At 67.0% G+C, this 198,785-nt stretch carries 180 protein-coding genes, 1 tRNA gene and 3 pseudogenes; 92 read left to right on the plus strand and 92 right to left on the minus strand.

Features of this window, described 5'->3' with window-relative positions:
• Positions 1-263 (minus strand): annotated as a pseudogene (locus tag ACF8O7_RS25940) (sigma 54-interacting transcriptional regulator); the annotation flags it as partial.
• A 98-nt stretch (positions 264-361) separates the two neighbouring features.
• Between ACF8O7_RS25940 and ACF8O7_RS25945 the strand changes: the two are divergent.
• Positions 362-1,092: pseudogene (locus tag ACF8O7_RS25945) on the plus strand (zinc-binding dehydrogenase); the annotation flags it as partial.
• 69 nt (positions 1,093-1,161) lie between these two features.
• Here ACF8O7_RS25945 and ACF8O7_RS25950 read toward each other — a convergent pair.
• Positions 1,162-1,251 (minus strand) — tRNA-Ser (locus ACF8O7_RS25950).
• A gap of 13 nt (positions 1,252-1,264) precedes the next feature.
• Positions 1,265-2,224, minus strand: a complete 960-nt coding sequence (locus ACF8O7_RS25955) for a LysR substrate-binding domain-containing protein (RefSeq protein WP_126311990.1) — start codon at positions 2,222-2,224, stop codon at positions 1,265-1,267.
• Positions 2,225-2,409: 185 nt separating this feature from the next.
• Here ACF8O7_RS25955 and ACF8O7_RS25960 point away from each other — a divergent pair, with 185 nt between their 5' ends.
• Complete coding sequence (locus ACF8O7_RS25960; protein WP_074924276.1) at positions 2,410-2,817, plus strand: tautomerase family protein; 408 nt, start codon at positions 2,410-2,412, stop codon at positions 2,815-2,817.
• A gap of 68 nt (positions 2,818-2,885) precedes the next feature.
• On the opposite strand, the gene ACF8O7_RS25965 is transcribed toward ACF8O7_RS25960, so the two are convergent.
• Positions 2,886-3,803 carry an SPFH domain-containing protein gene (locus tag ACF8O7_RS25965; protein ID WP_016448907.1) on the minus strand — a complete coding sequence of 306 codons (918 nt, stop codon included), beginning with the start codon at positions 3,801-3,803 and terminating at the stop codon, positions 2,886-2,888.
• A gap of 127 nt (positions 3,804-3,930) precedes the next feature.
• On the minus strand, positions 3,931-4,356 hold the full coding sequence (locus ACF8O7_RS25970) for an NfeD family protein (RefSeq protein ID WP_016448906.1): 426 nt from the start codon (positions 4,354-4,356) through the stop codon (positions 3,931-3,933).
• Between the two features lie 151 nt (positions 4,357-4,507).
• Here ACF8O7_RS25970 and ACF8O7_RS25975 point away from each other — a divergent pair, with 151 nt between their 5' ends.
• A complete protein-coding gene (locus ACF8O7_RS25975) occupies positions 4,508-7,081 on the plus strand; it encodes an arginine/lysine/ornithine decarboxylase (protein ID WP_016452397.1) in 2,574 nt (857 codons plus the stop codon).
• A gap of 87 nt (positions 7,082-7,168) precedes the next feature.
• Here the strand turns inward: ACF8O7_RS25975 and ACF8O7_RS25980 are convergent, their stop codons facing one another.
• The 3 genes from ACF8O7_RS25980 to ACF8O7_RS25990 form a co-directional block, all read right to left on the minus strand.
• On the minus strand, positions 7,169-8,224 hold the full coding sequence (locus ACF8O7_RS25980; protein WP_017403993.1) for a tripartite tricarboxylate transporter substrate binding protein: 1,056 nt from the start codon (positions 8,222-8,224) through the stop codon (positions 7,169-7,171).
• A 145-nt stretch (positions 8,225-8,369) separates the two neighbouring features.
• A complete protein-coding gene (locus tag ACF8O7_RS25985) occupies positions 8,370-9,617 on the minus strand; it encodes a CaiB/BaiF CoA-transferase family protein (protein WP_126311989.1) in 1,248 nt (415 codons plus the stop codon).
• Positions 9,618-9,655: 38 nt separating this feature from the next.
• Positions 9,656-10,609 carry a hydroxymethylglutaryl-CoA lyase gene (locus ACF8O7_RS25990; protein ID WP_126311988.1) on the minus strand — a complete coding sequence of 318 codons (954 nt, stop codon included), beginning with the start codon at positions 10,607-10,609 and terminating at the stop codon, positions 9,656-9,658.
• 159 nt (positions 10,610-10,768) lie between these two features.
• On the opposite strand from ACF8O7_RS25990, the gene ACF8O7_RS25995 reads away from it, so the two are divergent.
• Positions 10,769-11,500, plus strand: coding sequence for an IclR family transcriptional regulator (locus ACF8O7_RS25995; RefSeq protein ID WP_034364346.1), 732 nt, complete (start codon positions 10,769-10,771; stop codon positions 11,498-11,500).
• A 24-nt stretch (positions 11,501-11,524) separates the two neighbouring features.
• On the opposite strand, the gene ACF8O7_RS26000 is transcribed toward ACF8O7_RS25995, so the two are convergent.
• The 4 genes from ACF8O7_RS26000 to fabI form a co-directional block, all read right to left on the minus strand.
• Positions 11,525-12,445: a ZIP family metal transporter gene (locus tag ACF8O7_RS26000; protein ID WP_016448900.1), complete on the minus strand. Its 921-nt coding sequence runs from the start codon at positions 12,443-12,445 to the stop codon at positions 11,525-11,527.
• Between the two features lie 45 nt (positions 12,446-12,490).
• A complete protein-coding gene (locus ACF8O7_RS26005) occupies positions 12,491-13,126 on the minus strand; it encodes a superoxide dismutase (protein WP_043790189.1) in 636 nt (211 codons plus the stop codon).
• A gap of 68 nt (positions 13,127-13,194) precedes the next feature.
• Positions 13,195-13,320: a hypothetical protein gene (locus ACF8O7_RS26010; RefSeq protein WP_016448898.1), complete on the minus strand. Its 126-nt coding sequence runs from the start codon at positions 13,318-13,320 to the stop codon at positions 13,195-13,197.
• A gap of 215 nt (positions 13,321-13,535) precedes the next feature.
• The gene (gene fabI / locus ACF8O7_RS26015) at positions 13,536-14,336 is read right to left on the minus strand and encodes an enoyl-ACP reductase FabI (RefSeq protein ID WP_016448897.1); all 801 of its coding nucleotides are present in this window, start codon (positions 14,334-14,336) and stop codon (positions 13,536-13,538) included.
• A gap of 123 nt (positions 14,337-14,459) precedes the next feature.
• Between fabI and ACF8O7_RS26020 the strand changes: the two genes are divergently transcribed.
• The 4 genes from ACF8O7_RS26020 to ACF8O7_RS26035 all read left to right on the plus strand — a co-directional run bounded on the left by ACF8O7_RS26020 (position 14,460) and on the right by ACF8O7_RS26035 (position 20,334).
• Positions 14,460-16,277: an extracellular solute-binding protein gene (locus tag ACF8O7_RS26020; RefSeq protein ID WP_016448896.1), complete on the plus strand. Its 1,818-nt coding sequence runs from the start codon at positions 14,460-14,462 to the stop codon at positions 16,275-16,277.
• A 96-nt stretch (positions 16,278-16,373) separates the two neighbouring features.
• Positions 16,374-17,402, plus strand: coding sequence for a microcin C ABC transporter permease YejB (locus ACF8O7_RS26025; protein ID WP_016448895.1), 1,029 nt, complete (start codon positions 16,374-16,376; stop codon positions 17,400-17,402).
• 104 nt (positions 17,403-17,506) lie between these two features.
• On the plus strand, positions 17,507-18,649 hold the full coding sequence (locus ACF8O7_RS26030; RefSeq protein WP_074924285.1) for an ABC transporter permease: 1,143 nt from the start codon (positions 17,507-17,509) through the stop codon (positions 18,647-18,649).
• Positions 18,646-20,334 (plus strand): ABC transporter ATP-binding protein, encoded by a 1,689-nt coding sequence (locus ACF8O7_RS26035; RefSeq protein ID WP_126311986.1) that lies wholly within the window; start codon positions 18,646-18,648, stop codon positions 20,332-20,334. Before ACF8O7_RS26030 ends, ACF8O7_RS26035 begins: the two co-directional genes overlap by 4 nt.
• A gap of 24 nt (positions 20,335-20,358) precedes the next feature.
• On the opposite strand, the gene ACF8O7_RS26040 is transcribed toward ACF8O7_RS26035, so the two are convergent.
• Positions 20,359-20,985 (minus strand): lipocalin family protein, encoded by a 627-nt coding sequence (locus ACF8O7_RS26040; RefSeq protein ID WP_016448892.1) that lies wholly within the window; start codon positions 20,983-20,985, stop codon positions 20,359-20,361.
• Between the two features lie 246 nt (positions 20,986-21,231).
• Here ACF8O7_RS26040 and ACF8O7_RS26045 point away from each other — a divergent pair, with 246 nt between their 5' ends.
• Positions 21,232-21,393, plus strand: a complete 162-nt coding sequence (locus ACF8O7_RS26045) for a hypothetical protein (protein ID WP_012204826.1) — start codon at positions 21,232-21,234, stop codon at positions 21,391-21,393.
• 89 nt (positions 21,394-21,482) lie between these two features.
• On the opposite strand, the gene ACF8O7_RS26050 is transcribed toward ACF8O7_RS26045, so the two are convergent.
• Both ACF8O7_RS26050 and ACF8O7_RS26055 read right to left on the minus strand, forming a co-directional pair.
• Positions 21,483-21,818 (minus strand): MerR family transcriptional regulator, encoded by a 336-nt coding sequence (locus ACF8O7_RS26050; RefSeq protein WP_126311985.1) that lies wholly within the window; start codon positions 21,816-21,818, stop codon positions 21,483-21,485.
• Positions 21,815-22,804, minus strand: coding sequence for a DnaJ C-terminal domain-containing protein (locus ACF8O7_RS26055; protein ID WP_046984397.1), 990 nt, complete (start codon positions 22,802-22,804; stop codon positions 21,815-21,817). Before ACF8O7_RS26055 ends, ACF8O7_RS26050 begins: the two co-directional genes overlap by 4 nt.
• Positions 22,805-22,972: 168 nt before the next feature.
• Here ACF8O7_RS26055 and ACF8O7_RS26060 point away from each other — a divergent pair, with 168 nt between their 5' ends.
• The 9 genes from ACF8O7_RS26060 (at position 22,973) to typA (ending at position 34,060) form a co-directional block, all read left to right on the plus strand.
• Positions 22,973-23,800, plus strand: coding sequence for a c-type cytochrome (locus ACF8O7_RS26060; protein ID WP_016452385.1), 828 nt, complete (start codon positions 22,973-22,975; stop codon positions 23,798-23,800).
• Positions 23,797-25,137 carry a cytochrome c gene (locus ACF8O7_RS26065; RefSeq protein ID WP_126311984.1) on the plus strand — a complete coding sequence of 447 codons (1,341 nt, stop codon included), beginning with the start codon at positions 23,797-23,799 and terminating at the stop codon, positions 25,135-25,137. The genes ACF8O7_RS26060 and ACF8O7_RS26065 overlap by 4 nt, the downstream gene beginning before the upstream one ends.
• A gap of 10 nt (positions 25,138-25,147) precedes the next feature.
• Positions 25,148-25,549, plus strand: coding sequence for a thioredoxin family protein (locus tag ACF8O7_RS26070; protein ID WP_016452383.1), 402 nt, complete (start codon positions 25,148-25,150; stop codon positions 25,547-25,549).
• A gap of 278 nt (positions 25,550-25,827) precedes the next feature.
• Complete coding sequence (gene rimP, locus ACF8O7_RS26075) at positions 25,828-26,406, plus strand: ribosome maturation factor RimP (RefSeq protein ID WP_026062108.1); 579 nt, start codon at positions 25,828-25,830, stop codon at positions 26,404-26,406.
• Positions 26,407-26,492: 86 nt separating this feature from the next.
• Positions 26,493-27,980: a transcription termination factor NusA gene (nusA, locus tag ACF8O7_RS26080; protein WP_016448885.1), complete on the plus strand. Its 1,488-nt coding sequence runs from the start codon at positions 26,493-26,495 to the stop codon at positions 27,978-27,980.
• Between the two features lie 23 nt (positions 27,981-28,003).
• Positions 28,004-30,859 (plus strand): translation initiation factor IF-2, encoded by a 2,856-nt coding sequence (gene infB, locus ACF8O7_RS26085; protein WP_016448884.1) that lies wholly within the window; start codon positions 28,004-28,006, stop codon positions 30,857-30,859.
• A 6-nt stretch (positions 30,860-30,865) separates the two neighbouring features.
• On the plus strand, positions 30,866-31,237 hold the full coding sequence (gene rbfA, locus ACF8O7_RS26090; RefSeq protein WP_016448883.1) for a 30S ribosome-binding factor RbfA: 372 nt from the start codon (positions 30,866-30,868) through the stop codon (positions 31,235-31,237).
• A gap of 4 nt (positions 31,238-31,241) precedes the next feature.
• Entirely contained in the window at positions 31,242-32,207 is a 966-nt protein-coding gene (gene truB / locus ACF8O7_RS26095; RefSeq protein ID WP_016448882.1) for a tRNA pseudouridine(55) synthase TruB, read from the plus strand.
• Between the two features lie 23 nt (positions 32,208-32,230).
• Positions 32,231-34,060, plus strand: coding sequence for a translational GTPase TypA (gene typA, locus ACF8O7_RS26100; protein WP_034364351.1), 1,830 nt, complete (start codon positions 32,231-32,233; stop codon positions 34,058-34,060).
• A 123-nt stretch (positions 34,061-34,183) separates the two neighbouring features.
• Here the strand turns inward: typA and ACF8O7_RS26105 are convergent, their stop codons facing one another.
• On the minus strand, positions 34,184-35,074 hold the full coding sequence (locus ACF8O7_RS26105) for a LysR family transcriptional regulator (RefSeq protein ID WP_034364354.1): 891 nt from the start codon (positions 35,072-35,074) through the stop codon (positions 34,184-34,186).
• An 83-nt stretch (positions 35,075-35,157) separates the two neighbouring features.
• On the opposite strand from ACF8O7_RS26105, the gene ACF8O7_RS26110 reads away from it, so the two are divergent.
• The 4 genes from ACF8O7_RS26110 to ACF8O7_RS26125 all read left to right on the plus strand — a co-directional run bounded on the left by ACF8O7_RS26110 (position 35,158) and on the right by ACF8O7_RS26125 (position 39,160).
• Entirely contained in the window at positions 35,158-36,354 is a 1,197-nt protein-coding gene (locus ACF8O7_RS26110) for a CaiB/BaiF CoA-transferase family protein (RefSeq protein WP_034364356.1), read from the plus strand.
• Between the two features lies 1 nt (position 36,355).
• Positions 36,356-36,859, plus strand: coding sequence for a MaoC family dehydratase (locus tag ACF8O7_RS26115; RefSeq protein ID WP_126311983.1), 504 nt, complete (start codon positions 36,356-36,358; stop codon positions 36,857-36,859).
• A 42-nt stretch (positions 36,860-36,901) separates the two neighbouring features.
• Complete coding sequence (locus ACF8O7_RS26120; protein WP_016448877.1) at positions 36,902-37,915, plus strand: tripartite tricarboxylate transporter substrate binding protein; 1,014 nt, start codon at positions 36,902-36,904, stop codon at positions 37,913-37,915.
• A 153-nt stretch (positions 37,916-38,068) separates the two neighbouring features.
• Complete coding sequence (locus tag ACF8O7_RS26125) at positions 38,069-39,160, plus strand: enoyl-CoA hydratase/isomerase family protein (protein ID WP_126311981.1); 1,092 nt, start codon at positions 38,069-38,071, stop codon at positions 39,158-39,160.
• Positions 39,161-39,234: 74 nt separating this feature from the next.
• On the opposite strand, the gene ACF8O7_RS26130 is transcribed toward ACF8O7_RS26125, so the two are convergent.
• On the minus strand, positions 39,235-39,900 hold the full coding sequence (locus ACF8O7_RS26130; RefSeq protein ID WP_046240364.1) for a TetR/AcrR family transcriptional regulator: 666 nt from the start codon (positions 39,898-39,900) through the stop codon (positions 39,235-39,237).
• A gap of 156 nt (positions 39,901-40,056) precedes the next feature.
• On the opposite strand from ACF8O7_RS26130, the gene ACF8O7_RS26135 reads away from it, so the two are divergent.
• Positions 40,057-40,752: a DAPG hydrolase family protein gene (locus tag ACF8O7_RS26135; protein ID WP_126311979.1), complete on the plus strand. Its 696-nt coding sequence runs from the start codon at positions 40,057-40,059 to the stop codon at positions 40,750-40,752.
• A 15-nt stretch (positions 40,753-40,767) separates the two neighbouring features.
• Here the strand turns inward: ACF8O7_RS26135 and ACF8O7_RS26140 are convergent, their stop codons facing one another.
• The 4 genes from ACF8O7_RS26140 to smpB all read right to left on the minus strand — a co-directional run bounded on the left by ACF8O7_RS26140 (position 40,768) and on the right by smpB (position 43,178).
• On the minus strand, positions 40,768-41,604 hold the full coding sequence (locus ACF8O7_RS26140; protein WP_016448873.1) for an anti-sigma factor: 837 nt from the start codon (positions 41,602-41,604) through the stop codon (positions 40,768-40,770).
• Between the two features lie 10 nt (positions 41,605-41,614).
• Complete coding sequence (locus ACF8O7_RS26145) at positions 41,615-42,148, minus strand: RNA polymerase sigma factor (protein WP_016448872.1); 534 nt, start codon at positions 42,146-42,148, stop codon at positions 41,615-41,617.
• 30 nt (positions 42,149-42,178) lie between these two features.
• Positions 42,179-42,595, minus strand: coding sequence for a hypothetical protein (locus ACF8O7_RS26150; RefSeq protein ID WP_016448871.1), 417 nt, complete (start codon positions 42,593-42,595; stop codon positions 42,179-42,181).
• Positions 42,596-42,704: 109 nt separating this feature from the next.
• A complete protein-coding gene (gene smpB / locus ACF8O7_RS26155) occupies positions 42,705-43,178 on the minus strand; it encodes an SsrA-binding protein SmpB (protein ID WP_016448870.1) in 474 nt (157 codons plus the stop codon).
• Positions 43,179-43,346: 168 nt separating this feature from the next.
• Here smpB and ACF8O7_RS26160 point away from each other — a divergent pair, with 168 nt between their 5' ends.
• Together ACF8O7_RS26160 and ACF8O7_RS26165 are read left to right on the plus strand one after the other, a co-directional pair.
• The gene (locus tag ACF8O7_RS26160) at positions 43,347-43,799 is read left to right on the plus strand and encodes a type II toxin-antitoxin system RatA family toxin (protein WP_016452375.1); all 453 of its coding nucleotides are present in this window, start codon (positions 43,347-43,349) and stop codon (positions 43,797-43,799) included.
• Positions 43,792-44,136, plus strand: a complete 345-nt coding sequence (locus tag ACF8O7_RS26165) for an RnfH family protein (protein ID WP_126311977.1) — start codon at positions 43,792-43,794, stop codon at positions 44,134-44,136. The genes ACF8O7_RS26160 and ACF8O7_RS26165 overlap by 8 nt, the downstream gene beginning before the upstream one ends.
• Before the next feature lie 19 nt (positions 44,137-44,155).
• Here ACF8O7_RS26165 and ACF8O7_RS26170 read toward each other — a convergent pair whose 3' ends face one another.
• On the minus strand, positions 44,156-44,710 hold the full coding sequence (locus tag ACF8O7_RS26170) for a DUF4124 domain-containing protein (RefSeq protein ID WP_034364364.1): 555 nt from the start codon (positions 44,708-44,710) through the stop codon (positions 44,156-44,158).
• Between the two features lie 84 nt (positions 44,711-44,794).
• Between ACF8O7_RS26170 and guaB the strand changes: the two genes are divergently transcribed.
• Positions 44,795-46,270 (plus strand): IMP dehydrogenase, encoded by a 1,476-nt coding sequence (gene guaB / locus ACF8O7_RS26175; RefSeq protein WP_013803023.1) that lies wholly within the window; start codon positions 44,795-44,797, stop codon positions 46,268-46,270.
• Positions 46,271-46,383: 113 nt separating this feature from the next.
• On the opposite strand, the gene ilvD is transcribed toward guaB, so the two are convergent.
• Complete coding sequence (gene ilvD / locus ACF8O7_RS26180) at positions 46,384-48,078, minus strand: dihydroxy-acid dehydratase (protein ID WP_013803022.1); 1,695 nt, start codon at positions 48,076-48,078, stop codon at positions 46,384-46,386.
• A gap of 93 nt (positions 48,079-48,171) precedes the next feature.
• Between ilvD and ACF8O7_RS26185 the strand changes: the two genes are divergently transcribed.
• The 4 genes from ACF8O7_RS26185 to guaA all read left to right on the plus strand — a co-directional run bounded on the left by ACF8O7_RS26185 (position 48,172) and on the right by guaA (position 51,599).
• Entirely contained in the window at positions 48,172-49,101 is a 930-nt protein-coding gene (locus ACF8O7_RS26185; protein WP_074923295.1) for a LysR family transcriptional regulator, read from the plus strand.
• Positions 49,102-49,241: 140 nt separating this feature from the next.
• Positions 49,242-49,520, plus strand: coding sequence for a type II toxin-antitoxin system Phd/YefM family antitoxin (locus ACF8O7_RS26190; RefSeq protein ID WP_012204855.1), 279 nt, complete (start codon positions 49,242-49,244; stop codon positions 49,518-49,520).
• Positions 49,517-49,951 (plus strand): type II toxin-antitoxin system VapC family toxin, encoded by a 435-nt coding sequence (locus ACF8O7_RS26195; protein WP_012204856.1) that lies wholly within the window; start codon positions 49,517-49,519, stop codon positions 49,949-49,951. The genes ACF8O7_RS26190 and ACF8O7_RS26195 overlap by 4 nt, the downstream gene beginning before the upstream one ends.
• Before the next feature lie 31 nt (positions 49,952-49,982).
• The gene (gene guaA / locus ACF8O7_RS26200) at positions 49,983-51,599 is read left to right on the plus strand and encodes a glutamine-hydrolyzing GMP synthase (protein WP_026062747.1); all 1,617 of its coding nucleotides are present in this window, start codon (positions 49,983-49,985) and stop codon (positions 51,597-51,599) included.
• Between the two features lie 91 nt (positions 51,600-51,690).
• Here guaA and ACF8O7_RS26205 read toward each other — a convergent pair whose 3' ends face one another.
• Both ACF8O7_RS26205 and ACF8O7_RS26210 read right to left on the minus strand, forming a co-directional pair.
• Positions 51,691-53,562 carry a DUF2075 domain-containing protein gene (locus ACF8O7_RS26205; RefSeq protein WP_074923466.1) on the minus strand — a complete coding sequence of 624 codons (1,872 nt, stop codon included), beginning with the start codon at positions 53,560-53,562 and terminating at the stop codon, positions 51,691-51,693.
• Positions 53,559-53,933 carry a nucleotide pyrophosphohydrolase gene (locus ACF8O7_RS26210; protein ID WP_016448215.1) on the minus strand — a complete coding sequence of 125 codons (375 nt, stop codon included), beginning with the start codon at positions 53,931-53,933 and terminating at the stop codon, positions 53,559-53,561. Before ACF8O7_RS26210 ends, ACF8O7_RS26205 begins: the two co-directional genes overlap by 4 nt.
• A gap of 319 nt (positions 53,934-54,252) precedes the next feature.
• On the opposite strand from ACF8O7_RS26210, the gene ACF8O7_RS26215 reads away from it, so the two are divergent.
• Both ACF8O7_RS26215 and ACF8O7_RS26220 read left to right on the plus strand, forming a co-directional pair.
• A complete protein-coding gene (locus tag ACF8O7_RS26215; RefSeq protein ID WP_016448214.1) occupies positions 54,253-55,395 on the plus strand; it encodes a DUF3883 domain-containing protein in 1,143 nt (380 codons plus the stop codon).
• A gap of 157 nt (positions 55,396-55,552) precedes the next feature.
• Entirely contained in the window at positions 55,553-56,839 is a 1,287-nt protein-coding gene (locus ACF8O7_RS26220; protein ID WP_392444814.1) for a M16 family metallopeptidase, read from the plus strand.
• A 67-nt stretch (positions 56,840-56,906) separates the two neighbouring features.
• Here ACF8O7_RS26220 and ACF8O7_RS26225 read toward each other — a convergent pair whose 3' ends face one another.
• Both ACF8O7_RS26225 and ACF8O7_RS26230 read right to left on the minus strand, forming a co-directional pair.
• Positions 56,907-57,326 (minus strand): 5-carboxymethyl-2-hydroxymuconate Delta-isomerase, encoded by a 420-nt coding sequence (locus ACF8O7_RS26225; RefSeq protein WP_392444677.1) that lies wholly within the window; start codon positions 57,324-57,326, stop codon positions 56,907-56,909.
• Positions 57,327-57,338: 12 nt separating this feature from the next.
• Positions 57,339-58,319 (minus strand): Bug family tripartite tricarboxylate transporter substrate binding protein, encoded by a 981-nt coding sequence (locus ACF8O7_RS26230; protein WP_392444680.1) that lies wholly within the window; start codon positions 58,317-58,319, stop codon positions 57,339-57,341.
• A 105-nt stretch (positions 58,320-58,424) separates the two neighbouring features.
• Between ACF8O7_RS26230 and ACF8O7_RS26235 the strand changes: the two genes are divergently transcribed.
• Complete coding sequence (locus ACF8O7_RS26235; RefSeq protein WP_227468457.1) at positions 58,425-59,369, plus strand: LysR family transcriptional regulator; 945 nt, start codon at positions 58,425-58,427, stop codon at positions 59,367-59,369.
• 25 nt (positions 59,370-59,394) lie between these two features.
• Here the strand turns inward: ACF8O7_RS26235 and ACF8O7_RS26240 are convergent, their stop codons facing one another.
• From ACF8O7_RS26240 to ACF8O7_RS26250, 3 genes are read right to left on the minus strand one after another with little or no spacing between them, the layout of a single operon-like run.
• A complete protein-coding gene (locus tag ACF8O7_RS26240; protein WP_392444682.1) occupies positions 59,395-59,694 on the minus strand; it encodes a putative quinol monooxygenase in 300 nt (99 codons plus the stop codon).
• Between the two features lie 3 nt (positions 59,695-59,697).
• On the minus strand, positions 59,698-60,717 hold the full coding sequence (locus tag ACF8O7_RS26245; protein ID WP_016448208.1) for a zinc-binding alcohol dehydrogenase family protein: 1,020 nt from the start codon (positions 60,715-60,717) through the stop codon (positions 59,698-59,700).
• Between the two features lie 59 nt (positions 60,718-60,776).
• On the minus strand, positions 60,777-61,883 hold the full coding sequence (locus ACF8O7_RS26250) for an alkene reductase (RefSeq protein WP_392444685.1): 1,107 nt from the start codon (positions 61,881-61,883) through the stop codon (positions 60,777-60,779).
• A 220-nt stretch (positions 61,884-62,103) separates the two neighbouring features.
• Here ACF8O7_RS26250 and ACF8O7_RS26255 point away from each other — a divergent pair, with 220 nt between their 5' ends.
• Positions 62,104-62,664, plus strand: coding sequence for a dihydrofolate reductase family protein (locus ACF8O7_RS26255; protein ID WP_071955119.1), 561 nt, complete (start codon positions 62,104-62,106; stop codon positions 62,662-62,664).
• A gap of 29 nt (positions 62,665-62,693) precedes the next feature.
• On the opposite strand, the gene ACF8O7_RS26260 is transcribed toward ACF8O7_RS26255, so the two are convergent.
• The 3 genes from ACF8O7_RS26260 to ACF8O7_RS26270 form a co-directional block, all read right to left on the minus strand.
• On the minus strand, positions 62,694-63,644 hold the full coding sequence (locus tag ACF8O7_RS26260; RefSeq protein WP_016448205.1) for a LysR family transcriptional regulator: 951 nt from the start codon (positions 63,642-63,644) through the stop codon (positions 62,694-62,696).
• A 133-nt stretch (positions 63,645-63,777) separates the two neighbouring features.
• On the minus strand, positions 63,778-65,292 hold the full coding sequence (locus ACF8O7_RS26265; protein ID WP_392444688.1) for a 4-hydroxyphenylacetate 3-hydroxylase family protein: 1,515 nt from the start codon (positions 65,290-65,292) through the stop codon (positions 63,778-63,780).
• Positions 65,292-66,440: a branched-chain amino acid ABC transporter substrate-binding protein gene (locus tag ACF8O7_RS26270; protein ID WP_013802993.1), complete on the minus strand. Its 1,149-nt coding sequence runs from the start codon at positions 66,438-66,440 to the stop codon at positions 65,292-65,294. Before ACF8O7_RS26270 ends, ACF8O7_RS26265 begins: the two co-directional genes overlap by 1 nt.
• Before the next feature lie 289 nt (positions 66,441-66,729).
• Between ACF8O7_RS26270 and ACF8O7_RS26275 the strand changes: the two genes are divergently transcribed.
• From ACF8O7_RS26275 to ACF8O7_RS26305, 7 genes are all read left to right on the plus strand, one after another.
• On the plus strand, positions 66,730-67,647 hold the full coding sequence (locus tag ACF8O7_RS26275; protein WP_016452303.1) for a branched-chain amino acid ABC transporter permease: 918 nt from the start codon (positions 66,730-66,732) through the stop codon (positions 67,645-67,647).
• Complete coding sequence (locus tag ACF8O7_RS26280) at positions 67,647-68,828, plus strand: branched-chain amino acid ABC transporter permease (RefSeq protein ID WP_392444690.1); 1,182 nt, start codon at positions 67,647-67,649, stop codon at positions 68,826-68,828. Before ACF8O7_RS26275 ends, ACF8O7_RS26280 begins: the two co-directional genes overlap by 1 nt.
• Entirely contained in the window at positions 68,818-69,654 is an 837-nt protein-coding gene (locus ACF8O7_RS26285) for an ABC transporter ATP-binding protein (protein ID WP_209669522.1), read from the plus strand. The genes ACF8O7_RS26280 and ACF8O7_RS26285 overlap by 11 nt, the downstream gene beginning before the upstream one ends.
• Positions 69,647-70,345: an ABC transporter ATP-binding protein gene (locus ACF8O7_RS26290; RefSeq protein ID WP_016448200.1), complete on the plus strand. Its 699-nt coding sequence runs from the start codon at positions 69,647-69,649 to the stop codon at positions 70,343-70,345. Before ACF8O7_RS26285 ends, ACF8O7_RS26290 begins: the two co-directional genes overlap by 8 nt.
• A gap of 115 nt (positions 70,346-70,460) precedes the next feature.
• Positions 70,461-71,735 carry a flavin-containing monooxygenase gene (locus tag ACF8O7_RS26295; RefSeq protein WP_392444692.1) on the plus strand — a complete coding sequence of 425 codons (1,275 nt, stop codon included), beginning with the start codon at positions 70,461-70,463 and terminating at the stop codon, positions 71,733-71,735.
• 53 nt (positions 71,736-71,788) lie between these two features.
• Positions 71,789-72,223, plus strand: coding sequence for a RidA family protein (locus ACF8O7_RS26300; protein WP_012204875.1), 435 nt, complete (start codon positions 71,789-71,791; stop codon positions 72,221-72,223).
• 53 nt (positions 72,224-72,276) lie between these two features.
• Positions 72,277-72,954, plus strand: coding sequence for a DUF1028 domain-containing protein (locus ACF8O7_RS26305; RefSeq protein ID WP_034364380.1), 678 nt, complete (start codon positions 72,277-72,279; stop codon positions 72,952-72,954).
• A gap of 67 nt (positions 72,955-73,021) precedes the next feature.
• On the opposite strand, the gene ACF8O7_RS26310 is transcribed toward ACF8O7_RS26305, so the two are convergent.
• Together ACF8O7_RS26310 and ACF8O7_RS26315 are read right to left on the minus strand one after the other, a co-directional pair.
• A complete protein-coding gene (locus ACF8O7_RS26310) occupies positions 73,022-75,991 on the minus strand; it encodes a diguanylate cyclase (RefSeq protein WP_392444695.1) in 2,970 nt (989 codons plus the stop codon).
• A gap of 317 nt (positions 75,992-76,308) precedes the next feature.
• Positions 76,309-77,280 (minus strand): LysR family transcriptional regulator, encoded by a 972-nt coding sequence (locus ACF8O7_RS26315; RefSeq protein ID WP_392444698.1) that lies wholly within the window; start codon positions 77,278-77,280, stop codon positions 76,309-76,311.
• Positions 77,281-77,396: 116 nt separating this feature from the next.
• Between ACF8O7_RS26315 and ACF8O7_RS26320 the strand changes: the two genes are divergently transcribed.
• Both ACF8O7_RS26320 and ACF8O7_RS26325 read left to right on the plus strand, forming a co-directional pair.
• Entirely contained in the window at positions 77,397-78,638 is a 1,242-nt protein-coding gene (locus ACF8O7_RS26320; protein WP_061287790.1) for a serine hydrolase, read from the plus strand.
• Positions 78,635-79,807: an MFS transporter gene (locus ACF8O7_RS26325; RefSeq protein WP_244386274.1), complete on the plus strand. Its 1,173-nt coding sequence runs from the start codon at positions 78,635-78,637 to the stop codon at positions 79,805-79,807. The genes ACF8O7_RS26320 and ACF8O7_RS26325 overlap by 4 nt, the downstream gene beginning before the upstream one ends.
• A gap of 39 nt (positions 79,808-79,846) precedes the next feature.
• Here ACF8O7_RS26325 and ACF8O7_RS26330 read toward each other — a convergent pair whose 3' ends face one another.
• The 6 genes from ACF8O7_RS26330 to ACF8O7_RS26355 form a co-directional block, all read right to left on the minus strand.
• Positions 79,847-82,123 carry a putative bifunctional diguanylate cyclase/phosphodiesterase gene (locus ACF8O7_RS26330; protein ID WP_392444701.1) on the minus strand — a complete coding sequence of 759 codons (2,277 nt, stop codon included), beginning with the start codon at positions 82,121-82,123 and terminating at the stop codon, positions 79,847-79,849.
• Between the two features lie 28 nt (positions 82,124-82,151).
• Positions 82,152-82,910 (minus strand): GGDEF domain-containing protein, encoded by a 759-nt coding sequence (locus ACF8O7_RS26335; RefSeq protein WP_016448192.1) that lies wholly within the window; start codon positions 82,908-82,910, stop codon positions 82,152-82,154.
• Positions 82,910-83,311 carry a DUF1987 domain-containing protein gene (locus tag ACF8O7_RS26340; protein WP_016448191.1) on the minus strand — a complete coding sequence of 134 codons (402 nt, stop codon included), beginning with the start codon at positions 83,309-83,311 and terminating at the stop codon, positions 82,910-82,912. The genes ACF8O7_RS26335 and ACF8O7_RS26340 overlap by 1 nt, the downstream gene beginning before the upstream one ends.
• An 84-nt stretch (positions 83,312-83,395) precedes the next feature.
• A complete protein-coding gene (locus ACF8O7_RS26345; RefSeq protein ID WP_016448190.1) occupies positions 83,396-83,968 on the minus strand; it encodes a SiaB family protein kinase in 573 nt (190 codons plus the stop codon).
• A 9-nt stretch (positions 83,969-83,977) separates the two neighbouring features.
• Positions 83,978-85,210 carry a SpoIIE family protein phosphatase gene (locus ACF8O7_RS26350; protein WP_016453717.1) on the minus strand — a complete coding sequence of 411 codons (1,233 nt, stop codon included), beginning with the start codon at positions 85,208-85,210 and terminating at the stop codon, positions 83,978-83,980.
• 193 nt (positions 85,211-85,403) lie between these two features.
• Positions 85,404-85,667, minus strand: a complete 264-nt coding sequence (locus tag ACF8O7_RS26355; protein ID WP_017404395.1) for a DUF2789 domain-containing protein — start codon at positions 85,665-85,667, stop codon at positions 85,404-85,406.
• A gap of 189 nt (positions 85,668-85,856) precedes the next feature.
• Here ACF8O7_RS26355 and ACF8O7_RS26360 point away from each other — a divergent pair, with 189 nt between their 5' ends.
• The 6 genes from ACF8O7_RS26360 (at position 85,857) to ACF8O7_RS26385 (ending at position 94,263) form a co-directional block, all read left to right on the plus strand.
• Positions 85,857-86,897, plus strand: a complete 1,041-nt coding sequence (locus tag ACF8O7_RS26360) for a ligase-associated DNA damage response exonuclease (RefSeq protein WP_047217254.1) — start codon at positions 85,857-85,859, stop codon at positions 86,895-86,897.
• Positions 86,894-88,585 (plus strand): ATP-dependent DNA ligase, encoded by a 1,692-nt coding sequence (locus tag ACF8O7_RS26365; RefSeq protein WP_392444705.1) that lies wholly within the window; start codon positions 86,894-86,896, stop codon positions 88,583-88,585. Before ACF8O7_RS26360 ends, ACF8O7_RS26365 begins: the two co-directional genes overlap by 4 nt.
• Positions 88,586-88,607: 22 nt before the next feature.
• A complete protein-coding gene (locus tag ACF8O7_RS26370; protein WP_392444708.1) occupies positions 88,608-91,493 on the plus strand; it encodes a ligase-associated DNA damage response DEXH box helicase in 2,886 nt (961 codons plus the stop codon).
• Between the two features lie 16 nt (positions 91,494-91,509).
• Positions 91,510-92,241: a ligase-associated DNA damage response endonuclease PdeM gene (gene pdeM, locus ACF8O7_RS26375; protein WP_034347934.1), complete on the plus strand. Its 732-nt coding sequence runs from the start codon at positions 91,510-91,512 to the stop codon at positions 92,239-92,241.
• A gap of 133 nt (positions 92,242-92,374) precedes the next feature.
• Positions 92,375-92,992 (plus strand): hypothetical protein, encoded by a 618-nt coding sequence (locus ACF8O7_RS26380; protein ID WP_016448183.1) that lies wholly within the window; start codon positions 92,375-92,377, stop codon positions 92,990-92,992.
• 212 nt (positions 92,993-93,204) lie between these two features.
• Positions 93,205-94,263 (plus strand): transporter, encoded by a 1,059-nt coding sequence (locus tag ACF8O7_RS26385; protein ID WP_392444711.1) that lies wholly within the window; start codon positions 93,205-93,207, stop codon positions 94,261-94,263.
• A 3-nt stretch (positions 94,264-94,266) separates the two neighbouring features.
• Here ACF8O7_RS26385 and ACF8O7_RS26390 read toward each other — a convergent pair whose 3' ends face one another.
• The 4 genes from ACF8O7_RS26390 to ACF8O7_RS26405 form a co-directional block, all read right to left on the minus strand.
• The gene (locus ACF8O7_RS26390) at positions 94,267-95,781 is read right to left on the minus strand and encodes a tripartite tricarboxylate transporter permease (protein WP_133073034.1); all 1,515 of its coding nucleotides are present in this window, start codon (positions 95,779-95,781) and stop codon (positions 94,267-94,269) included.
• A gap of 27 nt (positions 95,782-95,808) precedes the next feature.
• Positions 95,809-96,402, minus strand: coding sequence for a tripartite tricarboxylate transporter TctB family protein (locus tag ACF8O7_RS26395; protein WP_280047784.1), 594 nt, complete (start codon positions 96,400-96,402; stop codon positions 95,809-95,811).
• Between the two features lie 11 nt (positions 96,403-96,413).
• On the minus strand, positions 96,414-97,451 hold the full coding sequence (locus ACF8O7_RS26400) for a Bug family tripartite tricarboxylate transporter substrate binding protein (protein ID WP_392444714.1): 1,038 nt from the start codon (positions 97,449-97,451) through the stop codon (positions 96,414-96,416).
• A gap of 105 nt (positions 97,452-97,556) precedes the next feature.
• The gene (locus ACF8O7_RS26405; RefSeq protein WP_088165147.1) at positions 97,557-98,798 is read right to left on the minus strand and encodes an alanine--glyoxylate aminotransferase family protein; all 1,242 of its coding nucleotides are present in this window, start codon (positions 98,796-98,798) and stop codon (positions 97,557-97,559) included.
• A 158-nt stretch (positions 98,799-98,956) separates the two neighbouring features.
• Here ACF8O7_RS26405 and ACF8O7_RS26410 point away from each other — a divergent pair, with 158 nt between their 5' ends.
• The 3 genes from ACF8O7_RS26410 to ACF8O7_RS26420 are packed head-to-tail and all read left to right on the plus strand — an operon-like array spanning position 98,957 to position 103,209.
• Entirely contained in the window at positions 98,957-99,646 is a 690-nt protein-coding gene (locus ACF8O7_RS26410) for a GntR family transcriptional regulator (RefSeq protein ID WP_012204897.1), read from the plus strand.
• 8 nt (positions 99,647-99,654) lie between these two features.
• Positions 99,655-102,741 (plus strand): FAD-binding and (Fe-S)-binding domain-containing protein, encoded by a 3,087-nt coding sequence (locus ACF8O7_RS26415; RefSeq protein WP_392444718.1) that lies wholly within the window; start codon positions 99,655-99,657, stop codon positions 102,739-102,741.
• A 48-nt stretch (positions 102,742-102,789) separates the two neighbouring features.
• Positions 102,790-103,209, plus strand: coding sequence for a heme-binding protein (locus ACF8O7_RS26420; RefSeq protein WP_016448177.1), 420 nt, complete (start codon positions 102,790-102,792; stop codon positions 103,207-103,209).
• A 12-nt stretch (positions 103,210-103,221) separates the two neighbouring features.
• Here ACF8O7_RS26420 and ACF8O7_RS26425 read toward each other — a convergent pair whose 3' ends face one another.
• On the minus strand, positions 103,222-103,908 hold the full coding sequence (locus ACF8O7_RS26425; protein WP_012204906.1) for a GntR family transcriptional regulator: 687 nt from the start codon (positions 103,906-103,908) through the stop codon (positions 103,222-103,224).
• Positions 103,909-104,136: 228 nt separating this feature from the next.
• On the opposite strand from ACF8O7_RS26425, the gene ACF8O7_RS26430 reads away from it, so the two are divergent.
• The gene (locus ACF8O7_RS26430) at positions 104,137-105,087 is read left to right on the plus strand and encodes a transglutaminase family protein (RefSeq protein WP_061287799.1); all 951 of its coding nucleotides are present in this window, start codon (positions 104,137-104,139) and stop codon (positions 105,085-105,087) included.
• Positions 105,088-105,123: 36 nt separating this feature from the next.
• On the opposite strand, the gene ACF8O7_RS26435 is transcribed toward ACF8O7_RS26430, so the two are convergent.
• From ACF8O7_RS26435 to msrB, 7 genes are all read right to left on the minus strand, one after another.
• Positions 105,124-107,283: a TonB-dependent siderophore receptor gene (locus ACF8O7_RS26435; RefSeq protein ID WP_252651604.1), complete on the minus strand. Its 2,160-nt coding sequence runs from the start codon at positions 107,281-107,283 to the stop codon at positions 105,124-105,126.
• Positions 107,284-107,604: 321 nt separating this feature from the next.
• Entirely contained in the window at positions 107,605-108,291 is a 687-nt protein-coding gene (locus ACF8O7_RS26440) for a B3/4 domain-containing protein (RefSeq protein WP_392444723.1), read from the minus strand.
• Between the two features lie 84 nt (positions 108,292-108,375).
• A complete protein-coding gene (locus ACF8O7_RS26445) occupies positions 108,376-109,203 on the minus strand; it encodes an AraC family transcriptional regulator (RefSeq protein ID WP_392444726.1) in 828 nt (275 codons plus the stop codon).
• A gap of 13 nt (positions 109,204-109,216) precedes the next feature.
• A complete protein-coding gene (gene chrA / locus ACF8O7_RS26450) occupies positions 109,217-110,596 on the minus strand; it encodes a chromate efflux transporter (RefSeq protein WP_280047792.1) in 1,380 nt (459 codons plus the stop codon).
• 62 nt (positions 110,597-110,658) lie between these two features.
• The gene (gene msrA / locus ACF8O7_RS26455) at positions 110,659-111,408 is read right to left on the minus strand and encodes a peptide-methionine (S)-S-oxide reductase MsrA (RefSeq protein ID WP_160855957.1); all 750 of its coding nucleotides are present in this window, start codon (positions 111,406-111,408) and stop codon (positions 110,659-110,661) included.
• Between the two features lie 34 nt (positions 111,409-111,442).
• On the minus strand, positions 111,443-113,227 hold the full coding sequence (locus tag ACF8O7_RS26460) for a cytochrome c biogenesis protein DipZ (RefSeq protein WP_280047793.1): 1,785 nt from the start codon (positions 113,225-113,227) through the stop codon (positions 111,443-111,445).
• Positions 113,228-113,243: 16 nt separating this feature from the next.
• Entirely contained in the window at positions 113,244-113,744 is a 501-nt protein-coding gene (gene msrB / locus ACF8O7_RS26465; RefSeq protein ID WP_047327255.1) for a peptide-methionine (R)-S-oxide reductase MsrB, read from the minus strand.
• A 168-nt stretch (positions 113,745-113,912) separates the two neighbouring features.
• On the opposite strand from msrB, the gene ACF8O7_RS26470 reads away from it, so the two are divergent.
• The 6 genes from ACF8O7_RS26470 (at position 113,913) to ACF8O7_RS26495 (ending at position 120,310) form a co-directional block, all read left to right on the plus strand.
• The gene (locus tag ACF8O7_RS26470; RefSeq protein WP_016448168.1) at positions 113,913-114,629 is read left to right on the plus strand and encodes a response regulator transcription factor; all 717 of its coding nucleotides are present in this window, start codon (positions 113,913-113,915) and stop codon (positions 114,627-114,629) included.
• Between the two features lie 2 nt (positions 114,630-114,631).
• A complete protein-coding gene (locus ACF8O7_RS26475; RefSeq protein ID WP_017404416.1) occupies positions 114,632-116,137 on the plus strand; it encodes an ATP-binding protein in 1,506 nt (501 codons plus the stop codon).
• Positions 116,138-116,224: 87 nt separating this feature from the next.
• Positions 116,225-117,943 (plus strand): FMN-binding glutamate synthase family protein, encoded by a 1,719-nt coding sequence (locus ACF8O7_RS26480; protein WP_034364403.1) that lies wholly within the window; start codon positions 116,225-116,227, stop codon positions 117,941-117,943.
• An 88-nt stretch (positions 117,944-118,031) separates the two neighbouring features.
• Positions 118,032-118,310 (plus strand): hypothetical protein, encoded by a 279-nt coding sequence (locus ACF8O7_RS26485; RefSeq protein WP_016448165.1) that lies wholly within the window; start codon positions 118,032-118,034, stop codon positions 118,308-118,310.
• A gap of 16 nt (positions 118,311-118,326) precedes the next feature.
• Complete coding sequence (locus ACF8O7_RS26490; RefSeq protein ID WP_392444730.1) at positions 118,327-120,000, plus strand: PepSY-associated TM helix domain-containing protein; 1,674 nt, start codon at positions 118,327-118,329, stop codon at positions 119,998-120,000.
• Positions 119,993-120,310: a DUF3325 domain-containing protein gene (locus tag ACF8O7_RS26495; protein ID WP_160855961.1), complete on the plus strand. Its 318-nt coding sequence runs from the start codon at positions 119,993-119,995 to the stop codon at positions 120,308-120,310. The genes ACF8O7_RS26490 and ACF8O7_RS26495 overlap by 8 nt, the downstream gene beginning before the upstream one ends.
• 31 nt (positions 120,311-120,341) lie before the next feature.
• On the opposite strand, the gene ACF8O7_RS26500 is transcribed toward ACF8O7_RS26495, so the two are convergent.
• The gene (locus ACF8O7_RS26500; RefSeq protein ID WP_392444733.1) at positions 120,342-122,609 is read right to left on the minus strand and encodes an Ig-like domain-containing protein; all 2,268 of its coding nucleotides are present in this window, start codon (positions 122,607-122,609) and stop codon (positions 120,342-120,344) included.
• Positions 122,606-122,857, minus strand: coding sequence for a hypothetical protein (locus tag ACF8O7_RS26505; RefSeq protein ID WP_209669476.1), 252 nt, complete (start codon positions 122,855-122,857; stop codon positions 122,606-122,608). Before ACF8O7_RS26505 ends, ACF8O7_RS26500 begins: the two co-directional genes overlap by 4 nt.
• Positions 122,858-123,204: 347 nt before the next feature.
• Here ACF8O7_RS26505 and ACF8O7_RS26510 point away from each other — a divergent pair, with 347 nt between their 5' ends.
• The 4 genes from ACF8O7_RS26510 to ACF8O7_RS26525 are packed head-to-tail and all read left to right on the plus strand — an operon-like array spanning position 123,205 to position 130,605.
• Entirely contained in the window at positions 123,205-125,424 is a 2,220-nt protein-coding gene (locus ACF8O7_RS26510; protein WP_392444736.1) for an ATP-binding protein, read from the plus strand.
• Between the two features lie 4 nt (positions 125,425-125,428).
• Positions 125,429-126,640, plus strand: a complete 1,212-nt coding sequence (locus ACF8O7_RS26515) for an EAL domain-containing protein (protein ID WP_017407842.1) — start codon at positions 125,429-125,431, stop codon at positions 126,638-126,640.
• A gap of 20 nt (positions 126,641-126,660) precedes the next feature.
• Positions 126,661-129,933: a response regulator gene (locus ACF8O7_RS26520; RefSeq protein WP_392444740.1), complete on the plus strand. Its 3,273-nt coding sequence runs from the start codon at positions 126,661-126,663 to the stop codon at positions 129,931-129,933.
• An 18-nt stretch (positions 129,934-129,951) separates the two neighbouring features.
• The gene (locus ACF8O7_RS26525; RefSeq protein WP_016448158.1) at positions 129,952-130,605 is read left to right on the plus strand and encodes a response regulator transcription factor; all 654 of its coding nucleotides are present in this window, start codon (positions 129,952-129,954) and stop codon (positions 130,603-130,605) included.
• A 25-nt stretch (positions 130,606-130,630) separates the two neighbouring features.
• On the opposite strand, the gene ACF8O7_RS26530 is transcribed toward ACF8O7_RS26525, so the two are convergent.
• Positions 130,631-130,876, minus strand: coding sequence for a hypothetical protein (locus ACF8O7_RS26530; protein ID WP_392444742.1), 246 nt, complete (start codon positions 130,874-130,876; stop codon positions 130,631-130,633).
• Positions 130,877-131,248: 372 nt separating this feature from the next.
• On the opposite strand from ACF8O7_RS26530, the gene ACF8O7_RS26535 reads away from it, so the two are divergent.
• The gene (locus ACF8O7_RS26535; protein ID WP_392444745.1) at positions 131,249-133,408 is read left to right on the plus strand and encodes a methyl-accepting chemotaxis protein; all 2,160 of its coding nucleotides are present in this window, start codon (positions 131,249-131,251) and stop codon (positions 133,406-133,408) included.
• A 14-nt stretch (positions 133,409-133,422) separates the two neighbouring features.
• On the opposite strand, the gene ACF8O7_RS26540 is transcribed toward ACF8O7_RS26535, so the two are convergent.
• The 7 genes and pseudogenes from ACF8O7_RS26540 to ACF8O7_RS26570 all read right to left on the minus strand — a co-directional run bounded on the left by ACF8O7_RS26540 (position 133,423) and on the right by ACF8O7_RS26570 (position 140,114).
• Entirely contained in the window at positions 133,423-134,379 is a 957-nt protein-coding gene (locus ACF8O7_RS26540; protein ID WP_392444748.1) for a Bro-N domain-containing protein, read from the minus strand.
• A 463-nt stretch (positions 134,380-134,842) separates the two neighbouring features.
• Positions 134,843-135,965 (minus strand): annotated as a pseudogene (locus tag ACF8O7_RS26545) (IS3 family transposase).
• Positions 135,966-136,103: 138 nt separating this feature from the next.
• Entirely contained in the window at positions 136,104-136,898 is a 795-nt protein-coding gene (locus ACF8O7_RS26550; protein WP_310637409.1) for an SIR2 family protein, read from the minus strand.
• On the minus strand, positions 136,895-137,440 hold the full coding sequence (locus ACF8O7_RS26555) for a non-canonical purine NTP pyrophosphatase (RefSeq protein ID WP_310637410.1): 546 nt from the start codon (positions 137,438-137,440) through the stop codon (positions 136,895-136,897). Before ACF8O7_RS26555 ends, ACF8O7_RS26550 begins: the two co-directional genes overlap by 4 nt.
• Positions 137,441-137,451: 11 nt before the next feature.
• Positions 137,452-138,387 (minus strand): adenosine deaminase, encoded by a 936-nt coding sequence (locus ACF8O7_RS26560; RefSeq protein ID WP_392444750.1) that lies wholly within the window; start codon positions 138,385-138,387, stop codon positions 137,452-137,454.
• A 330-nt stretch (positions 138,388-138,717) separates the two neighbouring features.
• Positions 138,718-139,698, minus strand: coding sequence for a GyrI-like domain-containing protein (locus ACF8O7_RS26565; RefSeq protein ID WP_392444753.1), 981 nt, complete (start codon positions 139,696-139,698; stop codon positions 138,718-138,720).
• A gap of 92 nt (positions 139,699-139,790) precedes the next feature.
• Positions 139,791-140,114: a helix-turn-helix domain-containing protein gene (locus ACF8O7_RS26570; protein ID WP_046984657.1), complete on the minus strand. Its 324-nt coding sequence runs from the start codon at positions 140,112-140,114 to the stop codon at positions 139,791-139,793.
• A gap of 150 nt (positions 140,115-140,264) precedes the next feature.
• Between ACF8O7_RS26570 and gstA the strand changes: the two genes are divergently transcribed.
• On the plus strand, positions 140,265-140,897 hold the full coding sequence (gene gstA, locus ACF8O7_RS26575) for a glutathione transferase GstA (protein ID WP_392444755.1): 633 nt from the start codon (positions 140,265-140,267) through the stop codon (positions 140,895-140,897).
• Between the two features lie 131 nt (positions 140,898-141,028).
• Here the strand turns inward: gstA and ACF8O7_RS26580 are convergent, their stop codons facing one another.
• From ACF8O7_RS26580 to ACF8O7_RS26595, 4 genes are all read right to left on the minus strand, one after another.
• On the minus strand, positions 141,029-142,039 hold the full coding sequence (locus ACF8O7_RS26580) for a hypothetical protein (RefSeq protein WP_026062936.1): 1,011 nt from the start codon (positions 142,037-142,039) through the stop codon (positions 141,029-141,031).
• Between the two features lie 80 nt (positions 142,040-142,119).
• Complete coding sequence (locus ACF8O7_RS26585) at positions 142,120-143,433, minus strand: hypothetical protein (protein ID WP_392444758.1); 1,314 nt, start codon at positions 143,431-143,433, stop codon at positions 142,120-142,122.
• A 523-nt stretch (positions 143,434-143,956) separates the two neighbouring features.
• Positions 143,957-144,448 carry a response regulator transcription factor gene (locus ACF8O7_RS26590; RefSeq protein ID WP_046988640.1) on the minus strand — a complete coding sequence of 164 codons (492 nt, stop codon included), beginning with the start codon at positions 144,446-144,448 and terminating at the stop codon, positions 143,957-143,959.
• Positions 144,449-145,139: 691 nt separating this feature from the next.
• On the minus strand, positions 145,140-145,694 hold the full coding sequence (locus tag ACF8O7_RS26595) for a MarR family winged helix-turn-helix transcriptional regulator (RefSeq protein ID WP_017407357.1): 555 nt from the start codon (positions 145,692-145,694) through the stop codon (positions 145,140-145,142).
• Between the two features lie 117 nt (positions 145,695-145,811).
• Here ACF8O7_RS26595 and ACF8O7_RS26600 point away from each other — a divergent pair, with 117 nt between their 5' ends.
• Positions 145,812-146,663, plus strand: a complete 852-nt coding sequence (locus tag ACF8O7_RS26600) for an EamA family transporter (RefSeq protein ID WP_034367241.1) — start codon at positions 145,812-145,814, stop codon at positions 146,661-146,663.
• A gap of 45 nt (positions 146,664-146,708) precedes the next feature.
• Complete coding sequence (locus tag ACF8O7_RS26605) at positions 146,709-147,344, plus strand: nitroreductase family protein (protein WP_016453668.1); 636 nt, start codon at positions 146,709-146,711, stop codon at positions 147,342-147,344.
• A 28-nt stretch (positions 147,345-147,372) separates the two neighbouring features.
• On the opposite strand, the gene ACF8O7_RS26610 is transcribed toward ACF8O7_RS26605, so the two are convergent.
• Positions 147,373-147,732 (minus strand): hypothetical protein, encoded by a 360-nt coding sequence (locus tag ACF8O7_RS26610; RefSeq protein WP_016448140.1) that lies wholly within the window; start codon positions 147,730-147,732, stop codon positions 147,373-147,375.
• 280 nt (positions 147,733-148,012) lie between these two features.
• Here ACF8O7_RS26610 and nikR point away from each other — a divergent pair, with 280 nt between their 5' ends.
• The 3 genes from nikR to ACF8O7_RS26625 all read left to right on the plus strand — a co-directional run bounded on the left by nikR (position 148,013) and on the right by ACF8O7_RS26625 (position 151,358).
• Positions 148,013-148,471, plus strand: coding sequence for a nickel-responsive transcriptional regulator NikR (gene nikR, locus ACF8O7_RS26615; RefSeq protein WP_016448139.1), 459 nt, complete (start codon positions 148,013-148,015; stop codon positions 148,469-148,471).
• An 89-nt stretch (positions 148,472-148,560) separates the two neighbouring features.
• Positions 148,561-150,624: a TonB-dependent receptor gene (locus ACF8O7_RS26620; RefSeq protein WP_392444763.1), complete on the plus strand. Its 2,064-nt coding sequence runs from the start codon at positions 148,561-148,563 to the stop codon at positions 150,622-150,624.
• Positions 150,625-150,635: 11 nt separating this feature from the next.
• The gene (locus ACF8O7_RS26625; protein WP_392444765.1) at positions 150,636-151,358 is read left to right on the plus strand and encodes a DUF4198 domain-containing protein; all 723 of its coding nucleotides are present in this window, start codon (positions 150,636-150,638) and stop codon (positions 151,356-151,358) included.
• Between the two features lie 63 nt (positions 151,359-151,421).
• On the opposite strand, the gene ACF8O7_RS26630 is transcribed toward ACF8O7_RS26625, so the two are convergent.
• Together ACF8O7_RS26630 and ACF8O7_RS26635 are read right to left on the minus strand one after the other, a co-directional pair.
• Positions 151,422-152,444, minus strand: coding sequence for a tripartite tricarboxylate transporter substrate binding protein (locus ACF8O7_RS26630; protein WP_392444767.1), 1,023 nt, complete (start codon positions 152,442-152,444; stop codon positions 151,422-151,424).
• Positions 152,441-153,763 (minus strand): arylsulfatase, encoded by a 1,323-nt coding sequence (locus tag ACF8O7_RS26635; RefSeq protein WP_392444769.1) that lies wholly within the window; start codon positions 153,761-153,763, stop codon positions 152,441-152,443. The genes ACF8O7_RS26630 and ACF8O7_RS26635 overlap by 4 nt, the downstream gene beginning before the upstream one ends.
• Before the next feature lie 150 nt (positions 153,764-153,913).
• Here ACF8O7_RS26635 and ACF8O7_RS26640 point away from each other — a divergent pair, with 150 nt between their 5' ends.
• On the plus strand, positions 153,914-154,810 hold the full coding sequence (locus ACF8O7_RS26640; RefSeq protein ID WP_392444772.1) for a LysR family transcriptional regulator: 897 nt from the start codon (positions 153,914-153,916) through the stop codon (positions 154,808-154,810).
• A gap of 56 nt (positions 154,811-154,866) precedes the next feature.
• Here ACF8O7_RS26640 and ACF8O7_RS26645 read toward each other — a convergent pair whose 3' ends face one another.
• Positions 154,867-156,165: a D-amino acid dehydrogenase gene (locus tag ACF8O7_RS26645; RefSeq protein WP_016448135.1), complete on the minus strand. Its 1,299-nt coding sequence runs from the start codon at positions 156,163-156,165 to the stop codon at positions 154,867-154,869.
• Positions 156,166-156,279: 114 nt separating this feature from the next.
• On the opposite strand from ACF8O7_RS26645, the gene ACF8O7_RS26650 reads away from it, so the two are divergent.
• Both ACF8O7_RS26650 and ACF8O7_RS26655 read left to right on the plus strand, forming a co-directional pair.
• Entirely contained in the window at positions 156,280-156,765 is a 486-nt protein-coding gene (locus ACF8O7_RS26650) for a winged helix-turn-helix transcriptional regulator (protein ID WP_012204957.1), read from the plus strand.
• Between the two features lie 332 nt (positions 156,766-157,097).
• Positions 157,098-158,327: a DUF11 domain-containing protein gene (locus ACF8O7_RS26655; RefSeq protein ID WP_392444775.1), complete on the plus strand. Its 1,230-nt coding sequence runs from the start codon at positions 157,098-157,100 to the stop codon at positions 158,325-158,327.
• A gap of 25 nt (positions 158,328-158,352) precedes the next feature.
• Here the strand turns inward: ACF8O7_RS26655 and ACF8O7_RS26660 are convergent, their stop codons facing one another.
• The 8 genes from ACF8O7_RS26660 to ACF8O7_RS26695 form a co-directional block, all read right to left on the minus strand.
• Positions 158,353-158,943, minus strand: coding sequence for an HD family hydrolase (locus ACF8O7_RS26660; protein WP_016448132.1), 591 nt, complete (start codon positions 158,941-158,943; stop codon positions 158,353-158,355).
• 46 nt (positions 158,944-158,989) lie between these two features.
• Positions 158,990-159,850 (minus strand): phosphodiesterase, encoded by an 861-nt coding sequence (locus ACF8O7_RS26665; protein ID WP_392444777.1) that lies wholly within the window; start codon positions 159,848-159,850, stop codon positions 158,990-158,992.
• A complete protein-coding gene (locus ACF8O7_RS26670; protein WP_016448130.1) occupies positions 159,837-160,898 on the minus strand; it encodes an ABC transporter ATP-binding protein in 1,062 nt (353 codons plus the stop codon). Before ACF8O7_RS26670 ends, ACF8O7_RS26665 begins: the two co-directional genes overlap by 14 nt.
• Positions 160,888-161,655 carry an ABC transporter permease gene (locus ACF8O7_RS26675; protein WP_126312014.1) on the minus strand — a complete coding sequence of 256 codons (768 nt, stop codon included), beginning with the start codon at positions 161,653-161,655 and terminating at the stop codon, positions 160,888-160,890. Before ACF8O7_RS26675 ends, ACF8O7_RS26670 begins: the two co-directional genes overlap by 11 nt.
• 119 nt (positions 161,656-161,774) lie before the next feature.
• Positions 161,775-162,632, minus strand: a complete 858-nt coding sequence (locus ACF8O7_RS26680; RefSeq protein ID WP_203399536.1) for an ABC transporter permease — start codon at positions 162,630-162,632, stop codon at positions 161,775-161,777.
• Positions 162,629-163,654, minus strand: coding sequence for an ABC transporter substrate-binding protein (locus tag ACF8O7_RS26685; protein ID WP_017407209.1), 1,026 nt, complete (start codon positions 163,652-163,654; stop codon positions 162,629-162,631). The genes ACF8O7_RS26680 and ACF8O7_RS26685 overlap by 4 nt, the downstream gene beginning before the upstream one ends.
• Positions 163,655-163,733: 79 nt before the next feature.
• The gene (locus tag ACF8O7_RS26690; protein ID WP_392444780.1) at positions 163,734-164,723 is read right to left on the minus strand and encodes a LacI family DNA-binding transcriptional regulator; all 990 of its coding nucleotides are present in this window, start codon (positions 164,721-164,723) and stop codon (positions 163,734-163,736) included.
• A gap of 126 nt (positions 164,724-164,849) precedes the next feature.
• Positions 164,850-165,629, minus strand: coding sequence for a nucleotidyltransferase domain-containing protein (locus ACF8O7_RS26695; RefSeq protein ID WP_392444782.1), 780 nt, complete (start codon positions 165,627-165,629; stop codon positions 164,850-164,852).
• 169 nt (positions 165,630-165,798) lie between these two features.
• Between ACF8O7_RS26695 and ACF8O7_RS26700 the strand changes: the two genes are divergently transcribed.
• Positions 165,799-167,187, plus strand: a complete 1,389-nt coding sequence (locus ACF8O7_RS26700; protein ID WP_016448121.1) for a GntP family permease — start codon at positions 165,799-165,801, stop codon at positions 167,185-167,187.
• Between the two features lie 489 nt (positions 167,188-167,676).
• Positions 167,677-167,943, plus strand: coding sequence for a translation initiation factor IF-1 (gene infA, locus ACF8O7_RS26705; RefSeq protein WP_016448120.1), 267 nt, complete (start codon positions 167,677-167,679; stop codon positions 167,941-167,943).
• A gap of 143 nt (positions 167,944-168,086) precedes the next feature.
• On the opposite strand, the gene ACF8O7_RS26710 is transcribed toward infA, so the two are convergent.
• From ACF8O7_RS26710 to ACF8O7_RS26725, 4 genes are all read right to left on the minus strand, one after another.
• Positions 168,087-168,386: a pentapeptide MXKDX repeat protein gene (locus ACF8O7_RS26710; protein ID WP_016448119.1), complete on the minus strand. Its 300-nt coding sequence runs from the start codon at positions 168,384-168,386 to the stop codon at positions 168,087-168,089.
• 104 nt (positions 168,387-168,490) lie between these two features.
• Positions 168,491-169,282 (minus strand): molybdopterin-dependent oxidoreductase, encoded by a 792-nt coding sequence (locus tag ACF8O7_RS26715; RefSeq protein WP_392444785.1) that lies wholly within the window; start codon positions 169,280-169,282, stop codon positions 168,491-168,493.
• Positions 169,279-169,932 carry a cytochrome b/b6 domain-containing protein gene (locus ACF8O7_RS26720; protein WP_160854929.1) on the minus strand — a complete coding sequence of 218 codons (654 nt, stop codon included), beginning with the start codon at positions 169,930-169,932 and terminating at the stop codon, positions 169,279-169,281. The genes ACF8O7_RS26715 and ACF8O7_RS26720 overlap by 4 nt, the downstream gene beginning before the upstream one ends.
• Positions 169,933-170,001: 69 nt before the next feature.
• Positions 170,002-171,024 carry a LysR family transcriptional regulator gene (locus tag ACF8O7_RS26725; protein ID WP_392444788.1) on the minus strand — a complete coding sequence of 341 codons (1,023 nt, stop codon included), beginning with the start codon at positions 171,022-171,024 and terminating at the stop codon, positions 170,002-170,004.
• Positions 171,025-171,138: 114 nt separating this feature from the next.
• Between ACF8O7_RS26725 and ACF8O7_RS26730 the strand changes: the two genes are divergently transcribed.
• From ACF8O7_RS26730 to ACF8O7_RS26770, 9 genes are all read left to right on the plus strand, one after another.
• Positions 171,139-172,092, plus strand: coding sequence for a hydroxymethylglutaryl-CoA lyase (locus ACF8O7_RS26730; protein WP_046239748.1), 954 nt, complete (start codon positions 171,139-171,141; stop codon positions 172,090-172,092).
• 29 nt (positions 172,093-172,121) lie between these two features.
• Complete coding sequence (locus ACF8O7_RS26735) at positions 172,122-173,267, plus strand: CoA transferase (protein ID WP_017407219.1); 1,146 nt, start codon at positions 172,122-172,124, stop codon at positions 173,265-173,267.
• Between the two features lie 77 nt (positions 173,268-173,344).
• Entirely contained in the window at positions 173,345-174,328 is a 984-nt protein-coding gene (locus ACF8O7_RS26740; protein WP_392444791.1) for a tripartite tricarboxylate transporter substrate binding protein, read from the plus strand.
• A 227-nt stretch (positions 174,329-174,555) separates the two neighbouring features.
• Positions 174,556-174,843, plus strand: coding sequence for a hypothetical protein (locus ACF8O7_RS26745; RefSeq protein WP_016453658.1), 288 nt, complete (start codon positions 174,556-174,558; stop codon positions 174,841-174,843).
• Entirely contained in the window at positions 174,840-175,250 is a 411-nt protein-coding gene (locus ACF8O7_RS26750; RefSeq protein ID WP_043791292.1) for a hypothetical protein, read from the plus strand. Before ACF8O7_RS26745 ends, ACF8O7_RS26750 begins: the two co-directional genes overlap by 4 nt.
• Positions 175,251-175,477: 227 nt before the next feature.
• Positions 175,478-175,777, plus strand: a complete 300-nt coding sequence (locus tag ACF8O7_RS26755; RefSeq protein WP_016448111.1) for a hypothetical protein — start codon at positions 175,478-175,480, stop codon at positions 175,775-175,777.
• A gap of 82 nt (positions 175,778-175,859) precedes the next feature.
• On the plus strand, positions 175,860-176,795 hold the full coding sequence (locus tag ACF8O7_RS26760; protein ID WP_280047803.1) for an intradiol ring-cleavage dioxygenase: 936 nt from the start codon (positions 175,860-175,862) through the stop codon (positions 176,793-176,795).
• A gap of 12 nt (positions 176,796-176,807) precedes the next feature.
• Positions 176,808-178,442, plus strand: a complete 1,635-nt coding sequence (locus ACF8O7_RS26765; protein ID WP_392444795.1) for an ATP-binding protein — start codon at positions 176,808-176,810, stop codon at positions 178,440-178,442.
• Positions 178,439-179,134 carry a response regulator gene (locus ACF8O7_RS26770; RefSeq protein WP_043822656.1) on the plus strand — a complete coding sequence of 232 codons (696 nt, stop codon included), beginning with the start codon at positions 178,439-178,441 and terminating at the stop codon, positions 179,132-179,134. Before ACF8O7_RS26765 ends, ACF8O7_RS26770 begins: the two co-directional genes overlap by 4 nt.
• A gap of 27 nt (positions 179,135-179,161) precedes the next feature.
• Here ACF8O7_RS26770 and ACF8O7_RS26775 read toward each other — a convergent pair whose 3' ends face one another.
• Together ACF8O7_RS26775 and ACF8O7_RS26780 are read right to left on the minus strand one after the other, a co-directional pair.
• Entirely contained in the window at positions 179,162-180,472 is a 1,311-nt protein-coding gene (locus ACF8O7_RS26775) for an NtaA/DmoA family FMN-dependent monooxygenase (RefSeq protein ID WP_047217303.1), read from the minus strand.
• A gap of 19 nt (positions 180,473-180,491) precedes the next feature.
• Entirely contained in the window at positions 180,492-182,441 is a 1,950-nt protein-coding gene (locus tag ACF8O7_RS26780) for a TonB-dependent receptor (RefSeq protein ID WP_373785775.1), read from the minus strand.
• 358 nt (positions 182,442-182,799) lie between these two features.
• Between ACF8O7_RS26780 and ACF8O7_RS26785 the strand changes: the two genes are divergently transcribed.
• On the plus strand, positions 182,800-183,591 hold the full coding sequence (locus tag ACF8O7_RS26785) for an IclR family transcriptional regulator (RefSeq protein WP_096916011.1): 792 nt from the start codon (positions 182,800-182,802) through the stop codon (positions 183,589-183,591).
• Between the two features lie 30 nt (positions 183,592-183,621).
• Here the strand turns inward: ACF8O7_RS26785 and ACF8O7_RS26790 are convergent, their stop codons facing one another.
• Positions 183,622-184,437 (minus strand): ABC transporter ATP-binding protein, encoded by an 816-nt coding sequence (locus ACF8O7_RS26790; RefSeq protein ID WP_312840633.1) that lies wholly within the window; start codon positions 184,435-184,437, stop codon positions 183,622-183,624.
• Positions 184,438-184,556: 119 nt separating this feature from the next.
• Here ACF8O7_RS26790 and fepB point away from each other — a divergent pair, with 119 nt between their 5' ends.
• From fepB to ACF8O7_RS26805, 3 genes are read left to right on the plus strand one after another with little or no spacing between them, the layout of a single operon-like run.
• Positions 184,557-185,531 (plus strand): Fe2+-enterobactin ABC transporter substrate-binding protein, encoded by a 975-nt coding sequence (gene fepB, locus ACF8O7_RS26795; RefSeq protein WP_392444800.1) that lies wholly within the window; start codon positions 184,557-184,559, stop codon positions 185,529-185,531.
• A 3-nt stretch (positions 185,532-185,534) separates the two neighbouring features.
• Positions 185,535-186,611, plus strand: coding sequence for an iron ABC transporter permease (locus ACF8O7_RS26800; protein ID WP_312840631.1), 1,077 nt, complete (start codon positions 185,535-185,537; stop codon positions 186,609-186,611).
• Complete coding sequence (locus tag ACF8O7_RS26805) at positions 186,608-187,648, plus strand: iron chelate uptake ABC transporter family permease subunit (RefSeq protein ID WP_312840630.1); 1,041 nt, start codon at positions 186,608-186,610, stop codon at positions 187,646-187,648. Before ACF8O7_RS26800 ends, ACF8O7_RS26805 begins: the two co-directional genes overlap by 4 nt.
• 46 nt (positions 187,649-187,694) lie before the next feature.
• Here the strand turns inward: ACF8O7_RS26805 and ACF8O7_RS26810 are convergent, their stop codons facing one another.
• Positions 187,695-187,994, minus strand: coding sequence for a hypothetical protein (locus ACF8O7_RS26810; protein WP_392444803.1), 300 nt, complete (start codon positions 187,992-187,994; stop codon positions 187,695-187,697).
• A gap of 793 nt (positions 187,995-188,787) precedes the next feature.
• Here ACF8O7_RS26810 and ACF8O7_RS26815 point away from each other — a divergent pair.
• Positions 188,788-189,612, plus strand: a complete 825-nt coding sequence (locus tag ACF8O7_RS26815; protein ID WP_277848577.1) for a hypothetical protein — start codon at positions 188,788-188,790, stop codon at positions 189,610-189,612.
• A 385-nt stretch (positions 189,613-189,997) separates the two neighbouring features.
• Here the strand turns inward: ACF8O7_RS26815 and ACF8O7_RS26820 are convergent, their stop codons facing one another.
• Together ACF8O7_RS26820 and ACF8O7_RS26825 are read right to left on the minus strand one after the other, a co-directional pair.
• Positions 189,998-190,444: a hypothetical protein gene (locus ACF8O7_RS26820; protein ID WP_374191672.1), complete on the minus strand. Its 447-nt coding sequence runs from the start codon at positions 190,442-190,444 to the stop codon at positions 189,998-190,000.
• 452 nt (positions 190,445-190,896) lie between these two features.
• Positions 190,897-191,832: a LysR family transcriptional regulator gene (locus ACF8O7_RS26825; protein WP_043791295.1), complete on the minus strand. Its 936-nt coding sequence runs from the start codon at positions 191,830-191,832 to the stop codon at positions 190,897-190,899.
• A gap of 132 nt (positions 191,833-191,964) precedes the next feature.
• Between ACF8O7_RS26825 and ACF8O7_RS26830 the strand changes: the two genes are divergently transcribed.
• From ACF8O7_RS26830 to ACF8O7_RS26840, 3 genes are all read left to right on the plus strand, one after another.
• The gene (locus ACF8O7_RS26830) at positions 191,965-192,930 is read left to right on the plus strand and encodes an alpha/beta fold hydrolase (protein ID WP_392444808.1); all 966 of its coding nucleotides are present in this window, start codon (positions 191,965-191,967) and stop codon (positions 192,928-192,930) included.
• A gap of 57 nt (positions 192,931-192,987) precedes the next feature.
• Entirely contained in the window at positions 192,988-193,992 is a 1,005-nt protein-coding gene (locus ACF8O7_RS26835; protein WP_016448095.1) for a tripartite tricarboxylate transporter substrate binding protein BugE, read from the plus strand.
• A 174-nt stretch (positions 193,993-194,166) separates the two neighbouring features.
• Positions 194,167-195,081: a LysR family transcriptional regulator gene (locus tag ACF8O7_RS26840; protein WP_392444811.1), complete on the plus strand. Its 915-nt coding sequence runs from the start codon at positions 194,167-194,169 to the stop codon at positions 195,079-195,081.
• 27 nt (positions 195,082-195,108) lie between these two features.
• On the opposite strand, the gene ACF8O7_RS26845 is transcribed toward ACF8O7_RS26840, so the two are convergent.
• From ACF8O7_RS26845 to ACF8O7_RS26855, 3 genes are read right to left on the minus strand one after another with little or no spacing between them, the layout of a single operon-like run.
• Positions 195,109-196,086 (minus strand): tripartite tricarboxylate transporter substrate binding protein, encoded by a 978-nt coding sequence (locus ACF8O7_RS26845; protein ID WP_012205004.1) that lies wholly within the window; start codon positions 196,084-196,086, stop codon positions 195,109-195,111.
• Positions 196,087-196,119: 33 nt separating this feature from the next.
• Positions 196,120-197,625 carry an acyl-CoA synthetase gene (locus tag ACF8O7_RS26850; protein WP_209800496.1) on the minus strand — a complete coding sequence of 502 codons (1,506 nt, stop codon included), beginning with the start codon at positions 197,623-197,625 and terminating at the stop codon, positions 196,120-196,122.
• Positions 197,622-198,527 (minus strand): SDR family oxidoreductase, encoded by a 906-nt coding sequence (locus ACF8O7_RS26855; RefSeq protein WP_016448092.1) that lies wholly within the window; start codon positions 198,525-198,527, stop codon positions 197,622-197,624. Before ACF8O7_RS26855 ends, ACF8O7_RS26850 begins: the two co-directional genes overlap by 4 nt.
• Positions 198,528-198,785 lie beyond the last annotated feature (258 nt).

Consider the following 198,785-nt stretch of genomic DNA (forward strand, 5'->3'; position numbering starts at 1 on the left):
TGGTGCGAGGCCGAGATGAAGCGCACCGCCGCCGCCCGTGGCGCGCGCGCGCCCAAGGGAGTGATTTCGGATTCGGACAGCACCCGCAGCAGCTTAGCCTGCAGGGCCAGGGGCATGTCGCCGATCTCGTCAAGGAACAGCGTGCCCTCGTGTGCCGCAGCAATCAGCCCTTCGCGGCCCTTGCTGGCGCCGCCGGTCCAGGTGCCGGGCAGGTAGCCGAACAGCTCGCTCTCCAGCAGTGCCTCGGGAATGGCTGCGCAGTTACCTGCAGCAAGTTCATCACCTGCGGTAAGGCCGAATAGTCGCCATGGGGCGGCTGTGCCGCCCGCCAACCCAGCCTTGCAAAACAGAAAGTTCAATCATGAAAGCAGCACGTTTCCACGACCGGGGCGACATCCGCATCGAGGACATCCCCGAACCCGTGGTGGAGCCCGGCACCGTGGGCATCGAGGTGGCCTGGTGCGGCATCTGCGGCACGGATCTGCATGAGTTCATGGAAGGGCCGATCTTCATCCCGCCCTGCGGCCACCCGCATCCCATCTCGGGCGAGTCCGCATCCATCACCATGGGGCATGAGTTCTCGGGCGTGGTGGCGGGCTGTCCGAGCGGATTGCCGTCAAGCGCCGCTGGGTGCATCCCATCTCCGATGCCATTCCACTGGACCAGGCCGCGCTGATCGAGCCGCTGTCCGTGGGCCACCATGCCTACACCCGCAGCGGAGCGAAGGCCGGCTGGTGGGCGGCGCCGGCCCCATCGGCCTGCTGCTGTCGGCCATCCTCAAGGCCAAGGGCCTGACCGTCGTCATCACCGAGCTCAGTGCCAAGTGCAAGCAAAAGGCGCGTGAATCGGGCGTGGCCGATCACATCCTGGACCCCTCCGAGGTGGACGTGGCGGCCGAGGTGATGAAGCTCACCGGCGGCAAGGGCGTGGATGTGTCGTTCGAACGTGCACAGCGTGGTCATGAAGCAGCTGGACGTGCGCGGCACCATTGCTTACTGCAACGACCACCAGGAAACCATCAAGCTGGTCGAGGAGGGCAAGATCAACCTCGAGCCCTTCATCACCCAGCGCATCCAGCTCGATGACCTGATGCCTGCCTTGTGGTCACGCTGCGCAAAGAAAAAAGCCCTTGATTGAATCAATCAAGGGCTTAGATCATTTTGGCGGAGAGGGCGGGATTCGAACCCGCGGTGGGGATTAGCCCACACACGCTTTCCAGGCGTGCGACTTAAACCGCTCATCCACCTCTCCGAAGACCGCGATTCTAGCATCGATTTTTTGGGGTGGCCGCGAAGTTTCCTGCATGCGTGATCGATATGCCCTGGACGGCTGGCGCTTCGGGCATGGCCCGTGCCTGCGCCTGCAGCCAGTTGCAGAAGATGTCGAGCCGGGTCTGCGCCGCAGTGCTGCGGCGCAGCGCCAGGTAGCGGTAGCCGGAGGCCGTGAAGCCGAAGGGCGCCAGCAGGCGGCCGGCCTGCACGTCGTCCATCACCAGGTGCCAGGGGGCGACGGCCGCGCCCAGGCCGCGCAGCGCGGCTTCCAGCGTGAAGTAGTAGTGCTCGTAGACGGGGCCGGCCGCTGCGGGCGGGGCCATGTCCATGGAGGCGGCCCACAGGTCCCAGGCGTTGCGCCGGCCGCGCGTGTGCAGCAAGGGGAGGCTGGCCAGGTCTTCAGGCTGCTGGAGGCGTCCTGCCATGGCCGGGGACATCACCGGGCCCAGGTATTCGGCGAAAAGAGGCAGGGACGTCTCGTTGTCTGCAAGGGCCTCGCCGCTGTCGTGCGTGATGGCCGTGATGAGCAGGTCGCAGCCTTCGTGTGCAGCGTCGGTGCCGGTGTCGGTAGTGCGCAGGCGCACCTCGATGCCGGGGTGGTGCGCGTGAAAGTCGAACAGCCGGGGGATCAGCCATTTGACGGTGAAGGTGCTGAAGCAGGCCACGTCCAGAGGGCCTTCGTGGGCGTCGCCCAGGCTGCGCACCGCCTCATGGATCTGCTCGAAGGCCTGGGTCAGCGCCGGCTGCAGGGTGCGCGCTGCCGCAGTGAGCGTGGGGCGGGCCTTGGTGCCTGCGAACAGCGGCAGGCCCAGGTGCTGCTCCAGCTGCCTGACCTGGCGGCTGACGGCGCCGGGCGAGACGCACAGCTCGTCCGCCGCCGCCGTCATGCGGCCCAGGCGTGCGGCGGCTTCAAAGGCGCGCAGGGCGGCCAGCGGGGGCAGGCGGCGGGTCATGGGTCGGGTCATGGGTCGGGTCACGGGGCGGGTGGAGGCTATGTGAGTTCCAGGTACATAGAACCGGCCGAATCATCGCTTTTCAGGCCATGGGCCGGTCGGTAGATTTGCCGCTTCGGCTGGCAATCCTGCGTGGATTCTGGCCGGACTTTCCATCTCCATTCGATCCCAAAGCACATAGCACCATGCCCTTCGTCCACACCTATCTGCCCCAGTCCACCTCCACTTCCCAGCGCGATGCCGCCGTGCAGGGCATTCACCGCGCCCTGGTGGAGGGCATCGGCATGCCCGAGGACGAACTGTTCAACATGGTGCACCCGTACGCTCCCGGGCAGTTCGCGTTCAGCCGCAGTTTCAACGGGGTGGCGCGTTCGGATGCCGTGGTGGTGGTCGAGATCACCATGCGGCGCGGGCGCAGCGATGCGATGAAGAAGGCCTTGTATGCGGCCATTGCGCGCAATCTGCATGAAGGGGCGGGGGTGGCGCCGGCCGACGTGTTCATCTTCATGCATGAGAACGACTACTCGGACTGGTCCGTGGGCCATGGGCGCTTCGCCATGGGCCTGGTGCAGCAGGTGGGCGCACCCGCCTGATCCGCACAACACCGCTGCAATGAAAAACGGGCCGCGATGGCCCGTTGTTCATGGCGTGGCGGCGGCTCTCAGCTGGTGCGCTGGCCGGTCTGGATCATCTTCATGGCCGAGGTGATCAGGCTGGAGACTTCGGTCATGTTGCTGGGCACGATCAGCGTGGTGGTGGCGTCAGAGGCAACCTGGCCATAGGCCTCGACGGCCTTTTCGGCGACCTTGAGCTGCACGGCCTGCTCGCCACCGGGCTGGCGGATGGCGTTGGCCACGCGTTCGATGGCCTGGGCCGTGGCGTCTGCGACCGCCTTGATGGATTCGGCCTCGCCCTGGGCCTTGTTGATGACGGCCTGCTTCTCGCCTTCGGAGCGGGCGATAAAGGCTTCGCGCTCGCCCGTGGCGATGTTGATCTGTTCCTGGCGGCGGCCTTCGGAGGCTGCGATCAGGGCGCGCTTTTCGCGCTCGGCCGTGATCTGGGCCTGCATGGAGCGCAGGATTTCGGCCGGCGGCGTCAGGTCCTTGATTTCATAGCGCAGCACCTTCACGCCCCAGTTGAGCGCGGCCTCGTCGATGGCGGAGACCACCTGGGCGTTGATCATGTCGCGCTCCTCGAAGGTCTTGTCCAGTTCGAGCTTGCCGATCACGGAACGCAGCGAGGTCTGGGCCAGCTGGGTGACGGCCATGATGTAGTTGGACGAGCCGTAGCTGGCGCGCATGGGGTCGGTGACCTGGAAGTAGAGGATGCCATCCACCTGCAGCTGGGTGTTGTCGCGCGTGATGCAGACCTGGCTGGGCACGTCCAGCGGGATTTCCTTGAGGCTGTGCTTGTAGGCCACGCGGTCCACGAAGGGCACGAGGAAGTTCAGGCCGGGCGTGAGCGTGCCGGCGTACTTGCCGAGGCGTTCCTTGACCCAGGCGTGCTGCTGGGGCACGACCTTGATGGACCGTGCGATGAAGATGGCCGCGATGACCAGAATGACGATGGCGATTTCCATGGTGTCTCCAGGCCCCGGAGGGGCGTTCGGTGAAACAAGAGGGCGGCGGGACGGCTGGCGGATGGTGCCTGCCACTATGCCCGATGCAGATGCCCGCGCCGTGAAGCGCGGGCGTGGGGATGGGCAATCAGAGTTTGTCCACCAGCAGCCGGTTGCCGACGACCTCGGCCACGCGGTGCATGCCGGCAGAGGGCAGGTTGCCCGGACGGCTGATCACGGTCCATTGGGCGCCGCGGTAGCGGACCTGGGCCGTGCCGTCGGAGTTCCATTGCTCGACCATGACGGATTCGCCGACATCGAGGTTGACGTCGCGGTTGCTGGAGGCGGGCTGGCGGCTGGGCAGGCGCCGGCGCACCAGGTAGCAGGCCAGTACGAAGGCGCTGCCGAGCACGGCGGCAATGACGAGCTGGGCAATGGGCGCCAGGCCCATGTGGGCGCACAGCGCGCCAACGATGGCGCCCAGTGCCAGCATCAGCAGATAGAAGCTGCCGGTCAGCAATTCGGCGATGACCAATGCGCCGGCGACGAGCCACCAGATGGTGGAATATTCCATTCCCAGACTCCCTGTTTATGACGGTTGCTTGTGTTTAGTGCACCACATTCTGGGTGAAAAGCCGCACGCTTCAAAGGCGCAATAAGGATATTCCTTACACTTCGCGCCTGTTTCGTTTTTTAGGCCCGCTCAGGTTACGGAGGCTGCCCCCATGAAGTTTCGCTTTCCCATCGTCATCATCGACGAGGACTACCGTTCCGAGAACACCTCGGGCCTGGGCATCCGCGCCCTGGCACAGGCCATCGAGCAAGAAGGTTTCGAGGTGCTGGGGGTGACCAGCTACGGCGACCTGTCGCAGTTCGCGCAGCAGCAAAGCCGGGCCAGTGCCTTCATCCTGTCCATCGATGACGAGGAGTTCTCGCTGGGTGGCGAAAGCGATCCCGTGATCCACAGCCTGCGCAGCTTCATCGGCGAAGTGCGCCGCAAGAACGCCGATGTGCCGATCTACATCTACGGCGAGACCAAGACCAGCCGCCACCTGCCCAACGACATCCTGCGCGAGCTGCACGGCTTCATCCACATGTTCGAGGACACGCCGGAGTTCGTGGCCAAGCACATCATCCGCGAGGCCAAGAGCTACCTGGAAGGTGTGCAGCCGCCGTTCTTCAAGGCGCTGCTGGACTATGCGGAAGACGGCTCCTACAGCTGGCACTGCCCCGGACACTCGGGCGGCGTGGCCTTCCTCAAGAGCCCCGTGGGCCAGATGTACCACCAGTTCTACGGCGAGAACATGCTGCGCGCCGACGTGTGCAACGCGGTGGAGGAACTGGGCCAATTGCTGGACCACAACGGCGCCATCGGCGAGAGCGAGCGCAATGCCGCGCGCATCTTCAATGCCGATCACTGCTACTTCGTGACCAACGGCACGTCCACGTCGAACAAGATCGTCTGGCACCACGCCGTGGCGCCCGGCGACGTGGTCGTGGTGGACCGCAACTGCCACAAGTCCATCCTGCACTCCATCATCATGACGGGTGCGATTCCGGTGTTCCTCAAGCCCACGCGCAACCACTTCGGCATCATCGGCCCGATCCCGCAAAGCGAGTTCTCGGTGGAGTCCATCCAGGCCAAGATCGCGGCCAATCCGCTGCTCAAGGGCGTGGATGCCAAGACGGTCAAGCCCCGCGTGCTGACGCTGACGCAGTCCACCTACGACGGCGTGCTCTACAACACCGAGACCATCAAGAGCATGCTGGACGGCTATGTGGCCAACCTGCACTTCGATGAGGCCTGGCTGCCGCACGCGGCCTTCCACCCGTTCTATGGCAGCTACCACGCCATGGGCAAGAAGCGCGCGCGCCCCAAGCACTCGGTGGTGTATGCCACGCAGTCCATCCACAAGCTGCTGGCCGGCATCAGCCAGGCATCGCATGTGCTGGTGCAGGACAGCCAGACCGAAAAGCTGGACCACCACCTGTTCAACGAGGCGTACCTGATGCACACCTCGACCAGCCCCCAGTACAGCATCATCGCCAGCTGCGACGTGGCCGCCGCGATGATGGAGCCGCCCGGCGGCACGGCCCTGGTGGAAGAGTCGATTCTGGAGGCGCTGGACTTCCGCCGTGCCATGCGCAAGGTCGAAGACGAGTTCGGCGACGACGACTGGTGGTTCGAGGTCTGGGGTCCCGAGAAGCTGGCCGATGAAGGCGTCGGCTCGGCCCAGGACTGGATCATCCGCGGCCAGGACGCGGCGCCCAAGCGCTCCAAGGCCAAGAACGGCAAGGAGTTCGACAACTGGCACGGCTTTGGCGAACTGGCCGACGGCTTCAACATGCTGGACCCGATCAAGTCCACCATCGTGACGCCGGGCCTGGACCTGGACGGCGATTTCTCGGACACGGGCATCCCGGCCTCCATCGTGACCAAGTACCTGGCCGAGCACGGCGTGGTGGTGGAGAAGACGGGCCTGTACTCGTTCTTCATCATGTTCACCATCGGCATCACCAAGGGCCGCTGGAACACCATGCTGACGGCGCTGCAGCAGTTCAAGGACGACTACGACCGCAACCAGCCGCTGGCACGCATCCTGCCCGAGTTCTGCCAGCAGCACCGCCGCTACGAGCGCATGGGCCTGCGCGACCTGTGCCAGCACGTGCACGAGCTGTACGCCAAGTACGACATCGCCCGCCTGACGACCGAGATGTATCTGTCGGACCTCAAGCCCGCGATGAAGCCCAGCGATGCCTACGCCCACATCGCGCACCGCAAGACCGAGCGCGTGGAAATCGACCACCTGGAAGGCCGCATCACCGTGGGCCTGGTCACGCCGTACCCGCCCGGCATTCCGCTGCTGATCCCCGGCGAGGTGTTCAACCGCAAGATCGTGGATTACCTGCTGTTCGCGCGTGAGTTCGCCAAGGAGTGCCCTGGCTTCGAGACCGACATCCACGGCCTGGTGGAGCTGGAGGACGCGGACGGCGAGGTGCGCTACTACGCCGACTGCGTGGCCCAGGCCGCTCCTGCCCGCAAGGTGCCGGCTGCCGGCAAGTCTGTGGCCGGAAAATCCGCAGCGGCCAAGGCGGCGGCCAAGCCGGCTGCCAAGGCTGCGGCAAAGCCCGCTGCCAAAAAGGCCGTGAAGGCTGCTGCCGTCAAGGCGCCGGCCAAGCGCCCCGCAGCGGCCCGCAAGGCCGGGTCGGCGCCGGAAGTCGGCACGGCTGCCAAGCCGGCGCGTGGCCGCAAGATGGTGCAGGTGGGCGATGATGGCCCCTTCGGCCGCACGATCTGATCGGCTGGCCGGCTGACGACGGCCCGTCAAAAAGGCGCGGTGCCCGCAAGGGGCGCCGCGCCTTTTTTCTTGCCCGCTGTTTGCCGCTCACTCCAGGCGGATCCTGGCATCGCGGATCAGCGCGGCCCAGTCCGTCTGCTCCTTGAGCAGGTACCGGGCCGCGTCCTGCATGCTGCCGCCCAGGGCCGTGCTGCCCTCGGCCTGCAGTTGCTGCTGCACGGCGGGCTGCTGCAGGGCCGCGTTCACGGCGGTATTCATCTTCTGCACGACGGCGGCCGGCGTGCCCTTGGGCGCGACGATCAGCTTCCAGTCCACGGCCTCGAAGCCTGCATAGCCCGACTCGGCCACGGTGGGTACCTCCGGCAGGATGGGCAGGCGCCTGGCCGAGGTCACTGCCAGGGCGCGCAGCTTGCCGCCCTTGAGCAGCGGATAGACGGCCTGGGGCGTGCCGAACATGTAGTGCGTCTGCTTGCCCAGCAGGTCGGTCACGGCCGGCGCTGCGCCCTTGTAGGGCACGTTGAGCACCTGGATGCCGGCCTTGAAGGCCAGCATCTCGCCGGCCAGGTGGCCCACCGTGCCCGTCGATGCCAGTCCCTGGCGGATGCCGCCCGGGTCGGCCTTGGCGGCCTTGACCAGGTCCTGCACCGATTTCCATGGCGAGTCCTGCGGCACGACCAGCACCGTGGGCTGGGCGGCGACCAGGGCCACGGGGATCAGGTCGGTGCGGGGGTTGAAGGGCATGCTGGGCAGCAGGGCGGGGTTGATGGCGAGGTTGGCGGTCTGGCCCATGCCGAAGGTATAGCCATCCGGCGCGGACTTGGCCACCGCATCCAGCCCGATGTTGCCGCCCGCGCCGGGCTTGTTGTCCACCACCACGGTCCATTGGTTCAGCGTGCCCACGCGCTCGCTGATCTGGCGCGCGACCGCGTCCGTGCCGCCGCCCGGCGTGTAGGGCACGACCATGCGCACGGCGCGCGAGGGCCAGTTGCCGGGCTGGGCCTGGGCCGCCAGGGGGAGCAGGGCGGCAGCCAATGCGGGCAGGGCGCACAGCAACAACTGGCGGCGCGGGGCGGAACAAGGGCGGGCCTGGGTCAGTGTCTGTGTCCGGTTTTGGGCGGCCGGGTTGCGGTGGATGGCGGGCATGGTGTTGTCTCCGGGAATTTTTGGGAAAAGGCCTCCCCGCCGGGCGCGCGGCAAGCGTCGTCCGGTGTGGGGTGGATGGGGTGCAAGGTTGCAGGGGCGCCGCGCGTCGGGTGGACGGCGGCGGCTTCAGTGGCTCAGCCTGGCATCAATGGGAGGCCTTGGCGTGGCTGTCGGTGGCCTCGCCCCGGGCCAGGGCCAGGGCCTGCTCGCTGCTGTAGCCCAGTGCGGTGAGGATCTCCAGGCTGTGCTCGCCCAGGCGCGGGGGCGACAGGCGCACATCCAGGCGCTTGCCGTCCAGCGTGAAGGGCAGCAGCACGGTCTTGGTCTCGCGGCCATCGGGCAGGGTGATGGGGGCCAGCGCGCCCGTGGCGTTCAGGTGCGGGTCTTGCAGCAGGTCCTGCGGGCGTGCGATGGGGGCGAAGGGCAGGCCGTTCTTCTCGAAGACCTCGGCAATGTGGGCGGCGCTGTGCGGGGCCATCTTCTCGCGCAGCAGCGGCATCAGCCAGCTGCGCGCCAGCACGCGGTCGTTGTTGCTGCCAAGGCGCGGATCGTCGCGCAGCTCGCCCAGGCCGAAGGCATCGCAGAACAGGCGCCAGGCGCCGTCGCTGACCACGGCCAGGAAGATCTGCTCGCCGCCCTGGACCTCGAACACGTCGTAGATGGCCCAGGCCGAGATGCGTGCCGGCATGGGCGCGGCCGGCTTGCCGGTGACGGCGAACTGCATCATGTGCTGGGCGACCAGGAAGATGTTGTTCTCGAACAGTGCGCTTTGCACTTCCTGGCCGCGCCCGGTCTTCTCGCGCTGGGCCAGGGCAGCCATCGCGCCCATGGCGCCGAACATGCCGCCCATGATGTCGTTGACGCTGGCACCGGCGCGCAGCGGGTCGCCGGGGCGGCCCGTCATGTAGGCCAGGCCGCCCATCATCTGCACCACCTCGTCCAGCGCCGTGCGGTGCTCGTAGGGGCCTGGCAGAAAGCCCTTGTGGCTCACGTAGATGAGGCGCTCGAAGCGGTCCTTGAGGCTGTCGTAGTCCAGCCCCAGCTTGCGCATGGTGCCGGGCTTGAAGTTCTCGCAGACCACGTCGGCCGTGGCGATCAGGCGCAGCGCGGCCTGCTTGCCTTCCTCGGTCTGCAGGTCCAGCGTCACGCTCTTCTTGTTGCGGTTGAACAGCGGGAAAAAGCCCGAGCCCGAACCCAGCAGCTTGCGCGTGGCATCGCCGTCGCGGCCGTGGCCCACGGGCTCGACCTTGATGACTTCGGCGCCCAGGTCGGCCAGCATCATGCCGCAGGACGGGCCCATGACCATGTGGGTGAACTCGACCACGCGGATGCCTGCGTAGGGCAGTGGCGTGGCCTGGCCTGCGGCCGTGTCGGGGGAGGTGGGTTGGCTCATGGGAAACGGTGAATGAATGAATGGGTTGTCGCCGCGGCTCAGGCCGGTGCGTAGGGGTGGGGCGCAAAGCCCTTGGGCAGTCCGGCCAGCGGCGTCATGCCGTGCAGCTCCTCGCCGGGCAGGCCAGCGGCCAGCGGCTGGCGGGCGGCGATCAGGCGATCGATGTCCACGCCGGTGCGGATGCCCATGGCCTCGAACATGAAGACCAGGTCTTCGGTGACCACGTTGCCCGAGGCACCGGGCGCGTACGGGCAGCCACCCAGGCCGGCCAGCGAGGCATCGAAGGTGCGCGCGCCAGCCTCGTAGGCGGCCAGGCAGTTGGCCAGGCCCAGGCCGCGCGTATTGTGCATGTGGGCCGCGCCTGCATGTTCGCCCAGCTCGGCGCGCAGCCGTGTGAACAGGCGCCGCACCTGGGCCGGGTTGGCCATGCCCGTGGTGTCGGACAGGCCCGATTCGTCGGCGCCGGCTGCCACGCAGGCCAGGGCCAGTGCAATCACTTCGTCCTCGGGCACCAGGCCCTGCAGCGTGCAGCCGAAGGCCGTGGAGATGCCCGCCTCGATCAGGGCATGCGGTGCGATCTCGTCGCGCAGCGCGGCAATGGCCCGCACCTCGTCCACCATCTGCATGGGGGTCTTGCGCACATTGGCCATGGAGTGCGCGGGGCTGGCCGATACGGGCAGCGTGACCTTGTGGACGCCGGCGCGCAGCGCAGCCTCGGCACCGCGCAGATTGGGGACCAGGGCCATCACGGTGACGCCGGGCAGCGTGATGGCGTGGGCGACCACCTCGGCCGCGTCGGCCATCTGGGGCAGCAGCTTGGGCGAGACGAAGGAGCCGACCTCGATCTCCTGCAGGCCCGCATGGGCCAGGGCGTCGATCCACGCCAGCTTGTGCGCTGTGGACATGGTGGAGGCCACGGACTGCAGGCCATCGCGCGGGCCGACTTCGCTGATGAGTACGTCAAAACGGTGGGAGGACATGGGCAGGGACATTCGGTGGTGGGTGGCGATGACCGCAGGATTCGCCTGTTGACATCAGTTGCTTGAGTCGTTCTAATAGATAGAACTTGATTCTCTCTATTGAAATATTCCCTGCTGCACGCGCCATCGTCAAGCCTGCGTGCCTGGGGTTTTCCCTTGGGTGCCTTCGATATGCCTCGCAAATCAGTGACGGAATCGGTAGCCGACGAGAACGCCGCGCCGGGCGGCGTGGCTGCGGTGGACCGGGCCTTGAGCCTGCTGGCCGCCTTTCGCGACGGAGATGACGGGCTGACGCTGGCCCAGCTGTCGGAACGCACGCGCCTGTACAAGAGCACCGTGCTGCGGCTGCTGGCTTCGCTCGAACATGGCGGCTGGGTGTTGCGCCTGGATGATGGCCGCTATGCCGTGGGGCCGGCCGTGGCACGGCTGAACACCGTATATGCCCGGCATTTCTCGCTGGACAGCGTGGTCATGCCCGTGCTGCGTACCCTGGTGCAGGCCACGGGCGAGAGTGCGGCCTACCACGTGCGCCAGGGGCAGGACCGGCTGTGCCTGTACCGCGTGGATTCGCCCCACCCCGTGCGCGACCATGCGCGCACCGGCGATCTGCTGCCGCTGGGGCAGGGTGCGGGCGGGCGGGTGCTGTCCGCGTTCGATGCCGAGCTGTACGCCGCATCGCGCGGCGGCAGCCGCACGCAGCTGGCCCGCGTGCGCGCCGATGGCTACTGCGCCATGGTGGGAGACAGGCACCGGGAGATCGCCGGGATTTCTGCCCCGGTCTTCAAGCGCGATGGAGAGTTGGCAGCGGCACTGACACTGACCATGCCAGCCCACCGCTACGAGGAGCGCCACGCCCGCCATGTGCTGGCGGCGGCGCGGGAGCTGGGGCTCTTGCTGCCCTGAGCCAGGCGTGCGCGGTGCGCGGACTCAGCCCAGCGCCGTGTCCAGCACCATCATCAGCACAAAGCCCAGCATGAGGCCGCCCGTGGCAAAGGCCTCGTGGCCCTTGCGGTGCGACTCGGGAATGATCTCGTGGCTGATCACGAAGAGCATGGCGCCTGCCGCAAAGCCCAGGCCCCAGGGAAGCAGCGCGGCCGAGCCGCTGACGATGACTGCGCCCAGCACGGCGCCCAGCGGCTCCACCAGGCCCGATGCCATGCCCAGCGCCACGGCAAAGCTGCGCTTGTAGCCCGCAGCCAGCAGGGCCACGGCGACCACCAGGCCCTCGGGCACATCCTGGATGGCAATGCCTGTGGCCAGCGCATTGGCGCGCAGTCCGTCGTTGCCCGCATAGCCCACGCCGATGGCCAGGCCTTCGGGCAGGTTGTGCAGGGCAATGGCAAAGACGAACAGCCAGGTGCGCTGCAGCTTGCGCGCGCCTTGCGGGTCCAGGCCTTCGCGGCCCTTGATGAAGTGCTCGTGCGGCAGCAGCCGGTCCATGAGCATGAGCGCCGCGCCGCCCAGCAGGATTGCCGTGCCGATGACAGCGCCTGCCGCCCAGCCCCCGCCCCCAAAAAGGCCCTGCGTACGCACCGCTTCCAGCCCCGGCAGGATCAGCGAGAAGGCGCAGGCCGCCAGCATGACGCCGGCGCCAAAGCCGAACAAGGTGTCCTGCGTGCGCTCGGACAGGCGCTGGGACAGCATCACGGGCACGGTGCCCAGGGCTGTCGCCAGCGCGGCTGCCGAGCCGCCGGCCAGAGCCTGGAAGACCACCGGATGGTTCTGGGCATAGGCCCAGAACTGGCTGGTGAGCGCCCAGGCGCCGGCCATCATGATGGCCAGGCCGATCCACAGGCGGATGTTTGACCGTACGCTGGTCTTGGAGCGGAAGCGTTGTGGCAGATCCATGCTGGTCGGGAATGGGTTGGGGCGTTGGCGGGCAGGCTTGGCCGATCAGCCGCGGGCTGCGGCGTAGCGGCGGGCCACTTCGGCCCAGCTGACTACGTTGTAGAACGCCGCGATGTATTCGGGGCGGCGATTCTGGTACTTGAGGTAGTAGGCGTGTTCCCACACGTCCAGGCCCAGGATGGGGGTGGCTCCGGAGCCGATGCCGGCCATCAGCGGGCTGTCCTGGTTGCCGCTGCTTTCCACGGCCAGCTTGCCGTCCTTGCCCACCACGAGCCACGCCCAGCCGCTGCCAAAGCGCGTGAGCGCGGCCTGGGTGAAGGCGGCCTTGAAGGCATCGAAGCCCCCCAGCTCCCTGTCGATGGCCTGGGCCAGTTCGCCCGAGGGGGCGCCTCCGCCACCCTGGTCTGCCGGGGCCATCACGGTCCAGAACAGGCTGTGGTTGGCATGGCCGCCGCCGTTGTTGCGCACGGCGCCGCGCACGCCTTCGGGCAGCAGGGACAGGTCGGCGATCAGCTGCTCCACGGGCTGGCTGCCGTGCGGCGTGTCCTTGAGTGCGGCATTCAGGTTGTTCACATAGGCCTGATGGTGCTTGGTGTAGTGGATCTCCATGGTCTGCGCATCGATATGGGGCTCCAGCGCGTCGTAGGCGTAGTTCAGGGGAGGCAGGGTGTAGTTGCTCATGTGGTTTCTTTCAGGGACTACGGGGGAAATCGGTGCGTCGTAAGGCGTGTGGGGGGCGAGACCTGCAGTCAGTGCGCCAGCCGCGAGGGCAGGGCCGTTGCCGCGATGTCGAAGACCCGGGACGAGGCCTGCAGTGCAGCATCGATGGGGGCTGGAACGGGAGAGGGCAGGCTGAGGTCAGGGGTTGCTTGCATCTCTGCTGGCTCCGAGGGTTTCAGAGATTCCTTGATATTGATCTGAGAATTGTATTATTCATGAGAATCATTCTCATTCAAAACAAAAATGACCTCAGTCAAGCCGATGTGTATTTCCTTGCGCGTGCAGGCAGGACCCGCAGTCGTGGGTTCCGGGCGAAAAAAAACCCCGCAGGCGGCAATGCCTGCGGGGCCGGTCGGGCGGCGGTGGCCGCTTAGACCTGGTCGGCCGACAGGCCTGCAGTCTGGCTGAAGCCGCCGTCCACGTAGGTGATCTCGGCCGTCACGCCCGAGGCCAGGTCCGACAGCAGGAAGGCGGCCACATTGCCCACATCCTCGATGGTCACGTTGCGGCGCAGCGGCGATGCATCGGCCACGCGGCCCAGCAGCTTGCCGAAGTCCTTGATGCCCGATGCGGCCAGCGTCTTGATGGGGCCGGCCGAGATGCCGTTGGCGCGGATGGCGCGGCCGTCTGCCGTGCGGCCCACGGCCTCGGCCAGGTAGCGCACCGAGGCTTCCAGCGATGCCTTGGCCAGGCCCATGGTGTTGTAGTTGGGGATGGAGCGCAGCGCGCCCAGGTACGACAGCGTCAGCAGCGAGGACTTGTCATTGAGGTAAGGCAGGGCCGCCTTGGCCATCGCGGGGAAGCTGTAGGCGCTGATGTCGTGCGCGATCTTGAAGCCCTCGCGCGACAGGCCTTCCAGGAAGTTGCCGGCGATGGCCTCGCGCGGCGCGAAGCCGATGCTGTGCACGAAGCCGTCGAACTTGCCCCAGGTGGCGCCCAGGTCGGCGAACAGCTTGTCGATCTGGGCGTCGTCGGCCACGTCGCAGTCAAAGATCAGCTTGGAGTCGAATTCTGCAGCGAATTCGGTGATGCGGTCCTTGAAGCGCTCGCCTACATAGCTGAACGCCAGCTCCGCGCCCTGTGCGTGGCAGGCCTTGGCGATGCCGTAGGCGATGGAGCGGTTGGACAGAACGCCCGTGATCAGCAGTTTTTTACCGGCGAGAAAGCCCATTGTTGTTCTCCAGAGGAAGTGAGTGGAAGTGCGCAGCAGCTGGCGGCGAAGGCGGGGCCCCGCGTCAGCGTTTGCCAGCGGGCGGCTGGCTGCGTGGTGCAGAATTGTCGCATGCGCCATTGGATGATTTCTTCGCTGCTGCTGGCCTCGGCGTGTGTGCCGGCGTGGGGCTCGCATGCCTATGCCCTGTGGGGAGAGCCCCGCTATGCCGAGGGCTTCAGCCATTTCGACTATGTCAACGCCAAGGCCCCCAAGGGCGGCGAGCTGCGCCTGGTGAGCAACCTGCGCATCTCCACCTTTGACAAGTACAACCCGTTCACCATCAAGGGATCGTCTCCGGCCTATCTGGCCGAACTGATGTTCGACACCCTGCTGTGGCCCTCGCTGGACGAGACCGCCACGGGCTACGGACTGCTGGCAGAGGATGTGCAGGCTGCCCCCGACGGCCTGTCGGCCACGTTCCGGCTGCGGCCGCAAGCGCGCTTTCACAACGGCAAGCCCGTGCTGGCTGCCGATGTCAAGTTCAGCTATGACACGCTGGTGGGGCCGCACGCATTGCCTGGCTACCGATCGCTGTTCTTCGATGTGGCGGGGGTCGACGTGCTGGATGAACGCACGGTGCGCTTTCGCTTCAAGCAGCCGAACCGGGAACTGCCGCTGGTTGTGGGCGCCATTCCCGTCTTCAGCCGCGACTGGGGCATGGAAAACGGCAAGCCCAAGCCCTTCGACCAGGTGGTGACGGATACGCCCATCGGCAGTGGGCCCTACAGGATAGGACCTGTGCGCTTCGGCAAGGACATCACCTATGTGCGCGACCCGGACTACTGGGGGCGCGATCTGCCCGCGCGCGTGGGCACGGCCAATTTCGACCGCATCTCCGTCAAAATCTACCGCGACAACACGGCGAAGCTGGAAGCGCTGAAGGCCGGCGAGTTCGACCTGATGCGTTTTTACAGCGCCGGCGACTGGGCGCGGCGCCTGTACGGCAAGCGCTTCGACCGGGGCGAGCTGGTCAAGGGCGAATTCAGCAACAAGCTGCCCTCGGGGTTCCAGAGCTATGTGCTCAACACCCGGCGCCCTTTGCTGCAGGACGTGCGCGTTCGCCGTGCGCTGGACCTGGCCCTGGACTACGAATGGATGAACCGGCAGATGTTCTACGGCTCCTACCAGCGCGTGCGCGGGCTGTTCGGCAACACGGCCTGCGAGACCCATGGCGAGCCCTCGCCAGAGGAGCTGGCGCTCATGGAGCCCCTGCGCAAGAGCATTCCGCCGGAGGCTTTCGGCCCCATGGCCGAGCCGCCGCGCACCGATGGCAACAACTCGCTGCGTGCCAACCTGCGCCAGGCGCGGCAATTGCTGGCCGATGCCGGCTGGACCATTCAGGATGGCGTGCTGCGCAATGCGCGGGGCCAGGCCATGGAGCTGGAGTACCTGGACAGCAGCGAGTCGGGCATACGCCAGGTCTCGCCCTGGATACGCAATCTGGAAAAGCTGGGCATACGGCTGCGCTTTCGTTCGGCGGACTTCGCGCTGTACCAGCAGCGCGTGGAGAAGTTCGACTACGACATCATCTCCATTGCCTACCAGGGCACGAACAACCCGGGCCAGGAATTCGCCGACCTGTTCGGCAGTCGGGCGGCGGACACGGACGGCTCGGGCAATTTTCCCGGAGTCAAGAATCCCGCCGTCGATGCCTTGATCCGGCGCATGACCGAGGCCAAGACCGAGGCGCAGCTGTTGCCCGCGTGCCACGCACTGGAGCGTGTCATCGCGCATGGACACTACCTGATTCCGCAGTGGAGCGCGGGAACGCACCGCATGGTCTACGACTCCTGGCGGCTGGTGCGGCCCGCCGTGGTTCCCGCCTACGCGAAGGGCGAGAGCTGGGCCATGGATACCTGGTGGGCCCGCATGCCGGTGCTGACCGCGCCGCCTCCATGAGCGGGCGCTGCCGCCGCATCGTTGCGATCCGTTGCATGATGGGCACGCTCCCGGGCCGGGGTGCCCCCCGGCAATCGACATAATGCAGGACTTCTTATGTGGGCCTACATACTCAAACGCTTGCTGCTGATGGTGCCGACCCTGCTGGGCGTGCTGCTGCTGACCTTCGTGGTCGTGCAGTTCGTGCCCGGTGGCCCGGTGGAGCAGTACCTTGCCGAAGCCAAGGCCAGCGTTGGCCGTGGCGGCGAAGGCGGTGGCCTGGCCTACCGTGGCAACCAGGGGGTGGACCCCCAGCGCATAGAGCAGATCAAGGCCCTCTACGGGTTTGACAAGCCGGCCCATGAGCGCTTCTTCCAGATGCTCGGGCAGTTCGCGCGGTTCGATCTGGGGCGCAGTTTCTTTCAGAACAAGGATGTCTGGCAGCTGATCAAGGAGAAGCTGCCGGTCTCGGCCAGCCTGGGCCTGTGGACCTTTTTCATCAGCTACCTCGTGGCCGTGCCCCTGGGCATTGCCAAGGCCGTGCGTGCCGGCTCGCGTTTCGACTTCTTCACCACGCTGCTGATCCTGGTGGGCTATGCGATTCCGGGCTTTGTGCTGGGCGTGGCGCTGCTGGTGATCTTCGGCGGGCAGCTGCAATGGTTTCCGCTGCGCGGGCTGACCTCGGCCAACTGGGATGAGCTGTCCTGGGGCGCGCGCATCGTGGACTATCTATGGCATATCGCGCTGCCGGTCACGGCCATGGTGGCGGGCAGCTTCGCCATCACCGCCATGCTCACCAAGAATGCCTTTCTGGAAGAGATCCGCAAGCAATATGTGCTGACAGCCCGCGCCAAGGGCCTGTCGGAGCGGCAGGTGCTTTATCGGCATGTGCTGCGCAATGCGCTGATTCCCATCGTCACCGGCTTTCCGGCCGCCTTCATCGGTGCCTTCTTCACGGGCTCGCTGCTGATAGAAACGCTGTTCTCGCTGGACGGCCTGGGCCTGCTCAGCTATGACAGCGTGATACGGCGCGACTATCCCGTGGTGCTGGGCACGCTGTACCTGTTCACGCTGATCGGCCTGGTGACCAAGCTGGTCAGCGATCTTTGTTATGTGTGGGTGGATCCGCGTGTACGGTTTGACTAGGTACCTTCCGAGCCGCTTCGCGGCTTGCCCGGTATGCACGGCGCCCTGTATCACGGGGGGCGGACGGGCGGCGCGTGGCGCCGGGCTTCGTTTCCTGGAGCGACATGGACACTGAAATGCAATCCGTTGTGGTTTCTGGAACGGGGCTGCCGGGGGCTGGGGCGCCTGCACCGCTGGCGGCGGCGGCGGTTTCGCCGGCGCGGCGGGCCTGGCTGCGGTTCAGGCGCAATCGGCTGGGATATTGGAGCCTGGTCGCTTTTTGCGTGATGGTGGTGCTGAGCCTGGGCGCCGAGCTGATCAGCAACGACCGGCCCCTGGTGGTGCGCTACGAAGGCCAGACCTACTGGCCGCTGTGGAACGATTATTCCGAGAAGACCTTCGGCGGCGACTTCGAGACGGCGGCCGACTATCTGGATCCCTACATCCGGGATCGCCTGAGCCAGGGTGGCAACTGGGCGCTGTACACGCTCAATCCCTACGGGCCGCAGGCACTCAACTACTTTGCGAGCTTGCCCAATCCGGCGCCGCCCTCGCGCGAGAACCTGCTGGGCACGGATGATCGCGGGCGCGATCTGCTGGCGCAACTGATCTACGGCTTTCGCGTGAGCGTGCTGTTTGCGCTGGCGCTGACGGCCTCCGGCGTGGTGCTGGGCGTGGTGACGGGGGCCATCCAGGGCTTTTTCGGCGGCAGGACCGATCTGGCGTTTCAGCGCTTCATCGAGATCTGGGGCTCCATGCCCGAGCTGTATCTGCTGATCATCTTCAGCGCGGTGCTGGCGCCCAGCGTCTCGCTGCTGCTGGTGCTGCTGTCGCTGTTCGGCTGGATGGGGCTGTCGGACTATGTGCGGGCCGAATTCCTGCGCAACCGCCAGCTCGACTACGTGAAGTCGGCGCGTGCGCTGGGCGTGGGCAATGGCGCGCTGATCTGGCGCCATCTGCTGCCCAACAGCATGACGCCCGTGGTCACCTTTTTGCCGTTTCGCATGAGTGCAGCCATCCTGGCGCTGACTTCGCTTGATTTCCTGGGCCTGGGCGTTCCGCCCGATACGCCCAGCCTGGGCGAGCTGCTGAGCCAGGGCAAGAACAGCATCGATGCCTGGTGGATCTCGCTGTCCACCTTTGCGGTGCTGGTGGTGACGCTGCTGCTGCTGACCTTCATGGGCGATGCGCTGCGCGATGCCCTGGACCCGCGCAAGGCCGCTGCCACCGATGCAGCCCCGGCCGTTGATGCGAAGGACGCCGCATGAACGCAGAGCAGCCGGCAATGGACATGCCTTCCGCCCCCGGTCGCGGCCGGACGCTGCTGTCTGTGCGCAACCTGCGCGTGCGCTTTGGCAGCAAGGACGTGGTGCACGGCGTGAGCTTCGATCTGGCGGCCGGTGAGAAGCTGGCGCTGGTGGGTGAGTCCGGTTCGGGCAAGACCATCACGGCGCTGTCCCTGCTGCGGCTGGCCGGTGACGCCCAGCAGGGCGGGCAGGCGCTTTTCGACGGCCGCGACCTCCTGCGCCTGCCCGAGCGCGAGATGCGGGCCGTGCGCGGCGGCGACGTGGCCATGATCTTCCAGGAGCCCATGACGGCGCTCAATCCGCTGATGACCGTGGGCGAACAGGTGGGCGAGGTGCTGCGCCTCAAGCAGGGGCTGACGCGGGCGCAGTCCCTGGCCCAGGCGGCCGAACTGCTGGCGACCACGGGCATTGCCGAGCCCGTGCGCCGTGCCCGCGCCTTTCCGCATCAGCTCAGCGGCGGCCAGCGTCAGCGCGCCATGATCGCCATGGCACTGGCCAGCAGCCCGCGCCTGCTGCTGGCCGATGAGCCGACCACGGCGCTTGACGTCACGCTGCGCGGACAGATCCTGCAATTGCTCGATGACCTGCAACGCCAGACCGGCATGGCCGTGCTGATGATCACCCACGACCTGCACCTGGTGCGGCGCTTTGCCGATCGCGTGGCGGTGATGGAGCGCGGGCAGCTGGTGGAGCAGGGCGAGGTGCCGGCGGTCATGGCAGCTCCGCGCCATGCCTACACGCGCAAGCTGCTGGCCAGTGTGCCGCGCCGCGATCTGGTCGAGGCGCAGGCCGGTATACCGGGGGCGGCTCCCGAGCCGCTGGTCCATGCGCAGGGCCTCAAGGTCAGCTACCCGGTGCCGTTGACGGGCGTGCGCGGCTGGTTTGGCCAGGGGCGTTTTGTTGCCGTGCAGTCCGCCGACTTGGACCTGATGCCCGGGCGCACCGTGGGTGTGGTCGGGGAGTCGGGCTCGGGCAAGTCCACGCTGGCCCAGGCCGTGCTGGGACTGCTGCCGCATGAAGGCCAGCTGCGCATCGCTGGCCAGGCCTGGAGGCAGCCGGCCACGCGCAACTCGCCGGCCAATCTTGCGCTGCGGCGCAAGGTGCAAGTGGTGTTCCAGGACCCGTATTCATCGCTGTCGCCACGGCTGACGCTGGAGCAGATCGTTGGCGAGGGCCTGCGCGTGCACGCCCCGGCGCTCACGGGGCGGCAGCGCCGTGACCGTGTCGTGGACATGCTGTCTGCCGTCGGGCTGACGGATGAGCAGTTCCCCGGTCTGCTCGATCGCTATCCGCATGAGTTCTCCGGGGGCCAGCGCCAGCGTATCGCCATTGCGCGTGCCCTGGTGCTGGAGCCTGAAGTGCTGGTGCTTGACGAGCCCACCAGTGCGCTGGATGTGACCATTCAGCAGCAGGTGCTGGGCCTGCTGCAGCGGCTGCAGCGCGAACGTGGCCTGGCCTATCTGCTCATCACGCACGATGTGGACGTGATCCGCGCCATGGCCCATGACGTGGTGGTGATGAAGGATGGTGCCATCGTCGAATCCGGCCCCGTGGCCCAGGTGCTGGGCGCGCCGCGTGAGTCCTATACCCAGCGGCTGGTGGAGGCTGCTGGCTTTTCGGGTGACGGCATGCCCGAAGGGTTCTGAGTTCGCCGGCCTGCCGCCGGGCCGCTACCAGCTGCCTGTGGGATTGACCCCGTCCTGAAGAATCCACTGCACCTTGTCCACGGGCACGCCCAGCAGCCGGGCCTGGGCCAGCAGGCGCGCTGCCACGCCATCGGGCAGTTCAGGGGTGCGCGAAAGAATCCAGAAATAGCGCAGGTCCGAGCCGACCACCATGGCCCAGCGGTAGTCGGCATCCAGGGCCACCACGTTGTAGCCGCCGTAGAACGGTCCGAAGAACGAGACCTTGAGCGCCGCAACGCCGGGGCCATGCACCGTGCGGGCCTTGCCTTCAGCGGACTTCCAGCGCCGGCGGCCTGCGTCGTAGCCCCGGTTCAGCACATGCACGCTTCCATCGGGAAGCGGCGTGTATTCGGCCTGGGTGCGCTCCAGGCCTTTTTCGAAGCGGTGGTCTATGCGGGCCACCTCGTACCAGCGGCCCATGTAGCGCTGGATGTCCCAGCCGCGTACGGGCTCCACTGTGGCAGGAATGGGCGGGTTGCGCAGGCCCTTCCAAAGCAAGGCGGCTGCAGCGGCCCCGACGGCAAGCCCAGCCAGGCCTGCCGCGGGCCGAACCCAGGCAGGGCGGGGTGTGGACGGGGTGGTGACTTCTGTGCGTGGTTGGCGGGGTGACATCGTGCGGAACTCCGTGTTCAGGCAGAGCGCATGCCAGGGGCATCATGTGCGCTTGGCAGCGTGCTCCTACTTTAGGACAGAACGCCGGGCCGCGGTGTAGGCCGGCGCTGCCGGAACTGCGGCTGTGCGGGCTGCGCAACGCAGGAACTTTCCCTATGCCGGAGCAGGCCATGTGTTTTTTTATGCGCGGGCCTGCAGGTCTATGGCCTAATTGCGCGTTCTCATTTTTTTGAAGAAGGAAATGCCATGGGCAACAAGATCGTTACCGAAGCCGACCGCAAGTTCACTCCCCAGCCTCCCCTGCCCAACGGCGTCACCCTGCCGACGCCCGGCCGTGGCCAGCGCGTGAGCCGCGCCCGTGGCGCCCACACCCATACCAAGAAGAACCCCGGCAAGCGTCACCGCTGAGCACGGCGGGCCGCATGCATGCCTGCTGCGGCCGCGTTCTGAAAGCAAGAGCCCTCGAAAGAGGGCTTTTGCTTTTGGGGCGAATGCGCTCAGTGCTGCAGTGCCTGGAGCTTGCGGCGCAGCATCTGCACTTCCTCGATCAGGTCCGCCGTCAGCGCGGCCAGTTGAGGGTCGGCATCGAAGCTGTGCTCCAGATGGGCAATGCGGCGCGCACGCACCAGCATGTGGCTGCTGAAGCGCCACTGTGCCTGCGGTGCGGTCGCTTCGCCCGGCGGCTCGTTTTCGCAGTACAGCACGCCGGTCTGCACACGCTCCACCACCCAGTCGGTGTTGCGCTGGCAGTGGCGGGCGAGATCGTGCAGATCCAGTGCGCCTTCATCCAGCAGTTCTGCAGGTTCGTAGAAGGGATACAGCGGCGTGCTCATCGCGAGGCTCCTTGGCCCGTGCCTTGCTGGCGGGCATCGAACGAGGGGAAGGCCTGGGCCAGTGCCTCATAGGCCTTTCGCTGGGCGTCGGTCTGCGGCTCCGGCAGGCTGATGCCCAGCACCAGATACAGATCGCCTGGCGTGGCGGCGGGCAAGCCCTTGCCCTTGATCCGCAGCTTGCGGCCGGCGCGGCTGCCGGCAGGGATGCCGACATCGAATTCGCCGGCAATCGTGGCGAGACGGACCGTGCCGCCCAGCGCGGCTTCCCAGGGCGCGAGCGCGATGGGCTGATAGACGTCCTTGCCCTCGGCCCACCAGCGCGGGTCGTGGCGCAGATGCACCTGCAGCAGCAGGTCGCCTGCAGGACCCTTGCCCAGGCCCTGGCCGCCCTGGCCTGCCAGGCGGATCATCTGGCCCTCGCGCACGCCCTTGGGAATGCTGACCTGCAATTCCTTGTCCCGCGCCACCGGCCGCCCGTCCTCATCCAGCACCGTGCTGCGCAGGTGCAGGCTGCGCTGGGCGCCGTGGTAGCTGTCCAGCAGGTCCAGCTCGATGCTGGCGTGCTGGTCCTGCCCCCGCAGGTCGGGTGGAGGTCGGTGCTGCCCGCCGCCCGCATGGCGCGCGCGGGCGCCCTGGCCGAACATCTGCGAGAAGAATTCGCTGAAATCCGCATCGCCGTCCGGCATGGCGCCATCGCCGCTGCGAAAGTGGAAGTCCTGACCTTCCCAGTCCGGTGGCGGCTGGAATCCGCCGGCGCCTGCGCTGCGGCGGGGCGCATCGGCCAGCGCGTCGTAGGCCGCACGCTTTTCGGGATCGGACAGCACGGCGTTGGCTTCATTGATCTCGGCCATGCGTTGCGAGGCATCCGCTTCCTTGCTGATGTCCGGGTGGTACTTGCGCGCCAGCTTGCGGTAGGCCTTCTTGATCTCGTCAGCACTGGCCTGCCGGTCCACGGCCAGGATGCGGTAGTAGTCCTTGTATTCCATGAATTTCCGTCCTCCAGCCCTTGCGGGCGATGTTCTGGACAAGCCAGAAGCCAGCATAGCCCGGTCATGGCAGGGTCTCAACCGATGGGCCTTTTCCTGCTGGACTGGCATCTTGTGACGGGTTTACTACATTCGCGCGTCGGCAGGACGCAACAGGAGGCGTCGGACATGGCACATGGCAGGCGATGGCGGTACGGGACAGGGCTTTCAGGCGTCAAGGGGGCAAGGAGCTTGCTGGGCGCATGGCTGGCGGCCTGTGCATGCGGCGTGATGGCGCAGTCCGCCCAGCCGGCACCGGGCGTGCCGATGGCGGACCTGCCCCCCGCCGTGGTCAGTGCGCCTCTGCCCGATGTGGGCTCCATGGCGTCCAGGGTACTGGCCTGCACGGCCTGCCATGGTCCCGAGGGACGGGCCACACCCAGCGGCTACTTTCCTCGCATTGCGGGCAAGCCTGCGGGCTATCTTTACCGCCAGCTCAAGAATTTCCAGCAGGGGCGCCGCAGCTATCCGGCAATGAACCGGCTGATCGAATTCATGTCGGACGACTATCTGCGCCAGATCGCCGTGCATTTCGCAAGCCTTGAGCTGCCCTATGCGCCGCCCGTGCCGGCGCAGCTGCCGCCCGCCGACCTCGCGCGTGGCGAGCAGCTGGTGCTGCAGGGCGACGCGCAGCGGGGCCTGCCCGCCTGTGCTGCCTGCCATGGCCAGCGGCTCATGGGCGCGGGCGACGATATCCCGGGTCTGCTGGGCCTGTCACGCGACTATCTCAACAGCCAGATAGGCGCCTGGCGCTCGGGCCAGCGCCAGGCGGCCGCTCCCGATTGCATGGACCAGGTGGCCAAGGCGCTGACGCCGCAGGAAGTCGTGGCCGTCACGGCATGGCTGTCGTCGCGGCCTGCATCGGCGACGCCGGGAGGGCACGAGGCCTTGGCGCGCTCCTTGCCGCTGCGCTGCGGTGCGGTGGCCGCTGTGGGCGGTCAGGAGGGCAGGCCATGAGTGTCCAAGTGGAAAATCCGGCCAGCGCGAGCGTACGCGGGCGGTGGCCCCTGCTGGCTCTTGTGGTCCTGGCCCTGGTCCTGGTGGGGCTGCTGCTGGTCTGGCTCAACCTGCGGGGGGAGCAGGGGGTTCATGCCTATGGCCACGGCGGCTGGTCGGGATCGACCGAAACACAGGCCGCCCTGGTCGAGCGCGGCGCCTACCTTGCGCGGGTAGGCAACTGCGCTGGCTGTCACACGGCGGCGGGCGGTGCCGAATATGCGGGCGGGCGGGGCTTGCCCACCGCGTTCGGCACGCTGTACACCAGCAATCTCACCTCCGACAAGGAGACGGGCTTGGGACTGTGGTCGGCGCAGGACTTCTGGCGTGCGCTGCACAACGGGCGCTCGCGCGAAGGTCGCCTGTTGTATCCCGCCTTCCCGTATGACAGCTACACCCGCGTGACGCGCGCCGATTCGGACGCCTTGTTCGCCTATCTTCAAAGCCTGCCCGCCGTGCGCGCGCAGACGCCGCCGCATGCGCTGGACTTTCCCTATGGCTGGCAGGGGTCGCTGGCCGTCTGGCGGGCGCTGTTCTTCTCGCCGAAGGATTGGCAGGACCAGCCAGGGAAGGCCCCGGCCTGGAATCGCGGCGCCTATCTTGCCCAGGGGCTGGGCCATTGCGCGGCCTGCCATGCGCCGCGCAATGGCCTGGGTGCCTCCGGCCAGGCCATGTCCGGCGGCTTTGTGGCAGGGCAGTCCTGGTATGCGCCTTCGCTGCTCGATCCCGGCGAGGCGGGTGTGCGCGCCGGCCAGGAATCCGCCTGGGTGCAGTTGCTGCAGACGGGGTCCGGCCCTTCAGGCTCGGCACTGGGCCCCATGGCCGAAGTCGTGGCGCGCAGCACCCAGCACTGGCAGCCACAGGATCTGCAGGCGCTGGCTTCCTATCTGCAGGAGCAGGGCGCTGCTGCCCCATCTGCCGGCACAGACGGGCACGGCGCCATCAAGGCTGTGCAGCCTGGGCAGATGGCCTTGGGGTGGGCCGTGTACGAACGGCAGTGCGCGGTCTGCCATGGTGCGCAGGGCCAGGGAACACCGGGCGCGTTTCCTGCGCTGGCCGGCAATGCCTCCGTGACCATGGCCGAGCCGCGCAACCTGCTGCTGGTGCTGCTGGACGGTGGCTATCCCCCGTCCACGCGGCAACAGCCGCAGCCGCATGGCATGCCGCCCTTTGGCCATGTGCTGTCTGACGCACAGGTGGCCGCCGTGGCCAGCTATGTGCGCAATGCCTGGGGCAACAAGGCGGCGGAAATCGGTACCATGGAGGTTTATCGCGCCCGGGAAGGGCGTGGTTTCTGAGAGGTTTTCCATGGATTCAATGGCCGGCAAGCTGCCGGACGACAGCGCGGCAGCCAGCCCCTGGTGGGTGGTTTGCCTGTGTGCGCAATGGTGCGGCGTTTGCAACCAGTACCGGAGCGCGTTTGCGGAGCTGGCCACCCAGTTCCCGCAGATGCACTTCGTCTGGCTTGATGTCGAGGACCGCGAGGATGTGGCCGGGGACCTGGACATCGAAACCTTTCCCTCTGTGCTGATCGCTGACGGCGAGCGCGCGCGCTTTCTGGGGCCGGTGCTGCCCCAGCCGGGCGTTGTGGCGCGCATGCTGCAGTCATTGGCCCAGGACCCTGGCGCGGCCCCGGCCGACCCCGCCGAAGCGCAGGCCCTTTTGCGGCGGCTTCAGTCGGCGCAGGCGCTTGAGCGCGTGGGCGCCTGAGCATCCCGCGGAGGGGTGTCCGCCCTGGCCTGGGCTGCCTTGCGCAGTGCCTGCCAGCGCCTGTTTTTGTACGGCGCGAACTTGGCCTGAAGGTCGTTTGCGGATACAATGGCATATTCACGACCAAACGGGCGGGTACCAACCGCCCTTTTTTTTGGGCGATCTTCGGGCGACCTTAGGGATTGCCATGGGGCTCGGCGCTGTTGGGACATGGCTGCTGCCAAGGTTTCAGGGGCGTTCCGGGTCTTTTGTGTTTGCAGGATTGAATTTAATTACACGTGGCACTACAGCAAATCGTTGAACAAACCGTGACAGGTCTGGGCTATGACCTGGTGGAAATAGAACGCTCGGCAGGCGGGCTGTTGCGCGTCACAATTGATTTGCCTTGGCAGCCCCCGGTGGAGGGCGAGCCGGTGGTGCCGGAGCAGTTCGTGACAGTCGAGGACTGCGAGAAGATCACGCGCCAGCTGCAGTTCGCGCTGGAGGTCGATGGCACGGATTACACGCGCCTCGAGGTCTCCTCCCCGGGCATCGACCGCCCCCTGCGGCATGAGCAGGACTTCATCCGCTTTGTCGGGGAAGTCATCGACCTGACCCTCAAGGAGCCCATCGGCGCTGCCGCTGAAGGGCAGGTCAGCGCCAATCGCAAGAAATTCCGCGGCACGCTGGAGCGTGCCGAAGGTGGTGGCTGGCAGATCGTCTGGAGCGACGAGCCACCCGTCAAGCCTGGCCAGAGGGTCAGCAAGAAGCGTGTTCCCGCGCCCCTGCAGGCGCTGGGTTTCACGCTGGAGGAGCTGCGCGAGGCGCGTCTGGCTCCCCTTGTGGATTTCAAGGGGCGTTCTGCCAAGCCGGTCTGATCGGAGCGGGCAGGGTACGTCGAATCATTGGGGCAGAAGGGCATTGCCATCCCCTTTCTGCGTGATTGAAATAGGAGAGTCGTCGCATGAATCGCGAATTGTTGATGTTGGTAGAAGCCATTTCGCGCGAAAAGAACGTGGAGCGCGATTTGGTGTTCGGTGCAGTGGAATCGGCCCTGGCCCAAGCCACGAAGAAGCTGTACCAAGGTGAAGTGGACATCCGCGTGGCCATCGATCGCGACAGCGGTAACTACGACACCTTCCGCCGCTGGCTGGTGGTGCCCGATGATGCGGGCCTGCAAAACCCCGATGCCGAAGAAATGCTGATGGACGCACAGGACCGCGTCCCCGGCATCTCCGAAGGCGAGTACATCGAGGAAGAGATCGAGTCGGTGCCCATCGGCCGCATCGGTGCGATGGCGGCCAAGCAGGTCATCCTGCAAAAGATCCGCGATGCCGAGCGCGAAATGCTGCTCAACGAGTTCCTTTCGCGCGGCGACCGGATCTTCACGGGCACCGTCAAGCGCATGGACAAGGGCGACATCATCGTCGAGGCCGGCCGTGTCGAAGGACGCCTGCGCCGCAGCGAAATGATCCCCAAGGAAAACCTGCGCAACGGCGACCGCGTGCGGGCCATGATCATGGAAGTGGACGCCACGCTGCGCGGCGCGCCCATCATCCTGTCGCGTTCGGCGCCGGAGTTCATGGTCGAGCTGTTCCGCAACGAAGTGCCCGAGATCGAGCAGGGCCTGCTGGAGATCAAGAGCTGCGCTCGCGATGCCGGCAGCCGCGCCAAGATCGCCGTGCTCAGTCATGACAAGCGTGTCGATCCCATCGGCACCTGTGTCGGCGTGCGGGGCACCCGCGTCAACGCCGTCACCAATGAATTGGCTGGCGAGCGCGTGGACATCGTGCTGTGGTCCGAGGACCCCGCACAGTTCGTGATCGGTGCGCTGGCTCCGGCCAATGTGTCGTCCATCGTTGTGGACGAGGAAAAGCACGCCATGGACGTGGTGGTTGACGAGGAAAACCTCGCCATCGCCATCGGCCGTGGCGGCCAGAACGTTCGCCTGGCTTCCGAGCTTACCGGCTGGAAGATCAACATCATGGACGCGGCTGAGTCTGCGCAAAAGCAGGCGGACGAGTCTGCCGTTGCGCGCCAGCTGTTCATGGAAAAGCTCGATGTGGACGAGGAAATCGCCAACATCCTCATCGAGGAAGGTTTCGAGACCCTGGAAGAAGTGGCCTACGTGCCGCTGCAGGAAATGCTCGAAATCGAGGCGTTCGACGAAGAGACGGTGAACGAGCTGCGCACCCGTGCGAAGGATGCCCTGCTGACGCAGGAAATCGCGCACGAGGAAAACGTGGGCAAGGTGTCGCAGGATCTGCTGACGCTCGAGGGAATGACTCCGGAGATCGTGGACAAGCTGGCCGAGGCCAATGTGCACACTCGCGACGATCTGGCCGATCTGGCCATCGATGAGTTGACCGAGCTGACCGGGCAGACCGAGGAAGAAGCGAAGGCTTTGATCATGAAGGCGCGTGAGCACTGGTTCACCGAAGGGCAAGAGTAAGGTCAGGGAGGTTCAGAGCATTTATGTCCAGTAATACGGTTGCCGAGTTTGCAAAAGAGCTCAACAAGACCCCTGACACGTTGCTGCAGCAGCTCAAGGCTGCAGGCGTCGCCAAGGACAACGCATCGGATGCGTTGACCGACGGCGACAAGCAGCAACTGCTCAGCCATCTGCAGGCCAGCCACGGAAGTGGCGCCAAGAAGATCACGCTGACCAAACGGTCCACCAGCGAGATCAAGCAGGCCGATTCGTCGGGCCGCGCCCGCACCATCCAGGTGGAAGTGCGCAAGAAGCGCACCTTCGTCAAGCGCGACGAGGCCGCCGAAGGCGCCTCCGACCCCGCTGCCGTTGCGGCTGCCCAGGAGCAGCGCGCGGCGTCGGAGCGCGAATCTCAGGAATTGGTGCGCCGCGAAGGGGAAGCACGTCGCCAGGCCGAAATGATCGGCCGGGAGGAGGAAGAATTGGCACAGCAACGCCGTGAGCGCGAAGAGCGCGAGCTAGTCCAACAGCGCGAGCGCGAAGCCGAAGAGCGCGCAGCCGCCTATGCGGCTGCCGAAGCCGCAAAGATTGTCGAGGCCAACCGCGCTAAGCAGGAAGCCTCGCGCGAGCAGGCTGCCGGCCAGATAGCGCGCGCCGAAGCCCAGCTCGCGGCACGCGCCAAGGCCGAGGAAGAGTCCAAGGCCCGTGCGGCCGAGGAAGCCGAACGCGCCAAGGATCTGGAAGACCGCCGCCGCAAGGCGCTGGCCGAAGCCGAAGCCATTCGCGCCATGATGGCCGCGCCCAAGAAGGTGCTCGTGGCCAAGAAGCCCGAAGAGCCCAAGCCCGTGGCAAAGCCTGCAGCGCCTGCTGCCGCCGATGCCAAGAAGACCACGCTGCACAAGCCCGCTGGCACGACCGCCGGCGGAGCCGGTGCGCGCGCGCCTGCCGGCGCCGGCAAGGAAGTCAAGTCCGCCAAGCTCTCCTCGAGCTGGGCCGGTGATGGCAAGAAGAAGGAAATCAAGACCCGTGGCGACAGCTCCGGTGGCGTGGGCGGCCGTTCCAACTGGCGCGGCGGCCCGCGTGGCGGCCGTCGTGGCAATGACCGCAATGACGGACAGCACCAGAGCGCGGCAACGGAATTCCGTGCCATCGAAGTACACGTGCCCGAGACCATCACCGTGGCCGAGCTGGCGCACAAGATGTCGGTCAAGGCATCCGAGCTGATCAAGGTGCTGATGAAGATGGGCCAGATGGTCACCATCAACCAGCCCCTGGACCAGGACACGGCCATGATCGTGGTCGAGGAAATGGGCCACACCGCCAAGGTCGCTGCGCTGGACGATCCCGAAGCCTTCACGGCCGAGGAAGTGTCCCAGCAGGAAGCTGCCCAGGAGTCGCGCGCCCCCGTGGTCACCGTCATGGGCCACGTGGACCACGGCAAGACCTCGCTGCTGGACTACATCCGCCGCACCAAGGTTGCGTCGGGCGAAGCCGGCGGCATCACCCAGCACATCGGTGCCTACCATGTGACGACGCCCCGCGGCATCGTCACCTTCCTGGACACCCCGGGCCACGAGGCCTTCACGGCCATGCGTGCCCGTGGTGCACAGGCCACCGACATCGTCATCCTGGTGTGCGCTGCCGACGACGGCGTGATGCCCCAGACCAAGGAAGCCATCAAGCACGCGAAGGCGGCGGGTGTGCCCATCGTGGTTGCCATCACCAAGGCCGACAAGCCCGATGCCAACCTCGACCGCGTCAAGCAAGGCCTGGTGGCCGAGCAGGTGGTGCCTGAAGAGTACGGCGGCGAGTCCCCGTTCATTGCCGTGTCGTCCAAGACCGGCCAGGGCATCGACGAGCTGCTGGAACAGGTCCTGCTGCAGGCGGAAGTGCTGGAGCTGACCGCTCCCGTGGAAGCCGCTGCCAAGGGTCTGGTCATCGAAGCGCAGCTGGACAAGGGCCGCGGCCCCGTGGCCACGGTGCTGGTGCAGTCCGGCACGCTGAAGGTGGGCGACGTGGTGCTGGCAGGCCAGACCTACGGCCGCGTGCGCGCCATGCTGGACGAAGACGGCAAGCAGACCAAGTCCGCTGGCCCCTCCATCCCGGTGGAAATCCAGGGTCTGTCCGACGTGCCCCAGGCCGGCGACGACTTCATGGTGCTGCAGGACGAGCGCCGCGCCCGCGAAATCGCGACCTACCGCGCCGGCAAGTTCCGCAACACCAAGCTGGCCCGCCAGCAGGCTGCCAAGCTCGAGAACATGTTCGCCGAAATGGGTGCGGGCGAGGTCCAGACCCTGCCCATCATCGTCAAGGCCGACATGCAGGGCTCGCAGGAAGCACTGGGCGCATCGCTGCTCAAGCTCTCCACCGAAGAGATCCGCGTGCAGCTGGTCTACTCGGGCGTGGGCGGCATCAGCGAGTCCGACGTGAACCTGGCGCTGGCCTCCAAGGCCATCATCATCGGCTTCAACGTCCGGGCCGATGCCCAGGCGCGCAAGACGGCCGAGAGCAACGATGTGGACCTGCGCTACTACAACATCATCTACGACGCCGTCGAAGAGGTGAAGGCAGCGATGTCCGGCATGCTGGCTCCTGAGCGCAAGGAAGAGATCATCGGCATGGCCGAGATCCGTACCGTGTTCGTGGCGTCGAAGATCGGCACCGTGGCCGGCTCGTACATCACGCAAGGCCAGGTTACGCGCAATGCGCATTTCCGCCTGCTGCGCGAGAACGTGGTCATCTACACGGGCGAGATCGAATCGCTCAAGCGCCTGAAGGACGACGTCAAGGAAGTCAAGGAAGGCTTCGAGTGCGGTATCAAGCTCAAGAACTACAACGACATTCGCGAAGGCGACGTGCTCGAAGTGTTCGAGATCAAGGAAATCGCGCGCTCGCTGTAATTCGACATGGCAACACGCAAGTCCGCTGCGCCGAACCGCAGCTTCAAAGTCTCCGACCAGATCCAGCGGGATCTGGCGGAGCTGATCGCACGCGAGTTGAAGGACCCGCGCGTGGGCATGGTGACGCTGCAAAGCGTGGAGGTGACTCCGGACTATGCCCACGCCAAGGTCTACTTCAGCCTGCTGATCGGCGATCCGCAGGAGACGCAGGACGCCCTGAACCAGGCCGCAGGCTTCCTGCGCAACGGCCTGTTCAAGCGCCTGCACATCCATACCGTGCCCACGCTGCACTTCATCTACGACCGCACCACCGAGCGTGCGGCCGACATGAACGCCTTGATCGCCAAGGCCGTCTCCTCGCGCGGGAAGGAAGAGTAGCCCCATGAACGCGCCACGCACAAGGGTGCAGCGGCGCCCTGTGCATGGGGTGTTGCTGCTCGACAAACCGCTGGAGCTGTCCAGCAACGACGCCTTGCAGAAGGTCAAGTGGTTGCTGCGCGCCGAAAAGGCCGGACACACCGGCACGCTGGACCCGTTGGCCACCGGCGTGCTGCCGCTGTGCTTCGGTGCGGCGACCAAGTTCAGCCAGTTGCAGCTCGAAGCTGCCAAGACCTACGAGGCGATTGCGCGCCTGGGCCAGACCACGACCACGGCCGATGCCGAGGGCGAGGTGCTGCGCGAGCGCGCCATCGATCCCGCCGCCCTCACGGCCGAGCGGCTTGCCGCCGTGCAGGCGCAGTTCACGGGCCCCATCCGCCAGGTGCCGCCCATGTACAGCGCGCTCAAGAAGGACGGCAAGGCTCTTTATGAATATGCGCGTGCCGGCATCGAAGTCGAGCGTCCGGCGCGCGAAGTGACAATCCACGCACTGGAGCTTTCGCTGACGCAAGACAGCCAAGGCCAGCCGGCGATCCGGATGCTGGTGACCTGCAGCAAGGGCACCTATATCCGCACGCTGGCGGAGGACGTGGGAGAGGCCCTGGGCTGCGGCGCGCACCTGCGCGCGCTGCGCCGTATCGACACTGGCGGGCTGGGTGTCGAGCGCTGTATCTCGCTGGAGGCGCTGGCCGCCATGGGCGAGGACGAGCGTCTGCAGCAGTTGCAGCCTGTCGATGCCTTGCTGGCCAGCCACACGGCTGTCACGCTGGGTGAGCAAGATGCGGCCCGTTTTCTCACGGGCCTGCCCCGCAAGGGCGCTTGGGCCGATGCCGAGGCGGTGGCTGTGTATGGCGAAAACCCCCAGGCTCTGCTGGGGGTGGGGCGCGTGGTGCGTGGGGAACTCATCCCCGCCCGCCTGCTCAGTTCACTGGAAATTCAACAGATTTTGGAAGACACGCCGCGCCCATGACGCAGCGGCAATGGGAAAACACTATGAGCAAACAAATCCGCAATATCGCGATCATCGCCCACGTGGACCACGGCAAAACCACCATGGTGGACCAGCTGCTGCGCCAATCCGGAACCTTCGCCGAACACGAGAAAGTCGTGGACACGGTGATGGACAACAACGCCATCGAACGCGAGCGTGGCATCACCATCCTGGCCAAGAACTGCGCCGTGAGCTGGAACGACACGCACATCAACATCCTCGACACACCCGGCCACGCGGACTTCGGCGGTGAAGTGGAGCGTGCCCTGTCCATGGTCGACGGCGTGGTGCTGCTGATCGACGCGCAGGAAGGCCCCATGCCCCAGACGCGCTTCGTGACCAAGAAGGCGCTGGCCCTGGGCCTGAAGCCCATCCTCGTGGTCAACAAGGTGGACAAGCCCGGCGCGCGTCCCGACTACGTGGTCAACGCCGCGTTCGACCTGTTCGACAAGCTGGGTGCCACCGACGAGCAGCTGGACTTCCCCGTGGTGTACGCCTCGGGCATCAACGGCTGGACCTCGCTGGAAGAAGGCGCTCCGGGCGAGCAGTGGGGCCCCGACATGTCGGCCCTGTTCGACACCATCCTGAAGCACGTGCCTTCGGTCAAGGGCGATCCCGCCGCTCCGCTGCAAATGCAGATCTCGGCGCTGGACTACTCCACCTTCGTGGGCCGCATCGGCGTGGGCCGCATCACTTCCGGCACGCTCAAGCCTTCGACCGACGTGCTGGTCATGGAAGGTCCTGACGGCAAGAGCTACAAGGGCCGCATCAACCAGGTGCTGAAGTTCCAGGGCATCGACCGCGTGCAGGTGACCGAAGCCGGCCCCAGCGACATCGTGCTGGTCAACGGTATCGCCGACCTGGGCATGGGCGTCACGCTGACCGACCCGCTGAACCCCCAGCCGCTGCCGATGCTCAAGATCGACGAGCCCACGCTGACCATGAACTTCTGCGTCAACACCTCGCCGCTGGCGGGCCGTGAAGGCAAGTTCGTGACCAGCCGCCAGATCTGGGACCGCCTGCAAAAGGAACTGCGTTCCAACGTGGCCCTGCGTGTCAAGGAAACCGACGAAGACGGCATCTTCGAAGTGTCGGGCCGCGGCGAACTGCACCTGACCATCCTGCTGGAAGAAATGCGCCGTGAAGGCTACGAGCTGGCCGTGTCCAAGCCCCGCGTGGTCTACCGCGACGTGGACGGCGTGCGCCACGAGCCCATCGAGCTGGTGACGGCCGACATCGAAGAAGGCCACCAGGGTGGCGTGATGCAGGCCCTGGGCGAGCGCAAGGGCGAGCTGGTCAACATGGAACCCGATGGCCGCGGCCGCGTGCGCCTGGAATACCGCATTCCTGCGCGTGGCCTGATCGGCTTCACCAACGAATTCCTGAACCTGACCCGTGGTTCCGGCCTGATCTCCAACATCTTCGACAGCTACGAGCCGCACAAGGGCGAAATCGGCGGCCGCAAGAACGGTGTGCTGATCTCCATGGACGAAGGCGAAATCTTCACCTACGCCCTGGGCAAGCTGGACGACCGTGGCCGCATGTTCGTCAAGGCCAACGATCCCGTGTACGAAGGCATGATCATCGGCATCCACAGCCGTGACAACGACCTGGTGGTCAACGCCACGCGTACCAAGCAGCTGACCAACTTCCGCGTGTCCGGCAAGGAAGATGCCATCAAGATCACGCCCCCGATCGACCTGTCGCTGGAATACGCGGTGGAATTCATCGAGGACGACGAGCTGGTGGAAATCACCCCCAAGAGCATCCGCGTGCGCAAGCGCCACCTGTCCGAGAACGAGCGCAAGCGCGCTTCGCGCGCAGGCGCATAAGCGCCGTGGCGCCGAGGGCGCGCGCAAGCCAGCCGGCTTAGCCGCCCTGATTGTCAAAGGCCGCATCCGCGGCCTTTGTCTTTTCTGCGGCGGCTTCTGCCACGCCGTCCGCCAGGCCGTCCGTCAGGCGTTCAGCCGCAGCAGCAATTCGCGCAGGCGCTGGCCGGCCGCTGCGCTCTGGTGCGGGTTGAGCGCCAGGGCCAGGCCGATGGAGGGCAGGGTCCCGGCGTCTTGCAGCGTGCGGAACACCACGCCCGGCGTGCTGCCCTTGGCCACGACGGCCGGCACCAGGGCCACGCCCAGGCCCGCGCCCACCAGGCTGACCAGGGTCTGGGCCTGCACCGCATGCTGCTTGACCTGGGGCATGAAGCCCGCGTTCTGGCAGGCCAGCACCACCAGCGCATGCAGGCCGGGCACTTCGCTGGGGCGGTAGTTGATGAAGGGCTGGTCGGCCAGATCCCGCAGCCGCAAGGCGGGCCGCTGCAGCAGCGGGTTGCCTTCGGGCAGCACGGCCACCAGTTCGTCCTTTTCCACGGGCGTGATGGACAGCTCGGTGGCCTGCGTCACCGGGTAGCGCAGCAGGCCGGCATCGAAATCGCCGCTGGCCACCTGCGCGCAGATCTCGCGCGTGGTCGATTCGGTCAGCACCAGGTCGATCAGCGGATATTCGCTGCGAAAGGCCTGCACCAGCCGTGGAATCAGCGAGAACGTGGCCGAGCCTATGAAGCCTATGTGCAGCCGGCCGCGCTCGCCACTGGCCGTGGCCTGCGAGACCTCCTGCACCTGGCGCGCATGGTGCAGTGCCAGCTCGGCACTTTCCAGGGCCGCCCGGCCTGCCTCGGTCAGCTCCGTGCCCCGGCGGTCGCGCTGGAACAGCTGCACGCCCAGGCTGTCTTCGAGCCGGCGGATGGATTGGGACAGCGGCGGCTGCGACATGTGCAGCTGCTCGGCCGCCTGGCGGTAGTTGAGCGTGCGGGCCAGGGTGACGAAGTGACGCAGTTGGCGCAGGTCCATTGATATCCACCGTGTATCAGCAATGCTGAATTAAGTCTTAGACGCGACTTCAAAGATATCAAATACTGGCTCCCTGAAGCAACATGGAGACCACAGTGCAGGCTGCGTTGACAGGGATTCGGGTGCTGGATCTGTCCAGCGTGGTGTTCGGGCCGCTGGCCAGCCAGGTGCTGGCCGACTATGGCGCCGAAGTCATCAAGATCGAGCCGCCGGCCGGCGACTCCACGCGCCACACCGGCCCGGCCGTGGAGCCCGGCATGGCGGCCATGTTCATGGGCACCAACCGCAGCAAGAAGAGCGTGGTGCTCGATCTCAAGCAGGACGAGGCGCGCCAGGCCCTGCATGCGCTGCTGGCCACGGCCGATGTGTTCATGCACAGCATGCGCCCGCAGAAGCTGGCCCCGCTGGGCCTGGACCCCGACACGCTGCGCGAGCGCTATCCGCGCCTGGTCTACGCAGGCCTGCATGGCTTTGGCGAGGACGGCCCCTATGCAGGCATGCCCGCCTACGACGACGTCATCCAGGGCATGAGCGGCCTGGCCGACCTGATGGAGCGCCAGACGGGCGAGGCGCGCTACCTGCCCACCATCGCGGCCGACAAGACCTGCGCCCTGGTGGCCGCGCATGCCGTGCTGGCGGCGCTGTTCCAGCGCGAGCGCAGCGGCCACGGCTGCTTTGTGGAAGTGCCCATGTACGAGACCATGGTGGGCTTCAACCTGGTCGAGCATTTCTACGGCATGCACTTCAGCCCCGCGCTCAGCGGCGCTGGCTACCCGCGCGTGATGGCGCCCTGGCGCAAGCCCTACCGAACGCTGGACGGCCACGTCTGCATGATGCCGTACACCGATGCGCACTGGCAGCGCTTCTTCGCCGCCGTGGGCCAGCCGCAGCTGGCCCTGGATGCGCGCTTTGCCAGCCAGGCCAGCCGCACGGCCCACATTGCCGAGCTGCTGGAGACCGCAGGCGAGCATGTGGCCCTGCACGGCACCCAGCACTGGCTCGATACCTGCCAGCGCCTGGAGATTCCTGCCGCCCCGGTGGCACGCATGGACGATCTGCCTGCCGATCCACACCTGCAGGCCACGGAGTTCTTCGTGCCGCTGCACGACGCCGCCATGGGCACCGTGCACCTGCCTCGCTCCTCCGTGCGCATGGATGGCCGGCAGGCCCCCATGGGCATGCCGCCGCGCCTGGGCGAGCACACAGTGGCGCTGCTGGCCCAGGCGGGCTGGAGCGCCGAGCGCATTGCGGGCCTGAATACCCCGCAACAGGAGATTTGAAATGACTGCAGACATCACTCCCCCGCCCGCCGCCTCCGCACCCGCCTGGAACGCCGTGCCCCGCATGGGCCAGGGCTTTTTCTGGCAGGACCTGCAGGTTGGCCAGCAGCTGCGCACCTTCCGCCGCACCGTGACCGAATCCGACCTGGTCGCCTTCATCAACGTCACCGGCATGCTGGAGGCCATCTTCATCGAGGACGGCTATGACGGCGGCGCCATCGCAGGCCGTCCCGTACCGGGCGCGCTGACCTATACGCTGATCGAAGGCTTCATCCTGCAAAGCATGATCCAGGGCACGGGCCTGGCCATGCTGGAGCTGCACCAGAAGATCCTCGGCCCCGTGCTGGTGGGCGACACCATCGAGGCCCTGGTCGAGGTTACCGCCATCAGGCCCACCTCCAAGGGCAACCGCGCCGTCGTCACCTCGCGCATCGAGGTCTTCAACCAGGGCCACCACAAGGTCATGGAGTACACGGCCGTGCGCCTGCTGGCCGGACGCAGCTAGACGGACAAAAGAATTCCCATAACGACACCAGGAGACAACAGCATGGACAAGAAAGGCAACAAGGCCGCGGGCAGACAAGGGCGGCGCAGGGTGCTGGCCGCCGTGGCGGCCTGCATGGCAGCCGCAGCGGCAGTGCCGGGAGCGGCCCTGGCACAGCAGCCCTGGCCCAGCAAGCCCATCACGCTGGTCGTGCCTTTCCCGCCGGGCGGGCCCACCGACCTGGTGGCGCGCGTGCTGGCCCAGCAGGTCGGCCAGCAACTGGGCCAGACCGTGATCGTGGACAACCGGCCCGGCGCCAACGGCAACATCGGCAACGCCCTGGTGGCCAAGGCCGCGCCCGATGGCTACACCGTGCTCTACAACACCTCGTCCATTGCGCTGAGCCCGTCGCTCTACAAGAAGATGAGCTACGACGTGAACAAGGACCTGATGCCTGTGGCGCTGACGGCCGTGGTGCCGCTGGGCCTGGTGGTCAACCCCAAGCTGCCGGTGAAGAACGTGCAGGAGTTCGTGCGCCATGCCAGGGACAAGGCGGGCCAGCTGTCCTATGGTTCGGCCGGCAACGGCAATGTCACGCACCTGGCGGCCTTCCAGGTCGTGCAGCACTACCAGATCGAGGCCAGCCACGTGCCCTACAAGGGCAGCGCGCCGGCCGACGTGGATCTGGTGGCCGGACAGATCGACTTCATGACGGACACCATCAACTCCGTCGCACCCTTCATCAAGGAGGGTCGGCTCAAGCTGCTGGCCGTGAGTTCCTCCAAGCGCCTGCCCAACTTCCCCGATGCACCCACGCTGGCCGAAAGCGGCATGTCCGGCTTCGAGGCCGGGGCCTGGCAGGGCGTGATGGTGCCGGCCAAAACGCCGGCCGCCATCATCCAGCGGCTCAACCAGGAGCTGATGCGCGCGCTCAAGGACCCGGGCGTGGTCGAGAAGCTGCAGCTGCAGGGCGCCGAAGGCCTGGGCTCCACGCCCGAGGAATACGGCGCCTACATCCGCAGCGAGATCAAGCGCTGGGCCGGCGTGGTCAAGAGCACGGGCGTCTCTCTGGACTGAGTGCGCTGCGGTGCGCGGCGGCTGCCCGCCCTGTCGTGCACTTGCGCAAATTGGCACCTGTTTGTCAGGGGTGGGCGCGGTTTTTCAGCTATGGTTGCGGCTCATTGCCCCGGGCTGCCGGGGCAGGGCATGCATAGCAACAAGGAGCAAGATATGACGGGAGCTGCCGGCGAAGTCCTCAGCGAAGTGCGGGGCCGCATGGGCATGATCACCTTGAACCGGGCCAAGGCGCTGAACGCGCTGTCGCTGGGCATGGTGCGCGATCTGCTGGCCACCCTGCTGGCCTGGCAAAAGGACGATCAGGTGCTGGCCGTGGCCATCCGCGGCATGGGCAAGGAAGGGGCCTTCGGCGCCTTCTGCGCGGGCGGCGACATCCGTTTTCTGCACGGCGCAGGCAGCACGGGCAATCCCCAGCTGGAGGACTTCTTCACCGAGGAGTACGCGCTCAACCACCTGATCCACACCTTAGGCAAGCCCTACATCGCCTTCATGGACGGCATCGTCATGGGTGGCGGCATGGGCATCAGCCAGGGCGGCACGCTGCGCATCGTCACCGAGCGTACCAAGATGGCCATGCCCGAGACGGCCATCGGCCTGTTCCCCGATGTGGGTGGCGGCTACTTCCTATCGCGCTGCCCCGGTCACGCGGGTGAGTGGCTGGCGCTGACGGGCGACGTGATCGGCGCGGCCGACGCGCTGGACTTCGGCCTGGCCGATGGCTATCTGCCCTCGGACCAGCAGCCTGCGCTGTGGGAGGCCCTGGCCGCCGGCAGCTTTGCCGATGCAGCGGCCGTCGAGGCGCTGGTGAAGTCGAAGTTCACGGCCCCGGCCAAACCAGCGGCCCAGCCCCGCGCCGAGATCGACCGCGTGTTTGCCCTGCCCACGGTGGCTGCCATGGTGCAGGCACTGGAAGCGGCGGATGGCGAGTGGGCGCAGCACACGGCAGCCACGCTGCGCAAGCGCTCGCCCCTGATGCTGCACGTGGTGCTGGAGCAGATTCGCCGCGCACGCGGCATGACGCTGGCCCAGGACCTGCGCATGGAGCGCGACATGGTGCGCCACTGCTTTTACCTGCGCCCCGGCCAGAGCGAGACCATCGAAGGCATTCGCGCCCTGGCCGTGGACAAGGACCACCAACCGCGCTGGAACCCCGCGCGCATCGAAGACGTGCAGGACGCGCAATGGCGTGCCTTCTTCGACAGCCCCTGGCCCGCGCACTCGCACCCGCTGGCGGCGCTGGACTGATCGCGCGGCGGTTGCCCAAACCTCCAAGGGTTCAAAAGGCCATCCGGCACCGCCCCGGATGGCCTTTTTTCGGTTCAGCGATCCGCAGGCTCCATGCGGCAGGAATGGCCTGCCAGCAGCCGTACCGCGTCGTCAATGCGCGGGCCCGGATCCCATTCGGGCACGGGCGGCGTCAGGCCCAGGGCCATCTGCCGCAGCGGCTCGGCAATGGCCATGGACAGCAACAGGTCGCAGATGACATCGGGCTGCTCTGCCCTGAGCAACCCCTTCGCGCACTGGCGCCGCAGCCAGTCCACCAGCATGCCGCGGCCGCGCTCTATGCCGTTGCGCTGGTAGACCTCCAGCAACTCGGGCTTGGCGGGGAAATCGGTGGTGAGCAGGCGGAACATCCCCACCGCCTCGGCCGACAGCACGCGCGCGGCAATCACGCGCAGGATCTCGGCCAGCGCCGGAGCCACCTCTGAGGCCGACTGCGCATCGGCCGACAGGGCGGGGCGGAAACCGTCTGTCCAGCTGCGCACCACCAGGGCCACCAGATCCTCGCGGTTGGCGGCAAAGCGATAGAGCGTCTTCTTGGCCAGCCCCGCGCGCCTGGCCACGGCTTCCATGGTGGTGGCGGCATAGCCTTCGTTGAGCAAGAGCCAGGTGGCGGCGGCCAGGGCGGCATCGTTGGCCTCGTGCTCGGGCCGGGCCGGCCGCCCGCGCGGCCTGGGGGCCGCAGGAGTGATTTCGGATTCCATTGGATTTCTTGTCGTTCCGTTCGGTGTTGTGCAGGGTCGTGCCTGGTTGTGCAGCATTTTGTTACCCGGCTGGGATTATCCGATTGTTTGGAAACGTTGTTCGTTTCTTTAATATAAGATGGCTTTTCCTCATCAACCCAGGAACGGAAAACACCCATGAACTCCCATGCCTTCGAGCCCGACATTTCCCGCATCGACGAGCTGCTGCACATCACGCCGCTGCGGCTGGAGACGGGAGTCCAGCGCCTGCCCAGCGGCTGTCTGGTGGTGGCCTGCCGCACCGACCTGCACGGCTGCAGCGGCCGCATGCTGGACTGGTGGTTCAAGTTCTTCGAGACCACGCAGCACATCAAGTGGTGGCATCCGCATGACCACATCGCACATCGCGGCTGGGATGCGCAATGGAAGAAGGGCGAGAGCTACATAGGCGCCTCCATCGAGGCCGTGGAGTCCCTGGCCGACATTCCGCCCGTGGCGGCCAGGCTCAAGTTCCATGATCCGCGTGAGCTGTTCGACCCTGCGCAGTTGGAGCTGGCCTTTGCCGAAAAACGCGCCTCGGCCGCCGTGTATGCGCGTATCGGCTTCGGCGAGCATGTGCAGCTGGACGCCAGCGGGGACCCCATGGACGGGCAGATGGTGCACCTGGCGCGCGATACGCCCTTTGGATGCGTGCTGCGCAGCCGCTTCCTGCTGGGGCAGTCCTGCACGGACCCGGCGGCCGAGCTGCCCGACGCGCTGGGCCTGGGCCTGCTGCGCCACTGCTACACGGAGTTCACCTACCTGTCGCGCTTCCTGCCCTCGCTGTACTACGGCGAACATGGCAACGGCGAGGCGGCGCCGCTGCCCTGGTAGCCGTGGCCCCAGGCTTCAAAGCTGCTGGTGCACGGCCGTGGCCAGCTGCAGCAGCCGGTTGCGCGGCAGGGCGCCGCTGAGCGCATAGCCAAAGCCCTGGTCCACCCAGTAGAAGCTGGGCACGGGGCCGTCGCTGCTGAAGCGAAAGGCGGTCTCGCCACGCGTGGCCGGGTCCTCCAGCGCGCCCAGATACAGGGTGATGCGCTCGCCGGCCGCATCCTGGTACATGAACTGGGCGCGTGCGCCGCTGTCGCCGGGCAGCAGCCGGCCGCCCACCAGCTCATAGCCCAGTTCCGTGAGGGCTGGCAGCTTCAGCGGCCGGCCCAGCCGCTTGGAAAGCCATTGCAGCAAATGGGCCTGTTGCGCTGCCTCGACCTCGACCGGGTGGCGCTGCTCGGGCTGGTAGACCGCGTGGGCGACGGCTGCCTGATGGGCGAAGCGGGCAGGTGCGGCAGCGGCCAGCGTGTCCGCCGTTGAGGGTGCCGCAGGCGCTGCCTGCTGCCCGTGCACCAGCCAGCCCAGGCCGAAGGCCAGCAGCCAGCCTGCGGCCATGCCGCCCCAGCGCCACCATTGCTGCTGGCGCTGTTGCAGGCCCTGCAGCTGCTCGGCGGCGGCGCGCATTTCATCGGGCATGGGCGGTTCGCTGCGGGCGCCGTGCAGGGCGCGCAGCAGCTGCCGCTGGCGCTGCCATTGCTCCACGCGTGCTGCGCTGTCTGCATCCAGCTGCTCGCGCAGCGCCTGTGCCTGTGGGGCCGGCAGGCGGTCATCGACCAGGGCATGCAGCTGCTCGTCGGGGATGGCCGTGGCAGCCGAGACACAGGAGGAGGGGGAGGTGGGGGCGGGGGCAGTCATGGCGGCCTCGTCATTTGAGCCGGCGCAGCGACGGGGCTGCGGCTTGGGGTGCAGCAGTCTGGGCGGGCGAAGCTGCGGGCGGCGCCTCCATCAGCTCGCGCAACCGGGAGCGTGCGCGCGACAGGCGCGACATCACGGTGCCCAGGGGCAGCTGCAGCACGCGCGCCGTGTCGGCATAGCTCATGTCCTCCACGCTGACCAGCAGCAGCACGGCCCGCTGCTCGGCGGGCAGGCGCTGCAGGCAGCGCTCCAGGTCCAGGGCAGCGTCGCTGCTGTCCTCGGGCGCTGCCAGGGACTCGGACAGGCTGTCGATGTCCAGCCACTGCCCTCGTGCGGCAGAGCGCCGCTGGTTCAGGTAGAGGTTGTGCATCAGGGTGAACAGCCAGGCGCGCAGATCGCCATCGGAGCGCCACAGCAGCCATTTGCGGCAGGCGCGTTCCAGCGTGTCCTGCACCAGGTCGTCGGCTGCCCAGGCATCGCCTGCCAGCAGCCGCGCGTAGCGGCGCAGGCCGGGCAGGTGCTCCAGGATCTGGCTGCGGTCCATGGGCAGGTCCGATCGCGCAGGGGGCCGGACTCAGGGGCGTGCGGTATGCCAGACGCCCATGACGCCGTCGCCCGTGGTATCGCCGGCCTTGCCGTCCTTCACCCAGTAGTACAGGGGCTTGCCCTTGTAGGCGATCTGGCTGCTGCCATCGTCGCGCTGGATCACGCTGTAGTTGCCGCCAGAGGGCGCCTGCTTGCCCATCAGGGGCGGCCAGTTGGTCGCGCAGGGGCCATTGCAGACGGACTTGCCACTGCCGGCCGTGTCCTTGTCGAAGGTATAGAGCGTCATGCCGTTGGCGCCGACCAGGATGCCGTTTTGCACGCTGACCGCACTGGGCGGCGTCTGGCCAGAGGCGTTGGCCGCAGGCGCGGAATAGCAGCCTGCCAGGGCCAATGTCAGGGCTGCCGTGAAGGCACAGGTACCAAGTTTCATGCCGAGCTTCTTCATCGCTGTCTCCGGTGCTTGCCGGCGCGCGAAATTGCGGCCGGACACTGCAATGAACACTGGGCCGTGCCGGTTTATTCCGCAGCAGTGCAAAAAAAGCTGCGGATGCCCGTCAGCGGTTGAAGCTCTTCATGGCGCGCTCGACCTCGCGCTTGCCTTCGCGGTCCTTGATCACGTCGCGCTTGTCGTGCTCGGCCTTGCCCTTGGCCAGGGCAATGTCGCATTTGACATAGCCGTTCTTCCAGTGAAGGTTGATGGGCACCAGGGTGAAGCCCTTTTGCTCCACCTTGCCGATCAGGCGCAGGATGTCGTCCTTCTTGAGCAGCAGTTTCTTGATGCGCGCCGCGTCGGGGTTGACGTGGGTGGAGGCGGTCTTGAGCGGGTTGATCTGGCAGCCGAGCAGGAACAGCTCGCCGTCCTTGACGATGACGTAGCCGTCCGTCAACTGCACCTTGCCGCTGCGCAGTGCCTTCACTTCCCAGCCGTGCAGCACGATGCCGGCCTCGAAGCGTTCCTCGAAGAAGTAGTTGAATGCGGCTTTTTTGTTGTCGGCGATGCGCGACTGTGTTTCAGGTTTCTTGGCCATGGAGTAATAGATGCGGCGAAAACCTGGAGATGAAAGGTCTCCCTACAATACTGGATTGCCGTCTTCCCGCCGTGCGGGATTTTAGTTTCGCCTTGCCGTCATTGTGACAGCCGGCTGTGCCATGGCGGCGCTGCCGGTGTTTTGCATGCCGTGCAGCCCGCCCCATTCATGAAAAAAGTCAACAAGTCCGTCCTGATCTGGTACAGCCCCCAAGAAATGTTTGCCCTGGTGACGGACGTGGCCCACTATGCCGACTTCCTTCCCTGGTGCGATCAGGCCAGGGTGCTGGAGCAGGACGAGCAGGGCATGACGGCCGAGGTGGGCATTGCATTCGGCGGCATGCGCAAGTCCTTCGTCACGCGCAACACGCACAGCGTGCTCGACGATGGCGGGCGCCAGGTCAGCATCCGCCTGATCAAGGGGCCGTTCTCGCGGCTGGAGGGCCACTGGATGTTCCGCCCCGTGGGCGACGGATCGCAGCGCGCCTGCCGTGTCGAACTGCAACTGGACTACGGTTTCGACAACATGGCCCTGGCCGCCGTGGTCGGCCCGGTGTTCGACCGCATTGCAGGCTCCATGGTCGATGCCTTCATCAAGCGTGCCGAGCAGGTCTATGGCTGAGCCCCAGCCCGCTGTGCGCATCACGCTGGCCTGCAGTGCGCGCGCCGGCGAAGTCGTCGAGCTGCTTCTGCAATTGCCGGCCGGTGCCACGATTGCCGATGCGGTGGCGGCGGCGGGCGGCTGGCAGGCGCTGGGCTTTGCGCAGGCCGGGCCGGCAGGCCTGTGGGGCCGCAGCGCGCCTTTGACGCAAGCCCTGCGCGACGGTGACCGAGTGGAGCTGTACCGGCCCTTGACCGTGGACCCCAAGGTGGCGCGCCGCGAGCGTTTCGCACGCCAGGGCGCTCGGGCCACGGGGCTGTTCCAGCGCCAGAGGCCTGGAGCCAAGGCCGGCTACTGAGCCGGCCCGGATTCGGCGATCAGCGCATTGCGCCGCAATCGGAGGCGATGATGGCGTCGGCGCGCTTGAGTTCCGCATCGCGCGTGGCGTCGTCCATGAAGCCGCGCTCGCCCTGCTCATTCGTGTAGCCCAGCAGGCGGCCCGAAGACAGCGCGGTCTTGGACTGCTTGGCGCGTGCGCAGTTGTCCTGGCGCTGCTTGGCAATCCGTTCCTTTTCCGCCTTGGCCTTGGCGGCCTCCTGGGCTTCGGCCTTGCGCTTTTGTTCTTCCAGGGCCTTGTCGGTGCCTGCGGGCTTGGTGTCCTTGGCGGCTGCGGCAGGTGCTGCCGGTGCCGCGGCGTCCGCCGCAGGCGCCGTGCCTGCATCCGCAGCTGCCGCAGCGGCGGAGGGCGCGGCGGCAGGCGGCGGTGTGCTGCCGCCAGGCTGGCGCAGGATGTTCTTGGCGGGAATGTCAGGAGGCGGTGCGCGGTCGCTGAAGACCTTGCGGCCTGTGGCGTCGACCCATTGCCACTGGGCGGCTGCGGGCAGCGAACAGGCGGCAAGCGTGACTAGCAAAACAAGCTTGATGGCGTGCATGGTGAGTTGGGGATCGGGCCGAATGGCCTACAGCATACATTGTGATCCGGCGCACGGGTACAATCCTTCTTTTGGAGCTCTCACATGCGCCTTCTCGGTAAAGCCCTGACCTTCGACGACGTCCTTCTGGTCCCCGCTTTCTCCCAGGTCCTGCCCAAGGACACTTCGCTCAAGACGCGCTTTTCGCGCAACATCTCCCTGAACATTCCCCTTGTGTCCGCCGCCATGGACACCGTGACCGAGGCGCGTCTGGCCATTGCCATCGCGCAAGAGGGCGGTATCGGCGTCATCCACAAGAACATGACGGCCGAGCAGCAGGCCGCCGAAGTGTCCAAGGTCAAGCGCCACGAATCCGGCGTGGTGCACGACCCCGTGGTCATCACCCCCGAGCACACCGTGCTGCAGGTGCTGCAGCTGTCCGAGAACCTCGGCATCTCGGGCTTTCCCGTCTGCGACGGCGGCAAGGTGGTGGGCATCGTCACCAGCCGCGACCTGCGCTTCGAGACCCGCTACGACGTCAAGGTCAGCCAGATCATGACGCCGCGCGAGCGCCTGATCACCGTCAACGAGAAGGACGGCACCACGCCCGTGGAAGCCAAGGCCCTGCTCAACAAGCACAAGCTCGAACGCATCCTGGTCGTGAACGACGCCTTTGAACTCAAGGGCCTGATCACCGTCAAGGACATCACCAAGCAGACCACCTTCCCCAACGCAGCGCGTGACAGCGCAGGCCGCCTGCGCGTGGCCGCCGCCGTGGGCGTGGGCGAGGGCACCGAGCAGCGCGTGGAGCTGCTGGTCAAGGCCGGCGTCGATGCACTGGTGGTGGACACGGCCCACGGCCACAGCAAGGGCGTGATCGACCGCGTGCGCTGGGTCAAGCAGAACTACCCGCAGGTGGACGTCATCGGCGGCAACATCGCCACCGGCGCCGCTGCGCTGGCACTGGCCGAGGCAGGCGCCGACGCCGTGAAGGTCGGCATCGGCCCCGGCTCCATCTGCACCACGCGCATCGTCGCCGGTGTGGGCGTGCCCCAGATCATGGCCATCGACAGCGTGGCCCAGGCCCTGCAAGGCACGGGCGTGCCGCTGATCGCCGACGGCGGCATCCGCTTCTCGGGCGACATCGCCAAGGCCCTGGCCGCTGGCGCCTCGACCATCATGATGGGCGGCATGTTCGCCGGCACCGAAGAGGCTCCGGGCGAAGTCATCCTGTACCAGGGCCGTTCGTACAAGAGCTATCGCGGCATGGGCTCCATCGGCGCCATGCAGCAGGGCTCGGCCGACCGCTACTTCCAGGAATCGAGCACCGGCAATCCCAACGCCGACAAGCTCGTGCCCGAAGGCATCGAAGGCCGCGTGCCCTACAAGGGCTCCATGGTCTCCATCGTCTACCAGATGGCCGGCGGCGTGCGCGCTGCCATGGGCTACTGCGGCTGCGCCACCATCGAAGAGATGAACAACACGGCCGAGTTCGTGGAGATCACCGCCGCAGGCATCCGTGAATCGCACGTGCATGATGTGCAGATCACCAAGGAAGCGCCCAACTACCGCGCCGACTGATCCAGGTCCAGCGCCTTGGCGCGAGATGGAAAAGAGGTCCGGGCAGCCGCTGCCCGGACCTCTTTTTTTCGTGCGCTCACGAAGCTCAGATGGTGAAGCTCAGATGACGACGCTCAAATGGCGAAGTTGTCCAGCACCGCGCCCGAGCTGGCGCTCGATGCGTTGAACGCGAACTTGGCCTGCACGCCCCGCGTGTAGCGTGGCGCGGGGGCCTTCCATGCCGCACGGCGCTGGGCGAGCACGTCTTCGGGCACGTTCAGCTGCAGCTGCAATGCGTGCGCGTCGATGGTGATCGAGTCGCCCTCGTGCACCAGCGCGATGGTGCCGCCCACGGCCGCTTCCGGCGCCACGTGGCCGACCACCATGCCCCAGGTGCCGCCGGAGAAGCGGCCATCGGTGATCAGGCCCACGCTCTCGCCCAGGCCGGCGCCGATCAGGGCGCCCGTGGGGGCCAGCATTTCCGGCATGCCGGGGCCGCCCTTGGGGCCCAGGTAGCGCAGCACCATCACGTCGCCGGCCTGTATCCTGCCGTCGAGGATGGCTGCCAGTGCCGATTGCTCATCGTCGAACACGCGTGCCGGGCCGGTGATGACCGGGTTTTTCAGGCCCGTGATCTTGGCCACCGCACCTTCCGGGCTCAGGTTGCCCTTGAGGATGGCCAGGTGGCCCTGCGGGTAGAGCGCATCCGAGAGGGGGCGGATGACCTGGGGGTTGGGCGGTTCGTCAGGCACGCCGGCCAGGGTCTCGGCGATGGTCTGGCCCGAGATGGTGATGCAGTCGCCGTGCAGCAGGCCCGCATTCAGCAGGATCTTCATCACCTGCGGGATGCCGCCCGCCTGATGCAGGTCCACCGCCAGGTATCTGCCGCTGGGCTTGAGATCGCACAGCACCGGCACCCGCTGGCGGATGCGCTCGAAGTCGTCGATGGACCAGGGCACGCCGGCCGCATGGGCGATCGCGAGAAAGTGCAGCACGGCATTGGTGGAGCCTCCGGTCGCCATGATCACCGAGACCGCGTTTTCGATGGACTTGCGCGTCACGATGTCGCGCGGCTTGAGGTCCATCTTGATGGCCTCGATCAGCACCCTGGCGGATTCCTTGGCCGAGTTCTCCTTTTCATCATGGGGGTTGGCCATGGTGGAGGAGTAGGGCAGGCTCATGCCCAGCGCCTCGAACGCGCTCGACATGGTGTTGGCGGTGTACATGCCGCCGCACGAGCCCGTGCCGGGAATGGCGTGCTGCTCGATGTCCTTGAGCTCCTGGTCGCTGATCTTGCCCGCGGCGTTCTCGCCAACGGCCTCGAACACGCTGACGATGTTCAGGTCCCGGCCTTTCCACCTGCCGGGCAGGATGGTGCCGCCGTAGACATAGATGGCCGGCACATTGGCGCGCAGCATGCCCATCATGCCGCCCGGCATGTTCTTGTCGCAGCCGCCGACCACCAGCACGCCGTCCATCCACTGGCCGCCCACGCAGGTCTCTATGCAGTCGGCGATCACCTCGCGGCTGACCAGCGAGTACTTCATGCCTTCCGTGCCCATGGACATGCCGTCCGAGATGGTCGGCGTGCCGAACACCTGCGCGTTGCCGCCGGCCTCCTCGATGCCTGCGATGGCCGCGTCCGCCAGCCTTTGCAGGCCGGAGTTGCACGGCGTGATCGTGCTGTGGCCGTTGGCCACGCCGACCATGGGCTTCTTGAAATCCTCTTCCTTGTAGCCCATGCCGTAGAACATGGAGCGGTTGGCGGCGCGCGCCTTGCCTTCGGTGATGTGGGAGCTTCGGCGGTTGATCTGGTTCGGCGGGGTCATGGCATGTCTCTCGTTGTGGGGGTTGGATGAGTATGGGCCGACTGATTCATCTGATCCAATCCTATTCATCGGCATGATTGATATGCTGCACATATGAATGAGCCCCCCATTGATCTGCGCGTCTGGCGGCAATTCCTGGCCGTGGCGGACGAGTTGCACTTCGGCCGGGCCGCATCACGCCTGCACATGACGCAGCCGCCGCTCACCCAGGCCATCGCGCAGCTGGAGCGCAGCCTGGACGTGGCGCTGTTCGAGCGCTCGAGCCGCCACGTCGCGCTGACGCCCGCCGGCGAGGCGCTTGTGCCGCAGGTGCGTGAACTGCTGGGACGGGCGGCAGCGCTGCCCGGGATTGCGCGGGCTGCGGCAGCGGGAGAAGTGGGGCGCGTGCGGCTGGCCTTTGTCTCCACCATCGGCTTCACCCGGCTGCCGCTGTGGGTGCGGGACTTCGTTGCAGGCACGCCCGGTGTGGCGCTGGAGCTGGTCGAGGCCACCAGCGATGTGCAAATGGAGGCGTTCGAGCGCGGGCAGATCGATGCCGGGTTGATGCTGCATGCCCCCGGGCATGCGCCGGCCGGCCTGGAGCGCCTGGCCGTGGGACGGGAAGCCATGGTGCTGGCCCTGCCTCAGCAGCATGCGCTTGCCGGTGCGGACCGGCTGATGCTCGACGAGGTGCTGGAGCAGCCGCTGGTGATCTTTCCGCGCCGCATCATGCCCTCGCTCCATGACGCGGTGACGGATCTGTACCGACGGCACGGACATGTGCCGCGCATCGCGCAGCAGGCGATACAGATGCAGACCATCGTGAACCTGGTCTGGGGCGGTATCGGCCTGGCCTGGGTGCCCGCCAGCGTGATGCAGTTCTGCAGGCCCGGCGTGGTCTACCGCGAGGCGGTTTTCGCCAGCACCCGTGCAGGCAGCAAGGCCGTTGCCCTGCCGGTCTGCGAGACCAGCCTGGCCTGGCCGGCCGGAGCCATGTCGCCCGCGCTGGCGCGGTTTGTCGGCTTCGTGCACGAACAGCATTGAGTGGGGCGCGCCAGCAGGCAGCAGAGGCCAATGCCTGGAATATCCGCAAGGTTCTGGTCTGAATTTTTGGAAATTCTGGCCAGAATGATAGAATTCGGGCCAGGCCGGATACCAGGCCTGTTTTTGTTTTCAGCCCCGCCATGCAATCTGTCGGCATCTACGAAGCCAAGACCCGTTTCTCCGCCCTGATCGAACTTGTCGAGCAGGGCGAGGAAGTGCGCATCACCCGCCACGGCAAGGAAGTGGTGCGCATGCTGCCGGTGCGTCGCCGCCCCGTGATCACCGACGAGCAGATCGCCCGCGAGCTGGAGCAGATGCAGGCGCTGCAGGCCACGGTGCGGCCGGCCCAGCCGGCACAGTCGGCACAGGCGCCGGACTCCACCACCCGACTGCGCCACGCAGGCCGGAGCCAGGCATGACCTCCTTCGTGCTCGATGCCTCCGTCACCGCCGCCTGGCTGCTGCCCGATGCCGCCAGCGTGCACACCCAGCGCCTGTATACCCGCATCCGCCGCCACGAAGTGGACCCGCAGGCGCCCAACCTCTGGCAGTGGGAATGCGGCAACCTGATCGCCTCGGGCGTGCACGGCGGCCGCATTCCGCACAGCTCGGTCGAAGGCCTGTGGGGCGTGCTCGAGGCCATCCGCCACCGCGTGGAGCTGCACGAGCTGGCGCCCGCCCAGCACAAGGCCGTGCTCGACGTGGCGCTGGACACCCGCCTGCCGGTCTATGACGCGGCCTACCTGTGGCTGGCGCAGTCGCTGCGCCTGCCGCTGGCCACCTTTGACGCGGCCCAGGCCGCCGCCGCCCGCAAGCGCGGGCTGGCGCTGCTGGCCCCTGAAGATTTCTGATCCCCTCCCATCACCTTTGCCTGAGATGACCATGCAACACGACAAGATCCTCATTCTTGACTTCGGCTCCCAAGTCACCCAGCTGATCGCCCGCCGCGTGCGCGAAGCCCATGTCTACTGCGAAGTCCACCCCTGCGACGTCAGCAGCGACTGGGTGCGCGAATTCGCCGCCGACGGCCGCCTCAAGGGCGTGATCCTGTCGGGCAGCCACGCCAGCGTCTACGAAGTGGACGACCGCGCCCCCGACGCCGTGTTCGAGCTGGGCATTCCCGTGCTGGGCATCTGCTACGGCATGCAGACCATGGCCACCCAGCTGGGCGGCAAGGTCGAAGGCTCGCACACCCGCGAATTCGGCTATGCCGAAGTGCGCGCCCATGGCCACACCGAACTGCTCAAGGGCATCCAGGACTTCGCCACGGCCGAAGGCCACGGCATGCTCAAGGTCTGGATGAGCCACGGCGACAAGGTCACCGAGCTGCCCCCGGGCTTCAAGGTCATGGCCTCCACGCCGTCCTGCCCCATCGCCGGCATGGCCGACGAGGCGCGCCGCTTCTACGCCGTCCAGTTCCACCCCGAAGTCACGCACACCGTGCAGGGCGCGGCCCTGCTCAACCGCTTCGTGCGCGAGATCTGCGCGGCCAACGCCGACTGGATCATGGGCGACTACATCGAGGAAGCCGTCGCCAAAATCCGCGAGCAGGTGGGTGACGAGGAAGTCATCCTCGGCCTGTCTGGCGGCGTGGATTCGTCCGTGGCTGCAGCCCTGATCCACCGCGCCATCGGCGACCAGCTGACCTGCGTCTTCGTGGACCACGGCCTGCTGCGCCTGAACGAAGGCGACATGGTCATGGAAATGTTCGAAGGCAAGCTGCACGCCAAGGTCATCCGCGTGGACGCCAGCGACCTGTTCCTGGGCAAGCTGGCCGGCGTCAGCGAGCCCGAGGCCAAGCGCAAGATCATCGGCGGCCTGTTCGTGGACGTGTTCAAGGCCGAGGCCGCCAAGCTCAAGGCCGGCGATGCAGGCCACAAGGGCGCCACCTTCCTGGCCCAGGGCACCATCTACCCCGACGTCATCGAGTCGGGCGGCGCCAAGAGCAAGAAGGCCGTCACCATCAAGAGCCACCACAACGTCGGCGGCCTGCCCGAGCAGCTCGGCCTGAAGCTGCTCGAGCCCCTGCGCGACCTGTTCAAGGACGAAGTGCGCGAACTCGGCGTGGCCCTGGGCCTGCCGCGTGAAATGGTCTACCGCCACCCCTTCCCCGGCCCGGGCCTGGGCGTGCGCATCCTGGGTGAAGTCAAGAAGGAATACGCCGACCTGCTGCGCCGCGCCGACGCCATCTTCATCGAGGAACTGCGCAACTGGACGGACGAAGCCACCGGCAAGAACTGGTACGACCTCACCAGCCAGGCCTTCACCGTCTTCCTGCCCGTCAAGAGCGTGGGCGTCATGGGCGACGGCCGCACCTACGACTACGTCGTGGCCCTGCGCGCCGTGCAGACCAGCGACTTCATGACCGCCGACTGGGCCGAGCTGCCCTACGGCCTGCTCAAGAAGGTGTCTGGCCGGATCATCAATGAAGTGCGCGGCATCAACCGCGTGACCTACGACGTTTCGACGAAGCCGCCGGCGACGATCGAGTGGGAATGATTGCGCAATAGGAAACGGCCGGGGTCGTCCGGCCGTATTTCCGAATCAAGCCCGCGGCACTGCGGGCTTTTTTCTGCCCGCCCGCCTTTGTTCAGTGGGGTGCTGGAATAGCCGAATGCTCGCGCAGGTATGCCCTCAGCTTCGCGTCCGTGGCATACACATAGCACCCCTTCATGCCACGGGTCATCAAGGTGCGATAGGTGTTCTTGATGATGCTTTCCGCCAGCCGTGCGGCCTCGGCAGGCTGCTCCTTCGTCATCTTCACGAATCCCTTCATGGTCTTGTCATGTCTGTCCCTGGCTCGGGGCACTGCCACCAGCGTGTCGCCCATGATGGTCAGGTCTGGCCCGATGATGACTCCCACATAGTCCACTTCCAGCCCCTGGCAGGTGTGTATGCAGCCGACCTGTGCCACAGAGTTCGGTGCCACGATCCAGAGGCTGCCGTCCTGGTCCAGATTCCATTGGCGCTCGTAGTCTCCGATGACTACGTCCATAAGCTTGGGATTCTTCTTGCTGTTCCATGGCCAGCAGTAACCAGCCACAACGCGTGCCCGGTTGTTGGCGTTCTTCGTCTCGATGGCCTTGTGCAGATCCGAGGGGTCGTCAAACACCTGAAAGTCAAACGGAATATCTGCAAGGCTAGGGTTGGCGGTAGTTCGGATCTGCAACGTATGGTCTACCCAGGCCAGATAGCCGTCGGAGCCGGCGCACCGAAATTGGGAAGTCAGCGAATATTCCTCTACCTCAGCATTCCGCCCGGCTGCAAACTTGCGGATGATCTCCTTGGAACCTACATCCTTGAGAGTCACGCGCTGGTCTTCGTCGATGAAAAAGATGCTGCACTTGGCAGCTTCTATCAGCTCCTTGACCTGATGGGTGCCCAGATTCCCATAGAAGCCGCTTTTTTCGGTTAGGCGATGTGCTTCGTCCACGACCAAGACATCAAAGGCATCCTGCACGGTTTCCGTGAAGGAGCCTGATCCGCCGAAAAGATTGACCAGATGTGCGTTGTCGCGCGTCTGTATCAGCTTGTCGCTATAGACAGCGCGTGGGGCAGCGTTCTTGGAAATGTATTTGACGGTCAAGCCTTCGCGCAGAGCCGCAAGCAGGTTGACGGCGATCACCGACTTGCCGGTTCCAGGACCGCCCTCAATGATCAAGACGCGAGGCCTGCCGCTGGCGCTGGCCTGGCGGCATGCGGCCTTCGCAGCCTCGAACACTTCCTTCTGGTCGTCGATTAGCGCGAACTCGCTGTTGCCCTTCAGCAGCTTGCCGACCACATCCGCCAGCGCTTTGGATGGCCGCATCCTTCCTCGTTCAAGATCGAACAGCACCTGGCGGCCTCGGCCATGCCGGATGTGCTGTTTGATGAACTCGCGGAGTTTCTTGCGGTCTTCATCACCTTTCAGGAACAAAGGTGCCCGCTCGATATAGGGCTGGTACTGGGGGGAGTCGATGATGCCATCGGCGGCATAGTTGTGCAGGTAGGCGCAAGGCTTCAGCTGCAGCCCGCCGTCATAGATGGCCTCGTTGAACCCCTCCAGAAATGCCGTGTACGACCACGCCTGGTAGCTGGGGTGAATGCGCGCCTGGTCAGGGCGCATTCCACCGCGCAAAAGCACGATGGCATCGCGGTCGGTGGCGCCGACCGATGACCATTGCTTGAGTTCGACCACCACCAGCCGTCGAGAGCCGTCGTCGGCATGTCCGGCAAGAATGACATCGATGCGTTTTGACGATTGCGGCAGGATGAATTCGACAGCGACCCCGATGTCGGGTGCGATTTCCGGGTCACGCAGAAGGCGGGCAATGTAGCCCAGCGACTCGCGCCATGATCGGATCTCCGCCTTGGCTACCTTGCGGTGAGTCGCTGCCTGGTACTTCGCGTAGATGACGTCTTCAATATCGCGTTCGTCGTAGTCGAGCAGGAATTGTGTCTTCTCGGCCTGATAAACGATCATGGCTCGGGCAGCTGGTCGTATTTGGTGCTGACGCCGCGCGACGCCTCGACAGGGTATTTGGCGGCGTTGGAAGCCAGCTTGCTGGCGATGGCTGCGTTGAGGTCCACGTCCAGCACATCCGCCAAGCGGATGAGGTACAGGGCGACATCGGCCAGTTCGTCGCGTACCGCCGAGGCGGTTTTAGGATTCGAGGCGGCCGAATGAGAGTCGGCCTCGGTCATCCATTGGAATATTTCGGTCAACTCACCCACCTCGCCCGAGAGAGCCATGACCAGATTCTTGGGTGAATGGAATTGCTGCCACTCCCGCTCTTGCGCAAACTGCCTCAGCGCGTGTACCGCGCCCGTCACGTCAATCAGACTTTTGTCCACATCCAGACCCTTTCGGAACGGATTGTTACCTATTCTGCAGTTCCTAGGACTCAGAGACCTGAAGTATCGCTGCGCCTAGGAAGATTCTGAGCCCGGGCGAGGCTTGGATGTAAGAACTAGCCGCCTGATTCCCAGGCCAGGTGCAAGCACTTGCGCGCAGACAGACGAAGTCCAGTGTTCCCCATGAAAGACATGGCTGCTACCAGACCAAGCATGCGTTTGTAACGTAAAGTACTATTTCTTTGCAATTTGCTGTGTGCTGCTGCGGACCTAGCCCGTGGGTATTGATTCCGCATGAAGATACTTCTCCCAAACGCTGATGGCTGTTGAAATCTCTCGCCTTCAAAGTCCTGCGGCCGTTCAGGCGGCGTTGGACGAGTTTTCACGTCTTGGTCGGACGGCATTCCTGAAGCGATACGGATTTGGAAAATCGCGCGATTTCTTGGTTCGCAATGCAAGAACCGGGCAGCTATGCGACTCCAAGGCCATCGTCGGAGCTGCGTTCGGCCATCAGTTCCCGCAGGAGGGACCGCTCAAGCCGACTGATTTCTCCGGTGGAGAGGCCACCGTCGTTCCTCGATTGCAGCATCTGGGCTTCGATGTCGTGCGCATTGGTGAAGACTGGACCTTCGATGAGGTGCAGGCCACGGTCGCGTCATATTTCGAGATGCTTTTGCTGGAGGCCGAGCAGCAGCGCTACACCAAGACCGAATTCAATGCGCAGTTGCGCCAGCGGCTGCGTGAGCGCAGCAAGGGATCGGTGGAGCTGAAGTTCCAGAACATCAGCGCCGTCCTGCATGACCTGGAGCTGCCCTTCATCCGCGGCTACAAGCCCCGGAGCAACGCTCAGCTTCTGTTGCGTCAGGCGGTGCAGCAGTTCGTCCTGAATCAGCCGGGCCTGGTTTCCCGTGTGGTGGATGCGATGGAGGAGGTCAAGACGTCTGCTGAGCAGAGTTTTCATGCCTGCCTGGTTGAACCGCCTGCGCTGGAGACAGTGGCGCAGTTAGCGAAAGACGGCGCCAAGGTCAGATTTCCACGCAAGACGAACTGGGCCCAGCGGGATGAAGCCAACCGGCATCTTGGCCGTGCCGGAGAGCAGTGGGTCATCGGATTCGAGCAGCGGCGACTTGTCCATGCCGGGTATCCGGAGCTTTTCCAGCAGCTGGACTGGGTGTCTGACCGGCTCGGCGACGGGAGCGGCTACGACATCCTCTCGCATGAGCGGCCCGGCGAGCATCGCTTCATCGAGGTCAAGACCACCAATGGCGGGCATGCCTCGTCCTTCATCATCAGCCGCAACGAACTGGATTTCGCAGCAGAGGCCGGGGATGCCTTCCATCTCTACCGGGTTTTTCAGTTCCGGGAGGAACCAAGGCTCTACATCCTGAACGGGCCGCTGGCGGACCAGCTGCACCTGGAGCCCATCGATTTTCGGGCGTCGTTCCGGCGCCTGGTGGGGTAACGCGCAGGTCGGCCGGGCCAGAGCTCCCCGCAGCTTTGAGCACAGGCACATGAAAGAGGGCTGAAGAGGGCTGCCCTGCGCATCCTCTGGAGCGCGACGACAATAGCTCATGATTCAAGAAAAGCCCCTGGCGGCAACCGAACTGGAGCGGCCTGCCATGGCCTTGCGCACTCTTGCGAATGGGGTCCGGCTGCTGGCGCTGCCCATGCCGCACTTGCAGAGCGTCAGCGTGGGTGTGTTCCTGCGCGTGGGCTCCCGCGACGAGACCTCCACCAGCAACGGCATCAGCCATGTGCTGGAACACATGGCGTTCAAGGGCACGCACACGCGTTCCGTGCAGGAGATCAACCTGGATGCGGAGCGGCTGGGCGCGGAGGTCAACGCCTTCACCGGCAAGGACATCACCGGCTATTTCATGACCGGCCTGGGCTGGCATGCGCAGGCCTTGCTGGGAATGATTGCGGACATCGTGCTGAACAGCGTGTTTCCCGAGCATGAACTGCAAAGGGAGCTGCAGGTGATCCGGCAGGAGGCCATCGAGTACGAAGAGGACCCGGAGGACAGCGCCGGCGATCTGCTGGACCGCGCCATCTGGGGCGATGACCCCATGGGCATGCCGGTGATCGGCACGGTGGCCAATATCGAAGGCTTCACGCGGCAGGATCTGGTGCGCCATGTGCAAACCCATTACGTGGGAGAAAAGACCGTCGTCGTCGCGGCCGGAAACTTCGATGTGCCGGCCTGGCTGGAGCAGGCGGCGCAGCTGTTCGCCGGCATGCCTGCGTCGGCCGATCCCGCTGTGGCGCTGCCCCCTCAGCCCGCAAAGTATGTGGGGCAGGCCCTGGCGCAACGCTTCACGCAGGTGTCCCAGGTGTTCGTGAACCTGGCCTATCCCCTGGTGTTCGAGCAGTTGCAGGGCGAGCACCCGCAGCGTGCGCGTCTCGTGGCCTCGCTGGCGGCCCATCTGCTGGGCGAGGGGATGTCGTCGCCCCTGGTCGATACCGTGCGCGAGCGGCTCGGACTGGCCTATACGGCCTATGCGGCGATGGAGGGCGGTGACGTGTGGGCCAATTTCATCGTGCATGCCGTCACGACGCCGGACAAGCTCGAAGCGCTGGTGGCAGCGACAGGCGGCCTGCTGCGCGCTCAGGCTGCCGGCATCGACCCCGTGCATCTGGAACGGGCCAAGAACCAGCTGGCGGTCTCGCGGGTGCGTGCGGGCGAGCGGACCTACGCCACCATGGAGCGCGCTGTCGAAGACCTCTTTGCCCATGGCAGCGTGACGTCCGTGGCCGAAACGCTGGCGATGATCGATGGCATCGGGGCCGAGGAAGTGCGCAAGGTCTTCGAGCGCATGCTGGCCCACCCTCCAGCGGTGGCCATCACCGGCAAGGGCGCCAGTGCCCGGACCGTGCGGCAGCTGGCCGCAGGCCTGGCGGCCTGAGCCGGCAGCGCGCGATCAGCGATCAGCGGCCAACCGCCAACCGCAACACATGGCGCTTTTCCCGTTGTCATGGAGTTGAGGGAGCGGGCGGCGGCGCGTTCCATTGCCGCTTGAGGTAGTGCGACTTCGGGTGCTCCTGCAGGAACACGCAGCACTGCACCCACGCCGCTGACTCCGGGGGCACTTCGAACGGGGCGATCGGGCCGATCGGGCCGATCGCGCGCGCGAGATGCTCGAACACGACCTCGGCCATGGCCGAGCACATCTGCGGCGGGCGCGGGTTGGTCAGCGTCAGGGTGGCGATCAGTTGCTGCGCGTGGGGGTCCTCGCCGCACAGTCCGACGGCGATGGGGGCCACGCGCGACTTCAGGTCCGCGAGCCGTGCCCATCCGCGCTCGGCCAGCGCAAGGTGCATGGCGTGCAGGACCGGCTCCCACTGGATCGACGGGAGCAAGGATGGCGATACCTCGATGGCGATGTGCGGCATGGGGCGGCGCCTTCAGTCGAGCTTGATGCCGACTTCGCGGATCAGCGTCTGCCAGCGTACCCGTTCGCTGTCCAGCAGGCGTGCGAATGCCTGGGGCGAGTTGTCGATGGGCACCGAGCCGAGTTCGGCCAGCCTGTCCTGCGTGGCCTTGGCCGCCAGCGCCGCGCCCATGTGCTTGACCAGCCAGGCCTTGCGGTCGGCCGGGGTCGCGGCGGGCGCGAGGAAGCCGTACCAGCCGCTGATCTCGGCGTCCACGCCCGACTCCTTGAGCGTGGGCACGCCGGGCAGCGCAGGAATGCGCCTGGCGGACGTCACGGCCAGCGCCTTCAGGCGCCCGCTTTGCACATGCTGCAGGATGGCCGGCGTGGCTTCGAACACCATCTGCACCGTGCCGCCCAGCACGTCGTTGAGTGCAGGTGCGGAGCCGCGGTAGGGAATGTGCAGGATCGAGGTGCCGGTCTGGCGCTTGACGAGTTCTCCCGCCAGGTGCTGCGGCGTGCCGTTGCCGGCGGATGCGTAGGAGAACTTGCCCGGGTTCTTGCGCAGCCATTCGAGCGCCTCCTTGGCCGTGGTCGCCGGGAAGGAGGGATGCACGGCCCAGATCAACGGCACCGAGGCGGCCCATGCCAGCGGTGTGAAGTCCTTGGCCGGATCGAAGTTGAGCCTGGAGTACAGCGCCGGGTTCGCGGCCATGGGGCCGAGTGCGCCCAGCAGCAGCGTGTAGCCGTCGGCCTCGGCGCGTGCTGCCGCCTCCGTGCCGATGTTGCCGCCCGCACCGCTGCGGTTGTCCACGATCACCGTGCTGCCGCTGTCCGTCTGCAAGGCGTTCGCCATCAGACGGGAGACGGCATCGGTGGTCGCACCTGCCGGATAGGGGCAGATGATGCGGATGGGCTTGGAAGGGAATGCCTGTGCGCGCGCCGAGGGGCTTGCGCCCAAGGCTGAAATGGCCGTCGCCGTGCTGGCGTACTGAAGGAAGTTGCGTCGTTTCATCGGTGCTCTCGTGACCAGAGTTGTCTCGTGGCCGTAGTGTCGGCAGGCCCTTGTTTCTTCGCAATTCGCATTTTCTGGCCGCGCCTATCGGATAATCCGATGGTCATGTCCGCACGCAGCCGCGACCCCCTCGATCTCGTCTCATTGCGCCAGTTGCGCTACTTCGTGTCGGCGATGCGGGCGCACAGCTTCAGTGCGGCATCACGCGATGCCTCGATCTCGCAGGCGGCGCTGTCGGAGCAGATCGCCTTGCTGGAATCGACCCTGGACGTGCAGCTGTTCGACCGTGCGAGCGGGCGCGCCGTTGCCACGGCCTCCGGACATGAGCTCGACCGCCGGGTGTCGGCCTGCCTCAGTGAGCTGCAGGCGGCGCTGCGCGACGTGCAGGCGCGTGCGAGCACCGTGGCGGGCCTGGTGCGCATCGGCCTGGTGCAGTCCTACGCGGGATGCTGGGTACTGCCCGTCGTGCGCAGGGCCCAGGCGCAGTGGCCGCAGCTGGCGATCGCACTGCGCAGGCGCACCGCACAGGCCTTGGTGGAGGGCGTGTTGCGTGGCGATTTCGATCTTGCCGTCAGCTTCGACCCGGAGCCGCATGCCGATCTGGAGATCCTGGCCTGCTTCGACGAGCCCGTGGTGGCCGTGGGATTGAAGCCCCGCCGGCGGCGACGCCTGCTGGAGCTCAGCGAGGTCGCGAACCACCCCCTGGCCTTGCTGCCAAGCGAATACGCCATGCGGCGCCAGCTCGACAACGCCTTTGCGGCGCAGGGGCTGAAGCCGGGCGTGCATCTGGAGTCCGATACGCTGGAGGACCTGGTGCATGCCGCCCGTGAAAACGGCATGGTCGCGCTGCTCAACGGTGCCGCGGCAATGAGCCTGGACGTGCAGGACGCAGTCCCGTTGGCCGAAAGAAATCTGGGCCGGCAAGCCTGCCTGGTGCGCTCACGCAGCCGTCACCACGGCTTTGCCGCCCAGTACGTATGGGACGAGCTGTCGGCGGCAACCCCCACGCTGCCGCCAGCGTGGGGGCGGCGCGTTGCAGCCGCGCGCTAGTCGTCGGCCGGATCCGTACCGCCCGTCAGGGCACTTCCTTCAGGCTCACCAGTTGCAGGGGGCGTGCCAGCAGTTCGTCGAAGCGTTTCTCGAACGCCTTGAAGTACGGCATGCTGAAGTGCGCATCCAGCGCTGCCTGGTCCCTGAATGACTCCCGCATGTAGAAGGTGCCGGGTTTGTCCGCCAGCTCGAACAGCGTGTAGTCCAGGCATCCGGGCTCTTGCCGGGTGAATGGCACCAGCGCGCGCAGGGCGTCGCGCAGCTGGTCTTGCTGGCCGGCCTTCGCCTCAAGGATGGCCAGGTTGAAAATGGTCTCTGTCTTCATGGCTCAGCCCCAGTTCTCCAGCACCACCTTGCCGCGCGCCTTGCCCGACTCGATCAGGGCATGGGCGCGCTTGAGGTTGTCGGCGTTGATGCTGCCGAAGCGCTCGGCCAGCGTGGTGCGGATCAGGCCGGCATCGACCAGTGCGGCAACCTCGTTGAGCAGGCGGTGCTGGCCGATCATGTCGTCGGTGCCGAACAGGGCGCGGGTGAACATCAATTCCCAGTGCACCGACACCGACTTGCGCTTGAGCTTGGTGATGTCCAGCGACGCGGGATCGTCGATCAGGCCGAATTTTCCCTGGGGCGCGATCGCCTCGACGATCTGTGCGAAGTGCAGGTCGGTCTGCGTGAGGCTCACGATGAGGTCCACCGTGGGAAAGCCGATGCGCTTGAGTTCGTCGGCAATCGGCTGGCTGTGATCGATCACGTGGTGGGCGCCTAGCTCCTTGACCCAGGCTTGCGTCTCGGGCCGCGATGCGGTGCCGATGACGGTAAGGCTGGTCAGCCGCGTGGCCAGCTGCGTGAGGATGGAGCCCACGCCGCCGGAGGCGCCGATGATGAGCAGTGTCTTGTGGCTGGGGTGCTTGCCCGGCGCGATGCCCAGGCGGTCGAACAGCATCTCCCACGCGGTGATGGCGGTCAGGGGCAGGGCCGCCGCCTGTGCAAAGTCCAGCGACCTGGGCGCGTGGCCCACGATGCGCTCGTCCACCAGGTGCAGTTCGCTGTTCGTGCCAGGGCGCGCAATGGAGCCGGCGTACCAGACGCGGTCGCCCGGCTTGAACAGCGTGACTTCGGGGCCCACGGCCTTGACGATGCCGCTGGCATCCCAGCCCAGCACCTTGTGCGTTTGCCCCTCGGCGGGCGCGCCGCTGGCGCGCACCTTGGTGTCCACCGGATTGACGGACACGGCCCTGACTTCGACCAGCAGGTCGCGGCCGGTGGCCACGGGATCGGGCAGGGTGATGTCGATCAGCGATTCGGGTTGGCTGATGGCCTGGGGTTTCTGGTATCCAACGGCTTTCATGGTCGTGCTTTCAAAGGTTGAGGAAGAGGGGATAGCAAGGAGGGCGAGCAAGGAGGGTTTCAGGCAGTGGCCAGGGCTGCGTAGTCCGAGTAGCCGCGTGCGCCGCCGCCAAACAGGGCCTTGGGATCGAATGCGGCCAGCGGCGCCTGGGCGGCGTAGCGCGCCGGCAGGTCCGGGTTGGCAATGAAGGGGCGGCCGAAGGCGACGAGGTCTGCCAGGCCCTCGTGCAGGATGGCTTGGGCGCGCTCCGCGTCGTACTTGCCCGCAACGATCACCTTGCCCTGGTAGGCGCGGCGCAGCGCGTGGCGGAAGTCTTGCGGAATCTCGGGCGCATCGTCCCAATCGGCTTCCGACAGGTGGATGTAGGCCAGGCCGATCTCGTCGAGCCTGCTGGCCAGATGCAGGATGGTCTCGATGATCTGCGGGCAGTTCATGTTGCGCTGCGTGATGAAGGGCGCCAGGCGGATGCCGGTGCGCTCTGCCCCGACCTCGCCCGCCACGGCGGCCGCGACCTCTTCGGCAAAGCGCGTGCGCTGGGCGATGCCGCCGCCGTAGGCGTCGGTGCGGTGGTTGGAGGTGGTGCGCAGGAACTGATCGATCAGGTAGCCGTTGCCGCCGTGGATTTCCACGCCATCGAAACCGGCGCGCATCGCATTGGCCGCGCCCCTGCGGAAGTCGCCGATCACGTCCTGGATGTCCTGTGCGCTCAGTGCGCGCGGTACGGGGCAGTCGACCATGCGGCCGACACCGTCGTCGCCGACCACCCAGACCTGCGCTTGGGGCGACAGCGCCGAAGGCGCGACCGGCAGGCCATCGGCGTGAAAGCTGGCATGCGACATGCGGCCAACGTGCCACAGCTGCAGCACCATGCGCCCGCCGGCAGCGTGCACCGCGTCCGTGACGCGGCGCCAACCGTCCACCTGCGCCTCTGAATAGATGCCGGGGGTGAAGCTGTAGCCTTGGCCCTGGCGGGAGATCTGGGTGGCTTCCGAGACGATCAGGCCGGCGCTGGCGCGTTGTGCGTAGTAGGTGGCCATCAATGCATTGGGCACGTCGCCTGGCTGGCTGGTGCGGCTGCGCGTCATGGGGGCCATCACCATGCGGTTGGGCAGGCTGAGCGGGCCGAGCTGCAGGGGGCGAAACAGGGGCGTGGAGGCGGTGGTCATTCGGTTCCTTGGCGGAGCTGTAGAGGTGTTGGGGCGGGAGCGGAAACCCGGTTCGCAAGTCGTCTGGGCATGGAGCGATGTTGACCTGGGTGTTTCAATTGAAAAAGACCCGCAGGACTGAAGGCGGCTTCAAAAGAAATTTGACGATGGGGTCCAGGCGCGGCCTGCACGACACCCGGGCGGATGGCCGTGCCGCGCCTGCCTGGCTACCATCTCCCCCATGAAAACCCAATACTTCGCCGCCACCTCACTCGACGGATTCCTGGCCACCGAGGACGACTCCCTGGACTGGCTGTTCCCGCTGGGCGACATGCAGGCCACGGGCTACCCGGAGTTCATTGCCGGCGTGGGCGCGCTGGCCATGGGGTCGGCCACCTACGAATGGATGCTGCGCCACGCGGAGACGGTGGCGCAGGAGACCGGGGCGGCGTGGCCCTATACGCAGCCTGCCTGGGTGTTTTCCAGCCGCACGCTGCCTGGTATCCCGGGGGCCGATATCCGGTTTGTCAGCGGTGATGTGCGTGCCGTGCATGCGCAGATGCAGGCTGCGGCAGGCGGGCGCAACCTCTGGATCATGGGAGGCGGAGACCTGGCAGGCCAGTTTTATGACGCGGGCCTGCTGGACGAGATGATCCTGAGCGTGGGCTCGGCCACGCTGGGCCGGGGCAAGCCGCTGTTCCCGCGCCGGGTGCTGCATCCGGTGTTGCGTTTGTTGTCCGTGCGGCAGATTGGCGAGGGCATGGCGGTGCTGCATTACGAGGTGCGCAAGAGCACGGCCTGACAGGCTCCCTGATTCGGTCTGCGCGCCGCTCAGTTCGCCTCCCCGCGCCCAGGCGCCGTCATCCCCGGAATGTATTCATTGGAGATGAAGCTGCGGCAGCGGTGCATGAAGGCTTCCACCACATGGCGGGGCTTTTGTTCGCGGGCCCAGGCCAGGCCCAGTTTCATGGGGCGGTGGTTGCCGTTCAGGTGCAGGTTGACGATCTTCTTGCCGTCCAGCGCATGGGAGTTGCGCGGGCGCACGTTGACCAGGGAGTAGCCCACGTCGTTGGCGACCAGGGAGCGCACCACGTCGGGGCTGGCGCTGCGGGCCGCGATCAGGGGCGAGACGCCGGCTTCGCGGAACAGCGACATGAAGTATTCACGGCTCAGGGGCAGGTCCAGCAGGACCATGGGCAGCTGGGCCAGCGCCTCCAGCGTGGTGGAGCGGTGGTTGGCCAGCGGATTGAGTTCGCTGACGATGACCATGGGCGGCAGCTGGGCCAGGGGCTCGAAGCAGATGTCCGATTCGGCCACCAGCAGGTCGTAGGTGATGGCGACATCGATCTGCGCGGTGCGCAGCTTGTGGATCAGGCCTTCCTGGTGGTCCTCGATCTGCGTGACCGTGGCCTTGGGGTGGGCGCGCGCGAATCCCTGGCACAGCTCGGGGGCGACCATGGCCGCCAGCGTGGTGAAGCAGCCCACGCGCACGGGGCCGCGCACCTGGCTTTGCGCGCTGCTGGCCACGTCGTACAAGGCCATGGCCTGGTCGAGCAGGCTGCGGATTTCCCGCAGGACCTCGGCGCCTGCGGGCGTGACGGACAGGCCTTGCGCATGGTGGCGCACGAACAGCGGCACCTGCAGCTCCGCCTCCACCTGGGTGATGGCCGATGAGATGGACGAGGGCGAGACGTGGATGCGGTTGGCGGCCTCGGCAATGCTGCCGAACTCGCCCGCTGCCACGCAGTATTCCAATTGTCTGAAGGTCAGTCGTGTCAGCACGGTGTGCAAGAGGTGGAGAGGGGGAGGGCGGCCAGGGTGATCCGCCGCGTAGTTGACCAAGCGGCGGACCGCGCTGCAAGAGGCCCTTCCCGCAAGGCGCCTGCATTGTGCGGCGGTCGGGACCCGGCAGCCTTCAGTCGCTGGCGTTGTGATTGCGAAACCATTGCGCCACCGCACCGTCGCCCTGGGCCGGCGCCTGCGTGGCCTTCACGCGGTCCGTCAGCCCGGCGGACTTGCCCACGAAGTCCAGCGGCGCATCCCAGTTGAAGTGCCGGTACACGGCCGCCGTCTGGGCGTAGGGCGGGCATTGCGCAAACAGCTGGAAGCTGAGCCGGTGGCCGGCGTGGTCCGAGTCGAGCAGGTCGCGCGCATAGGCCAGCAGCCTGCGGCGGTCGTCGGCCTGCGATTGCGGGCCGAGTGTGTAGAACTTGCGCAGCCAGGGGCCGGTTTCCTCGTTCTCGAAGCTGGCGTGGTCCGGCGTCAGGCAGACCTGGCCGCCGCACAGCTCGCGCACGGTGTTCATCATGTGGTGCAGTTGGCCGGTGGCCAGCGACCTTCCGGTGAACAGCAGGGACTGGTTGGGCATCATCAGGCCCGCCGGGCTGCGCTCGGCCAGCGCGATGGCGGCCGTGAGGTGGGCGTTGATGCCTTCGCGGTAGCAGGCCAGGCCGGCCAGCCTGTCCTGCACGGCCTGCAGCTTCTCCACGCCGGTCTGGCGCGCGTTGTGCAGGGCCGTGCCTATCAGCATGTCGGCCAGCTTCAGGCTGCGCTGCAGGAAGGTGAAGGCCGAGTAGCGGTGCAGCGTCTCGCGCAGGAAATGGGCGGCCCGGGTGTGGCGGTAGAACAGCACGTTCTCCCAGGGAACCAGCACGTCGTCGAAGACCACGATGGCATCCACTTCGTCGAAGCGATGGCTCAACGGATGGTCCTGGGCCGATGCGCGGGCGGCCAGGCCCGGGCGGCAGATGAAGCGCAGGCCGGGTGCGCCCAGGTCGCAGATGAAGCCTATGGCGTATTCGGACTGCGCCGCGTCGCCCCAGTGCGCCAGCCCCGGCTTGGTGAAGGCCTGGTTGGCATAGGCGGCGGCGGTCTCGTACTTGGCGCCGCGCACGATGACGCCTGCATCGGTCTCCTTGACCACATGCAGCAGCACGTCGGGGTCCTGGTCCTGCGGCAGGCGCGAGCGGTCGCCCTTGGGGTCGGTGTTGGCCGATACGTGGAACAGGTCGCCACGCACCACGCGGCGGATGTGGGTGCGGATGTTGGCGGAAAAGCGCGGGTCCAGCTCGTTGAGCACGTCCTGGCCGTCGAACAGCGACCACATCTCGCCCACGCTCTCGTCGCCCACGCGCATGACCACGCCGCCCATGTCCTCCAGCAGCAGATCGGTGGCGCGGCGCTTGTCCCACCAGTCCTGGCGCGTCAGCGGCAGCTTGTGGGCGATGGGGTGGCGCTCGCCGTCGCCTTCGTCGTAGGTGAGCGCGTCGCGCAGCGCGGCCTCGTGCTGCAGGTCGTACATGCGCGCGCGGATGTCCACCAGCGGCTTGAACATGGGGTGGGTGGTCACGTCGTTGACGCGCTCGCCGTTCATCCAGACCCGCCGGCCATCGCGGATGGAGTCGCGGTACTGGCTGCCTGTCCTGATCATCAGCGGCTGGCCCACTTGCCGTCTTTGACCTCGTGCAGCTGCAGCTCCACGGGCACCTGCGTCTGGCCGTTGGCATCGAAGGTCACGGTACCGGTCACGCCGTCGTAGCGTATGGCGCGGATGGCCTTGGCCACGGCCTGCCGGTCCTTGGTGCCTGCCGTCTTGAGCGATTGCAAGAGGATGCCGGTCGCGTCGTAGGCGTACTTGGTGTACGGGCTCTCGGAGTCGGCATAGCCCTTGGCGGCATAGGCGCGGCTCATGGCGTCCAGCCGGGGGTTGGTCTGCGATTTGGGCGTGCCGACGATGGTGCCGTCCGCGGCCGGGCCGGCGATCTGGATGAGCTGCGGATCGAAGATGCCGCTGATGCCCAGCATGGGCTGCTTCATGCCCAGCTCGGCCATCTGCTTGCGCACGATGCCGGCCTCGGTGATCACGCCGCCGAAGTAGACCGCGTCGGGGTTCAGGCTCTTGATCTTGGTGAGGATGGAGCGGAAATCCGTGGTGCCCACGGGGTAGCTTTCCTCGGCCACCACGCTGCCTTTTTCTGCCTTGTAGAAGCTGCCGAACGAGGCCAGGTTGGCACGCCCGTAGTCGCTGGTGTCGGCAATGATGGCGATCTTTCTTGCGCCCAGGCCCGTGGCGGCCCAGGCGGCCAGGGGCTTGTTCTCGTTGACCAGGGTGGGCGTCACGCGCGTGGTGTTGGCGAAGTTCTGGTCGGTGATCTTGGGGCCGATGGCGCCCCAGACGATGAAGGGCATCTGCACGCGGTTGAACACCGGCAGCGTGGCCAGGGCCACGGGGCTGTTCCAGTGGCCGATGGCGCCCACCACGTCGCGGTCGTTGACCAGCTTGAGCGCGGCGGACACGCCGGTCTGCGGGTCGGAGGCATCGTCCAGCACCACGCCCTCCACCTTGAACGGCACGCCGGCCGTGGCATTCCACTGGTCTATGGCCAGCAGGAAGCCGTTCTTCGCGCCCAGGCCCTGCTGTGCGTTGCCGCCGCTGACGGGGCCGATGAAGCCCAGCTTCACGGTGGACTGGGACCAGGCCGCGCCGCAGGCCAGCGTGGCGGCGGCCAGCGCCAGGGCGGATGCGGCAAGGCGCCTGCGCGATGGCAGGAGGGCGGTGGTTGTCGTGAAGGCTTGCATGGTCGGTCGGTCCTGTTCAGGTGAAGACGAGGGGCAGCCATGGCGGCCCGGGCGGGGCCCGGGGCGGCGGGGCGCCACGGTGCATGGCGGGCTGGCCGGCGCTGTCTGGCAACGCCGCCGGATCAATGTATCGCCGCACCGGCCCGGGACTGGATCGCGTTTTCCGAAGCAGCGCCTCGGCAAAAGCGACGCAGGTTTTGTGCGGTTTCTTGCTTCAATGGTTGCGTGACATGGAGACAAGCGAAGCCCCGCCAACCCGGCCGAACCCGACACAAGAGGAACCCTATCGATGCATGACGCGCTGTTCCAGCAACTCATCAACTGGCTGACCCTGGGCTGCATCTACAGCCTGCTTGCCCTGGGTTTCAGCCTGTTGTTTGGCGTGCTGCAGGTGATTCACTTTTCCCATGGCGACGTGGCCATGGTCGCCCCCTTCATCGCCCTGGCGGCCGTGCAGGCCCTGGCCACCGCGCTGGGCGGCTCGGCCCCCTGGCTGGTGCTGGGCCTGGCCTGCCTGGTGGCCATTGCGGCGGTGGGAGGGCTGGGCATCGCCCTGGACCGGCTGGTGATCAGCCGCTTTCGCAATGCGCCGGCCATGATGCCGCTGGTGGCCACGGTGGCGCTGGGCATCGTGATCCGCGAGCTGATCCGCCACCTGTACCCGCAGGGCAGCAATCCGCACGCGTTCCCGGCGATTGCGCAGGGGGCCGTTCCCACCCCGTTCGGGCCGCTGCCCCTGATCAGCGTGGTCTCGGTGCTGGTGGCGGTGGCGCTGGTGGGCGTGCTGCTCTATGTGCTGCACCACACGCCCATGGGCATGCGCATACGCGCCGTGTCGCAGGACCGCGAAACCGCGCGGCTGTTCTCCATTGCGCCGGGGCCGGTGTTTCGCAACACCTTCTTCATTGCCTCGGCCACCGGCGCGGTGGGCGGCATCTTCCTGGCCAGCTATGCGGGCGTGGTGCGCTTTGACTTCGGCGTGCAGGCGGGGCTGATCGGCTTTTCCGCCGCGGTGGTCGGCGGCCTGGGGCGGCTCGGGGGCGCCATTGTCGGCAGCCTGCTGATTGCGGCCATCGAGACCATCGTGCAGGGCTATGTGCCCAACGGCACCTCGTACCGCCTGGTGTTCGTGTTCGCGCTGGTGATCCTGGTGCTGATCTTTCGTCCCGCCGGCCTGTTCGGCGTTCAGAAAATGGAGAAGGTGTGATGCAGACAACGACGATACAGGCGCCGCCGCAGGCGGCGCCACGGAGTGCGGGCTCTGCCGCCATCGTGCTGGGCGTGGCCCTGGCGGGCGCCGTGCTGCTGCGCCAGTTCCTGCTGGCCGAAAGCTGGATCACGGTGCTGGCGCTGCTGGCCTGCTTTGCCGTGGCCCTGGTCGCGGTGCAGAAACGCCCGCTGGTGGAAGACCGCATCGTGGCTGCCTTCGGCCAGTGCAGGCCGCTGGCGGCGGGCACGGGCGTGGTGCTGGCGCTGGTCTTTCCGTGGGTGCTGGGCGGTGACAGCTACGCCATGCACCTGATGATCATCGCCTGCCTGTACGCGGTGCTGGCGCTGGCGCTGAACTTCCAGCTGGGCAGCGCCAACATACCGAACTTCGCCACCGGCGCGTCCTACGGCATCGGCGCCTATGCGTCGGCCCTGCTGGCCATCCACTTCGGCGTGAGCTTCTGGATCTGCCTGCTGGTGGCCGCCGCCGTGGCCACGGTCTTCGGCTTTTTGCTGGGCCTGCCGTCCATGCGCACCCGCGACAGCTACCAGGCGCTGGTGACGATCGCTTTCGGCATCGTCGTGCACCAGCTGCTGATGAACCTGGAGTGGACGGGCGGCGCCAACGGCCTGGTGGGCATTCCTTCGCCCACGTTGTTCGGGCATTCGTTCAACGACCCCATCACGCTGTGGGGCCTCAGCCTGCCGGGCCAGGCCAACTTCTACTACGTGGCCGTCGCCCTGCTGGGGCTGGCCATCGTCTCGGCGCAGCGCCTGCACAGCTCGCGCGTGGGACTGGCCTGGAATGCCCTGCGCGACGACGAGATCGCCGCGCGCGCCTGCGGCATCAACGTCACCTGGTTCAAGGTCAAGGCCTTTGCGGTGGACGCCTTCCTGGCGGGCTTCGCGGGCACGGTGTATGCGTTCTATGTGAGCTTCATCTCGCCGGACAACTTCACCTTCCTGGTGTCGGTGACCATCATGACGCTGGTGATCGCAGGCGGCATGGACAACACGCTGGGCGTGATCGTCGGCGCCTTCCTGCTGACCATGCTGCCGGAGAAGCTGCGGGCGTTTTCCGACTACCGCATCCTGTTCTACGGCCTGGTGGTGATCGCCTTCCTCATCATCCGCCCGCGCGGCATCTTCCCCCAACGGGTGCGCAACCATGAGCATTGATTCCCATCCCCCCCAACACGCCGCACATGCCGCGACCGCAGGCCCGCTGGTCCTGGAGGGGCGTGGCCTGACCATGCGCTTCGGCGGCCTGACGGCGGTGCAGGGCGTGGACATCCATCTGGCGGCGGGCGAGGTGCTGGGCATCATCGGGCCCAACGGCGCGGGCAAGTCCACCTTGCTGAACCTGCTGACCGGCATCTACCAGCCCACCGAGGGCGAGGTGCTGCTGCAAGGCCGCTCGCTCAAGGGCATGGCCGCGCACGACATCGCGGGCGCCGGCATTGCGCGCACCTTCCAGACCAGCCGGCTGTTCGGCTCGCTGAGCGTGCTGGACAACGTGATCATCGGCATGCACGCGCGCACCCGCTGCGGCGTGCTCACCGCGCTGCTGCGCCCGGCCGTCTCGCGCGCCGAGATGAAGCGCTGCGCCGAGCGCGCCTGCGCGCTGCTGCAAAGCGTGTCCAGCGACCTGCACCAGCGCCGCAACGTGCTGGCCAGCAGCCTGCCGCAGGCCGACCGCCGCCGCCTGGAGATTGCGCGCGCCCTGGCCGCCGAGCCCCGCATCGTGCTGCTGGACGAGCCCTCCAGCGGCATGGACGACCGCGACACCGATGCGCTGATCGCCGACATCCAGCGCCTGCGCGAAGGCAATCCGGCGCTGGGCTTCATCATCATCGAGCACGACATGCGGCTCATCGCCACCTTGCCGCACCGCGTGATGGTGCTGGACTACGGACGCAAGATCGGCGACGACAGCTTCGAGGCGGTGCGCCGGCTGCCGCGCGTGCAGGAAGCCTATCTGGGCAGAAAGGCCAGCCATGCTTGAACTGGACTCCATCAGCACGCGCTATGGCGTGGTGAACATGCTCAACCAGGTCTCGCTGCAGGTGCCCGAGCACAGCATCGTCTGCCTGCTGGGCCCCAACGGCGCGGGCAAGACCACCACCTTCAAGGCGATCGCGGGCCTGCTGCCCGTGCACCACGGCGCCATCCGCGTCATGGGCCAGCCGCTGGCGCGCATGCGCACCGAGGACCTGGCCGGCCTGGGCGTGGGCTTCGTGCCCGAAGGGCGGCGCCTGTTTGCCGAGCTGACCGTGCAGGAGAACCTGAAGATCGGCCACGACGCGCTGCGCCCGCAGCAGGGCTTTGCCCAGGCGCTGGAGCGCGTGGTGGCCCTGTTCCCCCGGGTGGGCGAGCGCCTGTCGCAGGCGGCGGGAACCCTGTCCGGCGGCGAGCAGGCCATGGTGGCGCTGGGCCGCGTACTCATGGGCGAGCCGCGCCTGGTGGTGATGGACGAGCCCACGCTGGGGCTGTCGCCCAAGCTCATCGAGGAGTACTTCGAGACGGTGCAGCGCATTCACAGCCAAGGCATCACCGTGCTGCTCATCGAGCAGAACGCCGAGGCGGCGCTGTCCATCGCCCACACCGGCTATCTGCTGCTCAAGGGCCAGCTGGTGGCCTCGGGCACGGCCAGCGAGCTGCTGGCCAACGACGTGGTGAAGCACCTGTACCTGTAGCGCCGCACGGGCGGCCTTCACCTCCTTTCCTTTTTTGTTGCGGACCACACCAAGGCAGTCGGCACCGCGCCGATGCGGGACGGCCTGCGCCTTTTTTTCCTGAGAGACCCACACCATGACAGCTGAAATCCAAACCATCAATACGCTCGTGGTCGGCGCCGGGCAGGCCGGCATTGCGGCCAGCGAACACCTGAGCCAGCTTGGCGTAGAGCACCTGGTGCTGGAGCGCCAGCGCATCGCCCAGGCCTGGCGCACGGGGCGCTGGGACTCGCTGGTGGCCAACGGGCCGGCCTGGCATGACCGCTTTCCGGGCCTGGAGTTCAAAGGCGACCGCGACGGCTTTCCCGGCAAGGACGAGGTGGCCGACTACTTCGAGGACTATGTCCGCCAGATCAAGGCGCCCGTGCGCACCGGCGTGGAGGTCAGGCGGGTCACGCGCAACCAGGGCCGGCCGGGCTTCACGGTGCAAACGTCCGAGGGCGTGATCGAGGCCCGCAACGTGATCGCGGCCACGGGGCCGTTCCAGGTGCCGGTGATCCCGCCGATAGCGCCGGCTGCGCCCGCCGATGGCCGCCTGCTGCAGATCCATTCCGCGCACTACCACCGCCCCGCGCAGCTGCCCGAAGGCGCCGTGCTGGTGGTGGGCGCAGGCTCCTCGGGCGTGCAGATCGCTGACGAACTGCAGCGCGCGGGCCGCAAGGTGTTCCTGTCGGTGGGCGCCCATGACCGGCCGCCGCGCGCCTACCGCGGCCGTGATTTCTGCTGGTGGCTGGGCGTGCTGGGCGAATGGGATGCGGCCATTGCCAAGCCCGGCCGCGAGCATGTGACCATTGCCGTCAGCGGCGCGCGCGGCGGCCACACCGTGGACTTTCGCGCGCTGGGACACCAGGGCATCACCCTGGTGGGGCTGACCGAGTCCTTCGCCGATGGCAGTGTGCGCTTCCGGGACGACCTGGCCGAGAACATCGCCAACGGCGACGCCAACTACCTGGCCATGCTGGATGCGGCCGACGACTACATCCGCCGCAACGGCCTGGACCTGCCCGAGGAGCCCGAGGCGCGCAGGCGCCTGCCCGATCCCGAGTGCGTGCGCCATCCGCTGCGCGAACTCGACCTGGCTGCCGCAGGCATCACATCCATCATCTGGGCCACGGGCTACAGGGTGGACTTCAGCTGGCTGCAGGTGGACAGCTTCGAGCCCGGCGGCAAGCCGCGCCACCACCGCGGCGTGGGCCATGAGCCCGGCATCTACTTCCTGGGCCTGCCCTGGCTGTCGCGCCGTGGCTCGTCCTTCATATGGGGCGTGTGGCATGACGCCAAGTTCGTGGCCGACCACATCGCCAAGCAGCGCCGCTACAGCGACTACGACGCCGCCGCCCGCAGCAGGTAGCAGGTAGCGCGCTCTGAGACACCTTCCCATCCACCCCCTGCAGGAGCCAGACCATGCCCACCCATACCCGCATCCGCATGTTCAACACCAAGGACACCTATCCCAACCAGTCGCTGGACAACGACCTGTGCCAGGCCGTGCGCGCCGGCAACACCGTCTATGTGCGCGGCCAGATCGGCACCGATTTCGAGGGCAACCTGGTCGGCCTGGGCGATCCGCAAAAGCAGGCCGAGCAGGCGATGAAGAACGTCAAGCAGCTGCTGGAGGAAGCGGGCAGCGACCTGTCGCACATCGTCAAGACCACCACCTACATCATCGACCCGCGCTACCGCGAGCCTGTCTACCGGGAAGTGGGCAAGTGGCTCAAGGGCGTGTTTCCCATCTCCACGGGGCTGTGCATCTCGGCCCTGGGGCAGCCGCAGTGGCTGATGGAGATCGACGTGATCGCGGTCATCCCCGATGACTGGCAGCCGCCGGCCAGCGCCTGAGCGTCAACCAAAGCAAGCACCTGGTACAGCTGCATCGGCAGGAGGAAGAAACCATGACTTTTTCGATTGTGGGGCGCTGCGAGCGCACCGGGCAGCTGGGCGTGGCCATCAGCTCGTCCAGCATTGCGGTGGGCGCGCGCTGCCCCTGGGTGCGCGCGGGCGTGGGCGTGGTGTCCACGCAGAACATCACGCTGCCCGCCCTGGGCCCGCGCGTGCTGGATCTTCTGGAGCAGGGCGCCGACCCCCAGGCCGCGCTGCGCCAGGCGCTGGACGACGGCAGCTGGCCCCAGTACCGCCAGGTCACCGTGGTGGACGCGCAGGGCCGCGCCGGCGTCTTCAGCGGCAGCCAGGCCCTGGGCATCTTCACCAGCGCCGTGGGGCGGCAGTGCGTGGCGGCCGGCAACCTGCTGGCCAGCGAACGCACCATCGAGGCCATGGTGCCGGCCTTCGAGCGCAGCGCGGCGCTGCCGCTGGCCGAGCGCCTGCTGGCCGCCATGCAGGCCGCCATGGCCGCGGGCGGCGAGGCCGGGCCCGTGCATTCGGCCGCACTCAAGGTGGCGGGCGAGCACAGCTGGCCCATGGCGGACCTGCGCGTGGATTGGTCGGAGCACGATCCCATCGGCGCGCTGCAAGGCCTCTGGGCCGCCTACGCGCCGCAGATGCAGGACTACCAGACGCGCGCCATCGATCCCACGGCCGCGCCCAGCTACGGAGTGCCCGGCGATGAGTGAGGCGGCCGGGTAGCTGACACATCGCCTTGCCCGGGCGCACGGGCGTGTCGCGGCACTGGCATCGCGTTCACTTGGCGTCTGAAATCACGGGGGTATCGGGCGTCCAGCATGTGGTGCGGTTGCGGCCATTGCGCTTGGAGAAATACATGGCGGCGTCGGCCCGCTCCAGGCAGCGCTCGACCGATGCCTCGCCCTCGTCCATGAGGCATACGCCCAGGCTCACGGTGAAGCGGATCGGGCTGTCCTGGCCCTGTACGGACACGGCCAGCGCCGCCACGGCCTCACGCAGGTTCTCCGCGCGCCGCAGTGCGGTCGGGGCGTCCACGTCCGTCAGCAAGACGGCGAATTCCTCGCCGCCCAGGCGGCCCAGCATGTCGCCCTGGCGCAGCTGCTTGGACACCGCGATCACCAGATGCCTGAGCACCTCGTCGCCCACGCCATGGCCGAAGCTGTCGTTGACGCGCTTGAAATGGTCGATATCCAGCATGATCAGTGCCGACGGATGGCTCAGTCCCAGGCGCAGGTGCTCCAGCTCCGACTCCATGCGCGTGATGAAGGCCCGCCGGTTGCTGGCACCCGTGAGCGCATCGGTCAATGCCAGGGCTTCGAGCTGCGTTTCGCGCCTCTTGTAGTCGGTCACGTCGTGGAATACCCAGCAGTAGCCAAGCAGCCGCTCCTGCCTGCGAAGCGGCAGCAGCTCCGTTTCTATATGGCGGCCGTTGGACAGGGCAAAGATCGTTCGTTGCGACAGGGCACCTCCCCCCGGTTGCGGTGCAGGCTGCAAGGCCGTTGCCATGGCCGGGGGCAAATAGGACAGCAAGGTCTGCAGGCTTTTCCCCACAAGGTCCGTGGCGGACAGCGGCAGCTCGAACAGGTCCACCAGCATTGCGTTGCTTGCCCTGATGCACTGCCCCGCATCGTCGGTCACCAGGATGCCTGACGGAAATTTCTCGATGATGGCCTCCAGCCGCTGCTGTACCTGGTGCAATGCGCTTTCCGCCTGATGGCGGGCATCTACGTCGAACAGTGTCCAGATCACATTGCCCTGGGGATCTTCGGGGTCCAGCAGTGCCCCCTGCATGTCGAACCAGCGCATGTGGCCACCCTTGACCTTCAGTGCCCACTCGGTACGCACCGTGCCCTTCAGGCTCAGGCGCTCGTACAGCGATGCGAAGCTGTCGAAACTGTCGCTGGACGGATGCAGCTGCTGGAAAGAGCACTGCGGCTCGAGCGCGCCCGCGGCAAGGCCGAAGCACTCGGCTGCCCGGGCATTGGCGTAGACGATGCTGCGGCGATGGCTGGCGACAAGCACCAGGGCGCTTCCGCGCTCCAGCAGGGCGCTCACCATATGGGTCTGCTCCACCCGTTCCTGGATATCGGTGTGCATTCCCAGCATGCGCAGTGCCTTGTTGTCGGCATCGCGCAGGGTCACTTCCCCGCGCGATTCGATCCATCGCCAGGAGCCATCGGCCTGCCTTATGCGCATCTCGACACGGAATGGGTCGCCGTGTTCGAGGTGGCGCCTGAGCCGTTCCTGGACGCGAGGCTGGTCCAGTGGGTGCAGCAGATGCATGAAGCCGGCCACCGTGAACGAACCGAGTGCCTGGTCCGGCATGCCCAGCATCTGGTAGCAGCGGGCATCCCACAGCACCTGGTCGTGTTCGCGGTCCCACTGCCAAAGTCCGTCACGCACGGCACCGATGGTCAGCCGCAGCCGCTCCTCGCTTTCGTGAAGCGCCTTGCGCAGGCTTTCGTCCTGGGTGACATCGAGGATGTAGCCATGCCAGAGCACGGTTGCGTCTTCAGTGCGTTGCGGGCGTGCATGGCCCTGCAGCCAGCGCACGGAGCCATCGGCGGACTGCACGCGGTACTTGCAGGCCCAGTCCCCCTGGCTGCGCATCGCTTCGTCGATGGACCGCCTGAGCGCGGAGATATCTTCCGGATGAACCCGCTGTGCCAGGTCCTGCAAGGCAGTGTCTGACGTATCCGGATCGATGCAGTGCATGGCATAAAAGCCGGGGTTGGCAAACGACAGAGCGTAGTGGCCGGCAGGGTCCCAGCTGTACTGGAACAGGCCGCCCGGCACTTCCTGCGACAGGAGATGAAAGCGCTCTTCGGACTGGACCCGCTGGTCCTCCTCCCGCCAGCGCTGGAACGCCAGCCAGGCCGTCAGCATCCCGCCCAGAAAAATCAGCAGCGTGCCTATGCCGTTGCGCCACAGGCTCTGCCGTATGGTCTCGTTGAGCGGGCCGAACACGGCCTCGTGGTCCAGCCCCGTGCTCACCAGTATCGGAAAGCCGCTGACGCGGCTCCAGGCATACATGCGCTGTATTCCGTCGGTGCTCGCCAGCACCTCGTAGGTGCCATGCGTGACATCGGGGGCAAACAGCGCCACCCGCTTCGCGGGCAACTGGCGCCCGAGCACCCGGTCCTGGTTCTGCGAGCGCGCAAGATAGGTGCCGTCCTCGCGCAGCAGCAAGATCACGTCGCGCGGGCTGTCGAAGATGGCCTGCAATTGCCGTGACAGGTACTGCGGCGACAGCGACACCACCAGCACGCCCGCAAACGCGCCACGGTGGTGCAGGGCGCGGCTCAGCTGGATACCCCATTGCCCGGAAACCCGTCCCTGTACCGGACGGCCAATGAAGGTTCCCTGCGTCAGGCCCTTCAGATGCGCCTGGAAATGTTCGCGGTCGAAAATGGACACGCCCTGCGCAGGCGGCTCCGAGGCTGCCAGGCTCGAATACACCACCTGGCCCTTCGCATCGGCCACGGCCACCTGGACGATGGTGCCGGGCGGATAGGCCTCCTGGACGCTGGCGACGGCCCGCCCGAACGCCTCGGAGTCACCCGACTCGTAGTCCTGGGCCAGGTCCCGCAGGGAATAGTTCAGGCCCGACAGCATGGTCCCGGCCTGCGCGGAAACCGCCTGGGACATCTGCGAGACGCGCAGCCATGCCTGATCCTGTGTGTAGCGCTGCATGTACTGGTGGCTGGCCAGCAACGCGGCCCAGTACAGCCCCGCTGCGAGCGCCATCAAGCAGACGCCTGCAATGACGGCCAACGATGTTCTTGCGTGCGAGCGCGAGGAAAGGGCGGGACGATGGATAGCGGTGGAACGAGAAGACATGCAACGCAGCGAGACAAGAAAAAAGATCTGCAACGCCAGCTGTCAACCGCAATGGCCCACCGATACAGCGCCCCGCACGCCACAGCGTTCGAGACGCAGGTCCTGCCTGCCGGTGGGCCAGAGCAACCGATATGACTCTGTGAATACGTCGCTCTATAAGCATGCTAACTCAGATAGGGGCCTGCGCGATAGCCAGCAAGTCAGGGCAGCAGCCGGCGCGCAGCCTATCCGCGCGTCCCGGATGTCTGGGGTGTCTTGGGTGTCTTGGGCGCCCCGGTCCTGGCAGCGTCCTGGACCTGCCCGGGCTGCGCCTGTGGAAACACCCGCGCGCACAGGAAGTCCACCAGTGCCCGCAGCTTGGGCGAGGGGTGCCTGCTGGCGGGCCACAGCACGTGGAAGACATTGGTGTGCTCCATCCAGTCCGCCAGCACGGGCTGCAGCCGGCCGTCGGCCAGCGGCTCGCGGATGGAAAAATCCGGCAGGTAGGCGATGCCCAGGCCCTGCAGCGCAAAGCACAGCCGGGTTTCGATGTTGTTGCAGATCATGGAGGTGGGCAGCTGCAGCTCGGGCGCGCCCGCTGCGCGCCGCAGCACCCAGGGCTCCAGCTTGCCGCTGTGGGGGTAGCGGTAGTGCAGGCAGCTGTGCTGCAGCAGATCCTCGGGCACCCGGGGCGTGCCGCGCTGCGCCAGATAGCCGGGCGAGGCCACCAGCAGGTATCGGAAGTCGCCCAGCCGGCGCGCGGACAGGCGTGAGTCGGCGGGCGCGCCCGTGCGCACCACGGCGTCGAAGCCGTCCTCGATCACATCGACCAGCTGGTCGGTGAAGTCCAGGTCCAGCTCGATCTCGGGATAGGCGCGCATGAACTCTCCCAGCACCGGCAGCACCAGCGAACTGACCAGGGGCAGGCTGACCCGCAGCCGGCCGCGCGGCGCAGTGCTGGCCTGCGACAGCTCCAGCTGCGCGGCCTCGATCTCGGCCAGGATGCGGCGGCTGCGCTCCAGGAACAGCGTGCCCTCGGCCGTCAGCGTGATGCTGCGCGTGCTGCGGTGGAACAGGCGCACGCCCAGCCGGTCCTCCAGCCTTGCCACGCTCTTGCCGATGGCCGATGCCGAGACTCCCATCAGCCGGCCTGCCGCCACGAAGCTGCGGGTCTCGGCGACCTGCACGAACACCAGGAAACCGTTGAGGCTGTCCAAGGCCACTCCTTCATTGCGGACAGAAAGCTCCGCATAACGCGGAAATCTACCCCACTTTTTCTTTAATCGAGGGCTTTCTATCGTCAGGACCCTGTTCATTGATCCCGGGAATTCCCATGACGATTGCTCTTTCTGCGGCATCTGCTGCACCCGCTGCGCTGCCTGCAGCCCCGTTGAACTCGCCCCTGTCCGACCGCATCCAGGCCGTGGTCCGGCAGGCGCTTGAGGCGCAGCGCCTGGTCGGCGCCGTGGTGCTGGTGGCGCGTGGCGGCGCCCTGGTCCACCGCCAGGCGGCCGGCTGGGCTGACCGCGAGCGCGGCCTTCCCATGGCCGTGGACACGGTGTTCCGCCTGGCTTCGGCGAGCAAGCCCATTGTTTCGGCGGCGGCCCTGGTGCTGGTGGCGCAGGGCCGGCTCGGTCTGGATGAGGGCGTGGACCGCTGGCTGCCGCAGTTCCGGCCCCGGCTGGCCGATGGCCGGCCGGCGCGCATCACCGCGCGGCAGCTTCTCAGCCACACGGCGGGGCTGGGCTACCGCTTCTTCGAGGCCGACGCACAGGGCCCTTATGCGCTGGCCGGTGTATCGGACGGCATGGATGGCTCGGGCATCAGCCTGGCGGAGAACCTGCGCCGCATCGCCAGCGTGCCGCTGCGGTACGAGCCTGGCACGGCCTGGGGCTACTCGCTGGCCACCGATGTGCTGGGCGCCCTCATTGAACAGGTGCACGGCAGGCCGCTGGAGCAGGCCGTGCGCGACCTTGTGGCCGGGCCGCTGGGCATGGCCGATACCGGCTTTGCCGTGACCGATGCACTGGCCGCACGGCGCGTGGCCACGGCCTATGTCAGCGATGTGCCGCAGCCCCATCCGCTGGCCGAGGGCGAGACCGTGTCGCCCTTCGAGGGCGCCATCGGCATCCCGTTCAGCCCGGCCCGCATCTTCAATGCGCGGGCCTTTGCCTCGGGCGGCGCGGGCATGGCCGGCACGGCCGGCGACTTCCTGCGCCTGCTGGAGGCCCTGCGCCAGGGCGGCGGAACGCTCCTGCCCGACGCGCTGGTCGCCGAGATGGCGCGCGACCAGACGGGCGGGCTGGAGCTGCCCGATGCGCCCGGGTTCGGCTTCGGACTGGGCTTTTCCGTGCTGCGCGATCCGGCGCTGGCCGCGTCGCCCGAGTCGGCGGGCACCTGGCGCTGGGGCGGGGCCTATGGGCATTCCTGGTTCGTGGACCGGGCGCAGGAGCTCAGTGTCGTGGCCTTCACCAACACCTTGTACGAGGGCATGTCGGGGCGCTTCGTCAACGATTTGCGCGACGCGGTCTACGGGGTTTGTGAGGTCCACGGGGCTTCGGGAGAGCCGCAATGAACGGAACAAGCCAGGACCGCCTGCCCGTTGCCTCCCTGCTGGCGCTGGCCATGGCAGCCTTCATCACCATATTGACGGAGGCGCTGCCGGCGGGCCTGCTGCCGCAGATGGCCCAGGGCCTGGCCGTGACCGAGGCCTGGGTAGGCCAGACCGTCACCCTCTACGCCATAGGTTCCCTGGTGGCCGCCATACCGCTGACGGCCGCCACGCAGGGCATGCGCCGCCGCCCCCTGCTGCTGGCGGCGATCGCCGGCTTTGTCGTCGCCAACACGGTCACGGCCTTGTCCACGCACTTTGCGCTGACCCTGGTGGCGCGCTTTCTGGCGGGGGTCTCGGCCGGGCTGCTTTGGGCGCTGCTGGCCGGCTACGCGGCACGCATGGTGCCCGGCCATCTCAAGGGCCGCGCCATCGCCATTGCCATGGTGGGCACGCCGCTGGCGCTGTCGCTGGGCGTGCCGGCCGGCACCGTGCTGGGCCAGTGGGTGGGCTGGCGGCTGTGCTTCGGCCTCATGAGCGTGCTGGCGCTGGCGCTCATGGTCTGGGTGCGCGCCCGCCTGCCCGACTTCGCGGGGCAGGCGGCAGGCCGCCACCTGCCGCTGCGGCGCGTGTTCACCCTGGCGGGCGTGCGCCCCGTGCTGTTCGTGGTGCTGGCCTTCGTGCTGGCGCACAACATTCTCTACACCTACATCGCGCCCTTCCTGGCGGAGGCGGGCATGGCCGCGCGCACGGACCTGGTGCTGCTGGTGTTCGGCGCCACCTCCGTGCTGGGCATCTGGATCACCGGCGTGCTGATCGACCGCCACCTGCGTGCGCTCACGCTGGCCAGCATTGCGCTGTTTGCACTGTCCACGCTGATGCTGGGCATGGCCGCTGATGCGCCGGCCCTGGTGTATGCGGCGGTGGCCGTCTGGGGCCTGGCCTTTGGCGGCGCCGCCACGCTGCTGCAGACCGCCATTGCCCACACGGCGGGCGAGGCCGCCGACGTGGCGCAGTCCATGCTGGTCACGGCCTGGAACATGGCGATTGCCGGCGGCGGCATCGTGGGCGGCCTGCTGCTGGCGCGCATGGGCGTGGGCGCCTTCACGCCCGTGCTGCTGGCGCTGCTGGGCGCATCGCTGGCCGTGGTGTGGGCGGCCAGGCGGCATGGGTTTCCTGCGGTGTGCAGGTAGGTAGGGAGGGAGCAGGGCGCAGGGCGCGGCCTGCCCGCCTCAGGGGAACTCAGAGGTGCCAGGCTGTCGCTGAAGCGCTTCATTGCGCTGGCCCAGCCAGCCCAGCAACTGCGCCTTGTCCATGGGCCGGGCAACGTGATAGCCCTGTCCCTCCTGGCAGCCCATGGCGCGCAGGGCCTGCCAGGCGCTGGCGTCCTCTATGCCTTCGGCCAGGACCTGCAGGCCGAGCTTGCGGCCCAGCTGGGCGATCATTTCGGCGATGCGCGCTTCCTGTGATTCGCCAAGCTGGCGCACGAAGCTGCGGTCGATCTTGATGCGGTCCAGCGGCAGGCGCTCCAGGTAGCTCAGCGAGGAGTAGCCGGTGCCGAAGTCGTCGATGGCAATGGTCACGCCCAGCGTGCGCAGGGCGCTGAGCGTGGTTTGCAGCAGCTGGGTGGGCAGCACGGCCACCGACTCGGTGATCTCCAGCTCCAGCTGCGCGCCCTGCAGGCCGTGCTCGGCCAGGGCATGGCGCACCGTCTGCAGGAAGCCCGGGTCCTGCAGCTGCACGGTGGAGACGTTGACGGCCATGCGCCGGGGCGCGCGGCCGGCGTCCAGCAGTTCGCGCATGGTACGGCAGGCCGTGGCCAGCACCCATTGGCCCAGCGGCACGATGAGGCCCGAATGCTCGGCCACGGGAATAAAGCGGTCGGGCGGCACGAAGCTGCCGTCCTGCCGTGGCCAGCGCAGCAGGGCCTCCAGGCCGACCAGGGCATGGGTTTCCAGGTCCACCTGGGGCTGGTAGACCAGGAAGAGCTGGGCGCCGTCGATGGCCGCGCGCAGGTCGGACAGCAGCAGGGCGCGGTCGCGTGCCTCCATGCCCATGTGCTCGGAATACTCCAGCAGCTGGCCCCGGTGGTCGCGCTTGGCGCGCTTGAGGGCGATGGTGGCGTCCTTGACCAGGTCGGTGCCGGCCTGGCGTTCACGGGGCAGGTGCACGTAGCCGCAGGTCAGCGAGACCTTGTGCGGCACGCCGTCCACGGCCAGGGGCTGGCGCGCGCAGTCCAGCAACTGGCCCAGGGCCACTTCCCTTGTGGGGCCCAGGATGCCGAAGGTGTCCGAGCCCACGCGCGCCAGCAGCACGCCGGCGGGCAGGGCGCCGGCCAGGCGGCGGGCCATGGCTTCGAGCAGGCGGTCGCCGAAGCGGTGGCCCATCACGTCGTTGGTGGCGCTGAAGTCGTCGATGTCCACCAGGGCCAGCACATGGTCCTGCGTGCCGCGCCACACGCATTCGTCCACTTTTTCCACGAAGTGGGCGCGGTTGGGCAGGCAGACCAGGGGGTCGAAATAGGCGGACTGGTGCAGGCGCTCCAGCAGGCCGCGGTTGTGCAGCAGCGTGCGCAGGTTGGCGCAGAAGACTTCGAGCAGCTGGCGGTCCAGTGCGCTGTGCGAGGCCGGCGCGTCGATGAAGACGGCCATGTCCTGCTCGTCGCCCCGGCCTATGTACAGGGCCACGCCGCGCTGCACGCCATAGATGTTGCGGCGGGTCTGCAGCGCCTGGCGCAGCAGGCGCAGCCCGCGCGAGGCCAGCACGGTGGCGATGGGCTGGTCGATGAGCCGGGCGAACGGCCCCGTGGCCGCGAGCACGCGGTAGGGCTCGGCCGGGTGCGTGCCCTCCGAGCAGACCAGGCCTTCGCTGGCCACGCCCAGCAAGGTGGCCAGCTGGGTGATCACGCCGCGTGCGAAGGCGTGCAGGTTGGTTTCCTCCAGCAGCGAGGCGCTGGAGCGCACCATCAGCTCCAGGCTGCGGCGGTTGGCCTCGATGGCGCACAGCTGCTCGTAGGAGCGCACGGCGGTCACCACGATGGCCAGCAGCCGGTCGGGCGTGAGTTCGGTCTTGGTGCGGCAGTCGTTGATGTCGTAGCGCAGCAGGGTTTCCAGGTCGGGCGCCTGGCCCGGGCGGCCGGTGCGCAGCACGATGCGGCTGTTGCGCAGGCCGGCCGTGTAGCGGATGAAGTCCACCAGGTCCAGGCCGGCGCCCGTGCCGTCGGTCACGGCGTCGAGCACCACCACGGCCAGGTCCTGCTCGCTGCGCAGCAGGTTGCGTGCCTGCGTGCCGGAGCGGGCGTAGAGGAACACCAGCGGCCGGCCGAACAGGCTGTGGCCTTCCAGCGCCAGGCGGAAGGCGGCGTGTACGTCGGGGTCGCTGTCCACGATCAGCACCCGCCATTCAGGCCCGGGCACGGGCGATGGCGGGGGCGGCTGCAGAGCCGGCTGCAGGAGGGCGGAAGCAGGGGCGGGCGCCCTGGGCGCCCGTGCGCGCATCACGAAACTCATGCCTCAGCCCTGTCTGTGTCCGCGCCGCTCAGGCCGTGGCATGGTCTGCCGCGCGCACGACCTGGTTGCGACCGCTGCGCTTGGCGGCGTACAGGGCCTCGTCGGCCAGGCTGTAGGCCTCGTCGAAGCGGCCGCCGCTCGGGCGCCAGCTCACGCCGAAGCTGGCCGTGATGCAGCTGGCGTCGGGCAGGCCGAAGGGATGGGCCTCGATGGCGGCGCGCACCTGCTCGGCCACGCGCACGGCGCCGTCGCTGTCGTGCTGGGGCAGCAGCACGGTGAATTCCTCGCCGCCCACGCGGCCGATGTGGGCCGTGTCCGGCACGGCGGCCTTGAGGCAGCGCACCACGCCCAGGATCACGCTGTCGCCCACGGGGTGGCCGAAGCTGTCGTTCACGCGCTTGAAGTGGTCTATGTCCAGCACGATCAGGGCCAGGCCCTGCTGGGTGAAGTGGCGGTTCACGCGCTCGATGATGGCCGCGCGGTTGAGCACGCCGGTCAGCGGGTCGTGCGTGGCGCGGTACTCCAGCTCGCCGGCCAGCTCCTGCAGGCGCTGGTTGAGCTGGGTCATCTCCAGCTCGGCGCGGTCGCTGCGGCGCACCAGCCGGCGCGTTTCGCGCAGCAGGCGGTCATAGGCGGCCAGCAGCGCGCCCAGGGCCTGGTGGCAGGCCCGGGCGCCGGCCTCCTCGCCCAGCTCGTGGGCCGCGCGGGCCGCCAGCAGGGCCCGGTGCTCGGCATCGAAAAGATCTGCAGGAGCGGCGCAGGCGGCGGGTGCTGCCACGGTGTCCATCACGCGGCCTTCACGGGATGGCCGGTGAAGGCAATGGCGGCAAAGTCGTCGCGCAGTTCCTCGCCGAATTCGCAGATGGTGTCGTCTTCCTCGTCGTAGTACCAGTGCAGGGCCACGGTGCGGCCGGCCTCGGCGGCCTCGCTCAGCGCCTCGATGAGGTTGAACAGCATCTTGGTGCTGGAGCTGTTGAAGTAGGCCAGCGCGATGTGCACCTGGATCGGTGCCTGCTGCTGCGCGGGCTGCGCCAGGGCCAGGTAGTCCTGCAGGCGGGTGAGGATGCCGCCATAGAAGGCGGCGGCGTTCTCCGGATAGGACTCGCCACGCAGGTGCAGCGTGTGCGTGTCGAACCGGAAGTCCACTTCCGGGGAGCTGGGGGTCGGAGCGATGTAGAGGTTGTCCATGCGTGATCTCGGTGCGTTGTCCGTGCCTGCGCGCCCGGCCTGTCCAGGTCCGGTGCCGGAGCGTTCCTGGCTGGCCGGTGCGGCTCAGAGCGTGGCTTTCAGGTAGAAGACGGGACGACCGTCCACGGTCTGGGCGGGATCGAAGTCGAACTGCAGCGGCTCGCGCGCATCGCGGGCCAGGGTCAGGAAACCCATGCCCGCGCCCTTGCTGCCTTCGGGCGCGTCGTCGCGCAGCGACTGGCGGCAGGCCTTCTTGATCTCGTCCAGGGTCATGCTGCGCAGGGCGTCGAGCTTGGCGCGCAGCGCCTCGCCCATGCCGGGTTCGATGGGGTTGGCGCACAGCAGCACGAAGCTGCCGTCGTCCTCGCGGCGGATGCAGACCGCGCCGTGGCGCAGCTCGCCATCGTCCTGGTGGGGCGGGGTCAGGGCATCGGCCGAGTAATGGATGATGTTCTGCGCCATCTCCACGAAGGACGAGAACAGCTTGCGCCGCGTGGGGCCGGGCACGCCGGCCACTTCCAGCTGCAGCCGCACGGCCTCGGCCATGGCCGCGACGATGTTCTGCGAGAAGTAGCCCACGTAGTAGAAGATCACCTGGTGCTGGCGCGCCAGGTGGAAGAAGCTGCCGTACTTGTCGGCGATCTGTGCTTGGGGCATGGGAGGCATTCAGGTTCTGAAGCAGAAGAAGGTCAGGTCGTCACGGCGGTGGTGCTCGCCTTGCCAGGCCTGCAGGGCGTCCAGCAGGGCGCGGTTGATCTCGGCGGGCGTGCGGCCGGCCTGCTCCAGCAGCAGCTCGCGCAGGCGCTTCTTGCCGAAGGTGATGCCGCGCGGGCCGCCGACCTGGTCGATCAGGCCGTCGGTGGTGGTGAAGACCAGGGTGCCTGCGGGCAGCTCCAGGCCGATGTTGTTCCAGGCGAAGTCGAATTCGCTGTCCACATAGCCCACGCCCTTGCGCTGGCCGTCCACCACCTCCACCGCCTCGGCGCCGGGGCGCAGCAGGAACAGCGACAGGCGCGCGCCTGCAAAGCGCAGGCGCCGGTGCGCGGGCTCGAACCAGAAGCAGGCCGCGTCCAGCCCGTCGTCCGAGCCCGGCGTGCCGTCCTTGCCGTCGAGCTGGCCCAGCATCTGCTTGACGCTGCGGTTCACATGGCCCAGCAGCGCGGCCGGGTCGCGCGGGCCGTGTTCCTTGATGGCCTGGCCCAGGCTGCTGGTGGCGATCAGCGTCATGAAGGCGCCGGGCACGCCGTGGCCCGTGCAATCGGCCACGGTGGCAAACCAGCCGTCGCCGTCCTGGCTGAACTGGTAGAAGTCGCCGCCGACCACGTCGCGCGGCTCCCAGACCAGGTCGGCGCCGGGGCAGGCGCGAGCCAGGGCCTCGCGCGAGCTGCGCAGCAGCGACTGCTGGATCACGCTGGCATATTCGATGCTGTGCATGATCTGGCGGTTGCGCGCCACCTGCATGTCCGCCACCGCACGCATCAGCTGCAGGCCGTGGCCCACGCCCGCGAACAGGCCGCCGCGCGTGATGATGAAGCCGTCGGTCAGCGCCTTTTCACCGTACTCCACGGTCTTCACGGTCAGGGTGTCGATGTCGGTGGAGGCATCGACCACCAGCGGCTCCTTGTCCATGAAGGCGATGCAGCTCTTCTTGCCGTACAGCTCCATGCGAAACGGCTTGCTGAACTGCGACAGGAAGATGCTGCGGTTGATCAGGCCGATGGGGCGGTCGCCCTCCACCACGGGCAGGCTGGCCAGATCGCGGTGGCGCGTGAAGACCTCGAGCACCTTCTCGTTGGTCTCGTCGGCGGTCATGCAGGGGACGGGGGTGCACAGGTCCGCGGCGCTGGGTGGGCGGAAACGGGGCCGGGAATCGCTCAGGTAGGCGCGGGACTCATCCATGGAATGCACATCGCAAAATTGTTAGGGAATGTTACGATTTTCCTGTTTCAGTTTTGTGACGCGGATGGGCCTGAGGGGCAGGCACCTCTTTGGAGGACTGTGAGCCGACAGCCTTCGTCCTGGCGCGGCATGGCCGTTCGCGGCCTGGGGCTGCCGTCCATGCAGGCCATCGGGGTGGACAGGCAGCCTCGCTTCAGCTCAGGCCTTCGGCGCGCCGCCTGACGGCGTCCTCGTGCAGCGACTCGCTGAGCTGGTCGACCACGATGGACCACGACGCATCGGCCTTGAGCTGCTCGGCCAGGAACTGGCGCTGCGCATCGCTCCAGTAGGGCGCATCCACCACATCCACATCGGCGGCCAGCTGGTGGGCGCGGATGAAATCGGCAATGGCCTGGTCGCTGGCATCCAGGCCCAGTTGCAGGAAGAGATTGGACATGCGGACGACGGAGTTGTTCATGAAGGCGTGTGGATGTGTGTGGGATGAGAGGGCGCTATCTTCCCCGATTTGACCGGCCCTGCGGACCGGTTGCTGTCGTTCGTTGCGCGGGTAGGTGCAGGCTGACAGCCTGCCGCGCTCCGGGCCAGCGCGCGCCCATCGACTGCCCCACTAGCATGGGGACATGAGCACTGCTTTCCCCGATCCCGCATGCCCGCCGACCTGATCGTGGCCCGCCCCGAAGGCCTGTACTGCGCGGCCGGCGACTTCTACATCGACCCCTGGCGGCCCGTGGACCGGGCCGTGATCACGCATGGCCACTCCGACCATGCGCGCGCCGGCCACGCCCATTACCTGGCCCATGACGACAGCGCAGGCGTGCTGCGCGCACGGCTGGGCGCGGACATCACGCTGCAGACCCTGCCGTATGGCGAAGCCATCGATCACCACGGCGTGCGCATCTCCCTGCACCCGGCCGGCCATGTGCTGGGATCGGCCCAGGTGCGGCTGGAGCATGGCGGCCAGGTCTGGGTGGCCTCGGGCGACTACAAGACCGAGGCCGACGGCACCTGCACCCCCTTCGAGCCCGTGCGCTGCGACACCTTCATCACCGAATCCACCTTCGGCCTGCCCATCTACCGCTGGCCCCGCCAGCCTGAGTTGATGGCCGACATCAACGCCTGGTGGCAGGCCAACGCCGCCCAGGGCAGGCCCTCGGTGCTGCTGTGCTATGCCTTCGGCAAGGCCCAGCGCATCCTGCATGGGGTGGACAGCGGCATCGGCCCCATCGTCGTGCACGGCGCGGTGGAGCCGCTCAATGCCGTGTACCGCGCGGCGGGCGTGGACCTGCCGCCCACGCTGCGCGTGACCGACCCCGGCGTGGATGCACGACTACTCAAGACGGCCCTGGTGCTGGCGCCGCCCTCGGCGCAGGGCACGCCGTGGATGCGCCGCTTTCCCGGCCATGCCGATGCCTTTGCCAGCGGCTGGATGCAGCTGCGCGGCACGCGCCGCCGCCGTGGCGTGGACCGGGGCTTCGTCATGTCCGACCATGCCGACTGGCCCGGCTTGCAGTACGCCATTGGCGCCACGGGCGCCGAGCGGGTCTTCGTCACCCACGGCAGCGTGGCCGTGCTGGTGCGCTGGCTGCGCGAGCAGGGCCTGGATGCGCAAGCCTTCCAGACCGAATACGGCGATGAGGACGAGGCTGCCGCCGCCCAGACTGCACCGGATGAGGCTCCTGCCCCATGAAGGATTTCGCCGCCCTCTACCGCGCGCTGGACGCCAGCACCGCCAGCCGCGACAAGCAGGCCGCGCTGCAGGCCTATCTGCGCGCCGCCGCGCCTGCCGATGCGGCCTGGGCCGTCTATTTCCTGGCCGGCGGCAAGCCGCGTCAGCTGGTACCCACCAAGGTCTTGAAGGAGCTGGCGCGCGAGGCTGCCGGCCTGCCCGGATGGCTGTTCGACGAAAGCTACGAGGCCGTGGGCGACCTGGCCGAGACCATTGCGCTGCTGCTGCCGCCACCCGGTGACGCGCACGACCTGGGCCTGGCCGCCTGGGTCACGGACCACCTGCTGCCGCTGCGCGGCATGGCGCCCGAGGCGCTGGCGGACACGCTGCGCATGCAATGGGCGCGGCTGGCGGCCGATGAGCGACTGGTCTACTTCAAGCTGATCACCGGCGCCTTCCGGGTCGGCGTGTCGCGGCTGCAGGTCACGCAGGCGCTGGCGGCCGTCAGCGGGGTGGATGCCAAGCGCATCGCCCAGCGGCTCATGGGCTACACCCACATCGGCGCGCGGCCCGGGGCGGCCGACTACCTGCGGCTGGTGGCAGGCGAGGAAGAGGGCGATGACGCGCATTCGGGCGAAGCCCGTGGCCACCCCTATCCCTTCTTCCTGGCCCATCCGCTGCAGTTGCCGCTGGAGCAGTTCGACGCCGTGCTCGGCCCGCCGTCCCAATGGGTGGTGGAGTGGAAATGGGACGGCATACGCGCCCAGATCGTGCGGCGCGGCAGCGGTGACGCGCTGGGCACCTGGATCTGGTCGCGCGGCGAGGAACTGGTGAGCGAGCGCTTCCCCGAGCTGCAGGCCATGGGCGATGCCTTGCCTGCGGGCACCGTGATCGACGGCGAGATCGTCGTCTGGGCTGCGCAGCAGGGCGAGGCGCCCGCCCATGTGCGCCCCTTTGCCGACCTGCAAAAGCGCATAGGCCGCAAGACCCTGGGCCCCAAGCTGCTGCGCGAGCTGCCCGTGGTGCTGCTGGCCTATGACCTGCTGGAGGAGGGCGGCCAGGACCTGCGCGCCTTGCCCCAGCATGAACGGCGCGCGCGGTTGGAGCAGCTGGTGGCCCTGGTGGCGCACCCGGCGCTGCTGCCCAGCCCCGTGCTGGCAGGCGACAGCTGGCAGGCCCTGGCCGAACTTCGCGAGCAGGCCCGCTCCCTGGGTGTGGAGGGCATGATGCTCAAGGCCCGCGACGCCGCCTACGGCGTGGGCCGCACCAAGGACAGCGGCGTGTGGTGGAAGTGGAAGATCGATCCGCTGAGCGTGGACGCCGTGCTCATCTACGCACAGCGCGGCCACGGCCGTCGCGCCAGCCTCTACAGCGATTACACCTTTGCCGTCTGGAACGCGCCGCCCGGCACCGAGGGCCGCGCCCTCGTGCCCTTCGCCAAGGCCTACTCGGGCCTGACCGATGCCGAAATGGCGCGCGTGGACGCCGTCATCCGCAAGACCACGGTGGAGAGCTTCGGCCCCGTGCGCAGCGTGCGGCCCACCCTTGTGTTCGAGCTGGGCTTCGAGGGCATTGCGCGCAGCGCACGCCACAAGAGCGGCATTGCCGTGCGCTTTCCGCGCATGCTGCGCTGGCGCGAGGACAAGCCTGTGCAGGAGGCCGACTCCATCGATACGCTGGCGGCCCTGCTGCCGCACTCCGACCCGTGACCCACCCTTGACGCACCGCGCCATGGCCACCCGTTCCCCCCATCCCCTCGCCACCGCCTGGCTTGCCGCACGGGGCTGGAAGCCCTTTGCCTTCCAGCGCGCCGTGTGGAAGGCGCTGGCCCAGGGCCACAGCGGCCTGCTGCATGCCACCACGGGCGCGGGCAAGACCTATGCGGTCTGGCTGGGCGCGCTGCAGGCCCTTGCGGGCCCGCCGCAAACCCCGATGCCGGCGCACACCGGAAAACGAAAACCGGCCTCCGCACCGCTCACCGTGCTGTGGATCACGCCCATGCGCGCCCTGGCGGCCGACACGCTCAAGGCCCTGCAGACGCCCTTGCAGGCGCTGGCCCAGGGCCATCCCGCGCTGGCGCGCTGGACCGTGGGCGCACGCACGGGCGATACGGGAAGCGCCGAGCGCAGCGCGCAGTCGCGCCAGCTGCCCACCGTGCTGGTCACCACGCCCGAGAGCCTGTCCCTGCTGCTGGCTCGGGCCGATGCGCGCGACCTGCTGGGCTCCGTGCGCCTGGTGGTGGCCGATGAATGGCACGAGCTGCTGGGCAACAAGCGCGGCGTGCAACTGCAGCTGGCCCTGGCGCGGCTGCGCGGCTGGAGCCCGCAGCTGTGCGTTTGGGGCATGTCGGCCACGCTGGGCAATCTGGACGAGGCCATGCAGACCCTGCTGGGCCTGGACGACCATGGCCAGCCGCGGCCCGGCGTATTGGTCCAGGGCCAGGTGGACAAGCGCCTGGTGGTGGACACCCTGCTGCCCGACCGGCCCGAGCGCTTTTCCTGGGCCGGCCACCTGGGCCTGGCCATGCTGCCGGCGGTGGTGCGCGAGCTGGAGGCGACGGCCGGCTCCACCCTGGTCTTTGTGAATGTGCGCTCGCAGGCCGAGCTTTGGTACAAGGCGCTGCTGGAGGCCCGGCCCGACTGGGCCGGCCTGCTGGCCATCCACCATGGCTCTCTGGACCGGGGTGTGCGCGAATGGGTGGAGGCCGGGCTCAAGGCCGGCACGCTCAAGGCCGTGGTCTGCACCAGCAGCCTGGACCTGGGCGTGGACTTCCTGCCCGTGGAGCGCGTGCTGCAGATCGGCTCGGCCAAGGGCATCGCGCGCCTGCTGCAGCGCGCGGGCCGCTCGGGCCATGCGCCGGGCCGGCCCTCGCGCATCACCCTGGTGCCCACGCACAGCCTGGAGCTGGTGGAGGCCGCCGCCGCCCGCGCCGCCGTGCGCGCGCAGCAGGTGGAAATGCGCGCCAGCCCCCGCCAGCCCGCCGACGTGCTGGTGCAGCACCTGGCCACCGTGGCCCTGGGCGGCGGCTACGTGCCCGATGAGCTGTATGCCGAAGTGCGCCGCACCGTCGCCTATGCCGGGCTGGCGCCTGCGGTCTGGCAGTGGTGCCTGGACTTCGTGCACCGCGGCGGCCCCTCGCTGGCCGCCTATCCCGACTACCAGCGCGTGCGGCCCGACGCGGAGGGCATCTGGCGCATGCCCGACGCGCGGCTGGCGCGCAGGCACCGCGCCAACATCGGCACCATCGTCAGCGATGCCAGCATGAGCGTGCAGATCCTGCACGGCGCGCGGCTGGGCAGCATGGAAGAGAGCTTTCTGTCGCGCCTGTCGCCCGGCGATGCCTTTGTCTTCGCGGGCCAGGTGCTGGAGCTGGTGCGCATCGAGGACATGACCGCCTACGTGCGCCGCGCCGCCAGAACGCGGCCCACCGTGCCGCGCTGGGCCGGCGCGCGCATGCCGCTGTCCACCGTGCTGGCCGACTTCGTGGTGCAGCAATTGGCGCTGGCGGCGGCGGGCGACTACCACTCGCCCGAGCTGCGCTGCGTGCGCCCCCTGCTGGAAGTGCAGCAGCGCTGGTCGGCCCTGCCCACGCCCGCTACGCTGCTGGCCGAAACCCTGCGCACACGCGAGGGCTGGCACCTGTTTCTCTATCCGTTTGCAGGCCGCCATGCCCATATGGGCCTGGCCAGCCTGCTGGCCTGGCGCGCCGCCCAGGGCGAGACGGGCACCTTCTCCATCGCCGTCAACGACTACGGGCTGGAGCTGCTGAGCGCCACCGAGCGTGACTGGGCCGCCATGCTGCCCGAACTGCTGCGCGCCGAGCCGGCCCAGGCCGTGGCAGTGCCCGGGCGCGTGTCCGCCAGCCAGGCGGTCGCCACGCGCAACACCGCCAATGCGGACCGCCACTGGGACCAGGCTGCCGACGATGCCCACCTGGCGGGCGAGGACGCCCATCACGCCCGCCATGCCCTGCTGCACGAAGTGCTGGCCAGTCTCAACGCCACCGAGATGGCGCGGCGGCGCTTCCGCGAGATAGCGCGGGTGTCCGGCCTGATCTTCCAGAGCCACCCGGGCGAGCGCCGCAGTGCGCGCCAGCTGCAGGCCTCGGCCCAGCTGTTCTTCGAGGTGTTTCGCAAGTACGACGACAGCAACCTGCTGCTGCGCCAGGCCGACGAGGAAGTGCTGAGCCAGGAACTCGATGTCGCCCAACTGCTGGCCGCGCTGCGCCGCATGCAGGCGCAGACGCTGGTGGTGAGCGCGCTGCGCCGTCCCAGCCCGTTTGCCTTCCCGCTCATGGTGGAGCGCTTTCGCGAAAAGCTCACCAACGAGCACCTGGCCGACCGCATCGCGCGCATGCTGGCCCAGCTGCACGAGGCGGCAGACGCCGGCGGTGCAGCCAGCGAGCCGCGCACGCAGGACCTGGTCCCGCCCGATCCGCCGCTGCGTCCACGGAAAAAACCCAAGGCAGACCAGCCCCCCGCCGTGGACGAGGACACGGCCGCCGTGCGCCGCACGCTGGATTTTTCGCTGCAGGCCACCGACGGCCCCGAGGCCGATGCCGCCAGCCGCCGCCCGCGCCGCGTACGCAAGCCCTCGCGGCCCTTGCCGCTGCTGTAGAACCATTGCACCGCTGATGAAAGGCCACGCACCGTTGCCAAGTCCTGTTTCCCCCGACGCCCTGGCCGGCAGCCTGGGCATGTTCCTGGCCGGCGAGCCCGTACACCTGCTGGCCCAGCATGCGCTGTGGTGGCCCGCCCAGGGCACGCTGTTCATCGCCGACCTGCACCTGGGCAAGGCCGCCACCTTCCGCGCGCGCGGCATTCCCGTGCCGGCGGGCACCACGCAGGGCAACCTGGAGCGGCTATCGGCCCTTCTTCTGGGCCTGCCCGTGCGGCGGCTCGTGGTGCTGGGCGACTTCCTGCACGCGGCCGAGGCACGCAATCCTGCCGTACTGGCTGCACTGGCCCGCTGGCGCAGCCGCCATGCGGCCGTGGAACTGGTGCTGGTGCGCGGCAACCATGACAGCCACGCAGGCGATCCGCCGCCCGCGCTGGGCTTTGCCATCGTGGACGAGCCCTGGCACCTGGGGCCGTTCGCCGCCTGCCATCACCCCCCGCCGCCAACGCAGGACCTGCAGGCGCAGCAGGCCCGGCCCTGGCATGTGCTGGCCGGCCATGTCCATCCCGCGATCGTGCTGCGCGGCACCGGCCGCGACGCCCTGCGCCTGCCGTGCTTTGCCGTGCACGCGGGCTTTACCCTGTTGCCCGCCTTCGGCCTGTTCACCGGCATGGCCAGCCTGCCGCCCGAGCCAGGCCGCCAGCTCTTTGCCGTGGGCGCGGACCGGGTCTGGGCAGTGCCTGGGTGAGCCCAGGGATGTAATCGGGCGTAATTCTCCGCAAGGCCGTTGTTCCCTACAGTGACTCCCGCAGCAAGCGTGGCGGGACAGCAGGCAGTGCCCGGGGATGCCGCAGCGCTTTTCGTTCCACCAGGAGGAATGCATGGGCGTTCAACTCAATTTCTTCAACCAATCGAACGACGCGAACCACCCGCAGATCGTCATCTTCCAGAAGAACGTCGCCAGCGACCTCGATGCGCCTGCCGTGGCCTGGCGCGTCATCAAGTACTGCGGACAGGGCGACAACCATCCGTTCACCTTTCCGCTGGGCCTGCAGGTCGGCGCCAGCGACAGCCATGGCAACTGCACGCCGCAGCTGGAGGCGCAGTACGGCCAGCAGTTCCAGATGGCGCCGTCCACCGCCGGCGATCGCCTGGCGCCCGCAGGCTACGGCGCCAGCTCCAAGGAAGTGCAGGTGCTCAACGCGCTGCCCCAAGGCGCCATCAACGCCAGCTGCTACAAGGACGGCAGGCTGCTGGCCGTCAAGACCGCGATTGCCCCCCGGCAAAAGGCCGTCTTCGAATTCAAGCCCAGCATCTGGATCGGCGTGGCCTCGCACATCCAGCAGGGCCAGATCATGAACTCGGCCATCGTCTCCCAGATGAACACCGAAATCTCCCTGCTGGGCATCTCCCGTGCCGACATCGTGATGCGCGGCGGCGGCTCGGGGGCGAATTCCCGCCCCTTCTCGTTCTCGCTGGAGAACGTCGTGATGTGCTGATGCAGGGTCGCGGCAAGGGGAGGGGGCGGAGAAGGGGTGGTGAGGGGGCGGAAGGGGGCGGAAGGGGGCGGAAGGGGGCGGAAGGGGACGGAAGGGGACGGAAGGGGACGCAAGGGCCTGTGCATGACACCCTGATGACGGCTGTCACATCCCTGTCATGGACGCAGCCAAGAATCCCGCACTTGCCCGGCCCGCGCAGGCCACTTCCGCAGGTGCTTCCTCCTCCCCATGACCGATGCAGCCTCCCCCTGGCACAGGCCCACGAAGACGCAGGCCTGATCTGCGGCTGGCGCTTCTTCAGTGACACACGGCAGTGCGTGCAGGCCGTGACGGCGCCATCCGCCGCGCAGTGGCTGGCCGATGCCGCAGCCCGGTCCGATGCGGGCCGGCGCGATTTCCTGTGGCTGCACTTCAACCTGACCCACACCCAGTCCCTGCGCTGGCTGCAGCGCCATGCGGGCCTGCCCGACGTGTTCTATGCCGCCCTGCGCGAGGGCCTGACCTCCACGCGCATCGAGCGCGCCGACGACAGCCTGGTCGCCGTGCTCAACGATGTGAACTTCGAGTTCAACTTCGATTCGGCCGACATCGCCACGCTGTGGATCTGCCTGGACGAGCGCCTGGTCATCACCGCGCGCACCCAGCCGCTGCGCTCTGTCGATGCCCTGCGCGACGCCGTGCGCCGCGGCGACAGCCCCGCCAGCACGGCCGAGCTGCTGGAGCACCTGATGCGCACCCAGGCCGATGTGCTGGTCAAGGTGGTGCGCGAGACCACGGCGCGCGTGGACGATATCGAGGACGCCATCCTGGCCCAGCGCTACCACCATCCGCGCGCCCACCTGGGCCGGCTGCGCCGCCTGCTGGTGCGCCTTCAGCGCCTGCTGGCGCCCGAGCCCGCCGCGCTGTTCCGCCTGCTGCAGCAGCCCCCCGGCTGGATGGGCGAGGAAGACCGGCGCGGCCTGGCCGCAGCGAGCGAGGAGTTCTCGCTCATGCTGCGCGACATGCAGACCCTGCAGGACCGCATCAAGCTGCTGCAGGAAGAGGTGGCCGCCGCCGTGAACGAGGACAACAGCAACAGCCTCTTCGTGCTGACCGTGGTCACCGTGCTGGCCCTGCCCATCAACATCCTGGCCGGCCTGTTCGGCATGAACGTGGGCGGCATACCGCTGGCCGAGCACGAGCACGGCTTCTGGATCGTGGTGTCCATCGTCGTCGCCTTCACCGTCATCGCCGCCTGGCTGGCGTTTCGCAAGAAGCGGTACAGGGATTAGGGCTCAGGCCGCCACAGCCCTTGCCCTCGCCCCGAACGCCATCGCCCGCAACTTGCCCAGCAGCGGCCACACCAGCATCAGCAGGGCCAGCGTGGTGATGGTGCCCGACAGGCCGTTGTGCCAGAAGATGCCCAGCTCGCCCTGGCTGGAGAGCATGCTCTGGCGGAAGGCGTCTTCCATGCGGTCGCCCAGCACGATGGCCAGCACCATGGGCGCCAGTGGATAGTCGAGCTTCTTGAACACGTAGCCGACCACGCCGAAGACCAGCATGAGCCAGATGTCCGTGGCATTGCCGTGCACGGTGAAGGCGCCGATGGCGCAGACCATGAGGATCATGGGCGCGACGATGGAAAACGGCACGCGCAGGATGGCGGCGAACAGCGGCACGGTGGCCATGACGATGACCAGGCCGGCGATGTTGCCCAGGTACATGCTGGCGATCAGGCCCCAGACGAAGTCCTTTTGCTCTGTGAACAGCAGCGGGCCGGGCTGCAGCCCCCAGATCATCAGCCCGCCCAGCAGCACGGCCGCCGTGGCCGAGCCCGGAATGCCCAGGGCCAGCATGGGCAGCAGGGCCGAGGTGCCGGCCGCGTGGGCGGCGGTCTCGGGGGCGAGCACGCCTTCGGGGTTGCCCTTGCCGAAGCTGTCGGGGTCGCGCGAGAACTTCTTGGCCAGCCCGTAGCCCATGAAGCTGGCCGCCACGGCGCCGCCGGGCGTCACGCCCATCCAGCAGCCCACCAGGGCCGAGCGCAGCATGGTCAGCCAGTAGCGCGGCAGCCGGGCCCAGGTCCTGAACACCACCTTGAGGTCGATGGAGGCCTTCTTGCCCTTGAAGGCCAGGCCTTCCTCGATGGTCATCAGGATCTCGCTGATGCCGAACAGGCCGATCACCACCACCAGGAAATCAAAGCCGCGCAGCAGCTCGGTGGAGCCGAAGGTCATGCGCAGGTCGCCCGAGATGGTGTCCATGCCCACGGCTGCCAGCAGCAGGCCCACGGCCATGGCGGCCACGATCTTGGCCTTGGGCTCCTTGCCCATGCCGATGAAGGAGCAGAACGTCAGGAAGAAGACCGCAAAGAACTCCGGCGGCCCGAACTGCAGCGCGAACGAGGCCACGACCGGCGCCAGGAAGGTGATCAGCATCACGCCCGAGATGGCGCCGATGAACGAGCCCGTGAAGGCCGTGGTCAGCGCGGCCCCCGCGTGCCCCTGCTGGGCCATGGGGTAGCCGTCGAAGGTGGTGGCCACCGACCAGGCCTCGCCCGGGATGTTGAACAGCACCGAGGTGATGGCGCCGCCGAACAGCGCCCCCCAGTAGATGCACGACAGCAGGATGATGGCCGAGGTGGGCGACATGCCGAAGGTCAGCGGCAGCAGGATGGCCACGCCGTTGGGGCCGCCCAGGCCCGGCAGCACGCCGACCACGATGCCCAGCAGGATGCCCGTGAGCATCAGCCCCGTGTTCTGCCAGGTGGTGACGGCCGCGAAGCCGTGCGCAAGGTATTGGAGTTCGTCCATGGTGTTGCTCCGTGGCGGCGACAGGGGTCAATAGCCGAGCCAGGCTTCAAGCGGACCCTTGGGCAGGGGCACCTTGAACTGGATCTCGAAGACGTAGAACAGCAGCACGCTGGTGAAGCCCGACAGCGCCACGGCCTTCCACCAGGGATAACGGCCCGCAAACACCATGAAGCCCGTGATGAACAGCACCGAGGCCGCGTAGATGCCCAGCGGCGCGATCACGGCGATGTAGGCCGTCAGCGGCAGCAGCACCTGCGCCACGCGCCTGAGCTGCAGCCAGCTGGCGAATTGCTCCTGGCTGCGGCTGCGCAGCGCCTGCACGAAGACGGCGATGGCGCAGATGCCCAGCACGGCGCCCACGCGCAGCGGGAAGTAGCCGGCCTGCGGGCCGGTGTCGCCCCAGCCCGCGCCAATGCGCTGGTTGTCCCAGACCACGAGCACGGCCAGCGCCAGCAGCACGGCGGCCACTCCGTACTCCACATGGCGGCGGGACAGGCCGGGGGCCTGGGCTTCGGTGGCGGGGATGGATTCGGTGGCCGCGCTGGAGGGCTGGGCCGGGGCTGCTGCTGCTGCTGCTGCTGAATTGGAGGAGGGCGGGGCAAGGTGGATGGCGGTGTCCATGGCGCGGCTCCTCACTTGGCGGCGGCGGCCACGCTGGCCGACAGGAAGCCGGCCTTCTTCATGATGTCGAGGTGGCGCGTCTCGTCCTTGGCCAGGAAGTCCACGAAGGCCTGCCCCGTCATGTACTCGGGCTTGAGCGCGTTTTTCTCCAGGTACTCCTTCCACTCGGGCGTGGCCACCACCTTGTGCATCACGCCCGCATAGAACTGCGCCTGCTCGGGCGTGGTGCCGGGCGGCAGGAAGAAGCCGCGCAGCATGGTGTATTGCACATCCAGGCCCTGCTCCCTGCAGGTGGGGATGTCCGACAGCGCCTGGCTGCCCGTGACCTTGGCCGTGTACTCGATGCGCTGCGTGTCGAACACGCACAGCGCCCGCACCTGGCCCGCGCGCCACTGCGCCATGGACTCGCTGGGGTTGTTGACGTTGGAGTCGATGTGCTTGCCCACCAGCTGGGTGCTGGCCTCGCCGCCGCCCTTGTAGGGGATGTAGGTGAACTTCACGCCGGCGGCCTGTTCCATGTTGGCGGTGATGATCTGGTCCTCGCGCTTGGAACTGGTGCCGCCCATCTTGAACTTGCCGCCGGCCTGCCGCGCGGCGGCCAGGTAGTCGGCGGGCGTCTGGTAGCCGGTCTCGGCATTGACCCAGAGCACGAACTGGTCCTGGGCAATCATGGCCACGGGATTCAGGTCGCGCCACTGGAAGGGCAGGGCCGTGGCCATGGGCAGGGTGAAGATGGCCGTGGAGGCCACCAGCAGCTTGTGCGGGTCGCGCGCCGAGGCCTTGACATCCAGAATGCCCTCGGCGCCGGAGGCACCGGCCTTGTTGAGGATGACCACGGGCTGCTCGATCAGCTTGTGCTTGGTGACGATGGCCTGGATCACGCGCGCCATCTGGTCCGAGGCGCCACCGGCCGAGAACGGCACGACGAGTTCGACGGACTTGGCGGGCTTCCATTGCGCCCAGGCGGCAGGGGCTGAGAGGGCGGTGACGGCGGTGGCGGCGAGGGTGGCGACGGCAGTTGCCGCCAGGCGGTTGCGGGGCGATGTCATGTCTCTTGTCTCCTGTTATTTCCTGGTATTGGTGCAATCCACGATCAAGGGGGCGAGCCATGTGCTCCGGCTCTGCCAAGGGTTTCCGGCGCGCGGCCGATGGGTTCAGGCGGCCTTGCGCAGCGCCCCGGCTGCGGCGTGGGCCGCGAAGTAATCCATGGACGCCTGCACGCCGCTGCCGGCCAGCCGGATGCCGGACAGCTTCAGCCCCATCTCCACGCCCGCCACCATGGCCAGCAGCGTCAGGTCGTTGCTGTCGCCCAGGTGGCCCATGCGGAACATGCGGCCCTTGAGCTTGCCCAGGCCCGCGCCCAGCGACAGGTCGAAGCGCGTGTGGATCAGGCGGCGCAGGGCATCGGCATCCACGCCTTCGGGCGTGATCACGCCGGTGAGCACGGGCGAGTAGACCTGCGGATCGGCGCACTGGATGGGCAGGCCCCAGGCCTGCACGGCGGCACGCACGCCGGCCGCCCAGCGCTGGTGGCGCGCAAACACCGTATCCAGCCCTTCGGCCAGCAGCATGTCCAGCGATTCGGACAGGGCGTAAAGCAGGTTGGTGTTGGGCGTGTAGGGCCAGTAGCCGGTCTGGTTCATCTCCACGATCTCGTCCCAGGCCCAGAACGACTTGGGCAGCTTCGCGCTTTTGGCGGCCTCCAGCGCGCGTGGCGACAGCGCGTTGAAGCTGATGCCGGGCGGCAGCATCAGGCCCTTTTGCGAGCCGCTGATGGTCACATCCACGCCCCATTCGTCATGGCGGTAGTCGGCGCTGGCCAGGCCCGAGATGGTGTCCACCAGCAGCAGGGCCGGGTGGCCCGCCGCGTCGATGGCCCGGCGCACGGCGGCGATGTCCGAGGTCACGCCCGTGGAGGTCTCGTTGTGCACCACGCACACGGCGCGGATCCGGCGCTCCGTGTCCTTGCGCAGCCGCGCCTCGATCAGCCCGGCCTGCACGCCATGGCGCCAGCCCGGCGCCTGGGGCAGGTGCTCATCGGAGCCGCCATAGGACAGGAACTCGGTGGACAGGCCCAGGCGCGTGGCCATCTTCTGCCACAGCGAGGCGAAGTGGCCGGTCTCGAACATCAGCACATGGTCGCCAGGGCTGAGCGTGTTGATCAGGGCCGCCTCCCAGGCGCCCGTGCCGGAGGCCGGATAGATCACCACCGGATGCCGGGTCTTGAAGACCTGCTGGATGCCGGCCAGCACCTTCAGGCCGAGCTGGCCGAACTCCGGCCCCCGGTGGTCGATGGTGGGCAGGCTCATGGCCCGCAGGATGCGGTCGGGAACCGGGCTGGGGCCGGGGATCTGGAGGAAGTGGCGGCCCGTGGGATGGCTGTCGAGCGTGAGCATGGTGCGTCCTTTTCAAGGAAATGCCAGGTCGGTCTGCGGGGGAGGGTGTTTGCGAATTTTTGCATTCAAAATTCATAAATGCCTTGGTGATAACCATGAATGCCTTGAGAAATGCTTGCGTAAAAATGAATGCAAAATTCATTCGACCAGGAGAATCCATGGCGGAGATCATCGAGATTTCGCGGCTTGCCCTGCATGACCAGGTGGCGGCGCGGCTGCGCACCTGGCTGGTGGAGGGGCGCATACCGCCCGGCGCCAAGCTCAACGAGCGCGCGCTGTGCGAGCAGTTGCGCGTCTCGCGCACGCCGCTGCGCGAGGCCATCAAGCTGCTGGCCTCCGAAGGGCTGGTGGACCTGGTGCCCAACCGCGGCGCCGTGGCCGTGCGCCTGGGCGAGGCCGATGTGCTGCAGACCTTCGAGGTGCTGGCGGGGCTGGAGGGCATGTCGGGCGAGCTGGCCGCGCAGCGCATCAGCGAGCAGCAACTGGCCGAGGTGCGGGCCCTGCACTTCGAGATGCTGGCCAGCCATGCGCGGCAGGACCTGTCCGGCTACTACCGGCTCAATGCGCTGATCCACTCGGCCATCAACCGCGCCGCCGCCAACCCCGTGCTGGCCGAGACCTATGGCCGCATCAACGCCCGCGTGCAGTCGCTGCGCTTTCGCACCAACCAGGACGCGGCCAAGTGGAAGCGCGCCGTCCAGGAGCACGAACGCATGCTGGAGGCGCTGCAGGCGCGCGACGCCGCCGCGCTGCGCCAGGTGCTGGTGGCCCACCTGGAGCACAAGCGCGACACCGTCATCGCCCTGCTCAAGGCAGGCCAGATCTACCCACGAACCATGAACGAATGAGAGCCGCCATGCTGATGGAATCCACGCACCGCCTTGCCGCTTCCGCCGACGACACCGTGCCCGCCCCCGGCACCGTGCTGCCGCCCGACGATGTCAGCCAGATGCTGGCGCGCCGCCTGCGCTCGGACACGCGCGGCCAGGTCCTGTTCGACGCCGCCTCGCGCGGGCGCTATGCCACCGATGCCTCCATCTACCAGATCATGCCGGTGGGCGTCTTCGTGCCCACCTGCGAGCAGGACATCGCCACGGCCCTGCAGATCGCCCGCGAGCTGAAGGTGCCCGTGCTGCCGCGCGGCGGCGGCACCAGCCAGTGCGGGCAGACCACGGGCGCGGCCCTGGTGATCGACAACAGCAAGCATTTGCGCAACATCCTCTCGGTGGACCCCGATGCAGGCACGGCCGAGGTCGAGCCCGGCCTGGTGCTGGACCACCTCAACGCCCGGCTCAAGAAGCTCGGCCTGTGGTATCCGGTGGACGTATCGACCAGCGCCCAGGCCACGCTGGGCGGCATGGCGGGCAACAACTCCTGCGGCTCGCGCTCCATTGCCTACGGCAACATGGTCCACAACGTGCGCGGCGCCCGCGCCTGGATGGCCGATGGCGAGCTGCTGGACTTCGGCCCCGTCGCCCAGGCCACGGGCCGCGCGGCGCGCATTGCGCAATTCGTGCACGGGCTGGCGCAACAGCACCGCGAGGACATCCACGCCCACTGGCCCAAGGTCATGCGCCGCGTGGCGGGCTACAACCTCGACATCTTCGACAACCAGAGCGAGCGGCCCTACACGGCCGACGGCAGCGTCAACCTGGCCCATCTGCTGATAGGCGCCGAGGGCACGCTGGCCTACACGCGCTCGCTCACCCTGCAGCTCAGCGCGCTGCCGCGCGCCAAGGTGCTGGGCGTGGTCAACTTCCCCACCTTCCACGCGGCCATGGACTCGGCCCAGCACATCGTGAAGCTGGGCCCCACAGCCGTGGAACTGGTGGACCGCACCATGATCGAGCTGGGCCTGGCCAACCCGGCCTTCAAGCCCACCATAGAGACCGCGCTCATCGGCCGGCCCGCCGCCATCTTGCTGGTGGAATTCGCCGGCGACGACCGCGCCGCGCTGCTGGCGCGGCTGCGCCAGCTGGTGGAACTCATGGGCGAGCTGGGCCTGCCCGGCAGCGTGTTGGAAATGCCCGAGGAAGCGGCCCAGAAAAACCTCTGGGAAGTGCGCAAGGCGGGGCTGAACATCATGATGAGCCTCAAGGGCGACGGCAAGCCCGTGAGCTTTATCGAGGACTGCGCCGTGCCGCTGCAGCACCTGGCCGAGTACACCGACGCGCTCACCGAAGTGTTCGCGCGCCATGGCAGCCGGGGCACCTGGTACGCCCATGCCTCCGTGGGCACGCTGCATGTGCGGCCCATCCTGGACATGCGCACCGACGGCGCGGCGCGCATGCGCGCCATTGCAGAGGAAGCGGCCGAACTGGTGCGCAAATACAAGGGCGCCTTCAGCGGCGAGCACGGCGACGGGCTGTGCCGCGGCGAGTGGATTGCCTGGCAGTTCGGGCCCGCCATCACCGAGGCCCTGCGCGCCATCAAGCAGGAGTTCGATCCCCAGGGCCTGTTCAACCCCGGCAAGATCATCGATACGCCCAGGATGGACGATGGCCGGCTGTTCCGCTTCGCGCCCGCCGATACGCCCCGGCCCTACCGGCGCATTCCCATCACGCCCGTGCTCGACTGGTCCGCCTGGAACGTGCAGGCCGACCCGGTCACCGAAGTCACCACGGCGCCCGGCACGGGCGGCGACGTCACGGGCGGCTTTGCCAAGGCCGTGGAGATGTGCAACAACAACGGCCACTGCCGCAAGTTCGACGCCGGCACCATGTGCCCCAGCTACCGCGTCACGCGCGACGAACAGCACCTGACGCGGGGCCGCGCCAACACCCTGCGCCTGGCCATCTCGGGCCAGCTGGGGCCGGACGCCTTCACCAGCGAGGCCATGCACGACACCATGGACCTGTGCGTGGGCTGCAAGGGCTGCAGGCGCGACTGCCCCACGGGCGTGGACATGGCCCGCATGAAGGTGGAATTCCTGGCCCACTACAAGGCCCGCCATGGCCACACGCTCAAGGACCGGCTGGTTGCCCATCTGCCGCGCTACGCGGCCACGGCCAGCCGCATGCCCTGGCTGCTGAACCTGCGCAACCGCCTGCCCGTGCTGCGCCAACTGGGCGAAAAGCTGCTGGGCCTGTCCGCCCGGCGCTCGCTGCCGGCCTGGCGCAGCGACACCTTCTGGCGCGCGCCCGAAGCACATACCTTTCTTGACCGCGACCAGGCCCTGGCCCGCGCGGCGGCCGGCGAGCGCGTGGCCGTGCTCTTCGTGGACACCTTCAACGGCACCTTCGAGAGCGAAAACGCCCTGGCCGCCGCGCGCGTGCTGCAGGCGGCCGGCTATGCGCTGCACACCGCCAGCAAGTCCGGCAAAGAGGGGGGCGGCCACCACTGCTGCGGCCGCACCTACCTGGCCACCGGCATGGTCGAGCAGGCCAAGGCCAGCGCCGGTGCGCTGATCAACGCCCTGGCGCCGTTGGCCCGGGCCGGCATCCCCATCGTCGGCCTGGAGCCCTCCTGCCTGCTGACCCTGCGCGACGAAGCCCTGGTCATGGGCCTGGGCGAGCCTGCGCAGGCTGTTGCCGCCCAGGCCCTGCTGTTCGAGGAATTCATTGCCCGTGAAGTCAAGGCCGGCCGCTTCGCGCTGCCGCTGCGCGCCGCCGGGGCGCCCATCCTCGTGCACGGCCATTGCCACCAGAAGGCCTTTGGCGCGGTCAGCCCCATCCTCGACGTGCTGCGGCTGATTCCCGGCGCCCAGCCCGAGCTGATCGAAAGCTCCTGCTGCGGCATGGCCGGCAGCTTCGGCTACGAGGCCAGCCACCACCAGGTCTCCATGGACATGGCCGAGGCGGCCCTGCTGCCGGCCATACGCCAGCGCCCCGAAGCCATCGTCGTGGCCGACGGCACCAGCTGCCGCCACCAGATCGCCGACGGCGCGGCGCGCGAAGCCGTGCATGTGGCGCGGCTGCTGGAAAGCCTGCTGGACGCCCGCTGACTGCCCGCTGATCGCCATCCTCCATCCTTCACAGGACAAGGCACTCCCATGAAGCACAAGCCCTGCCTGGACCTCCAGGACATCAAGGCCATCGCCCAGGCCGCCGAGGCGCATGCCACGGCGCGCGGCTGGGCCGTCAGCATCGCCATCGCCGATGACGGCGGCCACCTGCTGTGGCTGCAGCGCCTGGACGGCGCGGCACCGGCCTCGGCCCACATCGCGCCGGCCAAGGCCCACGCCGCAGCACTGGGCCGCAAGGAAAGCCGGCTCTATGAGGAAATGATCAATGGCGGCCGCACCGCCTACCTGAGCGTGCCCGCGCTGCAGGGCCTGCTGGAAGGCGGCGTGCCCATCGCCAGGGAGGGCCACTGCCTGGGCGCCGTGGGCGTCAGCGGGGTGAAGCCGGCCGAGGATGCGGAGGTGGCGCGGGCGGGGATTGCGGCGCTGGGGGCCGCGCCGCAGCGGTAGGGGCCCTGGGCTTCAGCGCGCCTTGCGCGGCTGCAGGGCCTCGGCGCGCAGCATGGCCAGCACGGCATCGCGCTTGTGGTGCAGGTGGGTGACCAGCAGCTCGCGCAGGGCCGTGGCGTCGCGTGCGCCCAGGGCCTCGATCATGGCCTCGTGCTCCTTGACGGCCTGCTTCCACTTGGCCGTGTCCAGGTTGGTGCGAAAGCGCAGCGACTGCACGCGGTTGTTGATGCGCTGGAAGGTTTCCGTCAGTACGGGGTTCTTGGCGGCGCTGTTCAGCGCCGCGTGGATGGCGGCATTGAGCCGGTAGTAGGCGGACACGTCGGCGCGTGCCACGCTGGCCATCATCTCGTAGTGCAGGGCGCGGATCTCGGCGAATTCCTGGTCGGTGATGCGCTGGGCGGCCAGTTCGCCCGACAGGCCCTCGATGCCGGCCAGCACCTCGAAGGCGTGCATGACATCGGCCTCGCTCAGCTTGACGGCAATGGCGCCGCGGTTGGGCAGCAGGTCGGCCAGGCCTTCGGCGGCCAGCAGCTTGATGGCCTCGCGCAGCGGCGTGCGCGAGACGCCGAGCTGCTCGCACAGCTCGCGCTCGTTGAGCTTGGCGCCCGGGGCGATGCGCCCCTCGATGAGCATGGACCGCAAACGGTCCGCCACCTGCTCGTGCAGCGCCGCCCGCGATATCTCGATGATCTCCGCCATCTAGCGGTCTCCTTGGCTGTTCCTGGCTGGTGGATGCCCCCGCCACAGGTATTGCGCCATGCGGGGCGGCGCCGATGTTAGCCGAGTTTGCATCCCCTGCGGGCCGCCGGGCGGGCGCACGCGCTGTCCCTGCCAAGCACTACAGGCTTTTCAGCAGGGGCCTACGGCCGGCGGAGACTCTTGATCCCACCATGGATGCCGATCCGACAGACCAACCAGGGAAAAACAATGGCCCAACCAGGAATCAGGCTGCAGATCCAGGTGGATCTTGCCTATGACATCCGCGATCCGGCCGGGGCCGACTTCGTGTTCAACATCCATGCGGCCCACACCTCGCACCAGACGGTGGAGAACGAGCGGCTGGTACTCAGCCAGCCCGTGGAGCCCGACATTGCCACCGAGCCCGCCACCTCCACGCGCTTCATGCGCCTGCATGCCAACCCCGGCCCCCTGCACCTGACCTACACGGCCACCGTCTGCATCGCGCACCACCGCGAGGATCCGGCGGCGCTGGGCGAGGTGCCGGTGCGCTGCATCCCGCTGGAGGTCCTGCCCTACATCTACCCCAGCCGCTACTGCCAGTCCGACCGGCTGATGCAGCTGGCCTTCCGCAATTTCGGCCACTTGGCGCCCGGCTATTCGCGCGTGCTGGCCATACAGCAGTGGGTGCAGGAGCTGGTGACCTTCGCTTCGGCCACCAGCAACTCGTCCACCTCGGCCGTCGATACCCTGGTGGAGCAGGTGGGCGTGTGCCGCGATTTCACGCACTTGATGATCGCCCTGTGCCGTGCGCTGAACATTCCTGCCCGCATCGCCACCGGCACGGACTACGGTGCCGACCCTGCGCTGGGCCCGCCCGATTTCCATGCCTACGTGGAAGCCTACCTGGGCGACAGGTGGTACCTGTTCGATGCATCGGGCACGGCCATTCCCATGGGCTTCATGCGCTTTGGCACGGGTCGTGACGCGGCCGACGTGGCCTTTGCCACCATCTTCGGCAACGTGGTGGCCATGGCCCCCATGATCCAGACACAGGCCCTGGAAGACGAGCGCAGCCAGCTGCCCCGGCAGTGCAGCGAGGCGCTGTCGACCACCGCGCCGTCGCCCGCCGTGCTGTCGGGCTGCGCATCGTTTGGCAGCACGGCGGACAGAAGGAGCTTCAGGCAGCTGCCTGCCTGAGCTGCCTGCGCTGTAAAAGGCGCGCGGCGGCGGCTCTCAGAAGCGGTGCGTTCCCGTCACCGCAAAGGTGCGCCGCTGGCCGTAGAAGCAGTCGCCGCGTGCCAGGCACTGCGTGATCTGCACCTTGTCGGTCAGGTTGACCACGTTGAAGGCCAGGCGCCATGGGCCGGCGTCATAGGACACCATGGCGTCCAGCAGGGTGGCCGAAGGCGTGTCCACCAGGCTGGTGCCCGTCCACTGCGAACCCGTGTAGCGCACGCCCGCACCCAGGCTCCAGCCGCCGCGCCCTTCGCTGGCAAAGCGGTGGGTCAGCCAGGCCGATGCCGTGTGGCGCGGCACGCTGGTCACGCGCTGGCCCTGGTCGCCGCCATTGCTGCGCGAGATGACGGCGTCGGTGTACGCATAGGCGAGCGTGGCGTCCCAGTGGCGGGCCAGGCTGGCGGTCAGCTCGGCCTCGAAGCCGTTAACCTTGACCTCGCCGATCTGCAGGCTGTTGAGCGGGTTGGCCGGGTCGGTGGTCTTGCGGTTCTTCTCGCGCAGCGTGTAGACGGCGGCAAAGGCCGACAGGCCCTGGCCCGGTGGCTGCCATTTCACGCCGGCTTCCCATTGCTCGCCGCGCTGCGCCTTGTAGGGCGTGCCGTAGACGTTCACGCCGCCCAGCGGCTGGAAGGACTCGGAGTAGCCCAGGTAGGGCGCCCAGCCACCGTCCATCTGGTAGGTGGCGCCTGCGCGCTTGGTCCAGGCCTTCTCGTCCACGGCGGAGGCGGGACGGCCTTCGGTGTCCGTCTGCGCGCTGTCGTGGCGCAGGCCCAGGGTGGCGGTCCAGCGGCCCCACTTGATCTGGTCCTGGGCGTAGAAGCCCAATTGCTTTTGCGACACGCCCGGCTGGCGCACCAGCTGCGAGGCCGTGGGCGGCGTGAAGTTGCCGTAGACGGGGTTGTAGACGTCAAACGGCGCGGTCAGTCCGCGCCAGGTGGACTGGCTGGTGCTGTTGCGCTGTGCGTCCATGCCGGCCAGCACGGTGTGCTCGGCCGTGCCCCAGCGCAGCCGGCCTTCGAGCTGCGTGTCGATCACCAGCATGCGCCCGCCGTTGACCTGCCAGGAGGCATCGCGGTAGACGCTGCGGTTGTCGGGGTTGAAGACCGGGCGCGCAGGGCGGCCCTGGCCGGGGATGGCGGTGAAGCTGGTGTAGATGGAGCGGTAGTCCACGTCGCTGATGGTGCGCCGCAGGTTCTGGCGCACGGTCCAGTCCGCGTTCAGGCGGTGGCTGAACAGGTAGCCCCAGGATTTGTTCTCTGTGTCGAAAGAGTCCCAGCCGGGCTCGCCGATGAAGGTGCTGGTGGGAATCTGGCCGTAGGGGCTGGGCAGGCGCGTGCCCTGCCAGGGGAAGAAGCCGATCAGCGAGCCGCTCTTGTCCTTCTGGTAGAGCGCCTGCAGCGTGAGCGAGGTATCGGCGCTGGGCCGCCACGTCAGGCTGGGCGCGATGACCAGGCGGTCGTCGTTCACATGGTCCACCTGGGTGCCGCTTTCCCGGCCCACGGCCACCAGCCGGTACAGCCACTGGCCGTCTTCGGTGACGGCGCCGGTCAGGTCGGTGGCAATCTGCTTGCGCCCGTAGCTGCCCACCTGCACCTGCACCTCGCGCAGCGCCTCGGCCTGCGGGCGCTTGCTGGTGAGGTTGAGCACGCCGCCCACGCTGCCCTGGCCGTAGAGCACGGAAGAGGGTCCGCGCAGGAATTCCACGCGCTCCAGCGTATAGGGATCGGGCCGGCTGGTGTTGTAGGTGCCGTAGGTGCGCAGCAGACCGTCCTGGTACTGGCTCACGTTGCCGCCGCGTGCCGAGAAGCTGTCCACCCGGCTGTCAAAGTAGTTGGACACCACGCCGGCGCTGTAGGCGGTGGTCTGGCGCAGCGTCTGCACGCCCTGCGCCTCGAACTGGTCGCGCGTGACCACGCTGATGGCCTGGGGCGTCTCTATCAGCGGCGTGTCGGTCTTGGTGGCCGAGATGGCGCGCTTGGCGGTGAAGCCCACCACAGGGCCGGTGGGATTTTCCTTCTCGGTGCCTGCGTTCACGGTGACCGGGGCGAGCGTGGCCTCGGGGACCTTGTCAGGCTGGGCCTGTGCGTGGGCTGCGCCGCACAGGGCAAGCAGGGCGGCATGCGCAACTGCCGTGCGCGAGAGTCTTTGGGTAAGCATGGTCAATGGTCGAGAGCTGGGAAACCTGTGCCGTGGGGCGTGCTCTGGGTGCGTCGGCGCTGCTGCCGGCCCTGGGGCCAGCAGCGCAGCCTGTCATGGCGGGTGCGGATTCTAGAATGACAATGGGAATGATTTCTTTTTCTTTTCATTTGTATGTAGCATGCAACGCATTGTTATCAATTTGATAGCGTAGAAGCTTGTTTTGAAGGGACCTGCGGGTCGATGTGCAGGGCGGTGCGATACGCGTACGGTCTTGCTTGCGGGAAGTCCGCGCAGCGTGATAGCCCCTTTCACGCCGGGGCGCCAGCGGCCCCGGTCGCCTCAGGCCAGGGTGGCCTGCAAGGGGTTGCCTGGGTGTGAAACTACCTCGGGCCACAGCCGACCGGCCGCCGCCTGCAACGCTTGCACCAACTGCTGCGTATCCGTCTTGCCGGTGGCGTGCAGCGCTTCGGTCACGATCAGCGCGTTGACGGTGGATTCGCGCACTGCCGAGTGGCCGCTTTGGCGGTTGCACCAGCGCCGGGCGTGGGCGCGGCCAGCCGTGTCGGCAAAGATGATTTCGCCGGGCTCGGGATATTCGATCTCGCCCGAGAAGGTCTCGTAGACCTCGCTGCCGGTTGCGGGGCGCACCTGCAGGCAGCCGCTGATGCGGTCCAGGTCGAAGACGGCCACGGGAATGGCAAAGGCCACCGAGGCCGCATTGCACAGGTCCACCAGCGGATGCAGGCCGGGAAGATCACCCTCCTTGCGCAGGCGGCGCAGCAGGGCCTCGGCGGCGCAGCGGTATTGCGTGGGCTTGAGGCCCATCCTGGCAAAGCCGCGCCGCCAGGCCTGAATGGATGGCATCTCGCTTTCCGGGGTGCAGGCCAGGTTCTGCCTGGCCTGTGCCATGAAGGGGGCGATCACGGCGTGTGCGGGCACGTCGGGCGACAGGCCGCGCAGCAGCAAGGTCTGCGTGGCCAGTTCAGGAAAGTCGCGGGGGATGGAGGGTGCGTAGGAGAACGGCAAGATCGGGCCTTGTGATTGGAGAGGGGATGTGATCCCCATCCTCGCCAGGCCGGTTTGCGTGGTCTTGAAGGAAATTGCAGCGCGTCACGCAGCGCAGGCGCTTGCTGCCCTGGCATAGAAGCCGGGCGCCATGCCGAAGCTGCGCACGAACAGGCGCGTCATATGGCTCTGGTCGGCAAAGCCGCTGTGCGCGGCGGCCTCGGCCAGCGGCATGCCGCTGGCGATGAGCCCGCGCGCCTGGTGCAGGCGCCGCTGCAGCAGATAGGCATGGGGCGTCATGCCTGTGGCGCGCGCAAAGGCGCGCAGGAACTGGTAGCGGCTCAGGCCCGCCTCTTGGGCCAGGGCGCCCAGGGTCAGGGGCGCGCCGGGATCGTCGTCCATCCGGGCGCGGGCCAGGGTGATGGGGGCCGGTGCGCGGGGCGCCGGGGCAGGGCGCTGCAGCATGCCGCCCAGCAGCTGCAGCAGGGCTTCGTCCAGGTCCAGGGCGTCCGCTGGCTCGCCGCTGCCGGTCATCCTGCGGTACAGGGTCTGAAAACACGCGGCCAGGCCCGGGTCGCGCACGGCGGGCTGGCGGAACTCGAAGCCGGCCGCCGGCCCTGCGCCATCCATGTCCGCCATGAGCCCGGCCACGACCCAGGGCTCCAGGTAGAGCATGCGCCAGGCGCGACCGCCGTCGCCCAGGGGCATGCCGTCATGCAGCTCGCCGGGGTTGACCATGATGAGGTCACCAGCCCCGGCCTCGTAGAGACCTCGTCCGCTGGCGGACTTCTGCGCGCCACGCTCGATCAGGCCGATGCCGTACTGCTCGTGGGTATGTCGCCCAAAGTGCCTCGCCGTGTCGGCGGCCACGGCCTCCACGCCTGCGGTGCGGCAGCGCAGCCAGCTGAAATGCCCACCCGTGGTCGAAACCATGCCGCAGCCTTTCCTACCCACCCTGGCGTGCCAGCGTGATCGCCAGGCCGGCCAGTCCCGCGCCCACCACCACGGGGATCACGCCGACCTTCCAGCGCAGCAGCGCGGCCGCCGCAGCCAGGCCCAGCAGTGCGGACGGCCAGTCGAAGGGACCCGCCCAGCCCTGTGGCCACAGCACGTGCCAGGCAAAGAACACGGCCAGGTTGGCGATGACGCCCACCACGGCGGCCGTGATGCCCGTCAGCGGCGCGGTGAAGCCCAGCCTGCCATGGGTGGACTCGATGAAGGGGCCGCCCAGCAGGATGAAGGCAAAGGACGGCAAAAAGGTGAAGAAGGTCACGACCAGGGCGGCGGCGGCGCCGGCAGGCAGCAGCGCATCGGGGCCGAACACCTGCGTGCTCCAGCCGCCCAGGAAGCCCACGAAGGACACCACCATGATCAGCGGCCCCGGCGTGGTCTCGCCCAGGGCCAGCCCGTCCATCATCTGCGCGGCCGTGAGCCAGTGGTAGTGGTCCACGGCGCCCTGGTAGAGGTAGGGCAGCACGGCGTAGGCGCCGCCAAAGGTCAGCAGTGCCGCCTTGGTGAAGAACCAGCCCATCTGGGTGAGTGCGCCCTGCCAGCCGAAGGCGGCGGTCAGCAGGCCCAGCGCCAGGGCCCAAAGCCCCAGGCTGGCCGCCAGCACCTGGCTGAAAAAACGCCAGCTGAACCGTGCATGGGCCGGTACGGGCGTGTCATCGTCGATGACGGCCGGGCCGTGGCTGCCGCCGCCGTGGCCGTGCCCGCCTGCAGGGGCGAAGTGGCGCGGCGCCAGCCTGCCCCCCAGGTAGCCCAGTGCGCCGGCCGCCAGCACGATCAGCGGAAACGGCAGCTTCAGCGCGAAGATGGCCACGAAGGCCGCCGCGGCAATGCCCCACAGCCAGCCGTTGCGCAAGGTGCGCGAGCCCACGCGCCAGGCCGCCTGCACCACCAGCGCCGTCACGGCCGGCTTGATGCCGTAGAAGATGCCGGCAATGGCCGGCACATGGCCGAAGGCCACATAGATCCAGGACAGGCCGATCAGCAGCACCAGCGAGGGCAGCACGAACAGCCCGCCGGCCACGATGCCGCCCCAGGTGCGGTGCAGCAGCCAGCCGATATAGGTGGCCAGCTGCTGCGCCTCGGGGCCGGGCAGCAGCATGCAGTAATTGAGCGCATGCAGGAAGCGCCCCTCCGAGATCCAGCGCCGCCGCTCCACCAGGTCCTCATGCATGATGGCGATCTGCCCGGCCGGCCCGCCAAAGCTGATGCAGCCCAGCTTCAGCCAGTAGCGCAGGGCTTCGGCGCGGGTGGGGGCCACAGGGGCCGCGGGAAGGGGCGCGGGCGGGTTGGGTGCGGTCTGCAGGCTGGAGGGCATGCCGCAAATGTCTCATACGGCAGCCGCCCCCGATGCCTGAAGGCACCCGCGCTGCGCAGGCGCTACATCTGCCGCGCGGCCTGCTTGACCAGCACCGGCTCGGCCCGGTAGTTGTCCGGGAACAGGCGCTTGAGCTGTTGGACCTTGGGCAGGTCGTTGATGACGATGTAGGGATGGCGCGGGTTCTCGGTCATGAAGTCCTGGTGGTAGTTCTCGGCCGGGAAGAAGCTGGGCTTGTCCTCCAGCCGGGTCACGATGGGCTTGCCGAAGACCTTGGCGGCATCGAGCTGGGCCACATAGGCCTGGGCGGTCCTGAGCTGCGCGGCGTCGGTGGCGAAGATGGCCGAGCGGTACTGCGGGCCCGTGTCTGGCCCCTGGCGGTTGAGCTGGGTCGGGTCATGGGCCACGGAAAAGTAGATCTGCAGCAGCTGCCCGTAGCTGACCTGGGCCGGGTCATAGGTGATCTCGACCGACTCCGCATGCCCGGTGCGGCCGCTGCTCACCGCCGAATACGAGGCCTGGGCCGCCGTGCCGCCGCTGTAGCCCGAGACGGCGCGCTGCACGCCCTTGACATGCTGGAACACGCCCTGCACTCCCCAGAAGCAGCCGCCCGCAAAGATGGCTTTCTGCGGCCCCTGGCCCGTGGCGGGCATGTCCTGCGCGGGTGGCGGAATGCGCACGGCCTGCTCGGCCGCCTGCAGGTCGCTGCCCTGCCACAGCAGGGCGCCGCCCAGCAGCACGGCGCTGCCGGTCAGCAGTTGGAGAAGGCCGCGGCGGCGGGGTGCGGCGGCGAGGGGGGAATCGTTGGTCATGGTGTCTCTCCGGTGAAAGTGAAGCGGCCAGGGATCAGCCAAAGGTGAAGGCATAGGCGGAGATGCCGGGGTCCAGGAATTCGATGCTGAAGGTGCGTTCGGCTGCGCCGCCGTCCTGGCGCACCAGCTGGTACAGGCGCTGCGCGGTCACGCTGCCGCTGCCGTCGGCGGCCACGTCCATGCCGCGCGAGGCGCCGGGCGCCTTGCCGTCGATCAGTACCTTGAAGCGCACGGGCTTGCCATCGCTGCCCGGGCCCAGCACCAGGTGCAGGTCGCGTGCCTGGAAGCGGTAGGTGATGCGGCCGGTGGCGCCGTCCAGCGTGGCGCTTTCCGGGCCCACCGTCCATTGGCCGCTCAGGCCCCAGGCGTTGAGCGGCAGGCGCTCGGGCGTGGCATAGGCGGTGGCCTGGTCGTGCACGGCGGCAGGCGTGGCGGCAAATTGCTCGGCGCGCTCATAGCCCAGGTAGGTCTCGTGCGAGCGCACGGCTGCCATGTCGGCTGCCTGCTGCACGCCCTGGGCCTGCACGTCGATCAGGCCCAGGTCCACCTGCTTCGATCCGGCTTCCTGCAGCAGTTGCTGGATCACGCGCTCGGACTCGGCATAGCCGCCTTCGCCAAAGTGGTGGTGCCGGATGCGGCCCTGGGCATCGATGAAGTAGTGCGCCGGCCAGTACTGGTTGTTGAAGGCGCGCCAGATCTTGTAGCCGTTGTCCACGGCCACGGGGTAGCTGATGCCCAGGTCCTTGATGGCCTTTTCCACGTTGGACAGCTTGCGCTCGAAGGCGAACTCCGGCGCATGCACGCCCACCACCACCAGGCCCTGGTCGCGGTACTTCTCGGCCCAGGCCTTCACATAGGGCAGGGTGCGCAGGCAGTTGATGCAGGAATAGGTCCAGAAATCCACCAGCACCACCTTGCCGCGCAGTTGTTCGGCCGTCAGCGGCGTGGAGTTGAGCCAGTCGGTGGCGCCGTCCAGCGCAGGGGCCAGCCCTTCGTCCGGCAGGGCGGCGCGGGACGGGCCAGCACCGGAGCCCCTGTCCACGGCGGCCATCATTGCGGGACCGGCCTGCATGGCCATGGCACCACCCTCGGGCCTGCCGCTCAGGCGGTCCACCAGCCTTTGCTCCAGGCCGCCGGTGGAGGCCGTGGACACTTGCGCCAGCACGCCCGTGTCCAGCCCCAGCGCAATCGCGCCCACGCCGGCCAGCATGGCCGCGCCCAGCCCGCGCCGCACCCATTCGCCCGCGCCCAGCATGCGCTTGAGCGCCGCAAACACCTTGCCGCCCAGCAGCAGGGCCGCCGCCATGGAGGTGGCCGCACCGGCCGCATAGGCCAGCAGCAGCAGGCTGGAGGTGGTGTTGGCGCCCTGCAGTGCGGCGCCCGTGAGGATCAGGCCCAGGATGGGGCCCGCGCAGGGCGCCCACAGCAGGCCCGTGGCCACGCCCAGCAGCAGCGAGGCGCCGGGGCGGGCGCCGCCGTCCGTGCCCTGGGCACGCTCGGACAGGCGCGAGCCCGCCGCCACCAGCGGCCGCGTCAGCCGCTCGGACAGGCCGGGCCACAGCAGGGTCAGCGCAAACACGGCGACCAGGCCCAGGGCCAGCCAGCGGCCGTATTCATTGGCGGCCACCACCCAGCCGCCGCCCACGGCGGCCAGCGAGGCCACCAGGGCGAAGGTCAGCGCCATGCCCGCCAGCAGCGGCAGGCCGCTTTTGGCGAAGGGCTGGTCGGCGCGCGCAAAGACGAAGGGCAGCACCGGCAGGATGCAGGGGCTGAAGATGGTCAGCACCCCGCCCAGATAGGCCAGGACGATCAGCAGCATGGCGTGGCTCCCGGGTTCAGGCAGGCTGGGGCGTGAACGTCAGGGACAGCCCGTTCATGCAGTAGCGCAGGCCCGTGGGCCTGGGGCCGTCGTCGAAGACATGGCCCAGGTGGCCGCCGCAGCGGCGGCAATGCACCTCGGTGCGCAGCATGCCGTAGGTGCGGTCCTGGCGCGTGGCCACGGCCTTGTCCAGCGGCTGCCAGAAGCTGGGCCAGCCCGTGCCGCTGTCGAACTTGGTCTTGGAAGAGAACAGGGGCAGCGCGCAGCCTGCGCAGGCAAAGGTGCCCGCGCGGTGCTCCTTGTTCAGCGGGCTGGTGCCGGCGCGCTCCGTGCCTTCCTTGCGCAGGATCCGGTACTGCTCGGGCGTGAGGCGGGCGCGCCACTCGGCATCCGTGTAGCTGACCTCGAAGACTTCGCTGGAGGCGGCCGCTGGCGCGCGGCGCGGGAACAGGCTGGCCGCCAGCACGGCGGTGGTGCCGGCGCCTGCGGTCCACAGAAGATGGCGTCTGGTGGTCATGGTGTGCTCCTGAAGGTTGCGTGCGTCTGAAAACGATGCGATGCCAGTCAGGTTAGGGCGCCGGCCTCCCGAAGTCCTCACGCAGAGTTCAAAGATTCGTGATAACTCCCGGCCCCGGTATTGCGCACAATGGCAGCCACTCCCGCCACTTCCAGGAAACCGCATCCGATGACCGCCACGCGCCGCGTACTTCTCGTCGAGGACGACGCCCATATCGCCGACCTGCTCACGCTGCACCTGCGCGACGAAGGCCTGGAAGTCATGCACTGCGCGCGCGGCGACGACGGCCTGCGCCAACTGGAGCGCGGCGGCTGGGACGCGCTGGTGCTGGACATCATGCTGCCCGGCGTGGACGGCCTGGAGATCTGCCGCCGCGCCCGCGCCATGGCGCGCTACACGCCCATCATCATCATCAGCGCGCGCTCCAGCGAGGTGCAGCGCATCCTGGGCCTGGAGATCGGCGCCGACGACTACCTGGCCAAGCCGTTTTCCGTGCTGGAGCTGGTGGCGCGCGTCAAGGCGCTGCTGCGCCGCGTGGAGGCGCTGGCCCAGAACGCGCGGCTGGAGTCCGGCAGCCTGTCCATTGACGGCCTGGCCATGGACCCCGTGGCGCGCGATGCCCGGCTTCATGGTGCCCGGCTGGACCTGACCCCGCGCGAGTTCGACCTGCTGTACTTCTTTGCGCGCCAGCCCGGCAAGGTGTTCTCGCGCATGGACCTGCTCAATGCCGTCTGGGGCTACCAGCACGAGGGCTACGAGCACACCGTCAACACCCACATCAACCGCCTGCGCGCCAAGATCGAGGCCGACCCGGCCCAGCCCGCGCGCATCCTCACCGTCTGGGGGCGCGGCTACAAGTTCGCCGAGGCGGGCGAGGGCGCATGACCATGAAACTGCGCCTGACACTGACCCAGCGCCTGTCCCTGGTCTTTGCCGTGCTGCTGCTGGTGTGCAGCGGCACCTCCGCCTGGATGCAGCTGCGCGCCAGCCGCATGCACGAGCTGGAAGTGGTGCAGGGCCTGTCGCGCGACGTGGCCGAAAGCATTGCGCGCGACGCCCAGCTGACCGACGCCAACGGCCTCATGCCCGGCGCCGTGCGCAGCTTCTTCAACCAGCTCATGCTGGTCAACCCCAGCGTGGAGGTCTACCTGCTGGACGCCGACGGCCGCATTGCCGGCCATGCCGCCCCCGACGGCCGCGTGCGCCGCGAGCGCGTGGACCTGGCGCCCGTGCACCGGCTGCTGGAAGGCGGCACGCTGCCCATCCTGGGTGACGACCCGCGCAGCGTCGAAGGCCGCAAGGTCTTCAGCGCGGCGCCGCTGCGCGTCAACGGCAAGGAAGTGGGCTTCATCTACGTGGTGCTGCAGGGCGAGGCGCATGACCAGCTGGTGGCGCAGGGCTCGGCCAACTCGGTGCTCAGCACGGCGCTGTGGTCCATCGGCCTGGTGGCGCTGCTGTGCCTGGTGGCCGGCCTGGTGGCCTTTGCGCTGATCACGCGGCCGCTGCGCCGGCTCACCGAAGAGGTGGCCGGCTTCGACATCCATGGCACCCCCCCGGACCTGCCGGCCCCCCAGCCCGGTGCCGCGCAGGACAGCCGCGACGAGATCGCCGTGCTGGACGCGGCCTACCGCCGCATGGTGGCGCGCATCGGCGAGCAGTGGCGCGCCCTCACGCGCCAGGACCAGGAGCGGCGCGAGCTCATCGCCAACGTCTCGCACGACCTGCGCACGCCGCTGTCGTCCCTGCACGGCTACCTGGAAACGCTGCTGCTCAAGGACGCCGTGCTCGACACCACCGAACGCCGCCGCTACCTGGGCATTGCCCTGGCACAGAGCCAGAAGGTGGGCGAGCTGGCGCAAAGCCTGTTCGAGCTGGCGCGCCTGGAATACGGCTTTGTCCAGCCCGAGCCGGAGCCGTTTTCCATGCCCGACCTGGTGCAGGACGTGTTCCAGAAATTCGAGCTGCGTGCCGAGGCGCGACAGGTGGCGCTGCGGGCCGACTTCCCAGCCCGCCTGCCCGTCGTCCAGGCCGACCTGGGGATGATCGAGCGCGTGCTGGGCAACCTGCTGGACAACGCGCTGCGCCACACCCCCGAAGGCGGCAGCATCCAGGTGGCGCTGGCGGCGGCGGGCAACGCCGTCGAAGTCACCGTGGCCGACACCGGCCCCGGCATCCCGGCCGATCTGCGCGAAGGCCTGTTCGAGCGGCCCTTCACCGTGGGCGGCGCCCGCCGCGGCGGCGGCCTGGGCCTGCGCATCGTCCACCGCATGCTGGAGCTGCACGGCTGCCGCATCGAGCTGGTGGATCCGCCGGGGCAGGGGGCGAGCTTCCGGTTCGTGCTGCCTGCGGCCGCGCAGGCAACGGGCGCCGGCGCCCGGCCGCGCCAGGGCTGACGCGGATCGTGGGTTAACCTTGTGCACAGCGCGCCCTCGAAGGCGCGGCATGCACAAGATCGTCAACTCGTTCCGAGGACCCACGCCATGTCAACGTCTGCCTCTCCCGTTCATCGCCTGCCCGCATGGGTGCCGCTGCGCTACACCACGTTCTGCCTGAGCCTGGTCGGCAGCGCGGGGCTGCTGGTGGCGGCGCTGGTGTGGGGAGGGCTGTGGTGGTGGCTGGGCTTTGGCGTGTGCGCCGCGCTGGCGCTGCTGGGCGTGCGCGACATGACCCAGGTGCGCCATTCGGTGCTGCGCAACTACCCCATCATCGGCCACCTGCGGTTTCTGCTGGAGTTCATCCGGCCCGAGATGCGGCAGTACTTCATCGAGTCCGACCATGAGGCGCTGCCGTTCTCGCGCGCCCAGCGCTCCCTGGTCTACCAGCGCGCCAAGGGCGACCCGGACAGCCGCCCGCTGGGCACGCAGCTCAATGTCACGGCCCAGGGCTATGAATGGGTGAACCATTCCATGCAGCCCACCAGGCTGGCCTCGCATGACTTCCGCATCACCATCGGCTGCGCCGATGAAGGTGCCTCGCCCTGCACCCAGCCCTACAGCGCCAGCATCTTCAACATCTCGGCCATGAGCTTTGGCGCGCTGTCGGCCAATGCCATCCTGGCGCTGAACAAGGGCGCGAAGATGGGCGGATTTGCGCACGACACGGGCGAGGGCTCCATCAGCCAGCACCACCGCGTGCACGGCGGCGACCTGATCTGGGAGGTGGCCTCGGGCTACTTCGGCTGCCGCAACGACGATGGCACGTTCAGCGAGGAGAAATTCATCGCCAACGCCACCGACCCGCAGGTCAAGCTCATCGAGATCAAGCTCAGCCAGGGCGCCAAGCCCGGCCACGGCGGCATGCTGCTGGGCGCCAAGGTCACCCCCGAGATCGCCGCCGCGCGCGGCGTGCCGGTGGGCGTGGACTGCATCAGCCCCTCCAGCCACAGCGCCTTCAGGACGCCGGTGGAGATGATGCATTTCATCGCCCGCCTGCGCGAGAAGTCGGGCGGCAAGCCCACGGGCTTCAAGTTCTGCGTGGGCCATCCCTGGGAGTGGTTCGCCATCGTCAAGGCCATGCAGGAGACGGACATCACGCCGGACTTCATCGTGGTCGATGGCGCCGAGGGCGGCACGGGCGCGGCGCCCGTGGAGTTCACCGACCACGTGGGCGTGCCGCTGCAGGAAGGCCTGCTGCTGGTGCACAACACGCTGATCGGCGTGGGCCTGCGCCACCGCATCAAGATCGGCGCGGCCGGCAAGGTGATCACGGCCTTCGACATCGCGCGCATGATGGCGCTGGGCGCCGACTGGTGCAACGCCGGGCGCGGCTTCATGATGGCCCTGGGCTGCATCCAGGCGCAGAACTGCCACACCGGCCACTGCCCCACGGGCGTGGCCACGCAGGACGCGGCGCGCCAGAAGGCCCTGGTCGTGCCCGACAAGGCCACGCGCGTGGCCAACTTCCATGACAAGACCCTGCATGCGCTGCAGGAGCTGGTGCAGGCGGCGGGCCTGGAGCACCCCTGCGACATCACGGCCCACCACATCGTGCGGCGCATCTCCGACACCGAGGTGCGCCAGCTCGCCAACCTGGTCCTGCGCGTGGAGCCCGGCGCTCTGCTGGGGCCGCTGGACAAGCAGCACAACGTGTTCAAGCTCTACTGGCCAGGGGCGCGCGCGGATACCTTCCAGTTCGTGCCGCCCACGCTCAAGCCTTCGGCACCGCAGGCCAAGGCGCAGGCGGCAGGCCAGCCCGCATAGGGACACCACGGCCGATCACGGGTTTTGACGGCGCTCGGGGATAATGCGCCCCGAGCACTTTGGTCCACGACTGTATTTTTCTTTGTAAATGAAAACTATTTTGGTTCGCATTGCAGCTGCCGTCTTCGGCGGCTATGCCTTCACCTGGGGCTTCATCGCCCTGGGCGTGGCGCTGATGTTTGCCGCCGGAATGGAGTTCCACGATGCCGAGCATCTGGGCTACATCCTCGGCTTCCTGGTGTTTCTGACGGTGTTCCTCTGGGCCTTTGCGGCGCAGAGCCTCCCGCGCGTCTGGGCCGTGCTGGCCGGCGGCGGCATTGTCATGACCGGTTGCGCATCGCTGCTCCAGCAGATGCTGCTGCCCTGAATCCGGAGAACGCCCCATGTTCCAGAACTTCCGCCTCTCCATGGCCTGGCTGCACACCTGGTTCGGGCTTGCGCTCGGCTTCGTGCTCATGGCCGCCTTCTTCTTCGGCGCGCTGTCGGTGTTCGACCGCGAGATCGACCGCTGGGCCATCCCGGCCTCGCGCTTCGAGCCCACGCCCATGCCCTCGTACGACCAGATCCTCAAGCCGGTCTTCGAGTCCATGCAGCCCAACGCCCAGGCGCGCGATGCCATGCGCGGCGAGGTCAACGGCCCGCTGCCCGAGCGCTTCGACACGCCCCAGCGCTGGGGCGCCTACACCACCCACCGCGATCCCGTGCTGGGCCTGTTCGCCGGCTACGAGGTACCCAACGCCAAGAAGCCCGAGACCCTGATCTGGGCCATGCGCACCATCGACCCGCGCAATGGCGAATCCCTGCCGGACGACCACCTCAAGATCGGCAGCCGCTTCTTCTACCCGCTGCACTACAGCCTGACGCTCAACTGGATGAACCTTGGCTACTGGATCGTGGGCTTTGCCGCACTCATCATGCTGGTGGCCCTGGTCAGCGGCGTGGTCATGCACCGCAAGATCTTCCGCGAGCTGTTCACCTTCCGTCCGAAGAAGGCCACCCAGCGCAGCGTGCTGGACCTGCACAACATGACGGGCGTGGTGGCGCTGCCCTTTCACTTCTTCTTCGCCTTCACGGGGCTGGTGATCTTTGCGGGCATCTACTTCCCCATCACCCATACCCAGCTGGAGCCCCTGCACGAGCTGCACGAAAAAATGGAGGCCGAGGAAACCGGCCTGCCGCACGACCGCGCCGGCGTGGCCGCACCCGTGGCCTCGGTGGACGCCATGGTGGCCGAGGCGCAGCGCCGCTGGGCCGCCAAGGGCATGGCCGGCGACGTGGGCTTCCTGTCCGTCACCCATGTGGGCGATGCCAATGGCTACGTCAGCGTCTACCGCGCCGGCACCGACCGCATCGCGCTCACGGGCGAGGGCATCCACTTCAAGGCCAGCACGGGCGCGCTGCTGCGCGAAGACCCGCCGCGCACGGCCGTGGACAGCATCAACACCTTCCTCACCGGCCTGCACCTGCAGCACTTCCGCCACTGGCTGCTGCGCTGGCTGTACGTGCTGGGCGGCCTGGCCGGCTGCGCCTGCATTGCCACCGGCTTTGTCTTCTTCGTGGAAAAGCGCAAGAAGCAGCACGCCAAGCAGGGCGTGCAGGGTGCGCGCGTGGTCGATGCCCTGGCCGTCACCACCGTCACCGGCATGCTGGTGGCCGCCCTGGGCATGCTGATCGCCAACCGCCTGCTGCCCGAGGCCATGCCCCAGGGCTGGCCGGGCCGGGGCGACATGGAACGCTATTTCTTCTGGGCCACCTGGCTGCTGGCCATGGCGCATGCCTTTGTGCGCAGCGCCCCCGTGGCCCGGGGCCTGCCCAACCCCGCCTGGCGCGAGCAGTGCTGGGCCGTGGCCGCCATGGCCGTGGTGGCCGTGCTGCTGAACTGGCTGACCACGGGCGACCACCTGTTCAAGACCCTGGGCGCGGGCTACTGGCCGGTGGCCGGCGTGGACCTGTTCATGCTGGCCAGCGCCGTGCTGGCCGTGGTGGTGGCGCGCAAGCTCAAGACGCGCGCCGCGCCCGCCATGCCCTCGCGCGCCGCGGAGGTGGCCCATGTCTGAGGGACTGATGGACGCACTGCTGCTGGCCGCCGCCTTTGCCGCCTCGCTGGCCGGCATGGCCTGGTTTGCGCTGGCCAAGGACGTGCACTGGGAGCAGGTGCACGGCGACATGCCCCAGCCCGATGGCAAGGTCAGGCTGCTGCGCTGGCTGGGCGCCTCAGGCCTGGCCGCCTCGCTGGGCCTGTGCCTGGCGGTGGACCATGCCTCCATGGCCTCCCTGGTCTGGATCATGACGCTGGCAGCCGCCGCCCTGGCCATTGCCTTCACGCTGACCTGGCGGCCGCGCTGGCTGCGCTGGCTGCCGGCCTGACGTTTGCGCGGGACCTGCGCCCGCTGCGGGCTCAGGCCTGCCTTTTCCTCATCCTGCGGCTGGCCAGATAGGCCATGCCGCACAGCAGCGCCAGCATGCCGCCCTGGCCCAGGCCGGGAACGGCCTGGACATTTCCGGGGCCGGGACCGGGTCCTGGGTCCGTGCCCGGACCGGGGTCGGGATCGGTGCCCGGGCCGGGATCGGGAGGATCGGCAGCGATCACCTCGATGGTCACGGATGCTGGTGCGGCAGCGCTCTGGTGCCCGTCGGATACCGTGAAGGCGAAGGTATCGGGCCCGGAGTAGCCGGCCGCCGGCGTGTAGACCAGCGTACCCGTCTGGGGATCGAAGCCGCTGATGACGCCATGGGCGGGGCCGGCGGTGATCTCGAAGCGCAACGGGTCCGACTCGAAGTCCGTGCCAGCGAGGGTGATGGACAGCGCCGTATCCTGCGGGGTCGTGACGGCTTGCGGCAGGGCCACGGGGGCGGCGTTGGCCGCCATCGCGTTGGAAAAGCGCGAGGTGTCACCGGTGGAAATCCGGGTGGCGGTCGCCGTGACAGCGGCCTGGTCGCCCGGGGGCATGGCGCCCTTGAACACCAAGGGCGCATGGCCGGAGGCATCGGTGGTCACGGTCTGCGAGCCCAGCAGAACCTTGCCGGCGGCGCGCTCCACCAGCCCGTCGGGCAGCCTGGGCGTCGAGAAATACTCGATGCGCATGCTCTCGTTGGCGACGCTGTCCAGCGTGCCGGACAGGCCCTCGGGCGTCACCGTGAGCAGCACCGGCTCGGCAGGATCTCCATTGGCCAGGCTGGTTCGTGCGATGCCTCCCTCGGTATTGCCGTAGATGGCATTGCCGAGCATGGAGACGCCCTTGACTTCGTCCCCCCGCAATCCCACGCCGAACAGCCTGTTGTGGGCAATCACGTTGGCATGTGCCGCGTCGTCACCGCCGACCAGGGTGTCATGGGCCTTCTGGAAAAAGGAAACGCCTTCCCCATTGGGCAGGGCAGTTCCCTGGGGACTGACGCCCACGTAGTTGCCCTGCACGAGGTTGTTCTTGCTGGCGCCCTGGAACTGTATGCCGGACGCCTTGCTGCCACCGACGATGTTTGCGCGCACGGTCACCTCGTCCGAATCCTTGATGACGATGCCCCATTGATTGGGCAGCATGGTGCTGGCATCCAGGCTGGTTCCCACGATATTCCCGGCAATCAGGGTATTCGGGTTGCGTGCGCCGTAGTTTCCATTCAATTCAATGGCCGTTTCCTTGTTTCCGGCAATCAGGTTGCCGTCCTCAGGGCCTGTGCCAATGCGATGTCCGCCCTCCGACGAAAAGAATACGGCAATGCCTGGCCCATTGTTGGGAATCATGGCCGTGCCGGCTGCATTGGTTCCGACTCGGTTGCGGGTCACCAGCGTGTGGGCGCCGGAAATGGAAATCGCGGAGGAGCCGCCTGTTTCCCTGACATTGCCGGAGACGAGGTTGCTGTCGATCAGCGTGCCGGTAAAGTCGGATGCCACGCTGATGCCGTTTCCCTGGTTTCCCAGGGCCGCATTGCCGGTGATATCGGTGCCTATGTAGTTTCCCTGAATGATGTTTCCTGTACCGGCGCCCGGCCAGGAAAGCCATATTCCGGAATTTTCCGCCGCGGAAATGACATTTCGCCCGCCAATATCCAGATTCCCGATGCGGTTGCGGTTGCCGGAGTGGACAAGGATGTTGCTGCGATTGCCCATGGCAACCGTTCCCGATGCGTCAACGCCTATATGGCAGCCCAGCACGGTGTTGCCGTCGCCGGTCACCGCCAGGGCCGTATTGAAGCCGCCTATCGCCAGGCCGCGCACCGTGATGGCGCCTGCCAGCTCGAGCCCTATGCCGAACTCGGGGCTGCCTGACTGCAGCGTGATCAGGGGGCGGCGTGGCAAGTGGTCCTCATAGCCGGGCTGCGTGCTGGCGTCCACGGTGAGCGATGTGGCCGGTGCAATGGGCTGCATGAGCCTGCCATTCCAGTTGCTTTGGGTGACGATGGTCTGCTCTCCCCCCGCACCGATGCGGAACTCGATGCGGTTGTCGCCGCCTTTGTTGCGGTTGGCGTTGGCGTAGGTGATGGCATCGCGCAGGGTGCAGGGGCCCAGGCCGGTGCTGGCGCACGGGCCGGTTGCGTCGGCGGCGCTGTCCACCACGACGGTCCATGCGTGGGCCGTGGCGATGCAGCCTTGCGACAGCAATGCCAGGGCGAGCAGGCGCAGGGGCCTGCGTGCCGCCGTGGGAGTGAATCGTTGCCTGTATATGCTCATTGCCTTTTTACTTTCCCTGAAATGGACTGCCGAAACGCCTTGCGGGCATTGATTGCGCAATTGCTGGACAGGGCGCTGCAATTTCGCATGTGCGGCGTCTGTGTGGAATATCCCGGGGCCTGCCCAAGAAAATGAAGCAGCCCTTGTTGATGAATCAAGCCGGCAATGATCCCCGGGGCATCCGAGTTTGGGTCTAAGAATTTTCTTAAATCATCAAGACTGCTGAAATCGCTGAAGAGATCGGACAAGGTCTTTGATGACGAAGCGAGGCGGGCGATATTCCCGGGTGAAGCGGCGTGCACGGGTTTGCAGGATTAAGAAAATTCTTAGCCCTGTTTCTTCATCCGATTCCTATGATTTGGCAATGCGCCAGTTTCAAGACCTTCTGTTTTCTTCCCGCTCGACTCGGCACGGGTGGTGCCCGTCCATGGCACTGTGCGATTGGATGGCGTCGCTGCGTGATTGGACGGTATTTGCACTGGCAATCATGGCCATGCTGGCCTGCGCCTTGCACAGCGGCAGGGACGATGCCGCCCCGGCGCCGCCATCCCGCAGCCGCGCGCATGTGCCTGTGGGGGACATGCAGCTGTTTTTCATGGACCGGTATTTCCTGCTGCTGGACGCTGCCGTGGGCGCGACCCGCGCGGCCGTCCATTCCCAGGCCGGTCTGGCATGGCCGTGGCGCACCAGCGCACCGCAGGACCACCTCGTGCCGCTGTATTCGCTGATGCATGTGGGCCGGGGCCTTCCCGAATCGCTGCTGCTGCGCAAATCCGTGAACAACGCCGCATGGCTTGCAGACCGCTGGGAGCCCGTGCGGCAACTGGTCAGGGCCCACGCCTGGCTGCTGCTGTGGTCCGCGTCGCTGGGACTTGCCCTCATGGCTGCACTTGCATGGTGTGTGCGTCGGCTGCGACGCGGCGTGCCGGCTTCGGCCTGGAGCCGGGCAGGGGCCTGCGCCGCCGGTGACGCGCTCTGCCGAAAGCTGCTGGACACGGCACCCGTGGGCCTGGCGCTGGTGCGGTGCAGCGATCGCAGCCTGCTGCTGTCCAATGCGCTGGCGCGGCAGTGGGTGTGCAGTGATGCTTCCTGGTTCGAGCATGCCGTGGCCGGGGGCACGCAGCAGGGCCCGCGTGAGCTGGCGCTGGGAGACGGTCGGTTGGTGGAGGTCAGCACCACGCCCACGACCCACGCCGGCGAGCCGGTGGTTTTCTGCCTGGTCAGCGATGTGACGGCGCTCAGGCAGGCGCAGGCAGCGCTGGTCGATGCCAAGCTGAGCGCCGAATCGGCAAGCCAGGCCAAGACGCAGTTTCTGGCCACCATGAGCCACGAAATACGGACGCCGCTCTTTGGCATCCTGGGAACGCTGGAGCTGCTGGCCCTGTCCAGGGTTCCTTCCGAACAGACACGCTACCTGGGGGCCATGCAGCAGGCGTCGGCCTCCTTGCTGCGCATCGTCAACGACAGCCTGGACCTGTCGGCCATCGAGGCGGGCCGGCTGCAACTGGAGGCCCAGGCGTTCTCGGCCACCGAATTGCTCGACAGCGTGGCCGCAGGCCTGCTGTCGCGTGCCGAGCAAAAGGGTCTGCAGCTGTATGCCGTCTCCGATGTGAAAACGCCGCCCCTGCTGGTGGGCGATGCCTTGCGGCTGCGGCAGATCCTGGACAACCTGGTGGGCAATGCCATCAAGTTCACGTTCTCCGGCCATGTGGCCCTGCGCCTGCAGGTCATGGGCGACAGCGAGGAAGGCACCGACCTGCGGTTCCAGGTGCAGGACACGGGCATCGGCATCGACCCGGACCAGCAGCCCTTCCTGTTCGACCCGTACTTCCGTGCCCATGCGGCCACCCAGCAGCAGGTCCAGGGCGCGGGCCTGGGGCTGTCCATCTGCCTGCGCCTCAGCCAGGAGATGGGCGGGCGGCTGACGGCCGCCAGCCAGCCGGGACTGGGGACCTGCGTGTCATTCGAGCTGCGCCTGCCGCGCGAGAGCGCGGCAGGCTATGAGGCAGTGCCCAGTCTGTTGCCGCACACCGTCTACGTGGATGGCGCCATTCCGGAAGTCGTGCACAACCTGTGCGCCTGGCTGCGGCATTGGGGCGCCATGGCCCAGCCCTACCGGGACCAGGTGCAGGGTCCCAATGAGCAGGCCGTGCTGGTGCAAGCCTGGCCGCGGTCGCTGCGCCGTCCGCAATGGACGGGCAAGTGCGTTCTGGCGCTGGCGCCGGGCGAGAGCCCCCGCGAGACCGTGCAGGCCTGCGTGTGGGAGGCCAGCGCGCCTGGCGTGCCGGCAGTGGGCCATGCGCTGGGCCTGGCCCAGCAGGGCATTGCGCCGGGCGCGCGCCCCGACCTGTATGCCGCCGCCGCCCAGGTCCATGAGCCCCTGGGGCTGAGGGTGCTCATCGTCGAGGACAACCCCATCAACAGGATCATCCTGCGAGAGCAGCTGCAGTTGCTGGGCTGCGAGGTCCAGCAGGCCAGCAATGGACAGGACGCGCTGTCCCTGCCCGGCCTGCTCGAATTCGATGCCGTTCTCACCGACCTGCACATGCCGTTGCTGGACGGCCCGGCCCTGGCGCGTGCGCTCAGAAAGCGCGGGTATGGCCGCCCGATCGTCGGGCTGACGGCCAATGCGCAGCCGCAGACCCAGACGCAGGCGCAAGAGCAATCGCAAGTGCAGGGGCAGGGGCAGGGGCAGGGGCAGGGGCAGGGGCAGGGCGACGGACTGCCGGCCGGCTTCGACAGCCTGCTGTGCAAGCCATTCACGTTGGCGGTGCTGCGCACCACCTTGAACAACATCAAGCAAGGCAGGACCTGAACCCATGCTGGCCCCATTCAAAGTACTCATCCTGGACGACCATCCCCTGTGCTGCGAGCACGCGCGCAGCCTGCTCATGGAGGCGGGACTCACGGACACGCACATGGCCTGCAACGCGCGGGAGGCCCTGGAGAAGCTGGGCGACGGCGGATTCCATCTCGTCATCACCGACCTGAAGATGCCTGACATGGACGGCCTGCAGTTCATCGATGAATTGAGCCGGCGCGACCTGCATCCCATGCTCGTGATATCCACCTCCTGCTCGCGCCGGCTGATGAACAGCGTCAGTCTCATGGCCAAGGAGTCCGGCTTTTCCGTCATCGGGATGTTCCAGAAGCCGTTCGGCACGGACCATGTCCAGGCGCTGGTCAGCCAACTCAGGTCCGTCCATGCAAACGAGGGGAAAACCGCTGCCGGCATCAGGGAGCGGCCGATTTTCGCCAAGGCCCACCTGGTGCAGGCTTTGCAGGAGAAAACCATACAGGCCTGGTTCCAGCCCAAGAAATCCCTGCTCACGGGCCACATCGTCGGCGTGGAAGCGCTGGCGCGCTGGAACGATCCGCAGTTCGGCTTCATGATGCCGGGCTCGTTCATGTCCGCCATCCGGTTCCATGGGCTGGACCATGCCTTGCTGGTGCGGATGATGGAAGATGCCATGTCGGCGCACCTGGCCTGGCGCAGTGCCGGACATGTCGTGCCTGTGTCCGTCAACCTGCCGGTACCGCTGCTGGACGATATCGGCCTGCCGGACGAGTTGCACGGCATGGCGGCCCGGTGCGGCATTGCTGCGGAGAACATCACGTTCGAGCTTCTGGAGGACCAGGCCGTCGGCATACCCGCCAACTACTACATGAGCGCGAGCCGGTTGCGCCTCAAGGGCTTCGGCCTGGCCCAGGATGACTACGGGCGCGGATACAGCTCGATGTACAGCCTCATCTCCACGCCCTTCACCGAATTGAAGATCGACCGGGCCTTCGTGGCCGGTGCGGCAGGTGACGAGGTGCGGACTGCGGCCTTGACGTCGTCGGTGCAACTGGGGCGGCAGCTGGGCCTGACGGTGACGGCGGAAGGCGTGGAGACCACCCGGGACCTGGAGTTGCTGCGCAGCATCGGATGCGATTGCGTACAGGGCTATCTGCTGTCCGCCGCGGTGCCTGCGGTTGAATTTGCCCTTATGCTGGCATCCGAGCCCCGGCACCAAGGCAACCCCACCTGACCCAAGCACGCAAGGCGTCCATGCCCGACTCCCCGTTCAGCAAGATCACACGCACCACACGCTGGCAGAACCGGGTACTGTTTGGAGCGCTTCCCCTGGCGATCTTCCTCATCGCCGTGCTGCTGTGGGGCTCGGAGAGGATCTTCGAGCAGGAGCAGGGGCGCCTGGCCTTGAACTTCTCCGCCATCGTCGGCTCGCTGCAGGAGCAGGAAATCTTCCTTCGGCGGCTCAAGGGCCGCAACGAGTCCTGGAAAGCGCTGCCGGACCAGAGGATAGCCACCATCGTCGACGTACCCGCACCTGCGCAGGCGGACTACCGCATGTTCCGTGGCCGCGAGGCCATCGGCGGCATTCCCTTTTCACTGCAATGCGCTGCGCGCGTGGCCTGCGACACGCTCCCGGACCGGCTTTTCTCGCTGGGCAGCTCCCTGGCCGCAGGCTATTCCTCCTTCTGGGCAGGCTCCTACTTCCCGGCAGCCGCTGCCTTCTTCACCAAGGAGGACGGGGCGATCAGCATCGGCGTGCCGGCCATCGACGTGCCCATCGGCAACGAGAGCGTCACGCAGGAAATGTTCGACAGCACGATTGCCGCCGTCAAGGCGCATCTGCGGGCCAGGGTCGCCGATGCCCGGCCGGGCGCCGGCTCCACGGCGCCGGCGCAGGAAATCGTCTGGTTCCGGTCGCCCCAGTTCCCGGAGAAGATGATCGGCATGGTCGCCGCCGGCTTTTCAAGCCATATCGAAGCCGGCGACGAAGCCGCCACAAGCCCGATCTACGCCGCCATCCTTTTCAGCCGCCAGCGCATCAGCGCCATAGAAAGAACCATCCATACGCTGCCCAGGCATCTTTTCTGGCTGGAGCACCGGGATTTCGGCGTGCTCATGGGCACCGGCCCCGTCCCGCAGGTGGACGACACGGGGATGCAGTACACGCGCAATGGCCTGATCCTCAAGACCGAGGATGCCTCCGGCCGGTGGACCGGCTACTACCAGGTGGACTACGCCACCTTTTTCCAGGGCAGGCTGTTCGCCCCTTCTGCCGGCCTGGTGCTGGCCCTGCTGCTGAGCCTGCTGGCCGGCGTGGCCTATACCCGGTGGTTCAACCGCAAGGTGATTGCGCCCGCGCAGGAGGCGCAGCGGGTCATCGTCGAGAGCAATGAATTCAACAGGACGCTGATCGAAACCGCTCCCGTGGCCATCTGCCTTGTGGCCTACGGCAGCGGGAAAATCATCTTCAGCAACTCGCTGGTGCAGGAGTGGCTGCACTCGGCCGATGGCTACCTGCGTCCCGGCTCGCCGGAGAACAAGGCGGCGCTGGAGGAGATTGTCCATGCCCGGGCCGCAGGCACCATGGAGCGCCTGGTCACCGAGCAGGGCAGGACGCTTCATGTGGCCTATGCGCCCACGCGCTACCTCGGCCAGGATGTGACGCTGTGCATTTTTGCCGACGTCAGCGCGCGCGCGGAGATCGAGAGCAACCTGGAGCGGGCCAGAATCGCGGCGGACGAGGCCAACGAGGCCAAGTCCACCTTTCTGGCGACCATGAGCCACGAAATCCGCACGCCGCTGTATGGCGCGCTGGGCACGCTGGAGCTGCTGGGCATGACCGAGCTCACCCAGCTGCAGAGCAAATACGTGGACCGTATCGAAGCGTCCTCGTCCATCTTGCTGCAGATCATCAGCGACATCCTGGACACCAGCAAGATCGAGGCCGGCCAGCTGCAGCTGGAAAAGGCCCCGTTCAATCCCCGGGAGCTGGTGCAAAACTGCACCAGTTCCTACGCCGCCATGGCGCAGCAAAACGGCCTGCTGCTGTTTTCCTGCGTGGACGCGCAGGTGCCCGAGTCGGTGCTGGGCGACGCGGTGCGCATCCGCCAGATCCTGGGCAATCTCATCAGCAACGCCATCAAGTTCACGGAGGCCGGCCATGTGATCGTCCGCCTGCGCAGCATGCCGGGCCCGGCCTCGCAGGCCCGGCTGGTGTTCGAGGTCTGCGACACGGGCGTGGGCATAGAGAAATCCCTGCATGGCGAGCTTTTCACGCCCTTTTATCTCGTCAAGAACAGCAGCCGCACCGCCCGTGGAGCGGGCCTGGGCCTGTCCATCTGCTGGAGCCTGGCCCGGATGATGTCCAGCTCCATCGAGGTCTGGAGCGAGCCCGGCCTGGGCAGCAGGTTCTGGTTCGAGCTGGGGCTGGAGACCGTCGCGCAGGAGCAGGGGCCGGAGCAGGAGGAGGCTCCCGCGCTGCAGGGCGCCCGGATCGCGGTGCGCACCCCCCACCCGGAACTGACGGACAACATCTGCGCCTGGCTGCGGCGCTGGGGCGGCCAGGCCCGCGCGGCGGCAGCCGCCCCGGTGGCGGCCCATGACGATGAGCTGCTGCTGGACGTCCTGCTGCCGGCGGACAGCCCCGCGCCGCAGTGGAAGGGGCGGCACCTGAACCTGTCCTCGCCGGACAACCGGGGCATCGACGGGCACAACGTCCTGAGCATCGGCCAGGGCATTGCGCAGGTGCTTGGCGGTGCGCAGCGCTCTGCCAGCGCCGGCACCGATCTGCCCCTGTTCGACCTGCGCGTGCTGGTCGCCGAGGACAATCCCGTCAACCAGGTGACGCTGCGCGGCCAGCTCGAGAGCCTGGGCTGCGAAGTCACGGTCGCCGACGACGGGGAGGAGGCGCTGGCGCTGTGGGACATCAGCCCGCACGACCTGGTGCTGACGGATGTGAACATGCCCTACCTCAACGGCTACGAACTCGCCGAGCGACTGCGTTCGGAGGGGGTTGCCTGCCCCATCGTCGGCGTGACCGCCAATGCCATGCTGGACGAGGAAAACCGCTGCCTGAACGCCGGCATGAATGCCTGGCTGGTCAAGCCCATCCAGTTGCGCACGCTGGTCCGCACCCTGGAGAAGTTCGCGCCGAGAAAGCGCCTGCGTCCGGCGCCTGCCCAGGCCGGCGCTGCGGCGGCGGACATTCCCCCGCCCCCGGCCCTGTCGGAGCCCAACGTTTTGCAGACGCACAGGCAGGTCTTCGTGCAGTGCATGAACGACGACATAGAAATGCTGGCCCGCGGCCTGGATGAGCGCCGGCCCGACCTGGCCGCCCAGGCCCTGCACCGCATGCGCGGCGCCTTGCTGCTGGCCAGGATGCAGGAGCTTGCCGCCCGCACCCAGGCGCTGGAAGAGCGGCTCCTGAACGGCGCCCCGGAGCCCGGCCTGCAGGCCGCGCTGTCAGTCCTGCTGGACGACCTCCTGGCCGACCTTCGCGCCATGATGGCGCAATTGCCCCAGCCCTAACCCTTTGCTTGCGATCCCATGAAACTGAAACTGCGCATTGCTGTCGTGGACGACCACGCCGTGGTCCTGCTTGGCGTCAAGGACTTCCTGGAGCAGGACCCCAATCTCCAGGTCGTGGCCACGTTCGATACCCCGTCGTCCTTGATGGAATACGCCAGATCGAACCCCCTGGACGTGGTTCTGACCGACTACTCCATGCCGGGCGATGACCTCTACGGAGACGGCCTGCGCTACGTGGACTACCTGATACGCCATTTCCCGCACATCAAGGTGCTGGTGCTGACGACCGTCTCCAATCCCATGATCATCTCGGCCCTGTATGACGCGGGCGTCGCCGGCGTGCTGCTCAAGGAAGATCCGCTCAGCCAGATCATGGCGGCGCTTCAATGCGTGCGCCTCAACACGCGCTACTACTCGCCCTCGTTCCAGGCAGGCACGCCCAGGCAGGAGAGGACGGTTTTCCTGAGCGAACGCGCCAACAACCTCTCGCCGCGCGAATTCGAAGTCCTCAGGCATTTCGCCAAGGGGGAATCCATCACGGAAATCGCCGCACGCCTGAGGCGCAGCGTCAAGACCGTCAGCCTCCAGAAGAACTCCGCCATGCGCAAGCTGAACGTGGACAGCAACCAGGACCTGGCCGCCTTCTGCGCCGAGCACCATCTCTTCGACTGACCGGCCTGCGGGCTGCACCAGCCGGTCAACCTTCCAGCGCCTGGCCTTGCGCCTGGCGGCCGTCCTCGGCGTCCACCTCGCCCAGGCGATAGTGCGGTTCGGACGGCATCAGGCGAAACCCCAGAAGTGCCCCGCGCCGGCTTGTCTTCATCGCCAGGGGCGCCTGGCAATGCACGCAGCCATAGTTCACGAAATTGGCATCCTGCTCCAGCGAGTAAAAGCGGAACCTCAGTCCGGGGTGGGGCTTGGACAGGGATGTATTGCTCAGCAATTCGTAGCATGGGTCGCACAGTTTCTGGATTGTTTTCGGCTGCATTTCTGGAAATAAAACGGATCGATATACCGCTGTCCAGTCTTGCCAGAACCTGCGCAATCCAGGTTAAGACGATTCTTATCGTCGGCTGTCATATCCGTTGCAATGAATGCCGCCGCCGGCGGCAATCCGACAGTTTCCGCTGCTTTTGCAACACTTGGTTACTTCCTTGACCCATCTCAAATCCCCCAGGCGGCGGCGCCGATACGCTTCGGCCCATGAATCGCCACGGCTTGACTTGGGTCAGCCTGGCCTGGCACGCAGGCATTCCATGCCGATACCGCGTGCGCACACAACAGCGGCGCCCTACGCCGCACAGGAGATGCATCAATGCACATCGGCCAACGTTTCTGGCGCCGCCAAGGGCTGGGCACCAAACTGTCCATCACCAATTTCGTCTGGGTCGCCTCCATCCTGGGCCTGCTGGTCCTGGGCATTGCCTGGGATGTCAGCAAGTCCCTGCAGTCCAGGATGAACAGCGACATGCAGCAGGGCATACGGACGCTGTACAACTTCATCGAGTCCAACGACAAGGAGCTGCGCCAGCGCACCCAGTTCCTGGCCGACAGCCTGGCGCACAGCCTGCAGGGCACGCTCAGCCTGGACACCGGCGGCAGCGAGCCGGTGCTGAGCCTGGACGGCCAGCCGCTCAACGGCAACGATGCGCAGCTGCAGGCCTTCACGCGCAGCACCGGCGCCGTGGCCACCGTGTTCGCGGCCCAGGGGCAGGGCGACTTCGTGCGCATTGCCACCACGCTCAAAAATGAGAAAGGCGACCAGAGCGCGGCCGTGCTGGGCAGCCGCCTGGACCGCGCCCACCCCGCCTACGCCGCCATCCAGGCCGGCCAAAGCTACATGGGCCTGGCCCACCTGTTCGGCCGCCAGTACATGACGCACTACCGCCCGCTCAAGGACGCGGCGGGCGCCACCGTGGGCATTGCCTTCGTGGGCCAGGACTTCTCGCAACTGCTGGAGCACTTCAAGGACTCCATCCGCGCGCTCAAGGTCGGCCAGACCGGCTACTACTTCGTGCTCAACGCCGAAGACGGGCCCCAGCGCGGCCAGCTGGTGGTGCATCCCGCCATGGAGGGCAAGAACATCAGCGAGTCCAGGGACGGCGACGGCCGTTTCTTCATCCGCGACATGCTGGACCGCAAGCAGGGCAGCATCGCCTATCCCTGGACCAACCCGGGCGAGGAGCAGCCCCGCGACAAGCTGGTCGTCTTCAGCCACTACGCGCCCTGGAACTGGGTCATCGCCACCAGCGCCTACGTGGACGAATTCGTCTCCGAGACCCGCAGCCTGATCCTGCAGTTCGCCCTCATGGGCCTGGGCGCCGTGCTGCTGCTGTCGGCCGCGTGGTTCTGGCTCATCCGCCGCATGATCGTGCGCCCGCTCAAGCAGGCCAGCCACATGGCCTACGCCATTGCCGATGGCGACCTCACCTTGCGCGTGCACAGCGACCGCCATGACGAAATCGGCCACCTGCTGGAGGCCATGAACACCACCAGCACGGGCCTGACCCGCGTGGTCGGCAGCGTGAACGAACAGGCCCACAGCGTGGCCCTGGCCAGCGCGGAAATCGCCCAGGGCAACCAGGACCTGGCCGCCCGCACCGAAAGCGAGGCCAGCGCGCTGGAGCAGACCGCCGCCGCCATGGAGGAACTAGGCTCCACCGTGGCCCACAACGCGGACCACGCGCAATCGGCCGACCGCATCACGCGCGAGGCCCAGCGCGTCGTCACCGAAGGCGGGCAGGCCGTGCGCAAGGTCGTGCAGACCATGCAGGGCATAGACGCCAGCAGCAAGAAGATTGCCGACATCATCGGCGTCATCGACGGCATTGCCTTCCAGACCAATATCCTCGCCCTCAACGCCGCCGTGGAAGCGGCCCGGGCGGGCGAGCATGGCCGCGGCTTTGCCGTGGTGGCCGAGGAAGTGCGCGCCCTGGCAGGCCGCAGCGCCGAGGCCGCCAAGGAAATCAAGCAGCTCATCAGCCACAGCGTCGCCGAAATCCACACCGGCAACCAGGAGGCCGCGTTTGCCGGGGAAACCATGGAACAGGCCATGGAGGAAATCCGCAAGGTCACCCAGCTCATCTCGGACATCAGCCACGCCAGCGCCGAGCAAAACAGCGGCGTCGCCCAGGTGGCCGAGGCCATCACCCACATCGACCAGACCACGCAGAAAAACGCCGCCCTGGTCGAGGAAATGGCCGGCGCCGCCGCAGGCCTGCGCCACCAGTCCGATCAACTGGTGCGCGTGGTCTCCATCTTCCGGTTGCAGGGCGGCAGCAATGCCCAGGCACAGGCGGCGCCCCGTGCACCGTCGCTGGCGCCCGGCGCGGCCAAGGCATCTGTGCCCCAAGCCGCCCCGCCTGCCGTTGCCAAGCCTGCCACCCCGGCCGCGTCGGCTGCCTCGGCAAAACCGGCTGCCGCCAAGCCCATCGCCATGGCCTCCAAGGCCGATGACGACTGGGACAGTTTCTAGGCGTCGCGCCCGCCTCAGTCGTGCCGCGCCATCAGGTCACGGCGGCGGCGCTCGTAGTAATGCCGCTGGCACTCGGCCGCCTCCTGCCAGGCCTGCCTGTCTATGGCTTCCTGCACATGGTCGGGCAGCGGCCGGGGCGGCACAGCGGTGGCCAGCATGGCGTCCATGCCCTCCAGCGGCGCAAAGCCCAGGCAGGGCAGCTCGAACGGCAGCGCGGGCTCCTGCGCATTGGCAAGAATGGCCCCCAGCGCCCAACGCGCCATGCGGTCAAAGAAGCCGTCAGGGTGTCCATGGTTCCAGTAGCGCGCCATCTCCGGCCCCGCAAACCGCATGGCGTCATAGGCATGCCTGGGGTTGTGGCGGGCCAGCTCCACCACCTCGCTGAACCAGATCTCTCCAATCCCGTAGTGCTCATGCCCGCTGTTCACGCGTGGCGGCACAAACCACTGAATGCGCTCCCCCTTCGCATTGCGCCGCGTGAAAGACAGGTCATCGCAGGTGCGGATGCGGCGCAAGACCTTGGGCGCAGGCCCCGGGATCAGACTCTGGGGCGGGTGCTTGGCATCGCGCCTGGGCTTGGTCTTGTACTTGGGTTTGCTGTCTTTGGCCGGGGCATCCTTGGCGCCCAGCACCTCGCGCTGCACCCAGCGCCGGAAGCGCTTGGCTTCAGGTGAGGGGCTGGCCTGGATCAGTGCATGCAAGCCGTCCGCGTTGACGGCCGCCACGGCTTCGCGCCTGGGCTTGCGGCCGGGTTCGCTGGCAAGGCGGACGGTGCAGCGCTGGTCCTCATCGAGCTGGCCCGTAGCCACCTTGTGGCGGGAGATTCCCAGGGCGGTGCACACATCCTTGGCCAGGAACCAGGTCAGGCCGTTCCTGGGGAATGTGCGGATCGGGATGTCGCCGAAATGGAAGGTTTGGGGGGTGATGTCGTCTGCAGGAATACCACGGACGGACGGGGTCTGCGTAGCCATGACTGGCCTCCTATGATTCGTTGGACTACCAACTTCGCCTCCTGTTGAGAGAGGCGGCCGGGTGCTTCAACACGGTCATAGGGCCGCCCGCAGATTTCCCCCGAAGGGTCTTGTATAGCTGCGCGCCACCCGGCCATAAGCAAGCCTTGCCCCGGAGCTCGGGGCAAGACGAAACGTATGGACGAAAAAAGCCACTGGACTTACGGGAGTGACTTCCGCCTATGAGGTGTGTTGAGCACCGGGAGGGATCGTAGCAGGTGTGGGCGTGCGGGAGGTGCCCAAAGCTGTTACGTAGGTGTGCTGGATGGAGGGTGCAGGGACGTGTTGAATGAGTGGCTTTGCAGTGAATTGCGAGGGCAACGTTTAGTTGTTCAAGGCCTGTGCGTCAGCAGTAGGCCACCGCCGCTGACCTGCCCCCTTTAGACGTGCCAATGTTCACTTAGCGAGTCCAAGGTTGTGGAGACTACTTGATCTCCGGTGATTGCCTTGCATCGCCAGCGCGCTGGCGATGCAAGGCAGCGAAGCTGGCCGGCGAGATGCGCCCAGTGAACTGTGGGGCCGCACCTCGTTGTAGTCCCGCCGCCAGCGTGTTATCTCCTGACGGGCCTGCGCCAGCGTCTCGAACCATTGCTCGTTCAAGCACTCGTCCCTGAACTTGCCGTTGAAGCTTTCGATGTAGGCGTTCTGGGTCGGGCATCCGGCATCGTTGAGCAGATGCCGAACGCCGCGTGCCGCTGTCCACGCTATGAAGGTCCGACTGGTGAACTCAGGCCCCTGATCGGTGCGGATGGCCAGCGGGTAGCCGCGGAACTGCGCTGCCTGGTCCAGCAAGCGCACGACGTACTCGCCACCCATGCCGTGGTCCACCGCGATGTCCACACACTCGCGGCTGAAGTCATCGACCACCGTCAGGCACTTGATGCGCCGGCCGTTGGTCAGTGCGTCCATCACGAAGTCTGCGCTCCAGGTGTCATTGACGTGCTGGCTGGCAGCCAGGGGCTGGCGCTCGCCAGTGGGGCGTTTGACCTTGCGGCGCTTGCGCACCGACAGGTTGGCCAGCTTGTACAGGCGCCACACGCGTTTGTGGTTCACCTGGTGGCCTTCAAGGCTCAACAGGTCGTGGATGCGCCGGTAGCCAAAGCGCCGGCGCTCGTGCGCCAACTCGACGATGCGCGTGCTTAAGGCTGGCCGTGGACTGGTTCATGCTGGGCGGCTCCCGGTAGCTGGTTCTGGACAACCCCGCATAGCGACAGGCGCGGCGCTCGCTGATGGACAGTCCCTGAACCATCCTGGCAGCGGCCTCGCGCCTGGCCTGCGGGGTCAGTGCTTTACCCCGAAGCCCACCTTCAGCGCTTCGATGTGCAGGTGGCCTCGGCAAGCAGCTTCTTGAGCCTGGCGTTTTCGCTCTCGATCTCGCGTAGCCGCGTGGCCTCGCCGGCGTGCATGCCGCCGAACTTGGCGCGCCACTTGTAGAAGGTCGCATCGCTGAAACCGCCCAGGCGACCCAGTTCCTTGACCGGCATGCCGCCCTCGGCCTGCTTGAGAAAACCGATGATCTGTTCGTCGGTGAATCTGCTCTTCTTCATGTCCGTTCTTCCTCTGAAAACGGACTCTACTAACCTTCGACTGGTATGCCCTATGGGGAGCAGGTCAGGTCCACCAGGAGGCTGCAGCAACAGGGCTATGGGCTTCCCATCATGCTCATGGTGTGTCTGCCGACCATGTTAGGTAATGAGACTTAGGAGGAAGTTCGTAAGCGCCTTCTTCGGATCATCCTCGTCAGACACGATCATCTCAATACCCCATTGCCTCAGCACTTCTTCTGCCGCTGGGTTTGGGCGATGAGTGAAGACGTAGGACTTGGGTCTAACGGATGCCAGCGGTGAACGTCCCCACATTTCCGTCAGTCGATAGAACAGAAGTCGGATGTTGAAGTCCGTCAGGCTATAGCCGATGAAGAGGACGGAATTGCTCAGTACGTCGTTGCGCAGCTTGATGTCCAGTGGCGTATCGAAGTTCAGACGTTGGTAGTAGCTGGTTTCATCGAGAACGATCGATTCGTCGGCGGCAAAGTCGCCATGGAACTTGATGATCTGCCGGTGACCGTCCCTGACGGCGACCATGTCCGCCACGCTGGCAATCCTGTCGTACTTCACGCCGAACTCAGCGTGGGCGATTTCAAGCCAACGATCATAGTTTGTGGTGTAGATTCGCGAGAAATTTCCCTGAGTGATCAATCTGTGAATATCAGATGCCTTGATGTCTGTGGATGGCTTGTGCCACTCCCGATCCATCCAGCTTCGCAACTCGCCGAGTCCGCCTCTCTTCTTTTTGTAAAACTCAGCAAGGGTCTGGTAGTTCCCGTAGGTGGCAAACACTGCCGGGTCATAGCCCAGTTCCTTCGCGATCTGCGCGATTAACTGGCCCCAACTTGGCAAGCCAAGGTTCGCGGATACTCCCGCGCCGGCGAACAGCATCAGCTTGCCGCTGCGGTGCGCTTCAAGAAGTTCAGCTTTCATCTCATGACTTTCGTAGCGTTCAGGTGGGCGGCGAACTTGTCCAACGCTTTGCGGCGCATTGAGATGTTGTCTTTGTCGGTACCCATCTCGGCAAATGTCATCGTGCTGCCGTCAGGGATGAAGACGCAGTCCCACTGGAAGTCCTCCGGGCCGGCAGGCATGCGAGGAACAGTGCCTTCGATGGCACCCTCGAACAGGTGCATCTCGCGCCCGTCGCAGTACCCGAGCACAGTCTTTGCTGTGACCTTGTCATCACCAAGGCCAGCCACGAGGTTAGCAAAGCGCTTGGCTTCTAGACGATCCCAAAATATCTGGGTCAAGCCTGCGGGGAGGTCGTTCAGTCCCCCAAGGTACAGTCCGGTGTGCTCAACGAACAACGGGCGGCCGATTTCTTGGAAGGCCTTGATCAGTTTGTCCCTTACGAGCGCGTGGACGTCTTGTGTCTGCAGTTCCTCGATCTTTCTGGATACCGGCACGATGTCCACGCCGACTGGGGTAAGGATGCGTTGCACTTCCTCAACCTTGTGTTTGTTGCCGGACATAAATCGAATCTTCAATTCAGACCCTCCATGAATGAAAAGCGTTTGGCGACTTCGTACTGCTGCTGCATGTCGCAGATGGAGAGCCCCTCTGCCATGGCTGCAGTCTGGTCGTCGGCCAAGCCGCGTTGATGGATCGCGGGGTTGTCGGAGCAAATCACGAACGGCACGCCGTGGCGCCGGAATTCTTGCAGAGGGTGTGCCTCATCGCGAGGAACTGCACCTGTGAGTCGGTTACTGATCGGACAAACCTCGATGCAAACCTCCTTGGCGGACAACAGATCTAGCAGATCCGGATCCTTGCCAGCAGCCGTGCCGTGGCCGATCCGATCTGCGTGGAACAGTTCCACGGCCGCACGGACGTTCTCCACGCGGCCGGTCTCTCCAGCATGGATGGTAATGCCGAAGCCGTACCGCTCCTTGGCCTCTCTGAACATCACGGGTAACTCGGCTGAGTAAGGAATCTCTTCATCTCCGGCAAGGTCGAGTCCCACGACATCCTTGGGCCGTCCGAGATCCTCATATGCCTGCAAGAGGGTGGAGAGATTGGAGGCGCTATAGTCGCCTCGCGTCACGGTGAGGATCAAGCCCCGCTGGATGCCGTAGTGCAGAGCCGCGTTGCCGGTCGATTCGACGAGATGTTCCAATGCTTGCACAGGCGTGCAATTCTGAAGCCCGGTCAGGTACAAAACGCTGCTGCGAAGCTCAACAAACCGAACGGAGTGCTCTGCTAGGTTCGCAAGAACAGCGTAGGAGAGGCGATCAAGGTTTGCGCGTTTCTTGGGGAAGAGTCGCAGCACCTGCCAAGGCGTGAGATATTCAGTCAGCGAATTGCACGGCGTCAGGCGGACCATATCACGCTCGAAATCAAATCCATCCGGAAGCGACGTTGCTTCATCGGCCAGGATGTCTCGGATGGTCGACAAAGGTATTGCGCCGTTCATGTGCACGTGTAGCTCACCTCGGTCATGCACGTGCGCTTGTGCTCCGTCGTCGTCTGCGTTTTCAGTTCCTGCCAATAGCCCAGGCAGATCAAGTTGCCGTTGAATCAATCTTTCTCCCTGAATCTTGTTGTGGGCTTCTGCCCTTTTTTGAGGTTAGCGTCGGATCTGCTACGCGTGGCTTCTCCTAGAGCCGATGTTAGTTGGAAAACTGACGGCCAAGGACGGCATTCGCTGCAAAGCTTACCCCTGACGGCTAAGGTCCAACGCCTGCAGCGGTTAGTGGATTCAACCGGCCAACCCAACACATTCGTCAAACCTCAACCGGCTTGAGTCGCTTTACAGCGCCCGCACTGGAATGCAGATGTCGCAGCAGAACTCACCGGTCTCGGCATCCATGGCAGTGGCCGCAGAAAACATCTCAAAGCAAGGCCGGTCGTCACATTGCATGCCGCTGGACGGCATCCATTCGCGCGTCAGCCGCATCCAGGCGTTGGCCAAGCCCTCGGGTTTTCCTTTGAACCTTGCCACGGCGTAACGGCCGCCTGGCAGGGTTTGGGTGTCCACCTGGCCGCTGGCGACAAAATGTGCGGGGACTTCCACGCAGGCGTCATAGCGGCATTTGCTGGCGGGTGTGAGAGAGGGGTCGTCATAGCCTATGCCGTAGCACGTTTGATCGCTGAGGCCATTGGAATGCATCCACGGCGCAATGGTGCCTCGCCAGAATTGGCCTATGGCTGGCCCATAAGGGCCGATCAAGCGTTGATAGGCGACATGTGCTTTGGGTAGATCAATGATGCGGACGTCCATGGCGATTTCTTCCTTCAGGTGACAAGAGCCCTGAGGTTCGCCGAACGCGCATGGGTCTTCCTGATGGAGATTGCCGAAGACCTGATCAGGATTGCTCTCCTGGCTGCCTGGCGACTGCCCGATGGCGGCCGCCTGGGTCTTCAGCCGCTCAAGCGTGGTGGAGCGCCAGGCCGATGGCGTGCAGCCAAACTTGAGCTTGAAGGCACGCGCAAATGCTTCGCCCGATTGGAAGCCGGTGGCCAAGGCGGTTTCAAGCACGGTTTCCTTGCTGCCGCAGGACAGCCGGAATGCCGCTTTCTCGAGCCGTCGGCGCTGCGCATAGCTGCCCAGCGTTTCTCCCATCCACGCCGCGAAAATTCTGTGAAAGTGGAAGCGCGAGAAATTGGCGATGTCGGCCAGATGTGCGCCATCCAGAGGCTGATCCAGGTGGGCATCGATGTAGTTGAGCACGCGATTGATCCGTCGCGCGTACTCGGCGCGGGATGCCTGCTCGGAAGGCTTGTTCGTCATGGTCGTTGTTCTTCAAATCACCGTTCATGCGGCGATGGGGCTTGCCTGTCGGCAGGGGGGCGGATGGAGACGACCAGCCGGCACAGCTCTCGTCAGGCCGGCGCCTTGCCCTTCACCCACAGCCCAAACTCCTTCATCACTTGCACCACGGGCTTGAGCCGCTCCCCATCGGGCGTCAGCTCGTACTCCACCTTGACCGGTGCAGTGGGGTAGACGGTGCGCTTGACCAGGCCCGCTTCCTCCAGCGCGCGAAGGTCCAGGGTGAGGGAGCGTTGGGAGATGCCGGGCATGTCGCGGCGCAGGTCGTTGAAGCGGCGGGGGCCATCGATGAGGTAGGAGGCGATGAGCAGCCTCCAGCGGCCGCCCAGCAGGCGCATGGCTTCTTCCACGGAGCAGCCGGAGATGTTGGATTTCATAGCACATTCATCATAGGCAGACGGCAGGTATATTTTTTTAACCTATGGGCAGTTTTATTGCCTTCTTCCAGATTTATCCCTGGTGCATGACATTGGCCAGGGGCTGTGCCTGAACGCGCAGGCCCCTTGTTCCATCACCAGAGAAATTCCATGAAGCTGTATTACCTGCCGGGCGCCTGTTCGCTGGCGCCGCACATTGTCCTGAACGAGCTGGAGCTTGATTTCCAACTGGTCCGGGTGGACCACAAGACCCACCAGACGGAAGACGGCAGGGACTTCCGTGCGCTCAGCCCGTTCGGCTATGTCCCCTTGCTGGAGTTGGACGACGGCAGCCTGCTGCGGGAAGGGCCTGCCGTCCTGCAGTACCTGGCGGACCTGGGGCCTGCGTCGCTTCTGGCGCCGGCCCATGGCAGCCTGGAGCGCTATCGGCTGCTGGAGTGGCTGGCCTTTCTGAACTCGGAAATCCACAAGGGCTTCATCCCGCTGCTGTATGCGGTGGCGGCGGGAAAGTACGGCGTGGAGACGGCCAAGCCCAAGCTGGAGCAGCGGTATGCCTGGGTGAACGCGCAACTGGCCGGCAAGCGCTACCTGATGGGCGATGGCTTCACCGTGGCCGATGCCTATCTGTTCGCGCTTACGCAGTGGGGGCAGGCGCCGTGGCTGGAGTCGGTCTACAAGACGAGCATTCGCTTCGATGGCCTGGAGCATCTTGCAGCCTGGTACGCGCGGATGCGGGAGCGGCCTGCCGTGCGCCAGGCGCTGCAGGCGGAAGGTTTGCGATAGGGCCGGTGGCCGCCACGCATGCGGCCACCATGCACTTTGCTGCGTCATGGCAAGCAGCCTGCGCCTTGCGGCCTTGAGGGTGCCCAATGCAAATCGTCTGACGTGAAGTGACGTGATGTGGACGTGACGGATCACGCCAAGGTTTCAAGGCTCACGGCCACGATGACGGGAGCAGGATCGGTGTTCACGAGGCGCAAGGCCTGGTTTGGCTGTCCGTCTCCGCGTGCGCGCTGAACCGTCACACCCATGGCCTGCACGGTGTCAGCCTCATCCAGCGTCTGGCGCAGCGAGGCGGGGATCGGCGCTGCGGCAGTGAAGTCGAAGCGGGGTTTCAACGCGACGTAGAAAGTTGACACACGGCACGCCATCAGGCCGCCAGGCCCGAAGAATACGCCTGCATCCGGCACCAGGCCGCGACCCAGCGCCACCATCGAGGCGTCGTACCAGCTGCCGGGGTAGATCGGCACTTGGTCCCAGCATTCAGATGTGATCGTCACCGTCTCCAGCGAAGCGGCGGGTAGCGCAAGGACGCGGCCGGAAGCGTCCAGGGCCTGCAGGGAAGCCGGAGCCTGCGGCCCTGCGCCGGATGTGTCGTTGAGATTCAAGCGCAAGGTGCCGGGGTTTGCGATCGTGCCGACAGCCACTGCTGCGCTCCACTCCGACGAACTCTTGGGCAGTGTCCAGATCGGTTTCCACTGGAGGTAGCCGGTCTCGTACACCTTGGTCCATCCCACCGGAGTGGGCGAGTATGCAGGTTCGCCTGGAGGCGTTGCCATCTTCTGCATGGCGCCTGCAAGCATCGACTGATAGGGAAATTTGCAGGCTTCGAGTACCTGCAGAAAGGTCTTGTATCCCTGCGAAAAGCTGCGCCCCGACGCTTGGTACAGCGCGCCATTGGCAGCGGACTGGGGCACCGTATCTGCAAAGAGGAACTGCGCGTCGGCCATGGTGCCGGTCACTGGATCCGGCCAGTTCCACGCGGTCACCGGCATCAGCATCTGCCCCCGCACCAGCGGCGCCGAAATGGATGCCGAGCGCTTGAACACCATGCCGGTTTTCGGCCCGCTCGATACGCTTGGGGCCCTTGGGGGCGGAGGCACCAGATCAGCCAGGCCGCCGAGGAACTGATGGATCACGTTCATGAACGCTGTCTCCGGTTGACGGGGGTGGGCGGGGTGGGCAGGACCGGCCGCGGCGTCCCGCCCACCCGCTGGTCTTCAGGTCAGTGGATGCCCGGGAAGTCGACGATCACGCCGATGATTTGCGGGTTCACCGAGGTGCTGCTTCCCTTGAAGGTATTGGCCTGTGCGGTGCTCTTGGTGTACTCGGACTGGTGACCGCCCGTGCCACCGAAGGTGAAGGGCCCGATGCGCACACCCGCGCTGGCCTCGAAGGCCTGCTTGTTCTGCTGATAGGTGTTGGCGCTCATCGTGATCTCGAACGAAGGCTTGTAGACGACCAGCAGCTCGGACACCCGTGCCGCGACGATGCCGTTCGGGCCGAACAGGGAGCTCGATCCCGGGCCACCGTTGGCCACCCACGGGGCGACGATGGTGTAGCCCTGGCCGCCCGGCCCCTGCTGGGCCTTGGCCAGTTCGCTCATGAAGCCGCCCGGGTACCAGTCGCCCGGATTCACCTTCACGCGCGTGGAGGACTCGCAGCTGATCTTCACTGCCGAGCTCGAGTCCTGGTTGAACAGGTCGGACTTGCTCCAGCCGCCCGATGCGTTGACGCTCCAGAAGAAGTTGCCAACGCTGGTCGAGCCCTTGGCAAACGAGGACTTGAAGTCGCTGCTCGATTGCGAAGATTTCATCGCGATCGAGAATGCGCCTGCGCTGCCATTGCTGAGCGCTGCGCGCCAGTCCGCGCCCGTCGTGTCGATGTGGAAGTCCGGCTGCCAGCGCAGGATGCCCGAGCCATCCGGCACCTTGGTCCAGCCTGCCGGTGCGTTGTTTGAGGCAGGGTCGCCCGACGGAATCTGCATCATGTCGATGGCGCGCTGCAGATCGCTGGGCATGCTGGCCCACTCCAGTTCCATCTTCATCTTGACCGCCTGGTTGTAGGCGTTGGTGGCCGCCTGGATGGCGGCAACGTAGGCAGCAGCCTCCGGCGCGTTGTTGAGCCAGGTGTTGATGTCAGGGTAGCGGGCTGCGAATATCAAGCCGCCGTTCTGCTTTGAACTCAGGTAGAACTGGTTCATGTCGCTGTTGGCCTTGGCCATCGCATTGCTTTTCTGGACGCACAGGTTGGCCAGCTCCGCCTGATTGGCCTGCTGCTCGGGGCTGACCTTGAATGTCACGTGACCAAAGATCTGGCGAACGGCGTCGAAGAGCGTCGCATCGAGGCTGCCGTACTGGCCGATCGCGGACCACTGCGGCATGCCGCTGACGATCTGATAGGCGGCCGGGTCCCATTGCCCGGTCGGAGCCGTGCCCCAGCTGAAGTCCTTGGGGGTGCCAAGCAACTGGAAATTCGGGGTGCCGAGATTATCGACAAGGGCGTTGTACAACTGGCTGAACATGGCTTGATCTGACATGGCGTGCAATTCCTGAAATTGAATGGATAGGGAGCGACATGAGGTTTGAAGTCATGAACGCTTTTCTTTGCCAATGAGAATGATTGCCCGGTATTGGGCCTAAGGCATGTGGTGCTTGGGAGAAATCGCAGGGGGTGACCGCGAAGAATGATTCATGGCGGGATACTCCTTTGAGTTGCGTGCAAGGATCCGACACGTGGGTGCCGGGAAGATGCCTCGACGGATGCGGACCGTAGAGACGAAGAAACAAAAAGGCGAAGAGACTAAAAGGCGAAGAGATATGAGCCTCTGCAGTCGTTCAAGGCTCGCGCCGATATTTCATGTCAACCGCGCAAACCTTAAATGCAATGGTGCCTGCTGAAGCCGCCATAAGGAGATTGCTCACCCTCCGGTTGATCCAAAGTCGCGAAAGTCAATGTCCGATATTCGTTGTGCTCATCATGCCCAATTGCACCAGGAGGGTGGAATACTTCCAATGTCGTATTCGGTGGGTACGGACAGGCGATGCGCGCTGGCCTGGATATCAGGTGTCGCCGCCATTGCGAGTTGCCGTTGGCGCGAATGTCTGCAACTGGGCGGTGCTTGTCAGGCCCAGTTTGCGCAGAATGTTTTCGCGATGCTTGCGCACGGTCAAGTCGCTGAGGTAAAGCGAACGTGCGATCTCCTTGCTGGTGTGTCCCGCCAGCACGTGCGCCAACACCTCCTGCTCGCGCGGAGACAGAGGGAGCGGTGAGCGGGCAGCGCTCAACCAGCCTTGCCGCCTGGCATGCGTGACGAGTTCTACGGCATTGCGCAGGCCCAGCCGTGTACACATATTGCTGCGGTGCTTGCGTACCGTGTGTTCGCTGATGCCCAGCGTGTGCGCAATGTCCTTGCAACCAAGGCCTTTGGCCATCGCTTCGAGTACATCGATTTCGCGCGCAGTGAGTGCAGACGCGATGACTTCATCTGCTGTTGGATGCTCAGCATCGAGATGGCATTCGCTATTTGCCAAAGCTATTTCCGATATGTCCATGGTATGTCTCCCATTTTCTATGTGCCGATGCCATAGGGCCATTCCACGCCGAAGCCTCGGCGAGACTGCTTTGCACAGTGCCGTTTGAAAGATTGAATAACTCGCTAAAGGGCCTGTTTACCGACTGAATAAACTGGCGTCATGCCATTCGTGTAGAAATTGTGCGGTAAAGGATCAGCCGGAAAAAGCCTGAACATTGGACGATTGAAAATCGCGCGCATTCAGCCTGCGGCAGCCTTTTGTATCCAAGGCGGGAGATTAGTAAACCATTATCAAGATGGTGTGGTGCGTTGAGGGAGTATCAAAGTCGTTTGAGAATCTGTTATCGCCATTTCACCGTTGGAATGGACATCTTAGTGGAAATCTCTGGCGAAATCATTACATCTGGCTACAAAAGTTCGACACCAAGGTTTTTGCAGCAGATTGTGGGAAAGCCAATGGTCTTCTGTGGGTCGCGCTTGTGTGATCAGGATTTTCTGGCACTGCCCATCCGAGTCCAGGATGCGGGCTGTAGCGCAGGTCTTGAGACATGCGGGTAAGCAATTGCTGCCATGGCGTATCGAGAAGCGGCTGGGTGCCTGCGATGTGCTTCAAGGGAAGCACCTCTTTTGCCAAAAGCGTTCCCGGGTCATGACGAAGGGCGTGAGCACCACGACCGTCGCCAGTTCCAACGACCTGGATAGACGCCATTTCAAGGGGCAGGGCGGGTGCCCTCGTCAGGCCCGCCCTCCAGCACGCGCAGCAGCAGGGAGAGCCTCTCATCCAGCTCGGCCAGTTCGGCGGCAGGCATGGGCGCCAGCATGGCGCGCTCGTTGTCCAGGTGCGCTTCCACCGCGCGGTCTATCAGCTCCAGCCCCTGGTCGGTGAGCTGCACCAGCATGCTGCGCGCGTCCTGCGGGTTGGGCAGGCGCTGTACCAGGCCGCGCGTCTCCAGACTTTTCATGCGGTGGGTCATGGTGCCCGAGGTGACCATGAGCGTGGAGAACAGGGCCGTGGGCGTGAGGCAGAAGGGCGCGCCCGAGCGGCGCAGCGTGGCCAGCACGTCGAACTCCCACATGGTCATGCCGAAGCGTGCAAAGCATTCCTCCAGCCGTTGCTCCAGCAGGGCAGCGCAGCGCTTGATGCGGCCTATGGGGCCCATGGGGCTGGGGTCCAGGTCCGGGCGTTCGCGGCGCCATTGGGCCAGGATGGTGTCGACATGGTCGGGCAGGCGTTGGGAGGAGGGTTGGGAGGGGGGGTGGGTCATTTGTCTTGATTTTAAGATAAATCGTGCATAATGGGTTTGTCTTGAATTGAAGATAAACCCATGTCCTCCTCCTCATCGTCCTGTGCCTCCACGGCTCCTGCTGCAGCCAGCGCTGCCATGTCATGGCGCGACATCCTGCTGACCGCGCTGGCGCCCGCCATCTGGGGCTCCACCTACATCGTCACTTCCGAACTGCTGCCGCCGGACCGGCCGTTCACGGCCGCGCTGATCCGCGTGCTGCCGGCCGGGTTGCTGCTGGTGCTGTTCACGCGGCGGCTGCCAGCGGGTTCGGGCTGGTGGCGGCTGGCGGTGCTGGGCGCGCTGAACATCGGCGTGTTCCAGGCGCTGCTGTTCGTGGCGGCCTACCGCCTGCCGGGCGGGCTGGCGGCCGTGCTGGGCGCCGTGCAGCCGCTGCTGGTGATGGCCCTGGCCTGGGGGGTGGATGGGCGCTCCCCCGCGCGGCTGACGCTGTGGGCCGCCGTGGCGGGCATTGCGGGCATGGCAGTGCTGCTGCTGTCGCCGCAGACGGTGTTCGAGCCCGTGGGCATGGCGGCGGCGCTGGCCGGCGCGGTGTGCATGGCGGCCGGCACCTGGCTGACGCGGCGCTGGCGCGTGGATCTGCCGGTGCTGGCGCTGACGGGCTGGCAGCTGCTGTTTGGCGGGCTGATGCTGCTGCCGCTGGCCTGGTGGGTGGATGCGCCGCTGCCCGCGCTGTCTCTCACCCAGCTGGGCGCCTATGCCTACCTGTGCCTGGCCGGCGCGCTGCTGGCCTATGTGCTGTGGTTTCGCGGCATCGGGCGCCTGCCTTCGGTGGCCGTGTCTTCGCTGGGCCTGCTGAGCCCGCTCACGGCCGTGGTTCTGGGCTGGGCGCTGCTGTCGCAGTCCATGACGGGCATGTCCTTCCTGGGCCTGCTGGTGGTGCTGGCCAGCGTGCTGGTGGTGCAGTGGTCTGCTTCGCGCGGCGCCTGAGTTTCTGGCATCGAGGTTCCTCTTTTTTCCCACCGAGCGTTTCACATGACTTCTTCCGAACTTTCCTCCATGCCCATCGGGCAGGCCATCGCTTCGCGCATTTCCGCAGACCGTTTCGAGCCGGGCCGCCCGCTGGCCGATGAGACGCTGGCCGCGCTGGTGGCCCAGGCCTCGCTGTCCCCGTCGGCCTACAACCTGCAGAACTGGCGCTTCATTGCCGTGCGCACACCCGAGGCCAAGGCGCGCCTGAAAGCCGCCGCCTATGGGCAGCAGAAGGTGGAGGACGCCTCTGCCGTCTTCATCGTCTGCGGCACGCTGGCCGCCCATGCGCGGCTGGCGGAGTTCTTGCAGCCCAGCGTGGACAGCGGCGTGATGAGCCAGCGCACGGCCGATGGCTGGGTGGCGCAGGCCCATGCCGCGCATGCGGACAACCTGCAGCTGCAGCGCGACGAGGCCGTGCGCTCAGCCTCGCTGGCGGCCATGACGCTGATGCTGTCCGCCCAGGGCCTGGGGCTGGCGAGCTGCCCCATGGTGGGATTCGATGCGGAACTGCTGGCAGCGGGCTTTGGCCTGCAGGCCCACGAACTGCCCGTGATGCTGGTGGCCGTGGGCCACGCGGCCGGCACGCTGCGCCCGCAGAAGGCGCGCAGGCCGCTGGCCGACATCCTGGCCTACGCCTGAGCGTGGGATGGGTTGGCGGGGTGCAGGCTCAGCTGGCAGGCTGCAGCTGCATGCCCAGGCGCGAGAACAGGATCTGCCGGCCGTCGCCCTGCAGGCGCTGTATCACCATGCCACCATCGCGGTGCAGGTAGATGCGCAGGGCGCTGCCGTTGCCGGGATCGTGGTCCAGGTAGCAGGGGTCCTTGTCCAGGTCCTTCCAGCCATGGGGCTCGACCAGCCGGCGGCCGGCGATACGGCGCAGCTCGGACTCGGGCGCCGCGAAATAGGTGTGGGTCTGCAGCCACAGCGTGCGCAGCTGTTCGAAGGCCTGGTCGCGAGAAGAACAGGCGGGCGCAGCCTCCAGCAGGGACAGCAGCATGTCCAGAAGCTGATCGAATGAATACTGCATGCCGCGCCCCTTTCAGCGATCGACGGTGCGCACCGCGCATCCTCGATCAGCGTAACCGGATATGGCGCGAATGTGAACAAAGCATGACCGTGGTGGTTTGTCGCTATTGCCAGTCCGTACCGACAGTGATTGGCGCGGCTGTTGCATGTGGGGCATGTGAGGCAGTGGGGCAAGGGCCTGGATGGCCGGACAATGGCCGGCAGATCCGGCGTGATGCCTGTCTTTTGCGCCTGCCCCGCTGTTGCCGCCATCTTCCTGTTTCCCTTCACTTGTGCTGCCCATGGAACGCTTCACCATCTCCATCGACGACGACCTGGCCCGTGATTTCGACGGCTGGATCGCCGCGCGCGGCTACGACAACCGCTCCGAAGCCATACGCGACGTGCTGCGTGCCCACCTGGCCCAGGTGCGCGAGCGCGAGGACGCCGACGGCCTGTGCGTGGCCAACCTGTCCTATGTCTACAACCACCACGAGCGCGATCTGTCCGAGCGCCTGGCCAGTCTGCAGCACGACCACCATGAGCTGCACATGGCCACCACGCACGTGCACCTGGACCACGAGCAATGCATTGAAACCGTCATGCTGCGCGGCCCGGCCAGCGCCGTGCGGCGCTTTGCCGACACCATCACGGCCGAGCGCGGCGTGCACCACGGCCAGCTCAACGTGGTGATGGTGCGCAGGGCAGAGCCTGGCGGGCACGATCACGCGCACCACCATCCGCATTCGCACGACGATTGAGCCAGCCCGGGGCCGGGCGCCTTGCGCAGCCCCTGTCATGCAGGTCGGTATGAAGTTTGCTTTTTTCTTCATACAACTCCTGGAAACGCATGACACATCCCCTGAATTCCCCTTCCCGGCGCCTTGCCGTGCACCAGATTGCAGCAGCTGGCCTGCTGGGCCTGGGTTGCATTCCCCATGTCGGTGCACAGCAGGCGGGTGACGCCACGGCCAGCCTGCAGCCTGTCGAGGTCAAGGGCCAGACCGCGCGCGGCGCCTCGGCCGCCTACACCACCAGCGTGATCGAGGCCGAGGACATCGCCAACGCCCATGTCAGCCATCCGCAGGAGCTGCTGCGCCAGGTGCCGGGCATGAATGTGCAGAACTACCAGCTGTCCGGCGTGGGTGACGCCATCGTCATGCGCGGCTTCGGCGGGGGCGGGCACGGCGGCGACGTGGGCGTGGTGCTGGACGGCATTCCCCTGAACGAGGCCATGTCGCATGCCGACGGCTATGTGGACCTGGGCGTCATCGTGCCGCTGGAGATGGAGCGCATCAGCATCTACAAGGGGCCGGTGTCGGCGCTGTACGGAAACTTCAACCGCGCAGGGCTGATGGCGATAGAGACGCGCAAGCAGGGCGACTACACCCCCTACCGCGAGGCCGACGTGAGCATGGCCTCGCACGGCACGCTGGACGCTCAGGCGGCGCTGGGGCTGAAGCCGGGCGATGGCGAGTTCCTGAACCTGGCGGCCCAGCACTACCGCACGGACGGTTTCCGCGCGCAGTCGCAAATGCAGCGCAGCACGGCATCCCTGCGCTGGAGCAAGCGGCTCTCGTCGCAGCTGGAAGTGGCGCTGTCGGCACGGCTGCACCACGGCGAGGGCGACTCGCCTTCGTACCTGACGGCGGGGCAGTTCGCACGCGATCCGCATGGCATCGATCCGCGCGCCATGAACGATGGCACGCGCAAGAACTTCGCCACGCTGCGCGCCGATGTGCAGTACGCGCTCTCGCCACGGCTGACCTGGCTGGGCTATGCCTACACCACGCAGCAAAGCTTCACGCGTTGGTTCAGCCGGCCCATCGACGCACTGCAGTGGCGCCAGCGCGAGGAAAGCTATGACCGCGCCGTCTACGGCGCAGGCACCAGCCTCAATGGCCGCCATGCCACGGCGCTGACCCCGATCAACTGGGTGGCGGGTCTGGAGGCCGTGCGTGAGTCCACCGACTACCAGTTCTACGATGGCCTGCAGTGGCGCGAGCGCACGGGCGCTGCCCTGGATGACCGCAATTCCAGGCTCAACACCCTCTCGGCCTTTGCCGAGGTGGATGCGCCCGTTCACCGACTGCTGCAGCTGTCCGCCGGCCTGCGCTGGGATCGCTTTACGGGCGGCTGCCGTCCCAACGGCCCTGAGGCGGGCAGCGACCCCTGCGGCCCGCTGGCGCGCACCTCGCATGCCAGCCCCAAGCTGGGCCTGCGCTCGCAGGTGGCGCCGGGTGTGCTGCTGCGCGCCAGCTGGTCCGAAGGATTTGCGCTGGCCAGCGATTTCGCCAAGTACGCGCTGGGCGCCGCGCAGCTCGATCCCAACATCTTCCGCCAGACTGAAGTGGGCGCGCAGATCAAGCCCATGCCGGGCCTGGCGCTGGATGTGGCCGCCTATAGGCTGCAGTCCTCGGGCGAGATCCGCAACGTGGCGCCCGGCGTCTATGAGAACTTCGGCGCAACGCGCCGCACGGGCGTGGAGGCCAGCGCGCTGTGGGCCGTGCGCAAGAACCTGGACCTGCAAGTGGCCTGGGGCAGCGCCCATTCGCGCGTGACCGAGAACGGCAACCCGGCCCTGGTCGGCAACCAGGTGGCCGGCGTGCCCCGGCAGACCGCCACCGTGGGCCTGGCCTGGCGCCCGCTGGCGCAGTGGGAGGGCACGCTCACCTGGCGCCGCGTAGGCCGCTATGCCGTCACCGCCGACAACAGCGTCTTCTATGGCGGCTACGCCACCTGGGACCTGGGCCTGAGCTGGCGCCTGCCTTCGGCGCGCAGCCGCATCTACGCCGTGGTCTCCAACCTGGGGGACAAGGCCTATGCCACGTCGGCCTCGGTCATCCGCGGCGTGCCGCTGTTCGCGCCCGGCGCGCCGCGCACGCTCAAGGTCGGCGTGCAGACGCAGTTTTGAGGAAACCCCAAATGAGAAACACGTACATGACAGCCCGCCATCCCTTCGCCGCCGCAGCGTTCGCTGCGCTGCTGGCCTGCGCACCGCTGGCCCAGGCCCACAACGTCTGGCTGGAGCCCGACGCCGACGGCGCCTACACCGTGCAGTTCGGCGGCCATGAGGGCCAGCTGGAGAACTTTGCGGCCGGCAAGCTCAAGAGCGTTGAGGCCTATGACGCGCGCGGCCGCCGCATCGACGTGGCCGTGCAGCCCGTGCCCGGCGGCGCCCGCGCCACGCCGGCCCGCAAGGCCGCGCTGCTGGCCGCGCATTTCGACAACGGATTTTTCAGCCGCGTGGGCGAGGGGCCGATGCTTGAAAAGCCCATGACCGAGAACCCCGGCGCCACCAGCGGCGTGCATGCGCTCAAGTTCCACAAGACCATCCTCGAATGGGGCCCGGTCACCCGCGAGAAGCTGGGCCAGACCCTGGAGATCATCGCCAAGACCCGCCGCTCGCCCCACGCGGGCGAGCCCCAGCAATTCCAGGTGCTGCTGAACGGCCAGCCCCGGGCCGGCGTGCGCGTGTCGCTGGGAGAAAGCGGCCCGCCACTGGCAACCGATGCCGACGGCCTGGTGACCGTCACACCGCGTGCCGGCATGAACCAGCTGCTGGCCATCGTGCGGCTGCCTGTCTCCGGCGATGCGCGCACCACCAGCCTCAGCTACGAATACCTGCTGGGGTTCTCGGCGCATTGAAAGGGGCTGGCGGCCCGGCCCTGCCCGGCGTGGCCCGGCCTGGCGTGGCCCGGCGCTGTGGGGTCAGTCCAGCGCCAGGCGCCGGTCTGCAGCCAGCTTCTTCCACTTGGCGTTGTCCTGGGACATGAAGCGCTGGATCTCGGGCAGGGACATGGGCGTGGCCACGGCCCCTGCGGCCTGCAGCGTGGGGCGCAGCTCGGGCGACTGTATGGCCTGGTTGATCCATTGGTTGAGCTGGGCCAGCCGCTCGGGGGGCGTGCCGGAGGGCACGGCCACGGCATACCACTGGGTGGCCTCGTAGCCGGGTACGCCGGCCTCGCGCATGGTCGGTACATCAGGCAGGCTGTCTATGCGCGTGGCGCTGGTCACGGCATAGGCCTTCAGCCGGCCCGACTGGATGTGCGGCAGCACGGGCGTCACGCCCAGCATGGCCAGGGGGATCTGCCCGCCCACCACATCGGTCACGGCCTGCCCGCCGCCCTTGTACGGCACATGCACCATGCTGGTGGCCGCCAGGGCGTTGAGCAGTTCGCCTGCCAGATGCTGGGAGGTGCCCGTGCCCGAACTGGCGTAGCTCCACTGGCCCGGTTTGGCTTTCATGGCGGCTACCAGTTCGCCCAGGCTGCCGGCCGCACCCGGGGCAGGGCCCACCAGCACCATGGCGCCCCGGGCCATCACGGCCACGGCGGTCAGCTCGCGGCCCACCTCGGGCTGGCGTGGGCCGGACAGCTGCGGTCCGGGCACGGAGACCAGGGTCAGGCCATCGGCAGGTGCCTTGGCCGCCACCTGCAGGCTGATCGCGCCCGAGGCGCCCGGCCGGTTCTCCACCACCACGCTGACACCGGCCCTGGCCTCCAGTTGCCGGGCCACATGGCGGGTCAGCACGTCCAGGCTGCCGCCGGGCGCAAAGCCCACGATCCAGGTGATGGGCTTGCCCTGCGGCGCGTGCGCCGCCGGCTCGGCCGCGCGGGCCGTGGGCAGTGCAAGGGCCAGCAGGGCTGCGGCGGCCAGGGGGCGCAGTGCATGGCGGCGGGTGGTCGGCAGGCGGCCGCTGGCCTGCGGGGCGGGTAGGGGTGCGCAGGTCATTGGTCGGGGGCGCCGGGCGCGGTGTTGGGGTGTGCCTTGCAGCTTTCGTTGAAGCGCTGGACCATGGTCAGCATGGGGTTGAGCACCCAGGTGTTGAAGATCAGCACGTCATGCTCCTCCTTGGGATCGCGCACGATGTTGAACAGGTAGGGTGACTCCAGCTTGCCCTTGCTCTCGTTGACCTCGGGCTCCCAGTAGAAATGCAGCTTCCAGTCGCGCCACTTCGCGGCCCGCAGCTGGTCCTTGATGTAGAAGAGAAAGCCCTCGCGCGCGGACCGGGGCTCGCCCAGCAGGAAGGCCGTCTGGTCCAGACCGTCGATGGGCCGGTCCTGCGGCACGGCGGCGCCCGCCACCGCCGCCAGGGTGGAGAAGATGTCGGTCACGTGCATGATTTCATTGCTGGTGCGCCCGGCCTGGATGCGGCCCGGCCAGCGTGCGATGAAGGGCACGCGCAGGCTGCCCTCCATGGCCGTGTGGTAGGTGCCGCGCCAGGGGCCGGCCGTGCCGCGGTAGGGCTGGCGGAACTCGGGGCCGTTGTCGCTGCAGAAGATGAACAGGGTGTCCTCGCGCAGGCCGAGCCGGTCGATCTCGTCCGAGATCTGGCCCACGCGGTGGTCCATCTCCACCATGGAGTCGGCAAAGTCGCCCTGGCCGGTGCGGCCCGCGAAATCCGCATGCGGCAGCGTGGGAAAGTGCAGGTGCACCAGGGGCAGGTACAGAAAGAAGCGGCGGTCCCGGGCGTGGTTGCGGCGCATGAAGTCCAGCGAGCGCTCCACCAGCTCGGCATCGATGTTGCGCCGCGATTCCAGGTCATAGACCTTGACATCGTCCGAGGGCGCGCCCGCGCGGCCTTCCATGATGTGGGGCAGGGGGGCCACCAGGGGGTCGTAGCCCGTGGTCGCGGTGAACTGGCTTTCGTCCGTGGTGCGGGGAACGCCGTACCACTCATCGAAACCCCGGTCCGAGGGATAACGGCCCGGAATGTCCCCCAGATGCCATTTGCCGAAATGCGCCGTGGCATATCCCTGGGCCGACAGCAGCTGGGCCAGCGTGGTCTCGCCGCGCGTCAGGCCCTGTGGCAGCCCGGCCGGCACCGATTGCAGGGCACCCGTGCGGATGGGGTGGCGCCCCGTCATCAGGGCCGAGCGCGTGGGCACGCAGTCGCTTTCCACATTGAAGTTCTGCAGCAGCAGTCCCTCGCAGGCCAGCTGGTCGATGCGCGGAGTGGGCGCGCCGCGCAGCGCACCGCCGCCGTAGCAGCCCAGCTCGCCCCAGCCCAGGTTGTCCGCGACGATGAGCACGATGTTTGGTGGGTTCATGATGTGGCTCAAATAGTTTCCATGCCAAAACTCTAGCCACAAGCCCTGTCTTGGTGATAACCAAACCAGCGAAAATCGATGCACATCTGGAATGGCTTTGCTCGGCAAGGTAGCAAGCTTTCTCGTTTTTCTTCGTTGACAAGGAATGGCATGACGGGATTTGCCTATAACGAGCTGGCCTGCTTTCTGGCCGTGGCCGAGCATGGCCATTTCGGGCGTGCGGCCGCTGCCCTGCAACTGACCCAGCCGGCCGTCTCCAAGATCGTGCGCCGCGTGGAGCAGGGGGTGGGAGCGGCCCTGTTCACGCGGGGAACGCATGGCGTGGCGCTGACCAGCAGCGGCCAGATGTTCATGGAGCCCGCGCGTCAACTGGTGCTGCGGCATGAGGAGACGATGCGCGCCGCCAGCGACATCCAGGCCCAGCATGTGGGCCTGATCCGCCTGGGCTTCACGCAGGCCACCTCGGAAAGCCGCGCCACCCGCGCCGTGGCCGAGCTGCTGCGCCGCCGCCCCGGCCTGCGCGTGCGGCTGACCGTGGGCAAGTCCGACGACCTGGAGCGCGCCCTGCTCGACGGCAGCCTGGACCTGGCCGTGGTGCCGTCCTACCCGGGCCATGCCACGCGCTGCGCCCAGGTGGTCATCGGCGAGGATGAGCTATGGGCCGCCGCACGGCCGCGCCACCCGCTGTTCCAGCTGGCGCTGGAGCAGGGCCTGAGGTTCGGGCATTTGCAGGGCTACTCCTGGGCCTTGCCGGCACCGGGCGCCGCCGTGCGCAAGGTGGTGGACGAGGCCTTCGCGGCCCAGGGCCTGGGCGCGCCCACCGTGGCCCTGGAGATCCAGCACAACACCGAGGCCACCATCGACATCGTGGGCCAGACCGACCTGCTGTGCTACGTGCCCAGCCATGTGCTGCGCAGCAATCCCGAGCGCCTGCAGTCCCTGCCTATCCCCGAGCTGCGCACGCGCCGCAGCTGGCTCCTCATCAGCCACCCCAAGGCCCATTGGTCGCCGCTGATGTCCGCGCTGCGGGACCTGACGCTGGGGTAGCGGCCCGCTCAGCAGGGCCGGGGCAGGCCGCCTCCAGTGTTCAAGGTGTCTTGCGCTCAGGCGGAGACGGGGGTGGAACTGCCCCCCAGGTGCCGGGCCGGCCGGTGCGTGTAGCGGTCCAGGGCCAGGCCGTCGGTGCTGATCTCTGGGCTGCGGCCGGTGATCAGGTCGGCGATCAGCCGGCCCGAGCCGCAGGCCATGGTCCAGCCCAGCGTGCCGTGGCCGGTGTTCAGGAACAGGTTGGAATAGCGCGTGGCGCCGATGATGGGCGTGCCGTCCGGCGTCATGGGCCGCAGCCCGGTCCAGAAGCTGGCGCGCGCCACATCGCCGCCCGGGAACAGGTCGTTGACCACCAGCTCCAGCGTGGCGCGGCGGCGCGGGTCCAGGCGCAGGTCGAAGCCGCCCAGCTCGGCCATGCCGCCCACGCGGATGCGGTCGTCAAAACGGGTGACGGCAATCTTGTAGGTCTCGTCCAGCACGGTGGACTGCGGCGCCAGCGCCGGGTTGCCCAGCGGCACGGTGAGCGAATAGCCCTTGACGGGGTAGACGGGCAGGTCCAGCCCCAGCGGCTCCAGCGCCTGGCGCGAGTAGCTGCCGAAGGCCATCACATAGCGGTCGGCGGTCAGCAGTTCGCCATTGACGCGCACGCCGGCAATGCGGCCGCCTTCGACCACCAGGCCATCCACGTTCTGGTTGAAGCGCAACTCCACGCCCAGGCCGGTGGCGATGCGGGCCAATTCATTGGTGAAGCGGTGGCAGTCGCCGGTCTCGTCCTTGGGCAGGCGCAGGCCGCCGGTCAGCCGGTCGCGCGCCTGGGCCAGGGCGGGCTCCACCTGGGCCAGCTGGTCGCGGTCCAGCAGTTCGTAGGGCACGGCGCATTCGCGCAGCACGGCCACATCGCGCTCCACGGCGTCCAGCTGGGCCTGGGTGCGGAACAGCTGCAGCGTTCCGCCCGTGCGCTGCTCGTAGGCGATGCCGGTGTCGGCGCGCAGCTGCTGCAGGCAGCTGCGGCTGTACTCGGCCACGCGCATCATGCGTTCCTTGTTGACGGCGTAGCGCTGGGCAGAGCAGTTGCGCAGCATCTGCGCCATCCAGCGCAGCTGGAACAGGCTGCCGTCCAGGCGCACGGCCAGCGGCGCGTGTTCCTGCAGCATCCACTTCAGGGCCTTGAGCGGAATGCCGGGCGCCGCCCAGGGCGTGGAGTAGCCGGGCGAGACCTGGCCCGCGTTGGCAAAGCTGGTTTCGGACGCGGGCGCATCCTGCCGGTCCAGCACCGTGACCTCGGCACCGGCCCGCGCCAGGTAGTACGCACTGGTCACGCCGATGACGCCGCCGCCAAGAACAAGGACTTTCATGGGATTCACCGCCAAGTCAACAAGATGAAATCAAAGTCTATTGACGATGAGGCAGTGGAAACCACTGAAATATTGCTACTCTCCAGTGATTGATAAGCCCCGGGAATCGCCGCCATGGCCGCCAAAAGTGAAAACCGCGTGCTCGACCGCACCGACCGCAAGATCCTCGACATCCTGCAGCGGGACGGTCGCATCTCCATGACCGAACTGGCCGAGCAGGTCAGCCTCTCGGCCACGCCTTGTTCGGAGCGCGTGCGCCGCCTGGAGCGCGATGGCGTGATCACGGGTTACCACGCCCACCTCTCGCCCGAGGCGCTCGGCAAGACGCTGCTGGTGTTCGTGGAGATCAAGCTGTCGTCCAAGTCGGGCGAGGTCTTCGACAAGGTGCGCCAGGAACTGCTGCACGTGCCCGACGTGCTGGAGTGCTTCCTGGTCTCGGGCAGCTTCGACTACCTGGTCAAGGCCCGCCTGGGCGGCATGCGCGAGTACCGCCGCCTGCTGGGCGACATCCTCAAGAAACTGCCCGTGCCGGCCGAGTCGCACAGCTATGTGGTGATGGAAGAGGTCAAGGAGACGCTGGCGCTGCCTGTGGATCGGTGAGGGAGCCGTCCTCGGCGTTCCAGGGTCGGATCTACCCCTATTCCTTATTGTTATTTACTGTTTGAAACGTTTGTCACAATAGATTTGATTCAAATGGGGTATTGTGCGATCCCATCCAAATGGATATTGGACGGCAGATCGGTTGTTATGGAGTTCCGCATTCATCGGTGCTCTCCGTTGAAAAGTAGGCAGGACGGCAACTTGCAGTTCCATTCCAATGGCGGTATTGCAAATATTTGTCATTGAATGGTGAATTTTTGGGATTGTTGATTTTTAAAGTTCAATGCCAGTGATACCTTGATAGTGCAAATCTATCTATCACTGGGAGTTCTATGAAAAATCACGCCCTCATGGCTGCCTTGATGGCCGGTGCAGCAATCTCGGCCTGCCCACCCGCCAGCGCGCAAGTGACGCGTTACTTCGGGGAGATGAGAACCTCCTACTCGGATTTCCAGGATCGCACGGCTTGTCCCCTGGGGCCTCACGGCTCATGCCAGGATTTTCCGAGGACCGCCCGCCTGGCCGGCTGGTTTGAAACGGCCGCACCCTTGCAGCCCGACCTGGACGAGAGCGAAATAAGGGCGCTGGTCACTTCCTATAGTTTCTCGGACGGATTGACCACCTACAGCAGTGCCGACCCGGATGTGCGCGCATTCATATTCAGGGTTTCCACGGACAGTGGGTCCAATATCGTGAGAAACAGAATCCACCTTCAACGCTGGCTGACGGGAAACAATCCGCACCGCTCCATCAATGGCGTTGGCCCGGGTGGATCTCCCAATGATGTGGATATGCTGAGCCGGTTTGAAATGGCCACGGAACAGGTGGCGGCCGTGAATAACGCGATGTGCGCTTCCCTGTTCTCGGAAACATCCCAGCAGGTCAGCCATTCGGGTGAGAGCGACACCTGTCTGGGGACCTATGAGATGCCCGACAACGGCGTGTCCGTTGCGTGGACCGGGGCGCCCGTGCAAAACCAGAACGTCATGTCCTGGCACAGGGAGGCCGTGCATCCTGCCCTGTCGTTGACCCACAGCATCTCGCCCGCAGGCCAGGTGCAGGCGGGGCAGGAGGTGCGCTACACCATCACCGTCAGGAATACGGGGACCGTGGCCGCCACCCAGGCGCAGATTGCCGACAGCCTGCCGGCCGGCCTGGAGCGCGCCACCTGGACCTGTACGCCCGGCGCCAGCACGCCATGTCCCGTGGCGTCAGGCTCCGGATCGCTGGCGGTCACGGTGCCCGTGTTCGCGGCAGGAGACTCGCTGGTGTTCACCGTGATGGCCAGCGTGTCCAACCCGGCGCCCGCAACCATTACCAATGTGGCCACCGTGGATGCCGGGGACCCGTCGGTGCAGTGCATGCAAGCAGGGCAGGTCGTGGGAACGGTGCCGTGCATGGCTTCCGCGTCCATCAATACGGTGGCAGCTTTCCCCGGCGGTGGACAGGTGACCCCCGTGCCGACGCTGCAGCACACAGCCCTTGCGGTCCTGAGCCTGCTGGCCGCAGCCATCGGATGGAGGGGGCTGGGGCGGCGCCAGCGGGTCGGCGCGGGCCGCTGACGCGGCCACAGGGGCGCTGGCGCAGCTAGGTCGCGCTGGCGTCCTGCGCGGCGGCGCCCATTTTCTGGCGCGTGTCCTCGTCGAGCAGGCTGCGTACCTGGGCGAACAGAGGATCGGCGCCCGTGTACTTCCTGCCGTAGCCCAGGTTGAAGCCGTAGTCGAAATCCTGCGGATTGATCCCCTGGTTGTGCTGCAGGATGGTCTCCAGCTTGTCCAGGGCCTTGACGGCGCGGGCCTCGGGCGTGGCGGCGTCTTCGTACTCCTGCCACAGGGCCATGATGGCGTCGCGGTGCCCGGGCTGCAGCGAGCGGGTCAGGTGCAGCAGGTCGGCCTTTTCCTGCGCGCTCTTGTCGGGGTGCTGGTTCTTTTCCACGGCGGGGATGTCGCCGTGGATGGCCTCGCCCAGGTCGTGGATCACGCACAGCTTGAGCAGCTTGAGCATGTCCAGCTGTGCGAACTGGTCCTCGAAGGCGATGGCCATCAGGCACAGGCGCCAGCTGTGCTCGGCCGTGCTTTCGGTGCGGCCGGTGGAGGTGTGGGCGCTGCGCAGCACGCTCTTGAGCTTTTCCGCCTCGCGCAGGAAGTCCAGGCGGCCCTTGATGTTGTTGATATCCATGGCGGATATTCTCGTCGGCTTTCACCAAGGCCGCGCGCGTCCGGGCTCAGTCGATCAGCCGCCCCTGCGCATCCCAGAACGGGTGCGGTCCGTCAAACTGGCCGCTGGCCACGGCATGGCTGACCAGCCGGCCGCCGGGCGGCAGGGCGTGCAGCATGAAGCCGGGCGGCTCCAGCGTCCAGGCCGATGCGGCGTCGGGCGCCAGGTCCAGGCAGACCTGGTGGGCGGGCGCAGGCGAGGTCATGGCCACCGTGCCGCCAAAGGCGACCTGGATGCTGCGGTGCAGGTGGCCGCAGATGACGCGCTGCACGTTGGGGTGGCGGCGCACCAGGTCTTCCAGCGCCTGTGCACCCTGCAGCAGGCCGATCTTGTCCATGTGGCCTATCAGGGTCTCGAAGGGCGGGTGGTGCATGGCGATGACCACGGGGCGGCCTTCGCTGGCGGCCAGTTGCAGCTCCAGCCATTGCAGGCGCTTCTCGCACAGGGTGCCCTCGCTGTGGCCGGGCACCACGGTGTCCAGCGCGATCAACCGCAGATCGCCGATGTCCACGGCGTACTGGATGAAGCCTTCGCTGCGCAGCCAGGTGTGCTCGGGAAAGGCGGTGCGCAGCGCGTCGCGGTCATCGTGGTTGCCGGGCAGCAGGTAGACGGGCAGGGTGCCCAGCGGTGCCAGCAGGCTGCGCAGGTGGGCGTATTCGGCAGGCCGGCCGAAGTCGGTCAGGTCGCCGGTGATCACCAGGGCGTGCGGCTGCTGGGGCAGGGCCTGCACGCTTTGCACCGTGCGCTCCAGGTATTGGGCGGTATCGATGCGGCGGTAGGTCAGGCGGCCGGGTTCGCGGATGTGCAGGTCGGTGAGCTGGGCCAGGAAGGTGGTCATGGAGGGGCGCAGGGTTTCAGGCGTGGGCATGGTTGGGCATCCATTGGTGAGGGGCGATGCGCAAGGCCACGCGGTCGCCCGATTGCGCGGCGTGGTCGCGGGCCACGTCGGCCATCAGCGGCGTGTGGCCCGCCAGTTCCAGCGTGAGCTGCAGGCGGTCGCCCAGGAAGACGCGGCGCGCCACCGATGCGGGCACGGCGCCCGGCGTGCCGGCGGCGCAGACCTCGATGTCTTCAGGGCGCAGCAGCAGCCGGGCCGCGCCCGTGCATTCGGCCGGACAGGCCAGCTCCATGCCGGCCAGCGCCAGCCGGTTGCTGCGCGCATCGTCTTCGCTGCGTTCGACCTGGTTCACGCGCCCCAGGAAGGTGGCGACAAAGGGATGGGCCGGGCGGCGGTACAGGCTCTCACCGTCGCCCACCTGCAGGATGCGGCCTGCCTGCATCACGGCCATGCGGTCGGCAATGGCCATGGCCTCCTGCTGGTCGTGCGTGACGTGGACGGCGGTGATGCGCAGCTGGCGCAGCAGCTGCGCGAGTTCGTCACGCAGGGTTTCCTTGAGCTTGGCGTCCAGCGCGGTCAGCGGCTCGTCCAGCAGCAGCACGCGCGGGCGCGATGCCACGGCTCGGGCCAGGGCCACGCGCTGGCGCTGGCCGCCGGACAGTTCGGCCGGGCGCTTGTGCTCCAGGCCGTTCAGGCGCACCAGGTCCACCAGTTCGCCCACCACGCGGCGCTGCTCCTGCTCGGACACGCCGCGTATGCGCAGGCCGTAGGCTATGTTGGCCTGCACGCTCATCTGCGGGAACAGCGCGTAGTGCTGGAACACCATGCCCACCTGGCGCTTTTCTATGGGCACGCGGGTGACGTCGGTGTCGCCGAAGGCGATGCGGCTGCCCGCATCCGGCGTCTCCAGCCCCGCGATGATGCGCAGCAGCGTGGTCTTGCCGCAGCCCGAGGGTCCGAGCAGGGCCAGCACCTCGCCGGGCTCCACGCGCAGGTCGGTGGCCTGCAGGCCGCGCGTTCCGTCGGCATAGGTCTTGGCGCATTGCCGGATGTCGATGGCGACGCTGTTACTTTCCATAATGCTTCTCGATGAAATGCCCCAGCGCCTGCAGCAGCCACATCACGGGCAGGATGACGATGAGGAAGATGAGGGTATAGGCCGAGCCCACCTCGATGCGCATGGACGCATAGCTGTCGGCCAGGCCCACGGGCAGGGTGCGCGTCAGCGGCGTGTGCAGCATCCAGGTCAGGTTGAACTCGCCCATGGACAGGGTGAACACCATCAGGCAGGCAGCCACGATGGCGGGCAGCACGGCAGGCACCAGCACGCCCAGGAAGCGCTGCGCGAACGAGGCGCCCAGGCTGCGCGCAGCCTCCTCCAGCGCCACCAGCTCCTGGCGGCGCAGCGCCGAGCCCACCATGCGCACCATGAAGGGCAGGGTGAACACCACATGGCCCACCAGGATGAAGGCAAAGCTCTGGCGGAAGGCGGCCACGCTGCCATAGGCCAGCAGCAGGGCCAGGGCGCTGGCCAGGCCCGGAATGGCCACGGGCAGGGTCAGCAGTTCCTCGAAATGCCGGGCCCAGGGCGAGCGGCTGCGCGCCAGCGCATAGGCGCAGGGCACGCCCAGCACCAAGGTCATGGCCACGCAGGCGCAGGCCAGCAGCAGCGACATCAGCACGGTATTGCCGTAGCCGGCCCAGACCTCGGCCAACCAGCGCGTGGTCAAGCCGCTGGCCAGGCCCTGGCCGTAGTTCTGCACCAGCCCGGCCAGCACCGACAGCAGCATGGGAGCCAGCATGAACACGGTGACGGTGGCCGTCACCAGCCACATCAGCGGCGGCATTTTTGGCCGCCGGGCCCCCCCAAGGCAAAAAGCGGCCCCTTCGGGGGGCAGCGGACCTTGCGCTGCAAGGGCAGCGTGGGGGCTATTTTTTTGTGTAGTCCGCATGGTCAGACTCCCGAGGCGGCCGGACCCGCCCAGCGCCGCGACAGCCACAGCACCAGCCAGGTGATCAGCCCCAGGCTGATCGACAGGCTGGCGGCCAGGGCGAAGTTGGCGTAGTTGGTGAACTCGTTGTAGATGGTGATGGGCAGCACCTCGAACTTGCTCGACAGGGTGAAGGCCGTGCCGAAGGCTCCCACCGACGTGGCGAACACGATGGCGCCGCAGGCCAGCGTGGTGGGCAGCAGCTGCGGCCACCACACATCGCGCGCCACGCGCCAGCCATTGCCGCCCAGCGAGCGCGCGGCCTCCTCCAGGTGCGGGTCCAGCGCCTCGGCCGCTGCCGTGTAGGAGGCAATGGCGCGCGGCAGCGAGAAGTACAGGTAGCCCAGGAACAGGCCCAGCAGCCCGTAGGCGAAGGTGATCCGCTCGCTGCCCAGGGCCACCGACAGGTCGGCCAGTGCGCCCTGGCGCCCGCCCAGCAGGATGATGAAAAAGCCGATGATCACGCCCGGAAACGACAGCGGCAGCGTCAGCAGCGACAGCAGCAGGCCGCGCCCCGTGAAGCGGTGGCGCGCCAGCGCAATGCCCATCACCGCGCCGATCAGCAGCGTGGCCAGGGTCACGGCCAGCGACAGGGCCAGCGTCTGCAGCAGGCTTTGCAGGTACAGCGCGTCGGTCAGCGTGGCGAAGTAGGTGCGCCAGCCTTCACGCGCCGGCAGCGCCAGCAGCAGGCCGGCCGGCAGCAGCCAGAACGCCGCGAAGAAGGCCACGGCCGGCGCGCTGCAGGCCAGCAGCAGCGCGCGGGCGCGCCAGTCGCCTGGCGCTTGGGAGGAAATGCCCACGATGCAGTCCGCCCGGCTCAACGCACTTCACGCAGGTAGCGCGTGGAGAAGCCCTTTTGCACATCGGCCATCTTCTGGTAGTCCACCGAGGTGGCGCGTGCGTACTCGCTGGCGGGCAGGAAATGGCCGGCCACCTCCTTGGGCAGGGCCACGTCGCGCACGGGGCGCAGGTAGGCGTTGGCCCAGATGGACTGGCCCTTGTCGGACAGCACATAGTCCAGCACCTTCTTGCCGTTGTCCGTGTGCGGCGCCTTGTTCACCAGGCTCATCACATAGGGCATGACCACGGTGCCTTCCTTGGGGATCACGAAGTCCACGTCGGCCTTGTCCTTGTAGCGGGCGCGGTAGGCGTTGAAGTCGTAGTCCAGCAGGATGCCGATCTCGCCCGACAGCAGGCGTGCATACGAGGTCTGCTTGGGCACGATGGGCTCGTTCTTCTGCAGCTTCTTGAAGTAGTCGATGGCGGGCTGGAAGTTGTCCAGCGTGCCGCCCATGGCCTGGTTCACGGCCACGGCGCCCACATAGCCCACGAAGGCCGATGCCGGGTCCAGGTAGCCGACCAGGCCCTTGTATTCGGGCTTGAGCAGGTCTGCCCAGGACTGCGGCACGGGCTTGCCGCCCAGCGCCGCCTTGTTGACCATGAAGCCCAGCGTGCCCGAATGGATGGTCACCCACTCGCCCTTGGGGTCCTTGAGGCCGGCGGGAACCTGGTCCCAGTGGGCGGGCTTGTAGGCGGCGACCACGCCGTCTTTCTGCGCCTGGATGGCGAAGGTCACGCCCAGGTAGGTCACGTCGGCCACGGGGCTGGCCTTCTCGGCCACCAGCTGGGCCAGCGACTGGCCGGAGTTCTTGTTGTCGGGCGGCACGGTGATGCCGGTATCGGCCTTGATGGCCTTGATCTGCGTGCCCCAGTCGGCCCATTCGGGCGGGCAGTTGTAGCAGATGGCGCTCTGGGCCAGCGCCGTGCCGCAGACGGCGGTGGTGGCGGCCAGCAGGGCAAGGCGCTTGAAGGAGAGCTTGAAGGGGAGGGCAGTCAGTTTCATGGTGCGTACTCGAAGAGGTGGTGGAGCGTGGGAAAGGGAAGGGCGCGGCCTTGGCTTGCGCGGGCCGCTGTTGTTGGTTTCAGAGCCGGCAGGACTCGCCGCTGCGCCAGCCATGCGGCAGGCACAGGCTGTCTTGCGCGGCCAGGGTTTTCTTGCCTGCCAACGCATCGCACAGCAGGCGCACGCAGGCCGAGCCGATCTCGTGGTTGGGCTGGGAAATCGAGGCCAGCGAAGGCGTGAGATCGTCGGCCATGGCAATCCCGTCAAAGCCGACCACGCTGAGGTCCGCAGGCACGCGGAACCCGGCCAGCGATGCCGCGCGGATGGTGCGTATCGCCAGCAGATCGTTGCTGCAGACAATGGCCGTGGGCGGGGCCTGCTCGCTCAGGTGCTGCTGCAGCATCTGCACGGCGGTGGCGGCAAAGGGCACCTCCCAGACCGGCAGCGGCGCCAGGCCTGCGGCCTGCATGCCCAGCGCATAGCCACGGCAGCGCTGCTGGGCGCGGTCGGACGCCTGCAACTGGCCCGTGACCATGCCGATGCGGCTGTGGCCTGCCGCAGCCAGGCGCAGCACCAGCTCCCTGACGGCGCCCGTGTTGTCCACGCCCACGCAGGCATGCTCATGGGTGTGGTGATAGGCCAGCACATAGGGCTTGCCGGCCTGGCGCACACGCGCCAGCGCCGCCGAATCGCCAGGGTTGGAGACCACCAGCACCAGCGCATCCACCCCGCTGGCCAGCAGCCGCGTGGTGGCCGCGTCTTCACCGGCGTGGTCGTATTCGGTGGTACAGGGCGAAATCGCATAGCCGCGCAGCGCCGCCTGTGAGGCAATGCCCTGCAGGCACTCGGCAAACACCGGATTGGTGAGCGTGGGCAGCACCACGCCCAGCACCTTGCTGCTGCGCGTGCGCAGCGTGCGGGCGCTGGCATTGGCCACATAGCCCACTTCCTGCGCCACACGCAGCACCGTGCTGCGCGTTTGCGCATTGACCACCTCCGGCGAATTGAAAACCCGCGAAACAGTGGCGACGGACAGGCCCGCGCGGCGTGCAACCTCGGTGATGCTCATGGATGTAAACGATTTCTTGAAAACGTTTACATTGCACCCGCTGCGCGTGACGGTGCGGTGACGGAGATTTGAAGCTTTTGTGGCAGCCAGGCGTTTGGCGGCTTGGGCCCTGGTGTTGCCCGGTACCTAGACTGCCGTAGATGCAGCCCGCTGGCGCCGAATCCAGCTGATGAAGGCCGAAAGCTCTGCGTTGAAACGAGCTCTGGGTGCCTCGGGCGTCCTTGCCTGCGCCAGAAAGAAAGCCATGGACTGCGCCATTCCCGGATGGAGCTGCGCAAAGCAATCGGCGAACTCCTCCAGCGTGCGCGGCCAGAAGCCCCCTGAGCAGGAGCGCAGCACATTGGTGGCCCGGATCAGCTTGCGTGCGGCTTCGCGTTGCAGGCGCAGGGCCTCCGTGTCGTTCCGGGTTCCGGCAATGCGCTGCAGGTAGTCGTTCAGCACCTGCACGTAGTCGCCATTGACGGCCTGTGCAATCGCCCTGGACGGCTCGAACGCCTCAAACTGCTGCGCCAAGTCTTCTCCATGGATGCAGCTGCACTCATGCTTGAGCCAGTAGCCCCAGCTGTAGAGATGGGCCGGGTCCAGCACCTCTTGCCGAGTGCCCAGGTCGAAATCGATCTTCACGACTTCTGTGTGACGTAGTTGCAGGTCCTGGCGCGATTGTTCCAACCGGGCGCTCTCCTGCCCGGAGAGGGGGCGGGCCAGCACGATCGTCAGGTCCAGGTCCGAGAAGCCCGCCCTCGCGCAGCCGCGCGCCACGCTGCCATACAGGTAGAGGCTGTCCAGCGCCTCGCCGAGGGCGCTGGCGATGGCTGCGCGCGCATCTGCCACCAAATCCACAAATTCCGGCTGGATGGGGGCTCTGACAAAGACTTCGAGAGTGCCAGCGGAGCCGAGGTTGTTCATTGGTCTTGCAGTAGTGGAACGGGAGGCACGGCTCTGAGCCAGTCTCCTGCGAACAAGCCTGGAGCCTACAGGTCCCCTTCAGGGTCAGGCATAGGATTTGCAGCGATTGGAAACCGCATGCATCCCAGCGTGCGGGCGTCCATCATAAAAACACAACTCCAAGCCTCCTATGTCTTCATTCGATACCCAACTGCTGCTCATCGCGCTGGCCAGCGTGCTGGTCCTGGTCGCGCTGATCGTCTCGCGCATCCGTCTTCATCCCCTGCTGGCGCTGCTGGTGGTTTCCATCGGCGTGGGCTTTGCCACGGGCATGGCGCCGGGCGAGATCGTCAAGAACCTCACCAACGGGGCCGGCAAGACGCTGGGCGCGGTGGGTGTGGTGATTGCCCTGGGCGCGATGCTGGGCAAGATCCTGGCGGACTCCGGCACCACCGAGCGGCTGGCCGGTGCCATCCTGCAGCGCACGTCCGAGCGCATGATTCCCTGGGCCATGACCCTGGTGGCCTTCGTGATCGGCATTCCCATGTTCTTCGAGGTGGGGCTGGTGGTCATGCTGCCGCTGATCTTCAGCGTGGCGCGCAAGCTGGAAAGCAATGAGCGCTTCAAGGGATCGGCCTATGTCTATGTGGGCGTGCCCGTGATCGCCGCGCTGGCCGCCATGCACGGCATGGTGCCGCCGCACCCCGGCCCGCTCACCGCCATTGCCACGCTGCACACCACGGTCGGCCCGACCATGCTGTACGGCTTTCTGGCCGTGATCCCCGCCATGGTGCTGGGCGGCCCGCTGTACGGCGCCTTCATCACGCCGCGCATGAGTACGCGCCCCGATGCAGCCCTGCTGGAGCAGTTCACATCAGGCAAGAAGGAAGGCGGGGAGGGCAGTGCGCCCAGCATCGGCATGGGCGTGCTGTGCGCCTTGCTGCCCGCGCTGCTGATGCTGGTGCATGCGCTGGCCGAGGTGCTGCTGCCCAAGGATTCGGACCTGCTGCATGCAGCGGCCTTCCTGGGCAATCCGCTGGTGGCCATGCTGCTGGGCGTGGTGTTTGCCTCCATCACCCTGGGCTATCTGCGCGGCGCCGATGCAGAGAAGCTGCGCGACGCGCTGGGCCAGAGCCTCAAGCCCATCGCCGGCATCATGCTCATCATTGCGGGCGGCGGCGCCTTCCAGCAGATCCTGACCAGCGCCAAGGTGGGCGATGCCATCGTCCACATGACCCAGCAGTTCGCCCTGCCTCCGCTGGTGCTGGGCTGGATGATCGCCATGCTGCTGTCGGTGTCCACCGGCTCGGCCACCGTGGGCATCGTCGGCGCGGCTGGCCTGCTGGCGCCGCTGGCGGCCTCCGATCCTTCGCTGAACGTGCCGCTGCTGGCGCTGGCCATCGGCTGCGGTTCGCTGTTCTTCAACTATGCCAACCACGCGGGCTTCTGGATGGTGAAGGAGTCCTTCGGCATGAGCATGGGCGAGGCCACCAAGACCATTACCGTGGTGCAGTCCATCGTGTCCTTTGTGGGCCTGCTGATGGTGCTGCTGTTCAACCTGCTGCCCAAGCTGGGATAGGTGAAAGGCATGAGGCGGGCCGACGGGGGCCGCTTCGATGCCGCGGCAACCACCAAGGCAGTGCACTTCTTCCGGTTCGACTGCGAATTGCCCCAGTCGCGGCAGGGAAAATGCCGCCCCGTACAGGTGCGGTACCCGGCGCCGCTTCAACGCGGGTCCGGCAATTGACCTATACTGCTGGAGGTGCTGTCCTTGTTGTTCGCCTCCTCAGTGCCCGTCTGACATTCTTGCAGTCCCCGGACTGCCGTTGGCCGCCCACTGTGACGAAGTCCGCAACTGTCACTCCCATCGGCGAGCACCACGCGGGTCCAACACCCTTCCCCGGGCCCGCACTCTCCCTGCCACCTGCAGGGGCCTCTTTCCCTTTTTTCCGATGATCCGCTGCCTGTGTGCGGCGGTCATCCTGCGCTGGCCCAAGGCTGCAGCATGGTGCTGCACCGGCAACTTGCGGCGACGCACCCCTTTCAACATGTACTCACAGGAGTCCCATTGGCTAAAGAAGAACTGATCGAAATGCAAGGCCGGGTAGACGAAGTGCTGCCTGATTCCCGCTTCCGCGTAACGCTGGAAAACGGCCACCAGCTCATCGCCTATACCGGCGGAAAAATGCGCAAGCACCGCATCCGCGTGCTGGCCGGCGACAAGGTCACGCTCGAGATGTCGCCCTATGACCTGAACAAGGGCCGTCTCACGTTCCGTCATATTGAGCAACGCTCCGGCGGCGCCCCGGGCCAGCGCCCACCCCAGCGCCGCTGAGGTGGGCGCTGGCCCGCTCTTGCCTCGGAGCGGGCATGGGGGGTGCACAGAAAGGACCCGGCTTTGCGCCTGGTCCCATGGCCGGCAGCCCCGCCAGCCCGGCCGCCCGGGCGGCATCGGCCGGGACAGGCGAGTTCCCCGGCTTACTTGGACATTCCGTCCTTGCCCATGGAGTCCTTCTTCATTGCGTCCTTGGACATGCCATCCTTGTGCATGCCGTCCTTGTGCATGGAGTCCTTCTTCATTCCATCCTTGGACATGGAATCCTTCTTCATCCCGTCCTTGGACATGGAGTCCTTCTTCATCCCATCCTTGGACATGGAATCCTTGGTCATTGCGCCCTTGGACATGCCGTCCTTGGACATCTCATCCGCAGCGAATGCCGAGGTGGCGCCGGCCAGGGCGAGGCAGGCGGCGAGCACGGTGGTGGTGAACTTGGTCATTTGAGTCTTCCTTTGGATTAGCGGTTTGCAGGTTGCACAAGCGGCCGGTCTTGCATGGCCCGGCCTCGCACCTTCGTTGGCGGCACAGCGGCTTGTGAGGCCGCTCAGCTGCCTCCGAACCAGTTGTAGCCCTGGTCTTCCCAGTAGCCGCCGGAGTAGGTGTTGGTGACGAACATGGCCTGGACGTGCTTCGGGTTCTTGTAGCCCAGCTTGGTGGGCATGCGAAGCTTCATCGGGAAGCCATATTTGGGCGGCAGGGGCTGCCCGTCGTAAGTCAATGCCATCAGCGTCTGCGGATGCAGGGCCGTGGCCATGTCGATGCTGGTGAAGTAGTCGTCCACGCACTTGAAGCCGACGTACTTGGCGCTGGTGTCGGCGCCTATATGGCGCAGGAAATCGGCGAAACGCACGCCGCCCCAGCGGCCTATGGCGCTCCAGCCCTCCACGCAGATATGGCGCGTGATCTGTTCTTCCTGCGGCATGGCGCGCAGCTCGGCCAGGCTCCAGGAATGGCGGTCGGCGACCATGCCGGTCACTTCCAGGCGCCAACTGGCCTCGTCCACCTCGCGCACCTCGTCCTCGCCGTAGTAGGCATTGAAGGGGAAGGGGCGCGTGATCTCGGCTGCTGAATAGGTGGGCGCCAGCCGCGTGGGGCTGAACAGCAGGCCCTGCACGCGGTCGTTGAAGCGCGATACCTGATTGAGCGCGGCCTCGACGTGGCTGTCATCGCTGATGCTGCAGCCCGTGAGCAGGGACAGGCCGCCCAGCGTGAGCGATCGCTGCAAAAAGGCGCGGCGTGCGGGCTGGTCGAGCTTGCGGGCGATCAGCGAGCGTGCCTCGCGCACCACGGCCTCGCCATCGACGCCGGGCAGGGAAGGGGCTTTGAAGATTTTCATGGTGTCTTGGGCGCACGGCCGTGGATCATGGTCAGGAAGGTCCGGGGCACCAGGGCGACCATTGCCAGGTGCACCACCACAAAGGCGACCAGCGCAGCCATGCCGAAGAAGTGCACGCGCCTTGCGGACTCATAGCCGCCCAGCAGCTCGCGCAGCAGCGGGAACTGCACCGACTTCCACAGCACCAGGCCCGACAGCACGATCACCACCAGGTCCAGCACCACGAACAGGTAGGCCAGCTTTTGCACATGGTTGTAGCGGGCCGGGTCGGCATGCGAGAGCCGGCCCTTGAGGGCGGACACCAGGTCCTGCCGCACGCCCTGCACCGTGATGGGAAAGAACTTGCGCAGCCACCGGCCGCTGGCGATGTTCAGCAGCAGGTACAGCAGCCCGTTGAACACCAGCAGCCACATGGCCGCGAAATGCCATTGCAGCGCCCCGCCCAGCCAGCCGCCCAGAGTGATCGAGCCCGGAAAGGTGAAATCAAAGAACGGCGCCGCGTTGTAGATGCGCCAGCCACTGGTCACCAGGATGACCACGGCCAGCGCATTGAGCCAATGCGTCAGGCGCAGCCACAGCGGGTGGATGCGCTGGCCATCCTGGGGCTGTGCCGGTTGGGGGGTGATGAGGGCGGTGTTCATGGGTCCCATTGTTGGAGGGACCCTGTAGCGGATGTATCACGCAAACTTCAATTAATCGTGATAACTCCCAAGGCCTGTTCAGCCCGCCTGGGCGCACCCGGCCAGATAGTCCACCAGCGTGCGCGCCGCAGGCGATAGCCGGCTGCCGTCCCTGAAGCAGATGGCGAACTGGCGCCGCGCCCAGGCATCGGTGAGCGGCACCATGTGCACACCCTGCACACCCTGCACACCCTGCACACCCTGCACACCCTGCACACCCTGCACACCCTGCACACCCTGCACACCCTGCACACCCTGCACACCCTGCACGCCCTGCACGCCCTGCACGCCCTGACCGGGGCCCGCCATGCCCAGGATCTCCCTGGGCATGATGGCCACGCCCAGGCCGGCGCGCACGCAGCGGATCGTGGCGTCGAAGGAGCTGACCACGGCGCGGTAATTGAGGGGCCGGCCGATGATGGCCGCCGCCCGCGCCAGCATGGTGTAGACGGCCGTGGAGGCGGGCAGGCCCACATGCTCGCAATCCAGCGTTTCGCTGAAGCTGCAGCTGTCGCGCAAGGCCAGCGGGTGGCCGGCCGGCACGGCCACGGCCAGGGTGTCGCAGCGGTAGGGCAGGGTCTGCAGGCCCTCCAGATCGGCCGCGTTCCAGCACACGCCCACCAGGGCCAGGCCTTCGCGGATGGATCGGATGATTTCGCTGCTGGTCAGCTCCTCGATGTCCACGCGGATCTGCGCGTGCTCGGGCTTTTGCAGAAAGGCCGCAATGTCATCGGGCAGCGACTCGGCAATCGATGAGACCGAGGCCAGTATCCGCACCTGTCCCTTCACGCCGTGCTGGTAGGCCGCCATGTCGCGGGCCGCGCGGTCGGCGCTGGCCAGCATGGCGCGTGCATGCTCCAGCAGCATCAGCCCGGCTGCCGTGGGCACCACGCCCCGGCGGTGGCGCTCCAGCAGCGGGGCCTGCACCTGCTCTTCCAGCAGCGCCATGCGCTTGCTGATGGCCGATGAGCCGATGTGCTGCTGCTCGCCCGCGCGGGCGATATTGCCCAGGTCGCAGGCCGCGACAAAGAGCCGCAGGGTGGTCAGGTCCAGGTCTTTCATGGTGGTTATGGATTTCCATTCGGGAAACTCTGAGGCGAAAAATTATCGCTTCTGCACGCTGGTTGGAATGTCTAAAGTGCCATTCAAGACAAACCACCCCACGCGAACCTTCCCATGCCAGAACCCATCCGTGCCCCGCAGTCCGCCGTCATCCGCGAGGTCGGCCTGCGCGATGGCCTGCAAAGCATCCAGACCGTGCTGTCCACCGAGCGCAAGAAGGAATGGATACGCGACGCCTACGCTGCCGGCCAGCGCGAGATCGAAGTCGGCTCCTTTGTCCCCGCACGCCTGCTGCCGCAACTGGCCGACACGGCCGAACTGGTGGCCTATGCCCGAACGCTGCCGGGCCTGTTCGTCTCCGTGCTGGTGCCCAATCTGCGCGGAGCCGAAAGCGCCCTTGCCAGCGGGGCCGACCTGATGCTGGTGCCGCTGTCGGCCAGCCATGCCCACAGCCTGGCCAACCTGCGCAAGACGCCCGATGAGGTCGTGGCCGAGGTGGCCCGCATGCGTGCCGCACGCGATGCCGCAGGTTCGACGATGCTGATCGAGGGCGGCATTGGCACGGCCTTCGGGTGCACGCTGCAGGGCAGGGTGGAGCCGGCCGAGGTGCTGCGCTGCATGCAGGCCCTGCTGGACGCGGGGGCCGACCGCGTCAGCATGGCCGACACCGTGGGCCATGGCGGGCCGGGCCAGGTGCAATCGCTGTTCGAGCAGGCGCGGCGCATTGCGGGCGAACGCTTTTGGTGCGGCCACTTCCACGACACGCGTGGCCTGGCGCTGGCCAATGTGCATGCCGCACTGCAAACCGGCGTCACGCGCTTCGACGCCACGCTGGCCGGCATCGGCGGCTGCCCCCATGCGCCCGGCGCCAGCGGCAATGCCTCCACCGAAGACCTGGCCTTCATGCTGGACACCATGGACATCGGCACGGGCCTGGACATCGAGGCCCTGCTGCGCCTGCGCGCCAAGGTGGCCGCCTGGCTGGACGGCGAAAGCCTGCACGGCGCGCTGTGGCGCGCGGGCTTGCCGCGCAGCGTCACCGCCGACGCAGCCCCCGCCGCTGCATGAACCCCTTACCTTCCCACGAGCACACCTGTATGGCCACCGAACCCCTGCTGCCGCTGTCCGGCATCCGCGTCATCGAATTCACCCACATGGTCATGGGCCCCACCTGCGGCATGATCCTGGCCGACCTGGGCGCCGAAGTCATCAAGGTCGAGCCACCGGGCGGCGACAAAACGCGCACGCTGCCCGGCCTGGGCATCGGCTTTTTCCGCAGCTTCAACCGCAACAAGAAAAGCGTGGTGCTGGATATCACCACCGAAGCGGGCCGCGCCACCGCTGCCGAGCTGGCCGCTGGCAGCGACGTGGTGCTGGAGAACTTCCGCCCCGGCCTCATGCAGTCCCTGGGCCTGGACTACGCCACGCTGTCGCAGCGCGCGCCCGGCCTCATCTACGTCAGCCACAAGGGCTTTCTGCCCGGCCCCTACGAGAAGCGCCTGGCGCTGGACGAGGTGGTGCAGATGATGGGCGGCCTGTCGTACATGACCGGCCCCGTGGGCCGGCCGCTGCGCGCGGGCACCAGCGTCAACGACATCATGGGCGGCATGTTCGGCGCCATCGGCGTGCTCGCCGCCCTGCGCGAGCGTGAGCGCACCGGGCGCGGCCAGGAGGTGCAAAGCGCGCTTTTCGAGAACTGCGTCTTTCTGTCCTCCCAGCACATGCAGCAGTACCTGATGACGGGAGAGGCACCGCCGCCCATGCCCTCGCGCGTGTCGGCCTGGAGCGTCTACGACGTGTTCACCCTGGCCGGTGGCGAGCAGCTGTTCATCGGCGCCGTCAGCGACAAGCAGTTCGCCACCCTGTGCCGCGTGCTGGACCGCGCCGACCTGCTGCAGCGCCCCGAATACGCCGACAACGCCGCCCGTGTGGCCGTGCGCCCCCAACTGCTGGCCGAGCTGGGCGCCATCCTGGCCAGCCATGAATCGGCCCGGCTTGCGCCGCAGCTGGAGGCCGCAGGCATTCCCTACGCGCCCATCACGCGGCCCGAGCAACTGGTGGACGACCCGCACCTGCGCCAAAGCGGCGGCCTGGCTTCCATGCAGACCGAAGACGGCGGCCAGACCGACGTGGTGCTGCTGCCCCTGCTCATGAACGGCCACCGTCCCGGCGTGCGCATGCCGCTGGCCGGGATTGGCGAGCACACCGAAGAAATCCTCGGAGCCCTTGCATCACGGACCTGACAGCCAACCCCGGGCGCCGAAGGCCGCAGAAAAACCACCCCGGCGCGCATGAGACAACACAAAAAGGAGACAACCCCATGCACTCGTCCCATCCCACCCGCCGCCGCAGCCTGCTGGCCCTGGCCGGCGCATCGCTGGGGGCCGCTGCCCTGGGCGTGCGCGCCCAAAATGGCACGCCGCTGCGCGTCATCCTGCCCGTGGGGGCAGGCTCGGGCGCCGACACCATCGTGCGCTCGGCCCAGACTGCGCTGGTGCGCTCGCTGGGCGGCCAGCCCGTGGTCATGGAGAACCTGCCGGGCGCGGGCGGCATCACGGGAACGCAGGCCCTGGTCAAGGCGCCGGCCGATGGCAACACCATCGCCTTCATCTCCAACAACCACGCCGTCAACCCCAGCGTCTTCAAGAAGCTGCCCTATGACAGCCTGGCCGACATCACGCCGCTGTCCATCGTCGGCGGTTCGCCCTTCGTGCTGGTCGTCCACCCCAAGGTGGCGGCGCGCAATGCGCGCGAACTGCAGGCGCTCATGAAGGCGCGGCCCGGCGACCTCAACTACGCCTCGTCCGGCAACGGCACCATCTTCCACCTCGCGGCCGAAGTCTTTCTGGACGCGGCCGGCACCACGGCACGCCACATTCCCTACAAGGGCGTGGGCCAGATGGTGGTGGACCTGCTCAGCGGGCAGGTGGACTTCGGCGTGATCGCCGTGGGCACGGCGCAGGCGCACCTCAAATCCGGCGCGCTGCGTGCCATCGGCATCATGGGCCGCGAGCGCGTGGCATCGCTGCCCGATGTGCCCACCGTAGCCGAGCAGGGCTTTCCCGGCGTGGACATCGCCGGCTGGGTGGCCGCCATCGGCCCCAAGGGCATGCCGCCCGCCCAGGTGCGGCGCCTGCACGACGGCATCGCCTCTGCCTTTGCCGACCCCGAGGTCAAGGCCGGCTTTGCACGGCGCGACGAATACACCGTGCTCAACAGCCCCGAGGCGGCAGCCCAGTTCCTGCGCTCCGAGCAGGAACGCTTTGCGCGCCTGGTCAAGAAGGCCAATGTCACGCTGGAGTAAGTCCGGATGGCCCTGATCTGGTCGGCTGTATCCCTGCGGGCGAAGTTTCTGAACGCGCTGCTGCCTTGCGCGCAAGGCCCCACGGCCGCGCAGGCAGTCTTCAGATGGGCGTGAAAAGGTCCGGGTGGTACCGCTTTGCCGACATGCCCGAGGCATGGTCGATTCATGGGCATCGTTGACATGTACTGGCAGGGTGGATATCTTTGATATATCCAAAGGAGTTGAATATGCCGACCCGCACAAACGCCAACCAGATTGCCTTCCGCTACCGCGCAGTGGACAGCGCCACCGGCGTCACGCGAGAAACCGCCAAGCGCCTGGCCGAGCATCTTGGTGTTGATGAAACGCAGGCGATACACCGTGCGCTGCATGAGCTTGCCGTACGCATGCTGCCGCAGTACGAGGCGGATGACGGCCCCTTGACGGCAGCCCAGGTCAGGCAAATCAAGAAAAAAGTGCCGCAAGGTGAGCAACGCTCGGTGAAGTCGAGCTTGTTCGACTTGGAGACGCTGTGACCGCACCTTGGTGGGATGAGCCCACGGCGGGCGACATCGTCTGGTGCTATTTCCCGCAAGACATCATTCCCGGGCCCAAGCCTCGGCCCGCGCTGATCCTGGTGGTCTTCGATGACGATGCTCCGCAGTTCACCGTACGAGTCGCCTACGGCACCAGCCAGCGCACTACCACGCTGTACAAGGGCGAGTTCGCCATCCTGCGCGAGCGCAATCCCGTGGCCTATGCGGCTGCCGGGTTGAGCTATGACACGAAATTCAATCTCAAGCAGGCCCTGGATCTGCCGTATACGGCAGAGTGGTTTGCAGTGCCGCCTGCAGCTCCCCATGGACAGACGCCCAAGTTGGGAGTCCTGCATCCTTCCCTTGTGCGCGCGGTGCAGGCCGCTTATCAGGCAGTGTCCAAATAAGCAGGGTCCTGCCACGGCCGCCGGGCCTGTCCTGTGTCGCAGGTGCCTTGCCCGATGGGAATCAACAAGCTGATGGTGGACAACGGCAAGGAGTTCACGTACGCCTTGTCCGCAGGCAATGTAAGCCGGGTGCAGCCATCAGACGATGTTGCAGAACCCACGTCCACTTCTCCCAATTTCCCCCCAGATTGGTCGCAAGAATTCCTGTGCAACTCCAGGAAAAGACCATGATTGATTTCTCGCAAACCAACGCTTCACGCATTCGCCCGGCCCTTGTGCTGGCTGTGGCGGCCTTCGCGGCGGCCTGCAGCCATGCGCAGGGCCACGGGGGGCACGGCAATCCGCCGTCGCCGCCGCCCGAGGCCTATACGGCCTGCCAGGGCAAGGCCGAGGGCGACAGCGTGACGCTGACCATGCCCGATGGCAAGACGCTGGCCGGCACCTGCCGCAGCCTGAACGGGCAGCTGGTGGCCATGCCGGCCGGCGGGCCCGGCGCAGGCGGGCCGCCGCCCCATCCGCAGCAGTGATCGCGTGGCCCGGCGGGCCACGCCGCCGGGCTGTCTGCAACCCCACGGGCCTGCGCACAGGCCCTCATGAAAAGCCATCCCCATGAACCACTCTCAAGATGCCCATGATCTTGCCCACGACCTGGGCCTTCAGCACGATCTGCAAGTCATGGCGCGCCGCCTGTCCGAGCGCCGCCGCCTGTTGGGCCTGATGGCTGCCGGTGGCGCTGCCGCGCTCTTGTCCGCCTGCGGTGGCGGCGGAGGTGATTCCGGTGATTCGACAGGGACCGGCACAGGAACCGGGACAGGAACGGGCACCGACACGGGAACGGGCACAGGTACGGGCACAGGTACGGGTACTGGAACCACGACCGGCACCTGCATGGTCGATCCCACGGAAACCGAAGGCCCTTACCCCGCCGACGGCTCCAACGGCTCGCGCGGCAGTTTGGTCAACGTGCTGTCGCAAAGCGGCGTGGTGCGCAGCGACCTGCGCAGCAGCTTTGGCGGCATGAGCGGCACGGCTGCGGGCCTGCCGCTGACGCTCAAGATCACCCTGGTCAACGTCAGCACCAACTGCAGCCCGCTGGAAGGCTATGCCATCTACCTGTGGCATTGCACCCGCGAGGGCGAGTATTCGCTGTACTCCACCGACCTGCTCAACCAGAACTTCCTGCGCGGCGTGCAGGCGACGGACAGCAATGGCGAATGCACCTTTGTGACCATCTTCCCGGGCTGCTATGACGGGCGTTGGCCGCACATGCACTTCGAGGTGTTCCGCAGCCTCAACACTGCCGGCAGCTACACCAACAAGCTGCTGACCTCGCAGATGGCCATGCCCAAGGACGTGGCCAGCGCCGTCTATGCCGGTGTCAGCGGCTACAGCGCCAGCGTCTCCAACCTGTCGCGGGTCAGCGTGACATCGGACAATGTCTTCGGCGACAACACCAGCGAGCAGATCGCCTGGCAGACGCCCACCTTCACCGGAGACACCACCAATGGCCACACCGCCACGATATCCATCGGCATTGCCGTCTGACGCAGCAACTGAATGAGCCTCCGCCTCCCACGCCTGAAGCTGCAGCACAAGGCCTTCTTCGCCCTGGCCGTGCTGCTGGTGGCCCTGCTGCTGGTGTTTCTCGGCTTCTCCCGCCTGGGCCTGCAACGGGGCCTGGGCCCGTACATGGCCGAGGTGGAGCTGACCGGCATGGACGGGCTGGCCGAGCGGCTGGTCCAGCACCATGAGCAAAACGGCGGCTGGGATGCGGCGCGCGCCAACCCCGGTTTCTGGCGCGACATGGTGCGCCCGGGCGCAGGCATGGGCCGGGGCTTTCCTGCGGGCGAGCCCGGGCCACGGCCCCCCATGCCCATGTCCATGCCGGAGTCGAGGCCTGGTTTTGAGGGAAGCCACGGCCCGGGGCCAGGCCCGGAGTTTCCGCCGCCGCTTGGGCTGGAAGGCGGAGAGCGTGCCGATCGATCAGAGCGCTCCGACCGTACAGACCGTACAGACCGCCCAGGCCCGCCGCCAGACCGCCCGTTCGGCGGCCCGTGGGCGCGCGTGGGCCTGCTGGATGCCCAGGGCCAGCTCATCTCCGGCATGGCGCCGCAGCCCGGTGCGGCGCACCGCGTTCTGCGCGCCGCCAATGGGCAGGCCATTGGCGAGATCGTGCTGTCCCCCGTGCAGACCGGGCAGGGCATGCAGCGCGACCTGGACCGCGCCTTCCTCGCGCAGCAGATGGGTTTTGTGGCCTGGACCGGGCTGGCCGGCCTGCTGTTGGCGCTGCTGCTGTCGGCCTGGCTCACGCGGCGCTGGCTGGAGCCGCTGACCGCCTTTGTCGACGGCCTGCGCGGCATTGCGGCCGGCCGGCTGGACACGCGCGTGGCCATCAGGGGCGATGCCGAACTGGCCCGCCTTGCGGAAACCTTCAACGACATGGCCGTGCAGCTGGCCACCATGGAAGCCTCGCGCCAGCGCTGGCTGGCCGACGTGGCGCATGAGCTGCGCACGCCCCTGTCCACCATGCGCGCCGAGGTCGAGGCCGTGCAGGACGGCGTGCTGCCCCTGGACGACCGCATGGCACTGCGCCTGCACCGGCAGATCATGCGGCTGATACGGCTGGTCAGCGACCTGCGCGTGAGCCTGGACGACCCGCAGGCCCTGCACGGCTCGGGCCATGTGCCCGTGCATGTGCTGACCCTGCTGGGCGAGGCGCTGGACGGCGCGCGGCCCGGCTTCGAGCAGGTGGGCATCGGCCTGGACCGCTCCACCGTGGACCAGCTGGCCGCGCGCATTCCGCCGCCGCTGGTGCAGGGCGATCCGCACCGGCTGCACCAGGTGTTTGCCAACCTGCTGGAAAACAGCCTGCGCTATACGGCTGCGGGCGGGCGGCTGCAGGTGTCCGCCGAAATCGTCCAGATGCAGGACCGCGGCATGCTGCAGCTGCGCTGGGACGACACGGCTCCCGGCGTGGCCAGCCAGCACCTGCCGCGCCTGTTCGACCGCCTCTACCGCGTGGACGCCTCCCGCGTGCGCGATGGCGACGGCCTGGGCGGCTCCGGCCTGGGGCTGGCCATCTGCCGCACCATCGTCCAGGCCCATGGCGGCAGCATCGAGGCCGCCGCCTCGCCGCTGGGCGGCCTGCGCATCACGCTGTGGCTGCCCTTGCTGGAAAATCCCGCGCCATGAAGCCTGCCCGCATCCTCCTGGTCGAAGACGAAACCGACATGGCCGCCATCGTCATCGACTACCTGCGCCATGCCGGCTACGAAGTCGAGCACATCCGCCACGGGCGCGAGGCGCTGGACCGCATGCTGCGCTCTCCGCCCGACCTCACTTTGCTGGACATCATGCTGCCGGGGCTGGACGGCCTGGACATCCTGCGCCAGTTCCGCCCCCACAGCGCCAGCCCCGTCATCCTGCTCACCGCGCGCGTCGAGGAAATGGACCGCCTGCTGGGCCTGGAGCTGGGCGCGGACGACTACATCTGCAAGCCCTTCGCCCCGCGCGAAGTCGTGGCCCGCGTCAAGGCCGTGCTGCGCCGCAGTGCCGGCCCCGGCCCCGCGCAGCAACGCCTGACGCTGCTGCCCGAGCAGGGCCGTGCCATGCTCAATGGCAGCGTGCTGCCGCTGACCAAGCGGGAGCTGACCTTGCTGCAGGCCCTGATGCGCCAGCCCGGCCGCCTGTACTCCCGCGCGCAGCTGCTGGAGCTGGCCTGCGCCGACACGCTGGACGTGAACGAACGCGCCATCGACAGCCACATCAAGAACCTGCGCAAGAAACTCAAGGCGGCGGACGACCGCCATGAGTGGATTCGCTCCGTCTATGGCGTGGGCTTTGCGTTCGAGCCCGATGGCGGGTCCGACACGCGGGCGCAGTGAAGGCCAGGCGAGGGCAGGGCGCAGCCCCTACCTCGACTCGTCGAGGTGCTCCATGAACGTGGTGCCCGTGTAGCGGGAGCGGAACAGGCCGGCCTCCACCAGGCGCGGCACCAGCTGCTCCAGCACGCAATGCAGGGACTCGACGGAGCCGCCGGGCGCGGCCAGAAAGCCGTCGATGGCGCCAGCGGCGCTCCACTCGGTGATCTGCGCCACGGCATCGTCCACCGTGCCGACCACCTGCCAGTGCGCGGCGGAGAGGATTTCCGGCCGCTGCAGCAGCTCGTCGATGCGCAATGACTCGCGTTCCATCAGGCGCCTGAGCAGGCCCGCATGCGTGCGGCTGGACGGGGTTGCAACGGGCGGCGGAAGGTCGGCTGCGGTGATCGGCCGGTCTGCGGGCCAGTCCGTCAGGTCCAGGCCGACCATGGCCTTGATCGATGCCAGCTTGCGGCCCCTGTCCATCCGGCCGTGCGTCTGCTGGAACATCTCCCGGGCCTGCTCGCGGGTGTCGGCCAGGTACAGGCTCAGGCCGGGCAGCAGGCGCACATCCCGCGCCTGGCGGCCATGGCGCTGTGCGCGCCGAGACAGGTCCCGGCGCAGCTCCAGCGCCGCGTCCAGGTCCGGCGTGGGCGCGAAGACGATGTCTGCCACCGATGCTGCAAAGTCGCGCCCGGTGCTGGATGCTCCCGCCTGCACCAGCGGAATGCGCGGGCCGCCGAACTCCGGCAGGTTCAGCGGGCCGCGCACCTTCAGGTGCGGTCCCTCGTGGTCTATGGGGTGGACCAGCGAGGCGTCGGCGTAGCGGCCGCTGTGCCGGTCGATCTTCAAGGCCTCGTTGGGGAAGCTGGCCCACAGCCGGCGCACCACGTCGGTGAACTCTGCGGCCCGCGCATAGCGTTCATCGGCATCGGGCATGGCCTGCAGCCCGAAGTTCTCGTGGCCCTGCAGGGCCGTGACGATGTTCCATCCGGCGCGGCCGTTGCTGATCCAGTGCAGCGACTGCAGCTGGCGCGCCACCGCATAGGGCGGGAAAAACGTGGTCGATACCGTGGACACCAGGCCGATGCGCGAGGTCTCGCGCGCCAGCGCGGCCATCAGCACCGTGGGGTCCAGGCTGGCGAAGCCCGCGCCCGTCTCCAGCGCCTCCATGGGCAGAAAGCTCACGTCCGGGCGGAAGACGAAGTCCAGGTGCGCGGCCTCGGCGCGCCGGGCCAGGTCCAGGGCGAAGTCGCTGGAGTACAGCCCTTCGATATTGCTGCCGGGCCGCCGCCAGGCGTCGCCGCTCAGCCAGGTGGGGGCCAGCGAAAGGCCGATGTGCAGGGGTTTGCGGGGTGTCATGTCTGCTGTCATTCCCATCTCAGAACGTTCCGCGCACGCCCACGCCGATCATGCGCGGCGCGGTCATGCTGGCCTCGATGCCGCCGATGCCGCGGTTTTGCTGCAGGTACGTCGGTGCGCGCCTGTCGAACACGTTCTTGATATAGCCGTACAGCTGCACGCGCGCGCTGTAGGCATAGGTCATGCGCAGGTCGGCGATGGTGTTGGAGCCGACCGCATAGGCGCGCGTGTTGGCGGTATCGGAGTAGTAGCCGTCCAGGTGGCGCACCTGGCCGGAGACATTGAACCGGGGGCTGGCGTCCCAGCTCACGCCCAGGCTCAGGTTGTAGCCGGGCGAGCGGGCGAAGCGGTTGTGCTCGTAGCCGGGGTTGCTGCCCATCTCCTCGATGCGGGTGCGCAGCACGCCCACGCCGGCCTTGATCCGCAGGTTGTCCAGCGCGCGGTAGTCGGCGCCCAGCTCGAAGCCGTAGGCATGGGCCTTCTCCGCGTTGATGGTGTAGGACTGGGCCACGCCCGGGGAGATGACCACGGGGATGTTGTACTGCGCATCCCGCATGTCCATGTAGAACAGGTTGGTGTTGAGCATCAGCCGGTCATCGAGCAGGCTGGCACGGCTGAACAGCTCGTAGTTCCAGATCGACTCCTTCTTGAAATACGCCCATTGCCGGCTGGTGAGGTTCAGCGACACACCGCCCGGGTTGTAGCCCCGGCTGACCAGCGCGCCCACGGTCCAGCGCGGTGTGGCGGCATAGGCCAGGGACAGCTTGGGCAGCAGTGCCGAGAAGGTTTTCGTGTAGTCGAGGGCGGTGGGTGCCAGCACCGAAGTGCCGGTGCGCACCACCTCGTCCTGCTGGTAGCGCAGGCCGCTGGTCAGGGTCCAGCGGTCGGCCAGGCGCCAGTTCAGCTCGCCGAAGACGCCCAGGTTCTTCTTCGTGTCGTCGAAGGCGGACAGGCCGCGCAGCAGCAGGCTTTCGTCCGTGCCGGTGCGCGCGTAGTAGACGCCGCCGAAGCCGCTCAGGCGGTCCTTGTCGCTGCCCACCAGGGCGCGGAACTCATTGGAGACATTGTTCTGGCGGATATCGGCATCGCCCTCGCCGGGAATGCCCGTGTAGCGCTGCACGGACGAGCGCGAATACTGGGACTGGTTGACCAGCCGCACGCCGTTGCCCAGCTCGTAGCTGAGGTCGAGGATGCCGGTGTCGGTCTTCTGCTTCCAGCTGGGCATGGTCGTCGTCCAGTGCTCCAGCGCGGTGAACGGAGCGGACGCCGCCTCCTGGCTGGGGCGGTTGCTGTCGTTGTGGGAATAGGTGAACTTGGCCTCCAGGCCCGGAATGCGGCTGGGCAGCCACAGGAACTTCATGCGTGCGTTCAGCGCGCGGAAATCCTGATCGGCCTGGCCCCGCTGGAACTGCGGATTGGTGTAGTCGATGAAGGTATCGCGCCCAGAGTAGTCCACGGCCAGTCGCGCGGCCAGCTCCTCGCCCACGGGGCCGGAGACGGCGATGGACGCTCGCCGCGAGTGGTAGTCGCCCGCCTCCAGCTGGTAGGCCCCTTCGCGCTTGAAGCTGGGGTCCTTGGTGTTCACGACGATGGCGCCCGCAATGGCATTGGCACCCTGCGAGGTGGTCTGCGGGCCGCGGAACACCTCGATGCTCTCCACATCCCAGACCGAGGTCGCGCCGAAGAACATCTCGTTGTAGTTGAGGTAGTGCCCGTCCAGGTTGATGGTGGCGCGCGGCACCGTGCCGCCCCAGAAGACGTTCTGGCCGTTGTTGGGGCCCTGCGTGTCCTGCCCGCGGATGATGGGCGCGCCCACCGTGTCGGTGTAGACCACGTTGGGCACGTCGTGCAGCACCTCGTGGACCGAGGCATTGCCGGACTCCTGCCGGGCCAGGTCCTTGCCGGCCTTGACCGACACGGAGGAGGCCGTGTCCTTGAGTTCGCGCCTGACCTTTTCTCCGCTGACCACGACCGCTTCAAGCGCGTTGGATTCCCCCCCGGAACCCGATGTGCCCTGAGCGAAGGCGCCGGCCGGCGCCATCAGGGTAGAGAGTGCGATGGCGCCCGCCCGGGACGGGAGCCTGCGATGGAAACACAGCTTCACAGCATCTTCCTTTGATGAGAATGATTCGTATTTTTCAAAGGTCGCCATCATGCATTGAAATTCCACAGTAGGGAATGCATTCCCACATGCGGAAGAAAAAAACAGCGGCGAAATGGTGTGCGCGCACCTGTGCAGTGCCTTCGGCAGAGCCGGTATCATCGACACCGGCGGCGCCTGCGCCCCCACCTGCGATGCGCCTGGTACAGGCAAGAAAGCCCAGCCCTTGAAAACAACAACACCTCAGACGACAGCCGGCGAGAAGCGCTCCGGCACCATCCAGTCCGTCTCCATCGCCACCCGGTTTCTCATGGTCCTGGCCAATGCCGAAAGCGAGCTGGCGCTGGGCGAGGTGGCCCGGCGAACGGGAACGGGGGGCTCCACGGCCCACCGCTACCTGCAAAGCCTCGTCAAGGAAGGCCTGGCCAAGCAGGACCCGGCCAGCGGCCTGTATGACCTGGGCAGCGCGGCGCTGAGCATCGGCATTGGCGCGCTCAAGCGTGTGGATGCGGTGGAGATTGCGGCGCAGCGCATGAAGGCGCTGACGCACAGCCATGCGCTCAGCGGCGGCGTGGCCATCTGGACCGACCGCGGGCCGACCCTGGTGCGCTGGTACCGCAGCGCCTACTTCTCGATCAACCCGCTGGCGCTGGGCGACATCCTGCCCATAGACAACACCGCCTGCGGCCTGGTGTTCCAGGCCTTCCTGCCCAAGGCCACCATCGACGCTGCACGGCGCCAGCAGCCCGCCCATTTCCGTGGCAAGCCGCCAGCCAAGGCCGTGCTCGACGAAGTGCGCGAGCGCTGCTGGTCCGAGATGACCAGCCACCTGCTGTCCAACGTCACGGGCCAGGCGGCGCCGGTGTTCGATGCGCAGCATGAAATCGTCTGCGCGGTCACCACCGTCTCGGACCTGGGCCAGCTCAAGTCACCGGAAGACCGGGTCGCGCTGTTCCGCGAGGCCAGCCTGATCAACCAGTCCACGGGCGGGCGGGCCTTCAGCGCAGATTCGCCTTGAAAGCCGAGCCGGGAAGAATGGCCGGGCGCCTCAGTTCCCTGCGGCGCGCTCCATGGCATCCACGGCCCTGCGCCCCCTGGGCACCACCAGGGGCGTCCCCGACACAGGGTCTGCCATGATCACGGCCGGCAGGCCGAACACCTCCTGCACCAACTGCTCCGTGAAGATCGCTCCGGGCGCGCCCTGCGCGGCAATGCGCCCGTCGCGCATGGCGATCAGGTGCGAGGCATAGCGGCAGGCCTGGTTGAGGTCGTGCAGCACCGCAACCACCGTGCGGCCGGCGTCGTTGAGATCCGCCAGCAGCTCCATCAGCTCGATCTGGTGGGCGATGTCCAGGAACGTCGTGGGCTCGTCCAGCAGCAGGATCGGCGTCTGCTGCGCCAGCACCATCGCAATCCACACCCGCTGGCGCTGGCCGCCTGACAACTCGTCCAGCAGGCGGTCGGACAGCGCTGCCACATCGGTGGCCTGCATGGCCTCGGCCACGGCCTGCTCATCCGCGTCCGTCCACTGCCTCAGGAAGGATTGATGGGGGTAGCGCCCCCGCGCCACCAGGTCCGCCACCGTGATGCCCTCGGGCGCCACCGCGCTTTGCGGCAGCAGGCCCAGGCGCCGCGCCACCTCCTTGGCGGGAAATTGCGAAATGTGCCTGCCATCCAGGATGACCTGCCCGGCCACCGGCACCAGCAGCCGCGACAGCGCGCGCAGCAGGGTGGACTTGCCGCAGGCGTTCGGCCCCACGATGACGGTGAAGGAAGCATCGGGAATGGCAAGGGACAGGCCCTGCGAAATCGTGCGCTCGCCGTAGCGCAGCGTCACCGCATCAGCACTCAGGCGCTGCGTCATGGCCGGTCATTTCCCACAATCGATAGGTCCTTCGGTGTTTGCAATGTGGAATGAATTCTACAATACGGAATACGCTGAAGACGCCGCCCTGGCGCCCGGCCCCGTCGCTTCGGATCGAGATGAACAGACTCCAACTTGCCGCCCTGGACGCGGCCGCCGCACTGGCCGTGCTGGCCTGTTTCGCATGGTTTCCACGCGCCGCCGTTCCCGTGGCGGGCGCCGCACCGCATACATCGGATGCGCCGGCTGCAGCACACGCAGACCATGCACCGCTGCCCCGGCGCATCGTCTCCACCTCGCCCAGCGTGACCGGCATCCTGCTGGCCATCGATGCGCCGGTCGTCGCGACCGCCGCGACCACGCCCAGCCGCATGACCGACGACAAGGGCTTTTTCTCGCAATGGGCCGCGGTTGCCGACAAGCGCGGCGTGCAGGTGCTCTACCGCAACCTGCAATTCGACATCGAGGCCGCCATCGGCGCCAGCCCCGACCTGCTGGTGGCCTCCGCCACCGGAGCCGACAGCGTGGCCCAGCACCGCACCGAACTGCAGGCGCAGGGCGTGCCCATGGTCGTGGTCGACTACTCCAGCCAGTCCTGGCAGGACATCGCCACCGAGCTGGGCCGCATCACGGGCCATACGAAGCAGGCCGCCGCAGCCATTGCCCGCTTCGATGCCCATGTGGCGCAGACCGCCGCCTCCATCACGCCCCCGGCCCAGCCCGTCAGCATCGTCGCCTACAACCTGGCCGGCAGCTACTCCATAGGCCGCGCCGCCAGCCCCCATGCGCGGCTGCTGGCCGCACTGGGCTTCAAGGTGGAGGGCCTGCCGCCCGCGCTGGCCGCCCAGGTCACACGCGCCTCGGACTTCGAATTCATCTCCCGCGAGAATCTCTCGGCCGCCATCACCGGCGACTCCGTCTTCCTGCTCGGCGCCTCGCAGGGCGATGTGCAGGCCTTCCTGGACGATCCGCTGCTGGCCAACCTGCCCGCAGTTGCCGGACGGCGCGTCTATCCGCTGGGCCCGACCTCGTTTCGCATCGACTACTACTCGGGGCAGCAGATGGTCGACGCCGTGGCAAGCCACTTCCGCTGAGCCATGCGTGCACGGCTCCAAGGCGCGGCGGCGCGGCCTGCCCAGCGCTCCTGTTTGCGCTCCTCCCTGCGGTCCTCCCTGCACTGCAGGCGTTGGCTGGGCCTTGCAGGCGGGCTGCTGGCGCTGGCCATCATCGCCGTGCTCGGCATCACCGTCGGCTCGCGCGACATTGCGCTGGCCGACATCCTCGGCGCGCTGCGGGCTCCGGACCTGCGTGATGACCAGCACCTGATCGTCAGCCTGCTGCGCATGCCCCGCACCGTGGTGGCCATCCTGGCCGGCATGGCGCTGGGCGTGGCTGGCGCGCTCATGCAGGCCGTCACCCGCAATCCCCTGGCGGAGCCGGGTCTGCTGGGCGTCAACGCGGGTGCGGCGCTGGCCGTGCTCATCGGCATGACGGCCTTCGGCCTGACGTCCGTGCTCCAGTACGTCTGGTGCGCCTTTGCCGGCGCGGGGCTGGCGGGCGCCGCCGTCTTCGCGTTCGGGCAGTCCCGGGGCGCGGGCGCGCACCCGGTGCGCCTGGTCCTGGCCGGGGCCGGCCTGTCGGTCATGCTCACCTCCAGCGCCGGCATCATCCTGCTCAACGCGCCCCCGGAAGTCTTTGACGGCTTCCGCCACTGGGCGGCCGGCTCCCTGGAGGGCAGCGGCTATGCCAGCGCCGCCGTGCTGGCGGCCGCCGTGGCGGCGGGGCTGGCGGCGGCCTGGGCCATCGTCGGCCAGCTCAACGCCATGGCGCTGGGGCATGACGTGGGCCTGGCGCTGGGTGTCAATGTGCGCGCCACCGCGCAACTGGCCTGCCTTGCGGTCATGCTGCTGGCCGGGGCGGCCACGGCGGCCGTGGGGCCCATTGCCTTCGTCGGCCTGGTGGCGCCGCATCTTGCACGCCTCTCGTGCGGGCCGGACTACCGCTGGATACTGCCGCTGTCCGCGCTCTACGCGGCGGTGCTGCTGCTGGGTGCCGATGTGCTGGGCCGCGTCGTCGCGGCGCCTGCCGAAGTGGCTGCGGGCATCGTCGCCTGCCTGATCGGCGGGCCGTTCTTTGTCTGGGTGGCGTGCAGATACCGGTTGAGCAGGCTATGAAGACCTCCGTGAACACATCGGTTGTGCGCTGGGGAGCCTGTTCGTTTCTCTGGCGGCCCAGGCCACTGGCCGTGGGCATGGCGCTGGTCGTGCTGGCCCTGGTGCTGGGGGTGCTGCTGCTGGGCACGGGAACCCTGTCCCTCAGCTCCGCCGAAGTGCTCGACAGCCTGCTGGGCACGGGCTCCAACCCCGCAGCTGAGCGCATCGTGCAGCGGGTGCGGCTGCCGCGTGTCCTCACGGCCGTCTTCGTTGGCGCGTCGCTTGGCATGGCGGGCGCCATCTTCCAGTCCATCTCCCGCAACGCGTTGGGCTCGCCGGACGTGATCGGCTTCACCACCGGCGCGGCCAGCGGGGCGATTGCGCTCATCGTGCTGGGTGACGCCGGGCCGCTGTGGACATCGCTGGCCGCCGTGCTGTCGGGCATGGCCACGGCGGCGGTCGTGCTTGCGCTGTCCGGAGGCCGGCGTGCTGGCGGCGGCTACCGGCTGGTGCTGGTGGGCATAGGCGTGGGGGCCACGCTCTCGGGCCTGAACACCATCTTGCTGGTCATGGGGGACCTGGACCGGGCCGTCGCCGCGCAGCGCTGGCTGGCCGGCTCGCTCAGCGCGCGGACCTGGGCGCATGTCGTGCCCGCTGCGCTGGGCTTCATCGCCATCGTGCCCGTCGTGCTGTGGTGCGCCCGCCGCATCAACCTGCTGGAGCTGGGCGACGATGCCGCCACACAGCTCGGCGTCAACGTGCCGCGCACGCGGCTCACCATGGTGATGGCTGCCGTGGCCCTGACCGCCATCGCCACGGCAGCGGCGGGGCCCATCGCCTTCATCGCGCTGGCCGCGCCCCAGGTGGCCAGGCGCCTGGGCCTGTCGCCCGACGTGCCCCTGTTCACGGCGGCAGCCATGGGCGCCGTTCTGCTGCTGGCGGCCGACATGCTCAGCCAGTGGGCACCCGTGCGCCTGCATCTGCCCATCGGGCTGGTGACGGGGCTGCTGGGCGGGGTGTATCTGCTGTGGCTGCTGTTTCGCACGCGCAAGGGGTAGACGGCCATGCAGGGTGCAGCGGCGCGCAGACCCGTTGCCTCCGGGACTACCTGCCGCCGCGCGCCACCCCAGGCCCCGCCACGGTGTACACATGCCCGGCCTCTTCGGCAGCCACCTTGGCCGCCTCGCTGCGGCGCACCTCCGCCTGGTCCTCGTACTCGCAGTTCATCACTCGGGCTTCACTGCCCGCGAACTCCGCCAGCGATTCAGCACTGTTGCGAATGGTCACCAGCGCCTGCGCCACCACGTCCAGCCGCTGATGGCCCTCGGGGATCTCCAGCCAGGCCAGCGCCAACTGGGCCAGGGCGGAAACCTCGGCACAGCCTTGCTGCACGAAGCGGTCCATTTCATGCAGCGCTGTTGCGAGCTTCTGGGCGTGGGTGTTTTCGGGGGGAGGGGATGGGGGATGTGCTTCATGGGTTGCTGCTCCTGTGAGGCATTCGCCAGCCTGCAAGTGGCTGTACGTCTGTCAGCTTGCTTCCTCTCTGATGACTGGCGTGTGGCATGGCATCCTCTTCGAAAGTGGATGATGTTCGCTGGTCTGCAGCGATGGAGATACTACGAGTTGCGTAGCTGGCTGATGAGAAGGAAAGCGTCAGAGGCAATCATGTGAATAGCGAGAAATGCCAACAATGCGAGCCCGTTGAATTTCCCGCGCACTCTTATTAAGGTGAGATCTTTTATCCTCATCTGACTACAGATGTGCATATGGCTGAAGATGGGCCGGAGTTAAATTACCGGTAGGCTGATTGCATCTTGGTGCCTTTTAGCAATTCAAGGCGATACTATCTTTACCGGACAAATGCAGGACATGCAAGGCGATTATATTTTGACGGGCAATTTTCATTCTCATATGATGTATTTTATTTGTAGATTTTGATATGGATGGGAGAAGGTGTTGTAAATAATAATCGCAGCTGTGATGAATTAATTTTTGTTGGTTTATAATTACGTTCGCTGTTGGTTAATTTTACTTGCAGCTAGTATTTCTCGGGATCGAGCTTTGAGTTGATAGCGAGTTTTCCGGTGCTATTCTTCTTCTGTTTAGGATTGAAGATGTGGAAAATTCTGCTGACTTCGTCAAATCGAGAGTGATTGTGTGATTTGTTGTTAATTCGGAATTAAATGTGGAGTTATTTATGAGATTGATGTGTGTGGCAGCTTTGGTGATTGTCTCTGCTGGATTGGTTGGTTGTGGCGCGGCTTTACCCCTGCAGGGCGCGCGGCCTGCGGTAATGCCGAGTCAGAAGTATGGTCTGGCCAAGAGCGAGACTATAGAGAAAACTAATCATATGACTCAGAAAATAAATAGTGAGCAGTCAGTATTTTATTTTCAAAATCAAGGTGGTGGCGGCGCTGGATTGGGTATTCTTTTGGGACCACTAGGTGCGGCTGCCAATATTAAAATGATAGAAAATACTACGATTGCAGATGTTGGGAAAATCAAGGAGAGAATCAATCTGAATCCTGAGGTTGCCTTGCAGCAGGCGGCAAATTCCACCAATTTCATAGTTCAGTCTTCAGTAAATAATAATGACATCAAAGTCACGCCATTTGTGCTGATCTCAAAAACAGATGAGACGACTGTTCATGTTTCAGCAGTTGTTTTCTTTGAAGGTGCTGAAGGGCAGAACAAGTGGACTAGGCGATATCAATATCAGCTGCCTGGTAAATATACTGTTGATGAGCTATCTGCATTGTCGGAGGATAAAATGAAGGAAATGCAAATGGCTAGTGTGACTGCGTACACCATGCTGTTAAAGCATATAGCAGAGGAGCGGGACGAATCTATTGCTTTGGAGCGAAAAATCACCTTCAACTCTCCATACATGAGTCCTCGTTTTGACATCGAAATGGTAGGCTCCCTTGTTGCGGAAAGAGAAGGCCGCGTTTGGGTTAGGACCGTAATGGGTGTGAATGCAATAGCGCCTGAATATGTTAAATATCAATTTATAAAAAACTGAAGTTTTTAATGAATCGCCGATGAGCCATGGCCGTCGGTGATTCATATTCTTTCAGTTACGGCTATAGTGGAAATATTTGTTATTAAATTTTATAATTCAGGCTGACGGAGTTTTGTGGAATATTTTGCCATGGGCAAGAAACTGCAGTCGTTGATCTTATAGTATATTGAAAAATAGCCGTGGTATTAATGCCTTTATCTACAATTAACGCCAGCTTGTGAGTTGGTATGCATCCGATTGCAATGCAATACGAACTGGTGATTAGATGTTACGGTGATCCAGAGTATCTCGATATATCTCATTTGATGTGGATGGCGGCATATATTGAGGTAACTGTGGCCGTTATTTTTGCATTGAGTCGAGGTTCGATGTTGGGGCCTCACCCTCACCCAAACAACCCCCCCTCATCCAACAACTCAAACGCAACCTCCGGCGTCCTCTCCATCCCCCGCCGAATCGCCGCAGGAATCGCCTGCCGCGTCTTGCTGCACAGCCCGCGCATGGGCAGGACCTCGATCTGTATGCCGCGCACGGTGCGCACTTCGCTAGCTCCGGGTTCGATGCGCACGCGGATGCCGAGCTGCTCATACATGCGCTGCTCCACATGTCGCAGGTCCTGCAGGCTGGTGATGCGTTCCAACCGTAGTAGCAGGCGTTTTTCCTCTTCCTTGGTGAGTCGCAGGATGCGCTGGTCAGCCATGGAGTCGGCGAGCAGGGCGTCGTGCTCGCAGATGCAGGCGCCCGGAGGGCAGGGGACTCGGATCGGAATCTGAACGGGAAAGCTCATCGATGCCCAAGGAAGATCCGCCCCGGCCGGGGCGGTGCAGGCCATGCTAGTTCAAGGCTGCAGCGGGGCCAAGGGGAAAGTCCTGGGCGCGCCCGCTGCCTGCGCCTGCTGCCTCTTCCCCCTCCCGTATGCACGCGCCTGCGTCGTGGCGGTTGCGGGGTTGCAAGCCTGCCGAAGGACAGGCTTGCTTCGTCATCTGACTCGCCGTGATGTTTGAGTGAAGCGCGCAGCGCGCAACGAGTTTCACGGCGAACCCCGCAGCCGCCACGACGCAGGTTGCCCCGCAGCGAAGCGAAGGGGTCGCGGACATCCGGGTCGCCTTCTTTGATCTGACCTTTCTTGGCGAATCAAGAAAGGGCAGTCGGCCGCCGGGCCGAGACCCGGCCTCTAAAAGAAACCGCCCGGCAGGGGCAAGAAGAGCGCGCGGCGCTCAAATTTACAGACGGTCAACAACGCAAGGCCGCAGCCGCCAAGTCACACAAACTGACCCACCCGCCTCACGACTTCTGACTCCTCCCATAAAGATTCTCCAACCCCGCCCACACCCTGCGCGTGAGCGGCTTGCTCTGCGCCGCAGGCCGCCGGTAGAGCCGCACGTTGATGGGCACGTCCTTGTCGGGCCCGGCCGCGCGGGCCAGGCGGCCATCGGTCAGGTCGGTCTTGACCAGGGTGAGCGGCAGCCAGGCCAGGCCCAGGCCCTGGTGGACCATGGCGTGCAGGGAGTCGGCGAGGTCGGCCTCGTAGACGGTGCGCAGGCGCGTGGTGTCGCACAGCTCGTGCAGGTGGCTGCGCAGGATCTTGCCCAGGGACATGCTTTGCGCGTAGTCCAGGTAGGGCACCAGCGGGCCGCCGCCGTGGGCGGGCAGGGCGTACTTGGGCAATTGGGGGACCAGGGGGATGCTGACGGGGATCAGCGTGTCCTGGCCCACGGGCAGCCAGGCCAGGTGGTGGCCCTGCAGGCTGCCTTCGATGGCGGGCTGGGCGTGGCACATGAGCAGGTCCACCTTGCCTTGCAGCAGCATTTCCACGCCGTAGTCCAGGCTGGTGGTGACCACTTTCCAGCACAGCTGGGGCATGGCCTGGTTGAGGGCGGTGATGATGCCCGGCAGGACGGTGTGCGACAGCGTGCGGCCGGCCGCGATGGTGACGGTTTCATCGCGCGTGCGGTGGGGGCGCTGCAGCAGGCCGTGGGTCTGCTCCAGGATGCCCAGCACTTCATGGGCCGAGGCCAGCAGCGTCTTGCCGGCGGCCGTGAGCGTGGTGGACTGGTGGCCGCGCTCGACCAGGGGCGTGCCCGCCCATTCCTCCAGCGCGCGGATGCGGCGGCCGAAGGCCGGGTGGGTGATGTGGCGGCGCTCGGCGGCCTTGTAGAGGCTGCCGGTGTCGGCCAGGGCCTGCAGGTCCTGCAGCAGTTTGAGGTTGAGTTCGTGCATGGGTAGGGTGGGTGCAGGGCTGTGCTGATCCGGCACAGCCCCGCCGCAATCGGCACAGCACCAAGGCGGGGCATGCCTAGCATGGCGACATGCGAGAGAAGCCCTGTTATGCCTGAAGTTTGCCTCAGGAAGATGCAAAGCCATTTCATTGGCGGTGCGCAGCGCACGGTGCGGGATCTGCCGATCCAGCACAGGGAAGTGGTGCGCAACGGCGGCGAGCGGCCGCTGGACATGAATGGCAGCTATGCCGTGGGCCAGATGTATGCCATGGAGTACCGCCTGGCGCGTCCGCGCAGCCCTCTGCCCGTGCTGCTGTGGCATGGCGGCGGCATGACCGGGGCGCAGTGGGAGTCCACGCCCGATGGGCGCCAGGGCTGGCTGTGGCGCCTGCTGGAGGCGGGCCATGACGTGGTGGTCTGCGATGCCGTGGAGCGCGGCCGCGCGGGCTGGGCGATGTTCCCCGAGATCTATGCCGAGGCGCCCGTGTTCCGCAGTGCCGAGGAGGCGTGGCAGCTGTTTCGCATAGGCCATGCGACGCCTTCAGGCGTGGACCTTGGCCTGGGCGAGCCTTTCGCGGGACAGCGTTTTCCGCATGAGCATTTCTGTGCCCTGGTGCGGCAGATGGTGCCGCGCTGGCTGGGGCATGAGGCCATGGCCATGGCGGCCTATGACGCGCTGCTGGAGCAGTTCGGCCCCTGTGTGGTGATAGGCCACAGCCAGGGCGGTGGCTTTGCCGCGCATGCGGCCAGCCGCAAGCCGAACCTGGTGCGCGCCGTGGTGGGCGTGGAGCCTACGGGCATGCCGGTGGTGCAAGAAGGGCAGCAGGGTCAGCAGGGGGCGGATGCCTTCGCGCCTGCATCGGCCATCCCGCACCTGGCGGTGTGGGGCGACCATTTCGCGCACAGCCCGCAGTGGCAGAAGTACCGCGCGCAGACCGATGTGTATTGGCAGCTGCTGCGCCGCCTGGGCGGCCGTGCCGAGGTGCTGGACCTGCCGGCCGCAGGCATCACCGGCAATTCGCATTTCTGCATGCTGGACACCAATGGCGACGAGGTGCTGGGCCGGGTGCTGGCCTGGCTGGAGCGCCTGGGCCGATGACTTGCCAGTGACTGGCCGGTGCTGGTCCCGAAGAATTTCAACGAGGAGAAAAATCTCATGCAACGCCGCAATTTCATGATCCGCAGCCTGTCTGCAACCACGGCGGCCCTGGCCCTGGGCGCCCTGGCGCCCGCGCAGTCGGCCCTGGCGGCCGATGCCGGCTGGCCCACGGCCGAGCCCATCCGCCTGATCGTGCCGTTTCCGCCCGGCGGCACGGCCGATGTGGTGAACCGCCTGTTCGCGCAGCAACTGGGCAAGGTGCTGGGCGCCTCGGTGATCGTGGAGAACAAGGCCGGTGCCGGTGGCTCGCTGGGCACGCGCTTCGTGGCCGATGCCAAGCCGGACGGCTATACGCTGCTGGGCGCCACGTCCAGCACGCACGGCACGAATCCGGCTGTCTACACCAAGCTGCCCTATGACGCGGTGAAGGATTTCACGCCCATCACCCAGGTGATCACGGTGCCGGGCGTGCTCAGCGTGCATCCCTCGGTCAAGGCGGCGAATCTGAAGGAGCTGATCGCGCTGGCCAAGGCGCAGCCGGGCCATCTGTCGTATGCGTCCTCGGGCGCGGGCGGTCTGGGCCATCTGGCCATGGAGCTGTTCAAGGCCAAGGCGGGCGTGCAGATCATGCATGTGCCCTACCGTGGCGCTGGCCCGGCCTTCACCGATCTGATCGGCGGCCAGGTGTCCATGCTGTGGGAGCCGCTGCCGGCCTCGCTGCCGCACATCAAGTCCGGCAAGATCCGCCCGCTGGCCGTGGCCACGGCCCAGCGCAGCAGCGAGCTGCCCGATGTGCCGACCTTTGCAGAGTCCGGCGTGCCCGGCTACGCCGTGCAGGCCTGGAATGGCCTGCTGGCGCCCAAGGACCTGCCCAAGGACATCCGCGACAAGCTGCACAAGGCCAGCGTGCAGGCCCTGGCCGATCCGCAGCTGCGCCAGCGCCTGGCAGAGCTGGGCGGCACGGTGGTGGCCAATACGCCGGAGCAGTTCGGCGCGGTGATCCTCAAGGATGTGACGACCTGGAAGCAGGTGGCCTCTTCGTCGCAGATCAGCCTGGACTGATGCAGCGGGCACCGGGGAAAGCCCTGTGTCCCGGCGCCCACGGGTGGCGGGGCCAGGCGTCGTGACGGTGCCATAGTCCGGGGGTGGCGGTCCGGGTGCGTTGCCTGCGGCCGCGCACAAGGCCGCGCATAAGGCCGCACACAAGGCGGGCCGCCTGACCTGCCGTCTCAAGCCATGGACATCAACCTCATCCGCAATTTCGTAGAGATCGTGGACGCGCGCAGCCTCAGCGCTGCGGCGCGCAAGCGCGACATCACGCGCTCCAAGGTGAGCAAGGAGCTCAAGTCGCTGGAGACGGCGCTGGGCGTGACCCTGCTGCACCGCACGACGCGCAGCTTTTTGCTGACGGCGGCGGGCGAGGTGCTGTACGAGCATGGGCGCAGCATCATCCAGGAGGTGGAGGCGGCGCAGGGCGCCATCGACGCGCTGCAGCATGTGGTGACGGGCTCGGTGCGGCTGAGCATTCCCACGGGCCTGGGCGAGCTGTACCTGGCCGACATGCTGCTGGCCTTCCAGAAACGGCACCCGCAGGTGCGCATCCGCGTGCTGTTCTCCAACCGGGTGAGCGATCCCATGAGCGCCCAGGTGGATGTGGCCGTGCGCGTGGCGCGCGACGTGCAGGAACACCTGGTGGCGCGCGATCTGGGGCCGGTGGGCTTTGGCCTGTATGCCAGCAGCGCCTATGCCAAGGCGCGGCCGTTCCACGACCCCTCCGAGATTCCCCACGGCGTGCTGCTGACGCCGCCCGGCGATGGCAAGACCTATGCCGTCTCGGTGAAAAAGGGGCAGCAGGAGATTGCGCTCAAGTGCGAGCCCTGCATCACCAGCGAGCATTTCCCCTTCCTCAAGCAGTCCATGCTCCGGGGAAGCGGCGTGGCCACCTTGCCCAACTACATGGTGATGGACGAGCTGCGATCGGGCGCGGTGCAGCGCGTGTGCCCGGACTGGACGGTGTCCGGCCTGGGCGACCGGCTGTACATCATCACGGCCGAGGACCGGCGGCCCTCGCATGCCGTCAAGGTGATGACCGAGTTCCTCAGGGCCAGCCTGCTGCGCTTCGTGGAGCAGGCCGAGGTGTCCGGCCCTTAGGTCCTTAGTTCATCACCTTTTCGGTCTTCAGTTCTCCAGCGCAATCGCGTTGTCGGCGATCACCTTGCGCCACATCTGGCCGTCAGCGGCCAGGAAGTCGTCGAGCTGGGCCTGGGTCTGGGGCTTTCTGGCGGCCAGGGTCTGGTTGCCCAGGGCGCTTGCGAACTCGGGGTTGAGCATGACCTTGTTGACGGCGGCCTGCAGGGTGTTGCGCGCGTCCGCTGGCGTGCCTGCGGGCACGGCAATGCCGAACCAGGTGGAGGCCCTGAAGCCCGGCACGCCCGATTCGGCAATGGTGGGCGTCTGCGGCAGGAACTGCGAGCGCTCCGGCCCGGTGGTGGCAATGGCCACCAGCTTGCCGGCCTTGATGTGGGGCAGGGAGGTGCCGGCCACGTCCACCATGAGCTGGGTGTCGTTGGCCATGAGGGCGGTGAGGGCCGGGGCGCTGCCGTTGAAGGGAATGTGGGTGGCGGCCACGTCCAGGCGGGACTTGATCAGCTCGGTGGTCAGCTGCAGCGGGTTGCCCAGGCCGACCGAGCTGTAGTTGAGCTTGCCCGCGTGGGCCTTGGAGTAGGCCTTGAGGTCGGCCACGTTTTTGATGCCGGTCTGGCTGTTGGTGACCAGCACCAGCGGGGCCTCGGCCAGGATGTTGGTGAGCTTCAGCTCCCGGTCGGGGTTGTAGCTCAGCTTTTTGTAGAGCAGGGGGTTGAGCACCATGCTGGCATTGCTGGCCAGCAGCAGGGTGTAGCCGTCGGCCGGCGAGCGCGCCACGGCCGAGGCGGCAATCATGGTGTTGGCGCCCGGCCGGTTCTCCACGACCACGGACTGCTTGAGCTCCGTGGACAGGTGCGTGGCCAGGGTGCGGGCCAGCACATCGACCGAGCCGCCCGGCGCATACGGGGCGATGAGCTTGATGGGCTTGCTGGGGTAGTCGGACTGGGCGAACCCGGGGGCTGCGGCTGCGGTGGCCGCAGCGGCAAGCAGCAATGCAATGGCCTTGTTCATGCGTTGTCTCCTTCTCTTTCGGTGTTGGCTGGTTCAGATCTTGCGCTGCGTCGCGCCCCAGTGGGCGTCGCGCAGCTTTCTTTTGGCGATCTTTCCGTTGTCGTCGCGGGGCAGGCGCTGGAAGACGAAGCTGCGCGGCAGCTTGTAGGCCGCCAGCCGGCCGCGCAGCCATTCTTTCAGTTCCGCCTCGGGCAGTGTGCCTGACTGGCCGGGCTCGACCAGGGCCAGCAGCCGCTCGCCGTACTCGGCATCGGGCACGCCGATGACGGCGCAGTCTGCTATGCCGGGGTGCCTGAGCAGCTCGTTCTCTATCTCGGCCGGGTAGATGTTCACGCCGCCGGAGATCACCATGTCCGAGTCGCGGTCGCAGACGTAGAGAAAGCCTTCTTCGTCCAGGTAGCCCATGTCGCCCAGGGTGATGAGGCCGCCCTGGTCCATCTTGCGACGGGCCTCTTCGTTGCCCTTGTAGGTGAAGTCGGCATAGGCGGGCTGGCGCACGTAGATCAGGCCCACCTCGCCCGTGGGCAGGGCCTGGCCCTGCCTGTCGAGGATGCGGACTTCGGCGTCCTGCAGCGGCAGGCCCGCGCTGCCCGGGTGGGTGAGGGCATCGGCCGAGCCGATGAAGGTGACCAGGCCCGACTCGCTGGAGGCATAGGTCTCGTTGATGATGGGCCCCATCCACTCGATCATGGCCTTCTTGACCTCCGGCGCGCAGGGCGAGCCGGTGGAGGCGATGAAGCGCAGCGAGGAGATGTCGTAGCGCTCGCGCACCTCGCGCGGCAGCCTGAGCAGGCGCACGTACATGATGGGCACCATGTAGGCCGTGTCGATGCGGTGCTCCTGCACCAGCTGCAGGAAGCGCTCGGGGTCGAAGCGCTGCTCCAGCACCACCAGCTCGCTGAGCATGAGCGCGTTCTGGAAGTACAGGCTGGGCGCGCTGTGGTAGATGGGCGCGGTCAGCAGGGTGCGCGCGCCGGGCTGCAGGCCGTAGGCGGTGGCGATCAGCGCCTGGTTCACGGCCAGGCGCCGGGGCAGTTCTTCCACGGGAAACGCCTTGCGCAGCACGCCCTTGGGGCGGCCCGTGGTGCCCGATGTATAGGCCATGTGGCCGCGCGGCGCGACCAGCGGGCCGTCGTAGGGTGCCTGGGCGGCCAGCCAGGTTTCGTAGTCCTGCTCCGGCTCGCGTGCGTGGGCGACGCGCCGGGGCAGGTCCGCATAGAGTTCGCCCTTGAGGCCGTCGAGCAGGTCCTGGCTGGTGATGAGGGCGCGGGCGCCGCTGTCGGCCAGGATGTAGTCGATCTCCGTGGCCGTGAAATGCCAGTTGATGGGACAGTAGTAGATGCCCGCAATGCGGCAGGCATGGACCACGTCGGCGTATTCGATGCCGTTGCGCAGGAAGACGGCCAGCACGTCGCCTTCGGCCAGGCCCAGGCTGCGCAGGCCCTGGGCCAGCTGGCGGCCGCGCTGCTGCTGGGCGGCGCCGGTCAGCGTGCGCTGTTCGAAGACCAGGGTGGAATGGGGCGTGGCGGCGGTGCTCATGTGGGCGTGGCCTCCTGCTCCCCATCGTTGACGTTGGGCTGGTTGGCGGCCTTGGCCATCTGCCGGGCGCGCGCCCAGTCGGCATCGTCCCAGGCCTGGTATTCGGTGAAGTAGGCGCCGTTGGCCAGGGCGTCGCCGCCGTCCAGCGTGATGGTCTGGCCGTTGAGCCAGGTGTTGCCCGGGGCCAGGATGAAGGCGGCCATGTTGCCGATGTCCTCGCCCGTGCCCAGGCGGCGCGTGGGGTTGTCCAGGCGGCGGCGGTCGGCCGAGTCCTCGTTGCCGTCGATCCTGGGGCGCAGGCGCTGGCTGGCGCCCTGGGTGGGAATCACGCCCGGCGCAATCGCGTTGAACCGTATGCGCTTGGGACCCCATTCCACGGCCAGCGATTTGGTCATGGCGTCCAGCCCGGCCTTGGACATGGCCGAGGGCACGACGAAGGGCGAGCCCGTGTCCACCCAGGTGACGACGATGGACAGCACCGAGCCCGGCAGCCCTTCGGCGATCCAGCGGCGGCCCACGGCCTGGGTGACGTAGAAGGTGCCCCGGAAGACGATGTCCGAGATGGCATGGAAGCCGTTGATGCTCAGGTCCTCGGTGCGGCTGACGAAGTTGCCGGCCGCGTTGTTGACCAGGCTCGTCAGCGGGCCGTGTTCGGCCCAGATGCGGTCGATGACGGTGTGCACGGCCTCGGGCTGGCGAATGTCGAGTTCATGCGCAAAGGCCTGCGCGCCCGTGTCGTTGTTCAGCATCTCGCAGGCCTGCTGCACCACGGAATGCCGCCGGCCGCACAGGTGCAGCTCGGCGCCCAGCTCCGCCAGCTTGGCCGCCATGGCCAGGCCCAGCCCCGTGCCGCCCCCGGTGATCAGGACGCGCTGGCCCTGGAATAGATTGGCTTCGAACATGCTTGTCTCCTTTTGCTTTCACTCTAGGGAGACAGGGGCGGCTGGCAAAGGAGGGTGGTGGAACGCGGTTGGTTCCGTGGTGGAAACAATGGGCGGGGTTTCGGGCTGTGATCGCGGCTTGTCAGCGAGTGCAGGGGGGGCTCATTTCCCCCTGCCGGGTGGTTGTTTTTCGAGGCCGGGTCTCGGCCCGGCAGCCGACTGCCCTTTCTTGATTCGCCAAGAAAGGTCAGATCAAAGAAGGCGACCCGGATGTCCGCG

Source organism: Delftia sp. WSY_16 (genome assembly GCF_043104415.1).
GTDB classification, from domain to species: domain Bacteria; phylum Pseudomonadota; class Gammaproteobacteria; order Burkholderiales; family Burkholderiaceae_C; genus Comamonas; species Comamonas tsuruhatensis.

What these genes read in the sequence shown, in the direction of transcription:
- ACF8O7_RS25955 (WP_126311990.1), bottom strand. Translation starts at nt 2,224, where the DNA reads ATGACCCGCCGCCTGCCCCCGCTGGCCGCCCTGCGCGCCTTTGAAGCC.
- ACF8O7_RS25960 (WP_074924276.1), top strand. Translation starts at nt 2,410, where the DNA reads ATGCCCTTCGTCCACACCTATCTGCCCCAGTCCACCTCCACTTCCCAG.
- ACF8O7_RS25965 (WP_016448907.1), bottom strand. Translation starts at nt 3,803, where the DNA reads ATGGAAATCGCCATCGTCATTCTGGTCATCGCGGCCATCTTCATCGCA.
- ACF8O7_RS25970 (WP_016448906.1), bottom strand. Translation starts at nt 4,356, where the DNA reads ATGGAATATTCCACCATCTGGTGGCTCGTCGCCGGCGCATTGGTCATC.
- ACF8O7_RS25975 (WP_016452397.1), top strand. Translation starts at nt 4,508, where the DNA reads ATGAAGTTTCGCTTTCCCATCGTCATCATCGACGAGGACTACCGTTCC.
- ACF8O7_RS25980 (WP_017403993.1), bottom strand. Translation starts at nt 8,224, where the DNA reads ATGCCCGCCATCCACCGCAACCCGGCCGCCCAAAACCGGACACAGACA.
- ACF8O7_RS25985 (WP_126311989.1), bottom strand. Translation starts at nt 9,617, where the DNA reads ATGAGCCAACCCACCTCCCCCGACACGGCCGCAGGCCAGGCCACGCCA.
- ACF8O7_RS25990 (WP_126311988.1), bottom strand. Translation starts at nt 10,609, where the DNA reads ATGTCCCTGCCCATGTCCTCCCACCGTTTTGACGTACTCATCAGCGAA.
- ACF8O7_RS25995 (WP_034364346.1), top strand. Translation starts at nt 10,769, where the DNA reads ATGCCTCGCAAATCAGTGACGGAATCGGTAGCCGACGAGAACGCCGCG.
- ACF8O7_RS26000 (WP_016448900.1), bottom strand. Translation starts at nt 12,445, where the DNA reads ATGGATCTGCCACAACGCTTCCGCTCCAAGACCAGCGTACGGTCAAAC.
- ACF8O7_RS26005 (WP_043790189.1), bottom strand. Translation starts at nt 13,126, where the DNA reads ATGAGCAACTACACCCTGCCTCCCCTGAACTACGCCTACGACGCGCTG.
- ACF8O7_RS26010 (WP_016448898.1), bottom strand. Translation starts at nt 13,320, where the DNA reads ATGCAAGCAACCCCTGACCTCAGCCTGCCCTCTCCCGTTCCAGCCCCC.
- fabI (WP_016448897.1), bottom strand. Translation starts at nt 14,336, where the DNA reads ATGGGCTTTCTCGCCGGTAAAAAACTGCTGATCACGGGCGTTCTGTCC.
- ACF8O7_RS26020 (WP_016448896.1), top strand. Translation starts at nt 14,460, where the DNA reads ATGATTTCTTCGCTGCTGCTGGCCTCGGCGTGTGTGCCGGCGTGGGGC.
- ACF8O7_RS26025 (WP_016448895.1), top strand. Translation starts at nt 16,374, where the DNA reads ATGTGGGCCTACATACTCAAACGCTTGCTGCTGATGGTGCCGACCCTG.
- ACF8O7_RS26030 (WP_074924285.1), top strand. Translation starts at nt 17,507, where the DNA reads ATGGACACTGAAATGCAATCCGTTGTGGTTTCTGGAACGGGGCTGCCG.
- ACF8O7_RS26035 (WP_126311986.1), top strand. Translation starts at nt 18,646, where the DNA reads ATGAACGCAGAGCAGCCGGCAATGGACATGCCTTCCGCCCCCGGTCGC.
- ACF8O7_RS26040 (WP_016448892.1), bottom strand. Translation starts at nt 20,985, where the DNA reads ATGTCACCCCGCCAACCACGCACAGAAGTCACCACCCCGTCCACACCC.
- ACF8O7_RS26045 (WP_012204826.1), top strand. Translation starts at nt 21,232, where the DNA reads ATGGGCAACAAGATCGTTACCGAAGCCGACCGCAAGTTCACTCCCCAG.
- ACF8O7_RS26050 (WP_126311985.1), bottom strand. Translation starts at nt 21,818, where the DNA reads ATGAGCACGCCGCTGTATCCCTTCTACGAACCTGCAGAACTGCTGGAT.
- ACF8O7_RS26055 (WP_046984397.1), bottom strand. Translation starts at nt 22,804, where the DNA reads ATGGAATACAAGGACTACTACCGCATCCTGGCCGTGGACCGGCAGGCC.
- ACF8O7_RS26060 (WP_016452385.1), top strand. Translation starts at nt 22,973, where the DNA reads ATGGCACATGGCAGGCGATGGCGGTACGGGACAGGGCTTTCAGGCGTC.
- ACF8O7_RS26065 (WP_126311984.1), top strand. Translation starts at nt 23,797, where the DNA reads ATGAGTGTCCAAGTGGAAAATCCGGCCAGCGCGAGCGTACGCGGGCGG.
- ACF8O7_RS26070 (WP_016452383.1), top strand. Translation starts at nt 25,148, where the DNA reads ATGGATTCAATGGCCGGCAAGCTGCCGGACGACAGCGCGGCAGCCAGC.
- nusA (WP_016448885.1), top strand. Translation starts at nt 26,493, where the DNA reads ATGAATCGCGAATTGTTGATGTTGGTAGAAGCCATTTCGCGCGAAAAG.
- infB (WP_016448884.1), top strand. Translation starts at nt 28,004, where the DNA reads ATGTCCAGTAATACGGTTGCCGAGTTTGCAAAAGAGCTCAACAAGACC.
- rbfA (WP_016448883.1), top strand. Translation starts at nt 30,866, where the DNA reads ATGGCAACACGCAAGTCCGCTGCGCCGAACCGCAGCTTCAAAGTCTCC.
- truB (WP_016448882.1), top strand. Translation starts at nt 31,242, where the DNA reads ATGAACGCGCCACGCACAAGGGTGCAGCGGCGCCCTGTGCATGGGGTG.
- typA (WP_034364351.1), top strand. Translation starts at nt 32,231, where the DNA reads ATGAGCAAACAAATCCGCAATATCGCGATCATCGCCCACGTGGACCAC.
- ACF8O7_RS26105 (WP_034364354.1), bottom strand. Translation starts at nt 35,074, where the DNA reads ATGGACCTGCGCCAACTGCGTCACTTCGTCACCCTGGCCCGCACGCTC.
- ACF8O7_RS26110 (WP_034364356.1), top strand. Translation starts at nt 35,158, where the DNA reads ATGGAGACCACAGTGCAGGCTGCGTTGACAGGGATTCGGGTGCTGGAT.
- ACF8O7_RS26115 (WP_126311983.1), top strand. Translation starts at nt 36,356, where the DNA reads ATGACTGCAGACATCACTCCCCCGCCCGCCGCCTCCGCACCCGCCTGG.
- ACF8O7_RS26120 (WP_016448877.1), top strand. Translation starts at nt 36,902, where the DNA reads ATGGACAAGAAAGGCAACAAGGCCGCGGGCAGACAAGGGCGGCGCAGG.
- ACF8O7_RS26125 (WP_126311981.1), top strand. Translation starts at nt 38,069, where the DNA reads ATGACGGGAGCTGCCGGCGAAGTCCTCAGCGAAGTGCGGGGCCGCATG.
- ACF8O7_RS26130 (WP_046240364.1), bottom strand. Translation starts at nt 39,900, where the DNA reads ATGGAATCCGAAATCACTCCTGCGGCCCCCAGGCCGCGCGGGCGGCCG.
- ACF8O7_RS26135 (WP_126311979.1), top strand. Translation starts at nt 40,057, where the DNA reads ATGAACTCCCATGCCTTCGAGCCCGACATTTCCCGCATCGACGAGCTG.
- ACF8O7_RS26140 (WP_016448873.1), bottom strand. Translation starts at nt 41,604, where the DNA reads ATGACTGCCCCCGCCCCCACCTCCCCCTCCTCCTGTGTCTCGGCTGCC.
- ACF8O7_RS26145 (WP_016448872.1), bottom strand. Translation starts at nt 42,148, where the DNA reads ATGGACCGCAGCCAGATCCTGGAGCACCTGCCCGGCCTGCGCCGCTAC.
- ACF8O7_RS26150 (WP_016448871.1), bottom strand. Translation starts at nt 42,595, where the DNA reads ATGAAGAAGCTCGGCATGAAACTTGGTACCTGTGCCTTCACGGCAGCC.
- smpB (WP_016448870.1), bottom strand. Translation starts at nt 43,178, where the DNA reads ATGGCCAAGAAACCTGAAACACAGTCGCGCATCGCCGACAACAAAAAA.
- ACF8O7_RS26160 (WP_016452375.1), top strand. Translation starts at nt 43,347, where the DNA reads ATGAAAAAAGTCAACAAGTCCGTCCTGATCTGGTACAGCCCCCAAGAA.
- ACF8O7_RS26165 (WP_126311977.1), top strand. Translation starts at nt 43,792, where the DNA reads ATGGCTGAGCCCCAGCCCGCTGTGCGCATCACGCTGGCCTGCAGTGCG.
- ACF8O7_RS26170 (WP_034364364.1), bottom strand. Translation starts at nt 44,710, where the DNA reads ATGCACGCCATCAAGCTTGTTTTGCTAGTCACGCTTGCCGCCTGTTCG.
- guaB (WP_013803023.1), top strand. Translation starts at nt 44,795, where the DNA reads ATGCGCCTTCTCGGTAAAGCCCTGACCTTCGACGACGTCCTTCTGGTC.
- ilvD (WP_013803022.1), bottom strand. Translation starts at nt 48,078, where the DNA reads ATGACCCCGCCGAACCAGATCAACCGCCGAAGCTCCCACATCACCGAA.
- ACF8O7_RS26185 (WP_074923295.1), top strand. Translation starts at nt 48,172, where the DNA reads ATGAATGAGCCCCCCATTGATCTGCGCGTCTGGCGGCAATTCCTGGCC.
- ACF8O7_RS26190 (WP_012204855.1), top strand. Translation starts at nt 49,242, where the DNA reads ATGCAATCTGTCGGCATCTACGAAGCCAAGACCCGTTTCTCCGCCCTG.
- ACF8O7_RS26195 (WP_012204856.1), top strand. Translation starts at nt 49,517, where the DNA reads ATGACCTCCTTCGTGCTCGATGCCTCCGTCACCGCCGCCTGGCTGCTG.
- guaA (WP_026062747.1), top strand. Translation starts at nt 49,983, where the DNA reads ATGCAACACGACAAGATCCTCATTCTTGACTTCGGCTCCCAAGTCACC.
- ACF8O7_RS26205 (WP_074923466.1), bottom strand. Translation starts at nt 53,562, where the DNA reads ATGATCGTTTATCAGGCCGAGAAGACACAATTCCTGCTCGACTACGAC.
- ACF8O7_RS26215 (WP_016448214.1), top strand. Translation starts at nt 54,253, where the DNA reads ATGGCTGTTGAAATCTCTCGCCTTCAAAGTCCTGCGGCCGTTCAGGCG.
- ACF8O7_RS26220 (WP_392444814.1), top strand. Translation starts at nt 55,553, where the DNA reads ATGGCCTTGCGCACTCTTGCGAATGGGGTCCGGCTGCTGGCGCTGCCC.
- ACF8O7_RS26225 (WP_392444677.1), bottom strand. Translation starts at nt 57,326, where the DNA reads ATGCCGCACATCGCCATCGAGGTATCGCCATCCTTGCTCCCGTCGATC.
- ACF8O7_RS26230 (WP_392444680.1), bottom strand. Translation starts at nt 58,319, where the DNA reads ATGAAACGACGCAACTTCCTTCAGTACGCCAGCACGGCGACGGCCATT.
- ACF8O7_RS26235 (WP_227468457.1), top strand. Translation starts at nt 58,425, where the DNA reads ATGTCCGCACGCAGCCGCGACCCCCTCGATCTCGTCTCATTGCGCCAG.
- ACF8O7_RS26240 (WP_392444682.1), bottom strand. Translation starts at nt 59,694, where the DNA reads ATGAAGACAGAGACCATTTTCAACCTGGCCATCCTTGAGGCGAAGGCC.
- ACF8O7_RS26245 (WP_016448208.1), bottom strand. Translation starts at nt 60,717, where the DNA reads ATGAAAGCCGTTGGATACCAGAAACCCCAGGCCATCAGCCAACCCGAA.
- ACF8O7_RS26250 (WP_392444685.1), bottom strand. Translation starts at nt 61,883, where the DNA reads ATGACCACCGCCTCCACGCCCCTGTTTCGCCCCCTGCAGCTCGGCCCG.
- ACF8O7_RS26255 (WP_071955119.1), top strand. Translation starts at nt 62,104, where the DNA reads ATGAAAACCCAATACTTCGCCGCCACCTCACTCGACGGATTCCTGGCC.
- ACF8O7_RS26265 (WP_392444688.1), bottom strand. Translation starts at nt 65,292, where the DNA reads ATGATCAGGACAGGCAGCCAGTACCGCGACTCCATCCGCGATGGCCGG.
- ACF8O7_RS26270 (WP_013802993.1), bottom strand. Translation starts at nt 66,440, where the DNA reads ATGCAAGCCTTCACGACAACCACCGCCCTCCTGCCATCGCGCAGGCGC.
- ACF8O7_RS26275 (WP_016452303.1), top strand. Translation starts at nt 66,730, where the DNA reads ATGCATGACGCGCTGTTCCAGCAACTCATCAACTGGCTGACCCTGGGC.
- ACF8O7_RS26280 (WP_392444690.1), top strand. Translation starts at nt 67,647, where the DNA reads ATGCAGACAACGACGATACAGGCGCCGCCGCAGGCGGCGCCACGGAGT.
- ACF8O7_RS26285 (WP_209669522.1), top strand. Translation starts at nt 68,818, where the DNA reads ATGAGCATTGATTCCCATCCCCCCCAACACGCCGCACATGCCGCGACC.
- ACF8O7_RS26290 (WP_016448200.1), top strand. Translation starts at nt 69,647, where the DNA reads ATGCTTGAACTGGACTCCATCAGCACGCGCTATGGCGTGGTGAACATG.
- ACF8O7_RS26295 (WP_392444692.1), top strand. Translation starts at nt 70,461, where the DNA reads ATGACAGCTGAAATCCAAACCATCAATACGCTCGTGGTCGGCGCCGGG.
- ACF8O7_RS26300 (WP_012204875.1), top strand. Translation starts at nt 71,789, where the DNA reads ATGCCCACCCATACCCGCATCCGCATGTTCAACACCAAGGACACCTAT.
- ACF8O7_RS26305 (WP_034364380.1), top strand. Translation starts at nt 72,277, where the DNA reads ATGACTTTTTCGATTGTGGGGCGCTGCGAGCGCACCGGGCAGCTGGGC.
- ACF8O7_RS26310 (WP_392444695.1), bottom strand. Translation starts at nt 75,991, where the DNA reads ATGGCGCTCGCAGCGGGGCTGTACTGGGCCGCGTTGCTGGCCAGCCAC.
- ACF8O7_RS26320 (WP_061287790.1), top strand. Translation starts at nt 77,397, where the DNA reads ATGACGATTGCTCTTTCTGCGGCATCTGCTGCACCCGCTGCGCTGCCT.
- ACF8O7_RS26325 (WP_244386274.1), top strand. Translation starts at nt 78,635, where the DNA reads ATGAACGGAACAAGCCAGGACCGCCTGCCCGTTGCCTCCCTGCTGGCG.
- ACF8O7_RS26330 (WP_392444701.1), bottom strand. Translation starts at nt 82,123, where the DNA reads ATGAGTTTCGTGATGCGCGCACGGGCGCCCAGGGCGCCCGCCCCTGCT.
- ACF8O7_RS26335 (WP_016448192.1), bottom strand. Translation starts at nt 82,910, where the DNA reads ATGGACACCGTGGCAGCACCCGCCGCCTGCGCCGCTCCTGCAGATCTT.
- ACF8O7_RS26340 (WP_016448191.1), bottom strand. Translation starts at nt 83,311, where the DNA reads ATGGACAACCTCTACATCGCTCCGACCCCCAGCTCCCCGGAAGTGGAC.
- ACF8O7_RS26345 (WP_016448190.1), bottom strand. Translation starts at nt 83,968, where the DNA reads ATGCCCCAAGCACAGATCGCCGACAAGTACGGCAGCTTCTTCCACCTG.
- ACF8O7_RS26350 (WP_016453717.1), bottom strand. Translation starts at nt 85,210, where the DNA reads ATGGATGAGTCCCGCGCCTACCTGAGCGATTCCCGGCCCCGTTTCCGC.
- ACF8O7_RS26355 (WP_017404395.1), bottom strand. Translation starts at nt 85,667, where the DNA reads ATGAACAACTCCGTCGTCCGCATGTCCAATCTCTTCCTGCAACTGGGC.
- ACF8O7_RS26360 (WP_047217254.1), top strand. Translation starts at nt 85,857, where the DNA reads ATGCCCGCCGACCTGATCGTGGCCCGCCCCGAAGGCCTGTACTGCGCG.
- ACF8O7_RS26365 (WP_392444705.1), top strand. Translation starts at nt 86,894, where the DNA reads ATGAAGGATTTCGCCGCCCTCTACCGCGCGCTGGACGCCAGCACCGCC.
- ACF8O7_RS26370 (WP_392444708.1), top strand. Translation starts at nt 88,608, where the DNA reads ATGGCCACCCGTTCCCCCCATCCCCTCGCCACCGCCTGGCTTGCCGCA.
- pdeM (WP_034347934.1), top strand. Translation starts at nt 91,510, where the DNA reads ATGAAAGGCCACGCACCGTTGCCAAGTCCTGTTTCCCCCGACGCCCTG.
- ACF8O7_RS26380 (WP_016448183.1), top strand. Translation starts at nt 92,375, where the DNA reads ATGGGCGTTCAACTCAATTTCTTCAACCAATCGAACGACGCGAACCAC.
- ACF8O7_RS26390 (WP_133073034.1), bottom strand. Translation starts at nt 95,781, where the DNA reads ATGGACGAACTCCAATACCTTGCGCACGGCTTCGCGGCCGTCACCACC.
- ACF8O7_RS26395 (WP_280047784.1), bottom strand. Translation starts at nt 96,402, where the DNA reads ATGGACACCGCCATCCACCTTGCCCCGCCCTCCTCCAATTCAGCAGCA.
- ACF8O7_RS26400 (WP_392444714.1), bottom strand. Translation starts at nt 97,451, where the DNA reads ATGACATCGCCCCGCAACCGCCTGGCGGCAACTGCCGTCGCCACCCTC.
- ACF8O7_RS26405 (WP_088165147.1), bottom strand. Translation starts at nt 98,798, where the DNA reads ATGCTCACGCTCGACAGCCATCCCACGGGCCGCCACTTCCTCCAGATC.
- ACF8O7_RS26410 (WP_012204897.1), top strand. Translation starts at nt 98,957, where the DNA reads ATGGCGGAGATCATCGAGATTTCGCGGCTTGCCCTGCATGACCAGGTG.
- ACF8O7_RS26415 (WP_392444718.1), top strand. Translation starts at nt 99,655, where the DNA reads ATGCTGATGGAATCCACGCACCGCCTTGCCGCTTCCGCCGACGACACC.
- ACF8O7_RS26420 (WP_016448177.1), top strand. Translation starts at nt 102,790, where the DNA reads ATGAAGCACAAGCCCTGCCTGGACCTCCAGGACATCAAGGCCATCGCC.
- ACF8O7_RS26425 (WP_012204906.1), bottom strand. Translation starts at nt 103,908, where the DNA reads ATGGCGGAGATCATCGAGATATCGCGGGCGGCGCTGCACGAGCAGGTG.
- ACF8O7_RS26430 (WP_061287799.1), top strand. Translation starts at nt 104,137, where the DNA reads ATGGCCCAACCAGGAATCAGGCTGCAGATCCAGGTGGATCTTGCCTAT.
- ACF8O7_RS26435 (WP_252651604.1), bottom strand. Translation starts at nt 107,283, where the DNA reads ATGCTTACCCAAAGACTCTCGCGCACGGCAGTTGCGCATGCCGCCCTG.
- ACF8O7_RS26445 (WP_392444726.1), bottom strand. Translation starts at nt 109,203, where the DNA reads ATGGTTTCGACCACGGGTGGGCATTTCAGCTGGCTGCGCTGCCGCACC.
- chrA (WP_280047792.1), bottom strand. Translation starts at nt 110,596, where the DNA reads ATGCCCTCCAGCCTGCAGACCGCACCCAACCCGCCCGCGCCCCTTCCC.
- msrA (WP_160855957.1), bottom strand. Translation starts at nt 111,408, where the DNA reads ATGACCAACGATTCCCCCCTCGCCGCCGCACCCCGCCGCCGCGGCCTT.
- ACF8O7_RS26460 (WP_280047793.1), bottom strand. Translation starts at nt 113,227, where the DNA reads ATGCTGCTGATCGTCCTGGCCTATCTGGGCGGGGTGCTGACCATCTTC.
- msrB (WP_047327255.1), bottom strand. Translation starts at nt 113,744, where the DNA reads ATGACCACCAGACGCCATCTTCTGTGGACCGCAGGCGCCGGCACCACC.
- ACF8O7_RS26470 (WP_016448168.1), top strand. Translation starts at nt 113,913, where the DNA reads ATGACCGCCACGCGCCGCGTACTTCTCGTCGAGGACGACGCCCATATC.
- ACF8O7_RS26475 (WP_017404416.1), top strand. Translation starts at nt 114,632, where the DNA reads ATGAAACTGCGCCTGACACTGACCCAGCGCCTGTCCCTGGTCTTTGCC.
- ACF8O7_RS26480 (WP_034364403.1), top strand. Translation starts at nt 116,225, where the DNA reads ATGTCAACGTCTGCCTCTCCCGTTCATCGCCTGCCCGCATGGGTGCCG.
- ACF8O7_RS26485 (WP_016448165.1), top strand. Translation starts at nt 118,032, where the DNA reads ATGAAAACTATTTTGGTTCGCATTGCAGCTGCCGTCTTCGGCGGCTAT.
- ACF8O7_RS26490 (WP_392444730.1), top strand. Translation starts at nt 118,327, where the DNA reads ATGTTCCAGAACTTCCGCCTCTCCATGGCCTGGCTGCACACCTGGTTC.
- ACF8O7_RS26495 (WP_160855961.1), top strand. Translation starts at nt 119,993, where the DNA reads ATGTCTGAGGGACTGATGGACGCACTGCTGCTGGCCGCCGCCTTTGCC.
- ACF8O7_RS26500 (WP_392444733.1), bottom strand. Translation starts at nt 122,609, where the DNA reads ATGAGCATATACAGGCAACGATTCACTCCCACGGCGGCACGCAGGCCC.
- ACF8O7_RS26510 (WP_392444736.1), top strand. Translation starts at nt 123,205, where the DNA reads ATGGACCGGTATTTCCTGCTGCTGGACGCTGCCGTGGGCGCGACCCGC.
- ACF8O7_RS26515 (WP_017407842.1), top strand. Translation starts at nt 125,429, where the DNA reads ATGCTGGCCCCATTCAAAGTACTCATCCTGGACGACCATCCCCTGTGC.
- ACF8O7_RS26520 (WP_392444740.1), top strand. Translation starts at nt 126,661, where the DNA reads ATGCCCGACTCCCCGTTCAGCAAGATCACACGCACCACACGCTGGCAG.
- ACF8O7_RS26525 (WP_016448158.1), top strand. Translation starts at nt 129,952, where the DNA reads ATGAAACTGAAACTGCGCATTGCTGTCGTGGACGACCACGCCGTGGTC.
- ACF8O7_RS26535 (WP_392444745.1), top strand. Translation starts at nt 131,249, where the DNA reads ATGCACATCGGCCAACGTTTCTGGCGCCGCCAAGGGCTGGGCACCAAA.
- ACF8O7_RS26540 (WP_392444748.1), bottom strand. Translation starts at nt 134,379, where the DNA reads ATGGCTACGCAGACCCCGTCCGTCCGTGGTATTCCTGCAGACGACATC.
- ACF8O7_RS26550 (WP_310637409.1), bottom strand. Translation starts at nt 136,898, where the DNA reads ATGAAAGCTGAACTTCTTGAAGCGCACCGCAGCGGCAAGCTGATGCTG.
- ACF8O7_RS26555 (WP_310637410.1), bottom strand. Translation starts at nt 137,440, where the DNA reads ATGTCCGGCAACAAACACAAGGTTGAGGAAGTGCAACGCATCCTTACC.
- ACF8O7_RS26565 (WP_392444753.1), bottom strand. Translation starts at nt 139,698, where the DNA reads ATGACGAACAAGCCTTCCGAGCAGGCATCCCGCGCCGAGTACGCGCGA.
- ACF8O7_RS26570 (WP_046984657.1), bottom strand. Translation starts at nt 140,114, where the DNA reads ATGAAATCCAACATCTCCGGCTGCTCCGTGGAAGAAGCCATGCGCCTG.
- gstA (WP_392444755.1), top strand. Translation starts at nt 140,265, where the DNA reads ATGAAGCTGTATTACCTGCCGGGCGCCTGTTCGCTGGCGCCGCACATT.
- ACF8O7_RS26580 (WP_026062936.1), bottom strand. Translation starts at nt 142,039, where the DNA reads ATGAACGTGATCCATCAGTTCCTCGGCGGCCTGGCTGATCTGGTGCCT.
- ACF8O7_RS26585 (WP_392444758.1), bottom strand. Translation starts at nt 143,433, where the DNA reads ATGTCAGATCAAGCCATGTTCAGCCAGTTGTACAACGCCCTTGTCGAT.
- ACF8O7_RS26590 (WP_046988640.1), bottom strand. Translation starts at nt 144,448, where the DNA reads ATGGACATATCGGAAATAGCTTTGGCAAATAGCGAATGCCATCTCGAT.
- ACF8O7_RS26595 (WP_017407357.1), bottom strand. Translation starts at nt 145,694, where the DNA reads ATGACCCACCCCCCCTCCCAACCCTCCTCCCAACGCCTGCCCGACCAT.
- ACF8O7_RS26600 (WP_034367241.1), top strand. Translation starts at nt 145,812, where the DNA reads ATGTCATGGCGCGACATCCTGCTGACCGCGCTGGCGCCCGCCATCTGG.
- ACF8O7_RS26605 (WP_016453668.1), top strand. Translation starts at nt 146,709, where the DNA reads ATGACTTCTTCCGAACTTTCCTCCATGCCCATCGGGCAGGCCATCGCT.
- ACF8O7_RS26610 (WP_016448140.1), bottom strand. Translation starts at nt 147,732, where the DNA reads ATGCAGTATTCATTCGATCAGCTTCTGGACATGCTGCTGTCCCTGCTG.
- nikR (WP_016448139.1), top strand. Translation starts at nt 148,013, where the DNA reads ATGGAACGCTTCACCATCTCCATCGACGACGACCTGGCCCGTGATTTC.
- ACF8O7_RS26620 (WP_392444763.1), top strand. Translation starts at nt 148,561, where the DNA reads ATGACACATCCCCTGAATTCCCCTTCCCGGCGCCTTGCCGTGCACCAG.
- ACF8O7_RS26625 (WP_392444765.1), top strand. Translation starts at nt 150,636, where the DNA reads ATGAGAAACACGTACATGACAGCCCGCCATCCCTTCGCCGCCGCAGCG.
- ACF8O7_RS26630 (WP_392444767.1), bottom strand. Translation starts at nt 152,444, where the DNA reads ATGACCTGCGCACCCCTACCCGCCCCGCAGGCCAGCGGCCGCCTGCCG.
- ACF8O7_RS26635 (WP_392444769.1), bottom strand. Translation starts at nt 153,763, where the DNA reads ATGAACCCACCAAACATCGTGCTCATCGTCGCGGACAACCTGGGCTGG.
- ACF8O7_RS26640 (WP_392444772.1), top strand. Translation starts at nt 153,914, where the DNA reads ATGACGGGATTTGCCTATAACGAGCTGGCCTGCTTTCTGGCCGTGGCC.
- ACF8O7_RS26645 (WP_016448135.1), bottom strand. Translation starts at nt 156,165, where the DNA reads ATGAAAGTCCTTGTTCTTGGCGGCGGCGTCATCGGCGTGACCAGTGCG.
- ACF8O7_RS26650 (WP_012204957.1), top strand. Translation starts at nt 156,280, where the DNA reads ATGGCCGCCAAAAGTGAAAACCGCGTGCTCGACCGCACCGACCGCAAG.
- ACF8O7_RS26655 (WP_392444775.1), top strand. Translation starts at nt 157,098, where the DNA reads ATGAAAAATCACGCCCTCATGGCTGCCTTGATGGCCGGTGCAGCAATC.
- ACF8O7_RS26660 (WP_016448132.1), bottom strand. Translation starts at nt 158,943, where the DNA reads ATGGATATCAACAACATCAAGGGCCGCCTGGACTTCCTGCGCGAGGCG.
- ACF8O7_RS26665 (WP_392444777.1), bottom strand. Translation starts at nt 159,850, where the DNA reads ATGCCCACGCCTGAAACCCTGCGCCCCTCCATGACCACCTTCCTGGCC.
- ACF8O7_RS26670 (WP_016448130.1), bottom strand. Translation starts at nt 160,898, where the DNA reads ATGGAAAGTAACAGCGTCGCCATCGACATCCGGCAATGCGCCAAGACC.
- ACF8O7_RS26675 (WP_126312014.1), bottom strand. Translation starts at nt 161,655, where the DNA reads ATGTGGCTGGTGACGGCCACCGTCACCGTGTTCATGCTGGCTCCCATG.
- ACF8O7_RS26685 (WP_017407209.1), bottom strand. Translation starts at nt 163,654, where the DNA reads ATGAAACTGACTGCCCTCCCCTTCAAGCTCTCCTTCAAGCGCCTTGCC.
- ACF8O7_RS26690 (WP_392444780.1), bottom strand. Translation starts at nt 164,723, where the DNA reads ATGAGCATCACCGAGGTTGCACGCCGCGCGGGCCTGTCCGTCGCCACT.
- ACF8O7_RS26695 (WP_392444782.1), bottom strand. Translation starts at nt 165,629, where the DNA reads ATGAACAACCTCGGCTCCGCTGGCACTCTCGAAGTCTTTGTCAGAGCC.
- ACF8O7_RS26700 (WP_016448121.1), top strand. Translation starts at nt 165,799, where the DNA reads ATGTCTTCATTCGATACCCAACTGCTGCTCATCGCGCTGGCCAGCGTG.
- ACF8O7_RS26710 (WP_016448119.1), bottom strand. Translation starts at nt 168,386, where the DNA reads ATGACCAAGTTCACCACCACCGTGCTCGCCGCCTGCCTCGCCCTGGCC.
- ACF8O7_RS26715 (WP_392444785.1), bottom strand. Translation starts at nt 169,282, where the DNA reads ATGAAAATCTTCAAAGCCCCTTCCCTGCCCGGCGTCGATGGCGAGGCC.
- ACF8O7_RS26720 (WP_160854929.1), bottom strand. Translation starts at nt 169,932, where the DNA reads ATGGGACCCATGAACACCGCCCTCATCACCCCCCAACCGGCACAGCCC.
- ACF8O7_RS26725 (WP_392444788.1), bottom strand. Translation starts at nt 171,024, where the DNA reads ATGAAAGACCTGGACCTGACCACCCTGCGGCTCTTTGTCGCGGCCTGC.
- ACF8O7_RS26730 (WP_046239748.1), top strand. Translation starts at nt 171,139, where the DNA reads ATGCCAGAACCCATCCGTGCCCCGCAGTCCGCCGTCATCCGCGAGGTC.
- ACF8O7_RS26735 (WP_017407219.1), top strand. Translation starts at nt 172,122, where the DNA reads ATGGCCACCGAACCCCTGCTGCCGCTGTCCGGCATCCGCGTCATCGAA.
- ACF8O7_RS26740 (WP_392444791.1), top strand. Translation starts at nt 173,345, where the DNA reads ATGCACTCGTCCCATCCCACCCGCCGCCGCAGCCTGCTGGCCCTGGCC.
- ACF8O7_RS26745 (WP_016453658.1), top strand. Translation starts at nt 174,556, where the DNA reads ATGCCGACCCGCACAAACGCCAACCAGATTGCCTTCCGCTACCGCGCA.
- ACF8O7_RS26755 (WP_016448111.1), top strand. Translation starts at nt 175,478, where the DNA reads ATGATTGATTTCTCGCAAACCAACGCTTCACGCATTCGCCCGGCCCTT.
- ACF8O7_RS26760 (WP_280047803.1), top strand. Translation starts at nt 175,860, where the DNA reads ATGAACCACTCTCAAGATGCCCATGATCTTGCCCACGACCTGGGCCTT.
- ACF8O7_RS26765 (WP_392444795.1), top strand. Translation starts at nt 176,808, where the DNA reads ATGAGCCTCCGCCTCCCACGCCTGAAGCTGCAGCACAAGGCCTTCTTC.
- ACF8O7_RS26770 (WP_043822656.1), top strand. Translation starts at nt 178,439, where the DNA reads ATGAAGCCTGCCCGCATCCTCCTGGTCGAAGACGAAACCGACATGGCC.
- ACF8O7_RS26775 (WP_047217303.1), bottom strand. Translation starts at nt 180,472, where the DNA reads ATGACACCCCGCAAACCCCTGCACATCGGCCTTTCGCTGGCCCCCACC.
- ACF8O7_RS26790 (WP_312840633.1), bottom strand. Translation starts at nt 184,437, where the DNA reads ATGACGCAGCGCCTGAGTGCTGATGCGGTGACGCTGCGCTACGGCGAG.
- fepB (WP_392444800.1), top strand. Translation starts at nt 184,557, where the DNA reads ATGAACAGACTCCAACTTGCCGCCCTGGACGCGGCCGCCGCACTGGCC.
- ACF8O7_RS26800 (WP_312840631.1), top strand. Translation starts at nt 185,535, where the DNA reads ATGCGTGCACGGCTCCAAGGCGCGGCGGCGCGGCCTGCCCAGCGCTCC.
- ACF8O7_RS26805 (WP_312840630.1), top strand. Translation starts at nt 186,608, where the DNA reads ATGAAGACCTCCGTGAACACATCGGTTGTGCGCTGGGGAGCCTGTTCG.
- ACF8O7_RS26810 (WP_392444803.1), bottom strand. Translation starts at nt 187,994, where the DNA reads ATGGACCGCTTCGTGCAGCAAGGCTGTGCCGAGGTTTCCGCCCTGGCC.
- ACF8O7_RS26815 (WP_277848577.1), top strand. Translation starts at nt 188,788, where the DNA reads ATGAGATTGATGTGTGTGGCAGCTTTGGTGATTGTCTCTGCTGGATTG.
- ACF8O7_RS26820 (WP_374191672.1), bottom strand. Translation starts at nt 190,444, where the DNA reads ATGGCCTGCACCGCCCCGGCCGGGGCGGATCTTCCTTGGGCATCGATG.
- ACF8O7_RS26825 (WP_043791295.1), bottom strand. Translation starts at nt 191,832, where the DNA reads ATGCACGAACTCAACCTCAAACTGCTGCAGGACCTGCAGGCCCTGGCC.
- ACF8O7_RS26830 (WP_392444808.1), top strand. Translation starts at nt 191,965, where the DNA reads ATGCAAAGCCATTTCATTGGCGGTGCGCAGCGCACGGTGCGGGATCTG.
- ACF8O7_RS26835 (WP_016448095.1), top strand. Translation starts at nt 192,988, where the DNA reads ATGCAACGCCGCAATTTCATGATCCGCAGCCTGTCTGCAACCACGGCG.
- ACF8O7_RS26840 (WP_392444811.1), top strand. Translation starts at nt 194,167, where the DNA reads ATGGACATCAACCTCATCCGCAATTTCGTAGAGATCGTGGACGCGCGC.
- ACF8O7_RS26845 (WP_012205004.1), bottom strand. Translation starts at nt 196,086, where the DNA reads ATGAACAAGGCCATTGCATTGCTGCTTGCCGCTGCGGCCACCGCAGCC.
- ACF8O7_RS26850 (WP_209800496.1), bottom strand. Translation starts at nt 197,625, where the DNA reads ATGAGCACCGCCGCCACGCCCCATTCCACCCTGGTCTTCGAACAGCGC.
- ACF8O7_RS26855 (WP_016448092.1), bottom strand. Translation starts at nt 198,527, where the DNA reads ATGTTCGAAGCCAATCTATTCCAGGGCCAGCGCGTCCTGATCACCGGG.